Annotated in this window: 175 protein-coding genes, 1 pseudogene and 1 riboswitch; of the genes and pseudogenes, 80 read left to right on the top strand and 96 right to left on the bottom strand. The window is 59.4% G+C overall.

The window, feature by feature from the left end; genetic code table 11:
• Positions 1-210: hypothetical protein (locus tag AC13RE_RS21720; protein ID WP_488564461.1), on the top strand; the 210-nt coding region annotated here is incomplete at its 5' end.
• Positions 211-502: 292 nt separating this feature from the next.
• A complete protein-coding gene (gene eglC / locus AC13RE_RS21715; protein ID WP_488482532.1) occupies positions 503-1,939 on the top strand; it encodes an endo-1,3-1,4-beta-glycanase EglC in 1,437 nt (478 codons plus the stop codon).
• A 91-nt stretch (positions 1,940-2,030) separates the two neighbouring features.
• Here the strand turns inward: eglC and AC13RE_RS21710 are convergent, their stop codons facing one another.
• The 4 genes from AC13RE_RS21710 to htpG all read right to left on the bottom strand — a co-directional run bounded on the left by AC13RE_RS21710 (position 2,031) and on the right by htpG (position 8,351).
• On the bottom strand, positions 2,031-3,341 hold the full coding sequence (locus AC13RE_RS21710) for an HlyD family type I secretion periplasmic adaptor subunit (protein WP_488564460.1): 1,311 nt from the start codon (positions 3,339-3,341) through the stop codon (positions 2,031-2,033).
• On the bottom strand, positions 3,338-5,038 hold the full coding sequence (locus tag AC13RE_RS21705; protein WP_488564459.1) for a type I secretion system permease/ATPase: 1,701 nt from the start codon (positions 5,036-5,038) through the stop codon (positions 3,338-3,340). The genes AC13RE_RS21710 and AC13RE_RS21705 overlap by 4 nt, the downstream gene beginning before the upstream one ends.
• Positions 5,039-5,414: 376 nt before the next feature.
• Positions 5,415-6,188 carry a siderophore-interacting protein gene (locus AC13RE_RS21700; RefSeq protein ID WP_488564458.1) on the bottom strand — a complete coding sequence of 258 codons (774 nt, stop codon included), beginning with the start codon at positions 6,186-6,188 and terminating at the stop codon, positions 5,415-5,417.
• A gap of 273 nt (positions 6,189-6,461) precedes the next feature.
• Positions 6,462-8,351, bottom strand: a complete 1,890-nt coding sequence (gene htpG, locus AC13RE_RS21695; RefSeq protein WP_488564457.1) for a molecular chaperone HtpG — start codon at positions 8,349-8,351, stop codon at positions 6,462-6,464.
• Positions 8,352-8,590: 239 nt separating this feature from the next.
• Here htpG and AC13RE_RS21690 point away from each other — a divergent pair, with 239 nt between their 5' ends.
• Positions 8,591-8,764: a hypothetical protein gene (locus tag AC13RE_RS21690; protein ID WP_015342656.1), complete on the top strand. Its 174-nt coding sequence runs from the start codon at positions 8,591-8,593 to the stop codon at positions 8,762-8,764.
• A 76-nt stretch (positions 8,765-8,840) separates the two neighbouring features.
• Here AC13RE_RS21690 and AC13RE_RS21685 read toward each other — a convergent pair whose 3' ends face one another.
• The 3 genes from AC13RE_RS21685 to AC13RE_RS21675 form a co-directional block, all read right to left on the bottom strand.
• On the bottom strand, positions 8,841-9,674 hold the full coding sequence (locus tag AC13RE_RS21685) for an alpha/beta fold hydrolase (protein ID WP_488564456.1): 834 nt from the start codon (positions 9,672-9,674) through the stop codon (positions 8,841-8,843).
• Between the two features lie 364 nt (positions 9,675-10,038).
• Entirely contained in the window at positions 10,039-11,037 is a 999-nt protein-coding gene (locus AC13RE_RS21680) for an alpha/beta hydrolase (protein WP_488564466.1), read from the bottom strand.
• 260 nt (positions 11,038-11,297) lie between these two features.
• Complete coding sequence (locus tag AC13RE_RS21675) at positions 11,298-11,987, bottom strand: DJ-1/PfpI family protein (protein ID WP_488564455.1); 690 nt, start codon at positions 11,985-11,987, stop codon at positions 11,298-11,300.
• Between the two features lie 85 nt (positions 11,988-12,072).
• On the opposite strand from AC13RE_RS21675, the gene AC13RE_RS21670 reads away from it, so the two are divergent.
• Positions 12,073-13,023: a GlxA family transcriptional regulator gene (locus AC13RE_RS21670; protein WP_488564454.1), complete on the top strand. Its 951-nt coding sequence runs from the start codon at positions 12,073-12,075 to the stop codon at positions 13,021-13,023.
• A gap of 143 nt (positions 13,024-13,166) precedes the next feature.
• Positions 13,167-14,078, top strand: coding sequence for an acetamidase/formamidase family protein (locus AC13RE_RS21665; protein ID WP_488564453.1), 912 nt, complete (start codon positions 13,167-13,169; stop codon positions 14,076-14,078).
• Between the two features lie 4 nt (positions 14,079-14,082).
• On the opposite strand, the gene AC13RE_RS21660 is transcribed toward AC13RE_RS21665, so the two are convergent.
• Together AC13RE_RS21660 and AC13RE_RS21655 are read right to left on the bottom strand one after the other, a co-directional pair.
• Entirely contained in the window at positions 14,083-15,825 is a 1,743-nt protein-coding gene (locus AC13RE_RS21660) for a cation:proton antiporter domain-containing protein (protein ID WP_112603396.1), read from the bottom strand.
• Between the two features lie 172 nt (positions 15,826-15,997).
• Positions 15,998-17,044, bottom strand: a complete 1,047-nt coding sequence (locus AC13RE_RS21655; RefSeq protein WP_488564452.1) for an NAD(P)-dependent alcohol dehydrogenase — start codon at positions 17,042-17,044, stop codon at positions 15,998-16,000.
• A 258-nt stretch (positions 17,045-17,302) separates the two neighbouring features.
• Between AC13RE_RS21655 and AC13RE_RS21650 the strand changes: the two genes are divergently transcribed.
• Positions 17,303-17,443, top strand: a complete 141-nt coding sequence (locus AC13RE_RS21650) for a hypothetical protein (protein WP_488564451.1) — start codon at positions 17,303-17,305, stop codon at positions 17,441-17,443.
• 21 nt (positions 17,444-17,464) lie between these two features.
• Here the strand turns inward: AC13RE_RS21650 and AC13RE_RS21645 are convergent, their stop codons facing one another.
• Positions 17,465-18,928, bottom strand: coding sequence for a DHA2 family efflux MFS transporter permease subunit (locus AC13RE_RS21645; protein WP_207899626.1), 1,464 nt, complete (start codon positions 18,926-18,928; stop codon positions 17,465-17,467).
• A 419-nt stretch (positions 18,929-19,347) separates the two neighbouring features.
• On the opposite strand from AC13RE_RS21645, the gene AC13RE_RS21640 reads away from it, so the two are divergent.
• From AC13RE_RS21640 to AC13RE_RS21590, 11 genes are all read left to right on the top strand, one after another.
• The gene (locus tag AC13RE_RS21640; protein WP_132717905.1) at positions 19,348-20,142 is read left to right on the top strand and encodes a FadR/GntR family transcriptional regulator; all 795 of its coding nucleotides are present in this window, start codon (positions 19,348-19,350) and stop codon (positions 20,140-20,142) included.
• A 180-nt stretch (positions 20,143-20,322) separates the two neighbouring features.
• Positions 20,323-21,765 (top strand): M81 family metallopeptidase, encoded by a 1,443-nt coding sequence (locus tag AC13RE_RS21635; RefSeq protein ID WP_488564450.1) that lies wholly within the window; start codon positions 20,323-20,325, stop codon positions 21,763-21,765.
• Positions 21,766-21,956: 191 nt separating this feature from the next.
• Entirely contained in the window at positions 21,957-22,694 is a 738-nt protein-coding gene (locus AC13RE_RS21630) for a FadR/GntR family transcriptional regulator (protein ID WP_488564449.1), read from the top strand.
• An 83-nt stretch (positions 22,695-22,777) separates the two neighbouring features.
• Positions 22,778-24,286 (top strand): ABC transporter substrate-binding protein, encoded by a 1,509-nt coding sequence (locus AC13RE_RS21625; protein WP_488564448.1) that lies wholly within the window; start codon positions 22,778-22,780, stop codon positions 24,284-24,286.
• A gap of 70 nt (positions 24,287-24,356) precedes the next feature.
• Positions 24,357-25,304: an ABC transporter permease gene (locus tag AC13RE_RS21620; RefSeq protein ID WP_488564447.1), complete on the top strand. Its 948-nt coding sequence runs from the start codon at positions 24,357-24,359 to the stop codon at positions 25,302-25,304.
• Positions 25,301-26,179, top strand: coding sequence for an ABC transporter permease (locus tag AC13RE_RS21615; RefSeq protein ID WP_488564446.1), 879 nt, complete (start codon positions 25,301-25,303; stop codon positions 26,177-26,179). The genes AC13RE_RS21620 and AC13RE_RS21615 overlap by 4 nt, the downstream gene beginning before the upstream one ends.
• 22 nt (positions 26,180-26,201) lie before the next feature.
• Positions 26,202-27,989, top strand: coding sequence for a gamma-glutamyltransferase family protein (locus AC13RE_RS21610; RefSeq protein ID WP_488564445.1), 1,788 nt, complete (start codon positions 26,202-26,204; stop codon positions 27,987-27,989).
• Between the two features lie 5 nt (positions 27,990-27,994).
• Positions 27,995-28,753, top strand: coding sequence for a DUF1028 domain-containing protein (locus AC13RE_RS21605; RefSeq protein WP_488564444.1), 759 nt, complete (start codon positions 27,995-27,997; stop codon positions 28,751-28,753).
• Between the two features lie 50 nt (positions 28,754-28,803).
• Positions 28,804-30,654 (top strand): ABC transporter ATP-binding protein, encoded by a 1,851-nt coding sequence (locus AC13RE_RS21600; protein WP_488564443.1) that lies wholly within the window; start codon positions 28,804-28,806, stop codon positions 30,652-30,654.
• A gap of 79 nt (positions 30,655-30,733) precedes the next feature.
• A complete protein-coding gene (locus tag AC13RE_RS21595; RefSeq protein WP_488564442.1) occupies positions 30,734-31,285 on the top strand; it encodes a glutathione peroxidase in 552 nt (183 codons plus the stop codon).
• Between the two features lie 177 nt (positions 31,286-31,462).
• Positions 31,463-32,524, top strand: a complete 1,062-nt coding sequence (locus tag AC13RE_RS21590; RefSeq protein WP_488564441.1) for a class I SAM-dependent methyltransferase — start codon at positions 31,463-31,465, stop codon at positions 32,522-32,524.
• 49 nt (positions 32,525-32,573) lie between these two features.
• Here the strand turns inward: AC13RE_RS21590 and AC13RE_RS21585 are convergent, their stop codons facing one another.
• Together AC13RE_RS21585 and AC13RE_RS21580 are read right to left on the bottom strand one after the other, a co-directional pair.
• Complete coding sequence (locus tag AC13RE_RS21585; protein ID WP_488564440.1) at positions 32,574-33,470, bottom strand: fructose bisphosphate aldolase; 897 nt, start codon at positions 33,468-33,470, stop codon at positions 32,574-32,576.
• Positions 33,471-33,815: 345 nt separating this feature from the next.
• Positions 33,816-34,007 (bottom strand): hypothetical protein, encoded by a 192-nt coding sequence (locus tag AC13RE_RS21580; RefSeq protein ID WP_132717893.1) that lies wholly within the window; start codon positions 34,005-34,007, stop codon positions 33,816-33,818.
• 384 nt (positions 34,008-34,391) lie between these two features.
• On the opposite strand from AC13RE_RS21580, the gene AC13RE_RS21575 reads away from it, so the two are divergent.
• Positions 34,392-34,541, top strand: coding sequence for a hypothetical protein (locus AC13RE_RS21575; RefSeq protein ID WP_015342612.1), 150 nt, complete (start codon positions 34,392-34,394; stop codon positions 34,539-34,541).
• A 51-nt stretch (positions 34,542-34,592) separates the two neighbouring features.
• On the opposite strand, the gene AC13RE_RS21570 is transcribed toward AC13RE_RS21575, so the two are convergent.
• Both AC13RE_RS21570 and AC13RE_RS21565 read right to left on the bottom strand, forming a co-directional pair.
• A complete protein-coding gene (locus AC13RE_RS21570; protein WP_488564439.1) occupies positions 34,593-35,384 on the bottom strand; it encodes an HpcH/HpaI aldolase family protein in 792 nt (263 codons plus the stop codon).
• 338 nt (positions 35,385-35,722) lie between these two features.
• Entirely contained in the window at positions 35,723-36,121 is a 399-nt protein-coding gene (locus AC13RE_RS21565) for a VOC family protein (protein WP_488564438.1), read from the bottom strand.
• A 102-nt stretch (positions 36,122-36,223) separates the two neighbouring features.
• On the opposite strand from AC13RE_RS21565, the gene AC13RE_RS21560 reads away from it, so the two are divergent.
• On the top strand, positions 36,224-36,934 hold the full coding sequence (locus tag AC13RE_RS21560) for a helix-turn-helix transcriptional regulator (RefSeq protein WP_488564437.1): 711 nt from the start codon (positions 36,224-36,226) through the stop codon (positions 36,932-36,934).
• Between the two features lie 43 nt (positions 36,935-36,977).
• Here the strand turns inward: AC13RE_RS21560 and rhaI are convergent, their stop codons facing one another.
• Both rhaI and AC13RE_RS21550 read right to left on the bottom strand, forming a co-directional pair.
• Positions 36,978-38,270: an L-rhamnose catabolism isomerase gene (gene rhaI / locus AC13RE_RS21555; RefSeq protein WP_488564436.1), complete on the bottom strand. Its 1,293-nt coding sequence runs from the start codon at positions 38,268-38,270 to the stop codon at positions 36,978-36,980.
• 64 nt (positions 38,271-38,334) lie between these two features.
• The gene (locus tag AC13RE_RS21550; protein ID WP_488564435.1) at positions 38,335-40,431 is read right to left on the bottom strand and encodes a bifunctional rhamnulose-1-phosphate aldolase/short-chain dehydrogenase; all 2,097 of its coding nucleotides are present in this window, start codon (positions 40,429-40,431) and stop codon (positions 38,335-38,337) included.
• 207 nt (positions 40,432-40,638) lie between these two features.
• On the opposite strand from AC13RE_RS21550, the gene AC13RE_RS21545 reads away from it, so the two are divergent.
• The 7 genes from AC13RE_RS21545 (at position 40,639) to AC13RE_RS21515 (ending at position 47,842) form a co-directional block, all read left to right on the top strand.
• On the top strand, positions 40,639-41,451 hold the full coding sequence (locus AC13RE_RS21545) for a DeoR/GlpR family DNA-binding transcription regulator (protein ID WP_132717887.1): 813 nt from the start codon (positions 40,639-40,641) through the stop codon (positions 41,449-41,451).
• Positions 41,452-41,504: 53 nt separating this feature from the next.
• A complete protein-coding gene (rhaS, locus tag AC13RE_RS21540; RefSeq protein ID WP_488564434.1) occupies positions 41,505-42,500 on the top strand; it encodes a rhamnose ABC transporter substrate-binding protein in 996 nt (331 codons plus the stop codon).
• A gap of 73 nt (positions 42,501-42,573) precedes the next feature.
• Positions 42,574-44,109 (top strand): sugar ABC transporter ATP-binding protein, encoded by a 1,536-nt coding sequence (locus tag AC13RE_RS21535; RefSeq protein ID WP_488564433.1) that lies wholly within the window; start codon positions 42,574-42,576, stop codon positions 44,107-44,109.
• A gap of 10 nt (positions 44,110-44,119) precedes the next feature.
• Complete coding sequence (locus tag AC13RE_RS21530; RefSeq protein ID WP_132717885.1) at positions 44,120-45,124, top strand: ABC transporter permease; 1,005 nt, start codon at positions 44,120-44,122, stop codon at positions 45,122-45,124.
• Positions 45,121-46,137 (top strand): ABC transporter permease, encoded by a 1,017-nt coding sequence (locus tag AC13RE_RS21525; protein ID WP_488564432.1) that lies wholly within the window; start codon positions 45,121-45,123, stop codon positions 46,135-46,137. Before AC13RE_RS21530 ends, AC13RE_RS21525 begins: the two co-directional genes overlap by 4 nt.
• The gene (rhaM, locus tag AC13RE_RS21520) at positions 46,134-46,460 is read left to right on the top strand and encodes an L-rhamnose mutarotase (RefSeq protein ID WP_132717883.1); all 327 of its coding nucleotides are present in this window, start codon (positions 46,134-46,136) and stop codon (positions 46,458-46,460) included. Before AC13RE_RS21525 ends, rhaM begins: the two co-directional genes overlap by 4 nt.
• The gene (locus AC13RE_RS21515) at positions 46,457-47,842 is read left to right on the top strand and encodes an FGGY-family carbohydrate kinase (protein WP_488564431.1); all 1,386 of its coding nucleotides are present in this window, start codon (positions 46,457-46,459) and stop codon (positions 47,840-47,842) included. The genes rhaM and AC13RE_RS21515 overlap by 4 nt, the downstream gene beginning before the upstream one ends.
• A 49-nt stretch (positions 47,843-47,891) precedes the next feature.
• On the opposite strand, the gene AC13RE_RS21510 is transcribed toward AC13RE_RS21515, so the two are convergent.
• The gene (locus AC13RE_RS21510) at positions 47,892-48,719 is read right to left on the bottom strand and encodes an aminoglycoside phosphotransferase family protein (protein WP_488564430.1); all 828 of its coding nucleotides are present in this window, start codon (positions 48,717-48,719) and stop codon (positions 47,892-47,894) included.
• A gap of 32 nt (positions 48,720-48,751) precedes the next feature.
• Between AC13RE_RS21510 and AC13RE_RS21505 the strand changes: the two genes are divergently transcribed.
• Both AC13RE_RS21505 and AC13RE_RS21500 read left to right on the top strand, forming a co-directional pair.
• A complete protein-coding gene (locus AC13RE_RS21505; protein WP_488564429.1) occupies positions 48,752-49,117 on the top strand; it encodes a hypothetical protein in 366 nt (121 codons plus the stop codon).
• Position 49,118: 1 nt separating this feature from the next.
• The gene (locus AC13RE_RS21500) at positions 49,119-50,225 is read left to right on the top strand and encodes a branched-chain amino acid ABC transporter substrate-binding protein (RefSeq protein ID WP_132717879.1); all 1,107 of its coding nucleotides are present in this window, start codon (positions 49,119-49,121) and stop codon (positions 50,223-50,225) included.
• An 80-nt stretch (positions 50,226-50,305) separates the two neighbouring features.
• Here the strand turns inward: AC13RE_RS21500 and AC13RE_RS21495 are convergent, their stop codons facing one another.
• The 4 genes from AC13RE_RS21495 to AC13RE_RS21480 all read right to left on the bottom strand — a co-directional run bounded on the left by AC13RE_RS21495 (position 50,306) and on the right by AC13RE_RS21480 (position 54,342).
• A complete protein-coding gene (locus AC13RE_RS21495) occupies positions 50,306-51,130 on the bottom strand; it encodes a sugar phosphate isomerase/epimerase family protein (protein ID WP_488564428.1) in 825 nt (274 codons plus the stop codon).
• Positions 51,131-51,159: 29 nt separating this feature from the next.
• Positions 51,160-52,335 (bottom strand): dihydrodipicolinate synthase family protein, encoded by a 1,176-nt coding sequence (locus AC13RE_RS21490; protein WP_488564427.1) that lies wholly within the window; start codon positions 52,333-52,335, stop codon positions 51,160-51,162.
• Positions 52,336-52,347: 12 nt separating this feature from the next.
• A complete protein-coding gene (locus AC13RE_RS21485; RefSeq protein ID WP_488564426.1) occupies positions 52,348-53,505 on the bottom strand; it encodes a Gfo/Idh/MocA family protein in 1,158 nt (385 codons plus the stop codon).
• Positions 53,506-53,634: 129 nt separating this feature from the next.
• Positions 53,635-54,342, bottom strand: coding sequence for a TetR/AcrR family transcriptional regulator (locus AC13RE_RS21480; RefSeq protein WP_488564465.1), 708 nt, complete (start codon positions 54,340-54,342; stop codon positions 53,635-53,637).
• 287 nt (positions 54,343-54,629) lie between these two features.
• Here AC13RE_RS21480 and AC13RE_RS21475 point away from each other — a divergent pair, with 287 nt between their 5' ends.
• Entirely contained in the window at positions 54,630-55,841 is a 1,212-nt protein-coding gene (locus tag AC13RE_RS21475) for a TIGR03862 family flavoprotein (protein ID WP_488564425.1), read from the top strand.
• A gap of 21 nt (positions 55,842-55,862) precedes the next feature.
• On the opposite strand, the gene AC13RE_RS21470 is transcribed toward AC13RE_RS21475, so the two are convergent.
• The 3 genes from AC13RE_RS21470 to AC13RE_RS21460 form a co-directional block, all read right to left on the bottom strand.
• On the bottom strand, positions 55,863-56,816 hold the full coding sequence (locus AC13RE_RS21470) for an NAD-dependent epimerase/dehydratase family protein (RefSeq protein ID WP_488564424.1): 954 nt from the start codon (positions 56,814-56,816) through the stop codon (positions 55,863-55,865).
• A gap of 144 nt (positions 56,817-56,960) precedes the next feature.
• The gene (locus AC13RE_RS21465) at positions 56,961-57,692 is read right to left on the bottom strand and encodes a phosphodiesterase (RefSeq protein WP_488564423.1); all 732 of its coding nucleotides are present in this window, start codon (positions 57,690-57,692) and stop codon (positions 56,961-56,963) included.
• Positions 57,693-57,820: 128 nt separating this feature from the next.
• A complete protein-coding gene (locus AC13RE_RS21460; protein WP_488564422.1) occupies positions 57,821-58,207 on the bottom strand; it encodes a VOC family protein in 387 nt (128 codons plus the stop codon).
• Between the two features lie 128 nt (positions 58,208-58,335).
• Here AC13RE_RS21460 and AC13RE_RS21455 point away from each other — a divergent pair, with 128 nt between their 5' ends.
• The 4 genes from AC13RE_RS21455 to AC13RE_RS21440 all read left to right on the top strand — a co-directional run bounded on the left by AC13RE_RS21455 (position 58,336) and on the right by AC13RE_RS21440 (position 61,978).
• Positions 58,336-58,839, top strand: a complete 504-nt coding sequence (locus AC13RE_RS21455; RefSeq protein ID WP_488564421.1) for an NUDIX hydrolase — start codon at positions 58,336-58,338, stop codon at positions 58,837-58,839.
• Between the two features lie 123 nt (positions 58,840-58,962).
• The gene (locus AC13RE_RS21450) at positions 58,963-59,460 is read left to right on the top strand and encodes a P-loop NTPase family protein (protein ID WP_488564420.1); all 498 of its coding nucleotides are present in this window, start codon (positions 58,963-58,965) and stop codon (positions 59,458-59,460) included.
• A 344-nt stretch (positions 59,461-59,804) separates the two neighbouring features.
• Positions 59,805-60,638 carry a DUF1236 domain-containing protein gene (locus AC13RE_RS21445; protein ID WP_488564419.1) on the top strand — a complete coding sequence of 278 codons (834 nt, stop codon included), beginning with the start codon at positions 59,805-59,807 and terminating at the stop codon, positions 60,636-60,638.
• A 293-nt stretch (positions 60,639-60,931) separates the two neighbouring features.
• Positions 60,932-61,978, top strand: a complete 1,047-nt coding sequence (locus tag AC13RE_RS21440; protein ID WP_488564418.1) for an isopenicillin N synthase family dioxygenase — start codon at positions 60,932-60,934, stop codon at positions 61,976-61,978.
• 62 nt (positions 61,979-62,040) lie between these two features.
• On the opposite strand, the gene AC13RE_RS21435 is transcribed toward AC13RE_RS21440, so the two are convergent.
• Together AC13RE_RS21435 and AC13RE_RS21430 are read right to left on the bottom strand one after the other, a co-directional pair.
• Positions 62,041-62,361 (bottom strand): 2Fe-2S iron-sulfur cluster-binding protein, encoded by a 321-nt coding sequence (locus tag AC13RE_RS21435; protein ID WP_488564417.1) that lies wholly within the window; start codon positions 62,359-62,361, stop codon positions 62,041-62,043.
• A gap of 29 nt (positions 62,362-62,390) precedes the next feature.
• Positions 62,391-63,623 carry a cytochrome P450 gene (locus AC13RE_RS21430; protein WP_488564416.1) on the bottom strand — a complete coding sequence of 411 codons (1,233 nt, stop codon included), beginning with the start codon at positions 63,621-63,623 and terminating at the stop codon, positions 62,391-62,393.
• Between the two features lie 123 nt (positions 63,624-63,746).
• Here AC13RE_RS21430 and AC13RE_RS21425 point away from each other — a divergent pair, with 123 nt between their 5' ends.
• A complete protein-coding gene (locus AC13RE_RS21425; protein ID WP_488564415.1) occupies positions 63,747-64,619 on the top strand; it encodes a helix-turn-helix domain-containing protein in 873 nt (290 codons plus the stop codon).
• A 156-nt stretch (positions 64,620-64,775) separates the two neighbouring features.
• Positions 64,776-65,702 carry a cation diffusion facilitator family transporter gene (locus tag AC13RE_RS21420; protein WP_488564414.1) on the top strand — a complete coding sequence of 309 codons (927 nt, stop codon included), beginning with the start codon at positions 64,776-64,778 and terminating at the stop codon, positions 65,700-65,702.
• A gap of 103 nt (positions 65,703-65,805) precedes the next feature.
• On the opposite strand, the gene AC13RE_RS21415 is transcribed toward AC13RE_RS21420, so the two are convergent.
• The 3 genes from AC13RE_RS21415 to greA all read right to left on the bottom strand — a co-directional run bounded on the left by AC13RE_RS21415 (position 65,806) and on the right by greA (position 68,488).
• On the bottom strand, positions 65,806-66,972 hold the full coding sequence (locus AC13RE_RS21415) for an acyltransferase family protein (RefSeq protein ID WP_488564413.1): 1,167 nt from the start codon (positions 66,970-66,972) through the stop codon (positions 65,806-65,808).
• Between the two features lie 116 nt (positions 66,973-67,088).
• Positions 67,089-67,910: a class I SAM-dependent methyltransferase gene (locus AC13RE_RS21410; RefSeq protein WP_488564412.1), complete on the bottom strand. Its 822-nt coding sequence runs from the start codon at positions 67,908-67,910 to the stop codon at positions 67,089-67,091.
• 95 nt (positions 67,911-68,005) lie between these two features.
• Positions 68,006-68,488, bottom strand: a complete 483-nt coding sequence (gene greA / locus AC13RE_RS21405; RefSeq protein ID WP_488564411.1) for a transcription elongation factor GreA — start codon at positions 68,486-68,488, stop codon at positions 68,006-68,008.
• A 301-nt stretch (positions 68,489-68,789) separates the two neighbouring features.
• Here greA and AC13RE_RS21400 point away from each other — a divergent pair, with 301 nt between their 5' ends.
• Complete coding sequence (locus AC13RE_RS21400) at positions 68,790-69,416, top strand: LysE family translocator (protein ID WP_488564410.1); 627 nt, start codon at positions 68,790-68,792, stop codon at positions 69,414-69,416.
• Positions 69,417-69,443: 27 nt separating this feature from the next.
• Here the strand turns inward: AC13RE_RS21400 and AC13RE_RS21395 are convergent, their stop codons facing one another.
• Positions 69,444-69,701 (bottom strand): GNAT family N-acetyltransferase, encoded by a 258-nt coding sequence (locus tag AC13RE_RS21395; RefSeq protein ID WP_488564409.1) that lies wholly within the window; start codon positions 69,699-69,701, stop codon positions 69,444-69,446.
• Positions 69,702-70,222: 521 nt separating this feature from the next.
• On the opposite strand from AC13RE_RS21395, the gene AC13RE_RS21390 reads away from it, so the two are divergent.
• The 3 genes from AC13RE_RS21390 to AC13RE_RS21380 all read left to right on the top strand — a co-directional run bounded on the left by AC13RE_RS21390 (position 70,223) and on the right by AC13RE_RS21380 (position 73,271).
• Positions 70,223-71,032 carry a WecB/TagA/CpsF family glycosyltransferase gene (locus AC13RE_RS21390; RefSeq protein ID WP_488564408.1) on the top strand — a complete coding sequence of 270 codons (810 nt, stop codon included), beginning with the start codon at positions 70,223-70,225 and terminating at the stop codon, positions 71,030-71,032.
• Positions 71,029-72,282, top strand: a complete 1,254-nt coding sequence (locus tag AC13RE_RS21385; RefSeq protein WP_488564407.1) for an FAD-dependent oxidoreductase — start codon at positions 71,029-71,031, stop codon at positions 72,280-72,282. Before AC13RE_RS21390 ends, AC13RE_RS21385 begins: the two co-directional genes overlap by 4 nt.
• A 242-nt stretch (positions 72,283-72,524) precedes the next feature.
• Complete coding sequence (locus AC13RE_RS21380; protein ID WP_488564406.1) at positions 72,525-73,271, top strand: hypothetical protein; 747 nt, start codon at positions 72,525-72,527, stop codon at positions 73,269-73,271.
• A 65-nt stretch (positions 73,272-73,336) separates the two neighbouring features.
• Here AC13RE_RS21380 and AC13RE_RS21375 read toward each other — a convergent pair whose 3' ends face one another.
• Genes AC13RE_RS21375 through AC13RE_RS21365 form a run of 3 tightly spaced genes read right to left on the bottom strand, consistent with a single transcriptional unit; the run spans position 73,337 to position 78,245 of the window.
• Positions 73,337-74,890, bottom strand: a complete 1,554-nt coding sequence (locus AC13RE_RS21375; RefSeq protein ID WP_488564405.1) for a hypothetical protein — start codon at positions 74,888-74,890, stop codon at positions 73,337-73,339.
• A 59-nt stretch (positions 74,891-74,949) separates the two neighbouring features.
• Positions 74,950-76,056: a glycoside hydrolase family 5 protein gene (locus AC13RE_RS21370; RefSeq protein WP_488564404.1), complete on the bottom strand. Its 1,107-nt coding sequence runs from the start codon at positions 76,054-76,056 to the stop codon at positions 74,950-74,952.
• A 23-nt stretch (positions 76,057-76,079) separates the two neighbouring features.
• Positions 76,080-78,245, bottom strand: coding sequence for a GumC family protein (locus tag AC13RE_RS21365; protein WP_488564403.1), 2,166 nt, complete (start codon positions 78,243-78,245; stop codon positions 76,080-76,082).
• Positions 78,246-78,488: 243 nt separating this feature from the next.
• Between AC13RE_RS21365 and AC13RE_RS21360 the strand changes: the two genes are divergently transcribed.
• Both AC13RE_RS21360 and AC13RE_RS21355 read left to right on the top strand, forming a co-directional pair.
• On the top strand, positions 78,489-79,901 hold the full coding sequence (locus AC13RE_RS21360) for a lipopolysaccharide biosynthesis protein (protein WP_488564402.1): 1,413 nt from the start codon (positions 78,489-78,491) through the stop codon (positions 79,899-79,901).
• Complete coding sequence (locus AC13RE_RS21355; RefSeq protein ID WP_488564401.1) at positions 79,898-81,040, top strand: glycosyltransferase family 4 protein; 1,143 nt, start codon at positions 79,898-79,900, stop codon at positions 81,038-81,040. Before AC13RE_RS21360 ends, AC13RE_RS21355 begins: the two co-directional genes overlap by 4 nt.
• Here the strand turns inward: AC13RE_RS21355 and AC13RE_RS21350 are convergent.
• The 14 genes from AC13RE_RS21350 to AC13RE_RS21285 form a co-directional block, all read right to left on the bottom strand.
• Entirely contained in the window at positions 80,993-82,459 is a 1,467-nt protein-coding gene (locus AC13RE_RS21350; RefSeq protein ID WP_488564400.1) for a glucosamine inositolphosphorylceramide transferase family protein, read from the bottom strand. The genes AC13RE_RS21355 and AC13RE_RS21350 overlap by 48 nt on opposite strands.
• A gap of 182 nt (positions 82,460-82,641) precedes the next feature.
• Positions 82,642-83,478, bottom strand: a complete 837-nt coding sequence (locus AC13RE_RS21345) for a bifunctional allantoicase/(S)-ureidoglycine aminohydrolase (RefSeq protein ID WP_488564399.1) — start codon at positions 83,476-83,478, stop codon at positions 82,642-82,644.
• Positions 83,479-83,785: 307 nt separating this feature from the next.
• Positions 83,786-85,249: a sensor histidine kinase gene (locus AC13RE_RS21340; RefSeq protein ID WP_488564398.1), complete on the bottom strand. Its 1,464-nt coding sequence runs from the start codon at positions 85,247-85,249 to the stop codon at positions 83,786-83,788.
• Complete coding sequence (locus AC13RE_RS21335; RefSeq protein WP_132717852.1) at positions 85,246-85,920, bottom strand: response regulator transcription factor; 675 nt, start codon at positions 85,918-85,920, stop codon at positions 85,246-85,248. Before AC13RE_RS21335 ends, AC13RE_RS21340 begins: the two co-directional genes overlap by 4 nt.
• A gap of 178 nt (positions 85,921-86,098) precedes the next feature.
• The gene (locus AC13RE_RS21330) at positions 86,099-86,443 is read right to left on the bottom strand and encodes a type II toxin-antitoxin system RelE/ParE family toxin (RefSeq protein ID WP_488564397.1); all 345 of its coding nucleotides are present in this window, start codon (positions 86,441-86,443) and stop codon (positions 86,099-86,101) included.
• Complete coding sequence (locus AC13RE_RS21325) at positions 86,430-86,705, bottom strand: ribbon-helix-helix domain-containing protein (protein WP_112336976.1); 276 nt, start codon at positions 86,703-86,705, stop codon at positions 86,430-86,432. The genes AC13RE_RS21330 and AC13RE_RS21325 overlap by 14 nt, the downstream gene beginning before the upstream one ends.
• A gap of 113 nt (positions 86,706-86,818) precedes the next feature.
• On the bottom strand, positions 86,819-87,586 hold the full coding sequence (locus AC13RE_RS21320) for a L,D-transpeptidase (RefSeq protein WP_488564396.1): 768 nt from the start codon (positions 87,584-87,586) through the stop codon (positions 86,819-86,821).
• Between the two features lie 359 nt (positions 87,587-87,945).
• Positions 87,946-89,286, bottom strand: a complete 1,341-nt coding sequence (locus AC13RE_RS21315; protein WP_488564395.1) for a class I SAM-dependent methyltransferase — start codon at positions 89,284-89,286, stop codon at positions 87,946-87,948.
• 318 nt (positions 89,287-89,604) lie between these two features.
• A complete protein-coding gene (locus tag AC13RE_RS21310) occupies positions 89,605-90,330 on the bottom strand; it encodes an SDR family oxidoreductase (RefSeq protein WP_488564394.1) in 726 nt (241 codons plus the stop codon).
• Between the two features lie 23 nt (positions 90,331-90,353).
• The gene (locus AC13RE_RS21305) at positions 90,354-91,631 is read right to left on the bottom strand and encodes a D-tagatose-bisphosphate aldolase, class II, non-catalytic subunit (protein WP_488564393.1); all 1,278 of its coding nucleotides are present in this window, start codon (positions 91,629-91,631) and stop codon (positions 90,354-90,356) included.
• The gene (locus tag AC13RE_RS21300; protein WP_488564392.1) at positions 91,631-92,608 is read right to left on the bottom strand and encodes a tagatose kinase; all 978 of its coding nucleotides are present in this window, start codon (positions 92,606-92,608) and stop codon (positions 91,631-91,633) included. Before AC13RE_RS21300 ends, AC13RE_RS21305 begins: the two co-directional genes overlap by 1 nt.
• 313 nt (positions 92,609-92,921) lie before the next feature.
• Positions 92,922-93,164, bottom strand: a complete 243-nt coding sequence (locus AC13RE_RS21295) for a hypothetical protein (RefSeq protein ID WP_488482463.1) — start codon at positions 93,162-93,164, stop codon at positions 92,922-92,924.
• Positions 93,165-93,238: 74 nt separating this feature from the next.
• Complete coding sequence (locus AC13RE_RS21290; RefSeq protein WP_488564391.1) at positions 93,239-93,811, bottom strand: cysteine hydrolase family protein; 573 nt, start codon at positions 93,809-93,811, stop codon at positions 93,239-93,241.
• Between the two features lie 36 nt (positions 93,812-93,847).
• Positions 93,848-94,093 carry a hypothetical protein gene (locus AC13RE_RS21285; protein WP_488564390.1) on the bottom strand — a complete coding sequence of 82 codons (246 nt, stop codon included), beginning with the start codon at positions 94,091-94,093 and terminating at the stop codon, positions 93,848-93,850.
• A gap of 193 nt (positions 94,094-94,286) precedes the next feature.
• Here AC13RE_RS21285 and AC13RE_RS21280 point away from each other — a divergent pair, with 193 nt between their 5' ends.
• On the top strand, positions 94,287-94,448 hold the full coding sequence (locus AC13RE_RS21280; RefSeq protein ID WP_488564389.1) for a hypothetical protein: 162 nt from the start codon (positions 94,287-94,289) through the stop codon (positions 94,446-94,448).
• A 71-nt stretch (positions 94,449-94,519) separates the two neighbouring features.
• On the opposite strand, the gene AC13RE_RS21275 is transcribed toward AC13RE_RS21280, so the two are convergent.
• Positions 94,520-94,825 carry a hypothetical protein gene (locus AC13RE_RS21275; protein ID WP_132718595.1) on the bottom strand — a complete coding sequence of 102 codons (306 nt, stop codon included), beginning with the start codon at positions 94,823-94,825 and terminating at the stop codon, positions 94,520-94,522.
• Positions 94,826-95,042: 217 nt separating this feature from the next.
• Between AC13RE_RS21275 and AC13RE_RS21270 the strand changes: the two genes are divergently transcribed.
• The gene (locus AC13RE_RS21270; protein WP_488564388.1) at positions 95,043-95,321 is read left to right on the top strand and encodes a hypothetical protein; all 279 of its coding nucleotides are present in this window, start codon (positions 95,043-95,045) and stop codon (positions 95,319-95,321) included.
• A gap of 91 nt (positions 95,322-95,412) precedes the next feature.
• Here the strand turns inward: AC13RE_RS21270 and AC13RE_RS21265 are convergent, their stop codons facing one another.
• Complete coding sequence (locus tag AC13RE_RS21265; RefSeq protein WP_488564387.1) at positions 95,413-95,868, bottom strand: hypothetical protein; 456 nt, start codon at positions 95,866-95,868, stop codon at positions 95,413-95,415.
• 394 nt (positions 95,869-96,262) lie between these two features.
• Here AC13RE_RS21265 and AC13RE_RS21260 point away from each other — a divergent pair, with 394 nt between their 5' ends.
• From AC13RE_RS21260 to AC13RE_RS21185, 16 genes are all read left to right on the top strand, one after another.
• On the top strand, positions 96,263-96,481 hold the full coding sequence (locus tag AC13RE_RS21260; protein WP_488564386.1) for a hypothetical protein: 219 nt from the start codon (positions 96,263-96,265) through the stop codon (positions 96,479-96,481).
• Positions 96,482-96,489: 8 nt separating this feature from the next.
• Positions 96,490-97,077: an ANTAR domain-containing response regulator gene (locus AC13RE_RS21255; RefSeq protein ID WP_132717840.1), complete on the top strand. Its 588-nt coding sequence runs from the start codon at positions 96,490-96,492 to the stop codon at positions 97,075-97,077.
• A gap of 24 nt (positions 97,078-97,101) precedes the next feature.
• Complete coding sequence (locus tag AC13RE_RS21250; protein WP_488564385.1) at positions 97,102-98,379, top strand: CmpA/NrtA family ABC transporter substrate-binding protein; 1,278 nt, start codon at positions 97,102-97,104, stop codon at positions 98,377-98,379.
• 350 nt (positions 98,380-98,729) lie between these two features.
• Positions 98,730-100,028, top strand: a complete 1,299-nt coding sequence (locus AC13RE_RS21245) for a CmpA/NrtA family ABC transporter substrate-binding protein (RefSeq protein WP_488564384.1) — start codon at positions 98,730-98,732, stop codon at positions 100,026-100,028.
• A gap of 67 nt (positions 100,029-100,095) precedes the next feature.
• Positions 100,096-100,989, top strand: coding sequence for a nitrate ABC transporter permease (gene ntrB / locus AC13RE_RS21240; RefSeq protein WP_488564383.1), 894 nt, complete (start codon positions 100,096-100,098; stop codon positions 100,987-100,989).
• A 10-nt stretch (positions 100,990-100,999) separates the two neighbouring features.
• Positions 101,000-101,797: an ABC transporter ATP-binding protein gene (locus AC13RE_RS21235; RefSeq protein ID WP_132718593.1), complete on the top strand. Its 798-nt coding sequence runs from the start codon at positions 101,000-101,002 to the stop codon at positions 101,795-101,797.
• Between the two features lie 6 nt (positions 101,798-101,803).
• The gene (nirB, locus tag AC13RE_RS21230; RefSeq protein ID WP_488564382.1) at positions 101,804-104,266 is read left to right on the top strand and encodes a nitrite reductase large subunit NirB; all 2,463 of its coding nucleotides are present in this window, start codon (positions 101,804-101,806) and stop codon (positions 104,264-104,266) included.
• Positions 104,267-104,270: 4 nt separating this feature from the next.
• Entirely contained in the window at positions 104,271-104,621 is a 351-nt protein-coding gene (gene nirD, locus AC13RE_RS21225; RefSeq protein WP_488564381.1) for a nitrite reductase small subunit NirD, read from the top strand.
• Positions 104,622-104,840: 219 nt separating this feature from the next.
• Positions 104,841-107,495: a nitrate reductase gene (locus AC13RE_RS21220; RefSeq protein ID WP_488564380.1), complete on the top strand. Its 2,655-nt coding sequence runs from the start codon at positions 104,841-104,843 to the stop codon at positions 107,493-107,495.
• A 126-nt stretch (positions 107,496-107,621) separates the two neighbouring features.
• Positions 107,622-108,641 carry a helix-turn-helix domain-containing protein gene (locus AC13RE_RS21215; RefSeq protein WP_488564379.1) on the top strand — a complete coding sequence of 340 codons (1,020 nt, stop codon included), beginning with the start codon at positions 107,622-107,624 and terminating at the stop codon, positions 108,639-108,641.
• A gap of 97 nt (positions 108,642-108,738) precedes the next feature.
• Positions 108,739-109,851, top strand: a complete 1,113-nt coding sequence (locus tag AC13RE_RS21210) for an efflux RND transporter periplasmic adaptor subunit (RefSeq protein WP_488564378.1) — start codon at positions 108,739-108,741, stop codon at positions 109,849-109,851.
• The gene (locus AC13RE_RS21205) at positions 109,848-110,543 is read left to right on the top strand and encodes an ABC transporter ATP-binding protein (RefSeq protein WP_488564377.1); all 696 of its coding nucleotides are present in this window, start codon (positions 109,848-109,850) and stop codon (positions 110,541-110,543) included. Before AC13RE_RS21210 ends, AC13RE_RS21205 begins: the two co-directional genes overlap by 4 nt.
• A complete protein-coding gene (locus tag AC13RE_RS21200; RefSeq protein WP_488564376.1) occupies positions 110,543-111,685 on the top strand; it encodes an ABC transporter permease in 1,143 nt (380 codons plus the stop codon). The genes AC13RE_RS21205 and AC13RE_RS21200 overlap by 1 nt, the downstream gene beginning before the upstream one ends.
• A 5-nt stretch (positions 111,686-111,690) precedes the next feature.
• Entirely contained in the window at positions 111,691-112,893 is a 1,203-nt protein-coding gene (locus AC13RE_RS21195) for an ABC transporter permease (RefSeq protein WP_488564375.1), read from the top strand.
• Between the two features lie 154 nt (positions 112,894-113,047).
• Positions 113,048-113,869 carry a sterol desaturase family protein gene (locus AC13RE_RS21190; RefSeq protein WP_488564374.1) on the top strand — a complete coding sequence of 274 codons (822 nt, stop codon included), beginning with the start codon at positions 113,048-113,050 and terminating at the stop codon, positions 113,867-113,869.
• A 293-nt stretch (positions 113,870-114,162) separates the two neighbouring features.
• On the top strand, positions 114,163-114,480 hold the full coding sequence (locus tag AC13RE_RS21185) for a chemotaxis protein CheW (RefSeq protein ID WP_488482447.1): 318 nt from the start codon (positions 114,163-114,165) through the stop codon (positions 114,478-114,480).
• A 67-nt stretch (positions 114,481-114,547) separates the two neighbouring features.
• Here the strand turns inward: AC13RE_RS21185 and AC13RE_RS21180 are convergent, their stop codons facing one another.
• The 5 genes and pseudogenes from AC13RE_RS21180 to AC13RE_RS21160 all read right to left on the bottom strand — a co-directional run bounded on the left by AC13RE_RS21180 (position 114,548) and on the right by AC13RE_RS21160 (position 116,265).
• Positions 114,548-114,757: a hypothetical protein gene (locus tag AC13RE_RS21180; protein WP_488564464.1), complete on the bottom strand. Its 210-nt coding sequence runs from the start codon at positions 114,755-114,757 to the stop codon at positions 114,548-114,550.
• 35 nt (positions 114,758-114,792) lie between these two features.
• A pseudogene (locus AC13RE_RS21175) lies at positions 114,793-114,906 on the bottom strand (30S ribosomal protein S21); the annotation flags it as partial.
• Positions 114,907-114,920: 14 nt separating this feature from the next.
• On the bottom strand, positions 114,921-115,208 hold the full coding sequence (locus AC13RE_RS21170; RefSeq protein WP_488564373.1) for a cold-shock protein: 288 nt from the start codon (positions 115,206-115,208) through the stop codon (positions 114,921-114,923).
• Between the two features lie 107 nt (positions 115,209-115,315).
• The gene (locus AC13RE_RS21165) at positions 115,316-115,525 is read right to left on the bottom strand and encodes a cold-shock protein (protein ID WP_488482444.1); all 210 of its coding nucleotides are present in this window, start codon (positions 115,523-115,525) and stop codon (positions 115,316-115,318) included.
• Between the two features lie 281 nt (positions 115,526-115,806).
• A complete protein-coding gene (locus tag AC13RE_RS21160; protein WP_488564372.1) occupies positions 115,807-116,265 on the bottom strand; it encodes a DUF3237 domain-containing protein in 459 nt (152 codons plus the stop codon).
• Between the two features lie 117 nt (positions 116,266-116,382).
• Between AC13RE_RS21160 and AC13RE_RS21155 the strand changes: the two genes are divergently transcribed.
• Entirely contained in the window at positions 116,383-117,267 is an 885-nt protein-coding gene (locus AC13RE_RS21155) for a LysR substrate-binding domain-containing protein (protein WP_488564371.1), read from the top strand.
• Positions 117,268-118,088: 821 nt separating this feature from the next.
• Positions 118,089-118,487 carry a DUF1236 domain-containing protein gene (locus tag AC13RE_RS21150; RefSeq protein WP_488564370.1) on the top strand — a complete coding sequence of 133 codons (399 nt, stop codon included), beginning with the start codon at positions 118,089-118,091 and terminating at the stop codon, positions 118,485-118,487.
• A 382-nt stretch (positions 118,488-118,869) separates the two neighbouring features.
• Here AC13RE_RS21150 and AC13RE_RS21145 read toward each other — a convergent pair whose 3' ends face one another.
• Positions 118,870-119,691 carry a hypothetical protein gene (locus AC13RE_RS21145; RefSeq protein ID WP_488564369.1) on the bottom strand — a complete coding sequence of 274 codons (822 nt, stop codon included), beginning with the start codon at positions 119,689-119,691 and terminating at the stop codon, positions 118,870-118,872.
• A gap of 135 nt (positions 119,692-119,826) precedes the next feature.
• Here AC13RE_RS21145 and AC13RE_RS21140 point away from each other — a divergent pair, with 135 nt between their 5' ends.
• Positions 119,827-121,260: a sensor histidine kinase gene (locus tag AC13RE_RS21140; RefSeq protein ID WP_488564368.1), complete on the top strand. Its 1,434-nt coding sequence runs from the start codon at positions 119,827-119,829 to the stop codon at positions 121,258-121,260.
• Entirely contained in the window at positions 121,257-121,901 is a 645-nt protein-coding gene (locus AC13RE_RS21135; protein WP_132717818.1) for a response regulator transcription factor, read from the top strand. The genes AC13RE_RS21140 and AC13RE_RS21135 overlap by 4 nt, the downstream gene beginning before the upstream one ends.
• Here the strand turns inward: AC13RE_RS21135 and AC13RE_RS21130 are convergent.
• The 3 genes from AC13RE_RS21130 to AC13RE_RS21120 all read right to left on the bottom strand — a co-directional run bounded on the left by AC13RE_RS21130 (position 121,895) and on the right by AC13RE_RS21120 (position 124,185).
• Positions 121,895-122,413 (bottom strand): hypothetical protein, encoded by a 519-nt coding sequence (locus AC13RE_RS21130; RefSeq protein WP_488564367.1) that lies wholly within the window; start codon positions 122,411-122,413, stop codon positions 121,895-121,897. The two genes, AC13RE_RS21135 and AC13RE_RS21130, sit on opposite strands and share 7 nt — an antisense overlap.
• Before the next feature lie 912 nt (positions 122,414-123,325).
• Positions 123,326-123,472 (bottom strand): DUF1127 domain-containing protein, encoded by a 147-nt coding sequence (locus AC13RE_RS21125; protein WP_112337003.1) that lies wholly within the window; start codon positions 123,470-123,472, stop codon positions 123,326-123,328.
• Between the two features lie 242 nt (positions 123,473-123,714).
• A complete protein-coding gene (locus AC13RE_RS21120; protein ID WP_488482438.1) occupies positions 123,715-124,185 on the bottom strand; it encodes an MEKHLA domain-containing protein in 471 nt (156 codons plus the stop codon).
• Between the two features lie 323 nt (positions 124,186-124,508).
• Between AC13RE_RS21120 and paaG the strand changes: the two genes are divergently transcribed.
• From paaG to AC13RE_RS21100, 4 genes are all read left to right on the top strand, one after another.
• Positions 124,509-125,297, top strand: coding sequence for a 2-(1,2-epoxy-1,2-dihydrophenyl)acetyl-CoA isomerase PaaG (paaG, locus tag AC13RE_RS21115; RefSeq protein ID WP_488564366.1), 789 nt, complete (start codon positions 124,509-124,511; stop codon positions 125,295-125,297).
• Entirely contained in the window at positions 125,294-125,737 is a 444-nt protein-coding gene (gene paaI / locus AC13RE_RS21110) for a hydroxyphenylacetyl-CoA thioesterase PaaI (RefSeq protein WP_488564365.1), read from the top strand. Before paaG ends, paaI begins: the two co-directional genes overlap by 4 nt.
• A 43-nt stretch (positions 125,738-125,780) precedes the next feature.
• On the top strand, positions 125,781-127,091 hold the full coding sequence (paaK, locus tag AC13RE_RS21105; protein ID WP_488564364.1) for a phenylacetate--CoA ligase PaaK: 1,311 nt from the start codon (positions 125,781-125,783) through the stop codon (positions 127,089-127,091).
• Between the two features lie 102 nt (positions 127,092-127,193).
• Complete coding sequence (locus AC13RE_RS21100) at positions 127,194-127,790, top strand: TetR/AcrR family transcriptional regulator (protein WP_488564363.1); 597 nt, start codon at positions 127,194-127,196, stop codon at positions 127,788-127,790.
• A gap of 20 nt (positions 127,791-127,810) precedes the next feature.
• Here AC13RE_RS21100 and AC13RE_RS21095 read toward each other — a convergent pair whose 3' ends face one another.
• The 11 genes from AC13RE_RS21095 to AC13RE_RS21045 all read right to left on the bottom strand — a co-directional run bounded on the left by AC13RE_RS21095 (position 127,811) and on the right by AC13RE_RS21045 (position 137,351).
• The gene (locus tag AC13RE_RS21095; RefSeq protein ID WP_488564362.1) at positions 127,811-128,425 is read right to left on the bottom strand and encodes a phenylacetic acid degradation protein PaaY; all 615 of its coding nucleotides are present in this window, start codon (positions 128,423-128,425) and stop codon (positions 127,811-127,813) included.
• Positions 128,426-128,944, bottom strand: coding sequence for an acyl-CoA thioesterase (locus AC13RE_RS21090; RefSeq protein WP_015342513.1), 519 nt, complete (start codon positions 128,942-128,944; stop codon positions 128,426-128,428).
• Between the two features lie 4 nt (positions 128,945-128,948).
• Positions 128,949-131,006, bottom strand: coding sequence for a phenylacetic acid degradation bifunctional protein PaaZ (gene paaZ, locus AC13RE_RS21085; protein WP_488564361.1), 2,058 nt, complete (start codon positions 131,004-131,006; stop codon positions 128,949-128,951).
• Positions 131,007-131,072: 66 nt separating this feature from the next.
• Positions 131,073-131,828, bottom strand: coding sequence for a Phenylacetic acid catabolic protein (locus AC13RE_RS21080; RefSeq protein ID WP_488564360.1), 756 nt, complete (start codon positions 131,826-131,828; stop codon positions 131,073-131,075).
• 28 nt (positions 131,829-131,856) lie between these two features.
• A complete protein-coding gene (paaE, locus tag AC13RE_RS21075) occupies positions 131,857-132,933 on the bottom strand; it encodes a 1,2-phenylacetyl-CoA epoxidase subunit PaaE (RefSeq protein ID WP_488564359.1) in 1,077 nt (358 codons plus the stop codon).
• 19 nt (positions 132,934-132,952) lie between these two features.
• Positions 132,953-133,477 (bottom strand): 1,2-phenylacetyl-CoA epoxidase subunit PaaD, encoded by a 525-nt coding sequence (paaD, locus tag AC13RE_RS21070; RefSeq protein ID WP_488564358.1) that lies wholly within the window; start codon positions 133,475-133,477, stop codon positions 132,953-132,955.
• Positions 133,478-133,486: 9 nt separating this feature from the next.
• A complete protein-coding gene (gene paaC, locus AC13RE_RS21065) occupies positions 133,487-134,269 on the bottom strand; it encodes a 1,2-phenylacetyl-CoA epoxidase subunit PaaC (RefSeq protein WP_488564357.1) in 783 nt (260 codons plus the stop codon).
• Complete coding sequence (gene paaB / locus AC13RE_RS21060) at positions 134,269-134,553, bottom strand: 1,2-phenylacetyl-CoA epoxidase subunit PaaB (RefSeq protein ID WP_069061017.1); 285 nt, start codon at positions 134,551-134,553, stop codon at positions 134,269-134,271. Before paaB ends, paaC begins: the two co-directional genes overlap by 1 nt.
• A gap of 30 nt (positions 134,554-134,583) precedes the next feature.
• Positions 134,584-135,588, bottom strand: coding sequence for a 1,2-phenylacetyl-CoA epoxidase subunit PaaA (gene paaA, locus AC13RE_RS21055; protein ID WP_488564356.1), 1,005 nt, complete (start codon positions 135,586-135,588; stop codon positions 134,584-134,586).
• Positions 135,589-135,886: 298 nt separating this feature from the next.
• Complete coding sequence (paaX, locus tag AC13RE_RS21050) at positions 135,887-136,777, bottom strand: phenylacetic acid degradation operon negative regulatory protein PaaX (protein ID WP_488564355.1); 891 nt, start codon at positions 136,775-136,777, stop codon at positions 135,887-135,889.
• Positions 136,778-136,871: 94 nt separating this feature from the next.
• Positions 136,872-137,351, bottom strand: coding sequence for an Lrp/AsnC family transcriptional regulator (locus AC13RE_RS21045; RefSeq protein ID WP_132717802.1), 480 nt, complete (start codon positions 137,349-137,351; stop codon positions 136,872-136,874).
• Positions 137,352-137,469: 118 nt separating this feature from the next.
• Between AC13RE_RS21045 and AC13RE_RS21040 the strand changes: the two genes are divergently transcribed.
• From AC13RE_RS21040 to AC13RE_RS21030, 3 genes are read left to right on the top strand one after another with little or no spacing between them, the layout of a single operon-like run.
• A complete protein-coding gene (locus AC13RE_RS21040) occupies positions 137,470-139,548 on the top strand; it encodes an alpha-ketoacid dehydrogenase subunit alpha/beta (RefSeq protein ID WP_488564354.1) in 2,079 nt (692 codons plus the stop codon).
• Positions 139,549-139,550: 2 nt separating this feature from the next.
• Positions 139,551-140,768, top strand: a complete 1,218-nt coding sequence (locus tag AC13RE_RS21035; protein ID WP_488564353.1) for a dihydrolipoamide acetyltransferase family protein — start codon at positions 139,551-139,553, stop codon at positions 140,766-140,768.
• Between the two features lie 16 nt (positions 140,769-140,784).
• Positions 140,785-141,975, top strand: a complete 1,191-nt coding sequence (locus AC13RE_RS21030; RefSeq protein WP_488564352.1) for an aromatic amino acid transaminase — start codon at positions 140,785-140,787, stop codon at positions 141,973-141,975.
• Positions 141,976-142,163: 188 nt separating this feature from the next.
• On the opposite strand, the gene AC13RE_RS21025 is transcribed toward AC13RE_RS21030, so the two are convergent.
• From AC13RE_RS21025 to AC13RE_RS20980, 10 genes are all read right to left on the bottom strand, one after another.
• Positions 142,164-143,900 carry a pilus assembly protein TadG-related protein gene (locus tag AC13RE_RS21025; protein WP_488482422.1) on the bottom strand — a complete coding sequence of 579 codons (1,737 nt, stop codon included), beginning with the start codon at positions 143,898-143,900 and terminating at the stop codon, positions 142,164-142,166.
• Positions 143,900-144,322 (bottom strand): TadE/TadG family type IV pilus assembly protein, encoded by a 423-nt coding sequence (locus AC13RE_RS21020; protein WP_488482421.1) that lies wholly within the window; start codon positions 144,320-144,322, stop codon positions 143,900-143,902. The genes AC13RE_RS21025 and AC13RE_RS21020 overlap by 1 nt, the downstream gene beginning before the upstream one ends.
• 323 nt (positions 144,323-144,645) lie before the next feature.
• Positions 144,646-144,855, bottom strand: a complete 210-nt coding sequence (locus AC13RE_RS21015) for a hypothetical protein (protein WP_132717796.1) — start codon at positions 144,853-144,855, stop codon at positions 144,646-144,648.
• 73 nt (positions 144,856-144,928) lie between these two features.
• Positions 144,929-145,729 carry an ABC transporter permease gene (locus tag AC13RE_RS21010; RefSeq protein WP_488482420.1) on the bottom strand — a complete coding sequence of 267 codons (801 nt, stop codon included), beginning with the start codon at positions 145,727-145,729 and terminating at the stop codon, positions 144,929-144,931.
• Positions 145,726-146,580 carry an ABC transporter permease gene (locus AC13RE_RS21005; protein ID WP_488564463.1) on the bottom strand — a complete coding sequence of 285 codons (855 nt, stop codon included), beginning with the start codon at positions 146,578-146,580 and terminating at the stop codon, positions 145,726-145,728. The genes AC13RE_RS21010 and AC13RE_RS21005 overlap by 4 nt, the downstream gene beginning before the upstream one ends.
• A gap of 93 nt (positions 146,581-146,673) precedes the next feature.
• The gene (locus tag AC13RE_RS21000; RefSeq protein ID WP_132717793.1) at positions 146,674-147,846 is read right to left on the bottom strand and encodes a substrate-binding domain-containing protein; all 1,173 of its coding nucleotides are present in this window, start codon (positions 147,844-147,846) and stop codon (positions 146,674-146,676) included.
• Positions 147,847-147,894: 48 nt separating this feature from the next.
• Positions 147,895-148,992 (bottom strand): ABC transporter ATP-binding protein, encoded by a 1,098-nt coding sequence (locus AC13RE_RS20995; protein WP_488564351.1) that lies wholly within the window; start codon positions 148,990-148,992, stop codon positions 147,895-147,897.
• A 1-nt stretch (position 148,993) separates the two neighbouring features.
• Positions 148,994-151,057, bottom strand: coding sequence for a hydantoinase/oxoprolinase family protein (locus AC13RE_RS20990; protein WP_488564350.1), 2,064 nt, complete (start codon positions 151,055-151,057; stop codon positions 148,994-148,996).
• A complete protein-coding gene (locus tag AC13RE_RS20985) occupies positions 151,054-152,748 on the bottom strand; it encodes a hydantoinase B/oxoprolinase family protein (RefSeq protein ID WP_488482418.1) in 1,695 nt (564 codons plus the stop codon). The genes AC13RE_RS20990 and AC13RE_RS20985 overlap by 4 nt, the downstream gene beginning before the upstream one ends.
• A gap of 98 nt (positions 152,749-152,846) precedes the next feature.
• Positions 152,847-155,417, bottom strand: a complete 2,571-nt coding sequence (locus AC13RE_RS20980; RefSeq protein WP_488564349.1) for a winged helix-turn-helix domain-containing protein — start codon at positions 155,415-155,417, stop codon at positions 152,847-152,849.
• Positions 155,418-155,853: 436 nt separating this feature from the next.
• On the opposite strand from AC13RE_RS20980, the gene AC13RE_RS20975 reads away from it, so the two are divergent.
• Complete coding sequence (locus AC13RE_RS20975; RefSeq protein ID WP_488564348.1) at positions 155,854-157,188, top strand: peptidoglycan L,D-endopeptidase MepK; 1,335 nt, start codon at positions 155,854-155,856, stop codon at positions 157,186-157,188.
• A 95-nt stretch (positions 157,189-157,283) separates the two neighbouring features.
• On the opposite strand, the gene AC13RE_RS20970 is transcribed toward AC13RE_RS20975, so the two are convergent.
• The 4 genes from AC13RE_RS20970 to AC13RE_RS20955 all read right to left on the bottom strand — a co-directional run bounded on the left by AC13RE_RS20970 (position 157,284) and on the right by AC13RE_RS20955 (position 161,749).
• Complete coding sequence (locus AC13RE_RS20970) at positions 157,284-158,048, bottom strand: ABC transporter ATP-binding protein (RefSeq protein WP_488564347.1); 765 nt, start codon at positions 158,046-158,048, stop codon at positions 157,284-157,286.
• Complete coding sequence (locus AC13RE_RS20965; protein WP_488564346.1) at positions 158,045-159,082, bottom strand: FecCD family ABC transporter permease; 1,038 nt, start codon at positions 159,080-159,082, stop codon at positions 158,045-158,047. Before AC13RE_RS20965 ends, AC13RE_RS20970 begins: the two co-directional genes overlap by 4 nt.
• Positions 159,083-159,085: 3 nt before the next feature.
• Complete coding sequence (locus AC13RE_RS20960) at positions 159,086-160,102, bottom strand: ABC transporter substrate-binding protein (RefSeq protein WP_488564345.1); 1,017 nt, start codon at positions 160,100-160,102, stop codon at positions 159,086-159,088.
• A 165-nt stretch (positions 160,103-160,267) separates the two neighbouring features.
• A riboswitch (cobalamin riboswitch) is annotated at positions 160,268-160,523 on the bottom strand.
• An 80-nt stretch (positions 160,524-160,603) separates the two neighbouring features.
• Complete coding sequence (locus AC13RE_RS20955; RefSeq protein WP_488564344.1) at positions 160,604-161,749, bottom strand: GGDEF domain-containing protein; 1,146 nt, start codon at positions 161,747-161,749, stop codon at positions 160,604-160,606.
• 156 nt (positions 161,750-161,905) lie between these two features.
• Between AC13RE_RS20955 and AC13RE_RS20950 the strand changes: the two genes are divergently transcribed.
• The 3 genes from AC13RE_RS20950 to copC all read left to right on the top strand — a co-directional run bounded on the left by AC13RE_RS20950 (position 161,906) and on the right by copC (position 164,450).
• The gene (locus AC13RE_RS20950; protein WP_488564343.1) at positions 161,906-162,310 is read left to right on the top strand and encodes a hypothetical protein; all 405 of its coding nucleotides are present in this window, start codon (positions 161,906-161,908) and stop codon (positions 162,308-162,310) included.
• Between the two features lie 227 nt (positions 162,311-162,537).
• Entirely contained in the window at positions 162,538-163,908 is a 1,371-nt protein-coding gene (locus AC13RE_RS20945) for a PepSY-associated TM helix domain-containing protein (protein ID WP_488564342.1), read from the top strand.
• 173 nt (positions 163,909-164,081) lie between these two features.
• Positions 164,082-164,450 (top strand): copper homeostasis periplasmic binding protein CopC, encoded by a 369-nt coding sequence (gene copC / locus AC13RE_RS20940; RefSeq protein WP_488564341.1) that lies wholly within the window; start codon positions 164,082-164,084, stop codon positions 164,448-164,450.
• A 41-nt stretch (positions 164,451-164,491) separates the two neighbouring features.
• On the opposite strand, the gene AC13RE_RS20935 is transcribed toward copC, so the two are convergent.
• Positions 164,492-165,796 (bottom strand): sigma-54-dependent transcriptional regulator, encoded by a 1,305-nt coding sequence (locus tag AC13RE_RS20935; RefSeq protein WP_488564340.1) that lies wholly within the window; start codon positions 165,794-165,796, stop codon positions 164,492-164,494.
• Positions 165,793-167,547 (bottom strand): sensor histidine kinase, encoded by a 1,755-nt coding sequence (locus AC13RE_RS20930; RefSeq protein ID WP_488564339.1) that lies wholly within the window; start codon positions 167,545-167,547, stop codon positions 165,793-165,795. Before AC13RE_RS20930 ends, AC13RE_RS20935 begins: the two co-directional genes overlap by 4 nt.
• 349 nt (positions 167,548-167,896) lie before the next feature.
• Between AC13RE_RS20930 and AC13RE_RS20925 the strand changes: the two genes are divergently transcribed.
• A complete protein-coding gene (locus tag AC13RE_RS20925) occupies positions 167,897-169,219 on the top strand; it encodes an MFS transporter (RefSeq protein WP_488482406.1) in 1,323 nt (440 codons plus the stop codon).
• 128 nt (positions 169,220-169,347) lie between these two features.
• On the opposite strand, the gene AC13RE_RS20920 is transcribed toward AC13RE_RS20925, so the two are convergent.
• The 3 genes from AC13RE_RS20920 to AC13RE_RS20910 all read right to left on the bottom strand — a co-directional run bounded on the left by AC13RE_RS20920 (position 169,348) and on the right by AC13RE_RS20910 (position 171,901).
• A complete protein-coding gene (locus tag AC13RE_RS20920) occupies positions 169,348-169,629 on the bottom strand; it encodes a hypothetical protein (RefSeq protein WP_132717779.1) in 282 nt (93 codons plus the stop codon).
• 367 nt (positions 169,630-169,996) lie between these two features.
• Complete coding sequence (locus AC13RE_RS20915) at positions 169,997-170,629, bottom strand: Vgb family protein (RefSeq protein WP_488564338.1); 633 nt, start codon at positions 170,627-170,629, stop codon at positions 169,997-169,999.
• A 51-nt stretch (positions 170,630-170,680) separates the two neighbouring features.
• Positions 170,681-171,901: a helix-turn-helix domain-containing protein gene (locus tag AC13RE_RS20910; RefSeq protein WP_488564337.1), complete on the bottom strand. Its 1,221-nt coding sequence runs from the start codon at positions 171,899-171,901 to the stop codon at positions 170,681-170,683.
• 119 nt (positions 171,902-172,020) lie between these two features.
• Between AC13RE_RS20910 and AC13RE_RS20905 the strand changes: the two genes are divergently transcribed.
• Positions 172,021-172,818, top strand: coding sequence for a DUF899 domain-containing protein (locus AC13RE_RS20905; protein ID WP_488564336.1), 798 nt, complete (start codon positions 172,021-172,023; stop codon positions 172,816-172,818).
• Positions 172,818-173,102 (top strand): hypothetical protein, encoded by a 285-nt coding sequence (locus AC13RE_RS20900; protein WP_132717775.1) that lies wholly within the window; start codon positions 172,818-172,820, stop codon positions 173,100-173,102. Before AC13RE_RS20905 ends, AC13RE_RS20900 begins: the two co-directional genes overlap by 1 nt.
• Before the next feature lie 107 nt (positions 173,103-173,209).
• Here the strand turns inward: AC13RE_RS20900 and AC13RE_RS20895 are convergent, their stop codons facing one another.
• Positions 173,210-174,451, bottom strand: a complete 1,242-nt coding sequence (locus tag AC13RE_RS20895; protein WP_488564335.1) for an NAD(P)/FAD-dependent oxidoreductase — start codon at positions 174,449-174,451, stop codon at positions 173,210-173,212.
• Positions 174,452-174,703: 252 nt separating this feature from the next.
• Here AC13RE_RS20895 and AC13RE_RS20890 point away from each other — a divergent pair, with 252 nt between their 5' ends.
• A complete protein-coding gene (locus tag AC13RE_RS20890; RefSeq protein WP_488564334.1) occupies positions 174,704-175,741 on the top strand; it encodes an Ldh family oxidoreductase in 1,038 nt (345 codons plus the stop codon).
• 192 nt (positions 175,742-175,933) lie between these two features.
• Here the strand turns inward: AC13RE_RS20890 and AC13RE_RS20885 are convergent, their stop codons facing one another.
• The 3 genes from AC13RE_RS20885 to AC13RE_RS20875 form a co-directional block, all read right to left on the bottom strand.
• Positions 175,934-176,896 (bottom strand): dihydrodipicolinate synthase family protein, encoded by a 963-nt coding sequence (locus AC13RE_RS20885; protein WP_488564333.1) that lies wholly within the window; start codon positions 176,894-176,896, stop codon positions 175,934-175,936.
• A gap of 126 nt (positions 176,897-177,022) precedes the next feature.
• The gene (locus AC13RE_RS20880) at positions 177,023-177,724 is read right to left on the bottom strand and encodes a GntR family transcriptional regulator (RefSeq protein ID WP_488564332.1); all 702 of its coding nucleotides are present in this window, start codon (positions 177,722-177,724) and stop codon (positions 177,023-177,025) included.
• A gap of 205 nt (positions 177,725-177,929) precedes the next feature.
• Positions 177,930-178,370 (bottom strand): DoxX family protein, encoded by a 441-nt coding sequence (locus AC13RE_RS20875; protein WP_207899623.1) that lies wholly within the window; start codon positions 178,368-178,370, stop codon positions 177,930-177,932.
• 509 nt (positions 178,371-178,879) lie between these two features.
• On the opposite strand from AC13RE_RS20875, the gene AC13RE_RS20870 reads away from it, so the two are divergent.
• Together AC13RE_RS20870 and AC13RE_RS20865 are read left to right on the top strand one after the other, a co-directional pair.
• A complete protein-coding gene (locus AC13RE_RS20870) occupies positions 178,880-179,356 on the top strand; it encodes a ProQ/FINO family protein (RefSeq protein ID WP_488564331.1) in 477 nt (158 codons plus the stop codon).
• A 449-nt stretch (positions 179,357-179,805) separates the two neighbouring features.
• Positions 179,806-180,639 (top strand): FkbM family methyltransferase, encoded by an 834-nt coding sequence (locus AC13RE_RS20865; protein WP_488564330.1) that lies wholly within the window; start codon positions 179,806-179,808, stop codon positions 180,637-180,639.
• Positions 180,640-180,696: 57 nt separating this feature from the next.
• Here AC13RE_RS20865 and AC13RE_RS20860 read toward each other — a convergent pair whose 3' ends face one another.
• The 4 genes from AC13RE_RS20860 to AC13RE_RS20845 form a co-directional block, all read right to left on the bottom strand.
• Positions 180,697-181,077 carry a hypothetical protein gene (locus AC13RE_RS20860; protein WP_132717768.1) on the bottom strand — a complete coding sequence of 127 codons (381 nt, stop codon included), beginning with the start codon at positions 181,075-181,077 and terminating at the stop codon, positions 180,697-180,699.
• Between the two features lie 274 nt (positions 181,078-181,351).
• Positions 181,352-182,632, bottom strand: coding sequence for a polysaccharide biosynthesis/export family protein (locus AC13RE_RS20855; RefSeq protein ID WP_132717767.1), 1,281 nt, complete (start codon positions 182,630-182,632; stop codon positions 181,352-181,354).
• A gap of 143 nt (positions 182,633-182,775) precedes the next feature.
• Entirely contained in the window at positions 182,776-183,849 is a 1,074-nt protein-coding gene (locus AC13RE_RS20850; RefSeq protein WP_488564329.1) for a glycosyltransferase, read from the bottom strand.
• A gap of 88 nt (positions 183,850-183,937) precedes the next feature.
• The gene (locus AC13RE_RS20845) at positions 183,938-185,071 is read right to left on the bottom strand and encodes an IS630 family transposase (RefSeq protein ID WP_488564462.1); all 1,134 of its coding nucleotides are present in this window, start codon (positions 185,069-185,071) and stop codon (positions 183,938-183,940) included.
• Between the last annotated feature and the right edge of the window lie 57 nt (positions 185,072-185,128).

Genomic DNA, 185,128 nt, shown 5'->3' with positions numbered 1-185,128 from the left:
GTAATATATCTATATATTACATATAGTAAAATTTACTTTGACTTGAATTCTATTAAGGGAAATACCACCGATGTGGATTGCACGACGCGTCAGAAGCCCCTCGTCTATAAAGGAATGACGCGCGAAAGCGGATCGGTAGATAGGCGTATGATGCCTCCACTGCTGAAAACAGCGGCGCATCCTACAGGCGACAATGGCGATAGGATCTGAATCAAAGCAACCAGGAACAGCGAGCCGGCCGCTTCCACTCCTCGGAATTCTTCAGGCATTTCAGCTTTTTGGCATCGGCCAGATTGCGCAATGTCTCGCCACGGCCAAGCCCCGGCCAGGAGAAATGAACGCGATGATTGGGCCTTGCCAACCAGCAGATTTGGATAGCGCGACAAAAAAACTTGGCTGCGGGGGTGGGCAGAAAAACAATGCACGCTATGTGATGCATATGAGCGGGGAGAAATATTAGGTCTGTGGAGGAGGTCGTCCGGCACAAAGGAAGAGGATTCTGATGCCCAATTCAGTTTTGAATGCCCTGGGACAGCCACTTTACTATAGCGGTACGTCGACAGCCTACTTTTCCGCCACCGGCTCCGGCCCGGTGCTTTACGGCACCGCAGGCAATGATTCCATATGGGGCGACAACACCGTCAACGTGACGCTGATGGGCGGCACGGGTGACGACATCTATTATATCTACTCGAGCAACAATCGGGTCTCTGAAGGCCCCAATGCCGGTGTCGATACCATCAACACCTGGATGGATTACACGCTGCCCGCCAATGTCGAAAATCTTACCGTTACGGGCGACAATCGCCATGCCTATGGCAACGACGCCGACAACATCATCACCGGCGGCAGCGGCAGCCAGACCATCGATGGACGCGGCGGCAACGATGTGCTCATTGGCGGCGGCGGGGCCGATACCTTCATCATCAGCAAAGGCAACGGCAGCGATCTCATCACCGATTTCAGCGATGACGACAAGGTCAGGCTCAATCAGTATGGCCTGTCGTCCTTCGATCAGGTTGTCAGCCATTCCACGCAGGAAGGCGCCAATGTCCGGCTCGATCTCGGCAATGGCGAAAGCCTGGTCTTCGCCAACAAGACCATCTCCGACCTGCATGAAGACCAGTTTCAGCTCGGGCTCGACAGATCGTCGCTGACGCAGACCTTTTCGGATGATTTCAACACGCTCTCGCTGCACGAGGGAACGCAGGGCACCTGGGATGCTAAATACTTTTGGGCGCCGGACAAGGGCAGCAGCCTGAACGATGAGCTGCAATGGTACATCAACCCCTCTTACGCGCCGACCGCCTCGGCAAACCCGTTTTCCGTCTCCAACGGTGTTCTGACGATCACGGCAAAGCAGACACCGGATGCCCTGAAATCGATCGTCGAGAACCATGATTACACATCCGGGCTTCTGACCACCCACTCCACCTTCTCGCAGACCTACGGATATTTCGAAATGCGGGCGGAGATGCCGCACAATCAGGGCGTCTGGCCTGCCTTCTGGCTGCTGCCGGAGGATGGTTCCTGGCCACCGGAACTCGATGTGGTGGAGATGCGCGGGCAGAACCCAACCACGGTGAATGTCACGGTCCATTCGAATGCCACCGGTGAGCACACGAAGACGTCCATTCCGGTGGAAGTGCCGAGTACGAACGGCTTCCACAATTACGGCGTGCTCTGGGACAAGGATCAGATCGTCTGGTATTTCGACGACGTTGCCGTCGCCCATGCCGATACGCCGGCCGATATGCATGGTCCGATGTACATGCTAGTCGACCTCGCAGTGGGCGGCGTAGCGGGCACTCCGACGGATGGACTCCCGAACGGATCCGAGATGAAGATCGACTATATCAAGGCCTATTCGCTGGACGATCACGCCGCCCAGCTGGCCACCTCGGCCCAATCCGCCCATACGACGGACTGGCATATCTGACCGGTCTCGGAACTTGATCCATTCCCCCAGCGGCCGCCCGATTTGTGTCGAGCGGCCGCTGGGGAAATGCCGCAGCTCAATCGAGACCACCCTAATCCTCCCTGAACGCCCGCCGGATCTGGTCGGTCATCGGCTTTGTCAGATAGGCAAGAACGCTTCTCTCGCCCGTCTGCAGAAAGGCTTCCACCGGCATACCCGGCAATGGCGTCAGGGCTCCGAGCCTTTCCCATTCAGGCTTTGCCACCTTGACCCGCACGACATAGTAGCTTTGTCCCGAACGCTGATCCGTCGTCAGATCCGCCGAGATCGTATCGACGTGCCCATTCAGCTCCGGGGTGATCCGCTGATTGAAGGCGGGAAAGCGCAGGGATACCGCCTGGCCCACGGTAATCTGGTCGATATCCTGCGGCGCAAGTTTAAGCTCCGCCACCAGCGCATCCTTATCCGGGACTATCTGCAGGATCGCTTCTGCAGGCGAGATGACGGCCCCTGCGGCATGGATGCTCAGCTGGTCGATGATACCAGCCTGAGGTGCCTTGATGTCGATCCGCTTCAAGTCATCTTCAGCCGCTACCAGACGCTCGGAAAACTGGCCGCTATCGCTCTCGGCCTGACGCAATTGCTCGGACACTTCCGAACTGCGGTCTGCATCGATCTGCAGGATCTGCAGTTCGGTTTCCGCGATCTTGCCCCGGGTCTGGGCGATGGACGAGACGAGGTTTCCGAGATCGCCGTTCAGCGAAGCGCTTTCCCGCTGCAGGGAGTAGACCTTTGTCGCCGAGATAATGCCCTGGTTGAGCAGGCCTTCGAGACTTCCGAGCTCCTTCGCAATGAGCGCGATTTCCCGCCGTTTGCCCTCTTCCTGTGCTATGAGCCCTTCGATCTCCCGGTTGAGCTGTTGAATGCGCTCGTGAAGCTGCGATTTCTGCCCTTCGCGCGATGCCTGCCGATCGAAAAAGAGCCGCCGCTCGCCGGCCAGAATGGCCGCGACATCCGCGTTTCCGGCAGATGAAAGGAGATCTGCTGGAAAGGCGATCTCCTGTTTGCCGTCGCGCTCCGCCGTTAGACGCGCCGTGCGGGCGGAAAGCTCGTTGAGCCGCTTGCGGATGATGGAGAGGTTGGCCCGGGTCTGGGTGTCGTCCAGCCGGACGAGCACCTGGCCCGCGGCGACATGCTCGCCGTTCTTCACGAGGATTGCGCGGACAATGCCGCCCTTCAGGTGCTTTATCGGCTTTACATAGCTGTCGACGACAAGCGTGCCGGACGCGATCACCGCCCCGGCGATCTTGGTCGCGGCGGCAAGGCCGCCCATGACACCAAACAATAGAAGGATGACCGCTACCACCAGCAGCGACAGGCGGCGGATCATACGTTCGTTCGATGACGAGGCCTTGCCGATCATCCGTGCGTCTCCCCACCGGCTATGGCCAGATGCGTTGTTCCGAGCTGCTTGGGCGATGGACCAAGGATATCCTTCTTTGGCCCGAATGCCTGAACCTGACCGCCGGCAATGATCAACACCGTATCGGCAGCGGCGAGAGCGCTTGGCCTGTGGGCAATAACGATTGCAATGCCGCCCCTGTCCTTCACAACTGCAAGCGCCGCCGTCAGTGCAGCCTCGCCTTCCGCATCCAGATTGGAATTCGGCTCGTCGAGAACCACTAGAAATGGATCGCCGTAAAGCGCTCTCGCCAAGGCTATGCGCTGCCTCTGCCCGGCCGAAAGGCGCGATCCGCCTTCGCCGATCTTCGTATCGAAGCCGTCCGGGAGCTTGACGATCATGTCGTAGACACCGGCCGCCTTCGCCGCCGCGATGATCGGCTCCGTCGGCATGTCCTCGGCAAAACGCGAAATATTCTCGGCGATAGTGCCATCGAAGAGGTCTACATCCTGCGGCAGATAGCCGATATGCTGCCCAAGCTCGTCGGTATCCCATTGCGAAAGCGCGGCACGATCGAGCCGCACGGAGCCGATTGCAACCGGCCACAAGCCAGCAATCGCACGTGCCAGCGAAGACTTGCCCGATGCGCTCGGGCCGATGACGCCGAGTATGGTTCCCGCCGATATCTTGAACGAGACATTGCGCAGGATAAAATCGCGGCTGCCGGGCGACGTCACGGTGATGTTCTCGACGCTGAGTTCCCGTGACGGCGTGGGCAAGGCGAAGGCCTGCGGCGCGGGCGGCGCGGCGTCGAGGAGTGCGGCAAGCCGCGTCCAGCCCTGGCGTGCAGCCACAAAACCCTTCCATTGGCCGATCGCAAGCTCGACGGGCGCCAGCGCCCGCGTCACCAGGATCGAACTCGCAATGATGATGCCTCCCGTGGCTTCCTGGCGAATGACAAGGATCGCGCCGACGGCAAGCACGCCGGATTGCAGCATCATGCGCGCGATCTTTGCGGCGATGGTCAGCGCGCCGACGCGGGTGCTCGCTATCGCCTGGTACCTGAGGTAATCCTCATTCATGACAGCCCATTTATCGGTGAGCCGGCCGGAAAATCCCATGGCAATAGCAGCCTCCCAATTCCGCCGCGCGGCCTGAGCGAAGCCGAGACGCGCCGCGGAAGACCTAGCCGCCTCCAGGGCCGGTCGACGGGACAGCATTTCGGCAGCCACGGTAATGCCGACGAGCAGCAAGGCACCGCAAAGAGCGGTGAAACCGATCCAGAAGTGGAACAGAAAGCAAAGGAGCAGATAGAACGGCACCCAGGGCAGATCGAACAGCGCCGTCGAACCGCTGCCGGAAAGGAAGGAGCGAATCTGCTCGAGATCACGCACCGATTGCAGCCCATCGTCCGACGTCTGTTTTTTGCTCGGTAGGAACAGAAGCGCGCCGAAAACCTTCCTGTTTAGGCGCTCGTCGAGCGACATGCCGATGCGCATAAGCAGCATGGAGCGCAGGAATTCGATTACGCCCTGAAACAGGTAGAGGGTCACGACGATGATGACGAGACCGGACAATGTCGGCAGGCTATGGCTCGGAATGACCCGATCATAAACCTGCAGCATGAAAAAGGAGCCGGTCAGCGTCAGCACATTGATGGCAGCGCTCGCTAGAGCGATGCCGATGAAGGCCTTGCGAAGCGCCGACAACATCAGCATAGCGAATGTTTGCGGCGAGTCTTTCGGGACGGCAAGCACCTTGCGTCGATCCTCAACATTGGCCGTCGCGTACGGCAGGGCTTCTAATCAAGTTCATGATGCCGCCTCCCGTTCGGCACCATAAACCTATGAGGCGATCGTCAAACGGCATCAGCCGCCACTCTCGCTTCGTACCTAACCTTCGGTGATCCCATATAATTTAGGAAGTCGAAATCTGCTCGAAATGCAGTTTCGGTGAACCCAATCTTAGCATAGGACACCCTGTCCATTTGCGGGACAATTGCGCCATGAAATGGGTCAGTCGCCGGTTCCGGCAAGATGCGTTGAGTTCACATCGGCCGAAGCGGGCGACATCCCGCCGCCCGAGTGCCTGCATTCAGTCGAATTTCTCCGTCGTATCGGCCTTGCCCTTGACCCAATAGCCGGATGCCTTGATCCAGCTCAGCGGATAGCCGCGTTCTTCGACTAGGTAGGAGCGCAAGGCACGGGTGACGGAGGCTTCGGCGGCGATCCAGACGAAAGTACCCGGGGCCATATCGATCGACTGAAGTATCTTCAGAAGCGAGGACGGATCCGCTGCCTCCGAGAGAGGCCGATATGCCCAGCGCATATCCAGCTGCGCATCGGTCTGAAATGCCTGATGTTCGCGCGCATCGGCAACCGCGACGACCGCCGTTATACGCGCACCCGCTCGCGCCTCTTCAATCCGGCGGCCGATGGCCGGCAGCGCCGTCTCGTCGCCGATCAGCAGCCAATTCTCGATATCCGCGGACACGACGGCCGAGCCGCGAGGGCCGCCGATCTCCAGCCTGTCGCCGACGCAAGCGTCGAGCGCCCATTGCGTGGCGGGGCCCGCCTCGTGGACGGCAAAATCGAGGACGAGCGTTCGCGCCTCGGTATCGTATTGGCGAGGCGTATAGTCGCGCCGCTCCATCTCCGCGCCGGCACCCGGCACCATCACCTTGATGTGGTCGTCGGGCGCAAGGCTTACGAAATCGGCGAGATCTTCGCCGCCCAGCCGGATGCGCAGCATGCCGGGAGTGATCCTGTCAATGGCTGTTACCGTCAGGAAGCGCCGCTTCAGTTCATGGCGCACGCGCTCGATCTTCGGGGCGGAGATGGCCGTGTTGGAATTATGGGGGGTATCCATTGGTGTCCTTTCGAGGCGCTTCGATCTCGATCCGCAGGACACAGTCGCGCAGACCGAAGCCGCAGAGCCGTTCGATCATACGCGTTGAGTGACGTTAACGCTTACGTGGCCGAGCGATCCGGCCAGTGTGCACGCCCTCTATAGAAGAGGACGTCTCCTTGCGCAACGAAAAGATGATAATTAGAGACAAGTTTTTGCATCAACCGCCCAGGCGGACGCCAGCTCTGCCGAGCAGGTCGGCACGACTTTTCAGAGCCGTGCCGACCTGATTGATCACTGCAGCGCCTTCTCCATCAGTCGCGCCAGGCGCTCGGCAAAAGCGCGCGGATCGGCCGGCTTGTCGCCGTCAAGAACGCGGGCCTGATCGAGCAGCAGGAAGGCCGCATCGTCGCGCAGGGACGACGCATCCGCCTTGGCGGCAATCGCCTTGACGACCGGATGATCCATGTTGATTTCAAGGATCGGCTTGGCGCCGGACTGCAGGCGGCCAGCCCCCTGCAAGATTTTTTCCAGCTGGCGGTCATAACCCTGCTCGGACGCGACGAGGCAGACGGCGCTTTCGATCAGGCGATCGGATGCGCGGACATCGGATACTTCATCGGCAAGCTTTTGCTTGGCATAGTCGAGGAAAGCCTGGACTTCGGCGGGTGCGCTTTCGCTTTCCGGCTTATCCTCATCCTGCTTCTTGAACTGGGCGAGATCCGCGGACCCTTGCGTGATCGACTTGAAGCTTTTGCCCTCGAATTCCGGGGCATTGGTCACCCAGAAGCTGTCGACGGAATCGGTGAGCAACAGAACTTCGATGCCGCGGGCACGGAAGCCTTCGAGCTGCGGCGAAGCTTTCAGCTGCTCAAGGCTGCCACCGACGAGATAGTAGATCGACTGCTGGCCTTCCTTGGCATCCCTAATGTAGTCGGCAAGTGAACGATAGCCCTCGCCCGAAGTCGTGGTGCGGAAGCGCGACAGCGCCAGAAGCTGAGAGCGACGCTCGAAATCTTCGTAGATGCCTTCCTTGATAAGACTGCCGAAATTCTCCCAGATCTTCAGGAAGGCGTCGTGATCGCTCTCCGCCTGCTTCTCGATCGCCGTAATGATGCGGTTGGTGACACCCTTGCGGATCGCCGTTAGGATAGGGCTTTCCTGGATCATCTCGCGCGAGACGTTAAGCGGCAGGTCGGACGTATCGACCAGACCGCGTACGAAACGGAGATAGCGCGGCAGCAATTCCGCCTCGTCGGTGATGAAGACGCGCTTCACATAGAGCTTCATGCGACCCTTGCGATCCGGATCGAAGAGATCGAAAGGTTGCGAGCCGGGCACGAAGGCAAGTGCCGAATATTCGTGACGACCCTCGGCGCGGAAATGCACCGTCAGCGCCGGCTCGTCATACTGGCCGGAAACGCCGCGATAGAAATCGGTATATTCTTCAGACGTGATGTCGTTCTTCGACTTCGTCCAGAGCGCGGTGCCGTCGGTCAGCTGAGTTGCTTCCTCACCCGGCTTCTCGGCGATCTTGATCGGCACCGGGACATGACCGGACTGCTCCTTGACGATGCGCTCGACGCTCCAGCGCGAGGCATAGCTTTTAGCGTCTTCCATCAGATGCAGCGTGATGCGGGTGCCGCGCGCCGGCGCCTCGCTGACGTCGACGGGCGCAACGCTGTAGCCGCCCTTGCCGTCCGAAGACCAGAGCCAGGCATCCTCGGCACCGGCGCGGCGCGAGATGACGTCGACGCGATCGGCCACCATGAAACAGGAATAGAAGCCGACGCCGAACTGGCCGATGAGTTGCGCTCCCTCGCCCTGCTTGTTGGCCTCGATGCGCTCCATGAAAGCGCGCGTGCCGGAGCGGGCGATCGTGCCGAGCGCCTCGATCATCTCGTCGCGGCTCATGCCGATGCCGTTATCTTCCACGATGAGCTTGCCGCCATCGGCGTCGAGCGTCAGCAGGATGCGGCTGTCGGGATCGTTCGCAAGCAGGCCGGGCTGCGCAATCGCCTCGTAACGCAGCTTCTCGCAGGCATCGGCCGCGTTCGAGATCAGCTCGCGCAGGAAGACATCCTTGTCCGAATAAACCGAGTGAACCATCATATGCAGAAGGCGGGCAACGTCGGCCTCGAAGACGTGGCTCTCGGCGGTCATTTCTGCGGTGGTGGTTGTCATATGCGTCTAGTCTCCTGGGAATGTTGAAAGTCGCGCCGAACAGGTGGCGGAAGACGAGGGAAATTTCAAGCTTGAGCTGCCAATAAGGTTGGCCTTCGGCCGCGATAGAAGGTGCCGCTCCAGCTTTCCAGCCATCATGAAACGCGCGGGCGGAATATCGGAGACCTAACGGCACAAAGCCCGAAGCTTGACTTTATGAGATCAACATGAGAACATAAAGTGAACATATGGAGATGTCCATGACCAAAGCCGAGCAAGTCATCGAACGTGCAATGACCTTTGTCGCTGTCTCGAAGGCCCTTCGGGAGCGCGAACAGGAACGGCGCGCCACATGGACGCGCCGTGTCGAAATCAGCCGGCCGCTACCGCCCTTGCCGCGCGCCGTTCAGCTTTCGTTGAAACTCGACAGCTGAAATGGTGGGGGTGGTAACAGCACCCGGCAGGCTGTAAAGCGCCCGCCTTTCGGCGGGCGCATGATCTTCGGATTGCTTAGGCCTTGAAGAAGGCGAGCAGGTCCGCGTTGATCACGTCCGCATGCGTCGTCGCCATGCCGTGCGGGAAGCCCTTGTAAACCTTGAGCGTGCCGTTCTTCAGCAGCTTAGAGGACAGAAGGGCCGAGTCCGCGATCGGCACGATCTGGTCGTCGTCGCCATGCATGACCAGCGTCGGCACTTCGATCTTCTTCAAGTCTTCGGTGAAGTCCGTTTCGGAGAAAGCCTTGATGCAATCATAATGGGCCTTGGTGCCGCCCATCATGCCCTGGCGCCACCAATTGTCGATAACGCCCTGCGAAACAACGGCGCCGGGACGATTGAAACCGTAGAATGGCCCTGAAGGAACATCACGGAAGAATTGAGCGCGGTTGGCTGCAAGCGCAGCGCGGAAGCCGTCAAAGACTTCCAGCGGCAGGCCGCCGGGGTTCTTGTCGGACTTGACCATGATCGGCGGTACAGCGCCGATCAGTACGGCCTTGGAAACACGGCCGTGGCCGCCATACTGGGCGACATAGCGTGCAACTTCGCCGCCGCCTGTCGAATGGCCGACATGAATGGCGCCCTTGAGATCGAGATGCTCGGCAAGGGCCGCGACATCGGCGGCATAGGTATCCATTTCATTTCCGGTCGCCGTCTGGCTGGAGCGGCCATGGCCGCGGCGGTCGTGAGCGATGACGCGGTAGCCCTGGTGAAGGAAGAAGAGCATCTGGGCGTCCCAATCGTCGGAGCTCAGGGGCCATCCGTGATGGAAGACGATCGGCTGGCCCGTCCCCCAGTCCTTGTAGAAGATCTGCGTCCCGTCCTTGGTGGTGATCGTGCTGCTGCTCATTGTGTCCTTACCTTTCGAAGTTGATTGCTTTGTAGAGGCTTGTGCAGGTTGAGCGAAGGGGCTGACAGCTGCAGCGGCGGCAAGGCCAAGCCCGGCTGTCATAACGCCCCGACGAGTAGCTTGAGGGATCGACTGGCTCATTTCAATCTCCACTTAAATTTATCGTGCGATTTATTATCGCGACATCTATGTGCCTAGTGCATTTCGACTCTTATGTCCATAAGAAAATTATCTAGCGATTATTTATTGCGATAATTAATTGAAGGGCAGTGATCTAGGTTCGCGGACTTGTGAAGCCATAGCGGCCTTTCGAACGAGAGTTTCGAAATCAGGCGCTGCTTAACTGCTCATAACTGCACAACAATTATTGCATCGGCTTATCGACAAAATGCGCGATCGCGAACTGTGCAACGCGTTCGTTCGACTTCCTTGCATCGTCGAGCCAGAACGGGAAAATCTGCCATTGATGGATCATTCCCGGCCAAACTTCCAGGCTCACATTGCCGCCCGCCTGGCGTACCTTGTCCGCAAACCGCGAGATATCATCGAGCAGTGCCTCACGCCCGCCGACCTGGATCAACAGTGGGGGAAACCCCGAGACATTGCCATAGAACGGCGACATGTCGGGATCGACTGCCGGACGATCACGCGCAAACGCATCATGGATGAGGGTCAGCTCGGCCTTGTTCATGAAAGGATCGCTGGCAGCGTTGGCGGCCAGAGACGCCCCCGTTGCGGCGAAGTCGGTGATCGGGCTCATCGCGACCACAGCAGCGGGAAGCGGACCACTCAGCCTAAGCTGGTTCAAAACGACTTCGATGGCCAGAGTTGCGCCAACCGACTCGCCGGCGATAACGATGTTGCCGGCCTTGTAGCCCGATGTCAGAAGCCAGCGATAAGCCGCAATGGCATCGTCTCTTTGCGCGGGGAAGCGATTTTCGGGCGCGAGGCGATAGTCGACCAACAGCACATCGGCCGAGGCCGCCTTGGCGAACGAACCCGCGATGTTGGCGTGCGTCCGAAGCGAGCCGCTATAGAAACCGCCGCCATGCAGATAAAGAATGGCGCGTCGGCCGATTGGATGATGCAGCCGAGCCGGCCAGATGAGATCACCATCCACACCGTTCGCGTCGACACGCCGTATCTGGACACGCGCCGGGCCTGGCGTCGATGCCATGAGCTTCTCGAAGCCGGAGCGACGCTGCAACAGATCGGTTCCGAACACCGCACCGCTATCGCGCAAAGTGCCGATCAGCTTCTCGATCTGCTCGCTTGAAGCCTTAGTCTGCGGGGCGATCTCGGAGGTTTCGGCGGCTGCAGCTTGCGATATCAACCATGGGCCTGCGCCTATCAGAACGGCCATTGCCATGATGAAGCAACATATCCAGCGCAGTGATCGGAACTCGTTCATCAAATAAGCCTTTTCCCCGCAAGGCCGTGGACGCCATCGTGATGCCACGGTCGCAGAAAAGCTATTTGTGTCAAGTATGGTGGGCGAGATGGGACAGGAATTCCATTCATCCACCTGCCCATCATTCATCGCCTCGACATGATCAACCGATGATCGCTTCCCTATCGGTGCTCCGTTTCATTGAGGTGACAGCGCCGGTGGACAAGTCCTTTTCATTCAGCCCCATGCCTGGCCGCCGCGAGGCGAGCGATGATCGCCTGCCGTGCCATTCTCGAGCCCGCAAGGCGCTGCCTGGTTCTGGCCAACACCTCAACGCTGACCTTCTCGGGCAATCCGGAATGAAATGGCGGCTCGGGCGCGTATTCCAGCGACAACTGGATCGCTTCGGCTTCCTCCCGACCGCGCAAGGTGGCAACGATCGTCAGTCCGAAATCGATACCGGCCGTAACGCCGCCCGCGGTGAAGAGATTGCCATCCCGTACGACGCGCCCCGGCGTGGCAACGGCTCCGAAACTCTCGAGGAAATCAAGCGCATTCCAATGGCTCGTAGCCTTCTTGCCCTTGAGCAGGCCGGCCGCGCCAAGGACGAGAGAACCGGTGCACACCGATGTTACGAAGCGGGCTTGAGCCGCCTGTTTCCGGACGAAGCTCAGAACGTCCGCATCCCCCAGCAACGCATTGACGCCGACGCCACCGGGTACGCAGATGACGTCAAGCGGCGGGCATTCGGCAAACGTCGTCGTCGGCTGCAACACCAGCTTCGTTGCCGACACTATGGCCGACGTGTCCTTCCACAAGAGATGCACCTCCGCATCATCCATCGAGGCGAATACCTCGTAGGGTGCGGTCAGATCGAGTTGCTGGACGCCTGGAAAGGCAAGCAGGCCGAAGCGGATGGTCATGACGTGTCTCCGATAATTGACTTTTCTAAGCCTATGCGACAATGCTCTGGCACATTTGCCAAACCACCGTCATTTTTTGCCAATCATGCGCCGCATCGAAATTCTTGCCTTCGACAACGCCCAACTGCTTGACATCACGGGTCCGCTGCAGGTTTTCACCAGCGCCAACGAGGCGGCGCGTGAGCTCGATCAGCCAAAACCCTACGAAGCCATCGTTGTCGCAGAAAATCCACAGACCCGAACCAGCTCGGGTCTCGCGCTGATGACCGCCCCACTCGGCAGTAGCGATATTCCGCTCGACACCTTGATCATCGCCGGCGGCTGGGGCGTCAATAAAGCCTGTGAGAACCTCGGCCTGATCGAATGGGTGCGCCGGCGAGCCGCGAATGCTCGTCGGATAGCCTCCGTCTGCAGCGGCGCCTTTCTGCTTGCGGAAGCCGGTCTTCTGGATGGGCGGCGGGCAGCGACCCATTGGAATCGTTGCGAAGAATTTGCCAAGCGCTTTCCGCAGGTGAAGCTCGAGCCCGATCCGATCTTTGTCCAGGACGGGCAGATCTGGAGTTCCGCCGGCGTGACTGCCGGCATCGATCTTTCACTTGCTTTGGTCGAGGCCGATCTCGGCCGTTCGCTGGCGCTTTCCGTGGCTCGCGAACTCGTCGTCTTCCTCAAGCGACCGGGCGGTCAGGCGCAGTTCAGTGTGGCGCTGAAGCTCCAGGACGGCGGCGAACGCTTCGACCGTCTGCATGGCTGGATCATGGACAATCTGCGCTCCGATCTTTCCCTGCCGGCGCTTGCCGAGCAGGCGAATATGAGCGCACGCAGCTTCTCTCGCCATTATCTGAAAGCGACCGGACGGACGCCTGCGCGCGCGGTGGAGGAAATCCGCATCGAGGCAGCCCGCCGCCTTCTGGAAGAAGGCCTGAGCGTGCATCAGGCGCGCATGCGCTGCGGCTTCAGTTCTGAAGAAACCATGCGGCGCAATTTCATGCGAAAATTCGGGACCACGCCGCAGGCATTTCGCGATCATTTTGCTTGAAGCCAGTCTGCGACTGGCAAACATTTGCTCACACCCTCAAGCGAAATGGCCTTTATGCATAAATATGGTCGCTGCGCTCTTTCCCAGACATTCGGGTTCATCATAGGCTGCGGCAACCGGATCCCACACGAGGCTTAAGCAAGATGGCAGTACACCGTTTCGCCCCCACCCATTATCACAATGTCATCGGCTCGCTGCCACCGGCCTTGCATGTTGCCGATGGCGATACCGTTGTTACCGAAACCCTTGATGCCGCCGGCTACGACAAACATGACATCAACCGCATATCGGGGCCGAACCCGATGAACGGGCCGATCTTCGTCGAAGGCGCGGAACCGGGAGATTCTCTCAAGATTGAGATCCTCGCAATGGTGCCGACGCGCGATACGGGCTTCACCCGCAGTGTGGTGGCGAGCAACGTCGTCGACCCGCATGACGTGCGCGACTTGCCGGCGAGCAAGAAGGTGTACTGGCAGATCGACCGCCAGAATCTTACGGCGCGACTGGCCGAACCGGTGGCAGGTCTCGAAACTCTTACTCTGCCGCTTGCTCCGATGATCGGCTGCTTCGGGGTCGCGCCGTCTCTCGGTCAGGCCATATCGACGGCCACCAGCGGCGAATTCGGCGGCAACATGGATTATCGTCTGCTCGGGCCAGGGACGACCATCTGGTTTCCGGTAGCGGCACCTGGCGCGCTTTTCTTTCTCGGCGACTGCCATGCCGTGCAAGGAGACGGCGAGATCGTCGGCACCGGTATCGAGACTACTTTCGAAGTGACGGTGCGCCTCAGCGTCGAAAAGAAAAAGACGATCGTCTGGCCGCGCGGCGAGACGGCAGAGGATATTTTCACCATTGGCAATGCCCGGCCGCTCGATCAGGCTCTGCAACACGCCACCAGCGAAATGCTACGCTGGCTCGGCTCAGATTACGGTCTCGACAAGACTGCGGCCAGCCACCTGCTCGGTCAGGTCGTGCGCTACGATGTCGGCAACGTCTTCGACCCCGCCTACACGATGGCCTGCCGCGTTTCTAAATCCTGGCTGAAACGCCGATAGAATATCAGCTTGCGTCTTGGGAAAGGTCGCGCCGCTGGCGCGACACATTGCTTTCCTGCCGCTCCCGCGCCATGCGGCTGACGGCGGCACGCAGCTGTGGATGCCGCGACATGAACAGATTGAAGTCGCGGCGATCCAGCACGAAGAGCTGACAGAAATCGACAGCGACGACATCGGCCGTGCGGCGCGCGCCCGTCAATAGCGCCATTTCGCCGAAAAAGGCCCCGGCGCCGAGCCGGATCTCGTCATCCTCCAGCTGTACCTCAACAGCGCCCGAAGCGATGAAGAACATGCTGTCGCCGCGATCGCCGGTTCTGATCACCCGGTCGCCGGGCGACGCCGATCTCGGGCGGAAGAGCAGCAGAAGCTCCTCATGCTCGTTATCATCAAGTTCGGCAAACATCGGGAAGGTTTCGATGAGCTGCTCGATCTCGAGATGATGCTGGCGATCCCGCTCCTCGCGCTGCTTGTTGATGACGGCTAATTGGCGGCGAAGAGCCTCCTGCTTGGCCATGCCATATTTGTTCGCCAGGAAGGGCCAGCGCGCAAAGGCCCAGTTTTCCAGCTTTTCCGTGGCATAGAAAGCCAGCGGATTGAGCGTGATCGACAGGATCGCACCGGCAAGGATGAGATCCTGTCCTTCCCGCGTCAGTAGCCCGAGCGAGACGCCGAGGCCGGCCAGAATGAAGGAGAATTCGCCGATCTGCGCAAGTCCGGCCGCAACTGCAAAGCCGATGCTGGCGGGATAGCGCAGCAGCAGCACGACACAGAAAGCGATCAACGCCTTGCCGAGCATGATCAGAGCAAGCACGCCGATAATCATCAGCGGTTCGCGGATCAAAACCGACGGATCGAAGAGCATGCCGACGGACACGAAGAACAGCACCGAAAAGGCATTCTGCAATGGCAGGGAGTCAGCCGCCGCCCTGTGGCTGAGATGCGATTCACTCATCACGAGGCCGGCAAAGAAGGCGCCGAGCGCAAAGGATACGCCGAAGATTTCTGCCGCACCGAAGGCAATGCCGAGCGCAATTGCCAGCACCGACAGCGTGAAAAGTTCGCGCGAACCCGTGCGCGCAACCGAGGTCAGGAGCCATGGCACCACACGCGGGCCAATGAAGATCGCGACAGCCGCGAAGGCTGCGACCTTGAGCAGCGTCATGCCGATCGTCAGCCAGATCGAACCGGAAGCGGCGTGGCCACCGGCATCCGCATGACCGCCCAAAACACCGGCAAAGGCCGGCAAGAGCACGAGCGCAAGCACCATGGCCAGATCTTCGACAATCAGCCAGCCGACGGCGACACGGCCATTGGTCGAACTCACGAGATTGCGTTCTTCCAATGCCTTCAAAAGCACGACGGTACTGGCAACGGCCAGGCTCAGGCCGAAGACCACGCCGGCGCCGACGCTCCAGCCCCATAGCGACGTCAAACCCACACCGAGCAGCGTCGCAATCGCAATCTGGCCGATGGCTCCGGGAATGGCGACGCCGCGTACCGCCAGCAAATCAGCGGCCGAGAAATGCAGGCCGACGCCGAACATCAGCAGGATGACGCCGATCTCGGCCAATTGCGATGCGAGGGAAACATCGGCGACGAAACCAGGGGTGGACGAGCCTATGATGACGCCAGCCACCAGATAGCCGACCAGCGGCGGCAGATGCAGCCTGTCGGCCAGATAGCCGAAAATGGCCGCGAATACGAAGCCCGCGGCAATCAATGCGATCAATGCAACGTCGTGCGGCACGGCTGTCCTTCCCGTTTCACGGCGTTAAAGCCTGTTTCCCTCTTTGAAAGGCTACCTAGCATCGCTTTTGCCAGGCCGTCTACGGGAGATATGAAACCTAAGGGAAAACATCGCCTTGCCGATGCACGAAGCCTGTAGTGGGCTTGCGACAAGGCGATGGGACAGTGAAAGCCTACTGCTTGAGAACGATCTGCAATTTGACGTCGGTCGGACGGGCTTCGACAGCGCGATCGAAAGCCTTGATCGAGTCCTCGAAGTCGAATGTTTCGGAGATCAAGGGCTTCAGATCGACTCGACCGGAGGCGATCAGCGCGATCGAACGCTCATACTGATGCGCGTAGCGGAAGACCGTTTCGATGCGGATCTCCTTGGTTGACGCCGTCGAGACGTCGAAGCCGACCGGATTGACCGGCAGGCCGACAGCGACGATGACACCGCCGGGGCGCGGCAGCGCCATCACCGTTTCCCACGCCTTCGGCGAGCCCGAGCATTCGAAGATGACATCCGCACCCCAGCCATCGGTCAAGCGATCGACCTCTTCGACGAGGTCCTTCTCACGAATATTGACCGGAATGACGCCCTGATACTGCGCGGCGATATCGAGTTTCGGCTGGGCGAGATCGGCGACGATCGCCCGCGCGCAGCCGCCGGCAAGGGCTGCAACCGCAACCATGATACCGATCGGGCCGGCGCCGAGTACGACGGCGGTGTCGCCAGGCGTGATGCGCGCCTTGGTAGCAGCCTGCATGCCGACAGCGAAGGGCTCGACCATCGCTCCTTCCGCAAAGCTGACGTTATCGGGCAGCTTGAAGGTGTAGTTGGCCGGGTGCACGACGAAGGGGGTCAGCACGCCATGGATCGGCGGTGTCGCCCAGAAGGTGACGGCCGGATCGACATTGTACATGCCGAGACGGCTGGCTTTGGAATTGGCATCGGGAATGCCGGGCTCCATGCAGACACGGTCGCCGATCTTCAGATGCGTCACGCCTGCGCCCACTTCCACCACCGTTCCTGCCGCTTCGTGTCCAAGCACCATCGGCTCGTTGACGATGAAGGGGCCGATTTTTCCGTGGGTGTAATAATGCACATCCGATCCGCAGACGCCGACCGTATGGATCTTGATCTTCACCTGGTCCGGCCCGACCTCCTGCGGCAGATCGATATCGCGGATCGCCAGCTCATGCTGACGTTCCAAAACCAGGGCGCGCATCTTGCTCATTTGCCTTTTCCTCTTCCAAAGCAACCAATGTCCCGCTGATACGGGGCAGAAATCCTTGTTCGTTATATCGTCTGAGCCCGCATCACAAAATGCTCTTTAGGCTTTTGCAGATGAAGTTCGACGGCTCTCTTCAGCCATTAAAGTATGCCTCATCTTCAAAATATTAGAGAATACTTATTATTTAGCTCGCTATTGCCGATATTGACTGGCGTTCCATTTCTTGTCTTTCTAATCACCAAGGAGAAGGAGGGGCTCATTATGGCAGTATATGATTGGACCGGTCAGCGCGCCCGCCGGAGGAAGATGATGCGCGTGGCAAGCGTCGCAATGCTTCTGATCATCCTGATGGCGATTCCAGCAATATTGCTGCATTATAATCTCATCCAATTCCCATACTAATCACTTCGAATATTGACATCGCTACGCCGCCTTCCTTGAGTTCTGCTTTGCCTTGCGCGAGACATTGTCGCCGGCCTTGCGGTCAAGCGGCAAACAATCCAGCACGGCCAGAAGCGCGATGATGCCGAGTAGTACGAAGGCCAGACGGAACTCGATGGCGACGACACCGTCGACGCCCAATGGCGCACTGATTGCCTGGCCGATACGTATGCCGATAGCGCCAACGGCGATGCCCATGCCCATCGTCAGCTGAAAGACGGTGCTGAACAGCGTGTTGGCACCCGTCATCTGCCCCGGTGGGATATCGGCAAAAGCGATCGTGTTGAGTGCCGTAAAGTGCATCGACCGACACATGCCTCCGATGAACAGCACCGGCACGATGAACCAGAGCGGCGTATCGGGCGAAAACAGCCCACAGGCGGCAATGAAGATGGCGTTCAACAGGCCATTGACGATGAGAACCGGCTTGAAACCGAAGCGGCGCAGAATGGGCGTCGTTGCCGGCTTCATCGCCAGATTGCCGGCAAAGACGGCGAGCGTCAGCATGCCCGCATGAAAAGCGCTGAGCCCGAAACCGACCTGGAACATCAAAGGCAGCAGAAAAGGGACGGCGCCTATCGCCGTGCGGAACAACGATCCGCCTGAGATGGTGATGGCGAACGTCGGGAGCTTCAGCCCGGAGAGATCGATGAGTGGATGCTCCGTCCGGAGAAAATGAAAAACGGCGATGGCCAACAGGACGAAGCCGACGATCACATAGGCCCAGGCCTCCAGCCAGACGGGATCAGGGCGTCCGATCAGTTCCAGCCCATACATCAGGCTCGCAAGCCCGATGCCGCTAACGACAAAGCCGATCCAATCGAACGGCGGGCGCGCTGTGCTTTTCGTTTCCGGAATGAGCATGAGCGCGAAGATGAAAGCCAATATGCCGAGCGGCAGATTGAGGAAGAAGATCCAACGCCAGCTTGCATGGTCGGTGATGAAGCCGCCGAGCGGCGGCCCGAGGATCGGCGCCACCAGCGCCGGCCAGGTGATTGTCGCAATGGCCGAGATCAGCTTGTCCTTCGGCGTATTGTTCAAGACGACAAGACGGCCCACCGGCACCATCATCGCGCCGCCGATGCCTTGCAGGATACGCATGGCAACAAAGGAGCCGACGCCATTGGCAAAACCGCAGAGGACGGAGGCGAGCGTGAAAATGACGACGGCTGTCGTGAACACAAGACGCGCGCCGAAGCGATCACTGATCCAGCCGCTGATTGGAATGAAGACGCCAAGCGTCAGCAGATAGGCGCTCATGCCGATATTGAGATCGACGGGGCGGGCGCCGAAGGAAATAGCCATCTGCGGCAAGGCGGTCGCGATGACCGTACCGTCCAGATTCTCCATGAAGAAGGCACCGGCCACGAGCAGCGCTATCGACAGCGAACGCGAGCCCGCCTCCCGCACCTCCTCCCTGTGCCCAGGTGTGGACATATCATTCATGGATCACCAACTCCGAATCCGCCTCGCATCCCGCCTGCATTTAACCGGTTCGGGAACATTTACGATAGGTCGAAATCGTCCCATCAATCGATTGAGCGATCACGTTTCGCTTAGCGGATGGTACGCAATTTGATCTCCACGCCGATATCGTTGCCGACCCAAACAGGCCCGAGGCTAAGTGCGGAAACCTGTTCAAAGCGGTGAACAGATCGGTCAATTCGGAGCCAGTAGGCATGTGCATGGAAGACATGCTAGGGTTTTCATCGGAAAATGCCGCGGGAAGTACAATGGGATCGATACCACAACGCTATGGAGCAGCCCCAAGCCGGCCGAGATGCTGGCAAGAAGCCTCCGCATCGACATAGGCCGACGATTGTTCTTACCAACGGCGCATCAATAAGGAACGAGAGCCCCGCATAATGAAACATGGCCAGGACGCAATGACCTCCAGGGCTACCCCGGAATCGAAACTGATCGTAACGCAGTCGCCCTTCGATGCCTTTGTGCGAAAATACGGTACGATCCCGCGGCGCGGCGTCTTCGGTTATTTCGTCCACGAACTCGGTCGCCGCATCGTCGGCGGAGATTATCCCGTCGGCACGACACTGCCGAACGAGCCCGATCTGGTCGAACAATTCGGTATCAGCCGCACGGTCATCCGCGAAGCGATGAAATGCCTGGCCGGCAAGGGATTGGTCGAGATCAAGACCCGCGTCGGCACCCGCGTCAAGGAGCGCTCCAACTGGCATCATCTCGATACGGATGTCATGGTGTGGTATTACGAGACCGGCCCATCGGTCGAAATCATGCGATCGATCAAGGATCTGCGATTGGCGCTCGAACCGGAGGCGACGGCGCGCGCAGCGCTGCGCCGCACCGAAAGCGACATTGCGGCCATCAAATCCGCTTACGAAGAGATGGCGTCCACCATCGGCGACGTCAACAGCAATGCCGATGCCGATCTGCGCTTCCATACGGCGATCTTCGCCGCTACGCACAACATGATCTACTCGCAGCTGATCGATCTGATCGCGGTCGGGATCTACGCCAACCGCACGCTTTCGGGCCATGAGGACATCGCCGAAGGACAAAAGCGCGCCCTGCCCCTCCACAAGGCGATTCTCGACGCCATTCTCGCACAGGATACGGACGCCGCGATCAAGGCATCGCGAAACCTGCTGGAAGCCTGGCTCGCGCGCGACTACGGCTTCTGACAGATCACAACCCTGCCCTCGGTGCCTTGGCGATGCGCTGATGGGTCATGGCTTTTACGAACGCAACTTCCCGGTCAACAATGTACTCGCAAAAAGATGATGCCGATGTCTGGGCACGGGATACCGCCAGCATTGCCGTCCATAATTTCCTGATTGGTCCCAACCCCTATTGAGGTTCCCATGCGCATTGCCGTTGGAGGCATTCACATCGAGTGCAGCACCTATAACCCCGTCCTGAACGAAGAGAAGGATTTTCGCGTTCTGCGCGGCCCGGAGTTGACTGCCTCGCCCTACTTCGCCTTCCTTAGGGATTATGACGGCGAGTTCCTGCCAACCATTCATGCCAGAGCGATCGCCGGCGGTCCGGTCGCCCGTCATACATACGAAGCCTTCAAAACAGAGTTTCTGGAAGGATTGAAGTCATTACTGCCGCTCGATGGGCTCTATCTCGCCATGCACGGCGCCATGTATGTCGAAGGCATGGAAGACGCCGAAGGCGACTGGATCAGTGCGGCTCGCGCCGTCGTCGGCGACGATTGCATGGTCTCGGCAAGCTACGACCTGCACGGCAATGTCACCCAGCGCATCATCGATGCGCTCGACATGTATTCCACCTATCGCACGGCGCCGCATATCGATGTCGAAGAAACCATGCGCCGCGCCGTCAAGATGCTGACGGAAAGCCTGAAGACCGGTGTAAAACCCATCCTGCTCTGGGCGCCGATCCCCGTGGTGCTGCCGGGCGAACGCACCAGCACCGTCGATGAACCGGCCAAGAGCCTTTACGACATGCTGCCCGGAATCGATGCCATCGACGGCATCTGGGACGCCTCCCTCATGGTCGGTTACGTCTGGGCCGACGAGCCGCGCGCAACGGCTGCTGCCATCATGACCGGCACGGATCGCGCCGTGCTCGAACGCGAAGCGAAACGACTGGCGCAAGCCTATTGGGACGTGCGGAAGGATTTCGTTTTCGGCGCGGAGACCGGCTCGATCGAAGAATGTGTCGCCAAGGCAATCACCAGCACGACTGCGCCCGTGGTTCTGGCGGAATCCGGCGATAATCCAACGGGTGGCGGCGTCGGTGATCGCGCCGATGTGCTGGCGGAACTGATTGCCAAGGGAGCACAAGGCGTCATCTTTGCCGGCATCGCCGACCGGGCCGCGACGGAAGCCTGCTATGCCGCCGGCATCGGCGCCACTCTCAATCTTTCCGTCGGCGCATCGCTCGACACCAAGGGCAGCAAGCCGGTAACGGGCAGCTTCACCGTCAAGTATCTGCTGGAGACTAAAGAAGCGACCGACAGGCAGGCCGTGGTTTCCATCGGCGGCATTGACCTTGTGCTGTCGGCCAAGCGTCGCCCCTATCATAATATCGCCGATTTCACCCGCCTCGGCCTCGATCCGCATAAGGCGAGGATCATCGTCGTCAAATCGGGCTATCTCTCGCCGGAACTGGCGCCGATCGCCAACCCGAACCTGATGGCTCTGTCCCCCGGTGTCGTCGATCAGTTCGTCGAACGCTTGCCGCGCCGGCGCAAGACCAAGCCGACCTACCCCTTCGACAAGGATTTCGACTTCACGCCGGAGACGGCGATTTCTGCGCGCGCCATCGGGCGCTGAAGCTCCGGTCCCAGAACCGCAAGAGCGGACATCGTTAATCCGTCGTCTCAAGAAGGCGACTCTTTTTGCGAGTCGCCTTTCCGCGTCGCGCACAAACATTGTGCATCGCGGAAATTGCACAAAAAAGCGCTTGACGAGGCGGGCGAGTTCAACTTCTATTGAACCAATTTCAAATTGGTTCACCTCTCAATATGGCAATCGACAGCCTTCCGGAAAATTCGGTCCATGCCCTGGAAAGGCTCCGTGGGCTTTTGAATTCGGCAGATCTCCCGGCTGACGGAAAGCTGCCGACGGAGCGGGCTCTTTCGGAAAACCTCGGCGTCAGCCGGCGTGCGATCCGGCGAGCACTCGAGGTGCTGGAAGCGGAAGGCCGCGTCTGGCGCCGGCAGGGTTCGGGAACCTATGTCGGGCAGCGCCCGGACGATTGGAGCCAGCATGTCAGCACGCTTGTGGCCGGCACGGATCTCATGGAGGTCATGGAAGTCCGGCTGCGCATCGAGCCGCAATTGGCCCAGCTCGCCGCCATGCGCGCCAAACCCGACGACATCGACCGCATGTATGAACTGGCGAAGAAGATCACCGCCAGCGACGATGCCGACAGCCGGGAGCTTTGGGATGGCGCATTGCACCGGCTGATTGCACAAAGCGCCGGCAACCAGTTCTTCCTGACCATTTTCGACGTCATCAATCATGTCCGTCAGGATGAAGCCTGGCAAACCATTCGCGAATTGGCCCGCAGCATCAATAAGACCCGCCCGGTCTCCTATGCACAGCATAGGACGATCATCGATGCGATTGCGGCGCGCAATCCAATGAAGGCGGCCGAGGCCATGCGCGAACATTTGCTGATGCTGCAGGAAAGCTTGATCCGCATCACCTCGCTGGATGCGCGGCAAGCTGAGAAGCCACTGACTGAGGAGGTGGGCTGACCCAAAAGCCTGCCTGCCCGCCACGACCGGAGAGGAAACCGGTCGAGACTGCAGAGAACGAAAACGATAAACAGGAGAACAGAATGAAGATCGCCAAATTCATGGCATCGCTTGCCGCCGGCGCCCTAATTGCGCTGCCGTCCCTAGCCGTCGAACTGAAGATCGGCCTGCAGGACGATGCCGACGCACTGGACCCTGCGCAATCGCGCACTTTCGTCGGCCGCATCGTCTATACCGCGCTCTGCGACAAGCTCGTCGACGTAACACCGGACCTGAAGTTCGTGCCGCAGCTCGCCACATCCTGGAAATGGTCCGCCGATGGCAAGCAGCTCGTCATGGAGCTGCGCCAGGGCGTGAAATTCCAGGACGGGACGCCGTTCAATGCGCAGGCCGTCGTCGACAACATCCAGCGCTATCAGACATTGCCGGAGTCGCGCCGCAAGAGCGAGCTTTCCTCCGTCGCCAAGGTCGAGGCGACAGGCGAATACGAAGCCACCTTCACCCTGAAGGCGCCTGACGTCACGCTGCTTGCCCAGCTTTCCGACCGCTCCGGCATGATGGTCTCGCCGACGGCGGCAAAGGCTGCCGGCGCCAAATTCGGCGATCATCCCGTTTGCTCCGGCCCGTTCAAATTCGTCGAGCGCGTGCAGCAGGACCGTATCGTGCTGGAAAAATTCCAGGATTACTGGAACAAGGACAAGATCTTCATCGACAAGGTGACCTACCTGCCGATCCCCGACACGACCGTTCGCCTCGCTAACCTGCGCTCCGGCGATCTCGACATGATCGAGCGCGTGGCGGCATCCGATGTCGGTACGGTCAAAGGCGACTCCAATCTCGTCTATGCCGATGCGATCGGCACCGGCTGGCTTGGCGTCTACGCCAATGTCGGCAATGGTGCGCGCGCCGACAATCCGATGGGCAAGGACAAGCGCCTGCGCCAGGCTTTCTCGCTGGCGATCGACCGCGAAGCCGCCATGCAGATCGTCTTCGACGGCACCGGACTTGCCGGCAATCAGCCGTTCGCACCTACCAGCCCGTGGTACGATAAGGATATTCCGGTGCCTGCCCGCGACGTCGACAAGGCCAAAGCGCTGGTGAAAGAAGCCGGCTTCGATCGCATTCCGGTCGAACTTGCCGTCGCCAACAATCCGGTTTCGATGCAGATGATGCAGATCATCCAGTCGATGGCTGCCGAAGCCGGCTTCGACGTGACGCTGAAGACGACGGAATTCGCAACCCTGCTCGACGCGCAGTCGAGCGGCAACTATCAGCTCAGCCGCTCCGATTGGTCCGGCCGCTCCGATCCCGACGGCAACATCCAGCAGTTCGTGACGACCGGTGCCGGCCTCAACGATTCCAAATACAGCAATCCGGAAGTCGACAAGCTGCTGCTGGAGGCCCGCCAGTCGCAGGACAATGCCGTGCGCAAGCAGAAGTACGATGCCGCCGAGGCGATCCTCAGCCAGGATCTGCCGATCATCTTCCTCGGACATCAGGCCTGGATCTGGGCCTACAACAAAAAGGTATCCGGCTTCGTGCCTTCTCCGGACGGCATGATCCGTCTCGTGGGCGTCAAGAAGGGCAGTTGAGCAACCAAAGCCATGCGGGCTCCCTCCCGCATGGCGCTTTCACATTCGACATCGCGGCAAGGATCTGCCCATGTATAGCTATATCGGAAAGAGGCTGCTGGTCGCGATACCGACGCTGCTGATCATTTCGATCTTCGTCTTCTCGCTGCAGAAGCTGCTGCCCGGCGATCCGGTGCTTGCCATGGCGGGCGAGGAGCGCGATCCACAGGTGCTGCAGCTGCTTCGCGAGAAATACCGGCTGAACGACCCGGTCATCTATCAATATGGCTACTGGCTGCAAGGCGTCGCCAAGGGCGATCTCGGCGTTTCGCTGCGCACCAATCAGCCGGTTCTGACCCTCGTTGCCGAAAAGCTGCCGGTGACGATCCAGCTCGCTGTAATGTCGATGATCTTTGCCTTCGCCATCGGCATTCCCATGGGCATATTGGCGGCGGTGAAGAAGAATACCGTCATCGATTTTCTCGCCAATATCGTTGCCTTGTGCGGCCTGTCGGTGCCAAATTTCTGGCTCGGCATCATGCTGATCCTGCTGGTCTCGGTGAAGCTGCATTGGCTGCCGGCTTCGGGATACCAACCTTTCTTCGAGGACCCCTGGCGTTCGATCCAAACGATGCTGATGCCGTCCTTCGTGCTCGGCAATGCACTGGCAGCCACCTTGATGCGCCACACGCGGTCTTCGATGCTGAGCGTGCTCAGCGCCGACTATATCCGCACAGCCCGCGCCAAGGGCCTTCCGGAGGCGGCCGTCGTGCTGCAGCACAGCTTCCGCAACGCCATCCTGCCTGTCGTCACCGTCAGCGCCCTGCTGTTCGGAGAACTGCTGGCCGGAGCAGTGCTCACCGAGCAGATCTTCACCATTCCCGGCTTCGGCAAACTGATCGTCGATGCCGTCTTCAACCGGGATTACGCCGTCGTCCAGGGCGTAGTGCTCTGCACGGCCATCGGCTTCATCGCCATGAACCTCATCGCCGATATTCTCTACGTCCTCCTCAATCCACGCATGAGGGCGGCCCTATGAGCACAATCGTTCAGGTGACTGCCGCAAGCGCCTCGGTCAAGCGCGCTCCCAACCGGGCCTGGCGCAAGCTGCGAGCCAACAAGGGGGCACTGGTCGGGCTTGCCATCATCCTTTTCTTTACCGCACTTGCTGCGCTTGCACCGCTCCTGCCGATCCCGGACCCGGTCGCAACCAGCTGGTCTGCGATCCGCAAGGCGCCATCGGCCGCGCACTGGCTCGGCACCGACGATCTCGGCCGGGACATTCTCTCCCGCATGATCTGGGGCGCGCGGGCGTCCCTGATGGCCGGCGTCTTCTCGGTTGCCATCGCCGTTGCGATCGGCGTGCCTTTGGGCCTGATCTCGGGCTACTATGGCGGCTGGATCGATCAGATCATCTCGCGCATCACCGAGGCCTTCCTGGCGATGCCTTTCCTCATCACCGCCATTGCGCTTGCCGCCTTCCTCGGCCCGAGCCTCACCAATGCGATGATCGCGATCGGGCTTTCGGCAACGCCTGTCTTCGTGCGGTTGACGCGCGGCCAGGTGCTGGCGGTCAAGACGGAGGATTATGTGGAAGGCGCCCGCTCGATCGGTCTGCGCCATACCAGCATCATCACCCGCTATATCCTGCCGAACGTCTTTGCTCCGATCCTCGTGCAGGCAACGCTCACCATCGCGACTGCGATCATCGCCGAGGCCAGCCTCTCCTTCCTCGGCCTCGGCCAACAGCCCCCTGCCCCGAGCTGGGGTTCGATGCTCAATGTCGCCAAGAATTATCTCGAACAGGCGCCCTGGATGGCCATGTGGCCGGGTGCCGCCATTTTTCTCGTCGTGATCGGCTTCAATCTCCTCGGCGACGGCCTGCGCGATGCGCTCGACCCGCGCGAAGCATGAATAAACTCAAAAGGATGCCCCAATGACCGCATTCACCACCCGCCCCGAAATCCTCGGCACCTTCGGCGTCGTCACGTCTACGCACTGGATCGCATCCGCCGTCGGCATGAGCATTCTCGAAAAGGGCGGCAATGCCTTCGACGCCGCCGTTGCCACGGGCTTCGTGCTGCAGATCGTCGAGCCGCATCTCTGCGGGCCGGGCGGCGATATGCCGGCCATCCTCTATTCGAAGAAGAAGGATAAGATCGAGGTCATCTGCGCCCAGGCGCCAGCGCCGGCCGGCGCAACGATCGAACATTACACGCGCGAGGGGCTTAAGCTCATTCCCGGCGATGGCCTGCTCGCCACCGTCATCCCCGGCTCCTTCGACGGCTGGATGCTGATGCTGCGCGATTACGGCAGGCTGACCGTCCGCGACGTGCTGGAGCCAGCGATCCATTATGCCGAAAAGGGGCACCCCGTCCTGCCGCGCGTCTCCGCCACCATCGCAGGTCTTGCCGATTTCTACCGCAAGGAATGGCCGACATCCTACGAGACCTGGCTCCCGGGCAGTGCCGCTCCCGAACCCTGGTCCAACTTCAAGAACCCGGTGCTTGCCGAAACCTGGAAGCGTGTCGTCGCGGAAGCGGAAAGCAAGAGCGATCGCGAAGCGCAGATCGAAGCCGCACGCGATGCCTATTATCGCGGCTTCATTGCTGAAGCGATCGACAGTTATGTCGGCAAGACCGAGGTCATGGATGCGAGCGGCGCCCGCCACAAGGGCGTGCTGACGGCCGATGACATGGCCAACTGGCGCGCCACCATCGAGGAGCCGCTGACCTATGACTATCACGGCTGGACGGTCGCCAAGATCGGCCCCTGGGGTCAAGGGCCCGTCTTCCTGCAGACGCTGGCGCTGCTCAAGGGTTTCGATCTGGCCGGCATGGACCCCGCCGGAGCCGACTTCGTCCATACGGTCACGGAAGCGATGAAACTCGCCTTTGCCGATCGCGAGGTCTATTACGGCGACCCCAATTTCACGAATGTACCGCTCGAGATCCTGATTTCGGACGCCTATGCCGAGGAGCGCCGCCGGCTGATTTCGCCTGAGGCGTCGCTTGCCTTGCGCCCCGGTAAGCTTGCCGGTTTCGAAGACCAGTACGATCTCACCATGCAGATGCTCGATGCGCCGGAAGCCAAAAGCGGCGCGGTCTACGAGCCGACAATGTCGCATCTGACCGAGAAGCGCGGCGACACCGTGCATATCGATGTCATCGACCGCGAAGGCAATATGGTGTCGGTGACACCATCCGGCGGGTGGCTGCAATCCTCGCCGATCATTCCCGGTCTCGGCTTCTGCCTCAATTCCCGCGCCCAGATGTTCTGGTTGCAACCCGGCCTGCCCTCTTCACTTGCGCCGGGCAAGCGGCCGCGCACGACGTTGACCCCGACGATGGCACTGCATGAAGGACGCCCGACGCTCGCCTTCGGCACGCCCGGCGGCGATCAACAGGAACAGTGGCAGCTCTCCTTCTTCCTGCGCTATGTCCATCACGGGCTGAACCTACAGGAAGCGATCGACAAGCCGCTGTTCCACAGCACCCATTTCCCGAGTTCCTTCTATCCGCGCACGCGCGAGCCGGGCGGTCTGACGGCGGAGGCGAATTTCAGTGCCGGTGTGCTGGATACGCTCCGCAAGAAGGGCCACCAGCTGACCGTCGCGCCGGAGTGGACCGTGGGCCGGCTGACCGCCGCACGGCGTGACGCCGACGGCCTCTTGCGCGCTGCAGCGACTCCGCGCTTGATGCAAGCCTACGCCGTTGGGAGATAGGGCCGATGACCTGGTCGATCGTTGCACGAGAGCCGGAAACCGGAAATCTTGCCATCGCCGTCGCCACCCGCTTCTTTGCCGTCGGCAGCATCGTGCCGCATATTCGCGGCGGCATCGGTGCGGTTGCGACGCAGGCCTTTGCCAGCCCGCTTTACGGCATCGACGGACTTGCGATGCTGGCATCCGGTCATGCGCCGAGCCAGATCCAGGAAACGCTGAGCGCCCGTGACAAAGGCCGCGAGCAGCGGCAGTTTCACCTGATCGACAGCAAAGGCAACAATGCCGCCTTTACCGGCGCCAAGTGCATCGATTGGGCGGGGCATCTGATCGATGACAATGTGTCGGTCGCCGGCAACATGCTGGCCGGCCCGCAGGTGATTTCTGCAACGCTTGCGACCTTCAAGAAGACTGTCGGCAAACCGCTCGCAGAGCGGCTGCTCGAAGCCATGCGGGCGGGCGAAGATGCAGGCGGCGATAAGCGTGGCAAGCAATCGGCAGCACTCGTCATCCACCGCGACCAGGATTACGCCTGGCTGAACATCCGTGTCGACGATAGTGCCGATCCGCTTGCCGAACTGGAGCGGCTTTATGCCGTCGCTCAGGAGCGTTATCTTCATGTCGCCGAGACCATGCCGACGCGGCAGAACCCCAGCGGCATGATCGACCGCCGCGAGATCGACGAGAAGATTGCCGCGCTTGAGGCCAAAAGGGTGGCCGAAGGCCGACCCTCGGCTTCCCATGCGACGGTGGCAGCTCCGTCGTGAGCAACCTCACTTGAAGTCTGACCGATGGTAAAATCATAAAAGGGAACTCCATGCCGACCATTGCAGCTCGAACGACCAACCCAGGCACCCAGCCTGTTCTTTCCGTCTCCAATCTGACCACGTCATTTCTCGTCGATAGCGAGTGGCGCAAGGTCGTGAAGGACATTTCCTTCGATGTCATGCCGGGTGAAACGGTTGCAATCGTCGGCGAAAGCGGTTCCGGCAAGAGCGTGACCTCGCTCTCGATCATGCGGCTGCTCGCCAGGGCCAGCAGCCGCATCGAGGGTGAAGTCAGGCTCAACGGCCGCGATCTCCTGACATTGCCGGAGGCGGAGATGCGCAAGGTGCGCGGCAAGGATGTCGCGATGATCTTCCAGGAGCCGATGACGTCTCTCAATCCGATCTTCACCATCGGCCGGCAGATTTCCGAGGCGCTGACCTGCCACGGCAATATTTCCAAGACTGACGCGAAGGCGGAAACGATCCGCCTCCTGGAAAAGGTGCGCATCCCCAACGCGTCCTCGCGCTTCGACGAATATCCGCACCAGTTTTCCGGCGGCATGCGCCAGCGCGTGATGATCGCCATGGCACTTGCCAGCCGGCCGAAACTGCTGATCGCCGACGAGCCGACGACCGCGCTCGACGTAACGATCCAAGGCCAGATTCTCGATCTCATCAAAGTACTGCAGGAAGAGGAAGGCATGTCCGTCCTCTTCATCACCCACGATATGGGCGTCGTCGCCGAGATATCCGACCGCACCATCGTCATGTATCGCGGCGAGGCGGTGGAAACGGGCAAGACCGACGATATCTTCCATCGCGGCCAGCATCCCTATACCCGAGCCCTGCTGTCAGCCGTGCCGCGGCTCGGTTCGATGAAGAACCAGCCGCAACCGCTGCGCTTCCCGGTCGTTGACGCAAGCACTGGCGAGCGTAGCGAGCCAAAGGCGCTCACGGATACCGTCGATCACCGCAAGACGCCGGTGCTCGAGGTGAAGAACCTCGTCACCCGCTTCGATCTTCGCGGTGGCCTGCTTGCCCGTCCCACTGGCGCTATCCACGCCGTCGAAAATGTCTCCTTTGATCTCGCTCAGGGGGAAACCCTGTCGCTGGTCGGAGAATCCGGCTGCGGCAAGTCGACGACGGGGCGCTCTATCATGCGCCTCATCACGCCGAAATCCGGCGAAGTTCGGCTCGACGGCTATGATGTGATGAAGCTGGGCGCGCTCGATCTGCGCCGGATGCGACGCAGTATCCAGATGATCTTCCAGGACCCGTTCGCAAGTCTCAATCCGCGCATGACGATCGGCGCTGCCGTTGCCGAACCCTTCATCGAGCATCGCCTGGGCACGCGCGCCGAAGCCCGCGAAAAGGCCGCCGATCTTCTGGAACGTGTCGGGCTGAAAGCCGACATGATGAGCCGCTATCCGCACGAATTCTCAGGCGGCCAGCGCCAGCGCATCTGCATCGCCCGCGCACTCGCCCTCGATCCGAAAGTGATCGTCGCGGACGAAAGCGTCTCGGCGCTGGACGTGTCGATCAAGGCGCAGGTCTGCAATCTGCTGATGGATCTGCAGCAGAGCCTCAATCTCTCCTATCTCTTCATCTCGCACGACATGGCCGTGGTCGAGCGCGTCAGCCACCGGGTCGCAGTCATGTATCTCGGCGAGATCGTCGAAATCGGCCCTCGTGCATCCGTGTTTGAAAATCCGCAGCATCCCTACACGAGGAAGCTGATGGCGGCAGTCCCGGTGCCAGATCCGTCCCGACGCGGCATCCGGCGCAACCTCGCCGTCGACGAGTTGAAGAGCCCGGTGCGCCCGGTCGGATATCAGCCACCCGCGCGACACTACCGCGAAGTCTCGCAGGGCCATCTGGTTCGAATGGAAGAGGCCGCCTGAGGCGCATTCTGACCTTGACGCCACCAAATTCCGGGCAAATATCGGCATCCTGTTTTCCATCTCATCTGGAGTGAATGATATGACCGATAACGTGCTCGATATTCCGGTAAAGAAGATCGACGGCAGCGATACGACGCTTGCCGACTATCGCGGCAAGGTCATCATGGTCGTCAATGTCGCGTCCAAATGCGGCCTGACGGTGCAGTATGAAGGGCTGGAAAAGCTCTATGAGGAAAAGCGGGACGAAGGTCTTGTCATCGCCGGCTTTCCGGCCAACGATTTCAAGGGCCAGGAGCCGGGTAGCGATAAAGAGATTCTGGAGTTCTGCACGCTGACCTACGATGTGCAGTTTCCCATGTTTTCCAAGATCGCCGTGACAGGTGAAAACCGCCATCCGCTTTATGACAGCCTGATCGCCTCCGGCGTCAAGACGGTCGGAGACGGACCGATGCGCGAACGGCTCGCCAAACATGGCCTAGAGACCGGGCAGAACGGGGGCATCGTCTGGAATTTCGAAAAGTTCCTGATCGGTCGCGACGGCGACGTTGTTGCCCGCTTTGCGCCTGATGTAACTGCGGACGATCCGCGCCTGCTCTCCGTTCTGGAAAAAGAACTGGCTCGCGCTGGCTGAAGTCCGCGGCAAATCGGATAAAAGCCGAATTAATTCAGAATAATAAGGTATATTTTTGCAAGCAGGGCGAGTATTACTTCGACCTGCTATGTCGTTGCTTACGACTACGCTCAGGAGTATTTTCAGGTCTTCGAATGTATTCGAAGAAACGCCACATCAATCTGGGAGGAAGATGTCATGCGTGAACCTGATATGCAGAAACTTGATGCCCTGGTCGGACGCCTGGTCGGCGATCTCGGTGCGGCGGTCTCCGGTGTGCTGGTCACGCTTGGAGACCATCTGGGCCTCTTCAGGGCCATGGCGGATGGAACGCCGATGACGTCAGCAGAATTGGCAGACAAAGTCGGCGTGAAAGAGCGCTACGTGCGCGAGTGGCTGTCGGCTCAAGCTGCCGCCGACTATGTCAGCTATGACGATGAGACCGAGCGCTTCTACCTGACGCCGGAACAGGCCATGGTATTTGCCGAGGAAAACAGCCCCGCCTTCTTCACTGGCGCCTTCGATGTCGTCCAATCCATGTGGCTCGACGAGCCGAAGATCGCCAATGCTTTCAAGACCGGCAACGGTTTTGGCTGGCATGAGCACAGCGCCTGCCTGTTCCGCGGCACGGAGCGCTTTTTCCGGCCAGGCTACAACAGCCATCTCATTGCGGAATGGATACCAGCGCTGAACGGCATGCATGAAAAGCTTCAAGCCGGCGCTGCGGTTGCCGATGTCGGCTGCGGCCACGGTGCTTCGACCATCCTGATGGCGCAGGCCTATCCGAACTCGACCTTCTTCGGCTTCGACTATCACCTGCCATCGATCGAGCGGGCACGAGCTGCCGCGAAACAGGCGGGCGTCGATGGACGCATCACGTTCGAGCAGGCAAGCGCCAAGGATTTCCCGGCTGCCGGTTATGATCTTGTCGCCATGTTCGATTGCCTGCATGACATGGGCGATCCGGTCGGTGCCGGTAAACACGTCAAGGAAAGCCTTGCCGACGACGGCACCTGGATGATCGTCGAACCCTTTGCGCATGACTGCCTGAAGGATAACCTCAATCCGGTCGGCCGTGTCTTCTATGGCGCATCGACGATGATCTGCACACCGGCCTCCCTGTCGCAGGAAGTCGGACTGGGTTTAGGAGCGCAAGCCGGCGAATTGAAGCTGCGCAAGGTTGCCATGGATGCGGGCTATTCGCATTTCCGCAAGGCGACCGAAACGCCGTTCAACATGGTCTTCGAAGTCAGGCCATGACCGACAGAGGAAGACGCCGGGCCGCATCAAGCCCGGCGTCTTCGTGTGATTAGGCCTTCACGACGCTCGCCTGATAGATTTCGTCGATGGTTTTCGCGAGGCTGGCGTCGAATTCAGCATCGCTCATCGTCACGCGCAGATCCTCGGTCAAAGCTCGGGAGAAGCTGGCGATCATTCCATGATTGTGACTGAGCTTTTCGCAGGCATCCGCACGGCTGTAGCCGCCGGAAAGCGCCACCACGCGCGCCACGGCTTTGTGATCGACGAGAGGCTTGTAGAAATCCGGAACAGTCGGGATCGTCAGCTTGAGCATGACCTTCTGGCCGGCCGGCACTGCGTCGAGCTTCTGCGCGATCTCGTCCCGCAGAATAGCCTCGGCCTCCTGCTTGGTCGGGCTCTTGATGGAGACTTCCGGTTCAATGATCGGCACGAGACCATGGCCGAGGATCTGGTGTCCAATCTCGAACTGCTGCTTGACCACTGCGGCGATGCCTGTCTTGTCGGCGTTGGCAATGACCGAACGCATCTTGGTGCCGAAGATTCCCTTCTTCACCGCACGGGCGAGCAGAGCGTCGAGATCCGGCATCGGCTTCATCACCTGTGCGCCGTTCTCCTCGGCAGCCAGACCCTTGTCGACCTTGAGGAATGGGACGACACCGCGATCGGCCCAGAGATAAGTGGGAACCGGCTTGCCTTGCGCCTCCCCATCCATGGTCTTCTCGAAAAGAATGGCGCCAATCACCTTATCTCCGGAAAATGAGGGAGCCGTCATGATGCGCACGCGCATTTCATGCATCAGGCGGAACATTTCCTCATCGCCATTATAGTCGGAATCGGCGATCCCATAGAGACGCAGAGCGCCCGGGGTCGAGCCTCCGCTTTGATCGAGGGCAGCGATGAAGCCACCCTTGCCGGACATCTGTGACATCATCTTTTCGTCAGCCATACTATTCTCCCTTATTGCGTAACGCCGTGCGGCGCATACGGACTTTCTGGACCGGACAAGCCTTTTGGCATCTCCGGCCGGTTGCAAATATCGACCCCGGCGAACGCTTTCGCCCGTGATCCGGCCATGCAAGCGACCAATATCTGAGAAACCTAACGGAATTCCGATGGTTATCCAGTCGAAATGCACAGCATTTTCGAGAAATCAATGACCGTGAACTGCTGAGTTTTGGGTGTGACAGCTCACCAAAACGGCTCTTTCCGCGCCAACTCGCCGAATAAACCGATTAAGGCGGCTATTACTGGAACATCGCGCGCCGGGAACCGGTCGAGCAATATTTTAACTTCAGCTTTTCACCATCCGTGTGATTGAGCCGGTTTTGAGCTGGTTGGCTTTTGGTTGGGGTTTTGCAGCCCGTTTTCCGGCGCAAAAAGGGGAAAGGGCAAACTGCATGGCATTAGCGATTCCGCTCAACTCTCCTCGCGCCTTCATGTAGCGCGAGGCGCCCTCGATCAGCGAGGCGACGACGATATTCATCTCACGCTGACGTCAGAAGGGTAACACGATGCCAATGGCGTAGGTCTTGCTGGTGCGAAGATTGATGCCGCCGAGATTGGGGCGATAACCGAGCTCGCTAGTGACGCGCTGACCTACTTCGCGACACAAGCCGCGTCCTACCGCCAATCCCTGCACCTTCGACAAATCATTCCGCTGCGCCATGTCGACGCGAGAATGCCCGCAGGCGGGTAACGATCAAGCGCAGGCTGCGATCAAAGTCGACGAGGGGTGCGTGTTTGGGCTGTCGATCTGATGTGGTCGCATGACATCTGGACACAACCTTAAGCATAGATATTCAGCCGGCATTCAGAAAGGCAATCTTAAGGTGCATACCGTCAGCCATTCCATTATTAGGGGAAACTCATGGACAAATATACCAAAACTGTTTTGACAATCATCGCCGTCGCGCTCGCGGCAATCGCCATCCAAAACACAATTACGCCGGCGCAAGCCGTCGGTGGCGGCTGCGGTACGGAGACCTACCGGCCCTGCTATGTAAAGCTGGTGAATTAACGCAACCATCGCTGCCCGTGGGATACCGCGGGCAGCTTTTATCCCAGCCGATTATGAATCAGCACCTTTTCGCGCAATCTGAATGGCTGTGCGGGCACCGTTGCGCAGTTGAGCCGTTTCCGTGCCGGCGATGACCAGATCCAGGCCGAGCTTCAGATATTCTCCGGCACGGGCACCATCGCCGCCAAAGGCACAAATCACCTTGCCATGGGCGCGGCACCGCGCGAGTGCGGTCGCAAGCGCCTGATCGATCGCGGCGCTATCAGGCGCAAGGCGCGCACCATTCGAAAGCGCGATCGAAAGATCGGATGGGCCCACAAAGATGCCGTCGATGCCGTCAACGGCCAGGATCTCGTCGATGGCGTCGAGCGCCATGCGAGTTTCGACCATTGCAATCGTGACGGTCAGGCTGTTGGCGCTCTGCAGATAATCTTCAGCCGGCAGGCCGAAATGATTGAGGGCCAGCGACGGCCCCCAGCTGCGCTCGCCGAGCGGCGGATACTTTGTCGCCTGCACCAAGGCGCGCGCATCATCGGCGGAGTTGATCATCGGTGCGATGATGGCAGAGGCACCGGCATCGAGAAGCCGCGAGGCGGAGGCGAAATCGCCGACGGGAATACGCGCAATCGCCGGCTTGCCCGCCAAGCGCACATGGGCGATGCCGTTGGCGGCGGACTCCATGTTCCACATGCCGTGCTGCATATCGAGTACGATGGTATCGAAGTCTTCCTGCGCCAGATGATTGACGAGCATCGGATCGGGTATGCCGACCCAGCCGGAGACCATGCCGCCATTCTCGCGGCGTTTCAGGCGTCCGGCAAATCCGTTCATGTCAGTCGTCATCGTTTTTCCTCACCTATCAACAGCAGGGCTCTGTCTTTTTTGCCAGCATCGACCGCCAAATCACGGCGAGCCGTTGCAAGCGACAATACTCAATTCCCATTGCCGAGCCACTCGAAAGTGCGTAGGCGACGGACACAAATCGACAAACCACGGCTCCGACCGTGGTCGGCCGCCGTGCAGGAAGATGATTTCAAATCTGCCAGACGACCATGACAAATTTGCTGCTATCTGGATCGGTTAGCCGAGTCCACAAGGCGACCAAGGCATGATTTAAGACGAGCGATACCGCCAGGCAGAAGGCATCGCCCGATCATAGGATTTCGGCGGCTCCTTACCGCTCAACGCCCGGCAAAGCGCTGCTTCGCAAAATCCGTGACAGGCGTGTAAAGGCTGATGAGCGTTCCCTCGGGATCGCGAATTTGCCCTGCCCGGTTTCCCCACGGCATCAGCTTCGGTTCGTGCACGACCTCCACCTTGTCCTTCAACCTTGCGAATTCGGCATCGACATCGTCGACCTGGAATTCGATAACAAGCGAGCGGTTGGCACCGGGCTCAGCACTGCCCTCGCGAAACAGGGCGACAGTCTCGGCACTTCCGATCGCGAGTGTTGCCGCGGGGGTGACGATCTCGGCAAAGACGGGCGCCAGCCACTCCGCAGCCTGACCGGTGACCATCTCATAAAACCCAACCATCTTCTTGATGTCGGCAACGATCAGACGTGTGGATGCCAGTTTCATCGCATACTCCTCCAAAATGCCCGCCAACTCTGTTGTTGGCGGCTCGAAGGCTCTTGTTGCATAAGGCTGTTGCCACCATACTGGCAGCAGGAGTCAGCAGGAATGCGTCGCGCCGACCGTTTGTTTCAGATTATACAGATATTGCGCCGGTCGAGCCGTCCGGTAACGGCTGCCGCGCTGGCGGATGAACTCGAAGTCTCCAAGCGCACGGTCTATCGCGACGTTGCCGATCTGATGAGCCAGCGGGTTCCGATCGAAGGTGAGGCAGGCTTCGGATATCTTTTGTCGCCCGGTTACGAAATGCCGCCGCTGATGCTGACGCCCGAGGAGATCGAGGCCGTCGTCCTCGGGGCGCAATGGGTTGCAGGTCGTGCCGACAAGGCCCTTGCCAATGCCGCACGCGACGTGGTTGCCAAGATCACCGCGATCGTGCCCGAGCATCTGCGTCCCTTCATCCTTGAGCCGAGCGTCGGCGCCAAACCGCTTCTTCAGCGAGGCCAAGAGGAAAACATCGACCTGCCGATGTTGCGGGCGGCAATCCGCGAAGGACGAAAACTTCGGCTGTGCTATCGGTCCGATGCGGGTGCGGAAAGCACAAGGATCGTTTGGCCCGTCATCCTCGGCTATTCCGATACGAGCCGCATTCTGGTGGCATGGTGCGAGCTGCGCCAGGGCTTCCGGCATTTCCGCACGGAACGGATTATCGAGGCCGACATGCTGAATGACGGTTATGGCTTACGCCCAGGCGAGCTTCGCCGCCGCTGGTCCGCCTGGCGAGAGGCGGAACTCCAGCAAACTCAACGGAAAGGGTGATTATCGGGGCGCTGAGGTCATCGGTCGCCTGCACCCGATAATCTCAGATGATCCCGCCGCCACCGGCAACGGAAACCGGACGCTCGGCGGCCACCTTGCGGCGATAGCCGCTCGCCCTGTAGGTCGCGACCGGATCGATCGCGCCGCCCGCACGGCGGCGAGCTTCGGCGAGGATCGGCTCGACATCGGCGCGATAGGCGCGCTTCAGCGTTTCCGATGCCATCAGCGCGTCGTTCGCATCCTGATAGTCGCCGAGTGTATTGCGATCGACGATCAGCGCCTGGGCGTACGCACGGCGGATTTCGTTGGCGCTGGAAATCAGGCTTTCGATCGGGTCGGTGACGTTATGCGACTGGTCGATCATATGCGCCGGATTGAAGTCGTTGACTCCGCGCCGTTCGGCATCAACCAACTCGTTGAAGACGAGGAAGAGGCGGTAGGGCTCAATGGCGCCGGCATCGAGATCGTCGTCGCCATACTTGGAATCATTGAAGTGGAAACCGCCGAGCTTGCCGAACTGGATAAGGCGCGCGACGATCATCTCGATATTGGTATTCGGTGCGTGATGGCCGAGATCGACAAGGCACTGCGCCTTGGGGCCGAGTGTCTGCGCGATCAGATAGTTGGTGCCCCAATCCTGAACGACGGTCGAATAGAAGGCCGGCTCGTACATCTTGTGCTCGGAAAACAGCCGCCAGTCATCCGGAAGCGCTTTATAGATCTCGGCCATGGCAGCGAGATAGCGCTCGAATGCCTTGGTGAAATTGGTCTGACCGGGGAAGTTCGAGCCGTCGCCGATCCATACGGTCAGCGCCTTCGAGCCAATGGCCTTGCCGATTTCGATGCACTCGATGTTGTGCTCGACGGCCTGCGCGCGGGTTGCCGCATCGACATGGCTCAGCGAACCGAATTTGTAGGAATGCGCCTGGCTGGGTGCATCGGAGAAGGTGTTGGAGTTCATGGCGTCGAAGCCGAGGCCGAGTGCATCGCCTTTCGCCTTCAGTTCGCGCGGGTCGGCCTTATCCCAGGGGATATGCAGCGAAACCCTTGGAGTTGCCCGCGTCAGCTGCTGGATGACGGCGCAATCATCGAGCTTGTCGAAGATGCCGCGCGGTTCGCCGGTGCCGGGGAAGCGGGCAAAGCGCGTGCCGCCAGTGCCAACGCCCCAGGACGGAACCGCAACGAAGAATTCTGAAACCTTTTTAGTGACGGCTTCGATATCGATGCCGCGCCGGCCAAGCGTGGCTCCGAGCGCCTCATAATCGGATTTCAGCGCGGCGGCGCGCTTGTCGTTTTCTGCAGCAACCAGATCGGGCGCAATCCTGTGTTCGGCCATTCTTTCCTCCCAAACGATGAAGGCCCGTGCCGGCAAAGGTAGCCGCGGCGCGGGCCGTTTGATATCAGCGCGTGAAGCTCTGCGCGTTGCCGGCGTCGACGTTGATGATATTGCCTGTTGATTTGGCGGAAAGATCCGACGCCAGGAAATAGATCGCTTCAGCAATGTCCTCCGGGAACACATTGAGCTTCAGCATCGAGCGCTTGCGGTAATGTTCCTCCAGCTCGTCCACCTCGATCTTCGAGGAGGCGGCGCGCTGCTCGCGCCATTCACCGTTCCAGATCTTCGAGCCGCGCAGGACGGCATCGGGATTGACCGTATTCACGCGGATGCCGGCTTCAGCACCCTCAAGAGCCAGGCAGCGGGCTAGATGGATTTCGGCGGCTTTGGCCGTGCAATAGGCGGCGGCATTCGGCGATGAGGCCAGACCGTTCTTCGACGCGACGAAGACGACATTGCCGCCGAGATTCTGGCGGCGGAACAGCCGGAAGGCTTCGCGCGAGACGAGGAAATAGCCGGTCGCGAGAATATCGATATTGCGGTTCCACATCGAAAGCTCGGTGCTTTCGATCGGTGCTGACGATGCGATCCCTGCATTCGATACCAGAATGTCGACGCCGCCGAATTCGACACAGGCCTCGGCAAAGGCGGCAATGACGGCATCTTCCTTCGTCACGTCAAGCTTGACGCTGCGGACCGCATCCGCACCATATCGCTTGGCGAAATCCGCCTGGGTGCCCTCAAGTGCCGCCTGGTCGATGTCAGCCAGAACCACGCAAGCACCCTCGCCCACCAAGCGTGCCGCCGTCGCACGACCAATGCCACCGGCGCCGCCGGTGACGAAAGCAACGCGACCGGCAAGGCTCTTCGGCTTCGGCATACGCTGAAGCTTCGCCTCCTCCAGCAGCCAGTATTCGATATCGAAGGCTTCCTGCTCCGGTAGGCCCTGATATTCGCAGACGGTGGAGGCGCCGCGCATGACGTTGATGGCGTTGACATAGAACTCGCCGGCAATACGGGCGGTCGCCTTGTCGCGGGCAAAGGATAGCATGCCGACGCCGGGTACGAGGAAGATCACCGGGTTCGGATCGCGCATCGCAGGCGAATTGTCGTGCTTGCAATCGTTATAATAGCGCGCGTAATCGGCGCGGTAATCTTCCAGCGCTTTATCAAGACCGGCGATCACGGCATCGACATCGGGCTTAGCCGGATCGAAATCGACGATCAACGGGCGGATCTTGGTGCGCAGGAAGTGATCCGGGCAGCTGGTGCCGAGCGCGCCGAGCGGGCGAAGGCTCTTCGAATTGACGAATTCGAGCACGGCATCCTGATCGTCGAAATCGCCGAGCTTGCGCTCGGCTTTGCCGATGCGGCCGCGGATCTCAGGCATCAGCCGGGCAGCGATGGCACGACGCTGTGCCTGCGGCAGGCTCTGGGTGACGGCACCGCCAAAAATGGCCTTGCCTTCGGTCTTGGCGGCGAACCATTCGATTGCCTTGTTAATGATGGCAAGCGTCAGCTCATAGCATTCCTTGGCATCATTGGCCCAGGTGAACAGGCCATGGCTTTCGAGCACGACGCCCTTGGCATTCGGATGCGCCTTGACGAAGGCTTCGAGATCGAGGCCGAGCTGGAAACCAGGCCGACGCCAGGGGAGCCAGCCGATATCGTCGCCGAAGATCTCGCGTGTCAGCTCGCGCGAGTTCTTCGAGGCGGCGATGGCGATGATGGCATCGGGATGCATGTGATCGACATGGGTGAAGGGCACGAAACCATGGAGCGGCGTATCGATCGAAGCGGCGCGGGCATTCAGATTAAAGGTGCAATGCGGCAGGAAGCCGACCATGCGGTCCTCGTCGGCAACGCCCTGATAGATATTCTTCAAACTATCGAGCTTGTCCTGATAAAGCGTCGCGAAGCCATCGAGCTTGATGGTGCCGACATCGCCACCAGAGCCCTTGACCCAGAGCACCTTGACCTTTTCGCCGGAGAGCGGATCGGTTTCCATGACTTTGGCCGACGTGTTGCCGCCGCCGTAGTTGGTGATACGCTTGTCGGCCCCGAGCAGATTCGACCGATAAAGCAGCTTGCCCGGCTCATCCAAGCCTGCCGCATACGTATCATCCCAACGGTTCTTCAGAAGCTGAACGCCAGCCGCCATGTCATCCTCCCTTGAAATCAAGTCTTTCGGGCGGACCGGATCATGATAGCGCCACCCTTTGTGAGGAGGGTATCGCTCACGTATAGTCACCTTGTCAATCGAAAACGATCAAATTCGATAATGTTGCGATGCAATATGAAAGTTTCTGATCGATTATGATTGACACAATGTCATATTTGCGAAATAACCGCCGACAAGGAGGAGCCAATGCACGAACGCGAACGCCATCGCATTATTCTGAGCGCGGTACAGGAAAAGTCTGTCGTGACGATTCAGGATATTTCCGAGCTGACCGAGGCTTCGGAAGCGACGATACGCCGTGACATCGCTGCCCTGCACGTCCAGGGAAAGATCAGGCGCGTGCGCGGCGGCGCAGAATCGATCCATCCCCCACAGCTCGGCAATCTGGCAGCGCGACCCTTCCGTGTATCCGAGGCCGTCAATATCGATAGGAAACGCGCAATTGCGCGCAAGGCCGCCGAACTCTGCAATCCCGGCGATGCCATCATCATCAATGGCGGCACGACCACATTCCAGCTGGTGCACTATATCTCTGCCTTCCGGCTGCAAGTGATGACCAACTCCTTCGCCATCGCCGAACATCTGGTCAAACATTCGAAGAACACCGTGACGGTGCCGGGCGGCGCGATCTATCGCGAGCAGAGCCTGATCCTCTCGCCCTTCGACAACGACACGATCCGAAATTTCTATGCGCGGCGCATGTTCGTTGGTGCACAGGGCGTAGGCCCGCTCGGCATCATGGAAGCCGACGCGCTGGTCATCCAGAGCGAGCAGAAGCTGATGCGCCAGGCCGACGAGCTTGTCGTTATGGTGGATTCGAGCAAGTTCCGCCAGCGCTCCAGCCTGATCCTTTGTCCGCTCGAACAGGTCTCAACCATCATTACCGATGACGGCGTGACCTCCGAAACCGTGCGCATGATCGAGGATGCGGGTATTTCGCTCATTATTGCAAATGTTTCGGCCCAGGCCGAGGAGGAGGATTCCCCGTCGGTCGCGTGAGACGCGCGGCCGAAATGGGGTGAGCATGCCTATTAACTTTGGGAGGAAGTGACATGAATATAGCAAAGAAACTGGCAATCGGCGTCGCGCTCGCCGCGACACTGATGGCCGGCGCGGCAAGTGCAAAGGACGTCAAGATCGGTCTCGTAGTGAAGTCGCTGGGCAACGGCTTCTTCGAGGCCGCCAACAAGGGCGCCCAGGAAGCAGCCAAGGATCTCGGCGGCGTGCAGGTAATCTACACCGGCCCGACTTCGACCACGGCCGAAGGCCAGATCGAAGTGATCAACTCGCTGATCGCACAGGGTGTCGACGCCATCGCGATTTCCGCAAACGATCCGGATGCAGTCGTCCCTGCGCTTAAGAAGGCGACGCAGCGCGGCATCAAGGTCATCTCCTGGGATTCCGGCGTCGCAAAGGCCGGCCGCATCCTGCAGCTGAACCCCTCGTCCAACGAGCTGATCGGCAAGATGTGCCTGACGCTCGCCCAGGATCATCTCGACGGCGGCAAGGGCGACTTCGCCATCCTGTCGGCAACGACTACCTCGACCAACCAGAATATCTGGATCGGCGAGATGAAGAAGCAGCTCAAGGACTTCCCGGGCCTCAATCTGGTGACAACAGTCTATGGCGACGACCTCTCGGACAAGAGCTATCGTGAAGCCCAGGGCCTCCTGACCTCGCATCCGGAAGTCAAGGTCATCGTCGCCCCGACGACCGTCGGCGTGCTTGCCGCTTCGCAGGCCGTCAAGGACGCCGGCAAGATCGGTAAGGTCTATGTGACCGGTCTCGGCCTGCCATCCGAAATGGCCGGCGCCATCAAGTCCGGCGCGACGAAGGAATTCGCGATCTGGAATCCGATCGATCTCGGCTATTCCGCAACGCAGATCGCCTATCGCCTCGTCAAGGGCGAGACCGACGGCAAGCCGGGCAGCGAGATCAATGCCGGCCGCATGGGCAAGATCAAGGTTGGCGAAAACGGCGAAGCCGCCATGGCCGATCCGTTCGTCTACAACGCCTCGAACATCGATCAGTTCTCCAAGGTTTTCTGATCGAAAATCGAACTCGCAGCACTCCGGCGGCATCAGCCGCCGGACCTGGTTTCACTGATCCGGTACATTGCTGATGACCACAGTCCTTCAACGCTCCATCGCGGACATATCAACCGCGAACAATCAGGCCATTCTGGAAATGCGCGGCATTTCCCAGATCTTCCCCGGCGTGAAAGCGCTGGATGGCGTCAGCATTTCGCTTTACCCCGGCAAGGTCACTGCGCTGATCGGTGAGAACGGCGCCGGTAAATCGACGCTCGTTAAAATCCTAACAGGTATCTATCGCCCGAACGAAGGCGAGATCCTTGTCGACGGCAAACCAACGGCTTTCGCCAGTGCGCAGGCGGCCATCGATGCCGGCGTCACGGCCATTCATCAGGAAACGGTGCTCTTCGACGAGCTGACTGTTGCCGAAAACATCTTTCTCGGTCATGCGCCGCGCACATCCTGGCGCACCATCGATTGGAAGAGGATGAACAGCCGATCGAAAGAACTTCTCCAATCGCTGGAAAGCGCCATCGATCCCACGACCCGATTGAAAGATCTCTCCATCGCGCAGCGCCATCTTGTGGCGATTGCCCGCGCTTTGTCGATCGAGGCTCGCATCGTCATCATGGACGAGCCGACTGCCGCCCTTTCGCGCAAGGAGATCGATGATCTCTTTCGCATCGTTGAGGGATTGAAGGCAAAGGGCAAGGCGATCCTGTTCATCAGCCACAAGTTCGATGAACTCTATGAAATCGCCGACAATTTCGTCGTCTTCCGCGACGGTCGCGCCGTCGGTCATGGCGAACTGAAGTCGACGCCGCAGGACGAGATCGTGCGCATGATGGTCGGGCGCGACGTCAAGGACGCCTTTCCGAAAGTACCCGTCACCATCGGCAACACTGTCCTCGAGGTTGACAAATACTGTCACCGCACGGAATTCCGCGACATTTCCTTCAAGCTACGGCGCGGCGAAATTCTCGGCATCTATGGGCTGATCGGCGCCGGACGATCCGAGCTTTGCCAATCGCTCTTCGGCATTACCAAGCCGCTTTCCGGACGCCTGACGCTCGATGGCCGCGAAATCCAGGTCCGCTCGCCGCAAGACGCCATTGCCGCCGGCATCGTCTATGTGCCGGAAGAACGCGGCCGCCACGGCCTGGCGCTGCCGATGCCGATCTATCAGAACATGTCGCTCCCGTCGCTCGGACGCATCTCCCGCAAAGGGTTCCTGAAGGCGGCCAATGAGTTCGCTCTCGCCCGTAAATATGCCGAAAGGCTCGAGCTGCGCGCCGCCGCCCTATCCGTGCCTGTGGGAACGCTCTCCGGCGGAAACCAGCAGAAGGTGGTCATCGGCAAGTGGCTGGCGACACAACCGAAGATCATCATTCTCGACGAACCCACCAAGGGGATCGATATCGGCTCGAAGGCCGCCGTCCATGGCTTCATCAGCGAGCTGGCGGCCGAGGGCCTCAGCATCATCATGATCTCCTCCGAACTGCCCGAGATTCTCGGCATGTCGGATCGTGTGCTGGTCATGAAAGAGGGCCTGTCCGCAGGCCTGTTCGAGCGCGAGGGGCTGACGCCGGAAACTTTGGTGCGCGCCGCCACGGGAAATGCATAGGGAGAGCCGGATGCCACGCATCCTCAAAAAGCGCGAAACACTGCTCGCCATCATCATCGCAGTGATGATCGCCGGCTTCGCAACGCGTGCGGCCGGCTTTGCCGAGCCCGCCAATCTCGCCAATATCTTCAACGACACCTCGATCCTCATCATTCTGGCTCTTGCCCAGATGACGGTCATTCTGACCAAATCGATCGATCTGTCCGTTGCCGCCAATCTGGCGCTGACAGGCATGGCGGTTGCGATGCTGAACGCGGCCTATCCCGATATTCCGCTGATCGCCCTCGTTATTACGGCAATCCTGATGGGCGCGGTTCTCGGTGCCATCAACGGTTATCTCGTCTGGGCGCTCGAAATCCCGCCGATCGTTGTCACGCTCGGCACCCTGACGATCTATCGCGGCATGGCCTTCGTGCTGTCTGGCGGCGCCTGGGTCAATGCCCATCAATTCACGCCGATCTTTTTGAACGTGCCGCGCACGCCGCTTCTCGGCCTGCCGGTGCTCGCCTGGATCGGCATCGCCATCGTGCTGATGATGTATCTGGTGCTGCGTTATACCCAGTTCGGCCGTTCGGCTTATGCGAGCGGTGGCAATCCGGTTGCAGCCGTCTATGCCGGTATTGATGTCGGCTGGACGCGCTTCCTCGCCTTTGTTCTGTCGGGTGCGCTCGCCGGTCTCAGCGGCTATCTCTGGGTCTCGCGCTATGCGGTGGCCTATGTCGATATCGCCAATGGGTTCGAGCTCGATAGCGTCGCGGCCTGCGTCATCGGTGGCATTTCGATTGCCGGCGGCGTCGGTTCGGTCGCTGGCGCAGTGCTCGGCGCCCTCTTCCTCGGCGTCATCAAGAACGCACTTCCAGTCATCGGCATCTCGCCATTCACGCAGATGGCGATCTCAGGCACCGTCATCATCCTTGCCGTCGTCTTCAACGCCCGGCGCGAACGCAACCGCGGCCGCATCATCCTGCGCGATCAGGCCGCAAAGGACACCGCCAGCCAGGGAGCACATGCATGAGCAACGGTTCGCAAGCGGCAACGGCGGAAAAGCGCGCCATTCCGGATCGCCTCGGCACGCCCTTCAAGCGCATCTTGGCGAGCTGGGAAACGCTGCTTTTTGGCGTCGCGGTCGCGATCTTCATCTTCAATTCGCTGGCCTCGCCCTATTTCCTGGATCCCTTCAACCTTTCGGACGCCACCTTCAACTTTACCGAAAAGGCGATGATCGCCTTTGCCATGGCACTGCTCGTCATCGCTGGCGAAATCGACCTCTCGGTCGCAGCCATCATCGCGCTCGCTTCGACCGCGATGGGCGCCGCCGCACAACTGGGCGTCGATACGCCCGGCCTCGTTGCCATCGGTATCGGCGTCGGTCTCGTCTGCGGCATCTTCAACGGCTTTTTGGTTTCTGTACTGAAGCTGCCGTCGATCGTCGTCACCATCGGCACGATGAGCCTGTTTCGCGGCATTTCCTATATCGTTCTCGGCGACCAGGCCTATGGCAACTATCCGGATAGTTTCGCCTATTTTGGCCAGGGCTATGTCGTCTGGGTCTTCTCGTTCGAATTCGTACTCTTCATCGTGCTTGCGATCGCCTTCGCGATCCTGCTGCATGCGACGAATTTCGGCCGTCAGGTCTATACGATCGGCAACAATGATTTTGCCGCGCGCTTCTCCGGCATTCCGGTGGAGCGGGTCAAATTCATCCTGTTCCTGCTGACCGGCGTCATGAGCGGCATCGCCGCCGTCTGCCTCACCTCGCGCCTTGGCTCGACGCGTCCGTCGATCGCGCTTGGCTGGGAGTTGGAAGTGGTCACCATGGTCGTGCTCGGCGGCGTGTCGATCCTCGGCGGCTCCGGCACGATCGGCGGTGTCGTCATCGCCGCCTTCGTCATGGGCTTGGTCACTTTCGGCCTCGGCCTGCTCAACGTGCCGGGCATCGTCATGTCGATTTTCATCGGCCTCCTCCTCATCATCACCATCGCGCTGCCGATCGTCGCCCGCCGCATCAGGACCATGAGCTCCAAATGACCGCTGCTCTCGAACGCCACGCCTTCAAGATGACGCTCAATCCCGGCATGGAAGCAGAATACCGGAAGCGGCATGATGAAATCTGGCCCGAGCTGGTGGATCTGCTGCGTCAGGCCGGCGTCAGCGATTATTCTATCCATCTCGATCGCGACACGAACACGCTTTTCGGCGTGTTGACGCGGCCGAAGGATCATTCGATGGCAAGCCTGCCCGAGCATCCCGTCATGAAGAAATGGTGGGCGCACATGGCCGATATCATGGCGACCAATCCCGATAATTCGCCCATTCAGAGCGATCTCGTCACGGTCTTCCATCTGCCATGAACACCGAGACAGCCTACCGCCACATCGCCGTCATCGACATCGGCAAGACCAACGCCAAGGTGGTGGTGCTCGATGCTGGCACAGGCAGCGAGATCGCTGTCGTCAGAACCGCAAACGGCGTCCTGAAGTCGGGTCCTTATCCGCATTACGATATTGAAGGCCTATGGGATTTCATCATTACGGCTCTCAAAGGTTTTGCCCGCACGCCAGGATTCGATGCCATTTCGATCACGACGCATGGCGCATGTGTGGCCATGCTAGCGGACGATGGCAGCCTCGCCATGCCGGTTCTCGACTATGAGCACGGCTATCCGCAAGCCATGCAGAATGCCTACAGCCAGTTGCGCCCCAAGTTTGCTGAGACGTTTTCGCCCGGATTGTCGGTTGGCCTCAATGTCGGCGCCCAAATCCACTATCTGAAAAGCACCTTTCCGGCCGATTTCGCCCGTGTCGCGACGATCCTGACCTATCCGCAATATTGGGCGTTTCGCCTAACCGGCGTTGCCGCCAACGAAGTGACGTCGCTTGGCTGCCATACCGATCTCTGGAACCCGACGACGCAAAGCTATTCGTCTCTCGTCGACGCGCTTGGCATTCGCGGGCTGATGGCGCCGGTCCGTTCGGCTTTCGACGCGCTCGGACCGGTCCTGCCGGCACTCGCTGCGGCGGTGGGTCTCACGAAACCGGTGCCGGTTTATTGCGGCATCCATGATTCCAACGCCTCGCTTCTGCCCCATCTGGTGGAAAACGACCCCCCCTTTGCCGTCGTCTCGACGGGAACCTGGGTCATCAGTTTCGGCGTTGGCGGAGATCTGGAGCATCTCGATCCCAGGCGCGATGCGCTTGCCAATGTCGATGCCTTTGGCCGCACCGTGCCATCAGCCCGCTTCATGGGTGGCCGCGAATTCGAGATTCTGGCTGCCGAAATCGGCACGGCATCAGCCGATGCGGTCGAAGCCGCTATCGAGGCGGTAATCGAGAAGGGCCTCATGCTGCTGCCCAACGTCGTTGAAGGATCGGGTCCCTTTCCCGGCCGGAGGCGGCGCTGGATAGCGGATCATGCCGCGAGCAATGCCGAGCGCCTTGCCGCCGTCAGCCTCTATCTCGCGCTGATGACGGAAGCCTGTCTCGACCTGATCGGCGCCAAGGGGCCGATCTTCGTTGAGGGTCCCTTCGCGCTCAATCGCGCCTATCTTATCGCCCTCTCTGCCTTGACGAGCACCGATGTCATCGCACTCGCGGGCTCGACAGGCACCAGCCAGGGTGCCGCCTTGCTGGCGGGAATTCGTCCACCTTCTGCCACGGAAAATGTGCCGATCCGCGCGGATTTGCGGGGATTGCGGAACTATAGGCAAGCTTGGCAGCGCGCCTTAGAAGACTAGAGCAGCTCCGCGTTTCAAAGGATCACCAGACGACGCCATTCGTTCGCTCTCAAGCAGTGCCGACCCTGTCGAGTTCCCCCGCAGCGATCTCCGCCCTTTGGATTGCAGCCGGAACGTCCTCGTCGAGGCCGTCTTCGACCAGCCACGCAGCCGAGAGTCCTGCCCAGGCAACAATCCATTGCAGCAGGCGGAAGCGATCCAGCCCTGCCGCCTCCGAGACGACATTGAGCTGGCGCCCAAGGCGGCCCGGAGCTGTCGCGACTGCATTATCGGGGTTGCAGAAGAGGTTCGCGTAATCAAAACCGCGCTCGCCGACCAGCCCCTTGGGATCGATAGCAAGCCAGCCTCGCCCCGCAAAATCCAGAATATTGCCGTGATGAATATCGCCATGCAGGGCTACCACATCGCGGGGTTGCGACAGCAGTTTGCGGGCGATAACTGCGGACTGGATGAAGATACCACCTTCGCAGTGAGCCATCGCTTCGAGCGAACGAAACCGGTGGACAAGCGGGATCAATTGCGGCAATGCGCCCCCGCGAGAGGCATGAAGCCCAGCGACGGCCTTGCAGATGATCCGGCTTGCCTCGTCGTCCTCGCCATTCCTTGCCATCTCGGCAAGTGAGCGGCTGCCTGTCGCCCGTTCGAGCAGGATAGCATGGTCCTGGTGTTCGAGAACGCGCGCAGCACCAATGCCATTCCACCAGACCATGAGCTCGGCACCCGATTTCTCCTCCGGCGCGTCCGCGATCTTCAGCATCGCTGGCTCGCCGTCACGGCGCACGGGGAAAAGCCGGCTGGAATGCGTCACGATCGGATCGCCATCGGGGATCAGCCGCCAGGTGTCAAAATAGACCTTTGAATCGTCATTCTCGTTCACGCTATGCTGATCTCCCTGGCCCGAGCCGCGCCATGACAGGCGCCGCGACTTATGTGGATCCGCGGCATGAAGATTTCCATTTTCAGATCCACCTCGCCTTGCCACTCTATCACCTAGGTCCTGTCGGCAGGCAGGCAACAACCATCCCTCGTCAAAATTTTCGAAAAAACGCTAAAATTGTCTTCGGGACGGTTATTTTCTTGCGGAATCGTCCCAATATTCCTACACAAAATACCCTTATGAGCGCGTTCGAGATCAAAAAATGTCCGAAAGCGCCCATCGGCTTCGATATCAGCTCTGTCTTCTCCAAAAGAACGCCTTACGGCAGTTTGCGCGTCGAGACAGGCGATTCCGGGCGGGTTCAAAGGGCGCTGCCGCGCCTATCCAAGGAGAGCTAACATGAGTCTGAAGACATTGACGGCCGCGACCTTCGTCGCTTCGCTGGCCTTCGCACCTCTCGCGCATGCGGACATCACCATCGGCCTCATCGCGCCGCTGACCGGCCCGGTCGCTGCCTATGGCGAGCAGGTCAAGAATGGCGCGCAGACCGCTATCGAAGAAATCAACAAGAGCGGCGGCGTTCTCGGCCAGAAGCTCGTTCTGAAGCTCGGCGATGACGCCGGTGATCCGAAGCAGGGCGTATCCGTCGCCAACAGCTTCGTCGGCGACGGCATCCGCTTCGTCGTCGGCCCGGTGACCTCGGGCGTCGCTATTCCGGTTTCCGACGCGCTTGCCGAAAATGGCATCCTGATGGTCACGCCGACGGCAACAGCTCCGGACCTGACCAATCGCGGCCTGACGAACGTCTTCCGCACTTGCGGCCGCGATGACCAACAGGCCGTCGTTGCCGGCGAATATGTGGTGAAGAACTTCAAGGACAAGAAGATCGCGATCCTCAACGACAAGGGCGCCTACGGCAAGGGCCTGGCCGATGCCTTCAAGGCAGCGATCAACAAGGGCGGTATCACCGAAGTCGTCAACGACTCGCTGACCCCAAGCGAAAAGGACTACAGCGCGCTGACGACAAAGCTGAAGCAGGCTGGCGTCGAAGTCATTTACTTCGGCGGTTATCATCCGGAAGCAGGTCTTCTGGCCCGCCAGCTGCACGACATCTCCGTCAAGGCGCAGATCATCGGCGGCGACGGCCTGTCCAACACGGAATATTGGGCGATCGCCAACGATTCCGCGGCCGGCACGCTCTTCACGAATGCGTCTGACGCGCTGAAGAACCCGGATTCGCAGAGCGCCGTCGCCGCCCTCAAGGCCCGCAACATCCCAGCTGAAGCCTTCACGCTGAATGCATATGCTGCCGTGCAGGTGCTGAAGGCCGGCATCGAAAAGGCCGGCAAGGCGGATGACGCCGAAGCTGTCGGCGCTGCGCTGAAGAAGGGCGAGCCAATCGACACCGTCATCGGCAAGGTCACCTACGGCGAAACCGGCGACCTGACCTCGCAGAGCTTCTCGCTCTACAAGTGGGAAGGCGGCAAGATCGTTTCGGCCGAATAAGCCGTTAGGTCATCGCTTTGGAATGGAACCGGGCCACTTGCTGGCCCGGTTTTTTGTTGCCGATCCTGGGGTACTGCCACTCAACAAACGGTGCGGAAGCGCTCGATGCAGGTGGAGAGAACCTCCTCACCCGGCCGCTTCCACCAATTATTCTGAGAGAATATTTCCACCTCCTGCAGGCCGAAAAAGCCGGCCTTCTCGATCTCGGCGCGGATGCGCTTCAAGTCGATGACGCCGTCACCCATCATGCCGCGATCGAGCAGCAGGTCCGTGGTCGGCACCAGCCAGTCGCAGATGTGGTGCGCAAGAATACGGCCGCCGGCGCCGGCGCGCGCGATCTGCTGATAAAGCTTCGGGTCCCACCAGACATGGTAGACATCAATCGCGACACCGATGCCTTCGCCCAGAAGATCGCAGATGTCGAGCGCCTGCTCCAGCGTGTTCACGCAGGCGCGGTCGGCCGCATACATTGGATGCAGCGGCTCGATCGCGAGCGGAATTCCGGAGCTACGCGCATGCGGCAGGATCGCGGCGATACCATCGGCCACCATCTCGCGGGCGTGAACGATATCCCTCGATCCCTCTGGTAAGCCTCCGACGACGAGAACCAGGCAATCGGCATTCAGCGCCGCCGCTTCGTCGATCGCCCGCTTGTTGTCGTCGATTGCCGCCGCCCTACCCTCGGCATCTGCGGCAGGAAACATGCCGCCGCGGCAAAGCCCGGTGACTTTCAGCCTGTTGTCGGCAACGATGCGGGCGGCTTCGGAAAGGCCGATCTTATGCACCTGATCGCGCCAGGGAGCGATCGCGACGATATCCTGCTTCAGGCAGGCTTCCACGGCCTGGCGCATATCATATTGCTGGCGCACCGTCGCCAGGTTGATGGACAGACCCTCTATGGCCATCGTGATCTCCTCCCCCGGTCCCTTTTCCGCTATTCAATGCCGACGGTGGCAAGGATCGTCTTCATGCGATAGGTCGCCAAATCCGGGTCGCGCAGCACGCGCGCCGCATCCGCCAAACGGAAAAGCTCTGAAAGATGCTGGATCGATCGGGCACTCTGCTGGCCGCCGAGCATCTGAAAATGGTTCTGGAAACCATTGAGGTAAGCAAGAAAGACGACGCCTGTCTTGTAGAAGCGCGTCGGCGCCTTGAAGATATGGCGCGATAGCGGGACGGTCGGCGCCAGGATCTCATGGAAGGCGTCGAGGTCGTTCTGAGCAAGCTTTGCGAGCGCCGCACTTGCGGCCGGCGCGACGGCGTCGAAGATACCAAGCAAGGCATGCGAATAGCTCTGATCGTCACCCGCGATCAGTTCGGCATAGTTGAAATCGTCACCGGTATACATCTTGACCGACGGATCCAGCCGCCGGCGCATGACGATTTCCTTCTCTGCCGACAGCAGCGAAATCTTCACGCCATCCACCTTGGCCGCATTCTGGTTGATGATCGCGGTCGCGGTTTCCATGGCCCGCATGTCATCGGCCGATCCCCAGTAGCCCGCCAACGCCGGATCGAACATCGAGCCGAGCCAGTGAATGATGACAGGCTCTTTGACCTGACCGAGAATGCGGTCGTAAACACGGATATAATCATCCGGGCTCTTGGCGGCGGCGGCAAGCGCCCGACTCGCCATCAGGATGACACGGCCGCCCTGCCCTTCCACATAGGCGATCTGTTCCTCATAGGCGCGAATGACGTCATCGATCGTGACATCGGCGCCGGGCTGCAGATGATCGGTGCCGGCGCCATAGGCGATCACCGCATCCGACCGGCCACGGGCGGCCGACTGCGCATGCGCAATCAGTTCTTTTGCGCCGCTCCAGTCGAGCCCCATGCCGCGCTGGGCGGTATCCATCGCCTCCGCCACGCCGAGGCCGAGGCCCCAGAGATATTCGCGAAAGGCAATCGTGCGCTCCCAGTCGATATTACGGTCAAGCCAGGGATCGTTGTCCGCAAGCGCATCGACCACGACATGCGCGGCAGCATAGGCCACGCGATTGAAGTGATGACCACCCGCCGGCTTTACAGGCGCGATCAACGGCTCATTGACGGGCGTGAAGGCGGCAATGGTGCCATCCGCCCTTGGCAAGTGAAGGCTTCTCTCCATGAGACCAGCCTCCTAGCGGGCCGAAAGGGAGGGAACGTCGACCCAGCGACGCTCTGCCCAGCTCTTCTGTGCCAGCTCCGCCAGCTGCACGCCCTTGGCGCCCTCGCGCAGCGTGAACTTCCACGGCGCATCCTCCGCGACATGGCACAGAAACTGCTCCCATTGCGCTTTGAAACCATTGTCGAAAGCCTGGGTGTCCGGCACCTCTTCCCAGGTATCGAAGAAATTGATCGGCTGCGGCTGATCGGGGTTCCAGACCGGCTTCGGCGTGTTGACCCGATGCTGCGTCCAGCAGCGCATCAGCCCACAAACGGCCGATCCGTGGGTGCCGTCGACCTGGAAAGTGACGAGATCGTCGCGACGGACGCGCACTGCCCAGGAGGAATTGATGTGGGCGATGACGCCACCTTCGAGCTCGAACGTGGCGTAGGCGGCATCGTCGGCATCGGCGACATAGCTGTTGCCATTCTCGTCGACGCGGCTTGGAATATGGGTCGCGCCGAGGCAGCTGACCGACCTGACTTCACCAAAGAGATTGTCGAGCACGTAACGCCAATGCGGCAGCATATCGAGGATCATGCCGCCGCCGTCCTTTTTGCGGTAGTTCCAGGAGGGACGCTGTGCCTTCACGCCCCAGTCGCCTTCGAAAACCCAATAGCCGAACTCGCCGCGCACGGAGAGGATCTTGCCGAAGAAGCCGCTGTCGCGCAGCATGGCGATCTTGCGCAGCCCGGGCAGGAACAGCTTGTCCTGGACGACACCGTTCTTGACGCCGCGGCGCTCGGCAGAGGCTGCAACCGAGAGCGCCTCCTCCAGCGTCTCTGAGATCGGCTTTTCGCAATAGACATGCTTTCCGGCGGCAATCGCCTTCTCCAGAAGCTCGACGCGCATCTGCGTCGAACCGGAGTCGAAGAAGATCGTATTATTGGGATCGGCAAGAGCGGCATCAAGATCGGTCGTCGTCTTCGAAAGACCATGCTTGCGGGCAATCGCCTCGATCTTTTCGGCATTGCGGCCGACAAGCAGCGGCTCGGGCATCAGCCGGTCGCCGTTCGACAGAAGAACGCCGCCCTGTTCGCGGATCGCCAGGATGGAGCGCACGAGATGCTGGTTATAGCCCATGCGGCCGGTAATGCCGTGCATGATGATGCCGATCGGCTTCGTTGCCATGAGTTTCTTCCTCCCGTAAATAACTATATAGTTACATAACTGACACGGCGAGCCGATGCTGTCAACGGCCATCGTCAATGGCCGCAGCGGCAATCATCCATCGTTGCGGAGCTTGTTACCTTAAGGATTTTAGGGACGCAGATAGGCGAAAATCACGTCGACGATATGCTCGCCCCAGGCATCGATTTCGCTCTTGTCCGAGAGGTTGCGGCGGAAGATCGTGGAAAGCGTCCAGCGGTTGGTCAGGAAAAATGAACCGAGGGCCGCAATGCTCATATAGATTTTCACCGGATCGCAATCGCTGCGGAATACGCCTGTCGCCGCGCCGCGATCGAGCAGGCCGGAGATCTCTGACACCAGCGGCGAGTGTAGCTCGAAAATGCGCGCCGAACGCTTGAGGAAGCGGGCCTTATGCATGTTTTCCGTGCTGAGAATCCCCAGAAACTCCGGATGATCCAGGAAATATTGCCAGGTGAAGACGACCAGCTCCCGCATACCATCGGCGGGCGAGCGATGCGAGAGATCGAGTCGCGCCTCCGCCGAGCGAATAGCAATATAGCTGCCTTCCAAAACGGCGACATAGAGCGCATCCTTGCCGCCGAAATAGTGATAGAGCATCCGCTTGTTGATTTTCGCCCGTTCGGCGATGGCATCGACGCGGGCTCCGCCATAGCCCCGCTCTGCAAACTCCTTGGTTGCGGCCGCCAGAATGGCCTTGCTGGTACGCTCCGCATCCCTGAGACGGGGTCGCTCCGAAGCCGCGCGCGAGGTGGTTTGCTTTGCATCCGCAGGGTCTGCACTCTTTGCGCTGCGCTTCACGGTCTTGGCTTCTGACATCATGGCTCCCGGCGGCATTTCATAAGGCTTATGCGGCCCATCCTCACGCCGATAAGTAACCGATCATCGCATAAGTTGACAGCCCCCGGTGAATCAGAGGCGATAGTAACCATATGGTTATATCGATTTAAAACCGATTGCGGCTGGGATACGACCTGAAACAGGCGATTGCCGCCGCTATCGAACCATCCAGATGAAGGCCCCGATTGAGCAAGCATATGGTGGCGATCTTGCTTTCGGGCCCGATCAGGCCTTAGAGAGCAACAGGAAAGCAGCATCGGGCGAGCATGACCAGAAACCAAATCGCAATCATTGGCGGTGGCCCTGCCGGGTTGATGGCGGCAGAGACCTTATCGCAGCTGGGCCATCGCATCGTGATCTACGACAGCATGCCGACAGTTGCACGCAAGTTTCTGCTGGCCGGAAAATCCGGCCTCAATATCACGCATTCGGAAGACTACGGGGTCTTTGCCACCCGCTTCGGCGCGGCCTCGTCCCGATTGCGCGCAGCGCTTGACGATTTCCAGCCGGATGACATCAGAGCCTGGGCGGAAGGCCTGGGAACGGAAACATTCATCGGCTCGTCCGGCCGCGTCTTCCCGAAAGTCATGAAGGCATCGCCGCTGCTGCGGGCCTGGCTGGCAAGGCTGGAAGCACGCGATGTCAGCATCATGACGCGGCATCGCTGGTGCGGCTTCGAGAACGGCAGTCTGGTCTTTGAGACGCCAAAGGGGCGCGAACTTGTGCGTCATGACGCCGTTCTGCTCGCGCTCGGTGGGGCAAGCTATGCCCGGCTGGGCTCGGATGCGGCGTGGGTCAGCTGGCTCCGGGGCGAAGGCATCGATATCGCCGCGTTTCAACCGGCCAATTGCGGTTTCGACGTCACCTGGAGCGCAACATTCAGCGAACGCTTCGCTGGCGAGCCACTGAAGGCGGTAACGGCGACATCGCAGGCAGGGACTTTGCCCGGCGAATTCGTCATCTCGAAAACGGGGATCGAGGGCAGTCTGGTCTACGCGCATGCGGCCGCGCTACGCGACCGGTTGGCAAAAAAGGGCGAGGCCTCGCTCATTGTCGATCTGGCGCCCGGACGCAACGAGGAGCGTTTGGCGCGCGATCTGGCGCGGCAGGATCCCAAGGCCAGTTTCTCCAATCGCCTGCGCAAGGGCGCCGGCATCGAGGGCGTCAAGGCGGGTCTTTTGCGCGAGCTTGCCGAACCCGCCGTTCTCTCGCATCCCGAAATGCTTGCCCGCCTGATCAAGGCCCTGCCGATTCCGCTGCTGAGGCCGAGACCCATTGCCGAGGCCATCTCGTCCGCCGGCGGCATCCGATGGGATGGGCTCGACGAAAGATACATGCTGAAGAAGCTCCCCGGCATGTTCGTCGCCGGAGAAATGATCGATTGGGAGGCGCCGACCGGCGGTTATCTTCTGACAGCCTGCTTTGCGACTGGGCATGCGGCAGCCAAGGGCATGGACGCCTGGCTCAAAGACCGGTGACCGGGCTTAAAGCCGGGCCTCTCAGCCGACCCGGCCGTTCTCCATAAGCCAGGCGACCGCTTCCTGAACGGCCTGCAGCGACGTATAGCGCGGCCGATATCCGAGTAGCCGTTCGGCTTTGGCGATCGAGCAATTCGGGCTTCGGGCGACATGTTCCCAGGTCGCCTGCGCATCTTCCGCCGACTGGCTTTCCGCCCATTTTTCGTAAGGCAGAAATTTCAGCTTCGGCTCATGCCCAAACCAGCGCGACATGGCTTCGGCATAGCCTCTGAGCGTCAACGCACCGCTCGAAACCGCGTGGAAAGCCTCTCCCGTCGAAACCCGCCAATTGGCGATCGCACCCATGAACATCTGCGCGACATCATCGGCATGGACATGGTGAACCGTCTCCAGGCCGAAATTCGGCAGGACGAGGGTTTCACCGCGCGCCAATGTCGAAAACGCCGACAGGTTGAAATGCCCGGCGGGATTGAGAGGCTCCCAGCCTGGGCCAACAATATGGCCGGGATGGATCAGGGTTGCGGGAAATCCCCTGCGCCGCGCCTCCTCAAGCAGATGCGCTTCGATCGCAGCTTTCTGGATGCCATAGTCGCCGAACGGCCGCTTCGGCGCCTCTTCCGGCGTCGGGACGACAGTCGAAAATCCATGCGTCCAGATCGTGCCCGTATGCAGGAAATGGCCGACATGATCGGTGAGCGCCTCTGTCAGATGCCTTGCGCTGTCGAGCGTGAAGCAGATCATGTCGATGACGATATCCGGCTGCAAGGCACGAATGGCCGGGCCGAAGCTGCCATCCTTCTCCATGGCAGCACGATCCATCGCCAGCATTTCCACTTCGCTCCATGCCTTGTTCGGCGAATAGGGCTTGGCCTGGCCGCGGCTGATCGCCACCACCTCATGCCCGGCCTCGACCAGCCGCGGCACCAGATAGGTGCCGACATGGCCCGTTGCACCGATAATCACCGTGCGCGTCATGATATCCTCCCAATGGTCGAGATCGAACGCCGGCGGCGGCTGACGTTCAAGACGTGATCTGGCCGATGAGAATAGGAGAGCAAGCGGTTTTGTCATCCCCTCCGATGATGCAAAAAGACATTCATCATTGTCTTTGCTGCCATTTCAGACGGGAACATGGCTACTGACAAGATGACCATGCCTCAAATCGTGTATCATCAAGGCGGGAGGGTCCATTGCTGGCGGCGTGCGGGATGCATCGAGCATGAGAGGATTGGCGGGGCACACGGAACCGCATATATGAGCCGGAATGCCAGCAAACAGACTCGACATGCTGCGATGAACATGACCGCTGCAAATGGCGGCCGGCGGTCTGATGCCGCTTACCAGCAGATCCGCCAAGGCGCGGGTGCCCTTGCACATGACCGCATCCAACGCGGAAATACCGCAAGGGAACACATGATGATGGGTGAAAAGCAACGACGTGCTATCCGAGCTACGCGCCAGCGCCTGCCGCAACCAGGAAAGATGTTGTGTGACGTCACCATAGGCTTCGCCATCCACGCAGGTGTCGAGCCCGATTATGAGAGCCCCGCCACAGGGTTCGAAAAAATGCATTGCCGATCGGTCGTGCCAATGTTCTGTCTGCGGCACGATCGCCCGCATGACGGCTCGATCATCCGAGTTGCCTGGCAGGATCAATGATCGACAGGCAAGACGATGTAGCGATGCCGATAAGAGGCCATAGCCCTCGGGCCAATTCCCGTCGATCAGATCACCCGATACCACCAGCAAATCCGGTTGAAGGACCGCTAACCATGACACAACACGGTCAAGTCGCGCTATGCTATCATTCGTGGGGTTAGCATGAATGTCGCTAATTTGGGCGATAAGCATGAGATCCGTTTCATTATGATGTGCACAGACCATACATTGTCTTGGGTTCACGCGCAGCTAAAACGGCTCAAATGGCAGAACATGCTGCGATCGCGTTCCCCTCTTGCATAAGCTAACGGTAGCAAGGATCAACCGCCCATCATGTCCAACTGCGGCTCGCCGATCTCCACTGGATGGCCGTCCGGATCGTAGAAACGGAAGACGCGCTGCCCCCATTCCTGCCTCTCGATGGGATGGATGAGATCGACATGCGGCGCTATCGCTTCGAATGCCGCATCGACGTCCTTATGTTCGAAATAGAGGAGGATATTCCGCCGCCCATAGGGCTCGGATGCTTCACCATTCGCGCCCCAGACCGTTTTCTCCAGCGACTTTCCGTCATGGATCGCAAAGCCGGTCTCGAACAGCACGAAGTTGCCGAAGTCGTGCAAGATCCTGAGGCCCAGCAGATCGCCATAGAACGCCTTCGAGCGCCCGATATCACTGACAAAGGGGATTGGATTTACGAAACGCATCGCCGGGACCCGCTTGAATCAGAAAAATGGACAGAAAGAAACAACCTTTAAACTGCTTTGCTATATCTCGGAACCGGAGCCGATATCCGGCACATGATTTCCCATCGCCGCACAATCGGAGGCCATCCATGGCAGAAGCCGCACGAACCATGATCGTTATGGATTCAGGAATATCCCGCTTTCAATTGCGTGCCGGCGCATTGATCCGCTCCAACGACCATATCCTCATTCATCGTGCGCTTACGGACAGCTTCTGGTCCTTGCCCGGTGGGCGGGTGGAATTTCATGAAGCGGGTGCCGAAACGCTTGCCCGCGAGATCGAAGAGGAAATCGATAGCAAGGCCACGGTTGGCGCCCTGCGCTTCATCATCGAGAATTTCTTCGAATTTGCCGGGCGACGCATTCACGAAGTCGGTTTCTATTATGAAGCGGAATTGCTGCAGCCGCTGCCGTTTCACGAAACGGACATTGTGCATCGGGTACGGGACGGCAGCGCCGAACTCGAATTTCGCTGGGCGCCTGCCACGCAGGCGGCGCTCGATCGGTTCGCCTTGGTGCCGCCAACCATACGCAGGCTGATCGACATCAATCCCCCCGGTGTCCAGCATTTTGTCCGTCGCGATGCTGCTTGATCACCAACATCAGGCATGGATTGCAATCGCAACGGATCAGCGTCATGAACTTGTAAGCATACTCGTCAGGTTTTCCGGCAGCTCCTATCTACAGGTCATTAGCTAATGTTGCGCATCGCCATCTTGGGAAATGGAGGAGGCGGAAAATCCACCCTCGCCCGCAAATTGGGCGAGCGCCACGCGATACCTCATTTCGAGATCGACAAGCTGCTTTGGCAGGAAGGCTGGGTTCCTGTACCGCTTGAAACTTATGTCGCGCAGCACGAACGAATCCTTTCTGAAGACGATTGGGTCATCGACGGCCTGGGACACCGAAATTCCATTCCGGCCAGGATAGATCGCGCGACCAAGATCATTCTCGTCGACATGCCCCTCTGGATGCATTTCTGGCTCGCAGCCGAGCGGCAGATTGCCTGGCAGTCAGGCAACCTCGAGCATACACCGGGTGGATTGTCAGCCATGCCGCCGACGCGGGATCTGTTTCGGACCATATGGGAAATCGAACAGGACTGGATGCCGGATATACGCCGCATGTGTATCGAAGCTGAAATCAGCGGAAAAAGGCTCACGCTCATCCGGAGCGTCGACGAATTGGATGCGCTCGTGAAAGAATTGATCTAAATGGCCGCGAGGCTGTTCATGCAATCAATATGTTCGGAACAACACACTCATTGTTCTCCTCTGTGCGTGCTCTCCTCTGTCGCGCCGCAATGCTCACCTCCTCGAATTGCTGAAGCACCGAGGCTTCGCGCGCCGATGACCATTTTGCGATGGAACTACGGCTCGGTTGATCCAATGTGAGCGAGCCAGCTCCCCATATCGCTGTCGAAAAACTCCTGTCTGGACTTTAGTCGGGCGCTGTTCCGACCGAAGCCCCAGCGCGGGAACACGGCAATTGCAGCTGTGTTCGTTTCATAGCGGCGGAAAAGCGCCGCCCTTTGATCGTAAACAGGAAAGAGCAAATCATGAAAACCAACGCACTCGCTGCTATGATAGCGGCTTTGTCCATAAGCGTTTCGTTCATAGGCACAGCGCCCGCAAACGCACAGGATAACCCGATCGTCCCGAAGAGCGGGACGACGCACGATAGCAAACAGCCCGCCCAGCCAGACTCGGGAGCTTCGAACCGCGGTTTGACGACGGGTACTTCGACAACAGGTACAAAGTCGGGAACCGGTAGCTCCGCTGATCAGCCTTCAGGGCAATCCACGCCGAATAGCCAAGGTTCGATGTCGAACGATACTCAAAATGGCAGTTCGACGAACAGCGGATCAACGGATCAATCGGGGACACTTAAGCAGCGCGACAATGAGACGAAAAGCAAAAAGGGTACCGAGAGCGGGTCAATGAACAATACGACCACTCCTCAATCCAACGGTACAAATCAGTCCGGCGAAAACCAGAATGGCGTCAATACAAAAGGCGGATCTGCAGGGAATTCGGGAAATACCGTTAAATCTCCCGACAAGCCGGCAAGTAACGGTGAGCAGGGTACAACCAGCAGCGAAACCACGACGACAGGCAAACAGTCGAATACCCAAGTGCAGGTGTCCGTCGAGCAGCAGACGCAGATTCGCCAAGTCGTCAAGGAAGTACACGTCGCGCCTATTCGCGAGACCGACTTCACGGTATCGGTCGGCACGAGAATTCCTCGGAAGATCGAGCTGCAGCCGTTACCGCCGAGAATTGTCGAAATCATCCCTCAGTACAAAGCGTACCGCTTCTTCGTTCTGGCAGATGGCCGGATTGTGATTGTAGATCCTTCGACCTTTGAAATCGTCTACATCATCGATGCTTGAGTACCTCTCTCTTGCCGGTACCGAGACGTCGCGATACCGGCAAGAGGCTCACTAGAATTAAAGCGGCGACGGGCCGAATACATCGCTTAAAAATTGGCCCGAACCAGAGCCGCAGGACTCTTCAAGCGAGCGGCTCCCGCAAGAACGGCTGCCGCAAAAACCCATTCCAGCAAATCCGCAATCTTTGAGATTATCTTCTTTGCCTTCCTGCCTCATGGATTCTAGCCTCGGTCTGAAGAACAGGGTTGCCAGTGAAAAGCCCCGACAAAATCACCTTGAAAGAGGAAACCACGTTGACCGTTCAGACCACGCCATCAGGCATAAAGACATCACTGCCCACGCTCGATCTCCAGCGCTTCTACGCCTCGCCCTCGGAACGCCGGGCATTCGTCGCGGAGCTTCGCAAAGTGCTCTACGACCATGGTTTCTTCTATCTAACCGGCCATGGCGTCGACCCCCAACTCATTGCCGATGTCGTTGCGACGGCGAAGCGTTTCTTTGCATTGCCGCTCGAAGAAAAACTCAAGATCGAGATGGTGAAGTCGCCCCATTTCCGCGGCTACAATCGTGCCGGGCAGGAGCGTACCCGCGGCGAACAGGATTGGCGCGAGCAGCTCGACATCAACACCGAAAGCGCACCCTTCGAGATGGGCCCGGATACGCCGGCATGGCGGAAGCTGCAGGGGCCGAACCAGTGGCCGGAAGCCTTGCCGGAACTCAAACCCCTGCTGCTGGCCTATCAGGCAGAGGTGACACGTATCGGCATCGATATTCTGAAAGCGATCGCAGCGGCCCTCGGCCAGGCGGAAAACGTTTTTGCCGATATCTATGAGCCGCAGGCCTCGCAGCTTCTGAAGATCATCCGTTATCCAGGCCGCGATGTCGCCGAAACGGATCAGGGCGTCGGCGCTCACAAGGATGGCGGCTTCGTCACCGTGCTGTTGCAGGACACCGTGCCCGGTCTGCGGGTGCGCACGGAAGACGGCGTCTGGATCGATGCGCCGCCGGTTCCGGGCACCTTTGTCATCAATACCGGCGAATTGCTCGAGCTTGCGACAAACGGCTTCGTGCGCGCCGATGTGCATGACGTCGTCGCACCGCCTGCCAGTGTCGAGCGCTTCTCCGTCGCCTTCTTCCTGGGCTCCCGTCCGGATGCGACCATCCCGGTCATCGAACTGCCGGAAGAGTTGAAGCGATCGGAACGCGGCATCTCGGTCGATCCCCTGAACCCGATCTTCCGTGAAGTTGGCCAGAACCAGCTGAAGAGCCGGCTACGCTCCCATCCGGATGTGGCCCGAGCTCACTATGCCGATCTCCTGGCATCGGAGCAGTTGGTTTAGGCCGGATCCATCAAGATCGAGGTGAGGTCGCTATATCGACCACCTCCTCTCGAAGCTGGTTCCTAGTGCTGGCTATCGGGCACGATCACCCGCATGCCATCGACGACATTGCTTGCGAGGATCTGACAGCTCAACCGGCTGTTCGGCATCGGCTCCATCACGAATTCGATCATCATCGCTTCCTCCTCGGAAGGCGATGGCAGACGATCGAGATGAGGCTGCTCGATGTAGCAGTGACAGGTGCCGCAGGCCAAGGCGCCGCCGCATTGCGCCACGATGCCGTCGATGCCGCTCCTGACGGCGGCGGACATCAGCGTCTCGCCCTCCTGTGCCTGGACGCGCGTCTCGCGGCCGGCGGAATCGATGAACACGATTTCACACATTGCATTCTCCATATTTTCGGCAAATCCGCTCATGCGGCGATGAGGCGAATGTCCAGACGTTTCGGTCCGCGCACCGACAAGCCGCGCTTATAGGCGGGATTGTCGTCCAGCAGTTCGATCGAGCGAGTGCGCTGCAGAAGCGTCGAGAAAATGATCTCCATATCCAGCCGGGCCAGATGATTGCCGAGACAGAAATGCGCGCCACCGCCAAACGCCAGATGGCGATTGGGCGTGCGCCCGACGTCGAACTCGTCAGGCGACTCGAATTGTTCGGGATCGCGATTGGCCGCGCCATAGAGCAGACCGATCTTCGTACCCTTTGGCAACAGCTTGCCGGCAATCGTCCTTTCCTCGGTCAGATAGCGATGGAAGAATGGCAGCGGCGACTCGAAACGGAACATCTCCTGAATGGCGCTCGACATTACCGCCGGCGTTTCACGCAACATCTTCAAAGCATGGGGATATTGCAGCAAAGCATGCATGCCGCTGCCCAGCACATCGATCGTCGAGCCGTGCCCGGCCATGAGGATCAGCATGCAAGTGGAAACGAGTTCGTCTTCGGTAAGCTCGCCGGCGGCATGCGCCTCGGTCAGCCGACAGAGAAGATCGTCGCGCGGCGTGCTTAAGCGCTCGGTAATAAGTTCCTTGAGAAGTTCGTAAAACTCCGTCGTCGCACGTTCGGCGATCGCCTTGCGCTCCGCGCTGCGATCGACGTCGAAATATTGCACGACGTCTTCCGACCACTTGCGCAGTTGCCCGGCATATTCCTCCGGCACGCCTAGCACCGAACCGATAATGTGGCCCGGAACCTGCGAAGCAAGATCCTCGACGAAATCGATCGTATCTGCCTGCAGGAGACGGTCGAGCAGACGGTCGACGAAATCCTGTATCATGCCGCGCTGGCGCGCGACGAGCGCAGGCGTAAATTCACGAAAGACCTTGCGGCGTAGACGGTCGTGGGTTTCGCCATCGGAATCCAGCAGGCTGAATTGGACGAAACGGGAATGGTTCGGCATGTCATGCCAGTTCTGCCGAACCTTCTGCTCCCGTATTTCCTCGGGTGAGAGAAAGAATTCGAGAGACCGCACGAGCGTTTTGTCGGCGGCAGCGGCAGCCACATCCTGATAGCGCGACAGCAGCCATATGTCGAACTGCTCATAGTAGACCGGACCCGGGCTGGCGCGCAGCACGCGGTAAGACGCATAGGGATCGTCCGTAAACGCCTGCGAGAGCGGATCGAATACTGGAGTTGCCATCGGCATGATGAGGACCTCATCCAATCTGGTTCATCGGCCATAGAATACAGCGTCAAACGACGAAAGGACATGGATGCGAGCCGCAGCCATATGGATAAAACTCTCATTCCGAAATAGAGTTAAGTCGCCATGACCCATGAAGCGATTTTACCAGAAACCCTCCCTCTCGACGACGTCTTCTTTCAGACTCCGGGCAAGTTGTCCCGGGCGCTCCCTTACACGCTTCTCGCCGCCGGGCGCCGGATCTGCACGCCTGCAGAAACACCGATCGCCCATCGCTTCAACCATCACACCCTGATCCTTACTCTCAGCGGAAAAGGCCGGCTGCAGGTCAATGGGGTTTCGAGCTTGCTGCATGAGGGGACGATCGCCTGGCTCGATTCCTCGATGCTCTATTCGCATCGTTGCGAGCCGCACCATTCGCACTGGTCCTATCTATGGCTGGGCTTCACAGGATATGGGCTCGATATCTTGTTCGACAGTCTCGGCGTGATCGGCAATCCGATCTTCAACACGGCCAACACCCGCGATCCAAAGGCGCTGTTCGAAGGTATCCTGCGGGAAGTGGAGACGGGCAGCTTTCTTGCTGACAACAGATGCTTTGCCCTGCTGGCACAGTTGATTTCATTCCTTATATCCGAGCGCGCCGAAAGCAGCGAACTCAGCGCCTCCGCACAACGATTGCAACGGGTCATGGAATTGGTTCGCGCCGACCTGACACGCCCCTGGGCGATAGAAGACCTCGCGATCGCCGCCAACCTAAGCCAGGCGCAATTGTTCCGCCGCTTTCGCCAGAGGATGGGAACGACGCCTCTGGATTGGCTGCGCCATGAGCGTGTGAATGCCGCAAAGCCGTTGCTGGTCGTAACGGACGAGCAGATCAGCCGGATAGCCGCCCGATGCGGCTATCCCGACCCCTTTCACTTTGCCCGCGACTTCAAGAAGCTGGTCGGCGTCACTCCCAGCGAGTTCAGGCGGCAGGGCCGGAGCGCGAGGCCATAGAGGCATGAGAGATCAAATACCTCTCGGTTTCTGAGCCAAAGGCTCCTCGACATAGTTAACCCGATTGGCGCGGCGCATATGACGGGCTAAGAGTTGCGACAGCTCACACCCGCGTCTTTCCGAAACGAACGCCGCGCCCTAGCCAGGGATCGAAAAATGACGACCGAACAAAGCGTTCTGCGCATTTCCATTATCGTGACGTTCGTTCTCGCCGTTGCCGGCATTGTCTTCGGCCTTCTCTCCGGCTCCTATGCAATCGTCTTCGACGGCATCTACGCACTCACGGATGCGAGCATGACGATCATTGCGCTAGTCGTTTCTAATCTGATCGTATCTTCGGCGACAAACACAACCGCCGCCGGCAAATTCGCCAAGCATTTCACCATGGGTTTCTGGCATCTCGAGCCCATGGTGCTCGGCCTCAATGGCGTGCTGCTGACGGGAGCAGCCGTCTATGCCTTGATCAACGCCGTCGGCAGCATCATGAGCGGCGGACGGCATCTTTCTTTCGATCAGGCCATCATCTATGCCGTCCTGACCATGATCATCGCCTTCTTGATGGCCGCCTATGCAACGCGAGCGAACAAGACCATCGGATCCAACTTCATTGCACTGGATGCCAAGGCCTGGGTGATGACCGGCAGCCTCAGCGCCGCATTGCTCCTCGCCTTCATCTTCGGCTTCTTCATCCAAGGAACGAAGCTGCAGTGGATGTCGCCCTATGTCGATCCCGTCGCCCTGGCTCTCGTCTGCCTCATCGTCATTCCCATGCCGGTCGGAACGATCAAGCAGGCATTCGCCGATATCCTGCTCGTGACGCCCGCGGATCTTCGGGACCATGTCGACCGTGTGGCTGCAGAGATCGTTCAACGCTACAATTTCCTGTCCTACCGCTCCTATGTCGCGCGCGTCGGGCGCGGCAGGCAGATCGAGCTTTACTTCATCGTGCCGCCAAACGGGCCGGCGAAGAAGCTGGAGGAATGGGACCATATCCGTGACGAGATCGGCGAAGCGATCGGTGGCGAAGGCCCGGACCGCTGGCTGACGATTGCATTTACGACCGATCCGGAATGGGCCGATTAAGCGCCGCCGCACCCGCCAGTCTACCGACACTACAGAGCGAAGATCGACCAAGCCGCGATGCGCAAATGCCGAGGCAATCTGGCAAGAGCACCCGCTGAAAAGATCAGGCGCTCTCAGTATCAGCTCGCGAAAGAGGAGCGACCGCTGTCTGCTTGCTCCGTGGAGAGCGAAGCACAAGGCCCTGAACGCGGGTCGTAAGCGGCCTCTCGACATATCTGAAAAGCGCCTTGGCAAACATGGCGGCGACAAGCGTCGCAAAAACGACGAACAGTCCGAGAGGAAGCCCTGCCCCGATCACTTTCTCCCATAGCGCGCGCAGCGGCCGCAGGATGAAGGGATGGACAAGATAGAGGCTATAGGAGGCATCCCCGAGCGCGACACCCCAAAGGACGAGCCGCCTTTGAGGCAGGATGGGACCGATCGCGGCCGCGAGGACGAACAAAGCAGCAGGCACACCGCTTCGCAGGAATTGCGGCAGGGCCGCATCGTTCCAAAGCGTCGAGACATGTACGAAGCCGAGGAGCCCGATGGCTGCCAGCCCAAGTGCCCAGCCGCCGCCGATCCTTGCTCCGCTGCGGAAAATCAAGGCGACATAGACGCCGAAGAGGAACTCCAGAATGATCGGGTTCGTCCAGAATGCTATCTGCACATGCTGGGGATCGATGAGCCTTCCGACGAGCGCCATTCCGACCATGAGAACCGACAGCCATAAGACGCCCAATCGTATCGGCAGCAGAAGTGCCGCAGCGAAAAAGACGTAAAACAGCATCTCGTAGTTCAGCGTCCAGCCGAGTGCGAGCACCGGCCTGATCTCATCGACGCCGCGCCCGGACGGAATGAAGAAAAAGGATGCCAGGACATGGGATATGGAACCGATAGGAACGGCAAGGAGCGTGGGGGCTGCAAGCGCGCCAAGCAACATGACGCTCGTCAGCAGCCAATAAAGCGGAATCACACGTGCGCAGCGCCGCAGGAAGAAGCGGAGCGAAGCGCCGCTCTTGCCGAATTCCGACGCGCTCGTATGGGTCATGATGAAGCCGGAGAGGACGAAAAATATATCGACGCCGAAACCGAGATTCCATGCAGAGCCATCGACCACTGCACGTCCCGTTGCTGCCGCCAGCATGCCCGTCTCGTGCAAGGCATGGGCAACAACCACGGAAGAGGCGGCGAGCGCACGCAATACCTGGAGATTCACGAGCGTGTGGGCGGATTTGCTGGCAGCGCGGCTAGCATCCCCATCCTCAAGTATTTTTCTATAAAACCTCACCGGAAATCTCGGCAAATATCGTCTTGGATCGCGCATTTTCTATCCAAAACGATATAACAACTCGTCGCTGCCTGCATAATTGCGCAGCGCTGCTTTAAATTATAGTTATTCTTCAGTTAAGCTTCACCCGCGGTCGCCAATATGACATGCGCCTGAATTTTGGCCGCAACTTCGCCGCTGCCATGTCTTGCTTCGATCGCGGCGGCTGCATAGTCGGTCGCGGCCTGCAGCTTCCCCGCTTCCCTGGCCTCGATTTCGTTGCGAAGCAGGGTTCCCTGACAATAGGCGACGGCCGGAATGCGCGGTGAGGACGCGCGGCTCTGCTCTGCCCTCGTTTCGATCACGATTTCAGAGAAACCGGCAGCCTCGAGATCGCTGCGGATCCGGTCTACATCGTGGTATCCGTGCGGCGTGCGCGCCAGAAAACGTGGCGGATCGTTCGGGAAAATCCGTGCCAGCGCCTTCGTCACGTCGTCGGCGAAAACATTGTCCTCGATACGATCCCATACGTTGAACAGGAAATGTCCGCCTGATTTCAGAACGCGCTTTGCCTCGCGATAGGCCGAGATGCGATCGGGGAAGAACATCGCGCCGAACTGGCAGACGACGAGATCGAAGGCCGCATTTTCGAACGGCAGCGCCATGGCATCCGCTTGCCGCCAAGTGATGCGCCCGTCCGGTTGATGTCGCGAAGCGGCATAATCTAGCATCGGCTGGTTGAGGTCGGTGACGACGTAGCTTGCATCGGAGGATAGTTTCGGCGCCAAGGCGCGGGTGACAACTCCGGTGCCTGCGGCAATTTCCAACACTGCGCGCGGCCTAAGAGATCCGGCGCGTCGTGCAATGTCTGCCGCATAAGGCTCGAAAATCAACGGCACCATATAGCGGTCGTAATTTTCCGGAATCGAGCCGGCAAATATCTTGTCTGCCTCCAACATCGCCATCACCCGCTGCGCACCTGATAGACCGTAATATTAGCATATCGCGGCAGACACGTCATTCAGGCTCTGAAGAGCCCCAAATACCGGAGAGGCTATTCGATCGCGATGATTTCCAGCTCGTCATTGCCAAGGCTCATGACATCTCCCACCCTCTTCCCCATCAACAATCGTGCAACGGGCGACACATAGGAAATCGACCCTGCCTTCGGATCGGCTTCATCTTCGCCGACGATACGGTACGTCTGCACGCGGCCATCTTCACGGCTGAAGGTTACCTTGCTTCCGAAAGCGACGATCTCGGTTGAGGTGGGCGTCGTAACGACTTCGGCGGTTCGCAGCCTTTCCGCGAAATAACGGGCATCGCGCAAGGGAATGGCCGTCTGCCGGCGGCGCTCGTTGATATCCTCGATGGCGCTTGCCGTTTCATAGGCTTTGCGCGCCTCCTGAAGCTGAAATTCCAGAGCCTTCAACCCCGCTTCCGTGACGAGGTTTGGATGTGGAGAAATCGGCCGGTCGGGCAGCACGGTTTCAGCGGCCGTCTCAGCGCTTTCTTCCTTCATGAACGCAGTGCTCAACTTCAAACTCCATTGCGAGCTACAACCTTGCAATCCCCCGGCGAAGTCCTTTCAATGGACAAGTTCGACGATCTGTCTTGAACGACGGGAAGCAAATCAGCCCCGTACTATAGACCAGATGACTATGCCGGAGGAATAGAACGACCGCTGGAAAGCCAGCACGCCGAAAGAGGCCCGAACCCGACATGGCTGTTGCAAGGGTCTTCAGATCGATTAATCTTCAAACCAGCTAACAATAGCTGATATCAAGTTTTCATGTTGCCGAAGGGTTTTGCCGCGGCACGCAATTTCAGAGAGATCGATGGTCAGCCTCGGTGTTTTGACGACTTATATGGTGGTGGTACTGGGCCTGATGGTCATTCCTGGGCCTGCTACATTGCTCACGCTCGCCAGAGCGGTCAGCGGCGGCAAGCGCGTGGGATTGGCAACCGGCATCGGCATCGCTGCCGGCGATCTTTTCCATACGATGATGGCGACTTTCGGGTTGTCGGCCTTGCTCGCCACGTCCGCACTGGCCTTCGAGATCGTCAAATATGCCGGTGTCATCTATCTGATCTATCTGGGGTTCAAGGCTTTTGTCGAGAAAAGCGGCAGCATCGATCTGCCGACTGCGCATGCCATCACCCCTATGCGTGCGTTTCGCCAGGGTTTCTTCACCGAGATCCTCAACCCGAAGACAGCGCTTTTCTTCCTGGCCTTCCTGCCGCAGTTCATTCATCCGGAAAGTGGGTCCGTCATCGGGCAATTCGCGCTGCTGGGAGCGATTTTCGTCATCCTCAGCATCGGCGTCACGTCGCTTCTGGCGGTCGGCGCCGGCTCGATCGGTGGCTGGCTGCGCCGTAACCGCACGATCGGCCGATGGCAGGGAAAGGTCATCGGCACGATCTATATGGCTTTGGGTCTGAGGCTCGCGCTGCAGCAGCAGTAACCCGCCCTTACGGCGGCTACCGGAAAATCAAACCGGCTGCCGCTTGATGACTGACAAGTTTATCTCCGAGCGGATGCGAAAATCCATCGCTTCATAAAGAGCGATGGCCGGCGCATTCGTAGTATGCAGATAGGCGGTCTCGCCGCAGGCCGCGATCTCGCCAACCGCGAAATGGAAGAGCAAGGCGCCGAGGCCGCGCCCCTGAAAATCGGGATGGCCGCCAAGCTCGGCAAATCCCGTCTGCCGCCTGCTGGAGGATGCACCCTGCAATCTCAATGATTGCACTCACCGGACGGCTCCAGCATCTCCGTCGTATCGCTGCCCAAAAATGCGCTAACGCCAAGGTCGTATTCCGTTTGGATCCGGCAGGCGGCGACAGCGTCACTTTGACAGGAAGCTCTGCCGACCCACTCCTTCGCACCCGCGAAAACGCTATCATCACTCCTATTACCCCGAGCGAACGGAATCACTTGCGAGCAATCAAGCCTCTGAAATTATTTCAAAAATATCCGTTTCTTCCTAGGCAATCCAGTCCGGAAAGAAGTTCAGTTTATACGAAAATTATTTATTTAGAAATTTACATATTAACTGAATACTAATAAACGCCTTAACTTTCCAACCAATATTAGCTAACCATTACGCAATCGGAGGTAATGGATGTGCAAGATATTGGTACAGACTCTCAAAATTATTCAGAAAGAGCTTACTCAATCAACAATAGCGCCGAGAAATCAGACCTCAGCGAGGCAGAGGCCACTCGTGCACATCTTGTTTCCGAAAAGCAGATTTCAAATCAGGAGAGCCAAATGCAGCCGGCCGACGCGCCCGAACACGCAGCCGCCATTCCCGCTCAAGATTATCCTCTTGTGCTTCCAAGCGTGCTGATCGGCGGATTACCCATCACCGTCGTCGATCGGCGCAATGCCGCTTCCTTCATGATCGATGTGGCGCGCCGCCGCCGCCGCGACAGCCGGCCCTATTACTTTACATCAGCCAATGGCGAGGTCGTCGCGCGCGTTCATGCCGATGCCAATATCGCCAAACTCTTCAAGGAAGCCGATCAGATCCTGGCTGACGGCCAACCCCTCGTCATGGCCTCTCGCCTGCTCTGCCGAGTACAGCTCCCCGAGCGCGTGGCAACGACCGACCTGTTCCATGATGTTGCCGAACTGGCCGAAAGAAAGGGCGTGAGCTTCTATCTCCTGGGAGCAAGCGAGACCGCAAACCATCAGGCCGTCGCCGCCGTGCAAACCCGTTATCCCAGCCTGCGCATCGTGGGTCATTGCCACGGCTATCTTGCGGGGGAAGCCCTGGAGCAGAAACTTGATGAAATCAACGCGCTTGCTCCCGACATATTATGGATCGGCCTTGGTGTTCCGCGCGAGCAGATATTCGTGCACGATTTTGCCGCGCGGCTTGCCAATGTCGGCGTCATCAAGACCTCAGGCGGGCTCTTCGACCATCTGGCGGAGAAAACGAAGAGAGCGCCCATGTGGATCCAACGGGCCGGCTTCGAGTGGTTCTGGCGCATGCTGATGGAACCCCGCCGCCTGTTCTGGCGCTATCTGACGACCAATCCTTACGCCATCTACGCGATCCTGAGGTATTCGAAATGATGAACAAGCGATATCCCGAACCGTCGGCCACCGAAACGGACACCGACATAGCCATCGTCGGTGGCGGGCTTTCCGGCACGCTTACCGCCTGCCTGCTCGGCCGAGCGGGATATCGGGTGACGCTCATCGACCGTCATCGCGTCTTTCCGCAGGAGTTCCGCGTTGAGAAAATCGGTCGTGAAGAGATCGAAAAACTCGAGCAGCTTCAATTGCTCGCGCCGCTATTCAAGGTTGCGGCCCCCTTCGACGACATCGTCAATCTGCATAGGGGGCGCATATTGGATCGGACACACGGCCAGCATTATGGCTTTTTCTACAACAGGCTCATTGGCGCGATGCGCGCGGCATTACCGGAGACGGTGAATTTCGTCGTCGGTCAGGTCACCGGCTTGCGGACGAGCGCCAAGCAACAGCGGATTTCAATTCTCGGCAAGGATGAACTGACTGCCCGGTTATTAGTGCTAGCAACCGGGATGGGGGATATGCTCCACAGGGATCTTGGCATTTCGCACAAATCGATCGGCGAAAGGCGCTCTCTCGCATTCGGCTTCAACATTCGCCCGCTGCAATCCAATAGATTTCGCCATACAGCCCTGAGCTATCATGGAGACGGTGACGGCATCGATCGTCTCGATCTATTTCCGGTCGCCGATGCAACACGAGCCAATCTTTTCCTCTTTCGCGATCCACGAGATTCCTGGGTCAGGTCACTGCATGACGATCCAAAGCAGGCGCTCATCGCCACCTTCCCATCACTCGTCGATCATTTTGGTGACTTCGAGATTGCCAGCAGGATCGACAGCTGGCTCACCGAGATTACGCTGGCCGAGAATTGCCGACAGGACGGTGTCGTGCTCATCGGAGACGCCTATCTGACCTCCTGCCCGGCGACCGGCCTCGGCGTCAGCCGGCTTCTGACCGATGTTGAGCGCCTATGCCGCACATATGTCCCGCAATGGATGACAGAAACCGCTATCGATCATACCAGGATCGCCGCCTATTACGACGACGCGGAAAAGGCTGATATGGATATCGGTTCGGCGCAAATGGCCGATCGCCACTTCAATCTGACCGCGAAAACCGATGTCGGGTGGCGTCTGCGCCGCCAGCTCCATTTCACGCGGCGACGCATCCTATACGGCATCGAAAGCATAAGTCCTGCTCTCGCCGCAAAGCTTCATCAGCTCAAGACGATACGCACCAGATCTGCGCTGCGATCCGCTGTGCTGACCTCTAAATCCGTGGCATAGCTGGGATGACAAGCAAGAAACGCTGCTTCGAGAAATATTCACTAGAAAAAATAGTTATAACGTGAACAACGCAGTTCTGTATCGATAATAGTACGGAGTTCATCATGGCAGTTTTAGGCGCATTTCCCCCTGGACTTACTTGCCGACCAATCGAGGAGAGCGATTGGAACGGTATCATCGATTGCCTTCGCAGAAATTTTCCGGCCCGTGATCGAAGCTATTGGGAGCGGGCCGTCACACGGATGGAAAAGCGGCCTTTCGTGCCCGACCTACCGAAATACGGCTTCGTTCTGGATATGTCCGGACACATCGTCGGTGTCCTCTTGGCGCTTTATTTTCGGCATGAAGGCCTGGGAGGAGAGGAGCTCCGCTGCAATCTATCGAGCTGGGCTGTCGATCCGGAATACCGCGCTTTTGCCGGCAAGATGGTTATCGCGGCGCTCAGACGAAAGAATGTCACCTACATCAACGTTTCGCCGGCGCCGGGAACGATAAAGGTCAATGAAGCGCTCGGCTTTCGCCGCTATGCGGACGGGCAACTGGCGTTTCTGCCGATGCTGAGTGCTGTGAGGCAGCCTTATCGGGTGCTCGAAGCAAGTCCCGGCCTTGCCGAAATGTCGATGCTCTCGGAGGGCGATAGGGAGATTCTTCTTCAGCATGCGGCGCTCGGATGCCTGTCGTTGATTTGCGTCGATGGCGACGAAGCCTTTCCCTTCGTTTTCAAGACACGCCGCATCTTCCATGGCATTGTCCCGAGTGCCCAGGTGATTTACAGCCGCACGCCCGAGGAGCTCAGCCGGTGTGCCGGCGCACTTGGTCGCCATCTCCTGCGAAAAGGCATATTTCTCTGCGTCGTCGACGCAAACGGGCCGGTGTCCGGTCTCGTCGGACATTACTTTGCCGGAAGCGGAACGAAGTATTTCAAAGGTCCGAAACCGCCCTCGCTTGGAGATCTGACATTCACGGAGCTCGTCATCTTCGGCTCCTGATCCCTGATAAGGAGCCCTGGCCGGGTTTTTGAGGTTTGCGCACGCTCAGACCGATTTTAACCGCGTTACGGCGAGGGTGCCGACATGGGTTGGTCCGATCGACTGGACATGCCTCGCGAAATACCGAGCAAGCGCCATCGCGTTCCAAAGGAAACACCGACGAGCAGAAGACAGAAGCCAAGCGCAAGCGGTGAGAAGAATGCTTCTTCCTGCAATACCGCATTGGATGCAATCGTGATGATCGCGACAAAGGCAAACAGGAAATCCGGCTCACCGGTGGCGAGCAGCTGCTTGCGGGCAGACATCGCCAATGCGGCAAGAAAGCCAAAGAAAACGAAACTGCCCACGCCCATCTGGTAGAGCATGACACCAACAGCGCTTTCAACGGGGACGGAGGCAACGCCCTCGTCCTGCGCCCGGTCCCAATCCAGATTGAGGCTCGTACTCGAAAGATTGCCGCCGATCCCCAGGCCCTGCCCGAACGGATTGTGCAGGAATTCGCGAACGCCTGCGATCAGGCCGAGAACATGGTAATCGCCATGGGTGGCGCCGAAGAGAATGGCAGCGACGGTCCAGATGACAGCAAGCGCGACAACGGCAAGCAGCGTCAATTCCGCGCGTGATGGGCGATAGATCAGCCGGGCGCCGATCGCAACAAGCAGCATGAATGTCGCGCCTTTGGAGCCGATAACAAGCAATAGCGGCAAGGCCGCAATCGGCAGCAGCCAGCGCCCCTTGAAGAGAAGCCAGGCAGACATGATGCTCAAACCGTAGGCATAGCTGATCGGGTGAAAATTCGGGCCGCCATTGCGGAAGATCGGCGGAAACAAGTCGCTGAACAGCTTGATGTTGAAAAAGGTCGTCATCATCGTGTCTTCGATACCGCGAAGCACGAAACCGGTCTCCCTCAGCTTCTTTTCCCAGACACCGGCCTCGATCTGAGCCTTCAGACCACGGTGAATATAGAGATCGCCATGAAACAGGCTCAGGAAATCCATGCGGAAAATCTGTTCCAGATAACCGTAGATGATGGCAACGGCGCAGAGCCAAAAGATGCCCTTACGCAGATCAACGGGATAGAGGCTGGCTGCGAGAATTGCGATGTGGAAGCACGCAAGCGGCGTGATCGTATTGCGGAAATAGATGACGGCATCCTTCGGCCCGCCATGAACAGCGCCGAGCGCAAGATAAAAGCTCACTATACCACAGAGCACGAAGCTGAATGTCAGCCACGGCCGCAATTCGGTCAGAGCCCTCACCCGATACTGGAAAGAAGCCATCACGAAGGCGCCGAATGCAGTCATGAGAATGACGAAATTCGCACCACGCAGCGCATCGAACGTATTGTGATCGGGCACGAAAGGCGTGAACCAAGCGACCACGAGATTTTGATAGAGAAAAGAGCAGGCAATGACGATCGGGATGCAGCCGGGTTGAGCAATCGACAAAACCAGCGTCAACGCGAATGTCGCGGCAACCCCGAACGGCGTCCAGACAGCGAAGGCAGAGACGGAAGCGATAACCGCGAGGATGGCGATGAAAAGATGGAAAAGAGCGTCCGAACGAAGTCCGCTCAGCCCCCCCGCCCCGAAGCCGGCGCGACCTCCGGTAATGCTCATCGCCAATCTCCATTTATCCGCATCAGTTGCCGTTCCACATGGCCATATTCCGCCGCTTTTCAGCCCCCATTGCTGTCATCCAGAAGTGCCGCGATCATGGCGTCATCGAAGCCTTCAATGCTGTCTCTGCTCCTGATGATGCCAAAACCTTGATCAAGCTCCCAATAGGCCCAACCGATCTTGTTGCTCTCGGCCGCCTGCCGCACGGCCCGAACCCAGAACCGACGGCTTTCGGCATCGACGCAGAAGTTGAGGACTCCAAATTCGTTCATCATGACAGGGCAGTCATATGTCTCGGACCAGCGCCTCAACTTCACAAATTCGGCGGCGATCGCAGCCTCCGTCCAGGGCGTCGCCAATTGTTCCTCGATAAGGCTTGCCGCCTGCTCGTCCCCGGCCGCTCGCAGCTTTCCGATGCTCTGCTGTACCAGCGGCGTCTCGATGGTCGCGGGAAAGGGTAAATTCGAAATCCGCGCCAGCGGCGACGCATCCCAGGTCTCGCATTGATGAGTGAAGGCCGTGGGTGAATAGAAATGAATGGCAGCAATCTGATTATCGTCGGCAAGCGGCGGCGTCTCGCCTATTTCCCAGATGCCCTGAGAGGGTGATGGCCCCCAGATGAGCGTGTGGTTGGGACATTTCGATCGCACGACCTCGGCAAGCCGTTGCCTTAGTTGGAGCCACGCGTCATTTCGCAGAGGCGGCTCGTTCAACAACTCTGCATAGACCGTCTCATCCGAAAGGTTCGCAAGGACGCTGCCTAGCGCCATCCATGCCTCGGCCGCCCTTTGCGAACCGGCTTCGAAATCCTGACGGAGAGCCGTATGCAGACTTTCGGAAGGATGCATGTCGGCAAGGACCGAGAAGCCCAGCCGATTGAGGTCGGCCACGCCAGTCTCGATGCGATGGAGGGTGGTCGTATCGCCTGCCGACAGTAGATCGCCATTGATCGGCAAACGGATCGTTTGAAAGCCCAATTGGCGAAGCTTTTCGAGCACAGGCTCGCTTGGCGCCACGCCATCGCCGCGATCGAACCATCCGGGCAGATTGATGCCGCGCGAAGGCACGATGGGCTTGGCCGCCGAACGCGCCGCGCCGGCAGCCGGAAGAGCAGCCAGAATGGAGCCGCCTGCCAGCTTGAGAGCGCTTCGGCGTGATAGCAACATCGATCGCAAGCTGCGCCCCACGGTCACCCCCTCGCAGAGATTCGGCCGCCCTGCTCTCCATCGTCGGCCGATCGGATCGCTCGCATCACCTCGCCACCCCGCGTCTCTGTCTGCTCCGGTGCAATTATCAACGTGGCGCTGCGCCCGATCTGATCTGCATCGAGGCGCTGACGAAGCAAGTTGGTGATTTCCCCCGCTTCCTCGGCCGGGTTGAGCGCAAAAAGCATGAGATCCGCTTCGGCAAAAAGCGCGGGATCCCAGCTGCCAACGATGGAAGGTCCCATCAGAAGCACGAAATCGAAGGAGCCGGCAGTGGCCAAAATATCGTCGAGGCCGGGGCCTCTCGGTGGCTTCCCATTCTCGGCAACTGGCCTGTTGTACACGACCGTTCGTAGACCGCTCGCACCGCTCACGAAGACACCGTTGCCGTTACGCGCCGATGCTCCCGGACCCGGCTGATCGCCAAACTCGACCACAAGCACATTCTGTTCGGCCTGCTGGAGACCGATGCCGACCATTGCCCCCGCAAGTCTCGCCGCAACCGGCGTATGAAGCGATGAGACCAGCAGCACGTAAGGCTTCGGATGCTCGGTCAGATGCAGAATGATGCGTCGCATGAGCTGCAACACATCCCGTGAAAAGGCTTCGTTTCCGGCCTGGAAAAAGCGTCTTCGCATCGCACGGATGCTGAGATAGGCGCCGGAGCCGGCAAGACCAGGCAACCGATACTCTCCAAGATTGACCGGCGCCGGCACCGGCTCTGGTTTTGCGGTCTCCTTCACGGCATCCCGATGAGGCTCGACGCCGAGGAGGCTGCCTCTTATGGGGCTCGTCGGATCTTGCTCCGGCTGATGTTTGGGGCCGCGCACCAGGGCAAGACCACAGCCGATGATAAGACCAAGCACAGCGCTGACCGGCAAGAGCAGCAGCGGCTTGGGCCAAGTCGGCTGCACCGGCGGAGCGGCAGCGCTGATTACCCGCGCCTCCTGCAGCTGCAGGCCCTGCATCTGCGATGTTTCTTCGGCGCGCTTCAGGAAATCGTCGAGGACAGTGCGCGCCGCCTTCGTCTTCGCCTCCAGCTGCCGCAACTGCACCTGCGCGGCATTTGAGCTTTCCAGCTTCTGGCGGAGATCATCGAGCTTTGCCTGAAGTGCTGTGACGTTTTGCGCGGCGAGATCGGACTTTGCCTTCAATTCCCGCGTGATCCGCTGCGCCTCGATGGTCATGAGGCCCTGCATCCTGTCCAGTTCGGATCGCAGCCTTTTTATGATCGGATGGCGCGGCTGATACATGGCCTCGTAATTGGCGAGGTCGGCCGCCCGCTGATTGTAGTTTTCGCGGAGTTTGACCGTCGCCTCGGAAGACAGGATTTCCGAAAGCTTGGCGAGACCGGCCGGTGAGGTGCCTGCGGCAACCGCCTGGACATATTTATCCTTGGCCTGGTCCGCCTCGCTTCGCGCGCCGATCAGCTGATCCGTAAGCTTGTCGATCTGGGACTGCAGCGTGCCTCCGGCGGAAGCATCCAGAATCTGATGCGAGACCTTGAAATCTCCGACCTCCTGCTCGGCATCGCTGACGTTCTTCTGGAGATTGCCGATCCGGCTCGCAAGCAGGGAGTTTACGTCGCTGTTTGCAGTTTCTCGCTCCCCCGACAGACCGGCCCTATAGCGATTGACAATCGCATTGGCGATCCGGGCCGCCTTGTCGGAATAGCGGGATGCGAAACTGACATCGATGACATAGGTAAGCCCGGCACGCTCCACGGTGACGGCACGCTGAAAATTCTTGAAGATCAAATCCTTCGTGGGATGCGAAGCCAGACCGATACGCGACAGCAGACCGCCGCTTGCAAATTCGGGATCGGTTTCGATGTTTTCGCTCTCAAAGACCTTCATCAGCAGGTCGCGCGATTCAATGACAAACACTTGGCTCGCGATGGCCGCGCTGTCACTGCCGATGCCGGGCAGAACATTGTTGAGATTCGTCGCGCGCGGATCGCGTGGATCGATCATGACGGAAGCTGTCGCGGTATAGCTCGGCTTTGCCACCACAAGGTAAGCCAGCGCCAGCAGGAGCACGGCCAAGGTGCTTGCCAGCACGGTCAGCCAGCGTTGCCACAAGATAGTCCACACGGCACCGACATCGAACAGCGGCGGAAGCGAGCGCTCGTCAATGTTAAACGGCTTCATCCAGTTCCTCTCCGCGGGCCGCGGGTCTCCGGCTCATCACACATCACTAATTTCAGTATTAGTGAATAATGTTAATCATCCGTTGAATTTACACCGGAGCGTGTGATCAACTTCAGATATCGCAAGTAACCATGTTGCGACTTCGTTCTGGCGCAAGCATGAGTACTTACGATATTAGAGATACATTCTATTTCAGGTGCTATGGGCCATTCGGTCGAGAGCAATCAACACGGGAACAGGTCGTTGAGTGAGAAAGCTGGCAGCAGCGATACTTTATCGGCCGAAACGCCGCCGCCCGCGAGCAACCTGCGCTTGTCGATCGGCGCTCTTGCCAGAAGCGGCGCCGTTGCCGGTGTGATCAAGCTTGCCAGTGCCGGCCTCTCGTTCCTGATGTTCGTCGCCGTCGCCATGACGACCGATGAGCGGCAGTTCGGCCTTTATAGCGCCGCCTATGCCGGAGCGAGTCTGGTCTCCTTCTTCGCCATAGTCGGCCAGCAAAGCGCCGTGCTCAGGTTCTGGCCGCAATATGCCGGCAACAACGATCTGAACTCCGCAAACGGCATGATGGCCCGCTCCATCCTTGTTGCGCTGATAGGGCTTGCGAGCTTCAGCCTTCTCATTCTCATCATCGGCTTCTTGCCATTCGCTGGCGCTCAGATGCCCGAATGGCTCGCGATCTGCGTGGCGACCATGGTGCTGGCTTTCGCGCTCGGCTGGTCGGAATTCGTCGCCTGTGCTCTTCGCGCCAAGAATGCGCTGATCTTCGCGCTGCTGCCGCGCGATGTCGTTTGGCGAGCAGTGGCAATCCCGGTTTTCGTGCTCGCACATTTCATGCAGCTGAAGATGAGCGCGGTTGCCGCAACCTATCTCACAGCCGGGTTGCTGCTCCTGATGATCGCACCACAGACATTTGTCCTCTTTCGCGATACGATCCGCGCCCAGCGTGGCCCGCTTACGACAGAACAGAAGACCGAATTCAAGATGGTGACACTCGGGCTATGGGGCGTTACCGCGCTACCACCGGCCCTTAGCCAGGCAAGCACCTTGCTGGTCGCGGCCATTCTTGGCCCCGAGGCCGCCGGCGCGATTTTCGTCGCGGATCGAACGATGCGGCTGGTCGTATTGGCACTCAACGGCATCAACCAGGCGCTTGCGCCGCAGATCTCGGCTGCCTTCTACACCGGCGACAAGGCACATGTGCAGCGTATCACCAGTCTTGCCGCTCTGGGCGGCTTCATCATCGCCTTGTGCGTGCTGGTATCGTTCCTGATCTTCGGCGACCTGATCCTGTCGATCTTCAATCATGCCTATGCCACGCCGACGATGCAGGTAACGCTGATTATCTTCGGCATCGGCGCGACAATCGGCACTGCTTGCGGGCCGACCGAAATCCTGATGCAGCTGACGGGCCTTCAGCACGCGCTTTTCAAGCTGCTGGTTATCGTCAACACCTTCGGGCTCTGTGCGACGGCGGTGCTGACCTATTGGCTCGGCCCGATCGGTGCGGCGCTCGCCATCGCCGGCACGATCATCGTTTGGTGCGTGACCGCCGTGTTCATCGCACGCCGCACCATCGGCATCAACCCGTCAATCCTCGGCTTCCTTGCCGGCGAGGACGCACTTGCCGCCCGCTCCTTCCTGAAAGGCCGTTCATGAAAATCATTCAGGTCCAAACCCAGGCGGAAGCGGGCGGAGCACAGCGAATTTCGGATATGGTCGGCGAGGGATTGCGCGCGCGCGGCCATGAGGTTCGTACCGTCTTCATGTATCGGAAGACCGAGGTCTACGACCGCGATCCGCACGCCGATTTCATCCTCACCAAGCCGCCGCGCGGCTTGCTAGGCCAGATACGGGCTGCCATTGGACTTGCGGGTTACCTGCGCAACGCCCGGCCGGATGCGGTCATCACTTTCCAGCACTATGGCAATATTTTTGGCACCATCGGCGCGCGGCTCGCCAGCGTGGACTTGATCATCGCAAACCAGAGCGGTGCGCCGCAGACCAGAGGCGTCAGGGGGGGGCTGACGCAGATAGACAAGCTGATGGGCACTTTCGGCGCCTATCACGCCAACGTCGTCAATTCGAGCTGGACGAAAGCGCAGTTCGACAGCTTTCCGCAAGCCTACCGGCGCCGGATGTCACGCATCGACCACGGCGTTCCTGCGCCCTCGGTCGCCGTCGACAAGGCGGCGGCGCGCGCGGCCTTCGGTCTTCCTCAAGACGCCTGGCTCGCCGTCTCTTCGGGCCGCATGGCGCCATCGAAAAACCAGATCGCGCTCGTCGGCGCCCTCGTCCATCTGCCCGACATTCATATCGCCATCGCCGGCACCGGCCCCGAGCAGGATGCGATGGTCGCTTTTGCCGAAGCCAATGGCGTCACCGACAGGCTGCATCTCGTCGGCGAAGTACCTCCCTCGCGCATTTTCGACTTCCTCGCGGCGGGAGACGCCTATGCTTTTTCCTCGTTGACGGAAACCTTTGGTCTTGCCGCAGTCGAAGCGGCCATTTCCGGGCTGCCGGTGGTTGCAAGCAAGCTCGATGTCCTGCGGGAAGTCCTGACCACAGATGAGGGCGAAGCAGCCGCACTCTTCGTCGATGCCGATGCGAAGGGAATGGCCAAAGGACTTGCCGAACTCATCGCCAGGCCCGAGCTAGCCGCTCGACTGGCCGCGGCCGGACGGCAACTGAAGGAACAATATTCGCCAGCGCGCATGTGCGCCGGCTATGAGGCACTGCTTCTGTCGCGCTCACTTCCGCACGGCTGCAATCCCGTCGATCACCTCCAGTCGGCCTGAACGATTGAGCGTATGGATTTTCGGATAGGGCCAGTCGCCACGCGCCGCAATCGGTCGGGGCGGCGACAGCCGAACGGTCTTTTCATCCAGCTGCAGCAGCTGTGAGATGCCGAGCCCGCCGCCATAGCCGAGCGTTCCGTCCTGGACCGGCAGATAGATACCACTTCCCTCGCGGACGAAGGCGCCGCCCGGGCGTGCCATGCGACGATCGATGAGAACCGGGTTCAACACATGCGGCATCCAGGGGCCGGCAAGCCCTGGTGCGTGAAAGACTACGAGCGTATCGGACGTACTGCCGTGACCATCGCGATTGGTTGCGAACAACCAGAGTTGCCCGCCATGTTCGAGCAGGGTCGCATCGGAAATCTCGCCTTCGATGAGCACGGCGTCGGGAACCCAGCGATCCGGAAACTCTATCGAGCGATAGAGGACGAGTTTTCCGCCTGAACTTGCTTCAGGAAGCATCCAGATCGCGCCGTCGCGCTCGAAGACCTGCGGGTAAGACAGATGGTAAGGCTCTTCCAGTACGCATCGCGGCTCTCCAGGCTTCCCCGTGGCATCGAACGCCACCACCGAGATGACTGCCTTGCCGGTCGCATGCGGATAATCTTCCACGAACAGGAAGAAGCGATCCTGCCATTGAAACGGAAAGGGATCGGCATAGAAGCGATCTCCGGCATCCGGCAGCACGGACCAGCCGCCGCCAAGCTCACAGCTGCTCGCGACACCCGGCCCATCTATGAAGCGATAGCCCACACGCCAATGCGCGTGGCGGAAGCGCGCCCGACGCATTGCTTCTCGGCCCAGGCGCGGCAAGGCGCCGGTCAGACAAGCGGATGCAAAGCCCAGCGTTCTACTGACGGCATTCTCAGACACTTTGGACACCGGTTCGTTCATAACGAACCGGTTTTCGGCAAAGGCACGAACCGTGGAAACAGCAAGCGTGACGGCACGTGCGAGCACATCCTCCACGCCAAGCGACACGGTTTCCCGCCGATCGATCATCGGCCAGGCTCGACCCACCACCGTTTTTCCGTCCAGGACGGCATCGATAACAGGCAAGGCGCCAGCGGCGATCGACCTCGCGACCGACAGGTCCGACCGCGACCCGTCGAACCGCAATGTGATGGTCGGGACGTCCGATGGCGCAGCGTGGCCGGTAAGATCCAGCCGAAGAACGGCAGACCTATCGTGACTGCTGGCGGGGATCTCCGACAGAGGAGCGGCAAGCGCCGGATCGCGCCGACGGAAGATTTTTCGCTCGAGAGCCAAAGCTGTATTGATGGCGGCCGGCCACGCATTCGACCCGAATTCATGTACGACAGCGATATCGTGCCCCTCGGCCTGCAGACGCGCGACCACGAGTTCCTGCCATCGGCGCGGAGCTGACTTCGGAACGATGATATCGATCGATGGCACGGCGTTCCCCATCCGCAGCAGCCTCGGTGAGCCTCGGAAACCTGGAAACTATATTTATTCGGGAAAGCTTACTTTCAGGTTATTCTGAAGTTGTATTGAAGATAGCCGCCGATTTTACCGGCAGCGGTTGAGCGGATAAGCCCGCACCAGGAACGTGCAGGCTTCCCTTGAAGGCGATCAGCTCAACGGCGCGAACCGAATGGACGCAGCGCCATATGACGATTGACATCCTTGTAGAGCAGATAGCGGAACGGGCCTGGACCTCCCGCATAACAAGCCTGCGGGCAGAAGGCGCGCAACCACATGAAGTCGCCGGCCTCGACTTCGACCCAATCCTGGTTCAAGCGATAGACGGCCTTCCCTTCCAGCACATAGAGGCCATGTTCCATGACATGGGTTTCCGCGAAAGGAATGACGGCACCCGGCTGCAGGGTGACGATCGTCACGTGCATGTCGTGCCGCAGGTCGGACGGATCGACGAAGCGGGTCGTTGCCCAGCGGCCCTCCGTACCCGGCATGGCTGATGGCGTAATGTCCTTCTCGTTCAAGATAAGCGGCTCAGGATGGGCCAGCCCCTCGACGGCCTCATAGGCCTTGCGAATCCAATGGAAGCGGGCATGGGCGCCGGAGCGATTGTGCAGCGACCATTTCAACCCCGGTGGCAGGAAGGCATAGCCGCCCGGTTGAAGAACATGCTTGCCGGATGGCAGCGTCAACTCGATCTCGCCATCGACGACAAACAGCACGCCCTCGGCCTCGGCATCCTGCTCCGGACGGTCACTGCCGCCACCTGGCGCCACCTCCATGACATATTGCGAAAAGGTCTCGGCAAAACCCGAAAGCGGCCGGGCGATCACCCAGCAGCGCGTCACGTTCCAAAAGGGCAGATAGCTGGTGACGATGTCCTGCATCACACCCTTCGGAATGACCGCATAGGCCTCCGTGAATACGGCGCGCCCCGTCAGCAGGTCGCTTTGCGGCGGATGGCCACCCAAAGAGGAGTAGTATTTTCTTTCCATTATCGAAGCCCTTCATTCTTATCGTTTCGGGAGGCTGAGACATGTACCTCCCTGTCGTATCGCATAGCATCGGAAGTCGGAATGCTGCGTTACGTTGCCCTCGCCGTCTCCAACAATTTCTCGATCTCAGCGTAACCTCAACTGCGCGCATGCTGCAGCGGCGTCACCGAGAATGACCTTATCCCGTTGGAAGCTCCCCAAAACCCTATCAGGGAAGCCGGCTTCGGAAAATCGAATATCCGAGCCCTGACCGCTAAGAAAATGAAAACAGTTTCAGGTTTTTGCGCGGCAATACCGGGCATTGGTTTCAGCCCGGCACCTGCGGCTTCTGCCGCCAGCCCATGTCTGCGACCAGGACAGTGGGCGGGATAGAACCGATCTGCAGGCGCACGCAAAAACCGCAACCGGTGTCCAGGAACGAAACCCGTCCGCCGTGGAGCTCAGCCGCCTTCTTGACCAGGTTCAACCCCAGGCCAGCACCGGACGAACTGGTGTTGATGCGGCGAAACGGCTCGAAGACACGACCGCGCTCCTCCGGCGGTATGCCGGGACCTTCGTCGCAGACGTCGATCGTACCGCCAGCGCCTACACGAACGATGATCGAGCCCTTACCTCCGGCATGATCGATCGCATTCCGGATCAGGTTGACAACCGCCATTTCAATGGTCGAGGTCTGGATCACGAAGATCGCTTCCTCCGGGCTTGGCTCGAAGTCGAAATCATAGCCCGCATCCATCGCAATCGGCGCAAGGTCAGCAGCGATGTTTTCGACCAGCACATTCAGGTCCTTCTTCTCCGCCCGCAGTTCGACCACCCCGATTGCCTGCATCTCCAGAAGCTGATGAGCGACGCGAGACAGGCGGTCGATATCATCGCGCACCTGCTGGCTGACTTCGGCCTCGGGGAGCAGATCCGCTCGCGTCCGCGCGATCGCAATCGGCGTCCGCAGCTCATGCGCGGCATCGGCAAGAAAGCGATTGTGCCTGTTATATCCTTCGTCCAGCTTCGAAAGGGCATGGTTGAAGGCATCCACAAGGGGAATGATCTCTGTCGGCACCTTGGAACGATCGAGACGGGCCGAGCGTGTATCGAAATCGATCGCCTGCGCCTGCGTTGCCGTTTCCACAAGCCCGCTCAACGACCGTCCGACGGCGCGCGGCGTGACGAGCAGCGTCGCCACGCCGGTTACCGCGAGAATTGGAAAGACGCCGATGAAGATGACGAATGCCAGAGCCGGCAAGACGTTGAGCCAATGGATCTCGCCATTGGGACCTTTGGCAACATCGACCCGCATATTGATCCAAACGTTCAAGCCGTCATTGTCAAAGCCGCGCTCGGTAGCCGCGACAATCTGCAGCTTGCCGACCGAAGTCTCGCGGTTCTCGACCGTGGCATGTGCTCCATTGCCAGCCTCCACCCTCGCCCGATCGATCGTCCACGGGAAGTTCTCATTGAGCGCGGCGGTCGGTATCTCTCCATATTGAAAGAGTATTCCCTTGTGATCCCGGATCATGAACCAGAGCTCGGGATAGCGGCGTTTCAGGTCTGCGACCTCCTGTGTCTCCGCCATCTGCAATTGGCCGTCATCGTCTCTTGTTACCTGCTGAGCGACGACCCGGACGGCCTCTTCATTGGCATCTTCCAGTTCGGGATTTATGATCCAGATCCAGCCGACGAGAAGGACGAAGAAGAGAACGAGAAGGAAGGCCTGCAAGGCAATCAGGCGCCTTATAAGCCCCCAGCGCAACGATCGGCTGCGCTCCGGGTTCATGCCTTGGCCCGGATCAGATAGCCGATGTTGCGCACGGCTCTTATTTCAACCGTGGCCTCAGCCAGAAGCAGCTTCTTTCGAATGCGTGAAATATGCGCATCCAGGGCGTTCGAGCCGATCTCGTCTTCAAGGGCGTACACGGCCTCGACCAGGCTCGGCCGCGTGACGATGCGGTTCGGGCGGCGCATCAGCGTCTCCAGCACCAGATATTCCCGGCGCGGGAATTCGACCAGCGAGCCGCCGACGAAAATGTCGTTGGTTGCCGGATCGACGCTCAGATTACCGAAATTCAGATAACGATCGGATACCGTCGGCCCTCTCCTCTGGAGTGCTCTCAGCCGGGCAAGCAGCTCCTCGATCGCGAAAGGCTTGGCAAGATAGTCGTCGGCGCCGCTATCGAGCCCGTCGACGCGATGATCGACGCTGCCGAGCGCAGTCAGCACCAAGATCGGCACGGGATGCTTGCGTTGGCGCAATGCCGCCACGAGGTCCAGCCCCTCGCCGTCAGGCAGCCGGCGGTCGAGCACAAGGACATCATAGCTTCCGACACGCGCCATAACGTCGGCATCCGCAATGGTGCGGACATGATCGGCGAGCACGTCGCGCCGCCGCAGCGCTTCAAGCAGCGCGCGCGCCATTTCTGGCTCATCTTCAAGAAGCAGAATTCGCAATGACCTTCCCCCAAAGGACGGCCATCACCATCCCCCGCCCCACTGACAGCCAAAGATTGCAGCTACATTACATGCAGAATTGCACAAGTGGCACCAGGAGGATGCCAATGGGTCGCAACCAATAAGACGATGTGTTGGCTCGAAGCCGGAAACCCCATTCGAACAGACAATTGGATCCTTATCGCTGCAGCATGCGCGCCAGCATCCGCCTGATATGATCCTGACCGCCAAAGAAAATCGCTGCAATGATGATCGTTTTGCGTTCCTCGATCGGCAGAAGCCAGACGGCCGCCTTGTCACGCCGCAGGAAGCGGATGCCAGGATAGATATCCGGCCGCAATGTTCCGATATATGGGGTTTCGACCAACCGATTGATTTCCAGGCGGAGCTCGCGAATACGGTTAGCCGCGCGCTCCAGAGCTTCTTCAGCCGAGTCTCCAAGATCGAGATAGGATGCAAACAGATGATCGAAGGTCAGTTCGAAATCGAGATCGGCATCCTTGGAATATTCAAGGCTCCACACGAAGAGCTCGCTGTTTGCGCTCGATCATGCTCTCGATCCGCTCTTCCATCTCCTGAGCGGGGATCTTCGGTCCATCAACGCGACGCTGGATGAGCCTGCGCAGCCCTTCCGTCTCGGCCGCTTCGGCTTCCGTTTTCTGTCGCAGCAGTTCCAGACCTTGCTGGAGAACGGAGCTCAGGCTGGAATAGCGGCCGGTCTCGACAAGCGAGCGTGCGAACGCATCCTGCTGATCGGTCAACGATATCGACGACTTGACGCTCACGAGACAATCTCCTTCAGGCGCTAAAGTGCTACTCAGTCGCACACATGTCAAGATTTCGTGCGGCGCTACACCGCCCCGAAACATCGGCGCCCCCGCGAGGAAGCCGATTTCGCTCAGGCGGAAGTTGCCTTGCTTTGAAGGGGCGACTGATAGACAACGATCCGAGCGTGGTACGGGATGCGCTCATAGAGGTCGATAACATCCTGATTGATCAGGCGAACGCAGCCTGACGAGGCTGCCTTGCCGATCGAGCGCCATTCCGGCGAGCCATGCAGACGGTAGAGCGTGTCCTTGCCGTTCTGGAAGATATAGAGCGCGCGGGCACCCAGTGGGTTCTTGATGCCCGGGTCCATACCACCATTGGCGACGGAATATTTCGCGAGTTCCGGTTTGCGGGCAATCATGTCGCCCGGCGGCTTCCAGCGCGGCCAATGCTGCCGCCAATGGATGATCCCTTCGCCCTGCCACGAGAAGCCGTCGCGGCCGATGCCGACACCATAGCGCATGGCCGTGCCGCCGCGCTCAACGACGTAGAGAAATCTCGATGCCGTATCGACGACGACCGTGCCGGGTGCCTCGCCGGTCGGATCGGGAACGCGCTGACGATAGAATTTAGGATCCAGCTTTCCATAGGGAACGGCCGGAATGACATGGCCGCCATCAACCACGGACGCATAACGCGCTTCGAGCTCGGGATCCGGTGTAATAATGCTCTGAGGTTCTGACGCCACAGGAACGACGGGCGGCGTGCGAACGGGGGCTGCAATCGGAGTCGGAATAGGGGCTGTGGTGGCACAGCCCGCAAGCGCCGCAGTCGCAGAGATCGATCCCAGCATGAAAGCCCGTCGGGAAAGAGTCTTTTCAGTCTTGGTTGATCGCATTCCTATCCTAACAAGCCCCGCACATTAATATCGCTTCTTCGATTGATGAGGCCGAAGAGGCGACATGTCTCATCATTAAGTGATGATGACCTCATAGCCACTCAGGGCCGATGATGACAAGTTTACCAATACCATGAGCATACAAACTCAATCGGCGAGTGTGTGCCAGAAGCCACAGGGCCTTGCGCTTCCGCGGGCATGTCGAGCACTCGCAGCCACATCGACACTTAAACTTTATGGTTGCATACGTAGAACACAATCGCCCCCAAGAGGCGACATGTACCGCATAGTTACGGAAGAAAAGGCCGGGCAAGATATCGTGCCCAGCCAAGTCCCTCATAACTGCCCGCAAGCAGGCTTTAGAGGTTCCGCGAGGACTCCGCGGCGGATTGATTTTGCTGACGGGATTTGCGCTCGTCGTGCAAGGTCAGATCCCGTTTTGCCCGCGCGCTCGCGGCCTCGATCGGCCCCACCTTTCCCTGCTCGGCAATGGCCGCCCGGGCTCGCTCGATATCGACCATGTAGTCTCGGGCCAGCGGCAGGGCGGAAACATTCTTCGTCAGCTGCAATTGCCAGTTCATGTGCCCCATGCGACGGAAGGCAAGTTCGGACCCGACAAGGTAGAACTCGAACATCCGACAGAACCGCTCGTCATACAGTTTTGCCAGGGTGCTCCTGTTCTTCATGAAGCGGTCGCGCCATTGCTCGAGCGTCTTGGCATAATGGAGCCGCAGGATTTCGATGTCAGTCGTCCAGAGGCCGGATTTCTCGACCACGGACAGGACTTCGGACACCGCCGGCGAATAGCCGCCAGGGAAGATATATTTCGCAATCCACGGATTGGTGCTGCCGGGACCATCGGCCCGGCCGATCGCGTGGATCAGCGCGACGCCGTCCTCCTTGAGCACGGAGCGGATCTTGTCGAAGAAGGTCTTGTAGTGGTTGATCCCCACATGCTCGAACATGCCAACCGACACGACGCGGTCGACCGGGCGCGTCCAGGAGCGATAATCCAGCAGTTCGAACGTGACCATATGCTCGAGCCCGGCGTCCTTCGCACGGGCTTTCGCAGCCAGCAATTGCTCCTCCGAAAGGGTCAGGCCCGTGACGCGCGCGCCAAACTCCTTGGCAAGATAGAGCGCCATACCGCCCCATCCGCAGCCGATGTCCAGAACCTCCAGACCGGGCCGATCGAGCATGAGTTTCGACGCGATATGCCGCTTCTTCTTGAGCTGCGCTTCCTCGAGCGTCTCGTCGCCAACCGGAAAATAGGCGCAGGAATATTGCCTGTCCTCATCCAGCATCAAAGAATAGAGCCGCGCATCGAGATCGTAGTGATGCGCGACATTGCGTTTAGACCGATCCGCAAAATTCAATTGGTCGAGATTTCGCCGCAGCCAACGGATCTTTTCCATCAGTTTCTCGAAAGGATGGGTCCCCCCTTCCATCAAGTTGAGGGCAAGCAGGTCTACCATTTCATAGAGATCGCCGGATCCCGGCTCGATTTCGCCGTCCATGTAGGCCTCACCCAGCGCCAGGGCGGGATTGAGGAGCAGACGCCGCTTGGCGCGGGCGGTATTTATTTTCATCGCTGCACGCGGTTCCGCTCCCGTACCGAAACTGCGCGTGGAACCGTCCGGAAAAGTGACCGAAAGCGTTCCGATTTTGATCAAACGGGAAAGAGCTGCTTCTAGAAACATGACAACTACCTGTTTATCGTTTCCTCGACGGTGATCTCCTGACTTGAGGGTCGCGAAGAATCCCCTATCGGTGTCGAAAGCGTACTACTTAATCTGGTAAAATATCCAGATCATTTGCGACATCAAGGTTGAGTAAACTCAATCGCGATTACAAAGGTGCCCGACACTCCCGGGATCAAGGCTCGACCAGATATAGTAGGCCGGCTCCGTGATTGTGAGACATCTTCCGGCGACAAATAAGGGCCTCCTCCCGGGCATCCACAGCGCCCAGCGCGCTCGCTATCGCCGGAATTTTCCTGATACCGTATGCTTCGCTCCTCAGATGTCGAAGGCACTCGGCAGAACCACAACATCGCGAATCGTCACGTTGCGCGGGCGCGTCAGCATGAAGATGATGGCGTCGGCAACCTCCTTGGGCTCGATCAGGGCGCCGGCTTCCTTGGCCTTGCGGAGGTTTTCCTCCGGCCAGTCGGCAAGCAGGGCGCTGATGACCGGACCTGGAGAAACGGAGCCGACTCGAACACCGCTCTTCAGAAGCTGGCGCCGCATAGCCTGAACGAAACTGGTCATAGCCCATTTCGAGGGCGAATAGACGGGCTCCCAAGGGATCGCCGAATGCCCTGCGACTGAGCTCGTGACGATGATATCGCCCGTCCCGCGCCCGATCATATGCGGCGCGACGGTGCGGACATTCTTGATGACGACATTGACGTTCAGGTTGAGCATCCGGTCTATGGCGTCGAGATTGGCGTCCACCAGGTCGCCGCCAATATAGGTGCCGGCATTCGCATGAAAAATGTCGAGATGCTCGACCTTGGCAAGAATGCCCTCCAGCAGCGCGGCGCACTGCTCCGGATCGAGCAGATCGACGACAAGCGGAATGGCAAGGTCGCCGAGGCGCTCGCACACCAATGCCAAGGCTCTCTCATCCCGATCGACAAGAACAACCTTCGCTCCCGCCGCAATCATGGCTTCAGTCGAGGCGAGCCCGATCCCCGATGCCGCGCCGGTTACCGCGGCGATCTTCCCTTTCAGTTCCTCCATGATCTCCTCCTTCGATCAGCTAGCTATCGTTTGATGGCTCCGCAGGCTGCGTGATAATCCGCAAGGCTGCGGGTGACACGCCATATCAAGACCTGTTCCGGCTCCAATGGCGCATCCGCGAAGTGCCGTGCAGCGGGCATGTGCTGCCAGAACAACGGAAGCGGCACGGTCTTACCACGCAACGCGTCGCATAATCTCTCGACAGCAGCTTGCGCGTCGGATGACGCCCAGTAATAGCGAATGCGATCGGACAGCGAATAATGTCGCAGCCAGCGCTTCTCCGCCTCCGTTCCGTGATAATGCTGGCTCCAGTTTTTCGGCTGCGCGAGCATCAGCGCTTCCATGGCCGCGTAGAGCGGCCGTTCGCCATAGTCGGGCACGAGATCGGAAGCAATGAGATCCAATCCGTAAAGGGCTTCGCGCAATACGAATGTCAACTCGGGACCGACCTTCAGAATGGGGAAGCCGTCCTCGACGAGAGCGGTCAAGGGTGTTGTACCTTGATAGTCGGTCGAATGGGCCTCGAAGACGAACTGAGGCTCGTCGGCCAGGACCGACTTCAGTTCAGCAATCTTGCTGCGATCGTAAAAGATGACATTGTGATTGCCGAACTCGACACCGGGCTGAACGACCAGTCCGATGGCGCGCGTAAACGCCTCCCTCAATCCCGTCTGCTCGAACACGCGGCGATGAATGTCTATCGTCTTACGCGCGGCGGCAGCCGCAGTCGGTTCAATTGTGGTCAGGGCGTGATCTGCGCCGCCCGGTGGCGGAACCTCGGTGCCGATCACATAGACCGGCATAGCCCCGCCGCTTCTCCTAGCCGAAGCCTCCGCCACAGCGGCAAGGCGTGCGGCGCGACGGGCTGTCGTCTCGTCGTCGAGCGCGATCGGTTCGTCCTTGCAGCCCATCGAGGCATCCAGATGTATCTTTCGGAAGCCGGCCTCGACATAGGCGGCTACCATTTTTTCCGCCTCGGCCATCGCTTCTTCGGCGGGGCGATCCCGCCAGGGATTTGGTCCCAGATGGTCGCCGCCCAAAACTACCAGCTCCGACGGACAATCCTCTTCCTCGGCGATATGTTGCACCAGCGCTGCGAAATCGGCCGGTGTCATGCCGGTATAACCGCCTAGATGATTGACCTGATTGCAGGTTGCCTCGATCAGCACTGTGCTTGAATGCAGCCGGCCATGCCGGAGCGCAGCCCTTAGTACGAGCGGATGGGCCGAGCACACGGAGGTGATTCCCGTCGGGCGGCCTTCGGCCCTTAGCCTCGCCAGTTCGCCGAGATGGATCTGCATCAGGAACGCCTTTCAGTGGCTGCGATGAACGCGTCGAGCTGCTCTTTGGTGCCGGCTCCCTCCATCGGGCCGACGACGGTGACATTGCGCGCGCCGGCAGCGGCGGCATAGGTCAAGGCGTCTTTCACGGACATGCCGATACGGCGGCAGGTAAGATAGGCTCCGCCGAAGCAATCGCCGGCGCCGGTCGGATCGACCTCCGTGACGAAAAAGGCCGGTGCATCGATGCGCTCGCCGTCGCAGCCATAATAGGTCGCGCCATTCGCTCCCCGCTTCAGCACGATCTCCTTGACGCCGATCTCGAACAGACGGCGGACCGCATTGGCTTCGCCCTCGACGCCGGCCGCACGCTCCAGTTCCTCTCCGGAGGGCAACAATAGATCGGCCGCGGCAACAAGCCTGGAAAACCGGCGTTCGGTGTTGTCGTCGAGTTTCAATTCCTTGCGGATGTTGGGATCGACGGACAGCGTGCCGCCGCGAGCCTTGACGATGTCGACGGCCTTGTCGATTACCTCGCGCGCACTCGGAACCGACAATGCCGAGCCCATGACATGCAGATGCCCGGCGCGACCGATGAGATTGCTGACATCATCGCTCCAGCCGAAACGCGCGGCTGCCGAGGTCGCGATATTGTAGACGAAGTCGCGAGACCCGTCCTTGCGGTAGCGGACGAAGGCGCTGCCCGTCGGATAATCGGGATCGACCGAAATGGCCGAGATGTCGACACCGTCATCCTTGAGCCTTTCGAGATTCACGCGGCCGAAATCGTCCGTACCGACGGCGCCGATCATCGCCGCGCGGCCCCCGAGCCGCCCGCATTGAGAAATGAAGATTGCCGGAGCGCCGCTGGCGAAAGGACCGATGAGCGGCTGCGCCTCTCTGAAACCGTCACCGACCGTCGTGGCAACGATTTCCACGAGGATTTCCCCAACGCAGACCGTCGGGCCAAGCTGATCGGGAGCCAGTGCTGAACTCATTGCAATCCTGCTTTCGCCACCTGTTGCTCTCAAACCGCCGCCGCGAGTCGTCCGGCGCTATCCTCACCACAAGGCTCATCGTTTTCCAGAAAAAGAAGTGCTGAAGCAACATATATGTTGCCTTTTCCGGCCTGACGAGGATCCTCCTTCCTCCAGAGTCAGCTTTAGAATTTGCGATGATTCAAGCACGATTCCCCGCACTTTCGCGCGCGCCGGGAATAGCCCGCTTCGTTGCCCATAGCCAGGCTCATGTCACGGCAAAACACCGGCATCAGCCGCCTTCGGCGGCTGGCTTACGGTCGGAGAAGAACGATCAGTGAATGGCAGCCGAAGTGGGCGCGTTGATTTTCGTCGACCAGATGCCGACATAGGTCCCGATCAACATAACGGCCAAGTCCTCTGCCGTGTGATGGCCGTCATGAAAGAAATCGAGAGCGGCTGAAACGAGAGTGCTCGAAGCCTTGTCATCTGGCGGCACCTCATAGAAGCTATACCATTGCAATACAGCTTCAGCGAGCATCCGGTATTCGCTTCCTGTGGGAGCGCGATGAGGCATGGCAATCTCCTCCTGATCTTATGCAGCCGGATGTAGCGGACCATCGCAGCAAATCAAGAAGCGGGCAGCTTCCGTCATCTGGCGGACAGAAATTCCTCGACGGTCATGGTTTCGGATTGAACGGAGAAGCGGCGTTCCAGCAGCGTGAGCGCCGCCTCGTGGGCATCATCGTCACCGCTGCAGACGGCGTCCTTCAAAACGATGATTCCATATCCAAGCTCGATTGCACCCAGGGCTGCGGCCAACACGCAGACATCCGTCTCACCGCCGCTGATCACCAGGGTATCGATGCCTTCCTGAGCCAGATTTCGGTGAAGGCGGCCATCGGTCCAGGGCGAATAAGTGAGCTTGTCGAAGATGCGGGCCGGCGGAACGAAACGCTGCAGCGGATCGATAAGCAGCATCAACTCGCGGGGAAGCCGACTGGCGGTCATCATCTCCCATTTCTCGTAGTAATCTTGCCATTTCCCCGGCATGGCGTCCGCCCTGACCGGTGGAATGAAGCGGGTAAAGAGCGTACGTTCGGGAAATCGCCCGGCGACCTCCACCACCTGATCCAGGGTGCGCGCCATCCAAGGCACATGCCATGGCGTCTGTTCGAAGAACATGCGTTGCATATCGATGCAAAGATGCAGCCAGGTCCTCATCCGGATACCGTTTTATCGATCCGCGGCGAACGTGCTTCAGCCGCGATACTTGCCCTCGTTCATGTCTCGCGGATCATAATCGAGATCCCAATCCTTATCGGGCTCGGTCTTTCCGGGCGGCTTTTTGTTCATGGTTGCATCGTCCGATCCCGTAATGACCTTCGGCTTGGCGCTTGCCACACCGTTATTGCGGCTGCTTTTCACCAGCCGCCGGGTTTGGCCCTTTGCATCTTGAGCAGGATCGCCCTTGCTCCTTTCACCGGGATTGTTCGATTTAGGCATGGCGCTGTTCCCATTTTCTCCGATATCGGATCCTGCGCCGAACAGCCGACATGCCGCAATGTTCCCAAAACACCGGAATTTGCCGACCACATCAGGAAGTGATGTGGATCGCGCGACCGCTCACGCAGACGGGAACCTTGGGGCGCCGCCGATGTTGGGACGCGGACACGTAGATCGCAGAGGAAGAACGACAATGCCAGCGTCTGACAACGGCAAATACAATGCATTGACCGTGTACATTATCCTGATCGTGGTGGTGGCATGTGCGCTGGTGATCGGCGGCATAGCCTTTTATGACGGCGAACCTCAAAGGCCAGGCCAGACGTCCCCCCATGCTCTCGATCAAACTCAATGAAAGCCGAGACTTCGTTCAAGGCAACTCCGCGTCCGGAACCCGCTGCCGTCTATTGATCGGCTGGCTTGTCGTCAACGCGTGACTCCAAAAACAAATCCGATGGCCGCGGCCGCCAAGAGCGAAGCGATCGGCCTTTCGCGAATTCGCCGCTCGATTCCAAAGGCTGCAAGTTTGTTGTTCGATTGTTCTTGAGAGCCGGGCCGCTCCTCCTCAAGGCCGGCGCCGCCAGCGACGGCGGTATGCGTCAGGGAAGCAGGATCCGAGGCTGGAAACGTGCCCTCAAGCGCTTTGTCCAGTTCGTTTGCCGGCCTGCTTCTTTGCTGCTTCTGCTCCTTTCGCAAGGATTGAACCGCTGGTGACTGATTTTGCTCGGGCATTTTTCGCTCCGTTAACAACAGATCAAATCTGAATATGCTCAGTAAATGCAGGCCGCCGGTTAAAAGGCTCCCACCTGACGCAACGGCGATTCGGAAGATTTGTTCCAGCAGCTCGATCGCGCCACGGGATCTCCTTATATACGGCGAATGGCAAGTCCGTTTGCCGAGATCCGATGTAGTGCGACAACACACCGATCCTCATGGCGGGAGTAAAGGCATGCGCCGTTACCATCATCTTGTCGAAGGCATTCTCCAGCCGGAGGAGATCGATCGGCTGCAACGGATTTTCGACGTTTTGATCGCTCAACCATGGTTCGATTTGAATGATTTCAACCGCGAGGCCTTTGCCCTGGAGCTTATCAAGCTTTATCGCAGCGGCGTGGTCGATTTCACCAATCTTCATCAGCTTGGCGCTTTAGCGGCCATTGCTTCCTTCAGCCGGGACATGCCGGAGGAAGAACGTCAGGCTCTCAATCTTCTATACCGCGCAAGCTGATTGGAAGGTGGCTCGAAGCTAACGGAAGACACGCCGGCTCCGCGCACTGCCCTTTTCGCAACCCTCCGCCTCCCGGCTTCAGGGCGGATAATCAGCGGTCGACTTGCGTGGGGAGGATTGTGTCGACGGACACATCGCCCTCCAGCACGCCCCGTTTCAAATCGGTTCGGCCGCGAGCGATCTCGATCACGGTGTAAAGCTTGTCATCGCGAAACGCGCTCGCGTTACTGGTGGTCACATCTTCGGCGGGGGCGGCATCTACCTCCATAAAATCGAGCTCCCTGCCCGTCGCCACGATGCGCGCGTCACCCGAGCTTCTGGCAGCCACGATGATCGCGCCCTGATTGGGAGCATTGTCCCAGCGTGGATCGTCCGGGGCCGCGATGGGTTCCAAGCGATAGATATTCAGTGTCTCCGTGCCGTCGCCTGGTGAGGAGAGCGCCGCCGCATCCCGCAACTGAGCCTTGCTCTCGACGGATCGCCCGAAGGTGGTTCGGCTGGTTGCATTGTTGACATCGTCAGTTCCCGTTCGCGAAACATTCGACATGGTGTTCTCCTTTTTCTTTCCCGCGTCTGTTTTCTAACTGCCTCGCAATCGAATTGGTTCCTGAATCTCCAGGTTCATGGCCATGATGAAGGAGGCCGCGAGAGATCGATGAGGGAGTAAAGATCCGCGCCAAGCCACGACGCTTGCAGACCTCATCTGTGTGCCGGAGATAGCTGCGAGAGCGCAAATGAATTGGGCGAGTGCTCAAACTTTAGCTTCATATTCGGCGGAAGGCCTGAAATAGCGGCAATTCGCGAAATGGCATGATGATTGCTTCGCCTCTTTCATCAAAGAGAGGCACCGCATCATGATATCATTCCTTCTTGTCCTCCTGTGCATCGCAATGGGGTTCAGCTGGAACGGCTGCTTGTCTACATTGAGCTTGGAGCCGCAGATGTCGCGAACGCAGATCGCGCTCGCGACGGCTTCGACCAGTATTTGCGTGTCCGCAATCGGACTGGCCTTTCTTGACCGACAGCTAATCGTCGGCCTTGCGGTCATTGGAGCCGGCGCCGTTCTCGCATGGATCGTGGGAAAACGGCTTTCCATCCAATGGTCGTTGCTTATTTCGGCGATCGCCTTTGCGATTTACATGCACGGTATCTTCGGCTGAAGGTGACGATGAACTATTCAGACCTGACAATCCTAGTTATCGACGAAAATGCGATACGGGCTTCCATCATAGAGGAGGGGCTGATCGAGGCCGGTCATACCAATGTGACGGTCATTCATGAGGTTCAGGGCGTGGCGCGCACCATCGAAACGCTCAAGCCCGACGTGATCATCATCGATATCGAAAATCCCAATCGCGACATGATGGAACACCTGTTCCAGCTGACACGCAGCGTCAGCCGCCCGATCGCCATGTTCGTCGACCGTTCCGATACCGCGCAGATCGAAGCGGCGATCGAGGCCGGCGTATCGGCCTATGTTGTCGACGGCTTGAAAAAGGAACGCGTCAAGTCGATCCTCGATATGACGGTCAGCCGCTTCAACGCTTTCAGCAGGCTGCAACGAGAGCTCGCAGAGGCAAAATCGGCGCTCGAGGAGCGCAAGGTGATCGAGCGGGCCAAGGGAATCCTGATGAAAATGCGCGGCCTGTCGGAGGAGCAGGCATTCACGCTGCTGCGCCAGACCGCCATGAACGAAAAGAAGAAGATGTCCGAAATTGCCCAGAGCGTCGTGACTGCGGCCGGGCTCTTGATGTGACGGGCAAGGCAGGGAGAAGCCGGAGTGAACATGATCGGTAAAATCAAGCAGTCGCAGAACAAGCTCGCCGCGCCGGCCGGTATCGGCACTGCAGGTTCCAAGGTTGTGCGCGCCGGTTTCATTCCGCTTCTCGATGCCTCGGTACTGATAGCCGCCGCCGAGTTCGGATTTGCAAAGAGGGAAGGTCTGACGCTTGATCTCGTCAAGGACGTCTCCTGGGCGAACGTCCGCGACCGGCTGGCCTTTCGCCAGTTCGACATTGCCCACATGCTTTCGCCGATGCCGGTCGCATCGATGCTCGGGCTCGGCTCGAATCCGTCCCCGACCATCACTCCTTTTTCGCTCGGGCGCGGCGGAAACGCCATCACACTCTCGACGCGGCTCTTCGACCGCATGCGTGAAACCACCGGCATTTCCGAACAGGCCAGCGCCCTGGAGAATGCAAGGGCACTCTGCAAAGTGCTTGATGTCATGAAGGCGCATGGGCAAGCCATGCCGGTATTCGGCGTTACCTATCCCTTTTCGTCACATAATTACGAATTCCGCTACTGGCTGGCGGCGGGTGGAATAGACCCGGATCGCGACGTGAAACTTGTTGTCGTCCCCCCGCCCCTTACGTCGGATGCGCTTGCCGCCGGTGCCATCGATGGCTTCTGCGTCGGCGCTCCGTGGAATATGGTCGCCTGCGAACGCGGCGTTGGCCGCATCGTTGCCGCCAAGCAGGATATCTGGCCATCCGCTCCGGAAAAGGTCGTCGCCATGCGCCCGGAATGGGCCGAAAGCCAGCCCGAGACCGTCTCGCGCCTCATTGTAGCGCTGGATGCCGCCGCACGCTGGTGCGACGATCCAGGCAATCATGACGCGCTCGCCGAAGCTCTCGCGGACCCGCGCCTCATCGCTGCACCGGTCGATATCATCCGGCATGTACTGGCCGGAGAGTTCAGTCTGGATGCCAGGGGCAATCGACGCGTCATCCCCGGCTATTTCAATTTTCATCACGACTTTGCAAACTACCCAAAACCAGGCCATGCCTTATGGATCTACAGCCAGATGATCCGCTGGGGGCAGACGGTCCTCAGCGAGGAGGGCGTGCGTTTGGCGACCAGCGCCTATCGGCCGGATCTCTATCGGGCAGCGCTCGGCATCGGCCCCGAGGAGCCGGACATCGGTATCGAGGGCGACAGTCAGACGGATCGATTTATGGACGATCACATTTTCGATCCCGCGGACATCTCCGCCTATATCCGCAACTTCACCGTCCGCAGCGATCTTCGCCAAAATACCGATAGTGAGGAAATCTGAGCTAAGGGTGCGCGCTGCATAGAGTTTGCGCGCCAAAATTTCGCAGGCGCACAAAAATGTTGCAGGCGAGATGTATTGGCCAAACCGCCAATGGCACCCTGCAAGGAAAATTCATAAGTCACCTCAACGGCTTATCTGTCTTTTTCAGACTTGGCATGCCGTTTGCTTCGTAAATTTTGCATCGGTCAACGGCGACCGAAGCAGCCGGGTGCACCATAGGCGCCCGCAAAAGACATCGACGTCGCAAGGTTTTTGCTGCCCGGGACATTTCCTCCGTCCTGAAGGCGCGATTACCGAGCGGCGTTTTTTTATGTCCAAAATCAAGAGAGATCAGCAGAGGGAACCTGCGAATGACAAAGTTTTTGACGACCGCGATCAGCCGTCGCAGCATGCTCAAGACTACCGCAACGGCTGCACTCGTCAGCGCGGTCAGGTCGGCATTTCCTTCGGGTGCTTTTGCGGCGGCCGCTGGCCCGGAAGTCAAGGGCATCAAGCTTGGCTACATTGCGTTGACGGATGCCGCCCCCTTGATCGTCGCCAAGGAGAAAGGCCTCTTCGAGAAACACGGGCTGCCTGAAGTCGATGTCGCCAAGCAGGCATCCTGGGGCGCCACGCGTGACAACCTGGTCCTAGGGGGCGCCGCCAATGGCATCGACGGCGCGCATATTCTCTCGCCGCTCCCCTATCTCATGCACACGGGGAAGGTGACCCAAAACAGCAAACCTGTTCCGATGGCGATCCTTGCCCGTCTCAACCTCGATAGCCAGGGCATTTCAGTCGCCAGGGATTATGCCGCAACGGGCGTCCAGCTCGATGCTTCCAAGCTGAAGGAAGCTTTCGCGAAAAAGAAGGCCGCCGGCAACGAAGTCAAGGTCGCCATGACCTTTCCGGGCGGGACCCACGATCTCTGGATCCGCTACTGGCTTGCAGCAGGCGGTATCGACCCGAACAAGGACGTCTCCACCATCGTGGTCCCCCCGCCGCAGATGGTCGCCAACATGAAGGTCGGCAATATGGACGCCTTCTGCGTTGGCGAACCGTGGAACGAGCAACTCGTCAACCAGGGCATCGGCTTTACCGCGGCGACCACCGGCGAACTCTGGAAACACCACCCGGAAAAGGCGCTCGGCCTGCGTGCCGAATGGCTGGAAAAGAACCCGAATGCGGCAAAAGCTCTGCTGATGGCGATCATGGAAGCGCAGCAGTGGGCCGACAAGATGGAAAACAAGGATGAAATGGCCGAAATCCTCGGACGCCGCCAATGGTTTAATGTGCCGCCGAAGGATGTTGCCGGCCGCCTGAAAGGCGACATCAATTACGGCAACGGCCGCGACGTGAAGGCCACCGATCTCTTCATGAAATTCTGGCGCGACAACGCGTCCTATCCGTTCAAGAGCCATGACGCCTGGTTCGTCACGGAAAACGTCCGCTGGGGCATGTTTGCGCCGAATACCGACATCAAGACACTGGTCAATCAGGTTAACCGGGAAGATGTCTGGCGGGACGCCGCAAAGGAACTCGGCGTGGCTGCAGCCGACATCCCCGCTTCGCCGTCGCGCGGCAAGGAGGTGTTTTTCGACGGCAAGGTCTTCGATCCGGAGAACCCATCGGCCTATCTCGACAGCCTGGCGATCAAGGCCGCCTCGTAAGAGGTCCGCTTTCGGTGCGTCTCGGCGCGCCGGCCTCATTTCTCGACACTTTCAAAGGAGCGCGCTGATGTCCGCCCTGGCAAAACAAGAAAAGCTAACCGCGGTCGCACCCGCAAAACCCGAGCCGAACATCGTGCCGTTCTCCCGCAGGCATGTTGCAAGATTCGATGTGAGGACTATCGCGGCCATGCTGGCGCGCAGCGTCTTGCCGCCATCCATAGTGCTGGCAGTGATGCTGCTCGTCTGGCAGGTTCTCTGTTCGTCGCCGACCGCCTCGCTCCCCTCCCCCTATGTCGTGTGGACGGAAGCCTACGATCTGATCGTGTTTCCCTTCTTCAATAACGGTTCCCAGGATATCGGCCTTGGCTGGCGCGTGCTGGTTTCGCTGCAGCGCGTTGCCTATGGCTTCGGGATGGCGGCCGTGGTCGGCGTGATGATCGGCGCCATCATCGGCCAATCGGTCTGGGCCATGCGCGGCCTTGATCCGATCTTTCAGGTGCTGCGCACCGTGCCGCCGCTTGCCTGGCTGCCCTTGTCGCTCGCCGCCTTTCAGAATGCCAATCCCTCGGCCATCTTCGTGATTTTCATCACCTCGATCTGGCCTGTTATCATCAACACCGCCGTCGGCGTGCGCAACATTCCCGAAGATTACCGCAACGTCGCCAAGGTGCTGCGACTGAACCCCCTCGAGTTCTTCTTCGAGATCATGTTGCCTTCGGCAGCACCTTACATCTTCACGGGCCTGAGGATCGGCGTCGGACTTTCCTGGCTTGCCATCGTCGCAGCCGAAATGCTGACCGGCGGCGTCGGGATCGGCTTCTTCATATGGGATGCGTGGAACTCGTCGCGCCTTCCCGACATCATCGTTGCCCTCGCCTATATCGGCGTTGTCGGCTTTGCCCTCGACAAGCTGGTGGCGGCGGCCGGCAAGATCGTCACCCGCGGCGCTTCGGCAAACTGAGGAGGATATGATGAACGCGTATCTCAAGCTCGATCATATCGACAAGCATTTCGACCGCGCCGGCGTGCGGACAGAAGTTTTGACGGACATCAACCTGACGATCGAAAAAGGCGAATTCGTTTCGATCATCGGCCATTCCGGCTGCGGCAAGTCCACCCTGCTCAATCTGATCGCCGGGCTGACGCCAGTCTCCAAGGGAGCCGTTCTCCTTGAAAACCGCGAAGTCAACGCGCCGGGGCCCGAACGTGCCGTCGTTTTCCAGAACCATTCGCTGCTGCCCTGGTTGACGGTTTACGAAAACGTCCACCTCGCCGTTTCCAAAGTCTTCAAGGCCGCAAAATCAAAAGCCGAAAAGCACGACTGGGTCATGGCCAACCTCGATCTCGTCCAGATGGCGCACGCCAAAGACAGGCGCCCGTCGGAAATTTCCGGCGGCATGAAGCAGCGCGTCGGCATTGCCCGCGCGCTGGCGATGGAGCCGAAGATCCTGTTACTCGACGAGCCCTTCGGCGCGCTCGATGCGCTGACCCGCGCCCATCTGCAGGATGCGGTCATGGAGATCCATTCGAGACTCGGCAACACCATGGTGATGATTACTCATGACGTGGACGAGGCAGTGCTCCTGTCCGACCGTATCGTGATGATGACCAACGGCCCGGCCGCCCGCATCGGTGACGTGCTCGAAGTCGCGATCGAGCGCCCGCGCAATCGCATCGCGCTCGCCTCGGACCGGACCTACCTCAAGTGCCGCGAGGCGGTGCTGAAATTCCTCTACGAGCGCCATCGCTTCGTCGAAGCTGCGGAGTAAGAACCCATGCAAGAACCACGCGTTGAAAAACTCGTCATCATCGGCAACGGCATGGCGCCAGGGCGCATGCTGGAGCATCTGTTCGAACAGGCACCCGGTCGCTACAGCGTTACGATCTTCAATGCCGAACCGCGCGTCAATTACGATCGCATCATGCTGTCGCCGGTCCTGTCCGGGGAGAAGGATTACGAGCAGATCATCATCCACGGCGATGGCTGGTACATCAAGCACGGCATCACCCTCTACAAGGGGCACAAGATCGTCGCCATCGACCGGGTGGCAAAGACCGTCACCTCTAATCACGGCGTCACCGAGAGCTACGACAAGCTGGTGATCGCCACCGGCTCCGTTCCCTTCATTTTCCCCGTTCCGGGTAAAGACCTTCCCGGCGTCATCACCTATCGCGATCTGGACGACGTGCAGGCTATGCTGCTTGCAGCCCAATCGCGCGAAAAGGCTGTCGTCATCGGTGGCGGCCTGCTCGGCCTCGAGGCGGCTGCTGGCCTTGCCCAGCGTGGCATGGACGTCACGGTGCTGCATGTCATGCCGACGCTGATGGAGCGTCAGCTCGACCCCGCAGCCGGCTACCTCCTTCAGAAGGCGGTCGAGGAACGTGGTATAAAGGTCATCTGCAAGGCCAATACGAAGGCCATCATCGGCAATGACAGGGTCGAAGGTGTCGAGCTCGACAATGGCACGATCGTGCCCGCGACCCTGGTCGTCATGGCAGTCGGCATTCGGCCGAATGTCAGCCTCGCAAAAGAAGCCGGCCTTGCAGTCAACCGCGGCATCGTCGTCGATGCCGGCATGCAGACCTCGGACGGCAATATCCTTTCCCTCGGCGAATGCGCGGAGGTCGGCGGCATGGTCTACGGCCTCGTCGCGCCTCTTTACGAGATGGCTCGCGTTGCCGCTGCGCGCCTGGCCGGCAACAGCGAGCCGGAATTCGTGCATTCCGACACGCCGACCAAGCTCAAGGTTACCGGTATCGATCTTTATTCCCTCGGCGATTTCGCCGATGGCGATGACCGGCAGGAGATCGTGCTGCGCGACGCGACTGCCGGCGTCTATAAGCGTCTTGTGCTGAAGGACAACCGCATCATCGGAACGGTTCTTTACGGCGAAACAGCCGACGGGGCATGGTTCAACGACCTGAAGAAGAGGGCCGTCGATATTTCTCCGATGCGCGACACCCTGATTTTCGGCCAGGCCTATCAGGGGGGAACTCCGCTGGACCCTATGGCGGCCGTTGCAGCCTTGCCGGATGATGCGGAGATCTGCGGCTGCAACGGCGTCTGCAAGGGCAAGATTACCTCGACCATCACAACCAAGGGGCTTTCCTCTCTCGATGACGTGCGCGCCCACACCAAGGCCTCGGCCTCCTGCGGCTCCTGCACCGGCCTCGTCGAGAAGCTGATGGTGCTGACCTTGGGCGACAGCTACAATCCCGCTGCCGTCCAGCCGATGTGCTCATGCACCGAGCTTGGCCACGACGACGTGCGTCGTCTCATCAAAGCCAAGGGTCTGAAGACCATTCCGGCCGTCATGCAGGAACTCGAATGGAAAACCTCCTGCGGCTGCGCAAAATGCCGCCCGGCGCTCAACTACTATCTCGTCTGCGACTGGCCGGACGAATATGCCGATGATTACCAGTCGCGTTTCATCAATGAGCGCGTCCATGCCAATATCCAGAAGGACGGGACTTATTCGGTCGTTCCACGCATGTGGGGAGGCGTGACCAGCTCCAAGGAGCTGCGTGCCATTGCCGACGTCGTCGATAAGTTTGCAATCCCGATGGTGAAGGTCACCGGCGGGCAGCGCATCGACCTTCTCGGCGTCGAAAAGGAAGACTTGCCGGGTGTCTGGGCCGATCTCGGCAAGGCGGGCTTCGTTTCCGGCCAAGCCTATGCGAAGGGTTTGCGCACCGTGAAGACCTGCGTCGGCTCCGATTGGTGCCGTTTCGGCACGCAGGATTCCACCGGCCTTGGCATCCGGATCGAGAAATTCATGTGGGGCTCTTGGACGCCGGCAAAGCTCAAGATGGCGGTCTCGGGCTGTCCACGCAATTGCGCCGAGGCGACCTGCAAGGATATCGGCGTCATCTGCGTCGACAGTGGCTTCGAAATCCATTTCGCCGGTGCTGCCGGTCTCGACATCAAAGGCACAGAGGTTCTCGGCCTCGTCAAAAGCGAGGATGAAGCGCTCGAACATATCGTAGCGCTGACGCAGATGTACCGAGAGCAGGGCCGCTATCTCGAACGGATCTACAAGTGGGCCAAGCGCATTGGCCTTGACGAGATCCGCCGCCAGATCATGCAAGATCACGAGAAGCGCAAGGCCTATTACGAGCGCTTCGTCTTCAGCCAGAAGTTCGCGCAGGTCGATCCCTGGTCGGAACGCGTTTCCGGCAAGGACAAGCACGAATTCCAGCCGATGGCGACAATCAGCTTCCCGCAAGCCGCGGAGTAAGGAGATGGACATGAACTGGCCAAAGGAAGGCTGGCACCCAATCGGCGATATCTCGGACATTCCGCTGCGGGGCGCCCGCTGCGTAAAGACGCCACAAGGCAAGATCGCCGTGTTCCGTACGGCGGAAAACGAGGTCTTCGCTATCGAGGATCATTGCCCACATAAGGGCGGGCCGCTCTCCCAGGGCATCGTTCACGGCACGGCCGTGACCTGCCCGCTGCACAACTGGGTGATCTCGCTCGAAACCGGCAAGGCGCTCGGGGCCGATCAAGGCGCGGTGCGGACCATTCCCGTCCGCAACGAAGATGGCGCGCTGTTTATCGCGCTCGAAAGCCTGATGATGGCGGCGGAGTGAGGATGACGGCGCGCGGGAAAAGTCACCCCCCTCTGTCAGCTTCGCTGACATCTCCCCCACAAGGGGGGAGATTGGCCGGAGCGAGAAGCCAGCGCTACCGAGCCGAAACGAAAAAGCCGACGAAAGTGGCACCATGTGATCTCCCCCCTTGTGGGGGAGATGTCCCGCAGGGACAGAGGGGGGTGTTCTCTCACCCTTTAACCTTCATGGACACGATCCATGTCCATTGAAACCAAAACCACCTGCCCCTATTGCGGCGTCGGCTGCGGTGTCATTATCAGGGTCGATGACGACCGCGAAGTCTCCCTGAAAGGCGACCCGGACCATCCCGCCAATTTCGGACGGCTCTGCTCGAAAGGCTCGGCGCTCGCGGAGACGATCGATCTCGACGGTCGGCTCCTATTTCCGGAAATCGCCGGAGAACGTGCAGAGTGGGACGACGCGCTCGATCTCGTGGCCAGGCGCTTCGGGGAGACAATCGTCGAACATGGCCCGGATTCGGTCGCCTTCTACGTCTCCGGCCAGTTGCTGACGGAGGATTATTATGTCGCCAACAAGCTGATGAAGGGCTTCATCGGATCGGGCAATATCGATACCAATTCACGGCTCTGCATGTCGTCCTCGGTCGCCGGCCATCGCCGCGCCTTCGGCTCGGACACGGTGCCCGGCACCTATGAAGACCTCGAGCTCGCGGATCTCGTCATTCTCACCGGGTCGAATCTCGCCTGGTGTCATCCCGTCCTTTACCAGCGGCTTGCAGCCGCCAAGTCGGTTCGGCCCTCGATGAAGATTGTCGTCATCGATCCGCGCCGGACGATGACCTGCGATATCGCCGATATGCACCTTGCGATCCGCCCCGATGGCGATGTCGCGCTGTTCATGGGCCTGCTTGCTCACGTCGCCGAAAGCAATGCGCTCGACCGAACCTATATTGCCACCCATACGACGGGTTTCGAAAATGCGGTCGCCGCAGCGGCAAGTCTTTCCTTCGATGACGTGATGGAACGCAGCGGCTTGGCAGCGGAGCAATTGCGCGCCTTCTTCCGGCTGTTCGAGACGGTGGAAAAGACCGTCACCTGTTACAGCCAGGGCGTCAATCAATCGACTTCCGGAACCGACAAGGTCAACACCATCATCAATTGCCATCTCGCCACAAGCCGCATCGGTCGCCCGGGGATGGGACCTTTCTCGCTGACTGGGCAGCCGAACGCCATGGGTGGGCGCGAGGTGGGTGGTCTTGCAAACATGCTTGCCGCGCACATGGCCATCGAAGACCCGCAGGACCGGGATCGGGTACAGCGCTTCTGGGGATCCCCGGCGGTCGCCGAAAGGCCGGGCCTGAAGGCAGTCGACATGTTTCGAGCCGTCGCTGATGGGCGGATCAAGGCGCTCTGGATCATGGCGACCAATCCCGTCGTCTCGATGCCCGACGCCGATGCGGTTACCGCAGCCATCGCGGCCTGTCCCTTCGTCGTCGTCTCCGACGTCCTGCGCGAGACGGATACGACGCGCCATGCCGATGTCCTGCTACCCTCCCTCGGCTGGGGGGAGAAGGACGGCACGGTCACCAATTCGGAACGGCGCATCTCCAGGCAACGCCGCTTTCTTCCTGCGCCCGGCGAGGCAAAAGCGGACTGGTGGCAAATGGCCGAAGTCGGTCGTCGAATGGGATTCCAAGGCTTCGACTATCGCTCGCCTGCGGACATCTTCGGCGAGCACGCCGCGCTCTCCGCCTTTGAAAACGAAGGGAGCAGGGATTTCGACATCGGCGTCTTCTGCAAGATAGACGATGAATCCTACCAGAACCTGGCGCCCTTCCAATGGCCGATTTCAATTGAAGGAACGACTCGGACACGCTTCTTCGCCGATGGCGATTTCTACCATCCGGACGGCAAGGCGCGGTTCATAGCAATCCAGGCGCCGGAAACGTCCCGCACAAATGGACGCTTTGGATTGACCCTCAATACCGGCCGCATCCGCGACCAGTGGCACACGATGACACGCACCGGCAAAAGCGCGAGACTTTCCGGTCACATGGCCGAGCCATTCGCGGAAATTCATCCACGCGACGCAGTGGCGCTTGGCATTCTCAGTGCCGGCCTGGTGGAGGTCGAAAGCCCGCATGGCAGTGTGGTCGTCCGGGCCTTGATCACCGAACGGCAGGCGCGTGGCAGCATTTTCGTGCCGATGCACTGGAATGACCAGTTCGCCGCTAAAGCCCGCATCGACGCGCTGGTTCCGGCTGTGACCGATCCCGTCTCCGGTCAGCCGGCTTCGAAAAACGTTGCCGTCACCGCCCGGCCCTTCGACGCAGCGCTGTATGGCTTTGCCGTATGCGCCGCAAAGCCGGCTGCCGAGGCCGCCTATTGGGCGTTTGGCCGAACCGAAGGTGGCTGGCGGATAGAATTAGCGTTCAAGGCGACCGAGCTCATCGATGATTGGATCGCATGGTGTCGCCGCACATTTGCGCTTCCGATCGAAATAGAGCCGCTTGGATATGCCGATCATGAGACCGGCGATTTGCGGCTCGCTTTCTTCGACGGCGAGCGCCTGCTTGCTGCATTCTTCCTTGCCCGCGAGCCGGTCGCTGTATCCCGCAGTTGGGCAGCCGCTCAACTCACCGCCGTTCACTCCGATCTGCGCAAGCGCTTCCTCATCGTTGCCGGACGTCCAGGCTCTGATCAGCCGGATCCGGGCGCCACGGTCTGTTCCTGCTTTTCGGTCGGCGTCAACAGCATCGTCGCCGCCATTCGCAATGGATGTCATAGCGTCGAAGCTGTCGGTGTGACAACGAATGCCGGAACCAATTGCGGCTCCTGCCGCGCGGAAATCAGAGGGATCATCGATGGATGTCTTGCCGCCGCAGCGGAGTGACATACCACGACAACCGGCCTCCCTCCCCAGAAATTTGACGACCTCAAACATGATTGAGGTCGCGGTGCGGCCCATCTTTCGGCATGATCGGCTGGAGATACAGACAGCTCCTGCTCCGAACGATCAATGATTTTCATTCCGCTTCCATTCGTCGTCGCCATTTTGCTGGTCATTCTCTTCGTCGTCGTCTGGAGCCGCGACGATAGCCCCTCACCCAATCTTCCATTCCAGGCGCTCATTCTTCTGAGCGCCTTTCAGTCCGTGCTGTCCGGACTGCGCTGGGGTTATGCCGTTTCGCCTGTCATGTACGCCATGCCGGTCGCAGCTGCCATGGTGCCGCCGCTTGCCTATCTCGGCATCGCCAAGCTCGCACGCAAAAGCCCTCTATCGCCAATTCAGCAGATCTGCCTGCATGGTCTTCCGGCGGGGCTTATTGTCGTGCTGGTCGCGATATGGCGCGACGCGATCGATATCGGGATCATCCTTATCGATATCGGCTATGCCGCAGCAATCCTGCTTCTCATGCGTTCGGGCACGGACGCCCTTCGTCTTGCACCTTTCGAAAATGCCGGCCCGACCTACCGGGCCATCCTCTTTGCCGCAGGCGCGCTTCTGCTCTCGGCAGCGGTGGATACGTTCATTTGGCTGGATCTTGCCTGGGCCGACGGCACATATGCGCTAAAGGTCATCAGCTTCGGAAATCTCATCGGACTGGCCATCCTGGCGATGGCCGCTGCCGCTGCCAGCCGCAGCCATGCGCCCGCCGAAAAGACGGAAAACGTCCGTCCGCCCGAATTCCTTGAAGACGCACAGACGCTTGTGGCGGTGCAGGCCTTGATGAAAGACAGGCACGCCTATCGCGATGTCGATCTCAATCTCGATCGGCTGGCGCGCAAGCTTGCGATTCCCGCCCGGCAAATTTCCGCAGCCATCAACCGCGCAACCGGCAAGAATGTCTCGCAATATGTCAACGAGCACCGGATCGCCGAGGCCTGCTTGCTGCTGGCAGAAACCGAAAAGCCGGTAACGGAAATCATGTTCGATGTCGGTTTCCAGACCAAATCGAATTTCAATCGCGAGTTCCGGCGCGTTACCGATACGACGCCACTCGAATGGCGCGACCGGTCGCGCAAACCTTCCAGCTGATTTCGGCCGCCTCAAAGACTGACTAAATCGCGATTAAGCACGATCCGGATCATGTTCGAGGTCTCCGCCTCCCCGTCGGATGGCCATGCTCTTCCTCATGAGCACCGTCACCGATCACGACCAGAGACTTGCCGCCACGCTGACCTCCCTCTCCCTGGAGCGGCGGCACATAACACAGGATCCGCCCTACGCCCCAAGGCGGCGGACCATTCCTCTCCTGAGCCTGGCATTGCTTGCGGCCACTAGCCTGATCATCGTCGTCTATCGGCCCGCCGTATTCCATCCGTCGGGAACGCCTCTCTCTTCCATGCCGGCCTTCCGCAGCGAACCCCGCGCGACGGAAACCTCCGGAGTTGAGGACACAAATGAAAGGAACAACAAGCCGGACGTCATAAACAGACAGATCGGCGAAATAACCGGTGCCGGGATTGTCGTTGCTCCGCGCAGCACGATTGTTTTCTCCAAATATGAGGCCAGAATTACCGATGTCGCCGTCGAGCTCGGCGACCGGGTCGAAGCCGGGCAGGTTCTTATCACACTCGATGATGCGGTCGCCCACATCGCGCTGGAAAAGGCTGAAGCCGCGCGCGCCGCTGCCGACCTGACGGTCAAGGCGCGTGACATCGATCTCGCGCAGACGCGTGCATCGCTCGACCGCCTTGAGAGCCTCGCCAGCCGCGATGCGGCCTCGCGGCAGCAACTGGAAGAATCGAGAACGGCCTTTGCCCGTGCATCCAACGCCGTGGCGCAAGCCCGGCAGGATTTAGCCACGGCCGAACTCGGTGTTCGATCCGCCGAAGAGCCCCTGACGGAACTGATGGTCCGCGCGCCCTTTGCCGGCACGGTGACGCGGCTCAACGCCCATGTCGGCGACACCGTGCTTGCCCGTGCCGACAGCGTGCGCGAAAACCAGAGCCTGCTTGCCATCACCGATACAGCCAACATGACGCTCGACGCCGACGTGGCGGAAACCAATATCGCATCCCTCAGACCAGGCTTGCGGGGCGAAGCCGTGCTCGACGGATTTCCCGATCGGGCCTTTACGGTCGAGGTGGTGCGGCTCGCGCCTATCGCCTCGGTCGAAAAGGGCACGATCACGGTTCGCCTTTCCCTCATCGATCCGCCGGAAGGCATTCGGCCGAACATGGCCGCCCGCATCCGTATCCCCCTCGCAGACACGATCGCCAAGAATGGAGACAGCAAGCCATGATCCAGGACGCCTATATCGAGCTTAAAGAGGTGCGAAAGGCCTATCGTATCGGCAAGGAGGATATCTCCATCTTCTCAGGTCTCGACCTTACCATTCCGCAGGGCGATTTCATCGCGATCATGGGACCATCGGGATCAGGGAAATCGACCTTGCTCAACATGCTGGCCGGCATCGACCGGCCGGATGCCGGAAGTGTAAGCATCGGCGACCATCGGCTCGACTGGATGGGCGAACGGGCACTGTCGTCCTGGCGAGCGCACAATATCGGCATCGTCTTCCAGTTCTACAATCTGCTGCCGATGCTCACCGCGGCAGAGAATGTCGAGCTGCCGCTCCTCCTGAAGCCCCTCAGCGCAAAAGAGCGGCGTGACCGAGTCGGCAAGATCCTCGATCTCGTCGGCCTCGCCGGCAGGGAAAAGCAATATCCCTCTTCCATGTCCGGCGGGCAGCAGCAGCGCGTCGGTATTGCGCGCGCCATCGTTTCCGATCCCGGCCTGCTGCTTTGCGACGAGCCAACCGGCGATCTCGATCGGGCCTCCGCCGACGATGTGCTGCAGATGCTCAACTTCCTCAATCGCGAACTGGGAAAGACCATCATCATGGTGACCCACGACCCGCGGGCCGCAGGCTCGGCCAGACGGACGCTGCATCTCGACAAGGGACAATTCATCGAAGAGGAAAAGGCGGCCTGATGACCTTCCTCGACCTCGTCCGAAAGAATGCCTGGCGAAAGCCGCTGCGCACCACTCTGCTCATTGTCTGCATCGCCGTCGCCTTTCTCATCCACGGGCTAACCGCCAGCTTCCTTGCCGGCTCGCAGGGCCTGTCGGCCGCGAGCGACAATATTCTCGGCGTCATGAGTGCAAGCGGGCGCGGGCAGCCATTGCCGATGGCCCACCGCGCCCGCATTGCGGCCGATCCCGATGTCGCAGCGGTCGGTTACATGACACGCCTGCGCGGCTTCGTCGATGTCGAAAAGAATGTCGTTCCCATCAGCGCCGTCGATCCGGCGTTGCTGGTGGAAACCAACGGTCGGGAACTCGGCCTTACGCCCGATCTGATCGAGGCGATCGGTCAGGGTCGCGACCGGGTCCTGGTCGGACGGGCGCTCGCCGAAGCCGAAGGCTGGTCTGTTGGCCAAAACATCACCGTCACCGCCTTTCAGGTGGCGAAGCAGGACGGCGGCCGCGACTGGCGCTTCGTGATCGCGGGGATCTTCGAGGGCGAAAGCGCCAGCACCGACACCTACTTCACCATCGCCCGCTACGATTACGTCAATGCCGCCCGCGCAAAAGACAAGGACACCGTGGATGCTTTCATCATCAAGCCGCGCGACGGCGTTTCGCCGGGCGTTCTGGCTGCCCATATCGACGCGCTCTTCGCCAACTCCGCAGCGCCCACGAGCACTCAGTCCGAAAAGCAGTTTCTCGAAGCCTTCCTGCGCCAGTATGCCGATATCGGCCTCATCGTCGATCTGGTCACAGGGGCTGCCTTCGTCACGCTGCTGATGATCGTCATCAACACCATGGTCTTCGCCGTGCGCGAGCGGACATCCGAAATCGCCGTCCTGAAAACACTGGGCATCTCGCGCATGACGATCCTCACCCTCGTCCTCGGCGAAACACTGTTCATGTTCATCATCGGCGGCACCATCGGGCTGGCTCTGGCCAGAGCCGGAGCGATATTTGCCGGCCCATCGCTCGGTCTTGTCTTCTCTCCGGTCGTGCTGCTGCATACAACGGCGATCGTGCTTGTCCTTGGACTTGCAACGGGCCTCGTGCCGGCCGTCAACGCCATGCGAACCCCCATCATGAAAGCCTTCCGAACGAGGTGACCGATATGTCCATCCAAATCAGACAGATTATCGTGGCGGTAAGAACCGCGCTCGGCAGCATGAAGCGCCGCCTGGCGATTTCGCTCTCCATGGCATTGTCGGTATCGCTCGTCGTCATCGTGCTCATAGGCTTCCTAGCAATGGCGAGCGGCTTCGAGAAGGCCCTCACCGGCGCGGGCTCGCCGCTGGTCGCCGTCGTCCTCGGCGGTGGCACGAACCAGGAGACCGGCTCCGATATATCAGCCGATGCGATCCGCAATCTCAAGGCCAGTGGCGACGATATCGGTGTCCTTCGCGATGGGGCCGGAAATCTTGTTGCATCCCGCGAACTGATAATCCGCGTCGATGGCCCGGCCGGAAGAGATGAACGCGTAAGGACCTTCGCCCTGCGTGGTATGGATGGCAGCGGTCTTTCGATCCGGAATGGTATCGCCCTTTCGCAGGGGAGGTTGTTCGCGCCCGGCGCCAGAGAGATCGTCGTTGGTGCGGGCATAGCCCGTGATTATCCCGGCTTCGGCCTCGGCGCCAAGGTGCGGCTCGGCACCGTCGACTGGACCGTGGTCGGACACTTCACTGCCAATGGCAGCGCATTCGAATCGGAAATCTGGGGTGATATCGATGCGGTGCGTGCCGCCTTCGACCGGCAGGGCGAGGTGCAAAGCCTGCGATTACGGCTTGCCGATCCATCCTCCCTTGCCAAGTTGAACGCCAAGCTAGCGACGATTACGGAGACGCCGCTGACGGCGGTTTCCGAGGCTGGACTTTATGCATCGCAGGCTGGGCGCATGGCCGATCTCATACGCCTGTTCGGATGGCCGATCGCCTTGCTGATGGCGATCGGGGCAACCGCCGGGGCACTCAATACGATGATGAGCTCCATCTCCGACAGAACCGTCGAGATCGCGACCATGCGCGCACTCGGCTTCAGCCGCCTATCCGCTTTTCTCGCAACCTGGTTCGAGGCCGCCCTCTTGGCTGCGGCCGGAGCAGGCGTCGGCGTATTGGCATCGCGGCTTGCCTTCGACGGGTGGCGCGCCAGCACCATAGGGGCAAATGATGCCAGCATGGCTTTTCAGCTTACCGTCACGCCGCAAGTCATGCTGACCGGCGGTATGCTTGGCCTTTCAATCGGACTCCTTGGTGGCGCGCTTCCGGCACTGGCCGCCAGCCGGCTGTCGCTGATCGCTGCCTTGAGAGCCCGCGGATAGGCTGATTGCCCCGGAGCGTGGCCGTTTTCCGACCACCAACCTAGCCGCGGCCATCACGCTCCTTAACCAGTTTTTAATCATCAAGTTGAAGCGACACCTATCCTCGGATAAGGAGGAGCATCGCCCTCATCGTTCCATGGATAGCAAATTGACAATGGAAAATTTGCTTCGTTTGCTTGAATTCATGGAGGAGTATACCGATCGCGTTCTTCCGGTCGTGTTGCTGTTACTCGCCGCCGAGGTCGTCTTTCCGAAGTCTCGCTATAGCTATGTATCGAAACTTCGCGGCATGATCTTCTGCGTGACAAACATCCTCATAACCAAGGCAAGCCTGACCCTCTTCTACTGGTTTTGGGCTGGCATCGGCATAAAGCCGTTGTTTGCGATCGACCTGACATTCCTCTCGAGGTTTTCGAACGCATGGCCGCTGCATCTGTTGGGTGCCATAGCTGCTTCCTTTCTCGTTCTGCAGGTCAGCGAGTTCTTCTACTATTGGTTCCATCGGCTGCAGCATAGCAACAGGTTCTTCTGGCGTTTCCACGCCGAACATCATTCGCTGGAGGAAATGAGTGCCTTCAACAGCAACCATCATTTCAGCGAGGAGATCTTCAGGATTCCGTTCCTGATCATTCCCGTCTCGCTGCTTTTCGATTTCAAGCAGGACTATGTTCCCTGGATCTGGGTGTTCTTCGTTCGCTGGCAAGGTTATTTCGAGCATAGCTCGACGCGTCTGAACCTGGGCTGGGTCCGCTACATCTTTCCCGATAACCGGTTTCACCGCATTCATCATTCGATCGAACGACGGCATTTCAACCGGAATTTCGGCAGCGGCTCCGCGATCTGGGACATTCTGTTCGGGACGGCCTACTATCCGAAACCCCAAGAATGGCCTGATGTCGGCCTACCCAATATCCGGGAGCCGCGGAACTTGACCGAGTTTCTCATTCGGCCCTTTCGACGTGGCAGACACAGCTAAAACGCGATCGTTTTGGCCTCAATCTCATTCGGATTTGAGCCTTATGGCCAGTCTGAAAGTGGGGCATCGTTAGAATTTTAGGTAAACCTAAAAGCAGTCATCAAGACAATCACTCTACCTTGGGTTTGTCCGGCCGAACCGCGTTCGGCGGCACTATGACAGTGCCAAGGCATTCTCCCCAGCCGGGTTTCGCCTCAGACGTTTGCACTTTTGAACGGGGAGTCCCTGAAGGGACAAAGTGCTCAATGCCTCTACCAGCATTTCTTCATCGCCGCGTAGCAATGGCGGTCCGCGTGCACGACACCTTGTGTACGTTCCTTGATGGAACAATCGTCGCGCGTGCAGATAACTGGCGTCCGCTTCGCGATAGCGACGATGCACGCCGCGCCCTCGGTCATACCTCATATCGCGGCGAATTGGTGCCGGTTTTCGATTTGGCCGCCCAAATGGGCAACAAGCCCTCACAGAGCTGCGAACTCGCCATCGTCAAGATGACTGGAGGCTACGTGGCCTTCCTGATCGACGAATTCATCGGCAACACCTCGGCAGCGAGCGAAGCCATTAACCTTTCGCAACTCGACATTTTCGGCCAAAACCGCGTAGCTGTATAGTATCGTTTTACCAGCGCCAAAGAATGCAGCTTCTCCCGCTGCGCTATGTTTTGGCGGTCGTGTTCTGTTATTTCGTCTTATGCCCGCGTTTCGCCGATGGCTTGATCGGCTCTGCCTCGGGCCGCGCCAATCGAAGCGCGCGGAGCTTCTCGGTCTTTTTCTCGCGATCGGCAGTTTCGGCCGCAGTGATCTGCTTCGCAGCCGTATCGGTCGCCGATGCTTTGTCTTGAAGAGTTTGCCTACCCTGTTTGAAAAACCTCTCTTTGGTGGCGGCCATGATGTCTCCTGACGAATGACAAGGGGGTATGATCAGCGCGACCATGCAACCTTCTTTTTGGACGCTGGAAGAAGCCCTTCGCGCTGCATCTTCTTCTTCAAAACCCGGAGCGCCCGATCGACGTTGTCGTCCCTGGCGTCTACCGGCAAAGTAGCTCCTTCAATTACCGCTTTCTCAGGGTGATCATCGTCGAATTGATCCAGCTTGAAGACTTTGATTCAACTGCGAAGCCAATATTCTGGGCTTTTGATGTCGACGCTTCAACGTCAATATCCGGCTGGACTACGCGGCGTTCAAAAGTTTCGCCTTCGAACTGGACGCGATATTGCGTGGCGCCATCGGCTTCGGGCAGGCGCGAGACGATTCGACCTGTTCCGGAAGGGCCGAAACTTCCAAGAGTGCCACGCTTCAAAACGATCGTGTCACCAATCTGGTAGCGCGGGGCCTGCATATCGTTCTCCCATGGCCAAAATAAAAGGCCGGGCGTTACCCCGACCTCTCAGCATCATCCATTCGCACTGCCAGTACATCCGTGGTCAGCGCGTGTGAATGACAAATTCAAGCCGCCTGAAGATTATCGGCTGAACTCTTGCCGGACCTACGGTCCTGCACGATGTCATAACGAATTTTCTGTCCATCGTTCAGCGAACGCATTCCAGCGCGCTCGACAGCCGAGACATGGACGAAGACGTCCGTATCGCCGTTATCCGGCTGAATGAAGCCGAAGCCTTTGGTGGCGTTAAACCACTTAACTGTACCAGTGTTCATAACGATTTCCTTTCATAGCAATCGTTGTTGCTCCCGCGATACCTTGCAGGATTAGATCGATTTTTTGAGAGGGAATCCGAGGAAGAGCATAGGCCCTTGAGCGACGTCACAAGCAATGGTCGATAAGCCCAAACTAGGCTCTATTTCAGATTTTGCAATGAAAACTTTAGAAATATTACCTCAGTGGCATTTCGGACTGCAAGCCAGCCGAACGACCGCAAGATTGCTCGGTGGACAGAGAACCGAGTGGAATCAAGCCAATCCCGTCCATTTCTCTGTTATCAGAGGATTTCGAACAGGTCATATTTTACGCCGCCCGGAAAGCGGCTGCCCTTTCCAACGCAAACGATCGCATTGATCCAAGCATGTGCTGGCGAAGCTGTTTCGAAATAGGGAGTTGTTCGAAGATAATATTCCGAAGGGTCGACAGCTTCGCCGCGTCCCAAGCGCTCGGAAACTTCGACCGATGCGTGGCGAACGCCACGATAGGTCATCAGAATGTAGGCGCCATCCTCAACCTCGAGCAGAACCCGCACATCCTGCTGGAATGTTCCGTCCTGCCGAGTGACCAGCAGGTCCGATCCGATCAGTGGTGAGACACTGCCCTTGAGACGCTCTCCTTCGAAACGGCCGCCAGAGACCGGAAAGATACGGCGAACGCCCGCGGGACATGGTCCTATATCGATCGTTGGGTGAAGTTCGAGATACAGCGTAAATAGAGGACGCGACTGCAGCTCCATGAGAGGCTCTCCATTTATGGAGAGCGTGATCGCCTCCACTTCTGGGGCGCATTAAACTGCTATAATATCGGTACGCAAAACGGGCATTCCTTACTATTATCATAAGTGAAACTACATATGCGCCCTTCACTCGACGCCCTGAAAGTCCTTGAAATCTGCGTCGCTTCCGGCAGTTTCGCCCGTGCGGCCGAGCGCTTGTTTCTCACCCCTACGGCAGTGAGCCTGCGCATTCGCACCCTTGAGGAGGAACTGGGTGAGCCCCTTTTCATTCGGCGAGGACCACGTGTAGCGCCTACCCCGAAAGCCATGCTGCTTGCGAAGGGTGTGCGGCGCGGCTTGGACGAAATCGACGCCGCATTGGCGGCTTTCGGAGCGGCATCTCCTCCCTTGCGGGTGACCGCGCCTCCAACCCTCGCAAGCCGCTGGCTTGCGCCGCGCCTTTCCGGCTATCAGCGCTGCGTGATTGAACTCGATGTTTCGACCGAAATTCGTGATCCGTCAGATTTCGACGTTGCCATCCGCACTGGCGCCGGCGACTGGCCGGGTCTGCGGGCCTTTCGACTATTTCCCCTCCAACTAACGCCGCTTCTGGCTCCATCGCTTGCCGCAGCGCTGGAACCTCTCACACCGGAGATGCTTGCAACTCTGCCACTGTTGCCGCATCCAGACTGGGAAAGATGGTTTGTGAGCGCAATCGGTCGCGTCCCGCTGGGGTTAAGGTTCACTCGCGTGGAATATCCGAACCATGAGCTAAATGTGAATGCCGCCTGCGCGGGTGAAGGCGTTGCGCTCGTGCCGCCCGGCTTCTTCGAGCCCATCGTCAAATCAGGCGTGCTGATTGCGCCCTTCGACGAGACGCTTGACGGTCCCGACTGGCACTTCGCACTCATCCGTGATGATGACGGGAGATCAGGGCCTAAAGAATTCTGCGACTGGCTTTACGAGCAGAGTCGCATGATGCCAGCGGCACTTGATACACCCGGCGCCTGGGCGGATGCTTGAACGCAATCAAAAACTTCCGACCAGTCTGGTTCGCAGTGTGACTGAGTTCGGGCATATCTGTCGCTGTACCACTGCATCATCCGGTATTGTCGGAAATATTTTCTCCATAATCCGGTTAATTTGGCAGCCCTGACAATCGCCAGGGTCTCCGTTACCAGATATTGTCGATCAAGCTACTAGACAATCGGACTTCGACGGACATAGATTTACCGGATGAATCCACAGTGGAAAATAACGGCGATCACAGGCTTGATCTCCACCGGAGCGTTGACGGCTTTCCCATGGGTGTGGAACTGAGAGATGCGATATGATCCGAACATCTCCCGATCGCGCTGGCCGCTGCCATTTCGTCGGCAATCATGGGAGACTTTGATCGGTCTGGTTTCCGTCATCCTGCTGGTCGGTATCATATGTGCCAACCTGCCTAGCACTTGGACCGCGGAACGAAACACATCGGTGGCCTCTTCGAACCAGGCTCGACATTGACCGATTGAGATCGCCCACTGCTCACGCGAAGCGATCGAAAACCTTTATCGAATCGACCTGCCGCATCGCATAGTGGCTTCTGGCAGTTGTTGTGAAGGTGAGAGCTGTATTGGCTCAATCCCTGCCTTGCATCACCGCACCCAGCCCTGAATGCGTTGAATCCTCCATATTCCCTATCGAAGCCACGCGCGTAGGGCTTTGGTCTGATGTTCACTGCGACCCATGTCCCAAATCCACGTGACTGAAGCCCAAGGAAAGGAACAGACTGCGGCGAAGCTCTGTTTTACCGACAGCTCCGTCAACGACGGACGAATAGAAGGTGAAAGGAGATTCTGATGAAAACGAAGGTACTTAGTGTTGCGGCACTCGCGCTTGGCCTGACCGCCGGATGTGCTTTTGCCCAATCTTCGACCGTCACCGGCGCCGCAGGTGGCGCTGTTACCGGAGCCGTAGTTGGTGGCCCGGTTGGAGCCGCCGTGGGCGGTGTCGCTGGCGCCATTGTCGGCACGGCGATCGATCCGCCGCCACAGAAGGTGGTCACCTACGTACGCGCACAGCCCATCCCTGAAGAAGAAACGGTTGTCCGTGAGCGTGTAGTCGTCGGCCGACCCTTGCCGGAAACGATCGTCGTGCGAACCGTTCCGGAAAATCCGAAATATGCCTATGCGATCGTCAACCACGAACGCGTGATTGTCGAGCCTTCCTCACGCAAGGTTATCAAGATTCTGAACTAACGATCGTGGAGAGCGGGAAGCCGCTCTCCACCCCTCATTCTGCCTGGTTTGGCCATATCATACTGATCGCAATGCGAGAGTGGCCGGCCTCCGACCTTCCCGAAATCCCGAACTTTTTAGCACTGGCTTCCGCACGCAGTCATCCCGCGGCCTATCCCTGTCGCGCACCATATTCTGTACCTGATCGTGCAGATCGTGCGGCAAATTGCCTATCGCCGGATCGGGCAGCGTCTGGGGCGGAAGACCCGACCCGGCGATAGAGCCGGTGGGCGGACCGGCTAGCGAATGGCGCCCGCTGGCGCCAAACTCGTAAATCGAAGCAGAAAGGCGGCCGCAATGCGCGCCTATCCCCAAGTTCATAAAGCAATGCTAAAGCAGTGCCTCAATCGTCGGTTAGCTGCGTGCTCTCAGATGGCGTTGCGGTTTCGGATTTCCTTTCCAGCGCATCACGAACTTCCGCGATTTTTCCCGTATTTGTTCCAACGCCGAGGATGCTCTTTGCTTCCGCGAGCGTCTGGTTCGTCACCGGCTTGTTAGACAACTGCGCCAGCGCCGAACGCAAGGCGCTGTCGCTGAGGGCCGGGTCCGTCGGCACTGCCGTCGTTCCATACTGGATTTCGAATTCCGCATATGCCTTCACATAAGCGGAAAGCGCCGCCATCTTCGGATCTTTCGAGTTCAGGTAGGCGTGATAGTCCCGCTTGAGCGAGCTCAGGCTACCTGCACCGGGCTTTGAGACATGGCTCTTCGAACTTGCACTATGGGCTTTGGAGTGTTTATCCGCATGATGCCCGAGCACCGACGATGAGGCGCCCTGTGCCGCCGCCGCATTCGTCGAAGGGCTGCTTGTATCGTTTGTATCGTCGCCCCCTGACTTTTCATGGCCAGAGTTTCCTTGACCATGGCCGCCGCCGTTGCCATTACCATTGCCATTACCGCCGCCGTTTCCGCCCTTGGCGAATGCCGTCTGTACGAAACCGACAGTAGCTCCTCCGATTGGCGCAAGGGCAAGCACCAGGCCGAGGCTTGTCGCACCAATGATGGAATGGATTTTCATGTGCACTTTCCTTCGTAACATGCCCGTCGCCTGTGGCAGCGGCCATATCCAGCAAATCATGCGCACTAGAATATTGCCAAAATCCCAGCTTTCTATCCCGCTCCGACCTATGCTTTGAGGGTTAGGACCATAGTCTGATTGATCCAACCCTATGGTCGCTTAAATTGCAGGCGCCAGACGGCAGTACCCCACTCGGGACAACGCGGCCGGTGTCGACGACCCAACAGTTGACACTCCATCCTGCTGGGATAGCTATAGAGGGTTGGGAGATCAGTGCCGATTATGCCAGTGCCGCGAGCAAATCATAAATACAAGCTCTCTCCAGCAAGTCTTATCGAACGCTGGAACTCCCAATCCTTGGCCAGACAGTTCCTGCTCGCCGGTGGCTTCGTCGCTCTTTGTGCGATGCTCGTCGTTGGGGCCTTCGTTGCCAATCTGATCGAGAATGCGGTGACGCGCAATTCCGCGGCAACGACGGCCCTTTATGTCGACAGTGTCATCGCCCCGCTCCTGCCCGATATGCAAACCACTCAGGCTCTTGACGATACGGTGACACGCGCCCTTGACGAGACCCTGGGCCAAGGTGCGCTTGGTACACGGCTGTTTTCCTTCCGACTTTGGCGCGACGACGGAACAATCCTCTACTCCAATAACAAGGATCTTTCCGGCAAGCGATTTCCGCTTTCGGACAATCTCAAGACGGCTTTTTCGGGCCGAATGGTCGCCAAATTCAACCGGATCGACGACATGGAAAGCGTGGCCGAACGCAATAGCGGCAAACCGCTTCTGGAAATCTACAATCCGGTGCTTCAACCTTGGTCCGGCAAGGTCGTGGCTGTCTCCGAATTCTACGAGGTCGCCAACGATTTCGAATGGAGCCTTACGCAGGCCCGCCTGCTGAGCTGGCTTGTCGTTGCCGTGTTCACGCTGACATTCTTCGCTCTTCTATCGATCATCGTCTTGCGCGGCAGCCGCACCATCGACAGTCAGCGCATGGCGCTCAACGGCCGCATCGGCGAATTGTCGGCGCTTCTTCAACAGAATGAGGCGTTGCGCGCGCGCGTTCAACGCGCGACCCAGCGCGCCGCCGCGCTGAACGAGAGCTATTTGCGCCGTATCGGTGCCGACCTGCATGACGGTCCCGCCCAATTGGTCGCTTATGCCTCCTTGCGGCTGGACAGCCAGACCCTCATCAGCCCCACCGTCTCGCCAGAGGAGCGCGAAGCGTCGCTGGAGACAATCAAATCCAGCCTTGATGACGCCATGGCCGAAATCCGGAGCGTCTGCAGCGGCCTGATGCTGCCGCACATCGAGACGGACAATTTGACCGATCTCTTAAAACGGGCAATCCGTGCCCACGAACAGCGCACCGGCGTCACTGTAGCGCTTCTCGTCGGGGCAGCACCGACAGATCTTTCGACCTCCGCAAAAATATGCGTCTATCGCTTTGTGCAGGAAGCCTTGAACAACGGCTATCGTCACGCCGGCGGAATCGGGCAAAGGGTCGTGCAATCCTTCAAAGACGGCCAGGTCGTGATCGAGGTTGCCGATGAGGGACCGGGATTTGATCCGAAAGAGGTCGGCCCGCAGAAGCTTGGTCTTGCCGGGCTCAGAGATCGGGTCGAAAGCCTCGGCGGCATGTTCCAGCTTTTGTCGTCAGACCGGGGTACCATCGTCCGCATGTCCCTGAACATCGAGGAAATGGAGCAGACATGACAGCAGCAATCACTTTGGCAGTCGTAGACGACCACCCCCTCTTCAGGGAAGGCGTTATCCGCAGCCTGACGGAAATGGATGGGTTTAGCATCGTCGGCGAAGGCAGCAGCAAGGAGGACGCGCTGCGCATAGCGGTGCAGCAGCGCCCGGACATCCTGTTGCTCGACATTTCCATGCCGGGAGGAGGACTGGATGCCCTCTCTCTTATCCTCGGCCAGATACCCGATCAGAAGATCGTTATGCTGACAGTCTCCGAGGCAAGCGACGATGTGATGACAGCGCTCAAGAGCGGCGCGAAGGGCTATGTTCTGAAAGGCGTCGGATCACGGACGCTCGCCGATATCCTTCGCGGTATCGCTGCCGGTGACAGCTATGTCGCACCGACGCTATCAGCGCGTCTGATTTCCGAAAACGGAACCGGTTCCCGGGCCAATCCTTTCAGCGCATTGACGGATCGCGAGCGGGAAGTATTGGAACTGGCTTCTGCTGGATTGAGCAATAAACATATCGGGCTGAAGCTCGATCTGCATGAAAAGACCATCAAGCATCACATGACCCAAATCTTCGCCAAACTGGAGGTGAGCAATAGAACGGAAGCTGCGATGGCGTTCCGGGATGAACTCGAAAGGCGGCGTCAGTGAAGGAGTGATTTGAGCCGCTGCTCGTCGGCAGTTGTCGCATTGCGATTGACGATGGTGCGGCCCTTTGAATCCTTCATCACATAACGTCCGCTCTGTATATTTTCGCTCATGCCATCCTTGTGTTGAACGCTAATCGATCCGTCGCCGTCATCGGAAGATTGGTCGGAATCGACCTGGCTTTGGGTAGCGCTCTTGGTTGCGGACGACCGGCCATTGGCATTACCGTTTCCGTTGTTGCCATTCCCGTTTCCATTGTTACCGCTGCCGTTTCCGCCTCCGTTGCCGCTGTTGCCACCGCCGTTCCCATTGCCTCCCCCGTTACCGTTGCCTCCTCCATTGCCATTTCCGCCGCCGTTGCCGCCACCATTACCGTTGCCACCTTTGGCCTCGGCCATTTGCTGAGCGAATATCGCGGAAGCACCGTGAATTTTGACAGTGTAGGGAAGTGCCGTGTTGACCAAGGTCAATATCAGGCATGGTAAAGCAACAATAAGCTTTCGACGTAATAACACCTAAAGCCTCCTGAGGCTCCAACGACGAGCGCCCAACGTTCCATGGGCTCGAAGCGCCTCGGCTATCGCCGATTGGCAAGGGTCCGATCCATATCAAATCGCCGTTACACCGCGAAGGGTCAAGTCTTATCCCACGGATAAGTACAGCATTTGGACTTCAGCAATCCACGTCATGACCTTTCGCCGTGGCAGCGTCAGACCAAGGTCGGAGAAAGTGCCGGACCGAAGCCCAATTGCATGATCGCGTTATTGAAACCGACTTCGGCTTGTCAATATGACTGCGGGCACGCCAAAGCCTCGCCGGCACAAGATAAGCCGGTCGGGAGCCAACAGCGTCTCTGTAAGAGCGGCACGCCACACGACGTCGTCTGTGCAATCATCCGACAAGAGGGGGTAATGCGATGACCCAACACTGGAGGATCTATCTGGCTCGGGCCACACCGCCGGGGGCAATATTGGATTTCTCGGCAGCCGAATTCGCGCTCCAGGTTGCGATCAATTTGCGATATTGCCTGAATCTCGTCCGGCCGACGTCCGAATGCATCGAATTGGCCGAACTCGTGTTGCTGCGTGCCAGAAATTACGGTGAGGCCAGAATGGGCGATAGGCCACAATCGTTCGCAGAGGCAGAGGAAGCACTTGCCAATGCAACGAGGCTGCTCGAGATTGAACTTGAATATTGCGCGAAACGGGGCGCGAGGGACAGCTGCGATCAAGCAGCCTAAATCTTCGTCATACTATCCGACAGAATAGCAGCAGGACAATTGTGCCGATCGTCAGGTTGGAGGCGATCAATGACGCTACGCGCGGCCTCTATCGGCTATGACTTTGTCGCAGAAAGCTAGCGACGGCACTGGCCCAATAGCTCCTGCGGCGGCGCATACCTTAAGGGTATGCGCACGAAAAGAAGGTTTAGTTGCCGCGAGCTCCCTTGACGGCGAACGGAATATGCGAGCGGGAAATGCCGAGATCACGAAGAACATGATCGTCCAGGGCGGAAAGCTCGCGCATTGCTCTGCGCTGTTCGCTAAAGCGCTTAATCTTCTCTAATACTTTCATTTTTGCCATCTCCTTTGTTTTCGCGCAAGAGATAGGCATTTACCCGCCTAAATAAAATGCACATGCCTGCAGGATAGCCATGCTGCTTTTGCAAGGCTCATCACAACGGCAGCGGCCAATGCCCATACGCCACGAATTAAGGGAGCTGTCTCACATTCGGGAACAATTGATGGCGCGCTGCTACGACATCGCCGCCTGTCGCCGATATGCGGCATTATGCCCTGACGCCAGTAGTCGCGGGCCTATGCGTCTTTCCATTTGGAAAATGTCGCAGCCTGCCCGCGCAAATTGCCTTCGCGATCCACGAGCTGCCAGACGATACCCTCCTCAATCCAGAACCGCCGTCCGGATTTTGCAATCCTCAGGCCGCGATAGTCGGAGATGAAACCGTTGCGCGTCACCGCATCCAGCAGTTGCTGACGCTCCGTACGGTTGGGAAGCTCCGCTGAAAGTCGCGAGGGAAGCGTCACGAACTCATCCCAGGGATATTCGAAGCAATTCTGAGCAGCCTTGTTGGCGTAGACGAAACGCGGATCGGCATCCGTGTTGTGGGCAAGGACCACGAAAGGTGCCTCATTATAGAGCCAGGCAGGCCCTGCTTGCGCATTGACGAGTGGACGGCCGACGATGCGTTGAAAACTGCCGGTCAGAAGTTCGAAAAAGGCTTCGTCAACCGATAAATCGACGACATTGCTTTCAGGCCTGTCAGTCATCTGTTTTTTCCCGCAATCATGGCGTCGACCGAAGCGATACCTATCAAATCGCGATAAATATCAAAAGCAGGGCAAGCGGGAAGACACGAGCATCCGTTATCAACCTTTCCACGAAACTATAGTTTCCGAGGAGGTAACTGATAGAAGTGAGTGCCACCAACCTCGTTGCGGCCGCTCGCCGGCTGCATCGTCCGTTGCACGACGCAGAGCCACTTCGTCGCGATCTGCCGGCCATTATCTTATCATTGCTTTTATAATTGATTGACCGGTCGGTTTATGCAAGAGTTACACGGTCGCCGCGGGAACGGCGACGGGGAGGAAACATGTCTGAATCCGGCACCGTTCTGTCGGCGTTTGCCGACGGCGTCTTGACGCTTACGCTCAATCGACCCGACAAACTCAATTCCTTTAATGAAGACATGCATCGTGCCCTGCGTGCCGGCTTCGAACGCGCGCATCGGGATGCAGATGTCCGCGCAGTTCTATTGACGGGCGCCGGACGCGGCTTCTCGGCCGGCCAGGACCTTGGCGATCGCGACCCGCGCAAGGGCACTCCCGACCTTGGCCATACGATCGAGATCTTCTACAATCCGCTGCTCCGCCTCATCCGCAGCCTGGAAAAGCCGGTCGTCTGCGCTGTCAACGGTGTGGCAGCCGGCGCCGGCGCCAACATCGCCTTTGCCTGCGACATCACGTTTGCAGCACGCTCGGCCCGCTTCATCCAGGCTTTCGCGAAAATCGGCCTGGTGCCGGATTCCGGCGGCACCTGGAACCTGCCTCGGCTTATCGGCGAGGCACGCGCCAAGGCATTAACGCTGACGGCCGAACCGCTCGATGCGGAAACAGCCGCCAGCTGGGGCCTGATCTGGCGAGTGGTGGACGATGACAAGCTGATGGATGAGGCAACGGCGCTTGCCACCAGGCTCGCCGCCGGCCCGACGAAAGGCCTCGGCCTGACGAAGCGTGCCATTCAGGCGGCGGCGACGAATTCGCTCGACCAGCAGCTCGATCTCGAGCGCGACCTGCAGCGCGAAGCCGGCCGCAGCGCCGACTATGCCGAGGGCGTCACCGCCTTCCTGGAAAAACGCAAGCCGGAGTTCAAGGGCAAATGAGCGCCGCGGAGAGCCTTTCGCCGCAGGTGCGGGCGGAAGCCTGCGCGAGAGCCATGTGGGACGAAGACAACGCCACCCGTCATCTCGGCATGGAGCTTGTGTCCGTCGCACCCGGCGAAGCGACCATCGCCATGACCGTTGCGGCGACCATGACCAACGGTCACGGCACCTGTCATGGCGGCTACATCTTCACGCTCGCCGACTCCGCCTTCGCGTTCGCCTGCAATAGCTACAACCAGCGCACCGTCGCCCAGCACTGTTCGGTGACCTTTATTGCGCCAGCTTTCAATGGTGACCGGCTGACGGCGACGGCGCGGGAGGTGTCGCGCCGAGGACGAGGCGGCATCTACGATGTCGCGATTGCCAATCAGCATGGCGAGCAGATTGCGGAATTCCGTGGCCACTCGCGAACCGTCAAGGGCGCACTTTTGCCGGAATAGAATTCGCGCGCCGGAAGTACCGGCTTTTCTGGAGGAGACATTGATGGAAAACCTTTCGCCGCGTGCGGGTGAGCTTGAAGCAATCGAAACTACCTCCCGCGACGAGATTTCCGCGCTGCAGCTCGAGCGCATGAAATGGACGCTCACCCATGCCTATGAGAACTCACCCTTCTATAAAAGGCGTTTCGACGAGCTGGGCGTGCATCCCTCCGATCTCAAGACCTTATCGGACATCACCAAATTTCCTTTCACGACCAAGAAAGATCTTCGCGACACCTATCCTTTCGGCATGTTTGCCGTCCCGCGCGAAAGGCTTGCCCGTATCCATGCCTCCTCCGGCACGACAGGCAAGCCGACCGTCGTCGGCTATACCGCCAGGGACGTTGATACCTGGGCGAGCCTCGTTGCCCGCTCGATCCGCGCCTCCGGCGGCCGGGCGGGTGATCTCGTGCATATCGCCTACGGCTATGGCCTGTTCACCGGCGGCCTCGGCGCGCATTACGGTGCGGAGAAGCTTGGCTGCACGGTGGTCCCTGTATCGGGCGGCATGACGGAACGGCAGGTGGCGCTGATACAGGATTTCAAGCCGCGCATCATCATGGTGACGCCTTCCTATATGCTCTCGATCCTCGACGAATTCCGCCGCCAGGGCCTCAACCCCAGAGAAAGTTCGCTCGCCGTCGGGATCTTCGGGGCAGAGCCGTGGACCAATGCCATGCGCGAGGAAATCGAGCACGCCTTCGATATGCACGCTGTCGACATTTACGGCCTCTCGGAGGTCATGGGTCCGGGCGTCGCCAGCGAATGCGTCGAGAGCAAGGACGGGCTGCACATCTGGGAGGATCACTTCTATCCGGAGATCATCGACCCGGTCACCGGCGCGGTCTTGCCAGACGGCGAACTCGGCGAGCTGGTGTTCACGACGCTGACCAAGGAAGGCCTGCCGATCATCCGCTACCGGACGCGCGACCTGACGCGGTTGCTGCCAGGCACCGCCCGCTCCATGCGCCGCATGGAAAAGATAACCGGACGCTCCGACGACATGATGATCCTGCGCGGCGTCAACGTCTTTCCGACGCAGATCGAGGAGCAGATCCTCAAATGCCGCGGGCTTGCGCCGCACTTCCAGATCGAACTAACACGCTCCGGCCGCATGGACGACATGACCGTTCATGTGGAGTGCACGGTGGAGGCGGCGGACGAAACGGCGCGAAATGTTTCGGCAAGGGAACTTACCCACCACATCAAGAACATCGTCGGTGTCTCGACGAAGGTCATGGTGCACTCTCCAGGCGGCGTTGCACGATCGGAAGGCAAGGCCAAACGCATCGTGGACAACCGTCCGAAAGAATGATCGGCATCTGGTGGGATAGCCTGGCAAGCATTTGATTGTATATGGGGAGGATCGGCCGCAAGGCACGGTCAAGTTAATCGGGAATGAGCAAAGCAGGATCATATGGCACGCACGCGCGCAGTTGATTTCGAGGAAAAGCAGCGTGGCATCTTGGCGAGTGCCGCGGCTGTTTTCGCCGAGGTGGGCATGGAAAAAGCGTCCATGTCGATGATCGCTTCGCACGGTAACGTCTCGAAAGCCCTGCTCTATCACTACTATTCCGGCAAGGACGCGCTGATCTTCGACATCGTGCAAACGCATCTGATGGAGCTGGAGGGCGCGATCGAAGCAGCAGACCGCACAGACGTGACACCACAGGAGCGGCTGCGCCTGCTGGTGAAAGCAGTGCTGAAGAACTATGAGGGCGCCGACAACGAGCACAAGGTACAGCTGAACGGCACGCATGCCCTGTCGCAGGAGCAGCTGGCGGAATTGCGGACGATCGAGCGGCGCATCGTCCGGCGCTTCTCCATCGTCATCGAGGATCTCAACCCGGACCTCAACAAGAACAGGCCGTTGCTAATGCCGGTCACCATGTCGCTCTTCGGCATGATGAACTGGGTCTATATGTGGTTCCGGCCCCACGGGCCAATCACCCGCGACGAATATGCCGATATCGCCACCACTCTCATCCTCGAAGGGGTCAAGGCTGTCCGTTGAGACGCCGCTGACGCGGTCGCTCAGTCGCCGAGTTTCATCCTTTCAAGGACAAGCGGATCATATTCCGGCGCGCGGATGCGGCGGCGATCCGGCTCGGGTGCTGTCAGCGGCTCGACGGCCACCAGCTTCTCCTTCGCCTCCAGCGCCAACCGTTGATAGATCGCGGTGCCCTGGCGCTTCCATGCGATCTCTTCCGGCGTCAACTCACGAACCACGCGAGCCGGCGCTCCCACGGCGAGACTGTTTGCCGGGATTTCGGCTCCGGCCTTGACGAAGGCCATGGCCGCAACGATGGCGTTTTCACCGATGACGGCTTCGTCCATGATGACGGCATTCATGCCGACCATGGCATTGGCGCCGATGCGGCAGCCGTGCAGCACGGCGCCATGGCCGATGTGCCCCGCCTCGCCGATCGTCACTTCCAGATTCGGGAAGCTGTGCACGACGCAAGTCTCCTGCACATTCGAGCCACGCTCGAGCACGATACGCCCAAAATCGCCGCGCAGCACGGCACCCGGCCCGACATAGCAGGCGGGGCCAATGATAACGTCTCCGATGACGGTTGCGGCCGGATGCACGAAGGCTAAGGGATCGATGACCGGGATCACGCCGTCATAGGAATAGATCTGCGCCATTCAGTCGGCTCCCAAACCTTCCACATCGCGACCGGTTTCGGCCACAGCCTCCATCCGTTGCGCGAACTCGCGACGCAAGGTGCGGCGAAGCTGGGCGGCCTTGTGCCGGCGGATATCAACCGGCGTGACTGGCACCAGTTCCGGCACGCGGACCGGGCGACCGGCCTCATCGACGGCGACCATGGTGAAATAACAGGAATTGGTATGGCGGCGATCGCCGGAGCGGATATTTTCCGCTTCCACTCTTATGCCGACTTCCATGGAGGTGCGGCCGGTATCATTGATCGAGGCGCGGAAGGTGACAAGTTCGCCGACATTGATCGGCTCCTTGAACAGCACCTGATCGACCGACAGCGTTACCGCATATTGCTTGGAATAGCGCGACGCACAGGAGAAGGCGACACGGTCGAGCAGGTTCAGAAGTGCGCCACCATGCACCTTGCCGCTGAAATTCGCCATATCGGGCGTCATCAGCACGGTCATTTCCAGGCGGTGCGGGTCTTGCTCGGTCGTCGTCATGCGCTCACTCTCTCGTTTTCGCCACCATCGTCAGCACCTCATATTGTGCGACGACGGCATCCAGCTGGTTCGTTACCTTGCAATCCCAGCGCACCTCGCCATGCTCGGCATTGATGCGGGGATTGATCTCCTTGCAGGTCAATTGCACCTGGAGCGTATCACCCGGATTGACCGGTGTCAGGAAGCGCAGATTGTCGACCCCATAATTTGCGAGAACAGGGCCGGGAGCCGGATCGACGAAGAGGCCGGCGGCGAAAGAGACGACGAGATAGCCATGCGCCACGCGTCCCTCGAAGAACGGATTAGCCTTGGCCGCCTCCTCGTCCATGTGGGCGTAGAAGGTGTCGCCGGTGAAATTGGCGAAATGCTCGATATCGTCGAGTGTCACCGTGCGCTTCGCGGTTATGAGTTGGTCGCCGATTTTGAGCTCGGCGAGCGACTTGCGGAAGGGGTGCTCGCCGCCGGTGCGGGCGTCCGCGCCATCCATCCACCGCCCCGTCACGGCCGAGAGCAGACGCGGAGTGCCCTGGACTGCGGTGCGCTGCATATAGTGCTTCACGCCGCGTATACCGCCGAGCTCCTCACCGCCGCCGGCACGGCCGGGGCCGCCGTGAACGAGGCCCGGCAGCGGTGAACCATGACCGGTGGAGCTCTTGGCGCTTGAGCGGTTGCCGATCATCACACGACCGTGGAATGGTGCGAGACCAAGAACGACCTCCTCGGCGAAATGAGGATCGTTCGTGAAGACGGAAGCAACGAGACTGCCCTTGCCGCGCCGCGCCAGATCGACGGCCTCTTCCGCCGTATCATAGGGCATGACGGTGCTGACCGGGCCGAAGGCCTCGACATCGTGAATGGCACGCGCCGAGCCCGGCTTGTCGCAATAGAGCAGGACCGGATTGAGGAAGGCGCCGGCGCTCGCATTACCGGACATGATATGCGGATTATCGGGATCGCCGCCGACGATCTCGGCATCGGCAGCAAGATCCCGGATGCGCGCCCGCACCTCCTCGCGCTGGCCGAGGCTCGCAAGCGGTCCCATGCGAACCGTCTCATCGGCCGGATTGCCGATCGCCGTCTTGCCGAGGCGATCGTTCAAGGCCGCAATGAGCGCTTCGCTATAGGAGCGGGGTGCAATGACGCGGCGGATGGCCGTGCACTTCTGCCCGGCCTTGACTGTCATCTCGCGCGCGACCTCCTTGACGAAGAGGTCGAACTCTTCCGTGCCGGGGGCCGCGTCGAGCCCGAGGACCGCAGCATTGAGGCTATCGGCCTCCATCGTGAAACGTACGGAATTTTCGATAATCGCCTTGCGCGTCTTGAGACGCTGGCCGGTCGCCGCCGAGCCGGTGAAGGTCACCACATCCTGGCCCTCGACATGATCGAGGAGGTCACCGACCGAACCGCAGACGAGCTGCAGCGCACCTTCCGGCAGCAGGCCGATTTCGATGATGCGGCGAACCATGAGTTCGGTGAGGTAGGCCGTCTGGCTTGCCGGCTTGACGATGGCGGGAACGCCGGCAAGCAAGGTCGGCGCGATTTTTTCCAGCATGCCCCAGCAGGGGAAGTTGAAAGCATTGATGTGAACGGCGACGCCCTGCAGCGGACTTAGGATATGTTGTGCGGAAAAACTCTGATCCTTGGAGAGCTGCTCCGCATCGCCATCGAGTAGCACACGCGCATTCGGCAGCTCGCGACGGCCCTTGGAGGCGTAGGACAACAAGGTTCCGATACCACCTTCGATGTCGATCCAGCTGTCCGCACGCGTGGCGCCGGTCGCAGTCGAAAGCGCGTAGAATTCTTCCTTCCTCTCAAGCAGCGCCTGCCCAAGCGCCTTCAGCATTGCGGCGCGCTCATGGAAGGACATCCGCCGCAGCGCCGGCCCCCCCTTGTCGCGGCCATAGGCCAATATCTGCTTGAAATCGATACCGGAGGAATCGATAGACGCGACGGGCACGCCGGTCGATGCGTCAAGCAGCGGCACGCCTTCTCTGGCGCCGGCGACCCAGTTGCCCCCGACATAGCTTTCAAGCCGGCGCGGCTGATTTGCCATGATATTCATCCGAATTTCCTTCCTTCATCTTTCCGGCGATCCGAGCGGAAAACCGCCAGACATCTCCCGAACTGATCAATTCAATCCGAGCGTAGAGAGCTGCGCATCAACCTCGGCCTGCCATTCGGCTAGCAAAGTTTCGTTGGGCTGATGGCGCAGGCCGAAGCGCGACAATGTTTCGAAGCGTGCCGAGCCGGCGTGACCGAAGCTCGCGGCAACGCGGGGATACCAGTAGGCAACCGAAGCCCGTGCCTTCGCCCGTCCCTCATCATCGGCGACGATACGGGCGAGGCCGGCAGCGCCGAGTTCAGCATGTCGTTTTTCGCGCGGCAGGATGGCGCGGAAGACCTCGGCCAGCGGCTGGTAGGAAACGCGCGCCAGCTCCCTCAGCTGTACGACGCTGGCAGCACCCATCAGTACGTTCATGACGACCGCATCCACCCAGCCTTCGAGCGGATAGTGAAAGACGGAGAGCCGCATGTCGCTGCCTTGCCTGATCGCGCCGATATCGGCATCGCGGGAAAGCCGCGCCGCCCAGGGATGGTGGACAGCATAGCGGCCGCCATCGACCCCGAAGGTCTCCATGATCTCCAGGACCTGGCCGGCATGATCGGTCTTTTCCAGCACGATGCGCGCGGCGGAAATGCGCTCCTGAATCCCTGGCGCATCGTTGATGATATCGGCGAAGCCAGCGGAACCCGCCAGTTCGCTATCGACGAAGCTCGCCATCAGACGCAAGAGCTCGCCGCGATAGCGCGGAGGCGCGTTATCGGGGGAGGACAGCATGCCGCCCTCCTGCAGATATTGCTCGATCGGCATCGTCTCGGACATCTTGTTCCTCCCTTCGATGCGCGCGCGCCTACTGGTCGTAGCTGACGACGATGCGGTCGGTGAGCGGATAGCACTGACAGGTCAGCACATAGCCCTGGCGCACCTCGTAATCCTCGAGCGCGTGGTTAACCTCCATCTCGACCTCGCCCTCAAGAATCTTGGCCCGGCAGGTGGAGCAAACACCGGCCTTGCAGGCGTAGGGAACATCCATCGCGTTTTCGAGCGCGGCATCGAGCAGGCACTGGCCGTGCTTCGGGAACTTGAAGATGCGCGTCGCGCCATCGAGCGTGACCGTCGCCTCGCAGCTGGTTTCATGATCGGCAGCGGCGCCACTTTCCACCTTGCGCCGCAAGCGGCCGGGCTGTGCGGAGGCAAAAAGCTCGAACTTGATCTGGTCGTCGCCCATGCCGTGTTCGCGCAAAGCCGCCGCGATCGCCAGCATCATCGGCTCAGGACCGCAGATGAAGGCTGTCGCAACCGACTTGATGTCTATCCAGCTCTTGAAGAGCGCCTTGCACTTCTCCGCATCGATCCGTCCCGTAAAAAGATCGATCTCCTGCGCTTCGCTTTCGAGAATGTGCAGCACCGACAGACGGCCGAGATAGAGATTCTTTAAGTCGTCCAGCTCTTCGCGGAACATGATCGAGCTGATCTGCCTGTTGGCATAGACTAGCGTGAAGACCGAGCACGGCTCGCGCGCCAGCACGGTCTTAATGATCGAAAGAACCGGTGTGATGCCGCTGCCGCCGGCAAAGCCGAGATAATGCTTAGCTACTTCCGGCTCGATCGCGGTGAAGAAGGCTCCCATCGGCGGCATGGCTTCCAACGTGTCGCCGGCTTTCAGGTTTTCATTGATCCAGGTCGAGAAACAGCCGCCATCCACGCGCTTGACGCCGACCTTCAGCACGCCCTCGTCCTTCCCCGCGCAGATCGAATAGGAGCGGCGCAACTCCTCGTCATCGAACTGGCGGCGGAATGTGAGATACTGGCCTTGCGTGAAATCAAAGACGGCCCGATCCTCCTCGGCTGGCGCAAGCGTGACGACAACAGCATCGCGCGTCTCGCGGCGAACATCGGTGACGGTCAGGGGATGGAAACGTGCCATGGATGCGGGCCTCGTTAGGTCAAATGCACTTGAAATAATCGAACGGCTCGAGACACTCGGTGCAGCGATAGCTCGCCTTGCACGGCGTCGAGCCGAACTGGCTGATCTTTTCCGTGTTCGTCGATCCGCAGCGCGGACAGGCGATCACAAGGTTCGAGCGGCTGGAAAGCAGATCGATGCGCTTCATCAAGATGCCGTCGGCTGCCGTGCCATCGATCGGTGGAGCGATGCCGTAAGCGCGCAGCTTCTCGCGTCCCTCTATACTGATCCAATCCGTCGTCCAGGCGGGCGACAGCTGCCGCTCGAGGCGTACCCGGTCGATGCCCTTTTCGGCCAGTGCCCGTTCGATATCGAGATTGATTACCGTCGTGGCGGGGCAGCCCGAATAGGTCGGCGTCACCGTGACGACAAGCGTATCACCCTGCCAGCCGACGTCGCGGATGATGCCGAGATCGGTCAACGAAATCACCGGTATCTCGGGGTCCGGCACCTCCGACAGCCAGTGCCAGATTTCATCGACCGAAGGATGCAGCGCAGTCGCCATTTGCGCCCCCTACCAGGTCGCGCCCGGATAGGCGCGCTGCAGGAACTGCATCTCGGCCAGGAGATAGCCGAGATGCTCGGTGTGAACGCCGCGCCGGCCGCCCTTGTGCATGTAGCCATCCATCGGGCAGTCGAGCGTCGCTTCGGCGAGCGCATCGGAAACGATCTCGTCCCAGCCCGCCTTGAGGCTTTGCGGTTCCGGGATCACGCCGGCCTGTGCCAGGGACGCATCGGCGGCATCGCCCACGAACATTTCGCCCGTGAAGGCCCAGAGATCGTCGAGAGCCTCCTGCATACGGCGATGGCTTTCCGCCGTGCCGTCGCCAAGGCGAATGATCAGGTCTCGGCTGCGGTCGAGATGATAGGAGACTTCCTTGAAAGCCTTTTCCACGATTTCGGCGATGCGCCGGTCGGCCGAACCCTTCAAAGCTTTCAGCAACAGATAGTGCCAGGCATCAAAGAGGAATTGCCGCATCAGCGTCTTGCCGAAATCGCCGTTGGGGCGTTCGACGAGCAGGATATTGCGGAACTCGAAACCATCGCGCAGATAGGCGAGATCATCGGCCGAACGGCCCTTGCCTTCCACCTCGCCCGCCAGAGCGAGCCAGAGCTGTGTCTGGCCGATGAGGTCGAGCGCTGTATTGGCAAGCGCGATATCCTCCTCCAGCGCCGGCCCGCGGCCGCACCATTCGGAAACGCGGTGGCCGAGGATCAGCGAGTTATCGCCGATGCGCAGGAGAAATTCGAAGAGAGCGGCCTGATCGACCGCCGGCTCAAGGGTAGCGGTCGCCATCACATGTGCCCCACTTCATCGGGAATATCGAAGAAGGTTGGGTGACGATAGACCTTCGAATTAGAGGGATCGAAGAGCGGTCCCTTCTCCGAAGGGGCGCTGGCGGTGATCTCGGAAGACCGCACGACCCAAATGCTGACGCCCTCGTTGCGGCGGGTATAGACATCGCGTGCGTTGTTGATCGCCATCTCGGCATCGGGCGCATGCAGGCTGCCGACATGGCGATGGTTGAGGCCGTGCTGACCACGAATGAAGACTTCCCAAAGCGGCCATTCGCTCGACATGTTTCTCACTCCCTGACTATTCCGCCCGCCTTATTCGGCGGCGACCTTTGCAGCGGCGCGACGCTCGGCAGCCTTCTCGGCATGCGCCGTCAGGCCGTCGCGAAACCACGCGCCATCGTCCCAGGCCTGTTTGCGGGCATTCAGCCGCTCCGCATTGCAGGGACCATTGCCGGCGATGACGTTGAAGAATTCCTCCCAGTCCGGCTCGCCGAAATCGTAGCCGCCCTTATCCTCGTTCCATTTGAGATCCGGATCGGGAACGGTCAGGCCGAGATATTCAGCCTGCGGCACGGTCTGGTCGACGAATTTCTGCCGCAGTTCGTCATTGGAATTCTGCTTGATCTTCCAGGCCATCGATTGGGCCGAATGCACGGAGGCGTCGTCCGAAGGGCCAAACATCATCAGCGACGGCCACCACCAGCGGTTCAGCGCATCCTGCACCATGGCCTTCTGTGCCGGCGTGCCCTTCACCATTTTCATCAGGATGTCGAAACCCTGGCGCTGATGGAAGCTCTCTTCCTTGCAGATGCGCACCATCGCCCGCGCGTAGGGGCCGTAGGAACAGCGCTGCAACGGAACCTGGTTCATAATGGCCGCGCCATCGACGAGCCAGCCGATCGCGCCGATATCGGCCCAGGTCAGCGTCGGATAGTTAAAGATGGAGGAATATTTGGCCTTGCCGGAATGCAGCTGCTCATACATCTCGTCGCGGCTGATGCCGAGCGTCTCGGCGGCACAATAGAGATAGAGGCCATGGCCGGCTTCGTCCTGCACCTTGGCAAGCAGGATCGCCTTGCGTTCCAGCGTCGGCGCGCGGGTGATCCAGTTGCCCTCCGGCAGCTGGCCGACGATTTCCGAATGGGCGTGCTGGCTGATCTGGCGGATCAGTGTCTTGCGATACCCCTCCGGCATCCATTCCTTCGGCTCGATCTTCTGGCCGGTATCGACGCGCTCCTGAAAGGCGCGCTCCTGCGGGTCCATCTCGTCGAGGGAACGAACGCGGGCGCCATCGGTTTTCACCATCTGTGCATACATTGATCTTTCCTCCGTCTTCGCGCCTCCCGCGCGATCGAGAATGATCGCAAGCCTGCAGTCGCCTTGAAGACTTCAGTCAAGCTGACGCTTCACGGCATCGCCAGTATAAGCCTGTTTCTCGTTCTCCTCCACGAAACAGCGATCCGGGGCAAACGCATTAACCGACCGATCGGTCATTGTATTAGCATGCGATATGTCACAATACAAATGAATTTTTAGAGTTTTCTGTGACATTCAATGCCGTGAAAGCACGTGGCGAGCCGAACTCCCTTACTATGTACCTGAGCGGATTGATCCTTCAGCGGGCCTTGAGGTGATCGAGCCGAGCCTGGCTTGCCGGCGTCGTCTCTGGAAGCTTGCCCGACTCGTTCACGAAACGGCGAGCGACATGGCCGTCAGCCTTTTTTGACAGGCGCAAATAAAGTTCGGCGAACAGCCGCCCCGCCTCCTCGCCCGGCCAATTATCCGGCAGAGCAGACTTGGGAAGATGCGGCTCACGCAGCATGATCAGACGATACTGATGCACGAGCAGCAGCCGGGCAATCAGGCAATCGAACGGCGATAGCGCGGCACAATTTCCGACGCGTTCGAAAAATGAACCGAACCGGGCAATGAATTCGCGATAGGCTTCCGCGAAACGCGGCAGGTTCCATGCCTCTTCGGCAAATTCCCGCAATGCGCCGTTTTCGGTCGCCAACTGCGCGTCGAAGACGACGACGCGGCCCGGCAGGGGCGGTGCGGGATGCGTTCCCACCGCGAGACGCGGGTTCAGCCTGGCAAAACCCTCCCGCTCAAGGCCCTGCATGATCTCTTCCGGCGCAGGTCCGTTGATCAGGACAAATTGCCAGCGGACCGCGGGTTGCGGTCCGTAGAATAGGCTGGCGGCCTCGACGAATTCGGCTTGAGCGGCATCGGTCAGCCGATAGAAGCTGCGGCGCCCTTCGCGCTCGCCCGCAAGCCGACCAGCTGCCACCAGTCGCGACACCGCGGTCCGCACCAGCGTCTCGGTGATCCCGACGCTCTTGCACGTCTCGATGAGGTTGCCGATCCAGACAACGCCGCCCCGCGGCTCGATGACATCGCCGTAGATCGTCACGATAAAACTCGCCGCTTTTATCGGCAGGTCGATAAGGAGCGCCGCGACCGCTTCGCTCAAATCATGGCCGAGTTTGACATTATCAGCCGACACTCCAACCCTGCTCCGCATCTGCAATCGTTAGGGTCTATTAGCGTGAGATACTATCGGTATTCAAGCAAACGCAGTCAAAGCACGCGCTGCTCAGCTATCGCGACACATTCGTCGGCAACGCCGTGGTGTATTTGACGCATTTCAGCGAGAAGTGAGACGATGAGCTCAGCACCGCTTCATGGGTCAGGATACCTCGCATCAAAAGGCCTTCATATTCCCTGACATCGGCGACGACGGCACGGATCAGGTAATCCCACTCCCCCGACATGGAGTAGCATTCCAGTACCTCGCGATAGCTGGCGATGAACTGTTCGAAATCGCGGCGGGTCGGAGGATCGTGGGTCTTCATCTTGACCTGGCAGAAGACGTTCAGCCCCTTACCAATCTTGTCGGGGTCGACAAGGCGAACCGTCCGGCCCAGCACGCCGGCGCTTTCCAGCGCCTTGATCCTTCGCCAGCAGGACGCGGGCGATGCCCCGACCTTTTCTGACAGCGCCGCCTGGCTGATATCGCCCTCCTCCTGCAGCACGCGCAGAATCGCTCTATCGACGTGATCAAGATCGAAATTCTCCATTCATAAACCCGCCACTCATGAAATACTTATTTCAAACTCTATGTCAAAATCTGCAAAATTGAAAGGAATCGAGCTGACGCCTGAATTAAAATGGTTTGGCCATCTGCAGGAGGATCATATGGCCCAGCTAGCCTTCAAAAGCCACGAGCGGAACTCGCCCGACGATCGCATCGACTGGCGCCGGGTTGCCTATCTCGTTCACCTCTCCCGAGCACTCGACGAGATGGAGGAAAAGCGTCTCGTTCCGGAAAGGAAGGTTCTCTATCAGTTTTCCGCACGCGGCCACGACATGGCGCAGATCCTCCTTGGAATGCAGCTGACAGGCCTCCACGACGCGACGTGTGGCTATTATCGCTCGCGGCCACTTCTGCTTTCGCTTGGCGTCGATCCGGCCGATGCGCTCGGCTCAGCTATGGGCCGCGCCGGCGGTTATTCCGACGGCCGCGACATCGGTGTCGTCTTCAACTATCCGAACCGTTCCGGCGCCTCGGCTCTGCCCATGTGCGGCGGTGTCGGTGCGCAATATACGCCGACGGCCGGCTGGGCGCAGGCGATGAAATACTACGCGACCACTTTGGGTCGGAAAGAGTATGCGCGGGACATCGGCGTCGCCCTCGGCGGCGACGGCTCGGTCGCCTCGAACGGCTTCTGGGCGGCATTGACAGCCGCAACGACGCAACAATTGCCTATGCTGTTCTACATTGAAGACAATGGCTTTGGCATTTCGGTGCCTTCGACGGCGCAGACGCCGGGAGGGAATATCGCAGCCAATCTCGCAAGCTGGAAAAATCTCGCAATCTTCGACGGCGACGGATGTAACCCGGCTGAAGCCGCGCATCTGGTGCAGGATGCCGTCTCGTTTGTTCGTGACGAACGCAAGCCGGCGCTTCTCAGGCTCACGGTTCCGCGGCTGGAGGGTCACAGTTTTCAGGACACGCAGACCTACAAAAGCGAGGAAACCGTGAAGCGCGAATGGGAGCGCGATCCCCTGCCGCGCCTGAAGGATTTCCTCGTTCCCGCCGTGATGACGATGCGGGAATGGGATGCCTGCGAAAGCGAAGCGCGCGATATAGCCGAAAACGCCCGTGCGCAAGCTGAAAACAGGCCGGTCGCCACCCCCTCCTCCGTAACCCGCCATGTGTTCTTCGACGGCGATATGCAGACGATGGGCGGGCAGCACCCATCCGGATACGAGCCTCCAGCGACAACGGATGTACCGGAAACCTCCGGCCCACGCATCAACATGGTCACGGCCATCCGCAGAACGCTCGAACACGAGATGTCGATCAACGAGCGCGTTGTCATGTTCGGCGAGGATATCGGCCCCAAGGGCGGGGTTCATGCCGTCACCCTCGGCATGCAGGAAAAATTCGGCAGCGAGCGCGTTTTCGATACTTCGCTATCCGAAGAGGGCATCATCGGCCGTGCTGTCGGTATGGCGCTCGCCGGGCTCGTCCCCATTCCCGAAATCCAGTTTCGGAAATATGCTGAACCGGCCACCGAACAGCTCAACGACTGCGGCACCATCCGCTGGCGTACCAACAATCGCTTCGCAGCTCCCATCGTGGTCCGCATGCCGGGCGGTTTCTTCAAATGCGGCGATCCCTGGCACAGCCAGACCAACGAAGTGGCCTTCGTCCACCAGCCGGGCTGGAAGGTCGCCGTTCCATCGAATGCAGAGGATGCCGTCGGCCTGCTGCGAACCTCCATGCGCGGCAACGACCCGGTCATCTTCTTCGAGCATAGAGCCATGCTCGATGATGCCTGGGCGCGTCGCCCCTACCCCGGTGATGATTTCGCGCTGCCCTTCGGCAAGGCGAAGCTGACGCGGACCGGCAGCGACATCACCATCGTCACCTGGGGCGCCATGGTGCAGCGCTGCGAGGAAGCAGCCGAGGGCATCTCGGCCGATATCATCGATCTTCGCACGCTGATGCCCTGGGATCGGGAGGCCGTACTCACATCGGTCGCCAAGACGCACCGTTGCCTCATCGTCCACGAGGATCTCGAAGCTGCAGGCTTCGGCGCGGAAATTGCCGCCGTCATTGCAGACAAGGCCTTCACGGATCTCGATGCGCCGGTCTCTCGGCTCGCCATGCCGGATATTCCGAGCCCGCATAATCCCGCTCTTCTCGATTGGGCCGTGCCCTCGACGAAGCGCATTGCCAAGCGCATTGCCGAAATCCTGGAGTTTTAGGGATGACTGGTATCATGGAGATCACGGCTCCTATCGAACAGGAAGGCACGAAGGCGGTCGTCCGCAACTGGCTGAAGCGGATCGGCGATCATGTCAAGGAAGGCGACGCGCTTGTCGAACTGGAAACCGACAAGGTCACTCAGGAAATACCGGCTCCTTGCGACGGTATTCTGAGCGAAATCGCCATGAAGGATGGCGATGACGCCACGCCGGGAGCGATCCTCGGACGCATGAGCATCGAAAACGCAAACAGCGTTGCAGCGCAAGGGGCCGAGGCTCCGTTGCAGATACAGCTGGCCTCGCCTGCCACGGCCTCCGCCGCCGCTTACTATTCCCCCGCCGTTCGCAAGGCAGCCGAGGAATACGGGATCGACCCAGCCAGTCTGAAAGGCAGCGGCAGGGATGGGCGAGTCACCCGCGCCGATATGGATCATGCGCGGGAAATCGCCAAGCCGCACCCATCCGCGCCGGTGTCACAACGGGCCGAGGCTGGGCAGACTCCGCCGGCAGTCGCGGCTGACGGCAAATCTCGGATCGTTCCCCATTCGGCCATGCGGCTTTCGATCGCAAGGCGCATGGCTCAATCATTGGCGACGGCACCGCAGGTCACCGCTATCTTCGAGGCGGATTTCACGGCAATCATGCGCCATCGCGAAAACAACAAGGCCCGACTGAAGGCCGAAGGCGTGAACCTATCCTATACTGCCTATTTCGTGGCGGCATCGGTTGCGGCCATGAAACTCGTGCCTGAAGTCAATAGCCAATGGCATGATGACAGTCTCGAGATCTTCGAGGATATCAATATCGGGATCGGCATCGCATTGGGCGACAAGGGTCTGGTTGCGCCGATCATTCGGCAGGCGCAGAATCTCCAACTTGAGGCGATTGCCGCAAGGCTCCAGGATCTGACGGACCGGGCGCGATCCAATGCGCTCAAGGCCGACGATATGAAAGGCGGAACCTTCACGATCTCCAATCATGGCGTTTCCGGCTCGCTGGTTGCCTCCCCCATCATCATCAACCAGCCGCAATCCGCCATCCTCGGCATCGGCAAGCTGGAGAAGCGTGTCATCGTTCGGGAGGTCGACGGCGTCGATACGATCCAGATCCGCCCGATGGCCTATGTGTCCCTGACGATTGACCATCGCTCCCTGGACGGTCACCAGACGAACGCGTGGTTGTCGGAATTCGTGCGGGTTCTGCAGGATTGGCCGCAATAGGGAAAGGGATGGGTCAATGAATAAGACAGCATTTTTTGACAGCCTTACAGAACAGAAGCCCGATCCCCTGCTTGAACTGATTGCCAAGTTCGCGGCCGACCCGAGGCCCGGAAAGATCGACCTCGGCGTCGGTGTCTATCGCGATGAAACGGGCCGAACGCCGGTCATGAAAGCTGTCAAGGCAGCCGAGCATCATCTCTGGGAAACGCAGCAATCCAAATCCTATATCGGTCCGGAAGGCGACCCTGCTTTCCTTAGAGCATTAGCGTCCGAAGTCTTCGGCGAGCGCCATGGTGGCAAGCCGGTCGCGGGAATTCAGACACCGGGCGGCACCGGCGCTCTGCGTCTGGCTGCGGAACTGCTTGCTCTCGACAAGCGACGGAAAATCTGGGTCGGCACGCCCACTTGGGTCAATCACCAGGCAATCTTTGCCAGCGTCGGCCTTGAGATCGCAACCTATCGCTTCTTCGACATTGAAAAGCAGGCCGTTCTCGTTGACGAGATGCTGACAACCCTGCGGAACGCTGCTCCCGGCGATGCCGTGCTGCTGCAAACGAGCTGCCATAATCCGACAGGCGCGGCGTTGTCGCGGCAAAACTGGCGAGATATTGCCGACATCATCGCTGCCAAGGGATTGATCCCGCTCTTCGACAATGCCTATCAAGGTCTTGGGCGTGGACGCGTTGAAGATGCGGCCGGCATGATTGATGTCATCGAAACAGTCGCCGAGGCCATGGTTGCCGTCTCCTGCTCCAAATCCTTCTCGCTCTATAGGGAGCGCACCGGCGCGGCCTATCTCTTCGGGGATCGGCAGGCATCCTTGAACAAAGCTATAGGCAATCTCGCAAGCTATGCCCGCACGAGCTATTCCATGCCGCCCGCGCACGGAGCAGCCATCGTCGCCGCAACCCTCAACAACCCTTCACTACAGCGGGCCTGGGTCGATGAACTCAGCGAAATGCGCACGCGCATCGTCGAGATCCGCCAGGCTGCTGCCGAGGCTTTTGGCCAATTCCGCGCGGAGCTCGCCAATATCGGTTCGCAGGAAGGCATGTTCTCCCTGCTGCCGATCTCTCCGGAAAATGTTCGGCAGCTTCTCTCCGAGCATGGCATCTACATGCCGGATTCCGGTCGGATCAACGTGGCTGGGATGCGGGTCAGGGATATTGCATCCGTAGCGGAGCGCATCGGTCCCTATCTGACTTGAAGGCTGCGACAACGAGCAGCCTAGCCTGTCGCTTGCTCTTCACATCAACAGGCGACGATCTCTTCCAGCGCAGCGCCCAGCAACCGCTCATCATGGTTCTTGGGAACCGACAGCAAGAAGCCGACCGGCATGCCGGCTTCACCCGCCCGCAATAAGCGCATCGCTCACATAAGCGCTCTGAGATGCCATTATTGTACGAGCACGGGCTGCGTACATCTCGCGTCGGTGACGCTTACATCAGCCTGCCCGATACCGATGCCGAGGAGACCGAGCGTGCCGTATAGAACCTGATCGAGCGGCGCGGTCACCACCGACAGCGTGTCAGCAATGGCAGAGAGCACGTCCTTTGGCGTCCCGAGCGTCAGGAAGAGCAATTGGATGGTGATGGTGGCGTTTTTCAGGAGCGACGAGACCGTGGACGTCAGGACGCTGTTGGTAGAAACCGTCTTGATCGTGCCGGCCGAAATCTCCGGAGGCTGAAAGGTCAGTCGCGTCGGGCTCATGTTGGCGATATCGACCTGCGCGCTCGCGATCACTTTCAGAAGAAGGGAATCGATGATCGCAGCCGGCGTGACCCGCGGTTCGGAGCCGAAATTCGCGAAAGCCGACGTATTGACGTCGCCCAGATCCACCTCGGCAACACCAGGCACGGCATCTATTCCGACGACGGCATTTGGCATAGAGCCGCCGACACAGGTGATCGAAGCAAGCTTCGCTTCGGCAGGGGCCAGCTCGATATAAAGGGGAACCCTGAGCTTCAGCCCGGCAATCACCGAAAGACCGGTGACGGCGACTTCAAGCGCCGCACGGACCTGCGGCGTTCGAACGATCGTGCCCGGTGCACCTACGGCCAGGGCCGGCGTCTGCTGGGACATTTCCCCTATCGCCAGCGTCAACTTTGCCGTGGCGACTCCGGGCAATGCCGCTCCGAGATCAAGCGCAATCTGCCTTTGCTGGTTGGCAGCCATTGCCGTGGTGGAAATGAGATCCAGCACGTTGATATTGGCAGTCATATTTGGGGATGTGCCGACAATATTGCGCCCCAGCGGACCAAGATTGACGATATCCTGCAGCTTTACGGTCAGTTTCGTGGTACCGAGCGTTTTGCCCAGATTGTTGATGAGGGTGACGACTCCGGCCGAAAGATTCGTCGATTTGCCGAGGGCGCCGAGAATCTTGTCGTAGGTGACGTCGGTTGCCAGAAGCTCGTTATAGCTTACGCCGGTAAGCTTGAGATCCGTCGCCAGCAGATTGAGAAAGCTCAGAAGATTGACATTCGCACTGATGAGCGACTGATAGTCGACGACCTTCAGGGAAACCTGCGTTCCGAGCAAGGTACCGAGCAGCTGGTTGAGAATGCCGCCATTGAGGCTCGCAAGCCGCGATCCTATCGAAAAGGCGGCCAGACGCTCGCTGGACGCGGTGCCCGTCGCGCTCAAGGTCGGCGGCGTAGCAAAGGCGGAAGCGAAAGGCATCACCGCCTTCTGGGTCAGTGTCACCTTTACGGAATCATATGGCGCGGCTCCCGTCGACGAGAAGCGGTTTGCCAGCGGCACCGATGTGTCCGCCGTATAGGTGCCGAGCACGAAATTGGCCACGGTCTCATATTGGCCGGAGTTGGCCGTGGCCGCACTGACCAGCCCGTTGCTCGTCATATAGTTGCTGCCAGAGGCGACGGCCGCCGTGGTGCCGTTGCTTTGCAGATTGTTCAAAAGTGCAGTTTGCGCATTTGTAATATTGGAAGCAGCCGATATCGCACCAATGTCGCTCAACTGCTGCAGGTGTCGCTGCTGCAGCGTCATCATGCCATAGTCGACGCCGAGACCAAGGCAATAAAGGATCAAAGGCGAGACGAGCGCGGTCGTGATCGCGACGTTTCCTCGCTTGTCTTTAAGCGACGCGAGCCCGCCGAGAAGCTGTTTCATTACAGACCTCCCAGGCGAATGGTCGAATAGCGGCGGATGGTGGGATCCGGCATCGCGAAGGTATAGAGGTTCCAGATCGGAAGATCCGACGCGTCATAGCTGGCGCTGACCGTAAGCTGGTTGGCATTGGTCGGATCTGTGGCGACGGTCACCGTCAACTTGGTCTTGTCGATGAAAGCATCGTTGATGGTCGAATTGGTGACGAAGCTCTGAACCAGCTGGCTTCGCTCGTTTGCCGATAGCCCGGCGATTGCCGTGCGGGCGGCGTCGGCAGTCAATTGCTGCAGCGAATGAGCGGCAGTGAGATAGATGGCAAAGGCAATCAGCGTCAGAAGCAGAAGGAAAAAAAGCGGTGCGATGAGTGCGAATTCGACCGCTGCGGCTCCCTCTTTGTCCCTGTTGAAATGAGAAACACGATACATGGTCCTGTCTCCTTTGATGACCATCGTCTTACGATGACGGTCGAGGAGAGCTTAGGCTTCGGACGTTAATTTTATATTTCTAAATAAGATATCTTCTAATATGATTACATCTTAAAGGATATTGAATATTCGACCTAATTACCGTGCACGGGCAAATGTTCGCGACGACAAACGTCAAGTATTGCCCATCGGCCAAATCGAATTTCCACGGCGCCCCACGAGGGGGGGGTGACGCGAAATGCTCCCTTCCCAACGTTGCTTCTTGCCCGCACCGCACGTTCGACGGCGCCAGCCTCTTCGATGCCCGGATCAACAGCGGACATCTACTTTTTCTTCGGCACCAGATCCCAGCCGCCCTGGATGTTTCTCACGAAACGGCAGTTTCCCTTGTAATAAGTGACGGCGCCCGTCCGATCCACCTTGATGGAAGTCGGCAGCAATTGTGCCCCCGCCTTGAGCCGCTCGACCATATCGAGCGCCTCCTGCCTCTTTCCCGCGCGGATCAGTGCCATCAGCTTTGACTCGTGTTTCATCCTCTGTACTCCCATTGGTGGAGGTCTAAGGGCGGGCGGAATTTGCGATTGGTCAGTCCTATTTGCATATTGATCACCCCATTCGGCGTTGCATAAGCAGCGAACGCAGGGCCACAGCCACCACGCAAACGCTGGAAACAAGAAAGATTGCGCCCGACATCGCATAGATCGTCGGAGAAGCGCCGGAATTCATCTTGCCGAAGAGCACGACCGGCAACGTGTTCTGACGGCCGGCCAGATAGAACGCGCGCGTGAACTCGTTGAGCGACAGCAGGAACGAAAAGATGAAGGCACTGACGAGGCCGGGTCGGATCAACGGCAGAATAATATCCCAGAACTGCCGGAAGCGACCGGCGCCGAGATCATCAGCCGCCATCAAATAGGACCTCCTGACCGCAGCAAAGCTCGTCAGGATGACGATGAAGGCGAAGGGCATTGCCCATAGCAGATGGCCGGCAATGACAGTCAAAGCCGATGCCTTCACGCCGGCGCGGCTGATCACGGTCGAAAGCGCCAGCCCCTGGATGACGCCTGGGACGAACATCGGCAGCAGCACAGTCAAAAACCACAGACTACGTCCACGATGAAGCTCGCGATGCGCCAGCACCGCGCCGAGCGACAGCAGCGTCGCAATGACGGCCGTCGCAAACGCAATGACGATCGACTGGCCGAGCGCAGCGATGAGCGCGCTTTCCGAGCCGAGTGCGAGGTACCATTTCAGGGTGATGTCGGAGAAATGCGGCAGTCCCGGCTGCAGCGCCGGGCTGAACGAGACACCGAGCAAATAAAGCGGCGGCGCATAGATCACGATGAGGCCGAAGATGGTCAGCGTCCAGATGACAATGCGCGGGGCCATTCCTTCCCTGACGATCATTGGCCACGCTCCTCAAATAGCGAGGAGAGGCCGAATAGGGCATCCCCGATCAGCACCAGCCCAAAGACGATAACGAGCATCAGCGTCGAAATCGCAAAGGCGAGCGGAAAATTGGCGACGCGCATGACATCGTTGATCATCACCGAGACGATCGATGCGCCGGCACCGCCGAGCATCTGCACCTCCGTCGAGGAGCCGGCAACCATGACGAAGACGAACAGGAAACCGGCAAAGACGCCGGAATAGGTCAGCGGCAGCAGCACGGTGCGGACCATCGTCCAGAATCCGGCACCGAGATCGCGCGATGCCGCCAGCGCGATCGGATCGACACGGCGCATGGAGAGCAGGATCGGAAAGGTCGCGAACGGCAGATAGGAGGCGACCAGTCCGACAATGACCGCAAAATCGCTGAACAGCAGCCAGTCGAGCGGCACGTCGGTGATGCCGACCTGCTGCAGAAGCGTGTTGATGACACCGGTGCGACCGAGCAGCAGCCGCCAGGAGAAGGAACGAATGAGATAGGACGTGAAAAACGGGATCGTAAGCAAGGCCGCAAGCACGACAGACAGGGTGCGCCCGGCCAAAAAATACATCGCGTAGGCGGTGGGATAGGCAATGACGAGGCAAATAGCTGACGTCAGGAACGCCTTGCCGAGCGTAGACAGGAATACGCTCCAGCGCCCGGCTTCCAGAATGGCACCATAGGCGGCCAGACTGAATTCCGGCTTGATCCAATAGGTCGCGGAATCCCAGGCACAGAAGCTCCATACGATGACGAGAATGAGCGGCGCAAGGCCGAGCACGAAGATCGCCGCAAGCGGAGCAGCCAGCAATAGAACTGGTGTCTTCATCATCTAACCCTCCTTCTCTCGTCGTTGATCCCATCGGCTTGGGGGCCGGCCTGTCCTTCGACAGATGCGCCAGCCCCTGTCCATCTTGTTAAATCAGGCGTTGCGCAGCTTCTGCCACCACTCTTCGTAAAGTTGGAAATTGTCCGGCCGGCAATTCTGCCAGTAGACCTTTCCGGAGAACTTGGCCTTCACATGGTCGGCAAGCTTGGCGACGTCATCGGCCTTGTATTCATCCGGATGGGCCTTGGCGTAGGCGAGGTTGTTGTCGGTCGGCACGAGATAGCCGCGCGCCTTGCCGAGCTCGCAACCATAGAGGCCAGCAAGCAGGCCATCGACAAACTTGTGGGCAACGTCGGCCTTGCCGCGCTCCGTGGCACCCTTGAGCAGCACCGTGTTGTTGCCCCAGCCCTCGTAGCCTTCGACGGGAGCTGCATACTCCACCTGAAGCCCGCGCTTGCGGCCTTCATAGACGATCGGCTCCCAGCCGGTCATGGCGTCGACTTCCTCGTTCGCAACCAGTTGCACGCCCTGTTCCCAGCCGTTCCAGAAGGTACGGAACTGACCATCCTTCTTGTGCTTGATCAGGAACTCCATGACGAGGCCAAGCTCGGATTCCGTCAGGTTGCCCGGCTCCTTGATCGGCTTGTTTTCGGCTTCCTTGAGGTAGATGGCCGTAAAGATGGCACTGTTGATCCAGGCATCTTCCATCGCGACCCGGCCCTTAAGCTTCGGATCGAAGATGACGCCGTAGCTATCGACCTTGCCGAGCTTGTCGGGGCGATAGATGATGGAGTCGGCGTTGACGACGGTCGGGATGCCGTACTGTTTGCCCTCATAGGTCAGGGTCGGGATATCCTTGGCCCATTGCCAGATGCCCGCAAAATTCGGGATCTTGGAGACGTCCCAAGGGGCAATCAGGCCCTGCTTGGCAAGTTCCCGTTCGGCCCCACCCTGAAAACCGCCGACATCAAAGAGATCATTGGCATTTCCGGCGGCAAGACGTGCGACCACCGGACCGACATCATTGCCGTTGTCGGTAAACTCCGGCGAAACGCCGCTCTGGCGGGTAAATTCCTGCCACTTGTCGCCGATATCGAGCGTGGCGGTAGCCCAGAATGCTACCGTTGCATCATCGGCCATGGCCTGTGTGGCAGCCAATCCACCAAAAGAGAGCGCAGCCGCACCTGCACCCATTAGTTTGAGCATGTCACGGCGCTGCATGTTGCTCCTCAAAGCGGAGGAGGCGAAATCATTGCTTTTATTCATCGTGTCATTCCCTTCCCTCATTTTTTGCTTAGTTCAGCTATTCGGGTTCTACTCATCGCCTCCAGCCAAGGCCGTTCTTCCGGAATGATCGATCAGGAGCGCAGCACCCGGCTTCAAACAAACGCGCACGCTTTCCCCCGCAGAGGGCGGAATTGCGTCCGCGCTGGTCGTTAAAACCACACGCTGGCCGTCGGCGAAAGCGAGCGTAACGTCATGGCTGAGTCCACGATAGATGCTTTCGACAACCTTAAGTTCAATTATTTCGGCCACTTCCTCGCCAGCTGAAATAAGTTCAACCCGGTCCGGGCGGATTGCGACGAGCGCATCGGCTGGGGGAACCGCTCCGGAAAAGCTGGCACTGATGCGCTGTCCGGCAATCGTAACGAGAGCCGTGCCGCCCGAAATCGAGATGTTTTCGGGCTTGAGAAGCGTATCGATGCCGACGAAACGGGCAACGAAGGCATTGGCTGGCGCCTCGAAGAAGCGCGACGGCACGTCGGTCTGCTCGATCCGCCCCTTGTGCATGACCGCCATGCGATCCGAAAGACTGAGTGCCTCGTCCTGATTGTGGGTGACGAGAATGAAGGTCGCGCCGGTCCGTTTATGAAGCCGCCCGAACTCGTCGCGCATTTGCTGGCGCAGCCGTTCGTCCAGCCCGGTCAGAGGTTCGTCAAGCAGCAGAATACCCGGTTCCATGACGAGAGCGCGCGCCAGCGCGACGCGCTGGCGCTGGCCACCTGAGAGAAGATTGACGTCGCGATCTGCAAACCCTGAAAGTTCGATCAGGTCCAACGCGCCGTCGACCTTCGTTTTCAAGGCAGCACCGGACAACCCGCGCAACTTCAGGCCGTAGCCGACGTTCTGAGCGACATTCATATGCGGGAAGAGCCCGAGCGACTGGAAAACGGTATTGACCGGCCGGCGATTGGCAGGAACATCAGCCATGTTCTTTCCGTCGAAAAGCACACGTCCCGATGTCGGCCTGTCGAAGCCACCGATCAGCTTCAGCAAAGAGCTTTTGCCGCAACCGGACGAGCCGAGCAGCGTAAAGAACTCCCCGGCTCGGATGTCGAGCGTCACGTCGTCGACGGCACGCGTCGGCCCGTAATTTCTGACGATATGGTCGAGACCGATCGCTATCGCCATATCAGACGCTTCCCCCATCGCTTTCGCGGATGAGCAGCAAGCCCTCCTCGCTTACCTCCAGTTCCTGCCCGCCCACCACCAGCGACGTAGCGGTCGCTTCCTCGATGATGAGTGGGCCGGCAACTCTCTCGGAAGATGGCAGTCGTGTGCGCTCGTAGACGGGGCAGGACACCCAACCGGTCGCGCCACCGAAATAGACTTCGCGGTGCCCCTTGAAGGCCGCATCCAGCGATCGGCCGACACGATCGAGTTTCGGGATGGCGATGACCGGGCCATGGAGCACCGCTTCCAGATGGATCATCGTGATCTCGACCGGCGAACCGGGCAGACAGAAGGTATAGGCGCGCTCATGGGCGGCATGAAAGCGTTCCGCAAAGCTTTCGGCATCATCCTCCATTTCGAAGAGAGCGAAGACGCCGTGCTCCTGCCCGCGATAGCGGGCTTCGACGCGGCAGACATAACGTATCTCCGCCGCATCGCCTTTGGAGAAATATTTGACCGCCTCACGCTTCAATTCGTCGAACCGGCGCTTGAGATTGCTGACGGCTTCCCGACCCAGGGGAGCGAACCACGTGCTGCGGAAATCGGCGCGCGGTTCGGCCGCTAGCATTCCCCAGGCCGAAAAGATGCCGGGATGAGGCGGCACGACAGTCATCTTCACGCCAAGATCCCGCCCGAGGCGCGCAGCAAGTGCAGGTCCCGCGCCCCCGGAAATGACGAAAGCGGCATCCCGCGGATCATGCCCACGCTGGACCGTCACCAGCTTCAACGCATTGATCATCGATGCATGCGCGATTTCGACGATTGCGAGCGCCGCATCCTCGACCGATAACCCCATCGGCTTGGCAACCGTCGCAATCGCGGCCGCAGCCTTGGACTTGTCGAGCTGCATCTGGCCGCCAGCGAAGCTTGCCGGATCGAAAATACCGAGCGTCAACAGGGCATCAGAAAGCGTAGGCTTCTCGCCGCCCCGGCCATAGCAGGCCGGCCCCGGTGTCGATCCAGCACTTTGCGGGCCGACACAGAGCGCGCCACGCTCGTCGATGCGGGCGATCGAGCCGCCGCCGGCGCCGATTTCGACGATATCGACTACCGGCACCTGAACCGGATAACCGGGCGCGATACGGGTATGTTCGAGCTTGTATTCGCTGTCGAGCGTCGGGCGGCTGTCATGGATCAGCGAGCATTTTGCCGTCGTGCCACCGACATCGAGCGACAGGACTTCGGATTCGCCAAGCACTGTGCCGATCCGCGCAGCACCCGCCACACCGCCGGCCGGGCCGGATTCCACCAGCGTCAGCGGGCTCATCTGCGCCTGATCGAAGGTGGAGATGCCGCCGTTCGACTGCATGGCATAATAGGGGCAGGTGAGATCGCGCTCGGTCAGCGCACTTTCAAGCCGCGCGAAATAACGCTTGATGATCGGCTGCACATAGGCGTTGAGCACGGCCGTATTGGAACGCTCATATTCCCGCCATTGGCGGGAAACCTCGTGGCTGGCGCAAACCGTGACATCCGGCAGCGCCTCGGCGATAGCTTTGGCGCAGGCGATCTCATGTTCGGGATTGGCATAGCTATGGAGGAAAACGACGGCCACTGCCTCCACATTGCGAGCGCGGCATTCGCGAACGATGGGTTCGATATCCCCAAGCTCGATGGGCGTCAGCACCCGCCCCTTCGCATCCATACGCTCGCGCACCTCGAAGCGCAGGCTGCGCGGCACGAAGGCTTCCGGGCTCTTGAACTGCAGATTGTAGAGATCGGGGCGATTGCCGCGGCCGATTTCCAGCACGTCACGAAATCCCGCAGTCGTCACCAGCGCCGTCTTGACGCCCTTGCGTTCCGTGATCGCATTGATGACGGTCGTCCCGCCATGGGCGAAAAAGATCACATCGCGCGCCGAAAGCCCATCCTTTTTCTCGGCAAGTGCAATCGCCTCAAGGACGCCTTCGGACTGATCGTGAACGGTCGTCAGGCTCTTGGCGGTGAAGATTTCGCCCGAGCGTTCATCATAACCGACGAGGTCGGTAAAGGTACCGCCTACATCCGTCGCCAGCCTGATCATGACGCCATGCCCTCTTCATATCCATACAGCTTGCGCGCTACCTCCCGAGTGATGTAGCCATCTTCGACATCGCGGCGGACCTGTTCCGGCTCGCGAGCGCGCGGATCGCCCCAACCGCCGCCGCCGCCGGTGATGATCCGCACGAGATCGCCGCGCTTCAGCTCGATATGCGGCTCGCGGCCGAAATTGTGGACTTTCCCGCCGTTCTCCTCCACCTGCAGAAGATTGATGCTGCCGGACTTACCGCCTTCTATTCCCCAGGGAGGCGTGTCGGTTCGCCCAAAACTGCAATAGGCGGAAGCGCCGTCTCCGAGGATTTCATAATCGCGAATGACGCCGAAACCGCCGCGACGGCGCCCAGCCCCTGATCCACCTTCGACGTTGAGCTCATAGCGACGTACGAGCAACGGAAAGCGTGCTTCGATGACCTCGACGGAGTAATTGTAGGTATCACCGTCGGTGAGCGCGATCAGCGCATTGGCGCCGTCGCCGTCCCTGCTCGCTCCCCAGCCGCCATGCTGCGGCTCGATATGGATGAACGGCTGCCCCGCCTCGTCCTTGCCGGAAACATAGACGACGCAGAGGCTCGTATAGGAACCGGCGGAGAAACGCTCGGGCATCAGCTTGGCAAGAGCCTTCCAGACGAGTTCTGAGGCATGCACAGAGCCCTCGTAATACCAGCCTGTCGGAGAAGGCTTCTCGGCGGTGAAAACCGAACCTGTCGGTGCGATGACGGAGAGCGGCCGGAACCAGCCCTCATTGGACGGCGCCTGCGGCGCGACCAGCGCCTTGAAAATGGTACGCACCGCCGATTGCAGCGCACCGGCCGCGCAATTGATCGGGCCCGCGACCGCGGGCGGGCAACCGGTGAAATCCGCTGTAAGGCGATCGCCGGAAATCGTGACGGCAACCTTGACCGAAATAGGATCGGTGGTGACGCCGTCGCCGTCGATGATATCTTCCGCCTCATAGGTTCCGTCCGGCAATGCCGCAATGGCGGCGCGCGCCTGCTTCTCGCTCACCGACAGAAGATGATCGAACGCGGCTTCGACGACATCGGTGCCATATTTGCGCGCAAGCTCGGCCATGCGTCTGGCGGCAACGCGGACGGTCGCAACCTGCGCCGTGAGATCGCCTATCGCGACTTCGGGCAGACGGACATTCTCGCGGATGATGCGCAGAACCTCGCCCGAAAAGCGATCGCTACGCATGACTTTCACGCCCGGCAGCCTCAATCCCTCTTGAAAAACGGAGGTCGCATTGGGCGCCAGCGAGCCCGGAACCGAGCCGCCGACATCGAGATAATGCGCAACATTGATCGCATAGGCCAGAATCCGACCATCGAAAAAGATCGGCTTGACGATGGCAAAATCGCAGGCATGCGTGCCGCCGGAATAGGGATCGTTGGTGAGCAGGATGTCGCCGTCTTCCAAATCGTCGCCGTAAAGTGCGATCAGCGATTTGACCTGCGTGCCGAACGTGCCGGTAAAGAGGGTGATGCCGTTCATCTGCGCTACCAGCTCACCGTCACGGGTGAGAAGACCACAGGCAAAATCAAGCACCTCGTAGATCACAGGGCTCATCGAGGTTCTGGCCATGACCACGCCCATCTCGTCGACGGTGGCTGCCAGCTTGCCTTCGATAATCTCCTGCGTCACCGGATCGACGACGATCACGAATCTACCTCTCATCACTATATTCGCACGAGTGCAGATTAGGTGTTTTTTCGTCTATCGATAGCCTTTCCGATGGGTGGGCGGAGATGCCAAAACCCACCCGAACGGGTAGGTTATCGATCAAGCACGCCTTTTTGACGTGCCGCCGTCACGGCCGCGGTCCGAGTCGAGACATTGAGCTTCGCAAAGATATTGCGCAGGTGAAACTTGATCGTATTGTCGGACAAGGCGAGCATCCGGCCGATTTCCTTGTTGGAAAGCCCCGAGCTCAGCAATTCCAGCACCGTGCGCTCCCGGCCTGTGAAAACAGAACCATCTTCACTGCCGACGGCCGGCTCTTCCGATGCGTCCGCATCCGTAAATAGCGATTGAAGGCGCTGGCGGGTAATCGCTGCGACGGTCGGATGTTTGACAAGCGCACGAAGCTCTGAAAGCGCTACCGGGTGGCCAAAACGAAGCAGATTGCGATAATCGGCAAGCGGCGTCGTCAATACGAGATCGGATAGGCGGGCGGCGGCAGGTTCGCTTTGGCCCTCCGCCAGAAGAATTTCGATTTCGATGAGGGCAAGCTCGATTGCACGCGGAACATGCGGGCGCTGCGTCTGGCGCATCATGAATTGATCGAAGATCTCGCGCGCCTTGACCTTGTCGCCAAGGGCCAGATGGGTGCGGGTCCAGAAGATAGCCGGCGTAGCTCCGCGCAAATGAATGGCCAGCGCATTGGCGCGATCCGAAGCGACTGCCTGTATGCCAAAACCATTGGCCTCGGCATGGCGGATTGCATGATCGAGATCGCCGGAGGCCATGAGCAGCATGGCGCGCTCCCCATCGATCAGCCGCGTGAGCCGATCGAAACTACGGCGTCTCGCAGTGGCGCGGATGCGGTCCATGGCCGCATGCGCGGCGAGCAGATCCCCACGCATGCGCAGGACCCGCTGTTCGGCCATGAAGCCGGCAGCCAGAAGATCGAACCAGGTATCGTGAAGCTCGAGATGCGGCAGCGCCCATTCAAGCATTTCCGCCGCGGTTTCCGCCTCACCGCGCATCGACAGAACCTCGGCCTTCAATACTTGGCCGACAGCATCGAGATCGCTGCCTGGACCAATATTGGTCTGGGCTTCGCAGATCAGTTCCTCGTAGGCCGACAGAGCGCTCGCACAATCGCCAGAGAGAAAGAAGGCCTGGCCGATATGGGTATAAAGGTGCATGGCGCCGAAATCGGCGCCGCCGTCGCGAAAGGCGCGAATGGCCAGATGCCCGTAATGCAGAGCCCGGTCAAGCTCGCTGCGGATCAGAAAATTGTAGGAGAGCATGTTGAGCGCAAGCGCCCGATGAATGAGCTCCATTCCATCCGGCTGCCGCAGGTCGTCCTCAAGAGCGGAAAGGTCGGCCGCACTCGCCCAATGGTCGGTATAAAGCGCCAGGAGGATGCGCACCACGCGCACATCCTTTGCCAGGACCGGATCGCCGACGGCCGTCCGGTCGGCGATGACGAGATAATGATTGGCCGCCCCAAGCTGCGCCGCCTTGGCGTTGAAGATCGAAAGGCCGAGGGTCGCAAGTGGAAAACGGGCCAGATCGATTTCCGAGGCATGTCCGCTCAGGGCCTGAAACAATGTTGCGCCGCCGCGGGTGGTGGCATAGACGCGCCGCCATCCGCCAGCGGTTTCGACGATGCGCGCTGCAAGATTGGCATCGCCTGCGGAAAGCGCATGTTGAACCGCTCGGTCTATATCGCCCCGTGCCTCGAACCAGTGTGCCGCACGATTAAGAGCGCGATTGGCATCGACACCCCTGCGACTGGCGGTTTTCTTGAGGAACTCGTTGAAGACGGGGTGAAACCGCATCCAGTTGCCGGGGCCGGCAAGCAAGGTGACCGGAAGCGCGTATTCGGCCAGGCTTTCGCAGAGGTCGGCACGCTCTCTGCTTTCCAGCACCGCTTCGAGCAGAGAATGATTGAAAGCAGGAAGGGCGGCCGTGTCGATGAGAAACTGGCGTATATCCTCGGGCAGATGCTCGAACACCTGCTCCGATAGATAAGAGCCCATATCCGTATCGCCGCCATCGAAAGATGCAAGGATGCTGTCGCTTTCATCCGATTCAGATACGAGCAGGCTCACCATCTGCAGTGCGACCGCCCAGCCTTCGGTCCGGCGATTGAAAGAACCGATCTGCTCCTCCGTCAGATGGGTGCCCTTCCCGGCAAAAAGCTCTCCAGCTTCGGCATCGCTGAAGCCAAGCTCGGTAACGCCGAACTGCTTGAACTCACCCCGCAGCCGCAAGGCCGAGAGCGGAAAGCGTGGCGGGCTGCGGCTGACCAGTACCAGCTTGACGTGCTCGAGCGAGAGGTCGGCGAGGATCTTCGCCATCAGCGCCTCGGTCGCATCCGTCTGCGCGAAATGATAATCGTCGAGAAAGACGACGAGCGGTCCTTCGATCTTGCGCAGGCGGGTCGCCAGCACCGAAAGCAATGCTGCAGCCGGAAGGTTGCCGGCATCAGCCCCATCTTCATGAAGCAGCGTCTGCAAGGCATCAATCAATGCAAGCAGAAAGGCTTCCTGATTGGTGTGTTCGGCATCGAGCGACACCCAGCAGAGCTTGACGCCATCCGCCTTCAGAAGCTCATACCACTGGACGGCGAGCGAAGTCTTACCGTAGCCGGCAGGTGCGACAATGGTCGTCAAACGGCGCAGCCCGGCGCGCCGGAGCTGCCGCAATAGGTCGCTACGTTTGATTGTTTGCTGCCCGCTCGACGGGGGAGCAAATCGATTCTGTCCACTCATGGGGCGGGATGATGATGTCTTGGCAGACAGTTTGCAACCCACGCGAAAACGTTTGCAAAGCCGGTTTTACCTATCTTTTGGAAGAAACCGCCTTACAGGCAAGGGTTGACCGCTGACAAAATTGCAACGGCAAGGCTGAAGCTTTCAGAAATAAGGCATCCCAAGGGAGAAAGCGACCTCAACCGCCCATGAATATGCTCGGACCAACGAAATTTTTCCGTTTCCGCCTTTAAACGGTCCGTTAGGGATTTGTTGACCATAATTGGAGGGTATAGCGATGCCGCAGGCGCGGCGCCTCTGATTTCTGTTTCTCTTAGCAAGGGCGAAAGTCGTATCCGTGCATCACGTGATCTTTTCCATTCCGGCGGCATTTTTCGCCACGACTTTCTCGTTCATCGCTTTCCGGGTGGCGCTGATCGCGATGCTGATGCTCGGCGCCTTTGCCGGTTCGGCGGCGGCCGAGGACAGGGCACTCAAGCTCTTCTTCACGCATACGGGGGAAAGGTCGACCATCGTCTTCAAGCGTAATGGCAAATATGACCCGCGCGGCCTTGCTCAAATCAACCGCTTCTTGCGCGACTGGCGAAAGAACGAACCGACCAGGATCGATCCGGAATTGCTCGATCTCGTCTGGGAAGTCTACCGCCGCAGTGGCGCCAAAGAGTCCATTCACGTCGTTTCGGCTTATCGCTCTCCCTCGACCAACAACATGCTGAGAGGCCGGTCTCGCAGCTCCGGCGTTGCCAAGCACAGCCAGCACACGCTCGGCAAGGCAATGGATTTTTACATTCCCGGCGTGAAGCTCGCGAGCTTGCGCGCAATCGCCATGCAGATGCAGATCGGCGGCGTGGGCTTCTATCCCAATTCCGGCTCGCCCTTCGTGCATCTGGATGTCGGCGGCGTGCGCGCATGGCCGAGAATGTCGCGCCAGGAGCTTGCGCGGCTTTTCCCGAATGGACAGACGCTTCACGTGCCGGCGGATGGCAGGCCGCTGCCGGGTTACGACGTAGCGGTTGCACAATCCAAAAAGCGCCCTTCCCAGATGGCGAGCAAGATCGCGGCCGTTGATGACGACAGTGACGATGTCGGGTCATTCACAGCGTCTCGCAACGTCGAACCCGACCGCAGCCTTTTGACCAGCATGCTGCCAACCCCCAGAAGCCGGGCCGTGGATGGGCTGGAAGCTCAGCTTGGCAAGCGGATGGCTGAAGCAAACAAGAGCGAACCCTTTGCCGACCTCGCGGCCTATGCCGTTCCGCTGCCGGCGTGGCGGCCGACCAGCAGCATCGTCGTCATCCCGACGACCGCGCCGGAAAGACCTGCCCCCACTGCTGTGCTCGCCAGCCTGGTCGTGGGACGCAGCGACGCAGGTAAGCTCCTCGTGTCTGACAATGTGGAGAATACGGCCGAGAGCACCATGGCAAAGATGCAGCCGATCGCCGCCCTTCCCTCGGCGGCGGAGCAAGATGTCTCAGCCGGCGTAGGAGACATGTCGACGGGGGCGATCGTCGCCTGGGCTTTGCGTCCGCCAGGCATGGCCGTCGACATGACACTACCAGGCCTCGTCAGCGCGCCCATTCCGATGCACGACGACATGGCGGAGGTCCAAGCCGGAGCCATCAGCTATGATGGCGACGATTTCGACGTCGAGCGGTTCGGCTTCGAAGGCTGAGGCGAACTCGCACGTTCCAGTAATACGATGCGCCCCGGTCGGAATTGCTCAGACTGGGGCGATCCATTTTATTCCGCGATCGCGACAGATGCCCCTCAACCCGCCATGTATTGAATGTTGCAGCGGCCGTGCACCGAGGATTTCTGCACATGCGCGCGCACGCCGAAAACGCGCTCGATTAACTCCTGCCTCAGCACCTCTTCAGGCGGCCCGGCCGCAACGACCTCGCCATTTTGCAAAACAGCAAGGCTGTCGCAAAACATGGCCGCCAGATTGAGATCGTGCAGCGCCACGATGGAGGTGACATCGAGCTTGGAGACTAAGCCAAGAATATCGAGCTGATGTTGGATATCGAGATGGTTCGTCGGCTCGTCCAGCAGCAGTTCACTTGGAGTCTGGGCAAGCGCCCTCGCAATATGGACGCGCTGTCGTTCACCGCCCGATAAAGTTTGCCACGGCTGACCGGCGCGGCCTTGCATACCGACACGGGCTAGCGCATCGGAAACCGCCGCATCGTCGTGAGCGCTCCAGGCCGACAGGGGACCGCGATGGGGCGTACGGCCGAGACGGACGACGTCCATCACTGTGACCTGCGTATCGGTCGTCGCCTGCTGCTCGACGAGCGCGATGCGACGGGCAATATCGCTCCGCGAGATCGAGGCAATATCGCTGCCGCCGAGCCGGATGACCCCGCTTTTGACCTTCCGCAGCCGGCAGATCAGCCTGAGCAGGCTGGATTTTCCCGAGCCGTTCGGCCCAAGGAGCCCGAGCACCTTGCCTTTTTCCACCGTCAGGCTGACGCCGTTGACGATGAGGCTATTGCCGGCTGCAAAGGTTACCGTGTCCACAGCGATGCTCATGCCGTCCTCCGGGCGCGATAGAGAATGAGGGCGAAGGCCGGAGCCCCGAACAAGGCCGTGACGACGCCAATCGGCAGAATCTGCTGGGGAATGATGACCCGCGAGATGATATCGGCCGCGACCATGAAGATGGCGCCGGCCAGAGCCGCTGCCGGCAAAAGTCGGTCATGGCTCGGCCCGACGACAAAGCGGGCCGCATGCGGAATGACGAGCCCGACAAAACCGATGGAGCCGACGATACTGACGACCGCTGCCGTCATGAAAGCCGTCACGCCCAGCAGAACGACTTGGGCGCGCTTGACCGCAATGCCAAGCGATGCGGCAGCATCCGTGCCGAAGATAAAGGCATCGAGCACGCGGACATGCGCCATGCAGACGGCAAAGCCGATGATGGCGACCGGCCCGGAAAGATAAACGTCCGGCCAGCGCACGCCGCTCATGGAGCCGAGCAGCCAGAACATGACGCCCCTCGCCTGCTCCGCATTGGCCGAGGTGGTGACGATATAGGAGGTGAGCGCGTTGAAAAGCTGCGAACCAGCGACGCCGCATAGAATGATGCGCTCGCTCGTGCCGCCAACCCCGGCAGCAAGCAGGCCGACGAAAAGAAAGGCTGCAACTGCGCCGAGGAAGGCGCCGCCAGAAAGGCCGAGAATGCCGTAGCCAAGACCGAGGATCATGATGCAGACCGCCCCGGTGGAGGCACCGGCGGAAATGCCGAGCACAAAGGGTTCGGCGAGCGGATTGCGCAGCAACGCCTGCAAGACCACCCCGCTCAAGGCAAGCGACGCACCGGTGCTTGCAGCAACGAGCGCGCGGCTCAGGCGATAGTCCCAGACGATCCCCTGATGGATCCGGCTGAGTTCGAAGCTCGTTCCGAACAATCGGTTCGAAACGGCCTTTACGGTCGTCGACAGGGGGATCGAAATCTCGCCGATCGATACGGCGAGACTGATCATGAAGGCCAGAAGAATGGCGGCAGCCATGGCGAGCGCCAAGAGCGCCCACCATGTCCTGCGTTTTGCGGCGAGACCCATATCTTACTGCGCCAAGCCGAAGGACTTGATGCCCTTGGCCAATACTTCAATGCCGTCGATGGTGCGGATGGTCGGGTTCATCGACTGCGCATCCATCATGACAAAACGCTTGTTCTTGACGGCGTCGAGCTGGCTGGTGACGGGATCTTTTTCGAGGAAATCGACCTTGACCTTCGGATCGTCGGCCGCATAGCGGCGGCGATCCATGGTGGCTATGACGATCACGGCTGGATTGGCCTGCGCAATAGTCTCCCACCCGACCATCGGCCATTCCTCTTCCGTCGTCACCACATTTCTGGCGCCGAGCGTCTTCAGGATATAGGCTGGCGCGCTGTTCTTGCCGGCGATATAGGCATCGCCATTGACCTCCTTGCTGGAGAACCAGAACACGATCGGAAGATCCTTGGCCTTGGCAGCGGCAATCGAAGCGACTGCATCCGCCTCGCGCTTTTTCAGATCCGCGATCAGGGCATCGCCACGATCCCTAACGTCGAAGATCTGCGAGAGCTCGGCGATTTCCTGATAGACCAGATCCATCGTGAAAAGTTCTTTGCGCACGCCGTCGCCGCCATCGGCGTTGACCTTGGCAACACAATCGGTCGGTGCAAGATAGGTATTGATGCCGAGCTCGGAAAATTGCTGGCGCTTGCCGACGGTACCCTGCGCGCCGACGTGCCATTCGAATTCGGCCGCGACGAGATCCGGGGCCTTGCCAACGACGGATTCGAAGCTCGGATCGTTATCGGCAAGCCGCGGGATCTTGCTGTTCGCCTCGGCATATTGCGGCGGAACCGGGCCGACCCAGACCGCCGTTCCGGCAATCTTGTCGGCAAGGCCGAGCGAAAAGAGGATTTCAGTCATGCCCTGGCCGATCGAAACGATCTTGGCCGGAGCCTTTTCAAAAGTGACCTGCTGCCCGCAATTATTGATGGTGAGAGGATATTGGGTGGCGGCAAAGCCGGAGCCGGCAAACCCAGTCAGCCCAAGTGCAAATGCAATGGTCGTCAAAAAATGGCGCATGAAAGATCTCGATAGGATTAAGGAAACGGGGCGGCGTCAGCGCGATCGCGCTGAGAAAGACGGCCGCCGGCTGCGGAGATCCCAATCAAGGCCGATAGATGTCGGATAATGTCGAAGGCGCAGGTCAATCATTCTCTGTCCTTTCCGGGCATCCCCGCCCGGCTGATTGGATCGTGATCGACGGCAGGTCTCCTGGCTTGCGGATCTCTGACGATCATCGGCCTTCCCGCAAGCATGCTTGCAGTGGCGCGGCTCAAAGCCTCAGGAAAGAACCAGCAGGCTGGTCATTCCCGGATGATCGGCAATCCGCTTACAGTTGCGGGGGCAGCCACGGTCTAGGTCCCGCTTGGGTCATCCTCACCGTGTTCCCTATTAATCCCCGCGGAGTCTTCCTTGGGGAACCGTCACGTCCAGTTATTCCGGACTGCCCCGTTCCGTCAAGGATGCTTGGATAGGAAATGCGGAAGCGCGGTGCTCATTGCGGAAGGAATGACCGCCAGCCTATGCGGCCTCCGCCAGTTCCACGCGATTTCTACCGCCCGCCTTCGCGCGATAAAGTGCCTTGTCGGCGGCCTCAAGCACATGTTTGAAATCCGTCGTCGGTTCGAGGGAGCAAGCAATCCCGATGCTGACTGTGACATGGACGGCTTCCTGCTCGAACATCAGGGTTGTGCCCTCGATGTCCTTGCGAATTTTCTCCGCGACAGCAGCCGCAGCCCGCGTATCGGTGTTGGGCAGCAGCACGACGATCTCCTCGCCGCCGTAACGGGCGGCAATGTCGGTCTTGCGCACGGTTTGCCTGATGACATCAGCCAACCGCGCCAGAACGGTGTCGCCAAAGGCATGGCCCCAGCTGTCGTTGATCTTCTTGAAGTGATCGATATCGAGCATGATGATCGAGAAGGGGATGCGCCGCATACCGGCCTCCTTGGTGCATCGATCACCTTCACGCTGCAGTACGCGGCGATTGGGAAGCTTTGTCAGCGGATCGAGGCTCGCTTCATTCTCCAGCGCGCGCTGGATGCCGATGCGATATTGCTCCCGCTGCAAGAGATCCGACAACAGCATGACACCGAGGATATTGACGATCGTCACCGGAAGTGTTGCCGAGATCAGAAGGGCACGCGCAACCGCCCACGGCAAAAGGAAGACAACCACAATGGATGAGCAGGTCGCCAGACCGAACAGAGCCGATCGCCGCCAGCCCGTGCCGGTCCATTGCCGTGGCAACAGACTGAGTACATAGCCCACGGTCGCAACGATTACGATGCCGGCAACGCCGATCACGGCGCCCATACCGCCCACCATGTACCGAAACAGCGCCATCATTGCCGCAGCGACAATGGTTCCCAAAAGGCCGCCATAGATTGGCGTAAGGACAAGGAGGATCGACCGGCCATCCTGGATCACACCTGGCATCCATTGGATGGGATCGCCCATGGACAGGATGCCGACCAGCCCGAACAACAGCCCGACGGCCACGGATTTCAAAGCGCCGCGCTCGACGATACGGATGACCCAGGAATAGGCATAGACAATAATCGCCACCTGGCCGAGGACACGTATTAGCGAGATCAGATGTGCTTCGACTTCCATGGCGATTCCCAGTCTTCGCAGCGCGCCGCGATGGATGAGCTGCGGCGGCATGGTCGAAGTCCTTACGAGATACCATGCGATCTCTAAAAATAGTTTATATGCCTCTCATCGATCGGCAGCATCGCGGCACGAATTGACGCATTGCGCTTGCGATAGGCCTGCCCTATGACTGAAACCTTATCCGCGAATGCGGTGGTGGGGACAAGCATGCGAAAGACGATTTCGCGAAGATTTCAGTGGAGCGCGCGCATTCTTTGCGCCGTCGCGCTGTTTCTCGTCGGCTTTGCCCATCAACCGATCGTCGCAACCGCCGACGAGATATCCCCGATCGAACTCGCCCAATACAGGCTGCCGGACGGATCGCTGCCCATCCTCTGCATCACCTATAAGGATGCCGACGGCAAGGCGCATGGGAAAGCCTACGCACCCGGATGCGAAGCATGCCGGATTGCGTCCGCCGCGATGCTGCCTGCGCCTCCGACCGACATTTGTGAGCACCTTGCCTCCCCGCGCGAAGAGACCGTCGTCGCAAGATCGGAGGCGTTCCACCGCCAACTTTATCCGCCGAATACAGGGCCGAGAGCGCCACCCCTCCCAGACATCGTTGGCTGAACCGGCATTGCGGCTTTCGTCGCGATGCCCGCCGTCAATGCCGCCGCTTGCGCGACCATCGCGTCGCGACATCTGAGGATTGGTGTTCACAGCTGCATCTTGCCGAACGAAGCAGGCCAATTGGTCGGCTGCTCAGGGAAAGCAAGCTCACGCCAAACGGCGACCATCTCGCCGCACCCCTCCTCAGATCGTCCCTTGCGGCAGCCTGCCGATCTTCGGAGGATTTCATGTCTGCCTTTACCGCTGCAGAGCCTGCGGCCGCAGCGACCTACAATGTCTCGCTCTATCGCGCGATCTGGCGCTGGCATTTTTTCGCCGGCCTGCTCGTCATCCCTTTCATGCTCAACCTGGCGATCACGGGTTCGTTGTATCTATTCAAGGACCAGATTGCCGATACCTTCTACTCGCATCGCTATCTCGTCACCGAGGCCGGCACCATGCTGCGGCCGCAGCAGATCGCCGACGCGGCGCTCTCGGCCTTTCCGGGCGCCCGCGCAACCTCCTATCACGAAGCGTCGGCGCCGAACCGCTCTGCTTGGATAACGCTGTCCAAGGATGGGCAATCGACCATCGTGTACGTCAATCCTTATGACGGCAGCATCCTGGGGTCGGTGGGTTCGAAACAGGAATTCGGCTGGGTCGTCAAGCGCATTCACAGCCTCGAATATTTCGGCAAATGGACCAATCGCCTCATCGAGATCGTCGCGGGCTTTGCCCTCGTGCTCGTCGTGACGGGCATTTATCTGTGGTGGCCCCGCCAGCAGACGGGCGGCGTGCTCACCGTTCGCGGCACCCCATCACGCCGCGTTTTCTGGCGCGACCTGCATGCCGTGACGGGAGCGCTTGCCGGCATCCTGATCTTCTTTCTCGCCTTCAGCGGCATGCCGTGGTCCGGCTACTGGGGCGCCAACGTCAATGCCTGGCTGACCGCTCACAATTTCGGAACACCGGCGGCAGTCTGGGACGACGTTCCGAAATCGACAAAGGTCACGCAGGATATCGTCAGCCGGCCCGGCTGGGTCGTCGAAAACGCGCCCGTTCCGCTCTCGGATATCGCGGCGCAATCGGCCAAGCCGATCGGTCTCGATAGGGCCGTCGACGTCATGCATGGGTTGGGCATGGTCGCCGGCTCGGATCTTGCCATCCCATCAGATGGGACCGGCGTCTATACGGCAAGCCATTATTTCGGCGACCTCGGCAAGGAACGCACCGTCCATATCGACCAATATTCCGGCAAGCCGCTCGTCGATATTTCCTATGACCAGTATCCGGCGCTCGGCAAGGCGATCGAATGGGGCATCAATGTCCATCAGGGACGGGAATGGGGCCTCTTCAACCAGCTTCTGATGCTGGCCGCTTGTCTCGCCATCATTCTTTGCTGCGTGACGGCAGCGACCATGTGGTGGAAGCGCCGGCCATCGGGCCGTCTCGGTGTACCGCCGATGCCGCCGCAGAAGTCCGTCTACGTGGGCCTCTGGCTCATCGCCATCGTCTTCGGCATGGCTTTCCCGCTGACGGGCGCCGCCATCGTCGCGATGCTGCTCCTCGACCAGCTCCTGGTTCGCTTCGTGCCGCCTCTCCGGCGCTTCTTCTCGTGACGAGGTGAGGCGGAGCCAGAGGCTTCGCCCGCCTGCTCTTCTTCCGGATCAAGGATATCGATCATGCAGAAACACATCTTTGCCTTTGCAGGCAACGAATATCGGTGATCGACCGATCGCCATCACACGATCCGCGGGCTTTCCCCGGATCACCAACATGATAAGGAAATCAAATGCCCCCTATCAAGAAACTGCTTCTCGCTGCAGCTGCAATCAGCATCGCCGTTGCCGGCCAGGCTATGGCGCATGCCCATCTGAAATCTGCCATTCCGGCCGCCGACAGCACGGTCAAGAGCGCCCCGTCGGAGCTCGACTTGGCCTTCTCCGAAAGTCTCAATGTGAAATTCAGCGGCGTTAAGATAACCGGGCCCGACAAGGCGACCGCCAAGACCGGTGAGGCCATGCTGATGAATAGCGGCACCACGCTCATGGTGCCGATAACCGACAAGCTTGCGCCGGGGAAGTACACGGTCGAATGGCACGTGCTCTCTACGGATGGCCACAAGACCAATGGGAACTACAGTTTCACCATAGTACCTTGAACGGCCGGAAGCGGCCGGCAACCATCGGTACGCAAGCTAACTTACTTGCGATAAGCGGACGGATTGATGCCGTGGCGCTGCAGGCGTGCATAGAGACTGCGGCGCGGCAGTCTGAGCGCCTGCGCGACTTCGGCAATATCCCCTTCGAAACGTTCCAGCGTGGCCCGGAGAATGTTTGCCTCGAAATGATCCATCTGCTCGGAGAGGCCAAGCTCCAGCGCGGGCTGACTGCGAACGGAGGAGAGACCTAGCGCCGCTTGGGTCGCATAGTTACGCAGCTCCCGGACATTGCCCGGCCAATCGTGCGTCAGAAACCGTGCCTCCATCGCGGCATCGATGGGGGGACGCGGCACGCCGTGCAGGCGGGCGGCCTCGTCGAGGAAGGCGCTGAACAACAGGCCGATATCGGCGCGGCGCTCACGCAGCGGCGGAATGCGGATTCTCACGGTTTCCAACCGATAGAGCAGATCGGCGCGAAAAAGGCCATCGGCGACTGCAGCATGCAGATCGCTTTTGGTGGCAGCGACAATGCGGAGATCGACAGGGGTCGGCTCGCCGCTTGCCGAAGGCAGCTCGCGTTCCTCGGCGACACGCAGAAGCCGTCCCTGCAACATGGGCGACATGCTGTCGATCTCGTCGAGAAACAGCGTGCCGCGATCTGCCTCGGCAATGCGTCCGCGCCGAACGCGGTTTCCGAACAGAGCCTCGTCGGCGATCGCGTCCGGCAAGGCGGCACAATCGACCGCGACGAAACTGCGGGTACGCCGCCTGCTCCAGCGGTGAATGAGCCGAGCCACAAGCTCCTTGCCGGTCCCGGTTTCGCCTTCGATCAGAACATCCACATCGGCATTTGCGACCTGGCGGATCGTTTCGCGCAACCGTGCCATAACCGTCGTCTGGCCGAGAAGCGGCGATGCATCCTCCGCCTCGGCAACCGCCTGCCGCAAACGCCGGTTTTCCAGCACCAGGCGGCGCGTTTCCAGCGCCCGGCGCACCGATGCGATCAGATGATCGGTGGCAAAGGGCTTGGCAATGAAATCATAAGCGCCCTGTTTCAGCGCCCCGACAGCCATGGCGATATCGCCATGGCCGGTCATCAGGATAACGGGCAAGTCCGGATCGCGCGCCAGCACGGCTTCCAGCAGATCGTGCCCATCGATGCGCGGCAGACGGATATCGCTGACGATCACGCCGGGCAATGCGGTTGCAAGGCTTGCCAGCGCCGATTGCCCGTCACCATGCGTCTCCACGTCGAAGCCCGCTATAGCAAAGGAATCCGTGAGTGCGGCATTGAAGGGGCCGTCATCCTCGACCAGAAGAACTTTCTGCGACGCTTCCAGGGTCATGCTCGCCTCACCGTCATTACGAAAGCCGCGCCACCGAGCGGCGAAGGGCCGATGGTCAATGATCCGCCGAGATCATTCATAATATCCTGGGCAATCCCGAGTCCGAGACCAAGTCCATCGGGCTTGCCGGTAACGAACGGACGGAATATTTCCCTGGTCAGTGCCGGATCGATACCGGGACCATTATCGGCGACAGTCAGTTTCACCATATCCTTTTCGACAGCGTCCACGAGCAGAGCAACATGCGGATCCTCGATACCGGCAACGGCATCGATGGCGTTTTGCATGAGATTGACGAGGACCTGCTCCAGCCGCACCCGTTCGGCAAGCACATGGGGCTGGCCCTGCGCCGGCAGATCCAGCCGCACGCCGGCTTTGCGAAACCGATTCCCCACCAGCAGCAAGGCGCCCGCGATGACGGCATCGAGCGGCTCCGCTCCGGCTGCGCGCCGTCCCCGGCGTGAAAAACGCCGCATCTCCTGCGTGATCGTGCCGATGCGCGCTGTCACTTCGACCGCGGCATCCAGATTGGCGCCAACGCGATCGAGGCGATTGGCCGCGAGATGATGGCGCGCATTCTCGGCAAGGGTGCGGATGGTCGCGACAGGCTGGTTGATCTCATGCATCAACCCCGCCGTGATCGAACCGACGGAAGCAAGCCGGTTCGCCTGGGCAAGTTCCTCACGGGCATCGCGATACCGATCCTCGGCGCGCGCGCGTTCAGCCATCTCGTCGTGCAGCTCGGCCGTGCGTGCGGCGACGGCCTCCTCAAGCGCTCGCCGATCATCCGCTGCTCTGGCCGCTCGGGTCATCCGCCACCAGATCGCAGCGACGATGGCGGCCAAACCCACGATGACGGGCAAAGCCAGCAGCCAGGCCTGCGCCTGCGCCTCCTGCAGCGCCGCGCGGGTGTCGAGAAGATGCAGGAGACGCAGATGCGTCCCGGCCACCGGCTGCTCCGCAGCAATCATGATCCGACCGCGCGGATCGCGTATTCGACCGGCCTGCTCGACGCGATAATTCCCCTGCCCAAGGGCGGCGTCGCGATATTGGCCGCTTGCGGCGATGCCGGCCCGGACTTCGGGGGACAGAGGTGCAAGCGTCGTCAGCACCTGTGACGGGTCGGATGCGGCAAGGATGATCTGATGTTCGTCGACGACAAACGTTTTTCCGCGATCGTTCGCCCAGATCCGCGACACCGCGTCGAACTCGAATTTGACCACGACGACTCCCGCCGGAGCAGCGGCATCGCCGACCCTGCGAGCCAGAAACAGGCCCGGCCGGCCGCTGATGGCTCCAGCACCGTAATATTCCGCCGTGCCGTCTTTCAGCGCCTCGGAAAAATAGGGACGAAAGCTGAAGTTCTTGCCGACGAAACTGTCTTCTGTTCCCGCATTCGACGCGGAAATGACAAGTCCCTTCTGATCGACGAGATAGATGATATAGGCGCCGGTTTCCCGCGCCAGAAAGCCAAGCTTTTCGTCAAGTCGGCGGGCGGCATCCGTTGTGGGGCTCGCGAGCGCCTCACCAAGATCGCGATATTCGCCGAGCACGATTGGAAGAAGCCGGAAGCGCGCCAGCTCACTGTCGAGCAGGCGGATATGCTGGACCGCAAGCCCGCTCGCCTCCGCATCCAGCCGCCTGAGAGCGTCCTGACGCGCAAGCGAAAGCGCCGCATACCAAATGCCCGCGGCAGCGGCTAAACCGGCCACCACCAGCAGCACAATTCGCTTCAGACCTGTTCCGTTCATTTGTGCAGAATATTGCACAAACCCCGAAATAGCCATGCAGAATCTTGCGCGTAGTTTTCCAAGAGCGACGATATCATCCTGAGAAAAATGAAATATATCAATAGAATATCCTGAGTGGCCCTTAAATCTCGTGCACCGCGCTTTCCTCGCATATCAATAGCACCACTGGGAGAGTGGGCCTTCAATACGCAGAACCGTCGGATGTCGGTCGGTCAATGGCATTGCGGATATCGCCTTGATAGTTGCCGCCAGCCAACCGAATGCGCAAGGCCTTCCCTGGCGAACCCGTCGTGTGCAACGCCATTGCTGCATAACGACGATCCGAAGCAAGAACGGGAGGAGAGGAACAATGCTGAATACACTGGATCCCATCACGACGACGGCGGCGACGGAGGCAGCCGCGCGGCGTCAACGTCTGAAATCGATCATCGGCGGCTCCACCGGCAATCTAGTCGAATGGTTCGACTGGTATGTCTATGCGGCCTTCGCGCTCTATTTCGCACCGCATTTCTTCCCGGCCGGCGACCAGACCGCACAGCTATTGAATTCGGCAGCGGTTTTTGCCGTGGGTTTCATCATGCGGCCGATCGGCGCCTGGATCATGGGGCTCTATGCCGACCGCAAGGGCCGCAAAGCCGGCCTCGCCCTGTCGGTGACGTTGATGTGCGCGGGGTCGCTGATTATCGCGCTGACGCCGGGATATGAAACCATCGGCGTTGTGGCGCCGGCACTTCTGGTCCTCGCTCGCCTGATGCAGGGCCTCTCCGTCGGCGGTGAGTACGGCGCCTCGGCGACCTATCTTTCCGAAATGGCCGGCCGCCAGCGCCGCGGATTCTTCTCATCCTTTCAGTATGTCACGCTGATCTCGGGTCAGCTTCTTGCCATCGCGCTCCTGATCCTGTTGCAGGCCGTGATGACGACGGAAGCGTTGAACGCCTGGGGATGGCGCATTCCCTTCTTCATGGGAGCAGCGCTTGCAGTCGTGGTTTTCTGGCTACGGCGCGGCCTTGCCGAAACCGAGAGCTTCAAGAATATGCGCGTGAGCAACACGCAGAAGTCCGGCTTCTGGATGCTCATCACCCGCCACCCCAAGGAAACCGCACTGGTCATGCTGCTGACGGCCGGCGGCACACTCGCCTTCTACGCCTATTCGATCTACATGCAGAAATTCCTGGTCAACACCTCCGGGTTCAGCCGGGAAACGTCGAGCGAGATCAACGCAATCACGTTGTTCATCTTCATGCTGCTGCAGCCGATCGCAGGCGGGCTTTCCGACAGGATCGGCCGCAAGCCGCTGATGATCGGCTTCGGCCTTTGTGGCGTCCTGTTTACCTATCCGATCTTCTCGGCGCTCGAAACCACGAAAGATCCTCTCATCGCCGGCCTGCTGGTCATGGGCGCATTGGTCATTGTCACCGGCTACACATCGATCAATGCGGTCGTGAAGGCGGAGCTGTTTCCTGCCCATATCCGAGCTCTCGGCGTCGCGTTGCCCTATGCCCTCGCCAATACGCTCTTCGGCGGCACAGCCGAATTTGTGGCGCTGAAATTCAAGAGCAGCGGCTGGGAACAGGGTTTCTACTGGTATGTGACGGCGATGATCGGCATTTCGCTCATCGTCTATCTCTTCATGCGGGATACGGCCCGAGACAGCGCCATCCAGGAAGATTGAGAGGATCGCCCAACCGTCGTCATGTCGGCCGGTGAGACCGGCCAATGCACGGGGAAACCAAAAACGGCGAAGCATCCATCCGCACTTCGTGAGCCGGATGGATGCAGTCGGGCCGGCCAATTATTGCGTCAGTGCACCAGTCCATGGCTTTTCTTGCGTTCGTTCAGCAGGTGAATGAAAGTAATTCCCTGCTCCAGCAGCAGTTCGGCCGCTTTCAGATCATTCGGGCCGAGATCGGACGAACAGCCGCGAAGATTGCAAGCCAGAAACAGGGAATTGGTGACGGCAAGCGTATCGCCGTCCTCCTCGGCCTCTTCGGCAGTGGCTTGCAGTACATCCGCAACGGCTGCCATAAGATCGGCCCGCTCCTGCAGGTTCATTTCACCAAGACTTTTCGTGATCTCATTCATGGCTTCTCCTTGGCGCGCACGATTGCCCACGGCATCGGTCGGTATCGGCGCGGCTCACAACGTGGAAATGATTGGAATGCGATTGGTAAGTAAAATATGGCGATGAGCACGCGAAGCAGCAAGGCATGGCTTCCATGTTGGAAACGCATGGCATTGCTGTTGGTTCACCATGCATGAGATGGGATGTCGGCGCTCTCAGGATCCAGCCTGAAGTCTCGTCTATACTCGACGATTTTAAAGTCGTGCTATCCAGTCGTGGTCCGGATGCAATCGTTTGAGGCAGAGGCGTAAGTCTGCTCTTCCTGAAACGACATGTCCGGGGCCGATCATCCGGCCCCGGATACAAGATACCTCCACTGCAAACCGCTCAACGCGGACGGCGGATCGCCCGCAGTTTGCCGCTACCGCCGCCACCGGCGTAGAAGCGATCCTTGCCATCGGATTCCAGGCCGGAAACGCCGGTACCCTCGGGCATTTCCAGCCGCTCCAAAACCTCGCCGGTCACCGGATCAACACGGCGGACGTCGCTTTCGTCGCCCTCCCAGGTGCCGTGCCATAGCTCGCCATCCACCCATGTCACGCCCGTGACGATGCGGTTGGATTCGATGGTGCGCCGGATAGCGCCCGTTTCGGGATCGATTTCATAGATCTTGCGGCCGCGATGCTGCCCGACCCACAGGCTGCCCTCGCTCCAGGCAAGGCCTGAATCGCCGCCATGGCCGGGCGCCGGTATCGTGGAGAGTATCTTGCCGGTTTTCGGGTCGACCTTATGAATCTGGTCTTCGGCGATCTGGTAGAGGTAACGGCCGTCGAAGGCGGTGCCGGCGTGCGAGGCAACATCGATCGTGCGCACTTGCTCGCCGCTTTCGGGGTTGAGGGCATGCAGCTTCTCGCCGGAGGCGAACCACACGTGCTGGCCGTCGAAGGTGACGCCGTTTACGCGCGGCGCATTGTCGAAAGGGCCATATTCGCGAATGATTTCCGCTTGGGACTTTTTCATGCTTCCATCCTCCGGTCGGGATCGGTTGAGTGTCGATAATAATTAAGAAGCCTAATCGCTCGGCAGCGGTCCCGGGAGTAACAATGTTGTCGGGAAGCCGACGACAGGCGGCATCATCCAGCGACAGGCCCGTCCGTTGCCGACGCTTTGCACCATCCCTGTCGCCGCAAGCGCGTCGAGCGCACGCTGCACGGTACGCGGACTTGTCGACAGGGCAATCGACAATGCCGAACTCGACCAAGCCTCGCCATCCGAAAGCAGGGCAAGCACAGAGGCATGCTCGACCTCGACCGGTGGTGCCAGCACGACGACATCACCTGGCAGCCGAGGCGTCAGCACGAAACCTTCCGCCGTCGCGCTGATCTCTGCGAGCGGCTCCAAGGCGGCGCGAAGCCTGCCGACCTCCACACGCAGCCGCGCCCTGTGGGATTCGTCGGCATGGCGGGCACCGAATGCACGGGAAAGCAAAAGCGCCCGCGGCGCGTCGGCAGGAGCCGCTTCAGCAAGCACGCGCGCAAGGGCAAAAAGCACGGGCCGGCTCGCAAGCGATATGATGTCTCCGGCGCGGCGCACGACGTTGCGGCAGGCGTCCACGACCAAGGCATCGGACGCCAGAAGCGCCTCGACCTCATCCAGCGACAATGGTCTTTCGCCTCCTTTAGCCAACAGGCGCGCGGCCGGTTCATCGAGTATGCGCGCCGCATCCTGCACCTCGACGGTGAGCGCAGGAATTCCTGCCTTCCGTGCCGCTTCCGCCGCACGCGTCAGAGCGGCACGTGCCGGCCCGATACGCAGGCGGCGGATGGCAATGCCGGCAACCGCCAGCTCATGACTTGCCCTTACGGCGGGCGGCAGTGGCGATGGGTCGAGCCTCGCCAGCAAGCGCTCCGCCTCGTCCAGATGACCGATGAGCAGCAGGCGGCGTATCTGCAAAGTGCGGGCATGAGCGGCGTTGATGCGATCGCCATGTTTTTCGAGAGCGGCCCGCGCCGTCTCCAGCGCCTTTTCCGGCCAGCCAAGGTCGCGTGAGACAAGGGCGATCTCCGCCTCGGCAACCACGCAACGGGCGCGGGCGATGGCCTCGCGCGGACCGAAGGCACGTGCGGCACTCTTCAGAAGGGTCTTGGCGCGGGCGAGATCGCCGAGCTGGGCCATGGCTATGCCGCGAAGTGCCAGCGCCGGAGCATCGTCGCGCAATGCGACGCGCTTCAACGCTCCCAGCACATCTCCGGCAGCGAGCGCCTGGGCAGCCGCGACGATCAGCGAGTCCATCGAAATCCCGTCACACTTGTAACTCCCACCCCTTCGCACTCCAGCCGTAAGGTATCGCACATCGGCAGGCAAGACGCAGCGCCGACAGGACAGATGTCGCTGACAAGAGGAGATCAATCATGACGATGCATGCGACTGGAACACGCAAAGATTGGCTTGCGGCACGACTTTCCCTGCTGGAGCAGGAAAAGGAGCTGACGCGGCGCAGCGACGAGATCGCCGCCCGCCGCCAGGAGTTGCCCTGGGTGAAGGTGGAAAAGGACTATCGGCTCGAGACCAACCAGGGTGTCGTTCCGCTCTCGGGCCTCTTCAAGGGGCGCTCGCAGCTTCTCGTCTATCATTTTATGTTCGGGCCGGACTATACGGCCGGTTGCCCATCCTGCTCATCGATCGCGGATGGTTTCAACGGCATTGCGGTGCATCTTGAAAATCACGACGTCGCCTTCTCGGCCATTTCCCGGGCACCGCTCGAAAAGCTGCAGGAATTCAAGCAACGCATGGGCTGGACCTTCGACTGGGCCTCTTCGGGAAACAGTGATTTCAATCATGATTTCAATGTCTGGTTCACGCCGGAAGAACAGAGCGGCGGCAAAATCGAATATAATTATCGTCGCGAGCCGCCAATGCTCGATGCTCAGGCGGGCAAGACGATACAGCAATGGGAGCTGCGCGGCAGCGAAGGTCCGGTTGAACTGATGGCGTCAATGACGGGGACGGATATCGCGACCTACACGCGGGATCGACCCGGCGTCAGCGCCTTCGCCATGCAGGACGGAGACGTCTATCATACCTATTCCTCCTATGCCCGCGGCCTTGATGGTCTCTGGGGCATGTACCAGTGGCTCGACCGCGCGCCGCTGGGCCGCAACGAGACCGGCGTGTGGTGGAAACATCACGATCGCTACGGGGCAAACTGATGTTGCGCCTATCCGAAAGCAATGAAGGGGACGGCGTGCATCTCGCCGCCCCCAACCTGCCCGTCACCGCCAGCCGATGGCTGGCGCTGGCGGCAGCGCCGAGCTTCGCCCTCATGACCGTGCTGTCGGCCTACGGTGCGGGCGGCGATATGATCTGCTCGGCGCAAGGCGGTTCGATGCTCGGCGGGATGGTACCGATGTATCTACTTATGAGCCTGTTTCATTGCGGCCCCTGGCTGAGGTTGCTTGCAAGACAGGAACATCGCGCTCGCGCGCCGGGCTAAGTCCCGGCGGCATTGACCAGTCTGAAAGAAAATCCACGACAGACGGCAAACGAGGGATCGATCGCCGTCTGTCGTAATTGATCGGCAGGTAAGTTCCTGCGGCTCTGTCAGAAACGTTGCGGCGAGAAGGGTGCCAGATCGATCGCCGGCCTCTGCCCCGTTAAAAGGTCGGCGACCAGGCGTGCGGTGCCGGCCGATTGGGTCAGGCCGAGATGGCCGTGGCCGAAGGCATAGATCACATCCAGCGTAACCCTGGCCTGGCCGATAGCGGGGAGGCTATCCGGCAGCGACGGCCGGAAGCCCATCCACTGCACCCCGCCCTCCGGTTTGAAACCGGTCAGGAAAGTGCGGACCTTCTGAAGCATGGCCTCGGAGCGGCGAAAATTCGCAGGCAACTCCAATCCACCCAGTTCCACCGCGCCGCCGACGCGAATGCCGGTGGAAAGCTTGCTGACGACGAAGCCATGGCCGCCGAAGGTTATCTGCGTGCGCAGATCGAAGGCATCGGCCGGAAGCGTCGTGTTATAGCCACGTTCGGTCTCAAGCGGGATGCGCTCGCCGAGCGTTTTGGCGATCCGATGCGAGAAGGCACCGGCAGCCAGGACGACCTTGCCGCTCTGGCGCAGTTTTCCATCCGCCGTCGCCACCTCGACACCCGCAGGGATCGCACGAAGCGCGGAGATATCAGCCGCCTCGATGACACCGCCGTGGCTGCGAAAATGCTCAGCCAGCGCCAGCGTATAAAGCTTTGGGTCGGCAATGGAATACCAGCCGGGCGTGAAGGTACCGAGTATAAAGCGCGACGCCAGCCCCGGCTGAATCGCCGCCATCTCGTCGGCTTTCAGGTGCTGAAATTCGATGCCGTGATTTCGGCGTGCGTCCCAACCGGGCAGCGAAGCACGGAATTCCGCCTCGCTTTCATAGACCTGCAGATTGCCCTCCTTGCGCAGCATCGAGAGCGTATCGGTGGCAGCGAGGAAAGGCTCCAGTTCCGCCTTGGACAGATCCATGAGGCTTGTCTGGGCCGCGATGGAATGGGCAACGCGCGACGGCTGGCAGGCGCGCCAAAACCGAAACATCCAGGGCGCGATCCGCAGCGCATAGGCGGGGGGCACGGAGAGCGGCCCAAGCGGATCGAGGAGCCACTTGGGCGCTTTCTTCAGGATACCTGGAGAGGCAAGCGGCAGGATATCGGTGAAAGCGAAAGCGCCGGCATTCCCCGCCGATGCGCCTGCGGCCGGTCCCTCGCGATCGAGGACCACAACCTGCAAGCCGCGCTTCTGAGCCGCGATCGCAGTGGAAAGACCAATCACGCCGGCCCCGATGACGATAACGTCCGGTCTGCTCATCTCTGTATTTCCGCAATCTGCGTCGCTCCGCCGGCAAACGCTATTCCAGAGCTCAGGCTGATCATGGGCATCCCTCCTCCCGGCACGGGATCAAGCGCGGATATCGATAGGTTAAGCAATTATCGTCAAGCGTTATGGCAAACCGAAATGCGCGACGAAATAGCGAACCCGCATGTCGATTTTTTGTATTCTTTTTGTATTTATAATTTCCATGTTTATGATGCAAGCAAGCATAATAAGGGAGAACCGAAATTGACCGATGTGACCACCCTGACATCCGCTGCACTGCAAAGCCGCGTCGAATTGATCCTTTCCAAAGCCGGCTTCAATGCACAACAGGGAGCTGCGATCGCACGGACGATCGTCGCGGGCGAACGGGACGCCTGCAAATCGCATGGCATCTATCGCATCGAAGGCGTGCTGCGCACGGTCAAGGCCGGCAAAGTTCGGCCGGATGCAGTGCCCGAACTGGAGCACCTAGCCGACTCGGCCATCGTTCGCGTGGATGCCAGGAGCGGCTTTTCCAATGCCGCCTTCGAGCTCGGCGTAACTGTACTTGCCGAACAGGCTCGCCATTTCGGCATTGCTGCACTTGCTATTAACGACTGCACGCATTTCGCAGCACTCTGGCCGGAGGTGGAAGCGCTGACGGAGCGTGGCCTTGCCGCCTTTGCCATGTGCCCCAGCTATGCCACCGTCGCGCCCGCAGGGGGCACGGCGCCGCTGCTGGGAACCAACCCATTCGCCTTCGGCTGGCCGCGCCTCGACAATCCGCCTTACGTCTTCGACTTCGCGACTTCGGTTGCGGCGCGCGGCGAGATCGAATTGCATCGGCGCGCCGGCAAGCCTTTGCCTGAGGGTTGGGCGATAGATACCGATGGTCAGCCGACGACCGATCCGGAAGCGGCGCTCGCGGGCGCTATGCTACCGTTTGGCGGTCACAAGGGTTCGGCGATCGGCACCATGATCGAACTTCTGGCTGGCATCATGATCGGTGATTTCACCAGCCGCGAGGCACTCGATTATCTCGGCTCGACCGCGTTTGCGCCACGCCACGGCGAACTCATCGTCGCCTTCTCGCCAGAGGCTTTTGCGGCGGGTCGACCAGGAAACCCGCTTGCCCGTGCCGAAGTGCTGTTCGAAGCAATTGTCGGCCAAGGCGCGCGCTTGCCCTCGCAACGTCGTTTCGACGCTCGCGCCCGTGCGGAAAAGGATGGTATCCCGCTGACATCAGAGGAGATGCGCCAGCTCGATCGCCTGGAGGAGCTGGGCCTCGATGCCGTGGCCTGAGCGACGTTGAAATGCAAGTGAAGGCCAGAACAAGATAAAAGAGGCCCCGGAGCCTCTCGCATATCGAGCCTAAAGCGCGTCGCGATCTTTCAGATTCGCTTCCCGCGCTTTAGGTCCTTCATTTTGCGCATGTCGTTGTCGCAAAACCGCTGCACACTTTTGCGCGACATGCTCTAAGCTGATCGTAACAGCTTAGGCCTTATACTTTTCCACGGCGCCGGGAAGCCTGCTCCACTCGGCGTACCAGCTGTTGAACAGCTTGAACTGCGTCTCGACATAGCCGCGCTGGCTCTCATTCAAGACATCGCTTTCATTGAAATGAAGCTCGTATTCCTTGTCGCCCTTCAGCACCATCATGTACTTGAAAAAGAGAACCAGATCCGGACCTTCATCGAAAGAAGACAGGACGGCAAGCGCCTGCTCCAGCTCGAGCGCGCGCTGACGCGCATCGACATCGCCCTTGGCGGCAGCCTGCGCGAGATTGCAGAGATGGATGACTTCCTTGGGCAGAACGTTGCCGATGCCGGTGATAGCACCGGTCGCGCCGCAATTGACGAAGCCGTGGAAGACCGCGGTATCGACGCCGATCATGAGTGATACCTCATCGTCGCGGCTGGTGATGTTCTCGGCAGCATAGCGCATGTCGGCGGGGCCGCCGAATTCCTTAAAGCCCACGAGGTTCGGATGCTCGGCACGCAGCGCAAAGAACAGATCGGCACGCGTGGCAAACCCATAATAAGGGCTGTTATAGATAACGGCGGGAAGATCGGGCGCGGCTGACAAGATCGCCTTGAAGTGCGCCTTCTGCGCGGCAATCACAGAGCCGCGCGACAGCACGCGGGGGATCACCATCAGGCCCTTGGCGCCCACTTTCTGGGCATGCGAGGCATGGGCAACGGCCGAGGCCGTATTGACGGCGCCGGTGCCAACGACGACAGGTACGCCTGCCTGGGTCAGCCGTTCTACCCCTTCCATGCGCTGCGCATCGGTCAACAGCGGCCAATCGCCCATGGAGCCGCAATAGACGACAGCCGACATGCCCTCGGCAATGAGCTGCTTGCCCTTGCGCACGAGCGCATCGAAATCGGGGCTGCGATCGGCCTTGCACGGGGTCATCAAGGCAGGGATTACGCCGGAGAAAATGCTTGCGGTCATCTGTCTATCCTCTTGTGGCTTGGGCTCGAGTGGATCGGCAACCCAGCCGCATTCGCCGCCACGCCTCACCGTCTGTGCAGCATTCATACAGCCTTGTATTTAATTTGTCGACAAGAAATATGCAGACTAAAGACTGACCTCGAGACGCTCTTCGCGCGTCAGCAGTTTCTGGATCTGACTGACGATCTGTTCGGCATGTTCGCGCGCGAGACGCTCCGCAAGCTCCGTATTCCGCGCCTCGATCGCGGCAATGATTTCATCGTGCTCCTCGACGAAGCGGCGCGGCAGCTGATCGTTGTAGGATTGGTAATAAAGGCGCAGGAGGCGCCGGCCCTCGTTCAGCAAACGCGAGAAGAGGCTGGTGAAATAGGGATTGCGCCCGGCCTCTGCGATCGCAAGATGCAGCGCGGCATTGGTCGAGATCATGGCAAGCGCATCCTGCGCTTCGACCGCATTGGCGAATTCAGCCTGGAGAGCCCTCACGGTTTCCAGATCCTCCGGACGGTGATATTTCGCCGCGAGCTGCGTCGTGACCCGATACATCAACACCAGCGCATCGAAATAGCTGTGCATGTTGAGGAAGTCGATCTGCGACACCATGGTCGAGCGATTGGGCAGCGTATCGATCAGCCCCTCGCCCGCCAGCCGCACCAAGGCTTCACGGATCGGCGTGCGCGACATGCCGAAACGTTCGGAAAGCTGCACCTCGTCGATGGGGCTGCCTGGCGGCAGCTCCAGATCCAGAATCTCGTCACGCAAGATATCGTAGACCACCTTTACGCCGGAGCCGCGCTTGCGCTCGTTTCGGAGGCTTGTTTCATGATCCATGGCTGGCTGACCTCTTCTTTCAGCGAGAGAAGTAAAGGGGCCTGCCAGGTAAATCAACGGCGCTTCCGAGCCTTCGCTAAAATCGAGACTCGGCTTCGCGCATATTCAGCGGCGCCGCAAGCTGCGGTCTTCACAGACCACCTCTTCCGGCGCCGGCGCATCACGATCTGTGTGTAAATGGGCAAATAGTGCGGCAAGCTTCGAATTATGATGAAGCCGCGTCATACCTGCCCGGCCGGAGTGCCCACTTTGCGGCAAGCACGCTGCCTGGCCCGTGCACCGCTGCGAAGAGCAGCCCCGCAAGGAAAACGAAATGGTCTACGAAAAAGCCGAATTCGGCCTGGTTGCCGGCCCAGCGTGCCGGACCGTGGAACGAGAATCCGAGGAAGATGACATAGACGGCTGCCGCGAGCGCCGCCGGGGTAAACAAGGCACCGGTCAAGAAGGCAATGACGAGCAGCACTTCAAGGATCGCCGCACACCAGGCCAGGAATAATGGGAACGGGAAACCGGCGGCGGCGATATAGCCGGCGGTCGCGCCCATATCCATGAATTTGAACGAGGCGGCCATCACGAAGACGGCGGCGAAGATCAGGCGAGCGACGAGAATGGCGGCAATCTGCCAAACTGATTGAGCGTTTTCCACGATATTCCTCCAGATTGAAGCGGTTGATGCTCCAAGGACGACCGACAGAAGGCGATTCCGACAAGCGGAAGAAAATTATTTTGATAGTGCAACCGCCGGCGGATAAAGAAACTGATCGAAGCCGTTTTCGTCAGCTCAGCGCCCCGCATCCTGCCGCAAGCCAGGATTGAACCTTGCAGAAAGAGCCTGCAAAGATTGACCCTTTTCGTCGCCTATGCGGCAAGAGTTACCCCAGGCTCAGACCCTGCGACATTTTCGCGGGACCGCTTGTTACGAATTCGGGATTGAGAGAGGATGCGCCGCGTACGCGCTACCTATCGCGGCGCCGCAAAAACTAGCCAGCCAACTATGAAAATCTCGTTAACCAAACTTGCTGCAGAACAACGCACCTCATATATGGACGTCGGCTTGGCGTGAGGGCGAACAAGCAGCGGCGGATTTCGTTGCCGTCTCGTCAAAATCACTTCACAATCAAACCGTAATGGAATTGCACGCAGAGGAACGATTTGATGGAAGAACCCTGGACGACCAATCGCGAGCCGATCGTGGCGACGGAGCTCGACATCAAGAAGGCGGCTGCGATCAACACGCTCCTGCTTCACCCCATCGGCATTCTGCCCGTCAAGGCCGGCGATCCAATTCGTCCCTTTGCGCTGGGTCTCTGGAATGAAATCCGTCCGCTTTTGAAGCCTGATGTACCAGTCATGTCGCTTCGTCGCGCCACCAGCGCGTTTCTGCATTCCAAGCGATATTATCATGCCTGCGCTCTGTTGGATTCCATGCGTCACGATCTCGCCGGCAATCCCATCGAGCCGCTTTCGGCAGAGGACAGACTTGCCGCGCAGCAGCGCCTAATCGCGCTGCGTCAAACACACGCCAAGGCGGCAACTCGGCCCGAAGAGCCGCCCCCGCCGCCGGCAGTGAACAAAGCGGAACTCATTCGAGCCTCCCTGCTGGGTAGACGATCCGACCGCGCCGCTCGCTGACGCACCTGAGGCGCGCCTCCTATACTTTCTCATTTTATTGCCGGGAGGCCGCAGCGGAAGCGCCGTTCGTTCTTCCGTGAGGATAGTGCGCCGTGTTCGCCGCACGGCCGCCTTTCGAGATAACATTTGCCAAATCTCGCCTGCTCGACACAGTCGATGATTCCCCTGGCTATTCGCGCCCCTTTGGGTTTGAAGAGCGGTCACATCGTGCCATGGGATAAGCTCGATGTGACGGATCCCGGCCATCTGGAGCTGAAATGCACCATCGCGGAGCGCGACGCGAAGCCTCGATGAGCATGCGCATGACCTCCCGATGATGTCTGTGCATGATCGCCTTCCACTTCGAATTGCCTGCCAAACGATACAACCGGACCCAAGACTAGGAATATCGATTGGTTAAGAGCGAATAATGCGCTAACTTAGCGTTGCAGAATATTTGGATTGCCAAGATGTTTGACGCCAAGAAATTCATGTTGTCTGGATTATCATCTGCTGTTGGCAGATTTCATAAGAATAAAACTCTGCAAAAAGCTATTTTCAACGCCATTCGCCTGAACAGAGCGGAAATAGCCGATGTCATACTGGACGACAATGCCCGGTTCCTCAGCTATTGCCTGGCCAGGCGAAGCTGGTCGCACGCGCAGATTCTGCAGGATCTCTGGGTCTGTTTCGAGCTTGCAGAGAAAAGAAATGGATTTTTCGTGGAATTCGGCTCGACCAATGGCTTGAAGAATAGCAACAGCTGGCTCCTTGAAAAGAAGTTCGGCTGGAATGGGATCCTCGCCGAGCCGAACCCGATCTGGCATTCCGATCTGGCGGCCAACAGATCCGCCTCCATCGAGCATCGATGCGTATCATCGCGTTCCGGCGCGACAGTCAAGTTCATCGTTACGGATGAAACGGACCCGGAATTGAGCTCCATTGCAGATTTTTCTCAGGGAGATCATTTTTCCGGCGTTCGCAGTCAGGGGAGACAGATCGAGGTAGAGACCATATCGCTGGACGACCTGCTTGATACCTACAATGCGCCAACCGTCATCGACTACTTTTCGATAGATACGGAAGGCAGTGAGCTGGACATACTTTCTGCCTATAGTTTCAGCCGTGAATTTCAGCTCATTTCCGTGGAGAATAATCCCAAGACCGAAACGGCGATCCAGACGCTCCTTGAGGGCAAGGGATACAGGCGCGTATTTCCGCAGTTCTCGCAATGGGACGGCTGGTATGTTTCGCGGACGCTCAGAAGCGGAGAAACGCCAAAAATTATAGCGCCTGAATCCTGAGCGACGCACGGCCTCCCTTGCAAAACAAAGGCACAGATCATCAGCGCGGCTTTTCTTTCAGTCCCGCATCCCGGGGCGAGCTTTGTCGACACCTCCGCGCTCAGCTTTCGCAGAAAGCCTTGCATCCGAACGGGCTTGAAACAGATCGCTGGTGAAAAGGTCCGACCCGTTCCTCGAGTTCGACCTGCCGATATCTCGTCCGAGCACTTTTACATAGATGACGTAAAGTAACATGCGCGGAAAAATATACCCAGCCTCGAGCACGGCAGCCAGAATGAAAGACCATACTAAGATGTCGAGTGCAGAGCTACCAGAGCCGATATTGGAAAGTGCGTAGCCGACCATCACAATGAGGACGATGATCGTAAAAAGCAGAATTGGTACTCTTAGGGCACATAAAGCCCCGACTACGAAAGAGACAATGAGACCCCAAGCCATCAAACGTCTAGCTCCGAGTAGTTCATCTTCGATCAAAAATAATACCTATTCATAGTATCCGTGATCTGCGCCTCTGGGACAAGTCGAATATTTCCAGCTTATGCGGTTATACGCCCAATTTTCAGAGAAAGACTGACGACGAGAGCAAAATTACTACTCTGAGATGATTATTGGCTGCGATCGATACGCGCATAATGCGAAAGCCACTCTCAAAGCATCCTCTGCTTGCAGGCCTTTTGGAGGATTTGCCCGAATCTACGGAACCGTCTTGTCATCACGGAGACAATGCCGGGCCTAACCCATTGTCTGTCGTTTGAGTCAGCGCCTGCGGCTTTTCATCTTCGACGCGAATGACATCGCCGGGCGCGACCGGGTCATTGTCGCTCGCAGCCATGCTATGTAAGCTGCCGTCGACGATACGATCGATCGTGGTCTTGAGCGTGCGTCGCGGATCCTCGCTTGCCAGACTTGCCGCAGCCGCGGGGGCACGCGCTTGAATATTGTCGAGCAGAGCTTGGGTCGTTGCTGACTTCTCCCTGTTGGCGGCGAGGCGATCGCGCACATCTGCCGCCTCGGTCAATGCCTGCGTACGATAACGATTGCTGACATCGGCAATATCGCCATCCGCCTTCGCGATGTCCTGCCGTGCCTTGAGATTGGCAAGTGCCACGTCAAGGTTCTGGCTTTCGAGCTGGGCCAGGTTCTGATTGGCGTTAAGCTCGCGCGATGACACAGTCAACCCCTGGGCGATCAGCTTGTTGACCGTCCCGACATCCTTGTTGGCAAGCTCTATCTGCTTTGCAAGCGAGGCGGCTTTCGAGGTGAGAGCTTCGATCTGATTGCTGGCGAGAAGCTTTGCCTGGTTCAGCGCATCGGTCTCGGTGCGCAAGGAGCGCTGTCGCGTATCGAACAAATCCTGCTCTTCGTCCATCATGCGGGCGATAAGCGGATCGACTGCGCGCTGCATCAACTCCGGCGGAAAGCTGATCGAGGGCTTGTTATCGATGACGGCGTCCAGACGCGCCTGCCGCGCCAGAAGGCTGAGCCGCTCGACATCCAAAGAGCGCAGATCACCCCGGGCGACCACGGCCTCTCGCTGCAGACCGACAAGCGTCGGGTCAGTGACACCGAATGTCCCTCCGGCCATGCTGAGGGCCTGAATGACCGTAAGGCCAGGACTGTAATCATAACGCCCGGGCTTGGCCACCAGACCGGTCAGGAAGAATGGCCGGTATTGCGCCACCTCCACCGATGCGTTGGGACGCTTTTGCATGCCGACCTGCGTCTTCAACCGCTCGCCGATGCTCTCGGCGACCTGCTCGGAAGTCATACCGGCTGCCGGTACGGTCCCGATGATAGGCAGCGACAGGTTACCCGATGCTGATATGACAAATTCGCCGGTCAACGGCTCCCATTCGACAGCGGAGCCGGCCATCGGACGCCATTCATATACGCGTATGCGCAATTTGTCCTGAGGCCCGAGGATATAGTCATCCGCATGAGCGCTCGACAAGCCCAGCACGAAAGCCATGCCAATCGTAGCCAGAATGGACAACCCATATCCGGGACGCCGATTATTTTTCTCGGCTATATTGCCATGGCCCCCTGCCCTTCGCACCGATCTATTCAGCTCCATGGCTTCCACTCCTACTCGACGGCGAAGGCGCCTTATTGAATGCCGCACTTCCCATCATACACCTAGCCATGAACGACTTTTGGCTGTTCACCGGTCGATCTGTTGACGAAGGACGCAAATCTTCTCATGAAGATTTCGGTTCTGAATTCCGCAGCGCGCGCAACGGCATCACCTGGACGGAGATCCATACGCTCGAGATGCTCCACCGCTTCGATCAATGCATCGACTGTCTGGGACTCGAAAAAGATCCCTGTCTTTCCGGCAACGACCGTTTCTGTTGCCCCTCCGCGATTGAACGCAATAACCGGCCGACCGCTCGCCATTGCTTCGACGGGTACGATTCCAAAATCCTCTTCGCCCGGAAAGACCAATGCCTTGCAGCGCGCATATTGCTCCTGCAGAACCCGAAACGGCTGCGGCCCCATCATCGTCACCGTCGGCCCCGCCATTTTCTGCAATCGTTCCAGCATCTCGCCGCCGCCGATAACGACAAGCTTCATCTTCATTTGGTTGAACGCCTCGACGGCAAGGTCCGGTCGCTTGTAGCTGACGAGTTCGCCAACCATAAGATAATGATCGCCGACTTCCGACTGAGCCACAGGATGAAATGCAGACGTGTCGACCGGCGGATGGATGATTTCGGCATCTCGCCGGTAGTAGCTCTTGATACGCCGGGCAACTGTCAGCGAATTTGCAGCAAAATCATCGACGCGATTGGCGGTAGCCACGTCCCATGTTCTTAGATAATGGGCGAGCGGCGGCATCATCAGGCGCGTCATGAGGCCGGAGCTATCGTAATAGCTATTATACATGTTCCAGATATACCTCATCGGCGAATGGCAGTAACACACATGCAGAGCCGTTGAATTGGGTATTATTCCTTTGGCTGGCCCTGATTCACTGCTGATAACGAGATCATATTCATTCAGGTTGACCTGCTCGAGCGCCATGGGCATCAACGGAAGATATTTCTTATACATCCGCTTCGCATAGGGAAGCCGATCTATGAATGTCGTATGGACGCGATGCTTTTTGATGGTTTCGGAGATAACAGATGGATCGTAGACATGCGTAAAGATATCGGCACCCGGATACATCCGGCAAAGGGCCTCCAGAACTTTTTCTCCTCCACGCATTCCAACCAACCAATAATGTATGATTGCGACACGCATGAAGCACCCCGTGAACAGAACAGTTATACTACATTCTATGTATAGTCTGGAGTTATACTGATTTATTCAGCCGCTCCGATATATTCAGGCTTAGCGCCTTGATGTCCGGTGCGCTTTTCTGCCGGAACGTGTGCCGGGAGGGATAAGCCGTATCGGATTTAAGCCATTTATATGGGCTGATGCTTTCACTGTGATGCTCGATGAAAGCCCGCATATCAGCTTCCAACTGGCTTGCTGAAGCCTGAGCACCAAGAGGAGCCCGCCTGCGCCTCATTTCTCCGATCCAGCTCTCAACCTGACGCAACCAGAAAACCGGCGTAGGTGTAAAATGCAGGTGATAACGAGGGCGATGCATCAGCCATGACTGAACCAACGAGCTCTTATGCACCTCGCTATTATCCAAAATGATGTGAACATCGATCTCGGGCCGGGCGCTTGCATCAATCTGTTTCAGAAACTCCAGAAACTCGCCGGCACCATGCTGCTTGTGATATTTATCGACCACAAAACCGCAAACGATATCGAGGGCGCCGACCAGCGAAACGGTTCCCTGCCAAGGGGCGGAAGCGGCGTGAGCTTCCGTTCCGTAGTGGCTTGCCGACGTGGCGGGACGCTCGTTCTCAAGCTCCTGAAGAAGGCCGCGCTCATTGACGCCCAACACCAGTGCGCGATTGGGCGGAGACATGTAAAGCCCAAGAATATCAATAACTTTATCGATGAAAAGCGGATCCGTTGATAACTTGAATGTCTGCATACGATGGGGCTGCAGACCGAACGCCGCCCATATGCGGCGAATTGTCGTGTGCGAAAATCCCGTCGCCGCCGCCATCGAACGGATTGACCAATGGGTGGCGTCCTGGGTGGATTGAAGGGTGCGCTCAATAATGGCCGCAATCTGCTCGTCATCGATCGTGCGCGGCCGACCCGGCCGCTCCTGATCGAGAAGCCCGTCTGTACGATTTTTCAAGAAGCGCCGCCGCCACTTGCCGACGGTGTTTTCATGGATTCCAAGCTTCGCCGCCACGGCCTTGCTGGTCATGCCATCTGCGCAGTAAAGGATGATCTGGCATCGTTCGGCCATTGAGCGCGTTGCCGCCCGACGCCGATGCACTTGCAGCTCCAGATAATCCCGCTCTTCCTTACTCAAAACCAAGGGCTCTGTGGGCCGTCCGGTCGCATTTGCCATCGCTAAGCTCCCTGCCAACAAGTACTCACTAAATAACTCGAACTTATGTTCCGACCA

The sequence above is a fragment of the Martinezella sp. CNPSo 3959 genome (genome assembly GCF_057784355.1).
The sequence above is the reverse complement of the archived record's forward strand: the minus strand, read 5'-3'. Positions and strand labels throughout refer to the sequence as shown.

Excerpts from the sequence above, each read along its gene's own strand:
- rhaI (WP_488564436.1), bottom strand. The coding sequence starts at position 38,270 with ATGGCCGAACACAGGATTGCGCCCGATCTGGTTGCTGCAGAAAACGAC.
- nirD (WP_488564381.1), top strand. The coding sequence starts at position 104,271 with ATGGACATGAACTGGCCAAAGGAAGGCTGGCACCCAATCGGCGATATC.
- AC13RE_RS20925 (WP_488482406.1), top strand. The coding sequence starts at position 167,897 with ATGCTGAATACACTGGATCCCATCACGACGACGGCGGCGACGGAGGCA.
- AC13RE_RS21215 (WP_488564379.1), top strand. The coding sequence starts at position 107,622 with ATGATTTTCATTCCGCTTCCATTCGTCGTCGCCATTTTGCTGGTCATT.
- AC13RE_RS20865 (WP_488564330.1), top strand. The coding sequence starts at position 179,806 with ATGTTTGACGCCAAGAAATTCATGTTGTCTGGATTATCATCTGCTGTT.
- htpG (WP_488564457.1), bottom strand. The coding sequence starts at position 8,351 with ATGACAACCACCACCGCAGAAATGACCGCCGAGAGCCACGTCTTCGAG.
- AC13RE_RS20845 (WP_488564462.1), bottom strand. The coding sequence starts at position 185,071 with ATGGCAAATGCGACCGGACGGCCCACAGAGCCCTTGGTTTTGAGTAAG.
- AC13RE_RS21465 (WP_488564423.1), bottom strand. The coding sequence starts at position 57,692 with ATGCTTATCGCCCAAATTAGCGACATTCATGCTAACCCCACGAATGAT.
- AC13RE_RS21590 (WP_488564441.1), top strand. The coding sequence starts at position 31,463 with ATGCGTGAACCTGATATGCAGAAACTTGATGCCCTGGTCGGACGCCTG.
- AC13RE_RS21615 (WP_488564446.1), top strand. The coding sequence starts at position 25,301 with ATGAGCACAATCGTTCAGGTGACTGCCGCAAGCGCCTCGGTCAAGCGC.
- AC13RE_RS21275 (WP_132718595.1), bottom strand. The coding sequence starts at position 94,825 with ATGCCCGAGCAAAATCAGTCACCAGCGGTTCAATCCTTGCGAAAGGAG.
- AC13RE_RS20880 (WP_488564332.1), bottom strand. The coding sequence starts at position 177,724 with ATGGATCATGAAACAAGCCTCCGAAACGAGCGCAAGCGCGGCTCCGGC.
- AC13RE_RS21570 (WP_488564439.1), bottom strand. The coding sequence starts at position 35,384 with ATGACGACTGACATGAACGGATTTGCCGGACGCCTGAAACGCCGCGAG.
- AC13RE_RS21310 (WP_488564394.1), bottom strand. The coding sequence starts at position 90,330 with ATGGAGGAACTGAAAGGGAAGATCGCCGCGGTAACCGGCGCGGCATCG.
- AC13RE_RS21315 (WP_488564395.1), bottom strand. The coding sequence starts at position 89,286 with ATGTTTCTAGAAGCAGCTCTTTCCCGTTTGATCAAAATCGGAACGCTT.
- eglC (WP_488482532.1), top strand. The coding sequence starts at position 503 with ATGCCCAATTCAGTTTTGAATGCCCTGGGACAGCCACTTTACTATAGC.
- AC13RE_RS21685 (WP_488564456.1), bottom strand. The coding sequence starts at position 9,674 with ATGAGCAGCAGCACGATCACCACCAAGGACGGGACGCAGATCTTCTAC.
- AC13RE_RS21665 (WP_488564453.1), top strand. The coding sequence starts at position 13,167 with ATGGCAGTACACCGTTTCGCCCCCACCCATTATCACAATGTCATCGGC.
- paaG (WP_488564366.1), top strand. The coding sequence starts at position 124,509 with ATGTCTGAATCCGGCACCGTTCTGTCGGCGTTTGCCGACGGCGTCTTG.
- AC13RE_RS21200 (WP_488564376.1), top strand. The coding sequence starts at position 110,543 with ATGACCTTCCTCGACCTCGTCCGAAAGAATGCCTGGCGAAAGCCGCTG.
- AC13RE_RS21195 (WP_488564375.1), top strand. The coding sequence starts at position 111,691 with ATGTCCATCCAAATCAGACAGATTATCGTGGCGGTAAGAACCGCGCTC.
- AC13RE_RS21490 (WP_488564427.1), bottom strand. The coding sequence starts at position 52,335 with ATGGAGAGAAGCCTTCACTTGCCAAGGGCGGATGGCACCATTGCCGCC.
- AC13RE_RS21030 (WP_488564352.1), top strand. The coding sequence starts at position 140,785 with ATGAATAAGACAGCATTTTTTGACAGCCTTACAGAACAGAAGCCCGAT.
- AC13RE_RS21035 (WP_488564353.1), top strand. The coding sequence starts at position 139,551 with ATGACTGGTATCATGGAGATCACGGCTCCTATCGAACAGGAAGGCACG.
- AC13RE_RS21645 (WP_207899626.1), bottom strand. The coding sequence starts at position 18,928 with ATGAATGATATGTCCACACCTGGGCACAGGGAGGAGGTGCGGGAGGCG.
- AC13RE_RS21430 (WP_488564416.1), bottom strand. The coding sequence starts at position 63,623 with ATGCCGATGGCAACTCCAGTATTCGATCCGCTCTCGCAGGCGTTTACG.
- AC13RE_RS21190 (WP_488564374.1), top strand. The coding sequence starts at position 113,048 with ATGGAAAATTTGCTTCGTTTGCTTGAATTCATGGAGGAGTATACCGAT.
- AC13RE_RS21140 (WP_488564368.1), top strand. The coding sequence starts at position 119,827 with ATGCCAGTGCCGCGAGCAAATCATAAATACAAGCTCTCTCCAGCAAGT.
- AC13RE_RS21620 (WP_488564447.1), top strand. The coding sequence starts at position 24,357 with ATGTATAGCTATATCGGAAAGAGGCTGCTGGTCGCGATACCGACGCTG.
- AC13RE_RS21400 (WP_488564410.1), top strand. The coding sequence starts at position 68,790 with ATGGTCAGCCTCGGTGTTTTGACGACTTATATGGTGGTGGTACTGGGC.
- AC13RE_RS21290 (WP_488564391.1), bottom strand. The coding sequence starts at position 93,811 with ATGAGGACCTGGCTGCATCTTTGCATCGATATGCAACGCATGTTCTTC.
- AC13RE_RS21005 (WP_488564463.1), bottom strand. The coding sequence starts at position 146,580 with ATGAAGACACCAGTTCTATTGCTGGCTGCTCCGCTTGCGGCGATCTTC.
- AC13RE_RS21095 (WP_488564362.1), bottom strand. The coding sequence starts at position 128,425 with ATGGCGCAGATCTATTCCTATGACGGCGTGATCCCGGTCATCGATCCC.
- AC13RE_RS21595 (WP_488564442.1), top strand. The coding sequence starts at position 30,734 with ATGACCGATAACGTGCTCGATATTCCGGTAAAGAAGATCGACGGCAGC.
- AC13RE_RS21380 (WP_488564406.1), top strand. The coding sequence starts at position 72,525 with ATGGAAAAGCGGCCTTTCGTGCCCGACCTACCGAAATACGGCTTCGTT.
- AC13RE_RS21160 (WP_488564372.1), bottom strand. The coding sequence starts at position 116,265 with ATGGAGCTGCAGTCGCGTCCTCTATTTACGCTGTATCTCGAACTTCAC.
- AC13RE_RS21630 (WP_488564449.1), top strand. The coding sequence starts at position 21,957 with ATGGCAATCGACAGCCTTCCGGAAAATTCGGTCCATGCCCTGGAAAGG.
- AC13RE_RS21245 (WP_488564384.1), top strand. The coding sequence starts at position 98,730 with ATGACAAAGTTTTTGACGACCGCGATCAGCCGTCGCAGCATGCTCAAG.
- AC13RE_RS21650 (WP_488564451.1), top strand. The coding sequence starts at position 17,303 with ATGGCAGTATATGATTGGACCGGTCAGCGCGCCCGCCGGAGGAAGATG.
- AC13RE_RS20850 (WP_488564329.1), bottom strand. The coding sequence starts at position 183,849 with ATGCGTGGAGGAGAAAAAGTTCTGGAGGCCCTTTGCCGGATGTATCCG.
- AC13RE_RS21480 (WP_488564465.1), bottom strand. The coding sequence starts at position 54,342 with ATGTCAGAAGCCAAGACCGTGAAGCGCAGCGCAAAGAGTGCAGACCCT.
- AC13RE_RS21565 (WP_488564438.1), bottom strand. The coding sequence starts at position 36,121 with ATGAAACTGGCATCCACACGTCTGATCGTTGCCGACATCAAGAAGATG.
- AC13RE_RS21525 (WP_488564432.1), top strand. The coding sequence starts at position 45,121 with ATGAGCAACGGTTCGCAAGCGGCAACGGCGGAAAAGCGCGCCATTCCG.
- AC13RE_RS21320 (WP_488564396.1), bottom strand. The coding sequence starts at position 87,586 with ATGCGATCAACCAAGACTGAAAAGACTCTTTCCCGACGGGCTTTCATG.
- AC13RE_RS21210 (WP_488564378.1), top strand. The coding sequence starts at position 108,739 with ATGAGCACCGTCACCGATCACGACCAGAGACTTGCCGCCACGCTGACC.
- AC13RE_RS20870 (WP_488564331.1), top strand. The coding sequence starts at position 178,880 with ATGGAAGAACCCTGGACGACCAATCGCGAGCCGATCGTGGCGACGGAG.
- AC13RE_RS21150 (WP_488564370.1), top strand. The coding sequence starts at position 118,089 with ATGAAAACGAAGGTACTTAGTGTTGCGGCACTCGCGCTTGGCCTGACC.
- AC13RE_RS20885 (WP_488564333.1), bottom strand. The coding sequence starts at position 176,896 with ATGACCGCAAGCATTTTCTCCGGCGTAATCCCTGCCTTGATGACCCCG.
- AC13RE_RS20920 (WP_132717779.1), bottom strand. The coding sequence starts at position 169,629 with ATGAATGAGATCACGAAAAGTCTTGGTGAAATGAACCTGCAGGAGCGG.
- AC13RE_RS21270 (WP_488564388.1), top strand. The coding sequence starts at position 95,043 with ATGCGCCGTTACCATCATCTTGTCGAAGGCATTCTCCAGCCGGAGGAG.
- AC13RE_RS21560 (WP_488564437.1), top strand. The coding sequence starts at position 36,224 with ATGCGTCGCGCCGACCGTTTGTTTCAGATTATACAGATATTGCGCCGG.
- AC13RE_RS21670 (WP_488564454.1), top strand. The coding sequence starts at position 12,073 with ATGCGCCGCATCGAAATTCTTGCCTTCGACAACGCCCAACTGCTTGAC.
- AC13RE_RS21425 (WP_488564415.1), top strand. The coding sequence starts at position 63,747 with ATGACCCATGAAGCGATTTTACCAGAAACCCTCCCTCTCGACGACGTC.
- AC13RE_RS21535 (WP_488564433.1), top strand. The coding sequence starts at position 42,574 with ATGACCACAGTCCTTCAACGCTCCATCGCGGACATATCAACCGCGAAC.
- AC13RE_RS21015 (WP_132717796.1), bottom strand. The coding sequence starts at position 144,855 with ATGAAACACGAGTCAAAGCTGATGGCACTGATCCGCGCGGGAAAGAGG.
- AC13RE_RS21495 (WP_488564428.1), bottom strand. The coding sequence starts at position 51,130 with ATGGCCATAGAGGGTCTGTCCATCAACCTGGCGACGGTGCGCCAGCAA.
- AC13RE_RS21280 (WP_488564389.1), top strand. The coding sequence starts at position 94,287 with ATGCCAGCGTCTGACAACGGCAAATACAATGCATTGACCGTGTACATT.
- AC13RE_RS21605 (WP_488564444.1), top strand. The coding sequence starts at position 27,995 with ATGACCTGGTCGATCGTTGCACGAGAGCCGGAAACCGGAAATCTTGCC.
- AC13RE_RS21545 (WP_132717887.1), top strand. The coding sequence starts at position 40,639 with ATGCACGAACGCGAACGCCATCGCATTATTCTGAGCGCGGTACAGGAA.
- AC13RE_RS21300 (WP_488564392.1), bottom strand. The coding sequence starts at position 92,608 with ATGAGTTCAGCACTGGCTCCCGATCAGCTTGGCCCGACGGTCTGCGTT.
- AC13RE_RS21435 (WP_488564417.1), bottom strand. The coding sequence starts at position 62,361 with ATGTGTGAAATCGTGTTCATCGATTCCGCCGGCCGCGAGACGCGCGTC.
- AC13RE_RS21010 (WP_488482420.1), bottom strand. The coding sequence starts at position 145,729 with ATGATCGTCAGGGAAGGAATGGCCCCGCGCATTGTCATCTGGACGCTG.
- AC13RE_RS21635 (WP_488564450.1), top strand. The coding sequence starts at position 20,323 with ATGCGCATTGCCGTTGGAGGCATTCACATCGAGTGCAGCACCTATAAC.
- AC13RE_RS21090 (WP_015342513.1), bottom strand. The coding sequence starts at position 128,944 with ATGACGACGACCGAGCAAGACCCGCACCGCCTGGAAATGACCGTGCTG.
- AC13RE_RS21705 (WP_488564459.1), bottom strand. The coding sequence starts at position 5,038 with ATGCTGATGTTGTCGGCGCTTCGCAAGGCCTTCATCGGCATCGCTCTA.
- AC13RE_RS21205 (WP_488564377.1), top strand. The coding sequence starts at position 109,848 with ATGATCCAGGACGCCTATATCGAGCTTAAAGAGGTGCGAAAGGCCTAT.
- AC13RE_RS21020 (WP_488482421.1), bottom strand. The coding sequence starts at position 144,322 with ATGTATCGTGTTTCTCATTTCAACAGGGACAAAGAGGGAGCCGCAGCG.
- AC13RE_RS20970 (WP_488564347.1), bottom strand. The coding sequence starts at position 158,048 with ATGAGCATCGCTGTGGACACGGTAACCTTTGCAGCCGGCAATAGCCTC.
- copC (WP_488564341.1), top strand. The coding sequence starts at position 164,082 with ATGCCCCCTATCAAGAAACTGCTTCTCGCTGCAGCTGCAATCAGCATC.
- AC13RE_RS21585 (WP_488564440.1), bottom strand. The coding sequence starts at position 33,470 with ATGGCTGACGAAAAGATGATGTCACAGATGTCCGGCAAGGGTGGCTTC.
- AC13RE_RS21135 (WP_132717818.1), top strand. The coding sequence starts at position 121,257 with ATGACAGCAGCAATCACTTTGGCAGTCGTAGACGACCACCCCCTCTTC.
- AC13RE_RS21255 (WP_132717840.1), top strand. The coding sequence starts at position 96,490 with ATGAACTATTCAGACCTGACAATCCTAGTTATCGACGAAAATGCGATA.
- AC13RE_RS21600 (WP_488564443.1), top strand. The coding sequence starts at position 28,804 with ATGCCGACCATTGCAGCTCGAACGACCAACCCAGGCACCCAGCCTGTT.
- AC13RE_RS21100 (WP_488564363.1), top strand. The coding sequence starts at position 127,194 with ATGGCACGCACGCGCGCAGTTGATTTCGAGGAAAAGCAGCGTGGCATC.
- AC13RE_RS21710 (WP_488564460.1), bottom strand. The coding sequence starts at position 3,341 with ATGATCGGCAAGGCCTCGTCATCGAACGAACGTATGATCCGCCGCCTG.
- AC13RE_RS21455 (WP_488564421.1), top strand. The coding sequence starts at position 58,336 with ATGGCAGAAGCCGCACGAACCATGATCGTTATGGATTCAGGAATATCC.
- AC13RE_RS21420 (WP_488564414.1), top strand. The coding sequence starts at position 64,776 with ATGACGACCGAACAAAGCGTTCTGCGCATTTCCATTATCGTGACGTTC.
- AC13RE_RS21575 (WP_015342612.1), top strand. The coding sequence starts at position 34,392 with ATGGACAAATATACCAAAACTGTTTTGACAATCATCGCCGTCGCGCTC.
- AC13RE_RS21580 (WP_132717893.1), bottom strand. The coding sequence starts at position 34,007 with ATGAATATCGTCGTCGCCTCGCTGATCGAGGGCGCCTCGCGCTACATG.
- AC13RE_RS20955 (WP_488564344.1), bottom strand. The coding sequence starts at position 161,749 with ATGCCGCCGCAGCTCATCCATCGCGGCGCGCTGCGAAGACTGGGAATC.
- AC13RE_RS21180 (WP_488564464.1), bottom strand. The coding sequence starts at position 114,757 with ATGGCCGCCACCAAAGAGAGGTTTTTCAAACAGGGTAGGCAAACTCTT.
- AC13RE_RS21305 (WP_488564393.1), bottom strand. The coding sequence starts at position 91,631 with ATGCAGATCCATCTCGGCGAACTGGCGAGGCTAAGGGCCGAAGGCCGC.
- rhaS (WP_488564434.1), top strand. The coding sequence starts at position 41,505 with ATGAATATAGCAAAGAAACTGGCAATCGGCGTCGCGCTCGCCGCGACA.
- paaK (WP_488564364.1), top strand. The coding sequence starts at position 125,781 with ATGGAAAACCTTTCGCCGCGTGCGGGTGAGCTTGAAGCAATCGAAACT.
- AC13RE_RS21355 (WP_488564401.1), top strand. The coding sequence starts at position 79,898 with ATGAAAATCATTCAGGTCCAAACCCAGGCGGAAGCGGGCGGAGCACAG.
- AC13RE_RS21155 (WP_488564371.1), top strand. The coding sequence starts at position 116,383 with ATGCGCCCTTCACTCGACGCCCTGAAAGTCCTTGAAATCTGCGTCGCT.
- AC13RE_RS21045 (WP_132717802.1), bottom strand. The coding sequence starts at position 137,351 with ATGGAGAATTTCGATCTTGATCACGTCGATAGAGCGATTCTGCGCGTG.
- AC13RE_RS21265 (WP_488564387.1), bottom strand. The coding sequence starts at position 95,868 with ATGTCGAATGTTTCGCGAACGGGAACTGACGATGTCAACAATGCAACC.
- AC13RE_RS21340 (WP_488564398.1), bottom strand. The coding sequence starts at position 85,249 with ATGAACCCGGAGCGCAGCCGATCGTTGCGCTGGGGGCTTATAAGGCGC.
- AC13RE_RS21470 (WP_488564424.1), bottom strand. The coding sequence starts at position 56,816 with ATGACGCGCACGGTGATTATCGGTGCAACGGGCCATGTCGGCACCTAT.
- AC13RE_RS21625 (WP_488564448.1), top strand. The coding sequence starts at position 22,778 with ATGAAGATCGCCAAATTCATGGCATCGCTTGCCGCCGGCGCCCTAATT.
- AC13RE_RS21235 (WP_132718593.1), top strand. The coding sequence starts at position 101,000 with ATGAACGCGTATCTCAAGCTCGATCATATCGACAAGCATTTCGACCGC.
- paaE (WP_488564359.1), bottom strand. The coding sequence starts at position 132,933 with ATGGCACGTTTCCATCCCCTGACCGTCACCGATGTTCGCCGCGAGACG.
- AC13RE_RS20895 (WP_488564335.1), bottom strand. The coding sequence starts at position 174,451 with ATGAGCAGACCGGACGTTATCGTCATCGGGGCCGGCGTGATTGGTCTT.
- AC13RE_RS21410 (WP_488564412.1), bottom strand. The coding sequence starts at position 67,910 with ATGTTGGAGGCAGACAAGATATTTGCCGGCTCGATTCCGGAAAATTAC.
- AC13RE_RS21165 (WP_488482444.1), bottom strand. The coding sequence starts at position 115,525 with ATGAACACTGGTACAGTTAAGTGGTTTAACGCCACCAAAGGCTTCGGC.
- ntrB (WP_488564383.1), top strand. The coding sequence starts at position 100,096 with ATGTCCGCCCTGGCAAAACAAGAAAAGCTAACCGCGGTCGCACCCGCA.
- AC13RE_RS21080 (WP_488564360.1), bottom strand. The coding sequence starts at position 131,828 with ATGTCCGAGACGATGCCGATCGAGCAATATCTGCAGGAGGGCGGCATG.
- AC13RE_RS21125 (WP_112337003.1), bottom strand. The coding sequence starts at position 123,472 with ATGAAAGTATTAGAGAAGATTAAGCGCTTTAGCGAACAGCGCAGAGCA.
- AC13RE_RS21345 (WP_488564399.1), bottom strand. The coding sequence starts at position 83,478 with ATGGAAAGAAAATACTACTCCTCTTTGGGTGGCCATCCGCCGCAAAGC.
- AC13RE_RS21690 (WP_015342656.1), top strand. The coding sequence starts at position 8,591 with ATGACCAAAGCCGAGCAAGTCATCGAACGTGCAATGACCTTTGTCGCT.
- AC13RE_RS20905 (WP_488564336.1), top strand. The coding sequence starts at position 172,021 with ATGACGATGCATGCGACTGGAACACGCAAAGATTGGCTTGCGGCACGA.
- AC13RE_RS21040 (WP_488564354.1), top strand. The coding sequence starts at position 137,470 with ATGGCCCAGCTAGCCTTCAAAAGCCACGAGCGGAACTCGCCCGACGAT.
- AC13RE_RS21610 (WP_488564445.1), top strand. The coding sequence starts at position 26,202 with ATGACCGCATTCACCACCCGCCCCGAAATCCTCGGCACCTTCGGCGTC.
- AC13RE_RS20985 (WP_488482418.1), bottom strand. The coding sequence starts at position 152,748 with ATGAGAGGTAGATTCGTGATCGTCGTCGATCCGGTGACGCAGGAGATT.
- AC13RE_RS21640 (WP_132717905.1), top strand. The coding sequence starts at position 19,348 with ATGAAACATGGCCAGGACGCAATGACCTCCAGGGCTACCCCGGAATCG.
- AC13RE_RS21505 (WP_488564429.1), top strand. The coding sequence starts at position 48,752 with ATGACAGGCGCCGCGACTTATGTGGATCCGCGGCATGAAGATTTCCAT.
- AC13RE_RS20915 (WP_488564338.1), bottom strand. The coding sequence starts at position 170,629 with ATGAAAAAGTCCCAAGCGGAAATCATTCGCGAATATGGCCCTTTCGAC.
- AC13RE_RS21370 (WP_488564404.1), bottom strand. The coding sequence starts at position 76,056 with ATGTTGCTATCACGCCGAAGCGCTCTCAAGCTGGCAGGCGGCTCCATT.
- AC13RE_RS21365 (WP_488564403.1), bottom strand. The coding sequence starts at position 78,245 with ATGAAGCCGTTTAACATTGACGAGCGCTCGCTTCCGCCGCTGTTCGAT.
- AC13RE_RS20935 (WP_488564340.1), bottom strand. The coding sequence starts at position 165,796 with ATGACCCTGGAAGCGTCGCAGAAAGTTCTTCTGGTCGAGGATGACGGC.
- AC13RE_RS20945 (WP_488564342.1), top strand. The coding sequence starts at position 162,538 with ATGTCTGCCTTTACCGCTGCAGAGCCTGCGGCCGCAGCGACCTACAAT.
- AC13RE_RS21260 (WP_488564386.1), top strand. The coding sequence starts at position 96,263 with ATGTCGCGAACGCAGATCGCGCTCGCGACGGCTTCGACCAGTATTTGC.
- AC13RE_RS21530 (WP_132717885.1), top strand. The coding sequence starts at position 44,120 with ATGCCACGCATCCTCAAAAAGCGCGAAACACTGCTCGCCATCATCATC.
- AC13RE_RS21680 (WP_488564466.1), bottom strand. The coding sequence starts at position 11,037 with ATGGCCGTTCTGATAGGCGCAGGCCCATGGTTGATATCGCAAGCTGCA.
- AC13RE_RS21170 (WP_488564373.1), bottom strand. The coding sequence starts at position 115,208 with ATGCAGGCCCCGCGCTACCAGATTGGTGACACGATCGTTTTGAAGCGT.
- AC13RE_RS20900 (WP_132717775.1), top strand. The coding sequence starts at position 172,818 with ATGTTGCGCCTATCCGAAAGCAATGAAGGGGACGGCGTGCATCTCGCC.
- AC13RE_RS20965 (WP_488564346.1), bottom strand. The coding sequence starts at position 159,082 with ATGGGTCTCGCCGCAAAACGCAGGACATGGTGGGCGCTCTTGGCGCTC.
- AC13RE_RS20960 (WP_488564345.1), bottom strand. The coding sequence starts at position 160,102 with ATGCGCCATTTTTTGACGACCATTGCATTTGCACTTGGGCTGACTGGG.
- paaA (WP_488564356.1), bottom strand. The coding sequence starts at position 135,588 with ATGTATGCACAGATGGTGAAAACCGATGGCGCCCGCGTTCGTTCCCTC.
- AC13RE_RS21475 (WP_488564425.1), top strand. The coding sequence starts at position 54,630 with ATGACCAGAAACCAAATCGCAATCATTGGCGGTGGCCCTGCCGGGTTG.
- AC13RE_RS20990 (WP_488564350.1), bottom strand. The coding sequence starts at position 151,057 with ATGATCAGGCTGGCGACGGATGTAGGCGGTACCTTTACCGACCTCGTC.
- paaI (WP_488564365.1), top strand. The coding sequence starts at position 125,294 with ATGAGCGCCGCGGAGAGCCTTTCGCCGCAGGTGCGGGCGGAAGCCTGC.
- paaD (WP_488564358.1), bottom strand. The coding sequence starts at position 133,477 with ATGGCGACTGCGCTGCATCCTTCGGTCGATGAAATCTGGCACTGGCTG.
- AC13RE_RS21460 (WP_488564422.1), bottom strand. The coding sequence starts at position 58,207 with ATGCGTTTCGTAAATCCAATCCCCTTTGTCAGTGATATCGGGCGCTCG.
- AC13RE_RS20930 (WP_488564339.1), bottom strand. The coding sequence starts at position 167,547 with ATGAACGGAACAGGTCTGAAGCGAATTGTGCTGCTGGTGGTGGCCGGT.
- AC13RE_RS21445 (WP_488564419.1), top strand. The coding sequence starts at position 59,805 with ATGAAAACCAACGCACTCGCTGCTATGATAGCGGCTTTGTCCATAAGC.
- AC13RE_RS20995 (WP_488564351.1), bottom strand. The coding sequence starts at position 148,992 with ATGGCGATAGCGATCGGTCTCGACCATATCGTCAGAAATTACGGGCCG.
- AC13RE_RS21385 (WP_488564407.1), top strand. The coding sequence starts at position 71,029 with ATGATGAACAAGCGATATCCCGAACCGTCGGCCACCGAAACGGACACC.
- AC13RE_RS21285 (WP_488564390.1), bottom strand. The coding sequence starts at position 94,093 with ATGCCTAAATCGAACAATCCCGGTGAAAGGAGCAAGGGCGATCCTGCT.
- AC13RE_RS21220 (WP_488564380.1), top strand. The coding sequence starts at position 104,841 with ATGTCCATTGAAACCAAAACCACCTGCCCCTATTGCGGCGTCGGCTGC.
- AC13RE_RS21550 (WP_488564435.1), bottom strand. The coding sequence starts at position 40,431 with ATGGCGGCTGGCGTTCAGCTTCTGAAGAACCGTTGGGATGATACGTAT.
- paaC (WP_488564357.1), bottom strand. The coding sequence starts at position 134,269 with ATGGCGACCGCTACCCTTGAGCCGGCGGTCGATCAGGCCGCTCTCTTC.
- AC13RE_RS21390 (WP_488564408.1), top strand. The coding sequence starts at position 70,223 with ATGCAGCCGGCCGACGCGCCCGAACACGCAGCCGCCATTCCCGCTCAA.
- AC13RE_RS20910 (WP_488564337.1), bottom strand. The coding sequence starts at position 171,901 with ATGGACTCGCTGATCGTCGCGGCTGCCCAGGCGCTCGCTGCCGGAGAT.
- AC13RE_RS21515 (WP_488564431.1), top strand. The coding sequence starts at position 46,457 with ATGAACACCGAGACAGCCTACCGCCACATCGCCGTCATCGACATCGGC.
- AC13RE_RS21700 (WP_488564458.1), bottom strand. The coding sequence starts at position 6,188 with ATGGATACCCCCCATAATTCCAACACGGCCATCTCCGCCCCGAAGATC.
- AC13RE_RS21485 (WP_488564426.1), bottom strand. The coding sequence starts at position 53,505 with ATGGCAACGAAGCCGATCGGCATCATCATGCACGGCATTACCGGCCGC.
- AC13RE_RS21120 (WP_488482438.1), bottom strand. The coding sequence starts at position 124,185 with ATGACTGACAGGCCTGAAAGCAATGTCGTCGATTTATCGGTTGACGAA.
- paaB (WP_069061017.1), bottom strand. The coding sequence starts at position 134,553 with ATGTCGAGCGAATGGCCGCTTTGGGAAGTCTTCATTCGTGGTCAGCAC.
- nirB (WP_488564382.1), top strand. The coding sequence starts at position 101,804 with ATGCAAGAACCACGCGTTGAAAAACTCGTCATCATCGGCAACGGCATG.
- rhaM (WP_132717883.1), top strand. The coding sequence starts at position 46,134 with ATGACCGCTGCTCTCGAACGCCACGCCTTCAAGATGACGCTCAATCCC.
- AC13RE_RS21375 (WP_488564405.1), bottom strand. The coding sequence starts at position 74,890 with ATGAGCATTACCGGAGGTCGCGCCGGCTTCGGGGCGGGGGGGCTGAGC.
- AC13RE_RS21295 (WP_488482463.1), bottom strand. The coding sequence starts at position 93,164 with ATGCCTCATCGCGCTCCCACAGGAAGCGAATACCGGATGCTCGCTGAA.
- paaZ (WP_488564361.1), bottom strand. The coding sequence starts at position 131,006 with ATGAATATCATGGCAAATCAGCCGCGCCGGCTTGAAAGCTATGTCGGG.
- AC13RE_RS20950 (WP_488564343.1), top strand. The coding sequence starts at position 161,906 with ATGCGAAAGACGATTTCGCGAAGATTTCAGTGGAGCGCGCGCATTCTT.
- AC13RE_RS21025 (WP_488482422.1), bottom strand. The coding sequence starts at position 143,900 with ATGAAACAGCTTCTCGGCGGGCTCGCGTCGCTTAAAGACAAGCGAGGA.
- AC13RE_RS21500 (WP_132717879.1), top strand. The coding sequence starts at position 49,119 with ATGAGTCTGAAGACATTGACGGCCGCGACCTTCGTCGCTTCGCTGGCC.
- AC13RE_RS21655 (WP_488564452.1), bottom strand. The coding sequence starts at position 17,044 with ATGAGCAAGATGCGCGCCCTGGTTTTGGAACGTCAGCATGAGCTGGCG.
- AC13RE_RS21000 (WP_132717793.1), bottom strand. The coding sequence starts at position 147,846 with ATGAATAAAAGCAATGATTTCGCCTCCTCCGCTTTGAGGAGCAACATG.
- AC13RE_RS21675 (WP_488564455.1), bottom strand. The coding sequence starts at position 11,987 with ATGACCATCCGCTTCGGCCTGCTTGCCTTTCCAGGCGTCCAGCAACTC.
- AC13RE_RS20860 (WP_132717768.1), bottom strand. The coding sequence starts at position 181,077 with ATGGCTTGGGGTCTCATTGTCTCTTTCGTAGTCGGGGCTTTATGTGCC.